Below are 227839 nucleotides of genomic sequence, written 5' to 3'. Positions count from 1 at the left end.
ACCGCAGCGCCGCCAGCGCGGCGAGCACCGCCACCGCCAGGAACAGGCCGGTGGTGAACAGCCGCGGCAGCGCGCCCAGGGCGTCGAGCCGGAACAGTCGGCGGACCGTCGGATCGGGGCACGACCCGACCGCGCAGCGCAGCTCGACGACGAACCCGATGGTGAACACCAGCGCGCCGACCAGTGCCAGCGCGAGCACCCACCGGCCCCGGACGGCGGGAGCCGCGTCGAGCTCCTCCGTGGTCACTCGCCCATCATCCCGTCCAACCTGTGACAACCAGATGTCGCCACCACGACGATCCCTGCGCGATGACCCAAGGAGTCTCTGGAGGCTTTGTCAGGTTCCGCCCATGGAACATCTGGTTGACACCAAGCCTTCGCCGCTAGAAAGGAGCCATGTTCGCTGTCGTGGTCGTCGCCGTCTGGTTCACCCTCGCCGTCGGTGCCGCCCTCATCATCAGCGCGGGCATCCGGGTGGCCGACCGGCGGGCCCCCTTCACCGACCACCTGGCCGGCCTCCCCCAGGACCTCACCGTCGACGACGTCCTGGGCGTCCGCACCGCCATCTGACCCCCGCGCCAGTTCGCGCGGCGGCAGGGGTCGCTTCTCACTACGGTCGCAAGGCAGGGTTGTCCTGGCACTGACCAGGGCAGGTTCCTGCTGACGTCACCGATGGGAAGAGGTCTCCAGAATGTTGGTCCGCCGGATCGCACGGCCCATGCTCGCCTCCACGTTCATCTACGGCGGGATCCAGACCCTCCGGAACCCGCAGAGCCGCGTCCCTGGCGCCGCGCCGATCGTCGAGCAGCTCACCGAGATCGCCGACAAGCAGCTGCCGATCGAGGTCTCGCACGACGTCGAGCAGTGGGTGAAGGTCAACGCCGGCGTGCACGTCGGCGCCGGCACCCTGCTCGCGCTGGGCAAGTTCCCCCGCTTCTCCGCGCTCGCGCTCGCCACCTCGCTGGTCCCCACCACCTTCGCCGGTCACCGCTTCTGGGAGCACGAGGACCCGAAGGAGCGCTTCGGCCAGACCAGCAACTTCCTGAAGAACACCGGCATGCTCGGCGGGCTGCTGCTGGCCGCCGTCGACACCGAGGGCAAGCCGTCGGTCGGCTGGCGCGCGCGGAAGACCGCCGGCGCCGCCGCTGCCGCCGCCGAGGCCAGCTACGAGCGGGCCTCCAAGAAGGCCGCCAAGGCGCAGAAGCGCGCCGCCAAGCAGGCCAAGAAGCTCAAGTCCTGACCTGGGCAGCATGACGGCACCGCTCACGCCTGCGGGCGCGCTCCGGAGGATCGCCTTCCTCCTGGAGCGCGCCCGCGAGCCGTCCTACCGGGTCAAGGCCTTCCGGACGGCGGCCACCGTCGTCGCCGGCCTGGACGACGCCGAGCTCGACCGCCGGGTGCGCACCAAGACGCTCAAGGACCTCAAGGGCGTCGGTGACAAGACCGCGGCCGTGGTCGTCGAGGCGCACCGCGGCGAGGTCCCGGAGTACCTCGCCAAGCTCGAGGAGACCTACGCCGAGCTGACCCCGCTCGCCGACGACGCCGCCGCCCTGCGCGCCGCCCTCAAGGGCGACCTGCACGCGCACTCGGACTGGTCCGACGGCGGCAGCCCGATCCGCGAGATGGCCGAGGCGGCGATCTCCATCGGCCACGAGTACCTGGCGCTCACCGACCACTCCCCCCGCCTGACCGTCGCCAACGGGCTGAGCCCGCAGCGCCTGGAGCAGCAGCTGGACGTCGTCGCGGCGCTGAACGACGAGCTGGCGCCCTTCCGGATCCTCACCGGCATCGAGTGCGACATCAACGTCGACGGCTCGCTGGACCAGACCGACGAGCTGCTCGGCCGGCTGGACGTCGTCGTGGCCAGCGTCCACTCCGAGCTGCGGGCACCGAGAGCGGCGATGACCGAGCGGATGCTCGCCGCCGTCGCCAACCCGCACACCGACGTCCTGGGTCACTGCACCGGCCGGCTGGTGATCGGCCGCCAGCAGCGCAACGGCACGCAGAAGCCGCGGCCGGAGAGCGACTTCGACGCCGACGCCGTCTTCCGGGCCTGCGTCGAGAACGGGACGGCGGTGGAGATCAACTCCCGCCCCGAGCGGCTGGACCCACCGCGCCGGCTGCTCAGCCAGGCCGTCGAGCTGGGCTGCAACTTCGCCATCGACACCGACGCGCACGCCCCCGGTCAGCTGGACTGGCAGGACAACGGCTGCGTGCGGGCGGTGGAGTGCGGCGTCCCGGCCGACCGGGTGATCAACACCGGGACGGCGGAGCAGCTGCTGGCGCGCACTCACGGCCGCGGGTAGCGCAGCCTGCAGATGTCGGCCTCGTCCCGCTGGCCCAGGTCCTCCTCGGCCACGCACTGGGCACACGACGTCAGGTCCGTCCGGTCGGGGCGTGGGTGCAGGTCGGTGGGGTGCGCGCAGCGGGCGCACTCGAACCGCGGCGGGCCGTCGGGCGCGACGGTCGGCGGCGGGGAGGCCGGCCAGCCCCGGGGACGACGCCACGGCCAGGCCACGGCTCACCGTCCCACGGCGGGCGCCGGGTCACTAGGTTCCGCGGCATGACGGTGCTCGACTGGCTGCTCGACTCCGCCCCGGCGATCCGCTGGCAGGTGCTGCGGGACCTGACCGACGCACCGGCGGACGCCGTGGCCGCCGAGCGGGCACGGGTGGCCGCCGAGGGCTGGGGCGCGCGGCTGCTGGCGCTCCGCGACCCGGACGGTCAGTGGGCCGGCGGCGCGTGCTTCCCGGCGTCCGGTTGGGACGGCGAGGGCGGCCAGCCCTGGACGCCGACGCTGCCCACCCTGGCGCTGCTCCGCGAGTTCGGGCTGGACCCGGCGTCGGAGCCGGCCCGGGAAACTGTCGCGCTGGTCCGGGAGAACTGCCGCTGGGAGTACGACGGCGCACCGTTCTTCGCCGGCGAGGTGGAGGCGTGCATCAACGGCCGCGTCGTCGCGCTCGGCGCCTACTTCGGTGAGGACGTCGAGGCCGTCGTCCAGCGGCTGCTCGCCGACCAGCTCGATGACGGCGGCTGGAACTGCTGGACCGAGCACGGCTCCACCCGCTCGTCGTTCGACTCGACGATCAACGTGATCGAGGGGCTGCTCGCGCACGAGCAGGCCGGTCACGGCACCCGGCAGACCACGGCCGCCCGGCGCCGCGGCGAGGAGTACCTGCTGGAGCGGTCGCTGTTCCGCCGGAAGAACACCGGCGGGCCCGCGCAGGACGGCTACCTGCAGCTCTCGTTCCCGCCGCAGTGGCACCACGACGTCCTGCGCGGGCTGGAGCACTTCCGGGTCGCCGGCGGCAGCCCGGACGAGCGGCTGGCCGAGGCGGTCGCGGTGGTGCGCGGCAAGCAGCAGCCCGACGGTAGGTGGCTGCTGGAGGACACGTACGCCGGCGCCGTGCACTTCCCGCTCGAGGACGGCGACGGCCGGCCCAGCCGCTGGAACACCCTGCGCGCCCTGCGGGTGCTGCGCTGGTACGACGGACAGGTCGGCTGAGGCGGTGACCTGGCTGTGGTTGCTGGACCTGGCCGGTGCCGCCCTGCTGCTCGCCGTCCCGACGTGGCTGACCCTCCGCCGGGCGGGCGGCCGACGGGTACCGCTGATCGGCGTCGGCGAGGTGCGGCCGCCGTGGTGGTCCATGGGCGCCCTCTTCCCGGCCCTCGTCCTGCTGGGCTACGGCAGCCGCGGGCTCTCCGGTGACGGTCCGACCTGGTCGCTCTACTACCTCGGCACTGGGGTTGTCTCCTTCGCCGTGCAGGCACTCGTCGTGACCCGGCACAACCGCCGCATCCCAGCGGCCGCGGAGCAGTAGCCACCAGCTGACAGACACGCCGTCGCGTCACTACTCATCAAGTGTGTACTCGTCGTGTAGACATCACGCATGTCGCTGACCGAACTCCATCTCGCGCTCCTGGCGGGAGCGCCACGCCACGGCTACGACATCAAGCAGGAGCACGACGCGTGGTTCCCGGACAGCCGGCCGCTGCCGTTCGGCCAGGTCTACGCGACCCTGGCGCGGCTGCAGCGGGACGGGCTGGCCGAGGTGGTCGAGACCCGGGTCGACGGCGGCCCCGAGCGCACCGTCTACGCCCTCACCGACGCCGGCAACGAGCGGCTGCAGGCGTGGCTGGCCGAGCCCGCGCCGCCGACCGGGACCGGCGCGGAGGAAATCGTCCGCAAGACGATCGCCGCGCTGCACACCGGCATCGACGTCCAGGGGCACGTCGCCCGCCAGCGCGCCACGCACCTGTGCCGGATGCGGGAGCTCGGCCAGGTGCCGCCCGGCGCGGGCCCGGCCGAGCGGCTGGTCCGCGAGCACCTGATCGCCCACCTGGACGCCGACCTCCGCTGGCTGGACCTGGCCACCGAACTCCTCCGCTCCTCCCCCGTCCCGCCTGAGAGGACCAGCTCATGAGCTCGACCGTGCTCACCCTGTCCGGGGTCAGCCACTCCTACGGCCGCACCCAGGCGCTGCGCGACGCCACCTTGTCCGTGGCGCCGGGTGAGGTCGTCGCGGTGACCGGCCCCAGCGGCTGCGGCAAGTCCACCCTGCTGCTGCTCGCCGCCGGGGTGCTCCGTGCGCAGACCGGACGGGTCGTCGTCGCCGGCAGCGAGCTCTCCGGCGCCGACGACACCGCCCGCGCGGTGGTGCGCCGGCGCTCGGTGGGCCTGGTGCTGCAGTTCGGCCAGCTGGTGCCCGACCTCCCGGTGCTGGACAACGTGGCCCTGCCGCTGCTGCTGGAGGGCCACCCCGCGGACGACGCCCGGGCGGCGGCCGCCGGCTGGCTGGACCGCGTCGGCCTGGCCATCGGCCCGGACACCCTGCCGGCCCAGCTCTCCGGGGGTCAGGCGCAGCTCGCCGCCGCCGCCCGCGCCCTGGTGCACGGGCCGGCGCTGCTGCTGGCCGACGAGCCCACCGCCAGCCTGGACACCCGGTCGGGTCGCGCGCTGCTGGACCTGATGCTCAGCAGCACCGTGAGCGCCGGCGGAGCGGTCCTGCTGGTCACCCACGACAACATCGTCGCCGCCCGCGCCGACCGCGAGGTCCGGCTCCGCGGCGGCGTCATCGAGCACGAGGTGGCCCTCTCGTGAACACCGCGACCGCCTGGCTGATCGGTCGTCCCCGCACGTCGTCCGGCCGCTCCCGCGCCCTGCTCGTCGCCGGCGGCAGCGCCACCGGCGGGGGGCTGCTCATCGCTGCGGCCGCCGTGCTCCGGGTGCCGGGCCAGCAGGTCGAGTACCTGCCGGACGGCGGCATCGCCTACCTCACCCCGCCGGGCGGCTACTCGTCGCTCGTCGTCCAGGCGGGGCTCCGGCCGGGCGTGCTCACCGGTCTCCTGCTGCTGGTGCTCCCGGCGCTGGCGCTGAGCTGGCAGGCGGTGACCACCGGCAGCGCCCGGCGGGCCGCCGTGCACGAGGCGCTGCGGATCAGCGGCGCCGCCCCCGCCGACCTGCGCCGGGTGGCGGTGGTCGAACCGGCGGTCGCCGGGTTCCTCGGCGGGCTGCTCGCCGGTGGCGTCTACCTCACGCTCTGGCTCCTGCTGCACGTCGCCGCGCCGCCCAGCGCTCAGCTGCTGCCCGGCCTGTCGCCGCTGGACGGCGTCGCCTGGCTGGTGGTCGCCGCGCTGACCACGCTGGTCGGCGGTGCCGCCGGCGCGCTCGCGGCCGCACCGCGGCGGCGTCGTCCGGTGCGGGCCTGGCCGCGGTTGCTGGCCGTGGCGGTCGGCATAGCCGCCCTGGTCGCGGTCGTGGCCGCGCCCCGGGACACCTCCCGGCCTGGCATCGCGACCACCCTCACCTGCGCTGCGCTCGTCGTCCTGTCGCTGGGCCTGCTGTCGACCGGCTCGCTGTGGGTCAGCGCCCGGGCGCGCCGGCTGGCCCGCTCGGGGACGGCGGTCGACGTGCTCGCCGCCGGCGGTCTGCGCACGCTGGCCGGGCCGGCCGGACGGACGGCGGGCACCACCTGCGTCGCCGGTCTCGCGCTCGGCGTGGTCGGCGGCCTGACCGGCCAACTGTTGGAGCCGCAGCACTCGCTCACCGAGTCGCTGCCCGGCGTCCTCTTCGCCGTGCTGGCCGGCGTCCTCGCGGTGCTGGCGGCGGCGGTCTCCCTGGCCCTGGCGGCCACCGACGACCTGGTGACCACCCGCCGCGCGGTGGCGTCGACCGCCGCGTTGGGTGCCGACCCGGCGGTGCTCGAGCAGGTGCAGCGCCGCCGGCTGGCCGTCGTGACGACCGGGCCGCTGATGGCCGGGGTCCTGCTCGGCAGCCTCTACGCCCTGGGCGCGCAGTCACCGATCGCGCTCGGCACGGTGCTGCTGACCATCGCGCTCGCGCTGCTGTTCGCCCGGGCGCTGACGGCCGGCGTCACCCGGGCGCTGCGCCCGCAGCTCACCCGCGCCGCCGCGCCGTCGTCCCTGCGGGTGGCCTGATGCGCGCCCGGGCCGGGGACGAGGTCGAGTCCGCCTCTGTCACCGCGGCCCGGCAGCTGGCCGAGGAGGCGCAGTCTCGGGTGCCGCGCCCTGCGGCCCGGCGGAAGCGCCGGCGCACCGACGGTCGGCCCGGGGTCGCAGCTCCGGGGCAGGACGACGCCGGCCGTGGCTGACCGGCCCGGGAAACCGCTGGTCGCGCTGGCCAGACTGGTGCCGTGACACCTCCGCAGCCCGTCGACGAGCCCATCTGGCGGGAGCTCGACCGACCGCGTGAGCCGTCGGAGCAGGAGCGCCGACTGCTCATCACGTTGGCCGCGGCGGTCGACGAGCCGATGCTGCACGCCCAGGTCGCGACGGTTGTAGTGGACGCGACCTGCCGCTGCGGGTGCTCGTCGGTGCGGCTGTGCAGCGGGCAGCCGGCCATCCCGACCGAGCGGATCGTGCAGCTGTCGGGCACCGGCCGCCCCGACCACTTCGCCGTGTCCGCGACTTCCCGCGGCCGGGTGGACGTCGTGCTGCACGTCATGCACGGCCGGGTCGTCGAGTTGGAGGTCTACGACCACAGGGACGGCGACGGCCGCGCCGTGCCGCTGGACGACGTGCTGGACCTCGGCGACGTCTCCGTCGACTGAGCGCTCACCCACTCACTCCTGCCGGTGGCTGCCGACTCCTGCGCCGCCGGCTGGCGACGGCCAGGACCAACACCTCGACCACGACGGATCCGAGGAACATCGTGACAGCCCAGACCCAGGCGCCGTCCACCACGAGATCGAGGACGACGATCGTCGTGACCACGGTCAGCGCCACGCTGGCGGCCGTGGTCCACGACGGCTCGTCGGCCCCGGTCACCGCGGGCCCTGGTTCAGCTCGGACTTCTTGACCCGGCGTGCCGCCTGCCAGGTCCCGACCGCGCACAGCACCGTGCTCACGGCAGCGACGACCGTGATGACCACGCCCAGGTCCACCGCCAACGCCGCCACGAAGAGGCCCGCGCCGACGACGGTCATCACCGCGCGCGTCCGGACCTCGGCCCGGTCGGACGTCGGGCGCGCCTCGGTTGCCGGTCGCTCTCCTGCGTCCTCCGCCTGCATCCGCCGGTGGAGCTGCCGGTTGGCCCAGACGCAGAACGCGAACATCGCCGCGCCGATCAGGCTGATCATCAGGTGACCGGCGGGGACGGCGGCCGGGGCGAACCAGCCGGCGACCGCGACGAAGGCGCTCGGGACCATCGCCACCCAGGTCGCGAGGTAGCGCACCCGGTAGGAGGCCCCGGCGGGCGCGAACATCTTGTCGGGGAGGGACATCTGCGGTCCTTCGGTCAGGTCCCCCAACCAGCGCGACGCCGGGAGCGTCACACGCACCCTCGGGCCCCCGCAACAGGAGATCATCCGCCGGTGACCCGGCAGCGTGAGCCATGAGGAAGGTCGCCGTCGCCCTCGGATTCCTCGGCGCTGCGCTGGTCGCTGTGCTGTTCTGGGCGATGTTCGTCTACGACGGGCGCAAGGACCTCGACCTCAGCCCCTGGGCCTCGCCGCAGGACCCGTGGACGCGGTCGGTGATGCCGGGAGCCCGCTGGGCCACCGATGAGCTGTGCGACGAGGCGATGCCGTGCATCCAGGCGGTCACCTCCGAGACGGTGACCCTCTACCGCTTCGCGGAGCGCGACCAGGCCGTCGCGGCCGCCGAGAGCTTCGGCGAGGACGGCTACCTGACCGGCTGGATGGCCGTCCGCTTCGAACCCGGCGGCCTCACCGCGGCCGAACGGGATGAGGTCGAGTACAGCATCGGCTGCATCAACACCTGGGTCAGCGAGGACGGCCGCGACTGCTGAGCGTTCAGCGGCGGTCGGCGTCCCGGGTCCTCGAAGGCCTGCTCAGCGCGGCGATGAGCAGGCCGATCATCCCGAGCGTCCAGAAGGCGACGATCCCGACGTCCCCGCGGTGGATGCCGTGGGTCTCGCTCAGCGTGACCAGGACCGGGCCCTCACGGATGTAGTCCCCGGTCAGCAGAAGGACGGCGAAGGCGGACATGACGGCCGCCGTCAGCAGCACACCCACCCACCGGAACACCGGCCGACCCTAGCGCCGGTGCGGCGGACGCACCGCTGACCGGCGCGGCAGCTGCCACAGCGCGCCGAGCGACACGTCCAGTACGGGGTCGAAGCGGTCCAGCCCGCCGCCGGGGTAGGGCGTCAGCTCGCTGAACCACACCTCGCCGTCGACGGCGTACAGGTCCACCCGGACGAAGTCGAACGCCGCGCCCAGCACCTCCGCCACCTCGAGCATCCGCGGCAGCAGCTCCGGCGCGGCGGTCACCGGCCCCGGAGCGACGTCCTCGGCGACGTCGACCGGCGTCCAGTCCGGGCGGTACAGCCGGCGCCGGTGGTCGCCGAACCGGCCGGTGTCGACCTGCACCAGCGCCACCCGGCCGCCGAACACCAGGAACTTGAAGTCCACCGGCGGCTCCCCCGACCCGAGGAACTCCTCGGCCAGCAGCACCCGCCGCGCCTGGCTGTAGACCCACTCGCCGCGGGTCCGGTACAGCGGTTCGTCCAGCCAGCCGGCGGTGATCCGCTCCAGCGCGGCGAGGTCCGGGCGGCCGTTGCCGATGTGCACCCGCATCGTGCCGTGGTTGGGCTTGAGCACCCACCTCTCCGGGAGGTCGGTGGCGGCGAACGCGGCGAGGTCCGTCCCCGACCAGAGCACGGCGGGCACCCGCACCGACGGGCACCGGGACGCCGCGTAGGCCTTCATCGCCAGCTTGTCCCCGAGCTGCCCGATCAGCGGACGGCGGTCGTGCACCACCCGCCAGTTCACCTTCTCCACGAACGTCCGCGGATCGCGTGGCGGCCAGCGGTCGTGCGCCCGGTGGAACAGCACGGCTCGCTTCAGCGGCAGCGGGAGCCGGTAGAGCCACGCCGACACGGCCACCTCCTCCGCACGCGCGCATCGGCAGCACGCATCATGGTCGTGCACAGTCTGGTCCGAGCAGCCTCGTCAACAGCGATCGAGGGTCGGCACCCCGGGTAGAGCGAGGAGAGCCGGCCCTGAACGCGACCAGCCCTGGCGTGGGGTTCCTCGCCAAGGACCCGTGGAACCCCGCCATCCGCCGCGAGCAGATGATCGCCCGGCACCTGGTGCAGCGCGGCCTGCCGGTCCGCTTCGTGCAGGCCCCGGCCGACGCCCGCCGGCTGCGCACCGACCCGGGCAACTGGTGGGCGCACCTGCACCGGGCCCGGTTCCAGAGCCCGCAGGTCGGGATCACCGTCACCGAGCGGTCCACCGTCCGGCCGGGCCTGCGCAGCCCCGCCGCCGAGCGCCTGGACGCCGGCCTGCTCGCCGCGTTCCTCCGCCGCTCAGGGTGGAACCCGGAGCTGTCGGTGTTCATGCTGCCGTGGGAGTGGCGGGCCGCCCGCGACCTGCCCGGCCGGCGGGTCTTCGACTGCACCGACGACTGGGCCCGGCTGCTCCCGCATGCCCGCGGCCTGCCCGACCAGCTGCGCCGGATCGCCGACGAGGCCGACGAGGTCGTCGTCGTCAACCCGGTGCTCGCCGGCCTCTTCCCCGGCCGGACGCCGGTCGTCGTCCCCAACGGCACCGACGAGACGCTGCTGTCCGCGCCCCGGACCGCGGAGCGGCGTGAACGGCACGCGGTCTACGTCGGCAGCATCTCCGACCGGTTCGACGTCGGCCTGGTCGCGGCGCTGCTCACCGCGCTGCCGGACTGGACGCTGTCCGTGCACGGCCAACTGGTGTTCCCGGACCGGGCGCAGGCCGCCCGGGAGGAGTTCCTCCAGCTGAGCAGACGGTTCCCCGGCCGGTTCCGCTACGAGGGCCTGCTCACCCGCGACCGGCTGGCCGACGTCCTCGACAGCGCGACCGTCGGGCTGATCCCCGACGTCGCCGGCATCGCGCTCGGCCAGTCGTCGATGAAGACCTACGACTACTGCGCGCGTGGCCTGCCGGTCGTCGCGACGGCCGGGCACCTGGAGCACTCCGCCGAGACCCCGCCGCACGTCTCGGTCGTCCGTGGCGCGCAGGAGATGGCCGCGGCGATGGTCGCCGCGGTCGACGAACCGATCGGCTGCGCGAAGGAGCGGGTCGAGTGGGCCGCCGAGCGGACCTGGGACCGGCGCAGCGACGCCTGGCTGGACGCCACCCTGGGCCGCCGTCCAGCGCGTGTGACAGGAGTGCACACCGCGGCCAGTTCGTCATGACGATCACCGTGTGTCGCCTGCCGCTGCACTCAGCGTTGCCCTAGCTTTCCGGCATGACGACCACCGCTGCTGCTCCGGTGTCCGAGACCGTCGACCCGGCGATCGCCCTCGCCGACGCCCTGCAGTCCGGCTTCGCCGCCCAGCGCTCCGGTTGCCAGCGCACCCGCACCGCCCGCTGACGCCGTCCGGTAGCACTGCGGCACCACGCAGACACCCGCCGTCCACTCGGGCGTCACCCCGGCGAGCGACGTGATCTCGATCACGTGAACGGTCCGGTCTCGCTTTTCCCAGCGCGGTGACCGCATGATCAACACGTGATCCGACTCCGCGACGGCGTCCTGGCCGGCCCCCAGCCCACGACGCGCTCCGACGCGAGCCGCACCCCCTGGCACCTGCACCGCTACAGCTACGCGGGCGCCGACTCGTTCAGCGGCTCCTCGCTCTACCGCTGCCGCTGCGGCGTCGTCCGTCCCGCCATCTGAGCTGCCGCCGCGGCAGCGGCTTGCCACACTGCAGCCCATGGCCCCCACCCGGACCCGGCTGTCGCACGCCCAGCTCGCCGACCTGGCCCGGCACGCCTTCGGCCTGACGCCGGGTGCACCCGACCTCGCCCCGGACACCGAGTTCGAGGACGCCGAGGGCGTCCTGGTCGCCACCACGAGCCCGGACGGCCTGGCCGTGCACGAGATCCCGCGCTGGCGCTCCCCGGCCAGCGTCCGCGCCGAGCTGCAGGCGCGCGGCTGGACCGAGCCGGCCGCCTGGGTCGGCACCCCGCCGGACAGCGACGCCGGCCTGCCCGACCGGCTGTTGGTGCTGCTCCCGGTGGCCGGCACCGCCCCGGACTCCGCGGTCATCTCCCTGGGCGCCGCCGTCTGGGCCGACCGCGCGGCGGGGCGGGAGACCCTCGTCGTCCCGGTGCCGGTGACCGCCGCCGAACCGGAGGTCGGCTGGCTGGAGCTCGCCACCGCCTACGGCGCCGGGCCGGTGGCCAGCCACGTCGACCCCTCGCCGCCGCACACCGGCGGGCGCGCGGTGATGTTCACCGGGCTCTCCGGCGCCGGGAAGTCGACGATCGCAAGCCGGCTGGTCGAGCTGCTGCTCGAGGGCGGGCACACGGTCACGCTGCTGGACGGCGACGAGGTGCGCACCCACCTGTCCGCCGGGCTCGGGTTCTCCAAGGCCGACCGGGACACCAACGTGCGCCGGATCGGCTGGGTGGCCGCGCAGATCGCCAAGCACGGCGGGCTGGCGGTGTGCGCGCCGATCGCGCCCTACGCCGCGACCCGCGCCGACGCCCGCCGATTGGTCGAGGAGCAGGCCGGGCCGGGCTCGTTCGTGCTGGTGCACGTGGCGACGCCGCTGGAGGAGTGCGAGGCCCGCGACCGCAAGGGCCTGTACGCGAAGGCCCGCCGCGGGGAGATCGCCGAGTTCACCGGGATCAGCGACCCCTACGAGGAGCCCATCGACGCCGAGCTCACGATCGACACGCGGTCGTCGAGCGTCGAGCAGAGCGCGCAGATGGTGCTGGCCTACCTCGGCGGCAGCTGAAGGCCGTTGCGCCGGGGGGCGAGCGTGCCGGAGGCGTCGAGGGTGAGGGCGTCGGCCTGGCGGCGGAGCAGCCAGTCGGCCGGGAGCACGAGCCGCGGCGCGACACCGACCAGGACGGCGGTGAGGACGGCGACCGCGCCGAACGCCTCACCGGTCTCCTCGACGAAGGTCGCGGCGGCCTGCCAGTAGGCGCTGGCGCCGGCGTGCCCGATGAGCGAGGTGACGCCGGAGAGGCCGACGGCGGCGGAGGCGTAGAGGCCGAAGGCGATGAGCATCCGGCGCCGGTCGCGGCGCTCGGTGCGGCTGAGCCACCACAGCCCGACCAGGACGACGGCGACGACGACGGCGCTGAGCAGGGTCGCGAGCAGCGGGCGGCCGGTGAGTCTCAGGGCGTCGATCGCCTCGTAGTGGAGCGTTCCTCCGGCCTTCACCTGGGCGATGAGCAGCGAGATCACCGCGACAGCCGCCCACCACTGCCGCCGGCCCGGCGAACGCGCCGCGCCCGCGGCGGCGGACAGGGTGGCGGCGAGGAAGATCGCCACGACGAACATGCGCGGAACGGACAGCGAGTGGTCCATCGACCAGAGCAGACCGCTCCCGTACTCGTGACCGGAGGTGCGGACGACGAAACCGACGGTCTCGAGGACGGCGGCTGTGACCAGCAGAGCGAAGGTCAGCGGCGGCACCGGGATGCGGCGGGTCCGCACCGCTGGCGACCCGGCCGGCTCGGTGACACCGCGCTCACGGCGGTCCGCCTCACGCAGCGCCTTCCCGACCACCGGGGCGGCGGCGAACGACAGCACCACCCAGCCAACGAGAACCCAACCCCACCACGCCATGTCATGATCATCGGACGCGTCAGGACGGACCTTGAACGACGTCGGGCGGTCTCACCCCTACGGTGAGGACCGTGACGTCGACCGAGCCGGCGGACGTGGGCGGCAGCGGCAGCTCCCCCGAGCCGGTGACCTACGACCACGGGGAGCACGTCGAGGGCCCGTTGTTCCACGGGACGAAGGCCGTTCTCGAGGTCGGCGACGAGCTGGTGCCCGGCCGCAGCTCCAACTTCCAGGCCGGCCGGGTGATGAACCACGTCTACTTCACCGCGATGGTGGAGACCGCCGTCTGGGGCGCGGAGCTGGCGACGGCGCTGGCCGGCAGCACCGAGCGGGGGCGCGTCTACGTCGTCGAGCCGCTCGGCCCGTTCGAGGACGACCCGAACGTGACGGACAAGCGGTTCCCCGGCAACCCCACCCGGTCCTACCGGACGCGCTCCCCGCTGCGTGTGGTCGGCGAGCTGGAGGACTGGGAGGGCCACACCCCCGAGGTGCTGCAGGGGATGCTGGCCAGCCTGGCCCGGCTGCGCGAGCAGGGCCTCGACGTCATCGAGGACTGAGGGCCGTGAGGAGCCGGTCGGCGAGCTCGGGCCGGCAGATCAGCAGGTCCGGCAGGTAGGGGTCGGGCCGGTTGTAGCGCAGCGGTGAGCCGTCGAGCCGGCTGGTGTGCAGCCCGGCGGCCCGGGCGACGGCGACCGGCGCCGCGGAGTCCCACTCGTACTGGCCGCCACCGTGCACGTAGGCGTCGGTGTCGCCGCGGACGACCGACATCGCCTTCACCCCGGCCGAGCCCATGGCCACGAGTTCGGCGCCCAACTGGGTGGCCAGGTCGGCGACCAGCGCCGGCGGGCGGCTGCGGCTGACCGCCAGCCGCATCGGCCCGTCGGAGCGGGACGGCGTCTCGGCGACGTCGACGGTGCTCAGCGTGGTGCCCTCGGCAGGAAGGGCGACGGCCCCGGCGGTCAGCTCGCCGCGCTCCCAGAGGGCGACGTGCACGGCCCAGTCGGCGCGGTCGAGCTCGGAGAACTCGCGGGTGCCGTCGAGCGGGTCGACGATCCAGACCCGGCGGGAGACCAGCCGGATGGGGTCGTCGGCGCCCTCCTCGGACAGGACGGCGTCGTCCGGGTGGAGGGCGGCGAGCCGGTCGAGGAGAAGGCGATGGGCCTCCGCGTCGCCGGCGGCCTTGCGCGCAGTGGCGTCAGCGAAGTCGCGGGCGCGGACCTGGAGCAGCAGCTCCCCTGCCTCGGTGGCGAGCTGGGCGGCGGTCTGGTGGTCGGAGGGGGTCAACGTCCGTCTTTCGCCGGGGGCGATGACCCATCCTGGCCCGTCGTCAGCTCGTCGGCGTCAGCAACCAGTGTTCGGGGACGTGATCGGGCACCTGCTGCGCGCACGCACGCAGGTCGATCTCCCGCGCCATTGCGCCGAGCAGCAGACCAGCGGCGACGACGATCACCGACCAGGCCACCAGGGCCGCGAGCCACCAGGGCCGCGAGCCACCAGGACATCGACCTCTCCTCACTGAGATTCCTGGAGGATGTCCCCTACGTCACGGCTCAAAACCTCGACGGCCCGGGGAGCAACCGCGTGCGTCGGTCCTCACCGGGCTCACGGACCGTCGGGGTCGTCCGGCGGGCCGTCGAGATCGTGATCGCGTTGGGCGTCCTTCATGTTCCGCATCACCGCCGCGACACCGAAGGCGCCGGCAGCACCGAGCACGCACCAGGCGATCAGCGCCCACGCCCACCACGGCATGGGTCATCATGGCCCGGGGTCGTAGCTCACAGCCGCGTCACCGACAGATCATCCAATCCTGTCAGGAAGGTCGGGAGGCGACGCGCGCGGCGCGGCGGGTCAGGACCGCCGAGTTCAGTAAGCGCCGGAACCGCGGACGACGGCCCCAACGGTCTTTGCGATGATCATGAGGTCAAAGCTCAGTGACCAGTTCTCCACGTACCGGACGTCGATGCGCACCGAGTCGTCCCAGGAGAGGTTCGACCGGCCGCTGACCTGCCACAGACCGGTGATGCCCGGCTTGACCAGCAGCCGCCGGCGCATGTCGAACCCGTACTGCTCGACCTCGCGGGTCACGTGCGGCCGCGGACCCACCAGCGACATCGAGCCACCCAGCACGTTGAACAGCTGCGGCAGCTCGTCGAGGGAGAAGCGGCGCAGGAGCTTTCCGACCGGCGTGACGCGGGGGTCGCTCTTCATCTTGAACTGGACCGTGTTGCCGTCGCTCTGCTCCCGCAACGCGTCGATGTGCCGGTCGGAGCCCGGCACCATGGTGCGGAACTTGAGCACGTGGAATGGCTGACCGTCCATGCCCACCCGCTCGTGCCGGTAGAAGACCGGCCCACGACTCGTGAACTTCACGGTCAGCGCGATGGCGAGCAGCGCCGGCGCGATGGCCAGCACGACCAGACCGGCGGCGAGCCGGTCGAACGCCGCCTTGACCAAGCGGCGCAGCCCCCTGAACTCCGGGCGCTCGACGTGCATGAGCGGGAGGCCGGACACCGGCCGGATCTGCACGCGGGTTCCGACGATCTCGGTGACAGCAGGGGCGAGGAGCAGCTCTGCCTTCGTCGTCTCCAGGTCCCAGCCGAGCTGCCGCAGCGCCGCGCCGTCGAGCTCCGGGGAGGGCAGGACGGCGACCGTGTCGATCTCGTGCTCGGCCACGACCCGGGCCACCTCGTCAAGACCGCCGAGCACCGGGATGCCGTCGAACTCAGCCGTCCCACCACCAGCCGTCCCCGCCGGTAGGCAGCAGCCGACGACGTGGTAGCCGTGGTAGGCCTGCCGCTCGAGCTGCCGGTGCAGGCTCAGCACTCCGCCGCGGTGCCCCACGATGATGGTCGTCTGCCGCTTGTCGCCGCCCTGCCGCGCCCGGTGCAGCAGCCACCGGTGCACGAGGCGCTGGACCAAGGTGAGCCCGGCTGCCAGGGGGAGCGCGAGCACGACGAACCCACGAGCGACCTCGAGTTTGAACGCCCAGGACACGGTGCCGACCGTCGCCAGCATGATCACGGCGGCCAGGAAGACCCGCCGGAACTCCTCGGCACCGACCCACAGGAAGCGCTGCTCGTAGCTGCGCGACACCAGCATGGCCGTCACCCAGACCAGCGGCAGTGCGACGACGAACCAGGTCGTCACCGGCCCGGGCCCAGGCGTGTCCGTGCTCGGGCCGAAGCGGAAGAGCGCCGCGACCAGCGCGGCCACCGTCGCTGCCAGTGCGTCGCCGACGACGATCTGACGGACGTACCTGTCCCGCCATGATCGGCGAGCATCGGTACCGGCGCCACGGAGCCGACGCACGGACGCCAGTCGGCGCCGCGGAACGGCGTCCGGGTCGATGAGGTGCGCGTTCTGGGCGCGAGTGTCGAGCGTGGCCATGCGTGGATCCCCCGGTGCTGTGTCCCGCAGGAAGTGCGGGACCTAGTCGTGCCTGACACAGCGCGGGAACCCCGTCGTCCACCACCTGGGCCAGAACGCTAGCGGGGACGGTAAGCCCAGGGGAGCCCCGCTTCTGGGCAATTAAGGGCGGTGTGTCACATTCGACGCACAGGCCTGAACGCAACGCAGCGAGACCGCTGCACTCCGCAACGACGCGCCGCCCGTCACCCGCGCGCAATGGGGGCTACAGCTGGCATCGACGGAGACGCCGGGTCAGAGGACTCATCAGTCACGGCCGACTCCCGTACGTTCGGCCCGACGCCTGAGCGGATCAACATCGAGCGCAGCGGGCCCTGCGACGTCGCCGGCCAGCTCCAGGCACCACCATCGAGCAATCCCGCGCGGCGGCCCGACGCCCGCCGCCGCGTAGGGGCCGGAGCCGTGGTGTGCTCCGCGCAGTGGCGGCAGCCGAACACTGGGTCGCCCGGACGGAGGAGCGGACTTGAACAGTCGACAGCGAACCGGCAGTCGCCGGCACGGCCCGTTCGCCGGATCTGCTCGACAGTGACGACCGGCGGTTGGAGTGATCGTGTCGCGTCCCTCGTTCGTCGCTCGGTGGCGCCGATCGTCAGGCGGCATGAGCGCAGGTTGCCGACCGACGCAGGTCGACGCCGTGTCCTCCACGCCGTGAACCGTCTCGGGGACAAGGGAGACGGCATCTCCAACGTCTGCGTCGACCTTGCTTGCCAACAGTCGATGGAGGGCGATCACGTGATGGTCGCCACGAACGTAGGCGGCTTCACCGATCTCGTCGGCGATTTCGGAGTCGATGTCGTGGAGGTCGACTTCAGTTCGCGAAGCGTCGCCGTTCTGGTCCGCACGACCGTCCGCTTCCGGCGACTGGTGCGCGAGTTCACCCCCTGCATCGTGCACGCCCACACCATGGTCGCCACAGTCATCGCGAGGATCGCCGTCGCTGGCACCGGCACGAAGGTCGTGGCGACGGTGCACAACGAGTACCAGCGCGGAGTCATCCTGATGGCCGCCGCCCACCGAGTCGTCGGAGTCAGTTCGGTGGTCGCAGAGTCGATGCGGCTGCGCGGGCTCCCCCGATGGAAGATCCGCACGGTCCTCAATGGAACGGTGGGCTCGGTCAGACGCCAGGCAAGGGACGCTGGGCTGCCCATCGACCTCCTGCAACCAGCACTCGTCGCAGTGGGGGCTGTTTCTCACCGCAAAGGAGCCGATCTCCTCGTGGAGGTTGCCCTGGAAGTCGCCCGGTCGCACGGCGCTCACACGTACTTCGCCGGCAACATCGACTGGGATCTCCCACGGAGAACGGCAGCGAACTCCGACGTCGCCGACCATGTGCACTTTCTCGGTTTCCAACCCGACCCTCGCCGACTTCTTGCATCGGCCACGGTCTTCGTACTGCCGTCACGTCGCGACCCGGCTCCACTGGTGCTCGTCGAGGCGATGGAAGCGGGTCTGCCCATAGTGGCCACAGCAGTAGACGGCGTGACTGAGCTGCTTGCCGGAGGTGCCGCCGGACTGCTCGTCGGACCGAACGACCCAGCGGCGTTGATCGCAGCAGTTCGACACCTGCTGGACGACCCGGCCGCGCGGCAAGAACTGGGGGACGCGGCGCTCTTACGGTCGACGGACCTGAACGTCAGGCGCGTGTCAGCGGACTACCGCATGATCTACGAAGAACTGCGGCGCGGGCGGACGTGTGCGCCATGAGCCAGGACGGGCCGCGACCAACGGATCGTCGCTCACCATGTGAAGCCCGCAGGAACAAGCCGCTGAGCGACAAGGGGAACTCCTGATGGCGCGCCGCCACGCTGTCTGTTACACCGCCACGACGGGTTACCTGTTCCACACGGTGGTGAGCGCCCTCCAGGCTCGCGCGAACACCTCACCGGACACCGAGATATACGTGCTGTGCTTCGGTTCCGGGAGCTCCCTCGAGGAGTCCGCTTTCCAACGAGTCTGCGCGGGCTCTGGCATCACGCTGCTGTCCGTTCCGAGGGACCGCCTCAACGGCCTCCACCCCACGTACTCGCGCCTCTTTCTCGACGAGTTCCTCCCAGCCCACGTCGACGAGGTGCTGTACCTCGACGGGGACACGCAGGTCGTGGCGAACATCGATCCACTCGTCGAGGCGCCGATCCCCACGGGAGGAGCCCTCGGCGTCCGCGACCCGATGGTCTTCATCCGAGAGTCGAGCAACACTCTGAAGAAGAGGATCGACGGCTGGTGGGACAGCAGTGGCATCCCCCCGGGGATCAGAGCCAGGTACATCAACGCTGGCGTACTCCGCATCAGCCGTGCAGATCTGGGAGGACTGCGGTCAGACGTCCTCCGTGAGTACGGAGACAAGCTCGGTCTTCTCCACTTCCTCGACCAGGACGCCATCAACCTGGTTCTCGGGAAGCGGCTGCAGCCGATCTCCATGAGTTGGAACTTCCCGGGCTTCTTGCTCGGCACGCAGATGGTCGAGATCGCGCGCCCCAGGATCATCCACTTCATGTCGGACCCGCGTCCGTGGAATGCCGCGCTACCCCCGTGGGGAGTCCATTACCACCAGCCCTATGCGCAGTTCGTGAAGGATCATCCGCAGACTGCCGAGTATTGGCAACGCCTCTCCGGCCGAGCCAAGACGAAGTACGCCCTGCAACAGCGCTACAAGCACGTCACCGAGCGCCGGGCCCATCAGTCCAGTGCAGCAGCACGGGCACTGCGGGAGCTGGAGCGGGACACGCGCGACCTGGGCTGACCGTGAGCTCGGCTGGACTCGTGTGCTGGTCTTCGGCCGGTGGCAGTGGTCATGGCTCTCGGCCTGACTGGCTTGGTGCCTTGAGCGGACCGTCCGTCTGCCGCCGCTGCCCGGCCCGGCCCGGCCCGGCCCGGCCCGGCCCGATGACGTTGACCTGATCAGGAGCTTGACTCCCAGTGACTGCTGGCGAGTCCCGTCACAGTCCTGCCTGGCTGCACCGGACCGAGGCCTTCGGCGTGCCACCGGTCAGGAGGAGATCGCATGTCCATGCTGGCGGGACGGTCGCGGTCGTCATCGGCGTCCGCAAGCACCTGCCCCAGGCCACGGTTGACCCGCTGACGCAACGGCGCTGCCTCTGCGATGCCCGCCGGCACTGCCCCGATCCCTGTGGCCTCGGTCAGGACCGCCGCTACCGGCTCACCCGCGGCGACGGCAACTCGACCGAGCTCTGCACGCCATCGCCATGTCCCGTCTGCGCTGTGAACAACAGACCCGCGACCAGGCCGACCGCTGGCGCTCCGGGGGCAAGGCCGACAGGGACGCCGAGGCTGCCTCGAGCGATGCACTGCCGTGAGCTCCACCGCCGACTCGAGGCCGCGACCCACCAGGTCGACGATCCCGAGAGCGTCCGGGTGGTCGGCTCACCGCGGCTGCCGGCTCCGTCGCGGGCCGACCCGCCGGACGACACGCATGCCCTCGGAGACCAGCACCGCGATGTCCGATCGACGAGGCAGCACGAAGGCGGCCGAGGGCATCGACAGCAGCCGCGCCACCATGAGCACGCCGAAGGCGGTCGACAGGGCACTTCCCATCAAGGCCGCCGTCGCAGCGCCTACGGCACCGAGGGCTGGCGTCAGCACGACGATGCCGATCAGGTTGGTCACCAGGGCCACGATGAGCGCCACGGAGCGGAGCCCGGGTCTACCGGCAGAGGCCAGCCCGGCCCCGGCGATCAGACCCGGGACGCTGATCACGGAGCTGGCCAGCAGCAGCCAGGTCGGCCCGATGGCCCCGTCGAACCCCTCGCCGAACAACGTGCTGATCCAGAAGGGCAACGACCCACCGAGCACCAGTGAACCGGTCAGGGCGATCAGCGTCGCCAGCCGGGCGGTCAGGGCGAGGCGCTCCGGGTCAGCTCGGGCGCTGTCGGCCCCGAAGACGACGTCCCGCACGGTCTGGGCGACGATGAAGGGGACGTCGGAGATCGTGATCGCGACGACGAGGATCCCGAGCTGGGTGGCGTCGGACAGCGGGATCACCAGCAGCTGGCTGAGCCGGGCCATGAGCATGCTGGCGACCGCACCCAGCCAGATCTTGGACCCGAAGCTCAGAAGCGCGGACGCCATGTGGACCTGCGGTCCGGGCTCCGCCGGTGGCAGCGGCGGGGCCAGCGCGAGCTTCCAGTAGACCGCGCCGGCGACGATGGGCGCGATGGTCATCACCAGGACCGCGCTCAGCACGTCCAGGTGCCCGGTGAGCGCCAGGGCGGCGAGGACCACGAGACGGAGCAGCGAGTTCGTGATCCGTTCCATCGCGACCGCGGTCCACATCTGCCTGCCCGACGCCGCCCCGCGGAGCAGGTTCACGAACAGGGCGGGGATGGCCAGTGCGGTCCCCAGCACCATGAGGTCGGCGAGGTCCGCGTCACCTGCTGACAGGAACGACGCGGCGAAGAACACCCCGATGAGGCAGGCGGCACCGAGGACGGCGCTGAACAGGCTTGCCCACCACAGCGCCACCCGGGAGGAGTGCGGGCGCTTGGCCAGGTGGTAGGTCAGGGCCTCGGGCAGACCCAGCGTGGCAACGCTCACCACCAGGAGGTTGGGAGCGATCACGGCGGCGGCCTCGCCCCGGCCGGCGACGCCCAGGGCCTGCGCCAGTATCGGCGCGGTCACGATGCCCACGACGGGCACGAGCATGCTCGACGCGGTCATCACGAGCATCGCGCGCCGGAACCCACCGGTGTCGGACATGCGGCCCCTCCAGTCGTGCCGGTACCGCGCGGGATGGGCGGGGACAACTGCCACCATGAGCCCGGGACCGTCCCACGGCGACCGTGGGACGGGGTCCGGACCTGCGACGCTGCGGGATCCGGCAAGGTCGGCGTCCGTCGGCCGGTCACGATACGCAGCCGCCTCCCGCGACCAGCTGCCGTGACCGTGGTTCGGGTCGAGCGCCGGTCCCGGACCGACCCAACCGGGCTGACCTCCTCTCTCTGTTAGGGTCCGCCGACGACGCAGACGTCGCGCAGACCCTTGACCACGGCATCCGCCCTGGCCCACAGGAAGTAGCCCGGTGATCCTGCACGACTACCTGAGGGTTCTCCGTCGCGGCTGGTGGGTCGTCGTGCTGCTGACCCTCCTCGGAGCCGGCGCGGCCATCGCCGCGTCGTTCGCCACGACCCCGGCGTACTACGCCCGGGCAACGGTCGTCGTGGCGACCGTCGGGGATGCGTCGCCCGGCGATCTCCAACAGGGCAACGTCTTCGCCATGCAGCGGACCCCCACGTACGCCGACCTCGCGACGACGGCCACTGTGCTCGACCGAGCCGCCGCCACCCTGGGTGCAGGCACCGACACCGAGGACCTGCGGCGGTCGGTGACCTCGGTCGCCCGCCCGGAGACGGCGATCATCGACATCGAGGCGAGCGGCAGCGACGCCGCCCTCGTCGCGGAGCGGGCCAACGCTGTGGCTGAGGCGCTGACGGTGGAGGCTCAGGTCCTCGACGCGCCCGGCGTCGCGTCGCCGGTACAGCTGACCGTGGTCGAACCGGCCGCCCAGCCCGAGGTCGCAACGACACCGCGTCCGCGGAACAACCTGCTGATCGGGATCGTGGTGGGCCTCGTCCTGGGCCTGGCCATCGTGGTGGTGGCCGACGCGCTCGACACCCGGATCCGCACCTTCGCCGACCTTCCCCGGTCTCCCGCACTGGCCACGCTGACCTCGATCCCGACCGGGCGGGCGCGGCGTGCCCGCGGAGTCTCCGCCTCCGATGCCCGGGTGGAGTCCTTCCGCAACCTCCGGGCCAACCTGCAGTTCGGAACCCAGGCCCGAGGAGTCATCGCGGTCGCCGGCGTCACGTCCGCGTCCGACGCCCAGGGGGTCGCGCGCCAGCTGGCCGCGGCCCTAGGCGAGATCGGCTCGACCGTCGTCATCGCCGACGTCGACCTCCGCTCCTCCGGCAGCAGGCACCGGGACCGGAAGAACGACGCCACCGAGCTCCGGCCCGGTGTGGCAGACGTGCTGAACGGCACCAGCTCGGTGGACGAGGTGATCAGCGTGGCCAGCGCCGATCACGTCTACGAGTTGACGACCGGAACCGTGGACCCGTCCTCCGCGCAGCGCCTGAGCACCAGCGCCATGCGCGACATGCTCGACGACCTGTCCGCGCGCTTCGACTACGTGATCTTGAGTTGCCCCCCGCTCGTCGAGCGCTCCGAGTCCGCCGTCGCCGCAGCACTCGCCGGCAACAGCCTGGTCGTCGTGGAGTCCGGCGCGACGAAGCGGTCGGAGTTCCTGTTCGCACTCGAGTTGCTGGCCGGTGTACGGGTGACGTCGATCAGCGTCGCGCTCGACCACGTCCGTGATCTGGACCTGGGTGGGACCAGCGGTCAGACCGTCCTCGCGGGCCAGACGGCGACCTGACCCGCTCTTGATCCGGTGGCGCTGCCCCCGGCTCGCCGTGTCACGGCTGCATGCGCCAGCACACCGAGGGACATCCACAGGATCCCGCTGGTGTCGGCGAGGTCCGGACCGCTGACGAACTTCGAGATGAGCAGGGCCGTCAGCGCCCACACCACGGGTCGGAACGCGCGGACGCCGTAGCCCTGCCGGATGAGCGTGCCGACCGCGATGGCGAAGAGCACCGTGCCGACGATGCCCAGCGTGCTGAGCAGTGCCGCCAGGAATGACGAGGGCCGGTTCGACCCGAGGCCGACGCCCAGACCGAAGGTCCGGAAGAGCAGTTCATAGGACGCCGTGTCGGCACCGGAGCGGTCCGAGTAGGACGACGACGCAACCTTCTCGCTGACGCCTCGCTCGATCGCGGCGGCCACGATCGGCAGCAGCCACAGCGAGGCTATGACCGCGGCGCAGGCCGTGGTCACGCTGAGGGGGTTGAGCGGCCCGCGCTTCAGCACGAACCTGCTGAGGAAGACGACGACGGACAGCAGCAGGAGTGCGAGTCCGGCGACGAGGAAGGTCCCCGATGTGGAGATCACGGCCAGGTACAGCGCGATCGCCGCGACGAGCAGCACGCCGAGCCTGCGCAGCGCCCGGACCTGCGGGGCGCGGGAGAACATGTAAGCGGCCGTGACCAGGGACGACGTGGCAAGACCCGCCGGCTCGGAGAAGATCCCGCGGAACCGCTGCACGTTGCCGGGTGCAGTCTCGATGAAGACGAACGCCGGGGAGTTGTCGAAGAACCCGAGCGGATAGGGAACTCCGAAGGTCGCATGCAGGTAGGCCCAGAAGGAGAGCATGGTCGCCAGGCCGGCCGCGGTGCCGATGATCTGCGGCACCGTCCGCGGGGACCGGGCGAGGAAGACGACGACGCACACGCCGAGCACCAGGTAGACGATCTGAGCGACGTTGGACGACGACAGAACTCCGGCGGAGAGCCGGCTCTCTCCACCGCCCGGCGCCAAGACGCTCAGCCCGTCGAAGAGCAGGGGCGCGGCGAGCGTGATCAGCACCGCCCAGAGGGTCAGAAGCACGAGCGCGGCGACCCCGGGGATCCTCGGAGCGTCGAGGGACTGGAACCTGCGGGAGCGGATGAGGAGTCCCAGGGCGAGCCCGGCCGCGGCCCCCAGTGCGACGAAGTAGAACGTCGGCACGGCGGTGTCTCCGAAGACGACGGCCGCCCCGATGGGGGTCGCACCGCCCAAGGCGAGTGCACGCCCGTATCCCCGGCCGCTGAGGGCCCCGTAGAGGACGACCGCCAGGGTGACCAGCGTGAGAGTGGTCATCGGGCCTCCCCTGCCTCGCCGCAGCCAGCGGCAGGCGCCCGACTGGTGTCCCTCCGTGACCGCTCGGCAGTGTAGCGACAGCGGGCCGTCCGCGCCGAGACCAGACAGGTAGGCTCGCGGCCTCCAGGACGGTGTCCGAGGTGTACGCGACAGGGCTGTCCGCGACCCACCGGTGGGTGTGCGTGTCCGCGGCTCGAGTGTTCACGGGGTGGTCCAGACGAAACGGAGAACCGTCGCCGTCATCGGCGCGGCAGTGGCCGTCCTGGCGGTGCTCGTAGGAGTGATCGTCCACGTCAACCGGACAGCCGATGTCCGGGTCCGCGCGTCCTCGGAGACACCCACGTCCAACTCGGCCGCCCTGATCAGCGGGAGCGACGAGGCGTCGTCCGCGGACGTCGCCAAGCGGCCGGTGGTCTGGCAGACCGACGGGCAGACCAGGGGCGCCTGGGTCGAGCTGACGTGGTCCAGGCCGACCCGGGTGGACCACGTCGAGGTCCGAGCGGCCGGGGACGGCAGCACGGCCTTCACAACCGCCACCCTGACCTTCGGTGGAGCCGGCGCGCTGCTGCTGACCGCCGACGAGACCGGCGACGCGGTCGTCGACTTCCCGGGCCGGACGACGTCCTCGGCCCGGCTGACGATCGCCGACGTCCCGGACGGCGCGACGTCGGTCAGCCTGGCGGCGCTGTCCGTCGACGGCTCCGGTCCTGACCACGGCTCCTCGGTCACCGCGCAGGCGACCCCGACGGCTCCCGGTCAGGCGAGTGCACTGGTGGACGGCGACGTCGCCGGAGGCGCGACCGGCCAGGAGTGGCTCGCGCCCACCGGTGACCCGACCGCTGAGGTCCAGCTCGGCTGGGACTCCCCGCGCGAGCTGGCCAGCGTCCAGCTCTTCGGCCCCTCGCAGACGACGTTCGACCCCGCCAACTCGGCGGCGGCACCGCTGCACGGCCAACTGGTCTTCGACGACGGCAGCACGGTGGTGGTCTCCGGGATCGCCGGCGGCACCGGCCAGGCGACCACGATCGCCTTCATGCCGCGGATGGCCCGCTCCGTGCGGGTGGAGCTGGAGAAGACCATCCCGGCCGCGGTCATCGGACTGCGCGAAGTCGTCTTCCACGAGACGGGGACCACTCCTCCGCGCTGGCCGGTGGAGGACGGGTACTCGACCAGCTCAGCCGCTCCAGCATCCTGCGAGTCGTCCGCCGTCCCGGTGGCTACGCCGCAGGTCGGCAGGCTCACGCTCGTCTGCCCCTCGCCCAGCTCGACGGTGGACGGCGTGGCGACCATCGTGGTGGCTGCCGACGCCACGACAGAGCTCCAGGTCAGCGCATCACTCGGCCTCGGCACGGCGGCAGACGGCGCTGTCCAGCCCGTCGCCTCGGGCACGGCCGGTGCGGACGGGCGCGCGACCCTGAGCTTCGACACGACGAGGCTCCCTCAGGGCCCGCTCACCGTGCAGGTCACCGCGAGCGGCCCGGCGGCCGGGTCGACACCGGCCCTCTTCGTCCAGCTGTACAACAGCGCCGGCATCGCCCAGCCCGCAGCCGGTCACGCCCCCGAGGGCATGACCCTGCAGTGGGACGAGGAGTTCACCGACCCGCTGTCGATCACCCAGACGGGCGCCGGGGCGACCTACGCAGCCACCAAGCCCGCCTACTGGGGCACGTCAGAGTTCGGCGACGCGGTCTTCGCCGACCCCGCCGACGGCGCCGGGAACATCTCCACCGTCGGCGAGGACTACCTGCGCATCCGCGCGGAGCCGATCGGAGGCCGCGACGTCCCCGCTCCCTACGGACAGCAGCACCTCGGCGGCATCCTGTCCTCGCTGACCGTCGGCGGGGGTGGCTTCGCCGCCCAGTACGGCTACTACGAGACCCGGATGCTCGGCGCGCCCGGGGCCGGGACGTGGCCCGCCTTCTGGATGCTGGACACCGACAGCGCCACCACCACCAGCAACAGCTCCGGCGAGATCGACGCCGTCGAGCTCTACGGCCACAACACCGCGGGCAGCTGCCACGCGCTGCACAACTGGGTCGACGGTGAGGACGTCGGCGACGTCGTGGACTGCAAGGAGGACAACGGCTTCTCCGACTGGGCGATGAGCTGGCACACCTACGGCGTCCGGATCGTCCCCACGGGAGCCGTCTACTACATCGACGGCAAGCAGGTCGCGAAGATCGACGGCCTGCAGGACCACCACTCCGACCCGTTCTTCTTCATGATCGACCTGGCGCTGGGCGGCGGCTGGCCCATCGACCTCACCGCGACCGGCAACGTCTCCGACCTCTACGTTGACTGGGTTCACGTCTACACGTGACCCCGGGACGCGACCCGCCCGGGCTCAGGCGCCCCGGGCCACGGGGATGTCGAGGATCCGCTCGGGGGTGAACCGCCGGCGGGCGATGTCGCCGGCAGCACGCAGGTTCCCCCGAAGGCGCTCACGCCGCCAGCCCGACTCCGGGCCGGCGACCGAGCGCACGGCGTTCTTGCCCAACCTCGGTACCGTTTCGCGGAGGGTCAGCCAGAGCGGGAAGCTGCCGACGTGGTGCAGGTAGGCCGGGTTCATCACCTGCGAGTAGCCGAGCCGCTCGTGCGCCATCCGACCACCGGACTTGACGCCGCGGTGCACCACCACGCAGTCCTCGACCCTGGCCAGGGTGCCATGCCTCATCAGCCGGCGCGCGAAGTCATGGTCTTCGAGCCAGGAGTACAGGGGGAGCCGCCCGTCGAATCGTTCGCCACCGATTGCGCCGAGGCGGAACCCGAAGTTGCACCCGTACAACTCACGACTCTCGCGCCAACGACGGCTCACTGGAGTCGACCACGAAGCTGCCAGCGCTCGCTCGGCTTCTTCCCGCGGCACGGCGTCGGCCGCGGCGCCGTCCAGCAGCACCCGTCCGGTGATCCCCACGACCTCGGGATGGCAGGCGAAGAAGTCCATCGCCTGCTCGATGAAGTCCTCGCGCACCACAGCATCGTCATCGAAGCAGAAGACGTGGGTCGCGCCCGGAATGGCGTCGAGCCCCGCATTGCGCTGTGCTGCGAGCCCGCGATCGTGCACGACGATCGCGCCGGTTGGCAGGGGTCCGTCAGGAAGACTCTGCACATCGGGCACCGACAGGACGAGCGTGAAGTCCTGACGGGTCTGACGTCCGAGATCGGCGATCACCTCGCCGAGCAGCTGCGATCGGCCCGCCGATGCGAGAACGACCCCGATGACGTCCGTCGTCCGAGCCTCCCGACCGTCACTGGCGGCAGGAAGCGTCGAGTCGCCCAAGGAGTACTCCACAATCGGAAGAGGATCACGAGGCGTTGGACGCCGTGGCGGCCACCCGAGCCAGGCAGACGATAACCGCCGGGGCTCAGCGGCGGGCACATCGAGTCGACCTGTGATCTCTCTTACTGCAGGTAGGCGGGGTACCCCGCCCCCGATAGCGTCACTCGCTGCCACGAATCGTCGGCGTACCTCCTTGCGCTTCGACCCACTGCCTGACGACGGAGGAAGAGTGACGTCCGTCGTACGTCAACGCTCGGTGGCCGTCGACGTCGCTCGTGGTGTGGCCATCGTGGGTGTCGTCTTCAACCACGCCGTTGACGGCCTGATCAGTGCTGGCACGTTGAGCCCCGAAGGCTGGGTGGCTGACGTCAACGCTGCGCTCTACCTCTTCAGGTTGCCTGCTCTGGTCTTCTTGGTCGGCTTGTTCATCCCAGGTGGCGTGACGAAGCGCGGTCGTACCGGCTACGTGGGCACCCGCACCCGCCTGCTCGTCTGGCTGTTCGTCATCTGGCAGGTGCTCCAAGGGGTGGTCGAAGTGGCGACCGGCTCTGTCCGCAATGGCTCGACGAATGCGTCGGACCTCTACCGGTTGTGGGCACCGGTGGCTCATCTGTGGTTCTTGCCCTTCCTGGCGATCGCCACCGCACTGGTCGTCGCGTTGTCCCCTTGGCGCCGGGGATCGGTGGGTCAGGCGGCCCTCGCCTGTTGCTTCGTCGTGGGGCTGTTCTCCTGGGGCTGGGATGTCTACTGGTTCGGGCTTCGGGGACTCGCGCTCCTGCCCTTCCTGGCGGTGGGTGCCTTCGTGGGCATCGTCCGCATGTCGGCGCTCCTGGCACGGCCCGGATGGCAATGGGCTGCCGTGGGTTCTTCCGCCGTGACGCTGTTCGTCCTCGTCCTGCCGATCGGCGTGGTGCCGGGCACAGAGGCCGCTCCAGCAGCACTCGGGATCCGGGCGATGAGCATGCTCGCCGCTTGGCTGGGAGTCGTAGCGCTCGTGGCCGCCTCTTCCCTCCTGGCACGGACGCCGGCGATCAGCACCTTGCTGGCCGCCATCGGACGGGTCACGCTGCCCATCTACCTCGCCCACGTCACAGTCGTCGCAGGCGCCCGCATCGTCCTGATGTCCTTCGGTGTGACCGGTCCGTCCTTGCTCCTGTTCCTCGTACCTCTGGGACTGGCGGTGCCTTACGTCGCCTGGAGGTGCAGCGCAGCTCTGCATCTCCGCTGGTTGTTCGACTTCCCGGGACCCCCGACCCGGTCGTCGACCCGCGAGCAGTCCGCGCCTCGGACGCCAGCCGTCCACCGGGACGTCATCACCCCCCGGGGAAGGCACCGCGCGCGACGTTGAGCGGGATCTCGTCCCGCACTCCTGGGCCACGGCGTGCCGACGATCCTGCCCGGGCATCATGATCGTGTGCAGACCCCAGCGAAGGCCCGTCCAGCTCGGCGCCAGGCGTGACCACGGCCCCCCGCGTCACCCTGGTCCACGAGCGGTTCACCGAGTACGCCGGTTCCGAGGCGGTGGTCGAGCAGCTGGCCCGGGAGTGGCCTGATGCACCGATGTACGCACCCATCGGCCGGGTCGATGTCCTGCCCGCGGACCTGCGACCCCGGCTGCACACCACCCGGCTGAGCCGGCTGCTGCGCGGCAGCACCTACGCGCACCTGCTGCCTGCGCTGCCGATCGCCATGAGCCGGCTGCGGCTCCCACCCTCCGACGTCGTGATCGCCTCGCACCACGCCTTCGCCACCCAGGTGGTCCGGGCGACGTCGGCACCGGTCGTCGCCTACGTGCACACGCCGGCCCGCTGGGTGTGGGACCCGTCGATGCGCGCCGGCGAGATGGGCAAGGGGCTGGGCGCGGCAGCGCTGGGCGCCTTCTCCACAGCCTTCCGGCCGGTGGACCTCCGGGCCGCGGCCCGGGTGCACACGATGGTCGCCAACTCGCGGGCGGTCGCCCAGCGGATCGAGGACTGGTGGGAGCGGGAGGCCACGGTCGTGCACCCCCCGGTGGACACCGAGTACTACACCCCGGACGCCGATGTGCCGCGGGAGGACTTCTTCCTGCTCGCCGGGCGGCTGGTCCCCTACAAGCGTCCGGACCTCGCTGTACGCGCGGCGGCACGGGCGGGTGTCCCCCTGGTCGTCGCCGGAGACGGTCGGGCGCGGGCCGAGGTCGAGGCGCTGGCCGGACCGGACACCCGGTTCGTCGGCCGGGTGGACGACGCGGGACTGCGGGACCTGTTCCGCCGCTGCCGGGCGCTGCTGATGCCCGGCATCGAGGACTTCGGCATCGTGCCGGTGGAGGCCCAGGCCTGCGGTGCGCCGGTGCTGGCGGTCGACGCCGGCGGTGCGCGGGACTCGGTGCTGCCGGGGGTGACCGGTGAGCTGGTACCGCTGCCGACGGCGAGCGGCGACGAGGTCGACGACTGGGCGCAGCAGCTCGCCGCCTTCGACAGCTCCCGCTACCGGGACACCGCCATCCGGGCCCACGCCGAGACGTTCTCCCGCGCGCGGTTCCGGAGCGCGATGGCCGACGTGGTGGCGGCGGTCAGGTCGAGCTGACCGCGGCGACGGTCTCGGCGGCGACGTCGTCCCAGGTCCGGGGCTGCCGGTCCCGCGTCGGTCGGGGCGCGGAGAGGTGCCGGAGGACGGCATCGGCCCAGGCCGGGACGTCGTCAGCCCGGAGGTGATCGGCGTCCGAGCCGCTGACCTCGACCAGCGCCGGGTCGAGGGAGGTGATCAGCGGCGCGCCCAGGTCGAGGGCCTCGACCGCGGGCAGCCCGAAGCCCTCCGCCAGGCTCGGGGCCAGCACCACGGCGGCGTTCTCGTAGCACCACCGGAGTGTCCCGTCGTCGACGCCGGTGAGCTGGACGACGTGCCCGGAGGCCACCAGCCTCGCGTGGTCCGGGCCGTAGGCCTCCACGCCCCAGGCCGGCGGCCCGACCAGCGCCAGGACGGCGTCGGGCCGCTGCTCGATCACCTGCGCCCACGCCGACACCGCGACGGCCAGGTTCTTCCGCGGTGAGGAGTCGCCCACCACGAGACCGAAGGTCTTACACGCGAGCCCGTCGACGGGCGTCGCCGCGCTGCTGAGCAGCTGCGGGCTGGTGGCCAGCGGCACCACCGCGGTCCGGGCCGCCAGCTCCGGCGCCCACTGGGTGAGCCGGGTGCGGGTGGCCGCGCTGACACACAGCAGCGTGCCGGCCTGGCGCAGCGCTCCGGCGTAGGGACGCCGGAGCAGCGTGCGCTTGGGCAGCGGGAAGTCGGCGGGCCGGTCGAAGAGCAGCATGTCGTGCACGGTGAGCACCGTCCGCGCCGCGACCGAGCGCGGCAGCAGGTGCTTGGCGCCCTGGACGACGTCGAACCGGGACGCCAACGTGCGGCTCAGCAGCGACCGCTCGAACGCCGGCACGAGCGGGTCCGGCACGCGCGCCGGGAGCCGCACGATCCGTTCCTCCGACCCGGTGAGCTCGGCGAGCGAGCCGGCCGCTTGCTGCGACGTGAGCAGGTGCAGCTCGACGTCGTCCCGGCGCTGCAGCGCCCGGGCGAGCTCGACGGTGTAGCGGACGATCCCGCCACCGCGCAGGTCCTGGGGGACGTGCCCGGCCATCAGCAGCCAGCGCACCGGCCGGGCGCGGTCAGTCGGCATCGGGTCTCCCTCTCGGCTCGAGTGGCGAGAGGAGCCCGCCCACCTGCACGGGGAGCGACGCTACCGGCTCCGATGAGGCACCGACTGCGGCGCTGGTCACCGAGCGCGACGCTGCCCCGCCGATCGAACCCGAGGCCGATCTGCGGGGCAGCTGCGCGTGGAGCGGGCTAGCCGACCTTCGTCAGCTGCCAGCGCTGACCGCATGCGGTGCTGCTGGGCACTGCCTGGGCGATCACGGCACCCGCGCTGGCGCTGTTCGCCGTGACGTTCACCGCCCTGCCGCTGGTCCGCACCAGCAGCTGGTAGGTGTCGCCCCCCCGGTTCGTCAGCGTGAACTGGGCGTTCGGTCCGCTGGCGTCGGAGGACTGCACGAACCTGACGCCAGGTGCCGTCGAGGTCGACTGCAGACGGAGGACCTTGCCCGAGGCGAGGTTGACCAGCTTGTAGAAGCCGCCGGGCAGAGCGACGACCCGCCACCGCTGGTGGGGGGCGTTGGTGTCGGTGCCGGTCCGGACGCGCGCCCTCTCGACGGTGACGGACGCGGCCGGCACTTCGGCCACCTTCCCGCCGCAGGCGTTGGCCAGCTCGTACACGGCGCCGGAGACGATGGGCGCTGGGGTGACGGGTACGGGAACGACCGGAGCCGCCACGCCGGGCAGCGCCCGGACCTCGACCCGGTCCACGAGCATCTGCGCCGGCTGGCTGGCCGGGGTCTGCTGCCCATCGGCACCGCCGACCGCGAGGTCCAGGATCAGCCAGTTGGGCCGGGTGACGTCAGGGCCGAACCCCCACTGCTTCGCCGGGTCCTTGACGTAGGCCTGCGCGCACTGGACGTCGTTGAAGTAGTAGGTGATCTTCCCGGGCTCGATCGTCGCGGAGTACTTGTTGAACCGTCCGGAGAGGTCGGCGTCCTGGGCGTTGGGGCAGTAGTTGTCCGGCGACCCTGCGCCCGGCAGCGTGCCGGGCGCGGTCCAGGTGTGGCCCACCGCGTGGTAGACGTTGTTCCACGTCGTGTAGCCCTCCATGGTGTCCGCCTCACCGATGGGGAAGACGTCGACGCCGTTCGGGTTGTTGTTCAGCGACCAGAAGGCGGGCCAGTAGCCGGCCTGGGGCGGCATCTTGATCCAGGCCGACATGGTGCCGTAGACGAAGCCGAACTTCGCGCCCGTGCGGATCGCGGAGCCGGCCGTGGGCGTCGCCGGGAGGACGAGGTTGCCCTGCCCGTCGAGGGTCTCGTTGTCGCCGGGCTTGATCTCACCGAAGGCGGCCGACGAGTTGTAGGTGGCGGTGGAGTAGTCCTCCCACTTCGTCCGGTCCGGCAGGGACCCGGCTGTCCCGGTGAAGTCGTCCTGGAAGACGATCGCGCCGAGGTCTGCGGCCTGCGCTGCGGTCGGAGAAGGGGTTGCGAGGGGAGCCAGCGCAGCTGCGAACAGTGCGGCCACTGCTACAGCGGCCTTGGTGAGAGCCATGGGCGTCCTTCCGTGGACTGGGCATGCGAGCGCGCGTCAACTCGTCGGCGAGCAGGGCAGCGAGCTCCCCCGCCGGCGCGCGCACGCTCGACGGGGTGCGTGGTCATGGCCGGTGGACGTCCCCGAGAGGCCATCGCCCGACCTGGCTGACACTAACCGTGAACAGTCAACCGCAAGCAGTCACAACGACCATGGTCGTCACTGGTGACCCACCCACCCCGGGTGACGCGTGTGCACACCTGCAGCAGCGATCCCCCAGCGACCGCAACTGGCCCGACAGGTCGGTCAGCCCGCCTGCACCCGGCAGTCGGGGCCGACCACATCGGCAGCCGGGTCCGCGGTCCACGGCAGGCGAGCACATGACCACCGACCAGGCACGAGGGGCGCTGCCACAGCGGGACACGACGGGCGTTCCAGTCGGGGGCCTCCGACCGGTGTCTCACGGCTGGCCGGTACCCGCGCGCCGACGAGACCGTGGCCGCACGGGCGGGTGCGTCCGCTCATCGCCACCGAGCGGGTCGGGGACCGCGGCCTCACGCTCGCGGCGCTTGACCCTGGTGGCGGCCGCTCCCAGCCAGAAGCTGAGCGGCACTGCGAGCGCCACCCAGCCCACCACGAGCCAGCCCCACCACTCCATGCGTCCACCCCTGCTCGCCTCTGATCTGCAGGGTGCCCCGGCGACCGTGGAGTCACAACACCTTCGTGCACGGCCCACCTGTTCGGGCGACCCTCCCGCGGCGTGCTGCAGACCTGACATCTCGAGCGGATGGGCCCGAGCCGGTCTGCGTGGACACGAGCTGCCCGCCTGGAGTCAGCTGAGGTATGCCTCGGCCTGCAGGTCGTACAGCTCCGCGTAGCGCCCGCCCGCTTCCACCAGCTCCTCGTGGGTCCCCGACTCCACGACCCGCCCCTCGTGCAGCACGTAGATGTGGTCAGCGAGCCGGACGCTGGAGTACCGGTGCGAGATCAGCACCGCGGAACGCCCACCCAGCACGCCGCGGACGTCGCGGAACAGCTCGTGCTCGGCTCGCGGGTCGAGGGCGGCACTGGGCTCGTCCAGCACCACCAGGTCGGTGTCCCGGTAGAGCGCGCGGGCGAGCGCGACGCGCTGCCACTGCCCGCCCGAGAGGTCCGAGCCCTCGGCCAGCTCGATGCCCATCACGGTGTCGACGCCGTGGTCGAGCCGGTCCACCGCGGCCGCGATGCCCACCTGCTCGAGGCTCCGCCGCACCCGCCCGGGCTCGAGCTCACGGCCGGTGTCGGAGATGGTGACGTTCTCGCCCACCGTCATCTGGTACCGCAGGTAGTCCTGGAACAGCACGCTGCAGCTCGCCCGGAGGTCGTCGGTCGGCAGCTGTTCGCCGTCCCAGAGCACCCGGCCGGACTCCGGCCGGTACAGCCCGGCGAGGAGCTTGGCGAGCGTGGTCTTGCCCGAGCCGTTCTCGCCGACCAGGGCGATCACCTGGCCCCGCGGGACGGCCAGCGAGACGTCCTGGACGGCGGTGCGCTGCTGACCGGGGTAGGTGAACCGGAGAGCCGTGGCCTCCACTCCGCGCTGCAGACGCCGGCGGCTGCCGCTCTCCGTGCGGGGCGGGTGGTCGCGCGCGAAGTCCTCCAGGTCGCGGAGGAACGGCGCCGCCTCGATCAGCGTGCCCCCGGTGCGGAAGGCGCTGCTCAGCTGTCCGGCGAGTAGCCGGGCGGCGATGGCTGCCGCGCCGGCCTCCGGCAGGCTCATCCGGCCGGAGCTCGCCAGCGCGATGATGGCGACCAGGGCCAGCGACAGGGTGGCCGCGGACCCCACCAGGCCGGCGAGGACCAACCGACGACGGCTCTGCACGTGTCGCTCCAGCCGGCCCAGGTACTCCTGGTCGTCGGCTGCGTGACGGCGCAGCAGCTCGGGCGCCGCGTCGAAGGCCCGCAGCTCCGCCGCCGCCTGCCGATGGCTCACCAGCAGCTTCAGGTAGCCCCGCCGTTGCCCGAGCCGGGTCGTCGTCCGGGAGAACGCGTACTCGGCCCGGCTCGCCCGCCGGGAGATGAGGACCGCGGGAACGCCGCCGAGCAGGAGCAGTGGCACGAGCAGCGGCTCGATGGCGATCAACGCCCCGGACAACGCCAGGACGCTGATCAGGCTGCCACCCAGACCGAGCAGCGAGGTGACCACTGTCAGCGGACGGCCGACCGCGTTGGTCCGCACCCGCTCCAGCCGGCTCAGGAAGGCGGTGGACTCGTACTCCACCAGCTCGACCCCGGCCGCGGAGCGCAGCAGGTCACGCCAGATCCACTGCGAGACGCGTTCCCCCAGCAGTCGCTGCTGCAGGCCCTGCAGCGAGCCGACCGCGCCGGAGACCGCGGTCGTCAGCGCCAGCAGCACGAGAGGGACGACGAGCGCGCTCGCCGGCTCGTCGTCGTCGAGCACTGCCGACAGCGCGAGTTTGCTGGCCAGCACGAGACCCAGCGCGGCGCAGGCGCCCAGCACCTGGTAGGCGGCAGCGGCCAGGGTCCCGCGCCGGTCGGCCCGCCACACCGTCCTCGCCGCGTTCCCCAGTGGCGAGGAAGTTCGTCGCAGGCGACGTATCGAGGGCCTGCTCACGGCAGGTAGCCTAAGCGTCACCTATCGTGCCGACCATGGTGGCTGCTCGGGGCGAGGAGATGGCGACCGTGCGGATCGGCGTGGTCGACCCCCGACCGGTGGTCCGTGCTCGGCTCGTGGCGTCGCTCAGCGCCGCCGGGTGTGCGGTCGTCGACGCGGCACCGACCGGAGACCGCACGCCCCTCCCCCCGGACGTCGACGTCTGGCTGACCGGTGCGCCGCCGGTGACCTCGCTGGACCGGGGCGGTCGCGCACGCCGGGGACGTCGACGTCACGGACGTCCCGGCCCTGCTGGCCCTCGTCCAGCGCGCGGTCGCCGGCGGCGGGCCGACGACGGGCGAGCAGCCGCCGTTCGTCCCGCTGTCGGCCCACGAGGAGGCCGTGCTCGACGGGTTGGCCGGTGGCTGGACCGCCCGCGAGTGCGCTGATCGGCTGGGCGTCTCCACCAAGTCCGTGCAGAACGCGCGCCGCCGGGTCCTCGCCAAGCTGGACGCCACCACGCCGGTGGAGGCGGTCCGCCGTGCCTACGAGCTCCGGGCGGCGGGCGCGTCCCTGCAGCGCAGAGGCGCCTGACGTGGTCGGCGGCGGCACGGCGCCGGCCCGGGGTCCGGTCGTCGTCGCCGGGTCCTCGCCACTCGTCCGTTCGTCGATCCGGGAGGCCCTGGCCCAGGAGCACGAGGTCCTGGTGGCCGAGGACGAGGCGGCCCTGCGATCGATGTACGGCAAGCACCCCTCGGTACTGGTGACGGGCGTCCAGGTCGGCCGGACACCGCTGCTCGACCTGCTGCCCGCGGCACTGCGCACCGGCGCCCGCGTGCTCGTCGTCGCGGACAGCCCGGCGCTCGCCGAGCTGCCGTCACTGCTCCTGCACGGCGCCTCGGGCGCGCTCTCCCTGATGGCGAGCACGGAGGAGGACCTGCGCACCGCGGTGCGCGACGTGGCCGACGGGCACGCATCGCTGCACCCGGCGGTCGCCCGCCTGGTGCTGCTGCAGTGGCGTGAGCTCCGCACTCCCGCCGTCCCCGTCCTGACGACCCGGGAACGGGAGGTGCTCCTCGCCCTGACCGGCGGTGTGCAGGTCAAGACCGTCGCGCGCGACCTGGGACTGTCGGCGAAGACCGTGGAGAGCCACCGTTCACGGCTGTTCGCCAAGCTCGGGGCGCAGAACAAGGCGCAGGCCGTGGCCCGCGCCCTGGAACTGGGCCTGCTGGAGCCACCAACGGCTCCCGCCGCGACGACCCGGGAGCACTGAGTTCCGGGCCGCCAGCGGTTGTCAGGAGACGGTCGGCGCGTTGCCGATCGCCGTGCCGTCGGCGACCCCGGGGATGCCGACGAGGAAGAACCCGTCGTTCGAGCCCAGGGTCTTGCCGGTGTCGAGGGTCATCTCGTGCAGGGAGCCGATGGTGGTGATGGTCGGCGCCTCGTAGCTGTTCGTGTCCATGGGGTGCCTCTCAGTCGGTGAACAGCCAGGCTAGGGTCCCTCAGGCGGACGTGCACCGGGCAGTTCCCCCTAGGGCCCCAGCGTGGAGGTGCTCGTGTCGACGGGCTGCTACGGGCTCGAGGTCCGGGGCCTTCCCGGCGCGGCACACCTGCTGCGCCAGGTCCGCCCTCAGGACCCGCCGATCGAGGTGTCCCGCAGGGTCGGTCCCTCCGACGTCGAACGCAACGAGCTCAGCGACTCCACCGCGCGCTACCGGCTGGGCAGCGGCGCGGGGAGCGCCGTCCTCGATCGTGCGTCGATGACCGCCGCCTTCACGCTGGACACGGGCCATCCGGACGGCAGCGTCGTGCACCCGTTCCTGGCGCTCGCCTCGACCGTCTTCGCCCGCTGGTGCGGACGGGAAGCGCTGCACGCCGGCGCCGTGGAGATCGCCGGGCGCGCCTGGGGGCTGCTGGGCGTCCGCGAGGCCGGCAAGAGCTCGCTCGTCGCCCAGGCGCACCTGCTGGGTCTGCCGGTGGTGACCGACGACGTGCTGGTCGTCGACGACGGGACCGCCCTGCCCGGCCCGGGCCTGGTCGACCTGCGGGCCGGTGCCGCGGCGCACCTGGGCCTGGGAGAGGCCCTCGGCGTGGTCGGCCGTCGCGAACGATGGCGGGTGCCCGTCCCGGCCACCGGGCCGGTGCCGCTCGCCGGCTGGGTGCTGCCGAGCTGGGGTGCCACCGCGATCAGCAGCATCCCCGTCCGGGAACGACTGGGCGTGCTGCGGGAGAACATCGCGCTCGGCGTACCGCCGACGGACCCCGCGCACTTCTTCGAGCTCGGGACGCTGCCCATGGTGCGGTTCAGCCGACCGCGGGACTGGACCCAGTTGGCTGCCTCGACCGGGCTCCTGCTCGAGCACCTCCGGTCACTGGGCAGCTGACGCGGCGGCACTCCCCCGCCCGGCGGCGAGCCATGCCGTCTGGAGCAGAGTGTAGCTGCGCGCATCCGGGTCCGCCCCGCGCCACACGCGGTGCAGCGCGTCGGCATCGACGAGAGCCTGGTCGACCCCCTGCCCGGTCCAGCCGGCGACGAACTCCCTGGTGTGCGGTCCCCAGAACGCGCCGTTGAAGCTGGCCTTGCTCCCCCGCCGGAGGATCTCACGGGGCAGCACGTCGGAGAAGGCCAGCAGCATCGCGCGGGATCGGCTCCGCGGGGGCATGCGCCCGCGGTCCGCCGCCGCCTCCGCGACCACCCGCCCGTCGGAGAACGGGCTGAACACGGTTGCTCCGGCGTCGGCGCCGACCCGGGCGAGGCTGTCCAGCCCGACGGCGAGGTAGCGCGAACCCCAGAAGCGGAGCAGTGCGCGGTCGTGGCGGACCGGACCCGCTGTGCGCATCGCGGCGAAGGCCGCCTGCACCTGCTCCCCCGCACCCCGCCGCAGCCACGGAGCGTGCAGGTCGGGACCGGACCGGCGCCGGAGCACCCAGCTCCGCGCCGCCGCCGGGAGGCCGGACAGCAGCAGCATCGGCAGGTCCGCCGGTCGGGGGCGCACCACCCGGCCGCGCACCAGGTTGACCCGGTCCCAGACGCTGCTCGGGGTCATCAGCTCGTCACCACCCACCCCGGTCAGCAGCGAGCCGCCCGTGGCCTGGTCGGCGATCGGTCCGTGGAAGAACGCGTTGGCAGGCCAGAGGGCACCGTGCCGGCGGAGCACCTGCTGCCCTCGCGGACCGAGCAGGTCCAGCTCGTCGGCCAGCGGCAGACGCACCCAGTCCGCCAGGCCCACCTGAGCGACGACCTGCTCCTGCCAGGCCGACTCCTCTGCCTGCGCGACGGAGGGGAAGCGCAGGCTGACCGCGACCGGCGGCGGCAGTCCCTCCCGCTGCGCGACGAGCCGGGCCACCGCGAGCACCGTGGAGGAGTCCCGGCCGCCGGAGAAGCTGACCACGCAGGGCGGCCGGCACAACGCCTCGCGGACGACGGACTCGAACGCCGCCCGCATCCCCACCCCGGTGGCGGTCGGTGGCCGGCGCCCCGGCTCGTAGCCCAGCGTCAGCCCGGCGGCGACCTCGACCGGAGACAGCTGGGGAGCGTGCGGATGCCTGGCGACGGCCTCGGTCACCGGCCCGCCCCAGCCGTCACGGCGCCAGCCGATGGAGCTCGACGTACCGCAGCGCCGTCTCGTCGCCCGCCTCGACGTCCAGCCAGGCATGAGCCGCGACCCCGTCCGCCGTCGGGGCCACGCCGACGACGACCTCGCACGGCACCCCGTGCGCCGCCAGCCAGGTCTGCAGCACGAGGCTGCGCTCCAGGCAGGTCGGCGACGTGCGGCGCAGCACCGCCTCCACCCCACGCCGGGCTCCGCTGGGCACCCGCGGCGGGCGTGGCACCGTGGCGCCGAGTCCGTCGGCAGCCAGCGAACGCGCAGCCGACCGCAGCCCGCGCCAGGCCCAGAGCACTGCGCGCACGTTGGCCGGGCTGTACCGCCCGATCCGCCTCGCCTGCCGGTACTCCCGCATCTGCTCCGGTCCGTGCAGCCGGGACGGGTACCCGGGCGACGCGGTCACCGCTCCAGCAGCTGGCGTGCCCGGGCCTCGGTGAGGAACGCCCCGACGTCGGCTTCGGCCCGCGCCGGATCGATGCCGAACCGCTCGACCAGCGCTCCGGCCAGGCCGGCCGTGGTCGCCCCGTCGGCGAGGGCCCGCCAGAGCAGGTTGCCCGCCTCGTTGATGCCCAGGTACTCGGAGGTGCGCAGGTCGAGCACGATGACCTCGCCGTCGACCTCTCGCCAGGTGACCGCTCCCTCCCGCAGCCTCAGCACCTCGTCGGTGTCCGGGTCGGCCATGGTCGTCCCCTCTCGTCGAGCCCTCGCGGGCACGGGTCCATCCTCTGCGCCCTGCTGGGCACCGCCTGCACCGGTCCTCATCCCACCTGCCGGCTGACGGCCGAGAGGTAGGCGGTCAGGTCGGCCCCGTCCCCGGCCGCGTGCAGGGTGGAACCCGGGTGCGCAGCGGACTGCACGAAGGCCGGTCGCGGTCGCATGGCCACCCAGCGCCCGGCGCTGGCGGCGACCGCCGCGGCCGCCGCGGCCGAGGACCGGTGCCGCACGGCTCCCAGGGCGAGCCGGGCCGGCGCGCCCCGCACGTCGGACCGCGCCGCCACGACGCGGCCGACCGACACCGCCTGGGCCAGCCGCCACGGCTGCGGGACGAGGCCCTCGACGACGTGGCCGGGCACGGTCGCGCCCAGCAGCGCACGGCTGCGCTGGAGGACCAGCCCGACGGCGGGCCCCACGCCCCACGCCACGGCCCGCGCCGACACCGCCCGCCAGTCGACCGTCCGGTCCGCGATCGTCAGCGTGACGTCCAGCAGCCAGGACAAGCGAGTGCCGCCGGACATGGCCGCGTGCAGGCAGACGTGCACGAGCGCGTCCTCGGGCTGGAGGACGGGAACGGGCGACCCTGCGACCACCGCGCGATGCGCCCGGTCGATCAGCTCACCGGTGTCGATCCGGGTCGCGGCCCGGCGGGACTGCCGGTTCACCAGGCTCCAGTGCAGGTCGACGACGCTGCCGTGCCGCGCCTGGAGGGCCAGCTCACCCGGCACCGCCGCCCGCAGCAGGGCGAAGTTCCTGGTGAGCAGTCCGGACCCCGCCGCGCCGCAGGCCCGGAGCGCGTCCGCGAACCGGGCCGGGTGCACGAGCAGGTCCAGGTCGGAGAAGAACCGCACGTCCCCGACGCCGGCCCGCTCGTACACCTCCGCGAGCACCGGCCCCTTCATGCAGACCCATGCCACGCCGGCCGCGTCCAGCGATCCGGCCAGCGCCCGCAGGTCGGCGTCCAGGCTCAGCCGCCGGCGGACCATCGACCGCCGGCGCTCCACCGCCTCGTCGAGCACCGAGGCCGGCAGGCCGGTCACGGCCGGGCCGGAGCGGGCGAGGAGACCCCATCCCCGGTGGTGGCCCAGCCCGGCCCGCAGTGCCCTGGTGTCGGCACCCACCGGCCACCGCGGCGGCGGGCACGCCTGTCCCGCCGCCGTCCGGAAGAGCCACAGCAGGACGTCGTCCGGACTGCTCCCCCGCATCACGACGACTCAGCCGGCGCGACGGCCCAGTGCCCGGTAGCTCCAGCCGGCCGCCGTCCAGGTGTCCCGGTCCAGCGCGTTGCGACCGTCCAGTACCCGCTTCTGCTTCACGACCTGGCCGAAGGCGACGGGGTCCAGCTCGCGGTACTGCTTCCACTCCGTCAGCACCAGGACAGCGTCGGCGCGGTCCGCTGCCTGCTCCGGGGTCTCGACGACGTCCAGCTGCGGCCAGCTGCGGCGGATGTTGTCACCCGCTGCCGGGTCGGTCACCTGCACGACCGCGCCCTGCAGCTGCAGCTGCGCGGCGACGTTGAGCGCCGGGGAATCGCGGATGTCGTCGCTGTCCGGCTTGAACGCCGCGCCCAGCACCGCCACCCGCTTGCCCAGCAGCGACCCGTCGCAGACCTCGCGGGCCAGCTCGACCATCCGGATCCGGCGGCGCATGTTGATGTTGTCCACCTCGCGCAGGAAGGTCAGCGCCTGGTCCGCCCCCAGCTCCCCGGCCCGGGCCATGAACGCCCGGATGTCCTTGGGCAGGCACCCCCCGCCGAAGCCCAACCCGGCGTTGAGGAACTTCCGGCCGATCCGGTCGTCGTGCCCGATCGCATCGGCCAGCAGCTTCACGTCCGCGCCGGTGGCCTCGCACAGCTCGGCCATGGCGTTGATGAAGGAGATCTTCGTGGCGAGGAAGGAGTTGGCCGCCGTCTTCACCATCTCGGCGGTGGCGTAGTCGGTGATCACCTGGGGGGTGCCGGCCGCGACGATGGGGGCGTAGACCTCGTCCAGGAGGGCGCGGGCGGCATCGGCGGACGGACCGGCCGGCAGGCCGTACACCAGCCGGTCGGGGTGCAGGGTGTCCTGCACGGCGAAGCCCTCCCGGAGGAACTCCGGGTTCCACGCCAGCATCGCACCGGGCACCTTGCCGCTCACCATCTCGGCCAGCCGCGCCGCCGTCCCGACCGGGACCGTCGACTTGCCGGCCACCAGCTCACCGGGCGCCACGACCTCCAGCAGCGACTCCGCGGCCGCCTCGACGTAACGGAGGTCCGCGGCGTACTCCCCCCGCTTCTGCGGCGTCCCGACGCAGACGAAGTAGATGGAGGAACCGGCCGCGTCGGCCATCCGGGTGCTGAACCGCAACCGTCCGGACTGCAGGCTGGTGCCGAGCAGCTCCTCGAACCCGGGCTCGTAGAACGGGGCCCTGGCCTGTTGCAGCGACTGGATCTTGGGCTCGTCGACGTCGATGCCGATGACGTCGTGCCCGAGCTCGGCCATCGACGCCGCGTGGACAGCGCCGAGGTAGCCACAGCCGATGACGGCGATCTTCATGTGTGCAGGCTCCGCTTCGTGGTGGTGGGCGCGATGGGTGTGACCGCGGTCAGTAGGCGCCGGAACCGCGGAAGACCGCGCCCAGGGTCTTCCACAGGATCATGAGGTCGAACGCCAGGGACCAGTTCTCGACGTACCTCACGTCGATGCGGACGGAGTCGTCCCAGCTGAGGTCCGAGCGGCCGCTGATCTGCCAGAGCCCGGTGATGCCCGGCTTGACCAGGAACCGGCGGTGCATGTCGAAGCCGTACCGCTCGACCTCCTTGGGCAGCGGAGGGCGAGGTCCGACCAGCGACATGTGCCCGACCAGGACGTTGAGGAGCTGTGGCAGCTCGTCGACGGAGTACCGGCGGAGCAACCGGCCGACCGGGGTGACCCGGGGATCGGCCTTCATCTTGAACAGCACGCCGTTGCCCTCGCTCGCCGCCTCGAGCGCCGCCATGCGGGCCTCCGCGTCGACGACCATGCTGCGGAACTTGAGCATCGAGAAGGGCCGGCCGTCCTGACCGACCCGCACCTGGCGGTAGAAGACCGGCCCCCGGCTGGTCGACTTGACCACCAGCGCGATGCCGAGGAACAGGGGGAGGAAGAGCAGCGTCGCGAGCAGTGCTGCCATCCGGTCGACGGCGTTCTTGGTGAGCCGCCGGATGCCGGTCAGCTCCGGCCGCTCGACGTGCAGGAGCGGGAGGCCGCACACCGGGCGGATGTTGACGCGAGGGCCGACCACCTCGGTCACCGCCGGGGCGAGCAGCAGCTCTGCCCGCGTCTGCTCCAGGTCCCAACCCAACTGGCGGAGCCGTGGGCCGTCCAGTTCCGAGCTCGGCAGCACGGCGACCGTGTCGACCTCGTAGCGCTTCACCACGTCGATCACCTCGTCGAGGTCGCCGAGCACCGGGAGCCCGCTGGAGTCGCCCATCGTCACCCGGCGCGGCAGGCAGCAGCCCACGACGTCGTAGCCCTGGTAGCGCTCCCGGTCCATCTGCTCGTGCAGGGCTGCCACCCCACCGCGGTGCCCGACGAGCAGGGTGGTCTGGAGGAAGCGGCCACGACGGCGCTGGCGGTGGAGCCAGGCCCGCATCGTCAAGCGGGTGAGCAGGGTCAGGGCCGTGGCCAGGGGGATGGCGACCACGACGAAGCCCCGCGCCACCTCGACACGGACCGCCCAGGAGACGGTGCCGACCGTGGCCAGCAGGAAGAGCGCGGCGACGAAGACCCGTCGGGACTCCTCGGGACCGGCCCACAGGAAGCGGTCCTCGTAGCTGCGGCTGACGAGCATGGCGACCACCCAGGCGATGGGCAGCACGACGACCGACCACGCCGGCGCGGTCCGCGCGAGCTGGCCGACGCCGGTGTCGAACCGCACCGAGTAACCGATCTCAGCGCCGACCAGAGCGCAGAGCACGTCCGCGACCAGCAGGGCGCGGACGTACCGCGACCGCCAGGCCCTTCTGGCCTCGGTCCCCCGGCCGCGGGTCCCCGGCTGCCAGCTGAGCGCGGCCTGGGTCGTACGCAACGGCGATCCGCGGTGCGATCCGCGCGCCCTGCTCGTCGTCGGACCAGTCTTCGCCGTCGTCACAAGTCCTCCGTCGTGTTCTCCCCGTCGCCGGGCCGTGACCGTGCCGACGTCGTCGTCCGACTCGACCAGCTTCACTGATACCGCTGGGTAATGACATCTGTTGCGGATGAACACTGCGTCACACTGTAAGCACGCTTTGAAGTCATCACGTCGACCCGGTGGGTCTCGGCCCTCGGGCGCGGACGGTCGTCGATTCCCGCCCGGTGGGTGGCTGGACGGCGCCGAGCCACGTCAACCGGACCTCCGACCGCGCGCCACCGACGTCAGGTCGGTGAGGGTGCCGCGGAACAGCAGGAGCCCGAGTCCCAGGTAGACCAGCAACGCGCCGAGACCCCCGCCGGCCACCATGCCGAGCTGGGCCCACAGCGACCCGGCGGCCGGGAGCAGCGCGAACGCCCCGGACACGGTCCCGAAGACGGCCAGCCCCGCCAGCGCCGGCGCCGCCCACTGGCGCAGGTACGCGATCAGGGACAGCCCCAGCGCCGACCTCAGCGCGCGCAGCCGCAACGGCCACACGAGGTACTGCCGGGCGGTGACGGCGACCGCGACGGCGATCACGCCCCACGGCACCGACACGAGGACAGCGGCGACGCCGACGACGCACTGGACGGCTGTGATGAGCAGGGCAAGTCGGGACCGGCCCGCCGCTATCAGCGCCGTGCGGTCGAAGACCAGGACGGAGTTCAGCGCGCCCATGACGCAGAGGATCTGGGCGACCGGGACGCTGCGCTCCCACTGGGTCCCGAAGACGAGCGGGACGACCACCGGGGCCAGCGCGGCGAAGGTGGCGTAGGTGAACACGCCGATCACCGCCGAGGCCGCGGTCAGCGAGAGGAACGCCCGGCGGAACCGCGGCATGTCGTCCTGCACCCGCGACAACGCGGTCAAGGACACGCTCTGGATGACCGCGGTCTGCACGTCGCTGAGGATGCCGATGATCCGGGTCCCGACGTAGTAGTAGCCCAGTGCGGTGGGGCTGATGAACGCCCCGATGACGAACTTGTCGGCCTGGGCGTTGACGAAGGCGAACAGCTGGATGCCGATGACCGACAACCCGACGCCGCGCAGGTCGCGCACCGCCCGCCAGCTCACCCGGAGACGCGGCCGCCACGGCAGCACCGCCCAGAGGACGACGACGCCGACGGCGGCCGATGTGATGCTCTGCGCCACGATCGCCCAGACCCCGCCACCGAGGAGCGCCACCACCACGCCGACCACCCCGCCGAGCAGGTTCGCCACGACCCGCCGTTGGGTGAGCCGTTTGAAGCCGAAGTCCCGCTGCAGCAGCGCCGCCGGGGTCAGGCTCAGCGCGGCGAGGGGCAGGGTCACGCAGAGGACCTGGAGCACGGGCGCCAGCTCCGGCGCACCGAGCGCCCGGGCGATCGGGCCGGCGAAGGCGACCAGCAGTCCGGCCAGGAGCGCCGAGCTGCCCAGCGACACCCAGAACGCCGACTCTGGGTGCTCCCGGTCGAGTTCCTTCCGCTGCACGAGAGCGTCCGAGAAGCCCTGCTCGGCGAACACCTGGAACAGGGCCACGAAGGTCGCAGCCAGCGCTGCGACCCCGATGTCGGAGGGGTCCAGCAGACGTCCGATGACCGCGAAGACGACCAGTGAGGCGAGCCTGTTCACCCACTTGTCCGCGGCCACCCAGAACGCCGAGTTCACCGTCCGGCTGCGCAGATCCCCCGGTACAGGGCCGCCCGTGCCCGCCGTCCGGTCCGTCGGCTCGGTCTCCGGGACGGGCACGCGCACGCCCACGGCCGGCTGCGCGTCGGACGAGGTCACGAGACGCGCTCGCCGACCAGCGCCTCGCCCGGGGCGACCTGCGCCGCGTCCCGCCGTGCCGCACGGCGACGTCGCCGACGGGACCGGGCCCGGGCACCGGCGAGCACCAGCCGGTCCAGCAGGACTGCGGCCAGCATGGCGGCCAGCAGCCCCACCAGAGCCAGCCCGACCACCGAGCGGAGCCGGTCGGGATAGGAGCGGAGGGGGTAGTCCGCCGGTGAGCCGACGGCAGTGGTGAACAGCTGGTCGGCCGGCGCCCCGGCGTCCAGCTGCACCCGGGCGACCTCGGTCTCAGCGCCGGCCACCAGGCGTGTCATCAGCTCCGTGGCGTCCTCCGCGCTGCTGCTGACCGTGGAGAGCTCCACCAGCTGAGCGGCCTGGTTGTCCCAGCCTGCGCTGGCGGTGCCGCGGCCACCGGCGAGGACCTGGTCCCGCACCACGGCGGTGTTCAGCGCATCGGCCAGCACGGCGGCGAGCGTCGAGCCGCCCGTCTGGGCGTTGAAGGGGTTCGTGGTCAGCCCACCGCTGCCCGAGGTGGGCAGCCGGGCCTGGACCAGCGACGGGGAGGGCAGGACCACCAGGGTGGCGGTGACGGTGTAGCTGGGTCGCGCGGCCCGGTGCGCCTGGACAGCACCGAAGGCCGTCAGCGCGAGCACGAGCACGAGCACGTACCACCGTCGGGCGCAGGCGCGCAGGACGTCGGTGAAGGTCACTGTTCCTCTGTCTCTGTGGTGTGGACGATCGGGCGGGTCGACGTCGGGGGCCGTGCGGGCGGTGGTGTCGTGGTCCAGGTGCTGCGGACGACCACGGAGGTCAGGCCGACCAGCACGAAGACCAGCAGCGCGCTCTGCTGGAAGGCGAGGGTGTCGAAGGTGTAGGCAGCGACGCCGGAGGCGACCAGGCCCGCGACCAGCGCTCCCGCGAGGCTGGACCGCTCGGGATCGCGGGGGTCGAGGCGCGCGGCGATGACGTTGCACGTCACCGGGCCCAGCAGCAGCGCGGCGAAGCCGACCACCGACACCAGGCCGCCGCGCACCAGGAAACCGAGCCACTGGTTGTCCAGCACCCCGTCGCCGGACGTCAGCACCCCCCCGAGCCACGGGCTGCGGTCGAACACCTCCTGCACCCCGACGTAGTCGGCCAACCGTCCGGAGATGCTGTCGTCGGCCGCCGCGGAATCGGTGGCCACGCCGTTGAACAGCTCGACGAACGCGTCGACCACCCGCGGGACGGCGACGACGGCCAGCGCCGGGGCGAGCACCGCACCGGCCAGCACCGCCCAGCGCTGGGCCCGGGTGGCGAACGGGACGTAGAGGAGCAGCCCGACGGCGATGCACAGCAGGCCCGAGCGGGACAGCGCGAACGGCGTCGCCAGCGCGATCACCCCTGCAGCCGCCGCGCTGGCCACCCGTCGTCCCGGTGTCCCGGCGAACCGGCTGAGGTGGATGGCGAGCGGCAGCGTCACCGCCAGGCAGACGGCGAACTCGATCGGGTGCGACGTGGTGCCCAGGACCCGGACGAAGTCCAGCCGTTCGCGGAGCTGCCCCGGATTGGAGGTGAACGCCATCCCCGGCACCCGGACGACGTCGGCCCAGCTGAGGGTGGCGCCCATGGCCTGGACCAGGCCCACTCCCGCGTTCAGCACGCTGCCGGCGACCAGCCACCCCAGGAGCCGGCGGGCACCCGTCAGGTCGCGCACCGCCACCGCGATGAGCAGTGCGATCCCGACCCCAGCGGTGAGCACCAGGACGTACCGAAGGCTGGTGGCCGCCGCAGTGGCGTTCAGCGTCCGCCCGGTCTCCACCCCGTAGCTGAAGAGGGCCTGGGCCAGGAACAGCAGCACGAGCACGACCACCGGATCGACCCGGTGGTGCACCTGCAGCCGGCCGCGTCCCCGGACCAGACCCAGGGCGACCAGCAGGAGCGCGACGAACCCGATCAGCCTGCCCGGGGAGCCGTTGGACTTCAGCGGCCCGGCGAGCACCACCTCGCTCGGGAAGACGAACAGGACGGCGCAGAAGAGCGCCGCCAGCGCCGCGGGCGGTCCAGCGCCGGGCGGTGGCGCGAGCCGGTCCTCCAGCGGGAGCCGGTGGCTGCCGCCCTGGCCGCGCACCCGGCCTACGGCCGACGGCATCACGAGTCAGGCCCAGGGACCGCGTCGGGCAGGGCGTCCGCCGAGCGGAAGCGCCCGTACCGCCCCACCTCGATGTCGCGGCGGATCACCACAGCCGGGTTGCCCGCGACGATCGTGCCCGCCGGGACGTCCTTCGTCACGATCGCACCGGCCGCAACGATGCTCCCATCGCCGACGGTCACTCCTGGGAGCAGCATGCTGCGGGCACCGATGAAGCAGTTCCGGCCCACGACGGTGTCGGCCTTGATGCCACGGGTGCGGTCGTGGCACAGGATCGTGGCACCGATGGCGACGTAGCTGTCCGGGCCGACGTGGACCCCCCGCGGGTACGTGCGGTCGAAGTACGCCGACAGCGAGAACATCGCCGTCGGGTGGATGTGCATGCCCCAGAGGCGGTTGTAGTACTGACGCTTGGCGCCCTGCAGGGCGGAGCGCAGCAGGCGCAGTCGGTTGAGGCTCCTCATCGGTGCCCTCCTCGGGTCGCCCCGCTGAGCGCGGGGGTCAGGCGGTCATCGGTCAGGGCGGCCGCGGCCCGCTCGCGTCGGCGCCGGAGCAGTGCGGTGTCGAGGGCGACGGCGATCGTGACGGCCGCGAGCCCCCCTGCACCCACCACGACGACGGTCATCCGGCGCCTGTCGGGGGTCGTGATCGCAGGCGCGTCGGCGTCCGAGCCCGGGATGGCGAGGAAGACCGCGCCAGCGGTGACGCCCTGAGCTCGCTGCAGGTCGGACAGCGACCGCTGCGCGGCCGTCACCGTGGCCTCGAGCGCCTCCGCCGCACTGCTGCGGTCGTCCCCCGTGGCAGCCAGCAGCAGCAGGCTGGGGCGCAGGCCGTCCCAGCTCGCGGTGGCCGAGGCACCGGACGGGAGGCCGGTGAGCACGGTGTCGGTGGCGACCGCTCGGCTGACCAGCAGCGCGAGGGTGGCCGCGGAGCTGAACGGGTTGGTGTCGCCGGGACCGTCCTCGCCGATGGCCGGGTCGCGGGCCGCGGTCAGCTCCGGGGAGGGCACGACCACCAACGTCGCCGACGCCGACCACGTGGCCCGCGCGCCCTGGCCCAGGTGCAGCGCCACACCGGCGGCCAGCGGGACGACGAGCAGCAGCACGTACCACCGGCGCAGGCACCCGCGGGCGACGTCCATCAGGTCCATGCGGCACCTGCCCCCCACGGACGCGAGGCGAAGGTCACATCCGGGTGGCGGTCAGCCGTGCCACCGTCGGGGGCGTGACCCGCCGACACCGAGCCCTGGTCGCGTTGCTCGCCGTCGTGCTGGTGGGCGGCTGCGGCACCGAGGGAGGCGACGACTACGTCCGGCCCGCCACGACGGCGTCCGCCGGTGACGGACCGGCCAGCCCCCCGGGTCCAGACGACACCGGTGTCCCGCCCGGCACGGTGCTCGAACCCAGCGGTGACCTGGATGTCACCGAGGACGGTGCCGTGGTCGACGGCCTGGACATCACCGGCTGCGTGGTCGTCCGCGCCGACGACGTCACCATCCAGAACACCCGGATCCGCTGCGCCGACCCGGACACGGCCAACGTCGTCCAGGTCGCCGATGGCGCCACCGGGCTGCTGGTCCAGGACACCGAGATCGACGGGATGGGCACGGCCGACATCGGCGTCGGCTGGAGTGATTACACCTTGCGCCGGGTGGAGGTCCACCGCACCAACGACGGCGCCCGGCTCGGCGACGACGTGCTGATCGAGCGGTCCTGGTTCCACGACATGATCCGGCAGGGCGAGCTGCACCCGGACTGCGTGCAGGCGACCCAGGGCACCGGCATCACGCTCCGGGGCAACACCTTCGACGTCCCGGCGGACGGCAGCGGCGACCTGAACAACGCAGCCATCATGCTCGGCAGCGAGACCGGCAAGCGTCGGCTCGAGCAGGTGCTGGTCGTGGGCAACTGGCTGAACGGGGGCAACTACACCGTCAACGTGCGGCAGGACACCCACTTCGACGACGTCGTGTTCCGGGGCAACGTCTACGGACCGGACAGCCGCTACGGACCGGCCCAGGCTCCGGCCGGCGTCGTCTTCGACGGAGAGACGATGTCCGAGACCGACCAGGTCTGGGCGGTCAACGAGGTCGGCTGAACGGCTCACGCCGCCACCCGCTCGAGCGGCAGGTCGGCGTCCACGTCGGCGGGTACCGCCGCCCAGCCACCCCGCCACTCGGCGCGTCTGCGCCACGCGGCGCGCCAGACCCGCTCTCCTGCGGGGCGGCGCACCTCCAGCAGCGCGCGTAGCGCGACGCCGCTGTGCAGCAGGCCGGTGGAGACCGCTCGGCGGACGGCTGAGCGGCGACGCTGGTACAAGGTCGCCTTGCCGCGGAGCACCATCACCGTCTTGCCGGCCGAGGACGACGAGGCCCCGCCGGCGTGGGTGGCGACGACGATCGGCACGAACGACCGCTCCCAGCCCAGTTCCGCCGCACGCGTGCTCAGGTCGACGTCCTCGCCGTACATGAAGTAGCGCGGGTCGAACCCACCGAGCGCATCCCACAGCGCACTGCGGACGAGCAGCACGCAGCCGGACACCACGCCGATCGGCCGCTCGGTGTCCCGCGCCCAGCCGTGGAGGTCGAAGGTGTTGGCCCAGGCGGCGTGGCGGAAGGCCGTGGACAGGCCGGTACCGAAGCAGACCTCGCTCCACAACGAGGGCCGGCCCAGCGCCGAGTAGGGATCCAGCGAGCCGTCCGGGCGCTCCAGCCGGCCGGTGACGATGCCCCGGCGGGGGTGGGCGTCCAGGTGGGCGACGAGGGCCTCCAGCGCCCCGGGTCGCAGCAACGCGTCGGGGTTGAGCAGCAACAGCCGTTGCGCGGTCGTGTACCGGCGGGCAAGGTTGCACGCCCGACCGAAGCCGACGTTGACCTCGGACCGCAGGGCCGTCACCCGGCCCGCGTGCGGCGTCAGGACAGGGGTGAGCGGCGGCTCGGAGGCGTTGTCCAGGACGACCACCTCGACGTCCGGACCGACCGCCGTCAGCAGTGCGTCCAGGCACCGCGCCAGCCAGTCCGGTGAGTTGTACCCGACCACCAGCACCCCCACCGGGGCCTCGCTCATGCTGCCCTCCTCGAGGACTCGTCGCGGTTCCACACGGTGGTGCGGCCGCGGCGGGCCTTCACCCAGGCTCCGGCGCGGACCACGGCACCCAGCCCGAGGAACAGCAGCTTCTTGGCAGCTGGCACCCCAGGGGTGGCGAGCAGCCCGCGGGCTCCGCGAGGGGCCTCCGCGGTGCCCATCGGCAGCTGCCCGGACTCCAGTTGGACGTTGCCCGCCCGGACGCGGACCAGCCGGTCGACCAGGGCGGGCAGCCCGCGTGAGGGGAAGATGGTGAACCCCGGCTCGGTGGTCACCCGCTCCGCTGGGGCGAAGACCCGACGGGCGTAGAGGTCGTCGGCGATCACCGGGGGGAAGGGCGCCAGCCGTCGGTGGCCCGCCTCGGACACCGCGAAGACCCCGGACCCGACGTAGCGGTCGTTGAGCACCGGCAGCGCCAGCCAGACGTCGTAGTACCAACGGACCCACCTCGAGCACCCGGTCAGGTCGGGGCGCGGCCGGGCACCGGCCACCAGGGCCGGACCGGCGCGCAGCTCCCGGGCCATGGCACGGGCGGCCTCGGTGCTGAGCTCGACGTCCGCGTCCAGGTAGATGCGCGGGAAGCCCGTGGCTGCCGCGTCACCGGCGTTGAGCGCTCCGGTCTTGCCCACGGCCGGCAGGTCGAGGACCCGGACGGCGGAGCCGTGCGCGACCGCGCGCGCCACCGTGTCGTCGGAGCAGCCGTTGGCGACCACGACCACGTCGAACTCTCCTGGCTCCGACCGGCTCAGCAGTGCGGTGAGGCACCGGTCGATGACCTGCGCCTCGTCGTGGGCGGGCACGACGACGGACGTCGGTGTACGGACGAGCTCGTCGGACACGGAACTCCCTGTCGCTTCGGTGTGGGATGGAGGTGCGAGCTGCGGGGCTCTGTCGCGGTCCGGCGGATCCCCTGGTGGGTGTGACAGAGGTCATGGGCGACCCCACCCGGTCGGGCGATCCACCCCGGCGGCGGGACTGCCGACCACTAGTCCCATGACGACGCAGCACCCGACGTGCACCCATCGCTCCGGACGGGGTCGGTTGGTGCGTCGCGCCGGCGCCGTCACCGGGGCCGCGCTGGCCGTGGTGGCGGTCCTGACCGCGCTGCCCGTCGACCGGGCGGACGCCGCCTCGTCCATGTGGGTGGCCTACGACGGCCACTCGATCAACATGGCGCCGGTTCCCGCCCAGCCGGTGGAGCTGACGGCCGTCGCGTCCTCGCCGCTGACCGCCGTCTCCTTCGCCGTGGGCGGCACCGTCCTCGGCAGCACCACCGCGGTCACGGCGGCAGAGGGCACCTGGCGCGCGACCGCGACCGTGGACCTGACCGGCAGGTCCGGTCTGACCGCCGTGCGCACCCGCTTCACCAGCGGGAAGGTCAGCTCCACGGTGGACAAGACCCTCCGCGTCACGCCGGTGCCCGCGTCCCCGGCGCTGACCACGCCGAGCACCGGGGCTGGGCCGGACACCACCGGCGTGCCGGCCGGGGTGCGGCTCACCCCCCAGGTCGGCGACCTCACGGTGTTCAAGTCGGGCACCGTCATCGACGGCATCGACCTCACCGGGTGCATCACCATCCGCGCGAACGACGTGGTCATCCGCAACAGCCGGATCACCTGCAGCGCCTCGGCCACCAACATGGTCGTGGCCACCAGCGGCACCTACCGCAACCTGGTCGTCGAGGACAGCGAACTGGACGGGGCCGGGATCGTCGACATCGGCATCGGCTGGCAGAACTACACCCTGCGCCGGGTCGAGGTGCGGGGCACCAACGACGGCGCGCGTGCGGGCAGCAACACCACCGTCGACGCCTCGTGGATCCACGCCATGGTCCGCAAGGGCGACCTGCACCCCGATGCGGTGCAGAGCACCGGCGGCGCGAACATCACCATCACGGGCAACACGCTCGACCCGCGCAACTACGGCACCGGCGACCAGGGGAACGCCGCGATCATGCTCGGCAGCGAGCTGCGCCCCTTCTACCTGCAGGACGTCGTGGTGGCGGGCAACCGGCTCAGCGGCGGCAACTACACGGTCAACGTCCGCGGCGACGCGACGATCACCCGGGTGTCGCTGGACCGGAACACCTTCACCGCCGACGCCAAGTACGGCCCCGTCCTGGCACCGCCGACGGTCACGGTCACCGCGGACAACGTCATGGCCGAGACCGGCCTGCCGGTGGTAGTGGTGCCCACGAAGTGAGCAGCGACGCGGGCGCCGGGACCGGCGCCCGCGTTCAGCCGGCAAGCAGCTGCGCATGACGCCTCGCCCGTCGGGCCCAGGTGTGCTCGGCGGCGAACGCCTCGCAGACCTGCGCGGTGGCCGGGTCCCGGGCGTCGAGCAGGGCGGCGGCGAGTGCCGCCGCGACGTCGTCCGGCCCCGTGGTGCGGTGGACGTGCGGAGCCGCCAGCCAGCGGACCGCCGGGAGGTCCGATGCGACCACGGGCAGGCCACCGGCCAGGTACTCCAGCAGCTTGAGCGGGAAGCTCGCCCGGTTGAAGTCGCTCTGCGTGTAGGGCACCAGTCCCACGTCGCAGGCTCGCACCAGTGACGCGACGACCTCGGGTGACCGCTCACCCAGCGGGCGGAGCGCACCGGTGGCGACCAGGGCCTCCCAGCGGTCCTGGCGGGAGAACGTGGGCTGCTGCCGGCCGACCGCGACCACGGTGACGCCGGCGTCGCAGGCCGCCTCGAGCACGTCGAAGTCGATCCGGTCGCTCACCATCCCGATGAACACCGCCCGGGGGGTGGGTACGTCGGCGAGCAGGTCGGTGACGTCGACGCGCCCGGCGTCGACGTCACAGCCGGGCGGGAGGACGTGCACCGCCGTCCGGGCGCCCATGGCGGCGGCTGCGTCGGCGAGCACCGGCGTGACCACGGCGACCTCGTCGACCCGGGCGAGCAGCGCCCTGCGGTGCCGGGCGATGCGCGCGCCGGCGCCGTTGATCAACGCCGCACCGGCCACGTAGTCGTCCTTGAGCAGCAGCTCCGACCGCCACGACCGCAGCACCCGGAGAGTGACCGGGTGTGCCGCGGTCACCAGCACGGCAGGACGGTCGGCCCGCCGAGCAGCCCAGCGCACCACCAGCCCGACCCAGAGCCCGGTCACGACAGCGAGCCCGCGCCGCCGCCCCCACGGCAGCATCCGCGGTGAGAGCACGGTCAGCCCGTCGACCCGACGGCGGCGCCGCGGGACCGGGCCGGGCTTCCCCAGCCCGAAGACCGGCACCGGTGGGTCGACGTAGACGACCGTGGCGTCCGTTGCCAGCGCGCGCGCCAGGCGCTGGTCGGTCAGCTGGTGGCCGTCGTACGCGGTGGACGCGAGGACGACGATGGTGCCCGGGGACGCGGCGCTCACCAGCCGCCCCCGATCAGCTCGAGCAGCGGGCGGTGCCGGGCCCGCCAGGACATCTCGCGGATGCACGCCTGACGTTCGGCCTCGGGCTGGCGGCCCAGGGCCAGCGCCTGCCGGGCACCGGCCAGGTGGTCGCCACCCGGCTCGACCCACACCACCCGGTCGCCGGCGACCGCGGAGCCCGGCAGGCGGGTGGCCACGACCGGGGTGCCGGAGGCCAGGTACTCGAACAACTTCAACGGTGACATCGCCTCGGTGAGCGGGCTGCGGTGGTGGGCCAGCACGCAGACGTCGCTGCTCTGCGCCAGCTGGACCACCTCCGCCCGGGGGCGGGAGCCCAGCAGTTCGAGGCCGGGGACGGCTGCGAGCTCCGCCTTGACGACCGGGTCCACCATCGGGCCGGCGACGCGGACCGCGAAACCGCCCTCGGCCAGCGCCCGGAAGGCGCCGAGGTCCAGCCGCGCGTCGACGGTGCCGGCGTAGAAGGCCACCGGCCGGGGTCGACGGACCGGCGCCGGCGGCGGGACCGACCACAGTTCGGCGTCCACGCCGTTCGGAACGACGAGGCCGGGCCCCACCGGGGCGATCCGGTCCAGCAGCACCTGGGACACCGCCACGACGGCCATGCCGCTGCGGGCGATCCGCTCGTAGGCGGCCAGGGTCTGGTCCCGGTGCGCCGCGTGCGCGGGGATCGCGGACTCGTCGTCCTGCGCGTAGAAGACCCGCTGCCCGGCCCAGCGCGAGTCGGCCAGCGCGGCGTGCCAGAGGTTGAAGGTGACCAGCGCCGGCCGTTGCAGCCCGTGCCGGCGGGCTGCCACGGCCGTCTGCAGGTCGTACGCGCGATAGCGGCGGCCCAACGCGAGGACCGACACCGGCGGCGGGGTGACCAGGCTGAGCGGACGGACCCCGCGCATCCCGGGCCGGCGGGGAGCCGGCCTGTCGCCCTGCAGCCGTCGACGGACCTGCGAGGCGACACCACGCGGGTGGTCGGCAACCAGCACGGTGCCGACCTGCTCGGCGGTCAAGAGGGTCTGGAGGGTCTGGTCGGCCGTGGAGTAGAACCCCCGGCGGACCGCGTCCGTCCAGGTGTCGGAGACCAGGGCCACGACGACGTCGGTCATGCCCGAGCCCCCGTCGACGCCCGCCCCTGGAAGACCTCGGCGTACCGATCGGCCACGGCCGACCACTCCCGCCCGGCCAGGTCGGGCACCGCAGCCGGGTCCCGGTCCGCCGCCTGCCGCAGAGCGGAGGACAGGTCGCCGGCGGTCAGCGGGTGGGTGAACCCGCGCACCCAGTCGGCGCCGACCTCGGCCCGCAGCGCGGCGGTGACCGCGTTCTCCGGCACCAGGACCGGGCAGGCGAGCGACAGCGCGGCGAAGAGGACCCCGGAGTTGTGGATCTCCCGGTAGGGCAGCACCACCACGGTCGCGCGACGCACCAGCGCGCCCAGGTCCTCGTCGGAGAGGAACGTCAGGTGCGGCTCGACCCGCGGGTCCGCCGCTGCAGCCTCCTCGACGAGCGCGCGCATGGCCGCGTTCGCCGGCTCCCCGGCGATCACCAGCCTCGCGGAGGGGTCGGCCAGCTCGCCGAACGCCTCGACCAGTGCGTCGACGCCCTTGTACGGGCGCAGGAACCCGAAGAACAGCAGTGTCCGGCCGTCATCTGTCGGCGGGTCGCCTGCCGGGTCGAGCTCGTCGCGGTAGTGGCCGTGCGGGATGGTGACGACCGGCACGCCTGGGCGCACCGGCGTCTCGTCGTTGAGCCGGACGAAGCAGGTGACGCACCGGTCCAGCACGGCGAGCAGGGCGCGCTCGAACCGGTGGCCCGGCTCGTGCGGGGCCACGTTGTGCACGGTGCGCACGACGCCCGGCCGCCGGACGCTAATCCGCAGCAGGAGCAGGGCGAACAGCACCGCACGCAGCGCCCGCCGGGGCCGGCTCCGGCGCCGGATCAGGTTCTCCGGCCAGTGGACGTGCAGCACGTCCCAGTGCCCGGTCAGCGCCGTCCGGTAGGAGAAGGACAGCAGCTCGACCCGCACGGGGTCCGAGGCCGCGGCCACGTGGTCGGCGTAGCTGGGGTGCCCGCCGCCGAGGCGCACGGACTGCAGCACGCGGACGGGCCGGACGACGGAGCCGGGCTGTCGGGCGTCAGGCACGGTGACCCTCCACGGTGGCGCCGCGCAGCGGCAGGAGGACGGGCCGGGTGCCGTCAGGCGGGCTGAAGCCCAGCGCGTCCAGCAGTCGGGCCGCGACGGCCCGCCAGGTGAAGAGCTCGCCTCGGGCCCGGGCCACGCCGCCGAGCCGGGCAGCTGTCGCCGGGTCGGCGAGCTCGCGCATCGCCGTCTCCACGGCGCCGTCGTCGGCAGGGTCCACCACCCGGCCGGCGTCGCCGATGAGGTCGATGGACCCTCCCACGGTCCCGCCGACGCTCGGCAGCCCTGCAGCGGCCGCCTCGGTGAAGACGATGCCGGCCGGCTCGAAGAGCGAGGGCATCACGAAGCAGGTCGACACGGCGAACAGCTCGGCGAGTCGGGCCCGGTCGGCTGGGGAGTCCCTGCGCAGTACCCCGTGGGTGCGGACTCCTGCGACGTCGAGCGGCGGATGTCCACCGACGACGTCGAGGGTCGCCTGCGGGTGGTCCCTGTGCAGGCGGATGAACGCCCGGACCACCCGATCGCCGTTCTTGCGCTGCCAGTCCAGCCCGACGAACAGGAACCGGGGAACCGACCAGTCCCGGGCGGCGCTCAGGCCCACCTCGGTCGTGCCGGTGCCGACGACGGCCAGCCGGTCCCACGGGACGTCGAAGTCCCGGGCGATGGCAGCGGCGGCCCAGGAGGATTCCGTGCAGCAGACACGGGCCGAGGAGTAGACCTCCCGCTGCAGATCGGTCCGGCGGCGGACCGTCCCCGCACCGACGTGCGGCCAACGGCCGTAGCCGTGCTGCAGCGCCTGCGGAACGGTCATGTCGTCGTACACCGGAAGGGCGCCGTGGTGGCCAGCGAGAAGCCGGCACCGATCTGCACCCACGCGTCCACGGCGGTCGACCGCGCCCTCGCGGAGGCGGCGGTGCCGCGCAGCCGAGCCACCGACGCCGAGTAGAGACCGCGGGAGCCCCGGGCTCGCAACCGCTGGTCCAGCATCCCCTGCTCCGCCCCACGCCCCCCGGCCACCAGGGCCACGCCACGCTCCAGCACGGCCGGCGGGGCTGCTCGCAGCACGGGGACGTCCACCCCGAGGGACTCCAATCCGGACAGCACGCCGTGGGGGGTGCCCGAGCGGGCGGCGGGGTCGCGTGCGTCGTCGCTCGCCACCACGCCGACCCGGAGGATGCCGCTCACCGCCAGAGGTCCCGGGGGAAGGCCGCCGCCAGCGCCGGGTCGAGGACCGCGGGGGGCTCACCACCGGCGTCCATCGCGGCTTCCACCGAGGCGGCCGGACGGGGGGCAGGTCGACCGGTGCCCGCGTAGTAGTCCTCGTACTTGAAGAGCGGCTCAGCACCGGGCCGGACCAGCCGGGCCGGGATGCCGAAGCTCTCCGCGACCACGATGCCGTGCAGCGAGGAGCCGACGACGAAGTCGCTGTTGGCGATCCGGGCCAGGACCTCACCCACGTCGGTCCGCGGGTCGAGGAGACCCGGCGTCCGGGCGTGCGCCGGGGCGTCGTGCAGGTTCGGGACGACGGTGACCGGGCTGCGGGGGCCCGGCCGCAGCAGGGACTCCCGCGGCCAGAGCTGCCCCACCAGCAGGCCCGGGTCCCCGTAGACCTCGGGGACTGCGATGCCGCGCTCCTGCAGCACCGCTCGGGTGCGCGGCCCTCGCACGGCTCGCACGTCCAGCCGGCGGGCCGTCACTGGCGCGTCCAGGCTCTTCCCGTTCACCCCGGAGCCCCAGACGACATCGCCGTCCCGGGCGAAGTGCAGGACCGAACCGATCGACAACAGCCGGCCGTCGGCGACCGCAGACGTCAGGCCGGCCCGACGGAGCATCTCGCGGACCACCATCGGACCGAGCAGGTCGCCGAAGTTGCCGACCGGCCGGGTGATCCTCCCGGGCAGGAAGCGGGACACCCGACGCCGCGGGTTCCAGTGCACGAGTTCGACCTCGGGAGCCGGGTCGACGGCGCTCACGCGACCCTCCCCATGGCCAGTCGCATCGACTCCGCCGCCCGCTCCAGCCGGAGGCCGAGGTCCTCGACGGACCGCCGCAGCTCGGCCCGGTCCTCCTCGGCCGCAGCGAGCCCGGCAGTCACGAAGTCCACCAGCGCCTCAACGGTGAGGTCGTCGGTGCGCAGCACCCAGTCCCCCCGTCCGACCGAGAGCTGGAAGTCCCGGCACTTGGGGCGGTACTCCAGCGCGAGGGTCGGGATGCCCAGCCGGGCGGCCAGCACGAGCGCGTGCAACTTCTCCCCCACCACCACCGAGCACCGCTTCAGCGCGGTGTCGAGCGCGGCGAGGCCGACGCTGTTCGGTCCGGCGACCGTCACCCCCGCGGCCGAGCACTCTCTGGCGACCTCGCTCAGATGGACCCGGTCCTGCACCGTGGTCGCCAGCAAGGCCACGTCGTGCCCTGCTCCGACGAGCCGGCCGATCGCGGCCACCACCGTCGAGCGGAAGGCGGCGTGGTCGCCTCCCCAGAGGTCGTCGGTGACACCGAAGTTGACGCCGATGCGTGCGCGGTCCGACGGCCGCTGACCGGTCGGGTCACCGGGAGACTGGTCGGGCAGGGCGATGGCCGGGTCCCCGACGACGACGCTGTCCAGTCCCATCGACGCCACCGTGCGCTGGCTCAGCGGCCCCCGGACACGCACCTGCTCGAACTCCGTGAGCAGCGGGCGCCACGTGGCCACCTCGCTGAGGACGGCAGCTCGGCGGCCTTCCCGGAACTCCAGGTCCTCGACGCCGACACCGAGCATCACCCGGGGGGCGTCGGGAGCGGCGCGCATCAACCGCTCCAGGGTCTCCCGGAAGTGGCCGTTGAGCACCAGGGTGCCCCCACCCAGGCAGATCACCGCCACCCGGCGGAGCGCAGCGCCGGACAGCGGGGCGAAGCCGCCGTGGTTCGGCACCTGGGTCACGTCCCACCCGGGCAGCAACCTGCGGTGGGCCGCGATCATCGCGTCGTCACCCAGGTTGCCGTTGCCGGACCAGCCCACGTACGCCACACGGTGCCGGGCCGTGGAGTTGGGCGCCGGCGGGAAGGACCGCCACAACTGACCGGTGCTTCGGGCTGAGGCGAGGAGAGCGCGCGCAGAGGGACGCATTGAGCTCCTTCCAGGAGGACGAGGGGTCGACCCGGCCGCTACAGGGCACGACCGATCCCGCGGGATCACGGCTGCCTGTGGTCGGGTGGGTGCACGGAGGACGGCGGGACGACCGGCGATGCGCCGCGAGTCCGGCCCAGGACCTGCCGAGCCCGCGACGGAGACAGCCCGGCCGATGGACCTGGGGCGGATCAGACCAGCGCGAAGGGGGCTGCGTCACCGCGCCGACGGACCCGGGTCCCGGCCGCGGCCAGCAGCAGGTCGGACGTGACACCGTCGACCTCAGCGGTGGCCGCGAGACCCCGCTCCCCGAGCATGCCGGCGATCTGCAACTGGTGGTCGTCGACGTGTTCGCCGTGCTCCGGACGTCGCGGGACCAGGACCGGGAACTTCCCCGCCTGCAGGGCCGCCAGCGCACTGCCGGTGCCGGCATGGGCGACGACCACGTCAGCGTCGGCCATGGCCTCGAACAGCTCCGCTGCGGGCACCCGCGGCCGGGCGTCGATGCCCAGTCCGGCGACGTCCGTGGAACCGGTCTGCCAGAGCACGTCGGTGTCCACGGGCAGGACGGCGAGCAGCCTCTCGACGAGTCGCCGGAAGCCGAAGGACTCCGACGTCCCCAGCGACACCACCACCTTGTGCAGTGCGACGGTGTCGTCGGCCCGCTCGAGGCTGACGCCTTCGTAGCCGTCGAACACGGACCCGCCGTAGGACCAGTGCCGATCTGACCACGACTCGTGCTGCGTGAAGAGGCTGATGCCGGGGACCCGACGGAGCAAGCGACCTGACAGGGACGGACCGTGCACTCGGGTGGCACTCTCCAGGTAGTAGCAAGGGATGCCATGGGTACGGGCCATCGGGAGGACGGACAGCGCCAGGCTCGCACCGGTGCTGACGACTGCGGTGATGTCCTCCGTCTTGAAGGCCTGGCGGGACTCCCAGGCGTTGCGGACCACGGCCGCCCAGTCCCGGGTCGGGGCGGGTGCCATCCAGTGCACGCGCTGCCCGCTCAGCAGGGAGCGCGTCTGCGCCGTGGGGACGGTCATCCACAACCGGTCCTCGTCGACCGGCAGGCGGGGGGCCAGGGTGACCAACTGCATGAGGTGGCCGCCATCGTTCGCGACCATCAGGGCTGTCACGGTCAGACCTCATTCCGATCGGTACCGGTTCCGGTGCCGCACGAGGACGTTCGCCGATGAGCCGGCCTCCACGGGGTGCACGGCGAGTAGACCGTCTCTGACCCATCGCCTGCCAGCCCGCCGCGTCAGCCGCGGCGCGCGCCGGATTGTCAACGGACGGTGCACGGACCGACTACAGAGCGCGACACGCGGGGCCGACCTGCACGGAAGGTCGACAGATCGACTTCAGCGCTTCCGCGGCGAGACTCTCGAGTGTGAGAGACTTCACACCGAGTGACGGAACGATTGCCGAACGTTCCGATCTCGCCACGGACAGCTACTGGGCGGTAACTTTCGGCTACCGGTTCGAACTGCTCCCGGGCATGCGCGACTCTCCGAGCAGGCCTCGGAGCGTGCTGGCGAACTGCGCCGCCGGCTCGAGCGCCGGGACGCTCGCGCGACCGACCGGCACCCCCAGCAGCCGTCCCCGGACGACGACGTGCCCCCGGACGATGAGGGTGACGCGTCGCCGCTCAGCACCCAGCTCGTGCCAGCTGACGACCATGGTCATCAGGGTCGCGAGGGACTCGGGGTGGACCACCGCATAGGACACCGACCCGGCGGTGACCAGGTTCTCCCGGATGGCACCGTCGAAGCGCCCCGCGGTCGCCGCCTGCTTCCCGGCCGCACGGATCTCGCCCGGGGAAAGCGCTGTCTCGACGGCGAACTCCAGCGCATCGACCGCCGGTGACCCCACTCCACACCTCATGACTCGCCGATCGGCCGACGACCGGCCCCAGCGGCCTCACGAAGTGCGAGAGGACGGGTACCGGAAGTGCGTCCGACACCATTCCGTGGTCCCGATGAGACTGGCATACCGGTCGTCCGAGGACCAGACGATCCGCATTCGTCATCCCTCGCGCGAGGGAACCGTCCACCCGGGGATGGGCAGCGTAATCGCAGGTCCCGGGTGTATGCCCATCTCCCTGACAGCTTCCGGTCGACCAGCACCTTCCCACCCGAGGTCTCTTCGTGCTGGCGACACGGACAATTACGGGTCCGATTCGTAAAGGAGTAGCGCAACGCATACGGGTCGACACGGAGCGCTGCCGTCCTTCCTCATCGCAGTCGCGTCATTGCGAGCCTGAGGTGCCGGTGGGAACAGCCACGGGATGTCGACCCGAGAATGGCGGGGCTCGAGGGTGCGCTCTTCCCAGGTCCCCGCACGGAGGCTGCACATGCGGCCGGGAACGGGCACCGCCGAGCACGCCGAGGCGTTCAAGTGCATGCCGCTTCGGTGAGGCGGCCGGATCTCCTCCCCACGGTCGGCTCTGCACCGGGTCCGGGCAGGGGTGGACGACTGTGGGCTGGCGGACGTATGCCCTCCAGCCGTTGCACCGCCAGTGACCGGATCGTCACAGCCTGGTCACCGGTGGGGCGCCTGCGCCGGTTAGCGTCTGCGGTCATGCGCGTCCTGGTCACCGGCGGTGCCGGCTTCATCGGTTCGCACTACGTGCGCACCATGCTCACCGGTGGCTATCCCGGTTTCGAGGACGCGCAGGTGACCGTCTTCGACAAGCTCACCTACGCCGGCAACCTCGCCAACCTGGCCCCGGTCGCCGACGACCCGAACTACCGGTTCGTGCAGGGCGACATCTGCTCCGCCGCCGACCTGGACGCCGCCCTGCCCGGGCACGACGTGGTGGTCAACTTCGCCGCCGAGTCCCACGTCGACCGCTCCCTCACCGGCGCCGCCGGGTTCGTGCTGACCAACGTGCTGGGCGCCCAGCAGGTCTTCGACGCCGCGCTGCGCCACCGGGTCCGCCGCGTCGTGCACGTGTCCACCGACGAGGTCTACGGCTCCATCGAGCACGGCTCCTGGACCGAGGACCACCTGCTGGAACCCAACTCGCCGTACTCCGCGGCGAAGGCGGGCAGTGACCTGATCGCCCGGGCCTACGCCCAGACCTACGGGCTGGACATCTCCATCACCCGCTGCTCGAACAACTACGGGCCCTACCACTTCCCGGAGAAGGTGATCCCGCTGTTCGTCACCAACCTCCTCGACGGCCTCTCCGTGCCGCTGTACGGGGAGGGGGCGAACGTGCGGGACTGGCTGTTCGTCGACGACCACTGCCGCGGCATCCAGCTGGTGCTCGAGCAGGGCGCGGCCGGGGAGTTCTACAACATCGGCGGCGGCCGGGAACTGCCAACCGGGAGCTGACGGAGAAGCTGCTGGCGGCCACCGGCCGGGACTGGTCCTCCGTCGACCACATCGTCGACCCCCGCGGCGGCGGCCACGACCTGCGCTACTCCGTGGACTACTCCAAGACCGCCGCGCTGGGCTACGCCCCCCGGATGCCCTTCGAGGACGGCCTGGCACTCACCGTGCAGTGGTACCGGGACAACCGCGCCTGGTGGGAACCGCTCAAGGCCACCGCCGCCACCGCCTGAGGGCCCGGCGCCGTCGGTGACGCCGCTCGAGCGCTGCCGGAGTCCGAGCAGCGGGCGGCGCACTGCTCCATCGCTGGCAGCAGTCCCTGCGCGCGGCCGTGCGCCGGGTTGGGCGCGGCCAGGTCTTGACCGACAGTTCCCATCTTGCCCGGCCACGTCAATTCCAGATCGGGATCCACCGCGTGCACCCCATCGCCGGCGACGCGCACCTCCCACAGCGCGCCCCGGGCTGACACGCCGTGGTTCCGCCTGCTCCGGACGACAGCACGGCAGACGCCGGATGCGCACCCTGACGCTGACGACCGCAGCCGGGCCGGACCGGAGCAGACACCCCTGGACTGCTGGAACGGTTCCTCTGCCGGTTCGTGCACGTGACGGCGTGTCGGCCGACGACACGCAGTGATCGTCTAGGCACTGTTCGCCAATCGACTTATCGTCGCGGCAGTCGGTTGCGGTCGGCGGCCTCACGGGGAGAGAACGAGCGTGCTCGAAGCAGGACAGGGCCCGGAGACCACGGGCCGGCACCGACCCGTCGAGACGGCACCCGTCTTCGCCGACATGGTTCCGCACCGGGCGGTCGCGTCCGTGTCCCCGCTACCAACCGTTCAGCTCGTCGGGCGACGGCACGCAGCCCCCGTCGCTCCGTCCGAGCACCCGTACGTCCTGGTCCCGCAACGCCTTAGTCGGGCGCCTCAGCGACTCCTGGCCTGCGCGGCCCTGGCCATCATCGCCGTCGCTCCGGTTCTTGCCCGATCCTCCAGCAACCTCGGGCTGCACGACGCCATCGCGGCCGACATGGCAGCCAACCCGGATGATGCGCAGGACACCCTGGAGGCGCTCAGCGGCGAAGGTCTCACCGGCGCCGTGACCGCCAGCTCCATCGGCCTACCCGCCGTCGCGGCACCCGACACGGCGGTGCCGGCACCGGAGACCGACTCCGCCTCGGAAGACCCGCCCAGAGTCAGTGCTGCGGCCACTGCCAGCCCCGATCCGGCAGCGCAGTCGCCCGCAACTCCCCCGGGCCACTCCCCCACCAGCAGCAGTCTGGCGGCGAGCAACGCCCCGATCACGGTTGCTCCGAAGCCGTCGGAGGCCGCAGCGGCTGCCGGGAGCACCGGCCACCCGGCCAGCTCGCCGATCACGGCGTCGAGCATGCCGAACACCGGGAGCGGGCCCGTGGCGACACAGTCCGCTGCACCGAGCCGCCAGCCGACGATGAATCACCCCCGGCCGTGGCAAGGCGACACCACCCCGACGCCGACCAAGCCCACGCCGCAGCCAGAGGCGGCACCCACGACGCCCGCGCCCTCCGATACCCCGACGACGTCGACGTCACCGGAACCGACGGCCACTCCGCCGACCAGCGCCGCCCCTGATGTCCCGGACGACCTCGCCGACTCGCTCATCGACGCCCTCGCCGGCTAAGAGCTGACCGACCGGGTGGCGCGAAGGCACTCCGGACAGGCGGCCCGAAAGGCGGTGCCTCGTCGGCACGACGGACCCGAGTCCAGCGCTGGCTCGCCTTGGCCTGCATGGCTGCTGCGCCTGCCTCACCGTGGCCGCCCATGGACGGTCTGTCGCAACCGTGCTCACCGAGCCGCGGTGCGCACCGCTGGGATCGTCGTGCCGGAGTCGACCGCGTCGTCGACCGCGTCCCGATCGAGCTGCCACACGACGGTCTCGCCATTGCTCGGCCCCTCGACCCTGAGCACCGGCATTGCGTGTGCGGCCAGCCAGTCCAGAAGCTCCGGCGCGGCGTAGCCGTAGCCCTCGGTCACCGGCTTGCCGTTGGTGAGCACGTAGTCGACACCGTCATCGCGCAGGTCCATCAGGGACGGCGCCACGGCGTACTCCGGGAAAGCCAGCTCGGCGGCATCCCCGGTCACGGCGAACTCGGCACCGACCGGCAGCTCGTCACCCAGCCACGCCTCCACCTCGCGGAACGAGTCGTCGGAGACGAAACGGGACTGCACACCGAGCACCACGCTCGACACGGTGAACAGCACGACGAGCACAGCCACCGATCGCCGCAGACCCTGACGGCGAGCCACCAACTCGGGCAGCGCCACCGCGACAGCCAGCACGGCCGTGACGACGACGTAGTAGCCGAACTGCTCCTCGGCGGCCCCGAAGCCCACGGCGTACACACCCAGCGCCCCGGTGCAGACCGCGATCAGCCCGATGAACCGGCGGGCCGCGACCACGCTGAACAAGGCGACCAGACCTGCCGGCACGCAGACAGCGAGCAGCACGTAGCTGGTGCCGAACCGCCCGAGCTCGTCCACGAGCCGCGAACCCAGGCTCCCGCCACCGGCGGCGTTGAAGCCCGTCGTCTGCTGCATCCCGAGCATCCGCTCGGCGCCCAGGCGCTTCTGCTCCGCCCACTCAGGGAGCAGCCCGAGAGAGGCGACCACGGCCATGGAGATCAGGTACGGCACCAGGGCCGCCGCTCCCACCCGCACGGCCGTCCACACCGGCAGCGTCCGTCGCCACATCACCGCCAGCGCCACGGCGCCCAGGCCAGGCACCACCGTCATGTCCTTGGTCACCAGGGCCATACCGAGCAGCAGCCCCGCTGCCAGCTCCCACCGGACCGCCGGGCGCTGCAGCGAGCGCTCCCGTGCGATCAGCAGCACCAGCCACCCAGCGAGCAGCCAGAGGACCGCCGGTGTCTCGATCATGACCCGGCCGTTGCTGCGCAGCACGAAGGGGTCGAACGCGAGGACGACCGCGGCGAGCACCGCGATCCTGGGGCCGGCCAGCCGCCGGACCAGGACGGCGACGAGCACCACGGTGAGCGCCCCGAGCACGGCGTTGACCCAGCGCAGCTGCAGGACCAGGTCGATCGTCGACCCGGACAACCCGAGGACCCTGACGACCAGCCCGTCCAGTGCGAACGAGCCGATCGGGTGCAGGAAGAAGGGGACTCCGTCGGCACCGGGCCACTGCCCGTGGGCGACCTGGTCGGCGAACCGCGCGTACAGCAGCTCGTCGATGAACACGTCGTTGGAGGTGCGCAGCCCGACCGCCCGCACCAGCAGCGCGACGAGCCCGGCGACCAGGGGCAGTGTCCACACCGCGCCGGCGAGCCGCCGCGCCCGCGGCGTGCGGTGGGTGGTGATGACTGAGGGTGCGGTGGGCAGGTGCTCCGCGATCGCGGTCACTGGATGGCCTCTCGGAGGTCGGGGTGAGTCGATGCCGCGGCACCGGCGACAGCGGCGTACACCGCGCGCTGCCGGTCGGCGACGGCATCCCAGTCGTAGTGGCCGGCCAGCACCCGCCCCCGAGCTCGTGCCTGCTCGAGCCAGGCGAGGTCCGTGTACCGCGCGCGGAGGGCCTCGCCGTAGGCATCGGCGGTCATGTCGGGCACCCGATGGCCGCAGCCCTCGGGCAGCAGCTCACGAAGACAGGGCAGGTCGAAGGCGACCACCGGCGTACCGGTGGCCATGCCCTCCAGCGCGACCAACCCGAAGGTCTCGAACCGGGAGGGCATGGCGACCAGCCGGGCGGAGGCGAGCAGTTCGTACTTCTCCGCGCCGCTGACCCAGCCCAGGAAGTCGACCTGGCTCGAGATGCCCAGCTCGTCGGCGAGGTCCCGCAACCGCCGCTCGTCCGGCCCGGTACCGGCGACCAGCAGCCGTGCGCCGAGGTCGGTGCACGCCGCGGCCCAGCCGTGCAGCAGGAGGTCGAGCCCCTTCTGCTCGGTCTCCAACCGACCCACGAAGACGACGTCCACGCCGAGACGAGGTCGCGGGACGAACGCCTCGGGCGCCACGGCGTTGCCGATGACGTCCACCTCGGCGTCCGGGTTCAGCGCCTGGAGCTGCTGCCCCACGTCGAGGGAGACGGCGACCAACCGTCGGTGACGGCGCACGCCCCACTTCTGGACCAGCGGGAAGGGCAACTTGTACTGGCGGGCCTTGTCCTCGGCGTTGAGCCACTGGACGACGCCGAGGGTCGGCCGACCGGTCCACGCTGGGGCACCGAGGCTGGAGATCGGCGCGAAGAAGTCCTCCACCACGACATCCGCCTCGTGCCGGCGGACGGCAGCGGGCAGGCACACCATGTAGCCGAGCAACCGGGTCAGCCTGTTCGCGCCGTTGCCGATGCCGATGTGCCGGTACGAGACGCCGTCCTGCACCCGGTCGAGCGCGCCGGGGAACCGCTGCACGAGCACGGTCACGTGATCGCGGGTGGCCAGACGACGGTTGACCTCGTGGGTGCGCAGCGAGCCGCCGCCGGCGCCGGGCATGGCCGGGTCCTCGAAGCCCAGGTGCAGCACACGGAGCCCGCGCTGCCCCGGCATGTCGGCCGCCGACTCGACTGCTGCCGCCGACCTCGGTCCACGGCGCATCCCGATCAGCACGGCGCATCCGGTCACCAGCACGGCGGTCAGCCACACCACGAGGTGCGGGCGGGCTGCCTGCAGGAGTGCGAACAACCCGGCCGCCAGGACGAGAGAACTGGCCAGCCGAGCGGTGCTGCCCGACGGGAGCAACGGGGTGGCGAGCGCCCACAGGGCAGCAGCGGCCGCCACGGCTCCGAGCGCACCGCCGAGCGCGAGCCCGCGAACCGAGTCGGCCTCCCAGCCGACCAGCATCGACACCGGCAGCACGAGGGCGGCCCCGAGCAGACCCAGCTGGCTGCGGCGGTACGCGCGCAGACCGAGGAGCACCGTGGCCAGCAACGCGATGGTCGCGTACCCCAGGCCAGCGACGGCGAGCGCCGGCAGCAGTGCATCGGACCCGGCGTAGCGGGCCGGCAGCACCAGCCCGAGCAGGTCCCCCGGCACGGTGGCGACGACCGCGGTCGCGGACAGGGAGAGCAGTGAGAAGGAGCGCAGCGTCGACCGCACGACGTCGTGGACGTCGACGCCGGCGCTGCGGAGCAGCGGGAAGGCAACGACTGCCGTTCCGGCCGCCACGTAGACCGAGGCCTTCGCCAGCGTGGACAGCGCCTGGTAGCCGGCGGCGGCCGCGGAGCCGTCACCGAGCACCGCGACCAGGACGACGTCGGCGCCGATCAGCACCGAGACGACCAGCTGGGTGAGCGCGATGTCGCCGGTCTCGGCCCACCTCCACCGATCGCTGAGCACCTGCGGGCGCCACGCCGAGTCGCGCCACAGGGCACGCGGGACGATCAGGAGCACGGCGAACGCCCCGACGGCGAATCCGACGAGCGCGCCACCCGCGTGCCAGCCGAGGAGGACGGCGGCCACGCTGAAGACCACCCGGCTGGCGATCTCAGCCACCTTGATCGAGGCGAACCGCACGAAGCGCAGCTCCCCCTGGAGGAGACCGTCGATCGGCGCGATGAGGAAGAGCGCGAGCGCCGAGGCGCCGACCGCCAGTGCCAGCCCCGAGCCGGCGAACGTCGTCGCGATCGCGCCGGTGACCAACGCCGACAGCAGACCTGCGGCAGCGGCGACGGTCCACGCGAACGCGACACCATCCCGCCGTCCTCTCGAACCCCGCGGATGAGTTCGAACGGCGTGCGCCAGGGGCAGCGGCGTGAGCGCAGCAGCGACGATCCCGACCATGCCGAGCAGCGACTGGGCGGCGGCGTAGCTGCTGTACTCGGCCGCGCCGAGCAGGTGGGTCATCAGCAAGCTGCAGCCGTAGCTCAGGCCGCCGACGAGTGCCACCGAGACGGAGACCAGGCTGCTGCCCGTCCCGACCGTCGACCCGTTCGTCGTTGCCCTGACCGCTGTGTCCACCGGAGCCGGCAGCACCGATGGCATGGGCGGGGGCGGCAGTTCCGCCACCGTCGTCCAGCGGCTCACGTCAGGCCGGCCAGCAGAGTCGTGCTCTGGCCAGGGGGCGGGGCTGCCGGGCCGGCCAGCAGCTCCCGCCGGTCGATCAGCCGGAGCGTCGGGTCGGCAGCGCCGAGACGGCCCAGCACCGTGGTGGCGTCGAACTCGTCGCAGCCGTTGAGCACCACGGATGCGTGGTCGCCGGTGACCACGACCTCGTCGGTGGGCCGCAGCAGCGAGCGCAGCTCAGCATCCGCCGGACGACGGAAGTCGGCCAGCACCGCCATGTCCGAGCGGGCCGAACGCCGGTTGGCCGCTGCTCGAGCGCTCTGCAGCTGGTCGAGCACCACGCCGGCGAGGAGCTCGGCGCTGCGGTCCCAGGTGAAGCAACGCGCCCAGTCCTGGCAGGCTGCGGCGACCTCGGCGGCGCGCGGATCCGACGACAGCTCGCGCATCGCGCGGACCAGGGCAGGACCGAAGTCGCTGGCCCGCTCGACCAGCCAGCCGGTCTCGCCGTCCAGGATGGAGTCGCGGATGCCGGGCGCCCGCAGCGCCAGACACGGGACACCCCACGCTGCTGCCTCGATGACCGAGCAACCCCAGCCCTCGGCAGCCGAGGTGGACGTCGTCACCCAGGCGCGGCTGAGCAGCTCGTCACGCTGGGCGTCAGGCAACCGGCCGTGGAACGTGACGGTGTCCTGCAGCGCCAGGTCGGCGACCAGGCCCTGCAGACGGGACCGCTCCGGGCCGTCTCCGATGATGTGCACGGCCAGCCCCGGGACCTGCTCAGCAGCCGTGGCCAGCTGGCCGACCAGCAGGTCCACCCGCTTGTGCGGCACGAGCCGGCTGACGAGCACCAGCGTCGGCCGCTCCGCCCGCTGGCGGACTCCGGCCGGCAGGGTGTCGGTGCCGTTGGGCACCACGAAGATGGGCCCGCGGAAGCCCAGCCGGTGCCGCAGTTCGGTACGGGTGGACGGCGACACAGCAGCGATGGCCCGACGGCCGTAGACGATGCGCGCGACGTTCCGCTCGAGCAGCCGGCCCAACCCGGCGACCACGGGGCCGAATCGGGTGGCGAACTGGTCCTGGTGCACGTGGTGGACCAACTGCACCACCGGCACGCCCTGCCCGGCGAACAGCGGGGAGAAGAACGGGATGCCGTTCTGGCAGTCCACCACCGCGTCGAAGCGGCCACGGGTGCGCAGCAACTGCGCTGCGGTGCGCGGGTAGAGCGACAGGTCGCTGCCTGCCCGGAAGGTCGGGATGCCGTCGAGTTCCTCGTACGCCGGCTGACCCGCCGGCCGAGCGGTGAACCAGGTGACGTCGACGCCGGCCGCCCGCCACCGGCGGCTGATCTCGTGCATGTACTGCTCGGCGCCGCCCGCCTGCGGGTGCCGCACGTCGCGCCAGTTGAGCACCAGCACCCGGGCGCCGGCCAATCCGGTGATGTTCGTGGTCGGCTCCTCGGTCGCGGTCACGACTGACGCAGCTTCTGGACCTGCAGGAGCGCGCCGAAGCTGGCGACACCGTCCTGGAGCGGGCGGAAGGTGGACTGCTCGTCGTCGGTCCACACCACCGGGAGCTCGACGATCCGCCCGCCGTCGGCATAGAGCCGCCACAGCAGCTCGACGTCGAAGGAGAAGCCGGTGGTCCGGCACTGCACCAGGGCCGCCGTCACCGCCTCGCGCTGGAAGAACTTGAACCCGCACTGGGTGTCCCGGATGCCGGGGACCAGTCCGCGGGAGAGCGCCCGGAAGGCGGCGCCGCCGACCCTCCGGGTCAGCGGCTGCCGCTGGGCCAGTTCCGAGTCAGGATGGTGCCGCGAGGCGATCGCCGCTGCCGCCCCGTCGTCCAGGGCGGCCATGGCGGCGGCCAGCGTCTCCACCGGCGTTGCGAGGTCAGCGTCGAAGAAGCCGACGTAGCGCGAGCGACTGCTGAGCAGCGCGCGGCGCACCGCGGCGCCCTTGCCCGGCCGGGCGCAGCCGACCACGTCGACCGGGACCCGTGGGTCCGTCGAGAGCGCGATCGCACGAGCGGCCGCAACGGTGTCGTCGCTGCTGCCGTTGTCCACGATCACCACCCGGGAGGAGTACGGCTGCTCCGCGAGGAACTCGACCGTGCGCCGCAGGGTCCGGGGCAGCCGGGAGTGCTCGTTGAAGGCCGGGATGGCGACCTCGAGGTCAGCAGCCGGGCGGGACCGCGTGATGGAGGCCGAGAGGATGGCGACCCCGGGGGCCGCGATGTCGGCCCGCTGCCGCAGGAGCGGCCCAGCCGGTCGCTCGACTCCGAGGGCGGCTGAACCGCCCCGCACTGGTGTTGACGTCAACGAAACTCCCTAGCAGTGACGGCGCGTGAACGCTCACGCAGTTACGACACTGACTAGGTATCTATTCGGGGGTCAACGGCCTCCCCTCCGTCGGGTGAGGGCATCGTTACTGGCTGCACGCTCCCGCTGCTCAGACTGGTGAGACCGGCAGGGCCAGGGAGTCAACCTGCCGACTCGGAAGGGCCGGCCGGCCGAATCAGTGTGAGCGCCTCCGTCGCCCGGGTCGAGCTCGGGGACGACGCCATGGGCGTCCTTCCGGACATCACGTCCGGGTACGGTGCCGGTTCTATGCGCCGAGCCTCCCCAGCAATGAGCCCGACCGGACGTATCTGCGCATGACCTCGTCTCCCGCGCCGCCGCGGACGACGCCGCGCTGGCTCGAGGCCGCCGGGTCCTCACGCTGGACCGTGCTGCTGCCCCTCGCCGGGCTGCTCCTCGTCGTCGCGCTGGACGCCGCGCTCGCCTACCGGCACTGGCCGATGGTCCTCGCCGGGCTGATCGACGAGCCGGGCCACCTCGTCACCGCTGCACTCCTGCTGGCCGCACTGCTCCCCTGGCGCGGGCGGGCGATCGCCCCGTGGGCGCTGGCCGGGTCCGTCCTGCTGGACGTCGACCACGTGCCGCTCTACTGGTTCTGGCCGGGGATCGCCGCCGAGGGCGGGGGCCGGCCGGTCACCCACTCGCTGATCACCGCAGCCGTGCTGCTCGCCGGCGCAGCCGCACTGACGCGGTGGCGGATCCCGCTCGTCGGCCTGGCCGTCGGCGTCCTGCTGCACCAGCTCCGGGACCTGGCCTCCGGCCCGGGCGTACCACTGCTCTTCCCCTGGACCGAGGCGTGGGTCCGGGTCTCCGAGCGGAGCTACCTCGCGGTCGTGGCGGTGGCCGCCGTCATCGCCACCGTGCGCATCGCCCGCGCGGTCAGCGCGGCAAGAAGCGGCTGAGGAACGGCCGGGAGTACTTGGCGCACGAGCACATCGCGCAGTCGCTGCCGCGGCGGTAGTGCTCGTGGGCCTGCTTGCCGTGCCCGCACGAGCAGGGCTTGGCCATCGCGGCTGCGGACATCGCGGGCCGCACTGGCCCGCCCGAGGCGGCGGCGCGGCGGGCGGCAGCGCGGGCGGCGGCCGGTGCGAACAGCAGCACGTTGCCCCCGATCACGGCAGGAGCACCCGCCGGGACGACCGACGGGGACAGACCAACCTGGAGACCGCGCACGGGCCCTGCCTTTCGCTGCTGCCCTCCCCCAGCGGCGCGAGCGTTCTCGCAGGAGGGCGAGCGGACGCTAACGTGGTACGGCGCTCCGAACCCGCCAGGTGACCGGTCCGTCACGGCGCGTCGTCCCGCTCGTCCCAACCGACCCAACGGCACCGGACCCACGGACGGCGTCCGCGCAGGTCACCCGGACGGGGGGACGTCGGCGCAGCGACCTCCTCGCCCGCGACCGGCCTTGTAACCTGGCCGGCATGTCGGTCGACCGCTCGATCCCGGCCGAACTGACGTTCACGGCCATCATCTGCGCGTACACCCTCGAGCGCTGGGACGACATCAGCGCCGCCGTGGCCAGCCTGCGCGCCCAGACCAGCCCGGTGACCGAGATCGTCCTGGTCTCCGACCACAACGACGAGCTGCTCGCCCGGGCCACCGCCGCGTTCCCCGACGTCCGCTGCCTGGCCAACGCCGGCCAGCAGGGCCTGTCGGGCGCCCGCAACACCGGCGTGGCCGCCGCGACCGGTGACATCGTCGCCTTCCTGGACGACGACGCCGCCGCCGAGCCCGGCTGGGTGGTCGCCCAGCTCGACGCCTACCGCGACGAGCAGGTCCTCGGCGTCGGCGGCTGGGTGCTGCCGGCCTGGAAGGCCCCGCGGCCGGACTGGTTCCCCGACGAGTTCCTCTGGGTCGTCGGCTGCAGCTACGCCGGCCTGCCCACCACCCGGGCGGAGATCCGCAACCCCATCGGCGCGAACATGAGCTTCCGCCGCAGCGCCTTCACCGTCGCCGGTGGCTTCGACCCGATGATGGGCCGACTCGGCAAGGACGCCGCCGGCTGCGAGGAGACCGAGTTCGCCATCCGCGCCCGCGGCGCCTTCGACGGCTCCCGGATCGTGATGGCGCCCGACGCCGTCTGCCGGCACAACGTCTCCCCCGACCGGGTGACCCGCGCCTACTTCCGGCGCCGCTGCCAGGCCGAGGGCCGCTCCAAGGCCCTCGTCAGCCAGCTCACCGGCAGCGACACCGCACTCTCCAGCGAGCGCACCTACGTCTCGCGGACCCTGCCGCTGGGGATCCTGCGGCACCTGCGCTCCGGCGGCCGCGCCGGCGTCGGCCAGGCCTGGGCCATCGTCGAGGGCACGGCCCTCACCGCCTCGAGCTACCTCGTCGCGCGGCTGCGTGCCCGGAGGGTTCCCACCGGGGCGTGACCTCGGTCATGTCCTGAGTATTCCCGTCCCTTCCCGGCCGACGCTGTGCGCGGCATCGGCCGGGGCTACGTATCTCACCCAGCGTCCGGTTCATTCCCGCGAGCCGTGACCGCTTGCTGTCGGGGAACCCGCCGCTCGATGTGACGCCACGTGGTCAGCACTGTCCGTAGCGTGGTTGTCGATCACAGATGCGGTTGCAGCCGGTCACGAGCGACTGTGACGCAATGGCCTCATCCGCATACACAGCGTGTTCGAACCGCCTGCAAAGTGCCGCTGTGACCTGCGTCAATACGCCGTGAACATCACCACCGGTACGGGTGAACGCACCAAGATCCGGTTTACAGAACTGACCCTCTCCGGTAGAAAAGTCCCCGAACGGCGAACACGCTGAGTGAGGGCGGGTCGCCGCGGGGGTCTTCCGGTCAACCGACCGGGTGGCACTCGGGCAGGAGCAGGTGGCACATCGTCACCGACTCCCCGCCGTCCATCCAGTACCTGCACAACGGGGAAGCGATGACCCGCCGGGCGCAATTGGTCGCCTTAGCCCGGCGGTGAGCAGAGGCGAAACCGGCCCGTTCCTTTCACAGGAGGAGTCCGGCTCATGCGCCGTAACACCGTGGTCGAGATGAAGGCCTCTCGCACGACCGACACCCGCGCCCCCAAGGTCAGCGTGGTCGTCCCGACGTACAACGAGGCCAAGAACCTCCCCCACGTGTTCTCGCTGATGCCCGAGGACGTCCACGAGATCATCGTGGTCGACGGCCGCAGCGTCGACGACACGATCGAGGTCGCGAAGTCGCTGCGCCCCGACGTGAAGATCGTGCTGCAGAACCGCCTGGGCAAGGGCAACGCGATGGCGTGCGGCTTCGAGGCCGTCACCGGCGACATCGTCGTCATGCTCGACGCCGACGGCTCCGCCGACCCGCGTGAGATCCCGCTCTACGTCGCCGCGCTCACCGCCGGCGCCGACTTCGCCAAGGGCACCCGCTTCGCCAACGGCGGCGGCAGCTCCGACATCACCCGGGTCCGCGCCTGGGGCAACCGGTGGCTCAACCGCTCGGCGAACCTGCTGTTCGGCACCAGCTACACCGACCTCTGCTACGGCTACAACGCCTTCTGGGCGCACTGCCTGCCGGTCCTGGAGCTCAACGCCAGCGACAACGGGCAGACCGAGCGCACCTGGGGCGACGGCTTCGAGATCGAGACCCTGATCAACACGCGCGTCGCCAAGGGCAAGCTGCGCATCGTCGAGGTCCCGAGCTTCGAGTACGAGCGGCTGCACGGCACCAGCAACCTCAACACCTGGCGCGACGGCATGCGCGTGCTCCGCGCCCTGGTCATCGAGCGGCTGAACAACAAGGGCAAGGTCGACCGCAACCGGTCGTTGAAGGCCAGCACCACCCCGGCCGCCCGCCTGGTCGCGACCAACGTCGCCGACCTCGAGACGGCCGACGCCCAGTCCGCCTGATCACTCGAAGACCCCCTGGGTCCGTCGCCGTGCGATGGGGTCAGGGGGTCTTCGGCATCTCCGGGGCGGGTGCCGTCAGCCGGCGGTGCTCAGGCGCGGAGCTGGAACCGCGGGCCGGAGCGGTCGAAGCGGTAGCAGTCGCACATCCCGCAGTCCGAACCGCTGCGGTAGTGGTCGTGGGCCTCGCGGGCGTGCGCGCAGGTGCACAGCTGGGTCCGGCACTTCCGGGGCGCCTTCCGACGTTGGACCGGCTGTACCGGCGCAGCGACGAGATCGGGGACCACGTGCAGATGGCGGGCAGGGGACGTGTCAGTGCTCACGCGCATGGTGGGACCCCCTCCGCAGGACGTCATCATGGTCAACTAGCCAGGCGACCGTCCAACCAAACCAGATGGACGCCCCGCTGCGAAGACCTCGGACGAGATCTGCGGCGAGAACTACGGCAGACCGGGCCGCTGACAGGGAGGCTGAGCACCATGGAGCGCACCGCGACCGGGTGCCCGCGCGGCCGGGCCGCGCTCAGCCCGCTGAGCGGCGGAACCGCGCGCGCAGCGAGCGGTGGAAGCGCCCGCAGCCGCACAGCGCGCAGTCACTGCCCGCTCGGTAGTGCTCGTGGGCCTGCTTCCGGTGCCCGCACGAGCACGGCGCCCCGGTGGGCTCCGGTGGCGGAGGCTGGTCGGCCACGGCCGACAGTGGCGGCACGCAGTGCAGACGGAACTCTCCGGGATGACCCGCGGCCCCAGCGTCGAAAGGCATCCCCGCCCCCGTTCCTCCGGTCCCCCGTGAGACGGAACGGTACGGCACAGCTGCCCCAGCAGCACGCCGATCCCGCGCGGACGTGCAGGTGAGCGCGCCGGAGACGGTGGCCGTCGAGCCCGCGCCCGAGCGTCGCCCGACGCTGTGGCAGCGCACCCGCCGCCGTCCGTGGACCTACCTCGTCGCCGCCGTGGGCGTCGTCGCCGTGGGAGGCACCCTGCTGACCGGCCCGGACTCGAGCGCGCCGGACGAGGACCTGCCCGGCTGGGACCTGGTCCTGTCCGAGGACTTCGACTCCGACGCCGGGACCGGCGACTTCGCCGACACCTACCCCGGCTGGGCCGGCTACGACGGCGCCCGGGACACCTCCCGGGACCTGGGCCGCCCGCAGGCCACCCAGGGGCTCTACGACAGCGGCAGCACCACCACGGTGGAGGACGGCATCGTCGACGTCCGGGTGCACACCTCGGGGACGACCCCGCAGGTGATGGCCCTGACCCCGACGCCGGACGGGAAGTGGTGGTCCGGTCAGCAGTACGGGCGGTACTCCGTCCGGTTCCGGACCGACACCGTGCCCGGCTACAAGGTGGCCTGGCTGCTGTGGCCCTCCAGCGACGACTGGACCGAGGGCGAGATCGACTTCCCCGAGGCCGACCTCGGCGACGACATCTCCGGCGCCTCCCACGAGATCACCGGCGACCCGAGCATCAACGCCTTCAAGATCGACACCGGGATGTCGACCACGGACTGGCACACAGCCACGATCGAGTGGCTGCCCGGCCGGCTCACCTTCATCCTCGACGACGAGTCCTGGACGACGACCGACCCGTCGGCGATCCCGGTGAACCCGATGCGCTGGGTGCTGCAGACCGAGACCCAGCTCGAGCAGGAGGGCCCCGACCCGAGCGCGTCCGGGCACGTCTACATCGACTGGGTCGCCGCCTGGTCCATGTCCGACACCGCCGGGGACGCCGCCCGCGCCGAGAAGTGACCGCTCTGCCTCGTCGAGGCCAGGAGTGGTCACGTCTGCTCTCAGACAGGCGGAGCCAACGCTGAACTGGTCGGTCTCGTTACCGATCGTCTCGGTACGGTCACTGCTGGTGCAGATGTGACGCGTGATGTGGCTGTGCGCACATGCGCCAATCCGCTCTGTGTTTTTTGTAATTACACAGCTAGCTTTCGACGCGATGAAGACGAACCGATCACGCCGCCGCCTGTTCGCCGGGTCGGTCGCCCTCGCTGCCACCTTCTGCGGAACCGCCATCTCGCAGCACACGGGCGCTCGTCCCGACCCGGCATCCGCGCCCGTGGTGAGTGACGCGGCCGCCGGCTCCGGCTGGGACGAGGAGGCCGCCATCCGGGCGCAGCGACCGACCCGCGCCCCCCGGCCCACCGCCACCCCGACGACCGCCGCCCCCGCCCCGGCCACCACCACGGCGGCCACCGCACCGACCACCGCTGCGCCGAAGCCGGCCCCCACGACCACGGCTCCGGCGCCCAAGCCGGCCCCGACCACCCAGGCGCCCGCAGCCGCACCCGCGCCGGTCGTCTCCAGCGGCACCGCCGTCCCCCGGGGCGACCTGCCCGGCTGGCGGCAGACCCTCGCCGAGGACTTCACCAAGGCGGCACCACTGGGCTCCTTCGCCTCCACCTACCCCGGCTGGGCCGGGTACGACGGCGGCACCGACACCTCGGGCAACGGCCGCTACAACAGCGCCACCACCACCAGCGTCCGCGACGGCCTGCTGGACAAGTACCTCCACAGTGACGGTTCCGGCGCCCAGGTCATGGCCCTGACGCCACCGATCGCCAGCCAGACCTACGGCCGCTACGCCGTCCGGTTCAAGATGGACCAGGTGCCCGGCTACAAGGTGGCCTGGCTGCTGTGGCCGGCCAGCGACAACTGGACCCAGGGCGAGCTGGACTTCCCCGAGGGCAGTGTCGGCGGGCGGGCCTCCGGCTTCGCCCACGACACCAGCGGCAACCCGTCGAACAACGTCTGGTCGGTCGACACCGGCATGGCGACGACCGAGTGGCACACCGCGGTCATCGAGTGGGCGCCCGGCAGCCTGACCTACACCATGGACGGCAAGTCCTGGACGACGAACAACGCCCGGGCGATCCCGACCAACCCGATGCGCTGGGTGCTGCAGACCGAGACCGAGCTCGAGGGCGGCCGGCCCAACGCGGGCAGCGCCGGCCACATCTACATCGACTGGGTCGCCACCTGGGCGCGCAGCTGACCCTGCTCCACCGACCCGTCCCGGGGTCCGGCTAGTTGCCGGACCCCGGGACGAGCGCGTTCGCCTCGAACCACTCGGCCAGGTCGTCGGGCTGGAAGCACGACGGGTCGATGTGCCCGCCCTCGCAGCCGACCGCGCTGATGTCCGCCACGCCCTGCAGCTTGGCCAGGAACGGCTCGGCGTTCTCCGCGTAGACCACCGTGGAGTCCTCGGGGGCGATGTAGAGCCGGATCGGGTCACCGGCGAACTGCTCGGCGGGGATGTTCAGCGGGTTCTGCGTCCCGGTCGGCAGCTGCCCGCCGTACGCGGCGCGCAACTCCTCCCCGTACTCGGTGTCCGCCGCGACCGTCGGGTCCACCAGCATGGAGATGCCGGCCAGGCCGGCGAGGTCGGGGATCTGGTCGCCCGCCAGGATCTGCAGCGCGGCCACCCCGCCCATCGACTCGGCGAGCAGGAACGTCTGCGGGGTGTCGTACCGGCTCTTGAGCTCCGCGGCCAGCGCCACGTAGTCCTGCTGCGAGGCCTCGTTGCCCCAGGCGTTGAAGTGCGCATCGCTCGCCGCCACGACGTACCCGTCGGCCACCAGCCGGTCGGTCACCCGCTTCTGGTCGCTCCCGCCGGTCAGCGAGTCGTGCGTCTCCCCGTGCCCGTGCACGTAGAGCACCAGCCCCGTGGGGTCGTCGCCGGGCGGGACGACGGCGACCGCGGATTGACCGCCGACCTCCAGGTCCACGACCTGCGGCTCGTCGGAGCTGGTGTCCGGCTCGGACGGCGCATCCGACGACCCGCAGCCGACCAGCAGCCCGAGCGCGGCCAGCCCACCGAGGAGGACCTGCACGGGCCGCCGGGCCGTGGTGCGTCGTCGTCCCCGGGGGTCCACGCCCACGCCGGGCCGGTCACTGTCCGCGAGGGTCTGCATGACCTCAGGGTAAGCGGGCTGGTCCGGCGCCCCCGCCGACGCGGCCGGATCACCCCATCGGGGGGCAGCAGACGTGGTGTCCACCTCAGCCACACCTGACGAACAGCTCCAGCCGATACCTTGGCTGTGCGCGGCCGGAGCAGACGGCCCCTGGCGACTCCTGGAGCACACCCCCTCGTGAGGATCTTGACCCAGGCCTTCACCCTCGAGCGGGTCGGCGGCATCGAGGTGAACACCCTCGAGGTGTCCCGTGCCCTGGCCGCCCGCGGCCACGACGTGCACGTCGTACACGGGCCGCCGCTCCTGGGCCCGGACACCCCGAACATGCGCGCCGACTTCGAGGCCGCCGGCATCACGCTGCACGGCCCGCAGCCGATGCTCTCGCCGAGCCCGGTCACCGCGCTGCCGATCCTCGGCACCGCCTGGCCCACCGCGTCGCTGGCGGCCCGGCTGCGCCCCGACGTCGTCTGGCTGCAGCGCTTCGAGCACATCGTGTGGGGCCAGTTGTCCGCCCGCCGCTGCGGCGCCCCGCTGGTCACCCACCTGCACCACGCGCTGACCAGCCGGCGGATCACGCCGGTCATCGCCCGCGGGGTCGACCAGTTCATCGCGGTGTCGGACTTCATGCGCGGGCGCTGGATCGACGACGGCCTGCGCGCGGACAAGATCACCGTGGTGCACAACGCCGTCCCCGCCGAGCAGTACCCGCTCGGTGGCGACGCAGAGCTCGTGCAGGCCCGGCAGCAGCTCGGGCTGCCGCAGGACCTGCGGATCGCGCTGTTCTACGGCCGGCTGGAGGCCGCCAAGGGCCTCACCCTGGCGCTCAACGCCTGGGAGCTCGCCGGCGACCAGCTGGGCACCGCGCACCTCGTGCTGGCCGGGGACTTCCCCGCCGGGGAGACCGACGCGCTGCGCCGCCGGGTCAGCGACCTGGTCGCGGCCGGCCGGGCCACCCTGCTGCCGCCTCAGCGCGACGTCGTCCCGCTGCTGCACGCCGCCGACCTGGTGCTCTTCCCGAGCCAGCTGCCGGAGTCCTTCGGCCGGGTCGCGCTGGAGGCGCTGATGTCCGGCCGCCCGGTGCTGGCCACCGACGTCGGCGGGGTGCCGGAGATCCTCGCCGGCCCGCTGGCGGACCTGCTGGTGCCGCGCACCGACGTCCAGGCGTTCGCGACGAAGCTGGTCCGGCTGCTCGACTGGCGGCGGGACGACCCGGGCTTCGGCGCGCTCTGCGCCGCCGAGGCGACGGCCCGCTTCGGCTGGTCCGCGCACGTCGACCGGATCGAGCAGCTGCTCGGCGACGCCGGCCGGCCGCATCGCTCCACCGCCTGAGCCCCCCGCGGCTGAGCAGTACCGGTCGTCGGGCCCGGCGTGTCCGGCCGGGTCGACGACCGGAACTGCCCACTGGGCAGCAGAGGCCGGTCAGGCGGTGGCGCGTGCGCCGTCCGGCGCTGCCACGCCGCCGGTGTCCCCGGCGCGGGCGATCTTGAGCTGGTGCAGGAACCAGGGCAGGCACAGCACGGCGACGGCGAACCGGCCGAGGTTCCAGGTGGTGTCCTGCGGCAGCAGGGTGCTCAGCGCGGCGACCGCGAGCGCGGTCGCGGCGCCGACCTGCAGCTTCCAGTGGATCCGCGGCCAGCGGACGTGCTTGGGCAGCGCGAGCCGGTGCATCACCGTCTGCACGATGAAGGCGGCCATGGTCGCCGCGGCACCGCCGGCCAGCCCCCAGACCGGCAGCAGGACGACGTTCAGGACGACGTTGAGCACGGCGGCGACGATGGCCGCCACCGCCAGGTTGTTGGTGTGCTCCAGGGTGATCAGCGCGCGGGCGGTGGCGTTGCCGATGAGCACCGGGAAGCCGGCCGCCGCGACCAGGAAGACGACGAACAGCAGCTCCTCGGGGGCGAAGCTGGCCGGTGCGGCGATCACCAGGGCGAACGGGGCGCCCAGGGTGAGACCGACGATCACCGGCATCATGAGCCGGAGCAGCGCGTCGCGCGAGCGGCCGATGAGCACCCAGCGCGCGGCCTCGTCCCGGACGGCGGCGATCTGCGGCGCCCAGGCCATGCTGGCCATGCCGAGCAGGATGATCGCCACGTTCCCGACGTTGTAGGCGATCTGGTAGCGGCCGACCTCCTCGGCGCCCAGCACCCGCTGGATCACCAACCGGTCGCCGGCGTTGAGCACGTAGACCGCCAGCGAGCTGACCATCAGCGGGACGCCGAGCTTGAGCGCGCGGCGGGCCAGCGGGACGTCGGCGATCCCCGCCCAGCGCGGCCTGACCAGCACGAACCCGATGAGCATCGTGACGACGAGCGCGCCGAGGTAGCCCAGCGCGTAGGCCATCGCCGTCCGCTCGTCGAGCAGCACGATCAGCAGCATGCCGATGACCTGGCCGCCGACCCCGTAGAGCAGGTTCACCACCGAGAAGGCCCGGAGCCTGTCCTCGCTGAGCAGCATGACCGAGGACAACATGATGCCGACCGAGGGCGGCGTCCACAGCAGGGTGACCAGCACCAGCGACGAGGCGCCGTCGAAGCCGAGGGTGTCGCTCCACAGCCCGGCCGTGGCGACGGCGACCAGCGTGACCACCGCACCGATGCCGACGCCGGCGGCGACCAGCGAGCGGGCCGCCCGGTCGCTGCCGGTCTCGGCGCGGAGCAGGATCACCGCCTGGTCGAATCCCAGCACGGCGAGGACCACCAGCACCTGGCTGAGCGCCATGCCCGACGCCAGCCGGCCGAACTCCTCGGCGGGGAGCAGGTGGGCGAGCACCGGGTAGACGACGACGGCGCTCAGCAGCTGCAGCGACCAGACGGCGACGTAGAGCAGCCCCCGGCCGAACAGCGACTGCCCCTCGGGCGCCGGCGGGGCACCGTCGGGCGGCAGGCTGCCCGAGGACATCGCCTGGTCGGCCGGGTCGGAGGCGACGGCCGGGTCGGTGAGGTCGTCGACGGTCCGCGGGGCACCGGTGGTCCCCGCACCGGTCCCGTCGGCCCGGTGCCGCCCGGTACCGCCGTGCAGGGCCTCCCGGCCCGCGACCGGCTCGCCTGGCAGCTCCACGCGTCTCCCTCCGGCACGTGCCCCGCGGGCCCGTGTTCGTGTCTCTCCGTGTTCGGGCCCTTGCGGCCCGTCGGACGGACAGCGTCGTCCGGGAAGCGCCGACTGCGGTCGGCGGTCAACCGAGAGTATGCGGTCCACGCGCCGTCCGGCGAGGAGTCGTCCCTTTCGAGTGAGCCGTGCACGCTTCCGCGCTACGAGTTGCGTCCGATCTCTACGCTACGCAGGGTGACGAGACTGGCGGTCGAGCCCGGACGGCGCCTCGGCCTGCCGGCCGGCGCGGCCGTCCGCCTGCGCTGCCTCGACCTCGCCGTCCCCGCGGCCGGGGTCGCCGCCGCCCGCCGGCTCCTCTCCGCTGCCGAGCTCGCCCACGCCGACCGGGGCTCACCGAGCGTCCGCGACCGGCGGGTGCTGCTCCGCGCGGCGCTGCGCACCCTCGCCGGTGAGGTGCTCGATCTCTCCCCCTCCGCCGTCCCGCTCGCCGACCCGCCCGGACGCCCCTCCGTGCTGGTCGCCGGCGTGGACGCGAGCTGCTCGGCCAGCGCCGGGATCGGCGTGGTGGCGGTCGTCCGCGGTGCCCGGGTCGGGGTCGACGTCGAGCGGGTCGGCCGCAGCACCCTCGCCGAGGCGGCGGAGGAGGCCTGGCTGGCGCCGGCCGAGCTGGCCGCCCTGACCGCGCTGCCCGAGGCCGACCAGGCCGAGGCGCTCACCCGGTGCTGGACGCAGAAGGAGGCCGTGCTCAAGGGCCTCGGCGTCGGGCTGCACCGGGACCCGCGCACCGTGCTCACCCCCGTGGCCTCCCGCGGCCACGGGTCGGTCGGCGACTGGCAGCTGACGCCGGTCGCCGTCCCCGCCGGATGGGTGGCGAGCCGAGCCGTCCGCCCGGCTGCTGCCGCGCCGCAGCTGCTGTCCCGAGGAACGAGGTACCGATGACCCGAGCGACCCTGTCCGCCGACGTCGTGCAGCAGCCGGCCGGCACCCAGCTGGCCGACTTCCGCGCCGCGGTGGCCGCGCTGACCGATCGCGACCTGACCGCCGCGACGGCCCTGCACGCCTGGTCGGTCGAGTCGTACCGGGACTTCTGGCGGGCGTTCCTGGACTGGTCCGGGCTCGTCTGGGAGGGGTCGACCGACGTCGTGAGCACCAGCGACGACGTCGAGTCCGCACGCTTCTTCCCCGACGTCCGGCTCAACTACGCGGAGAACCTGCTCCGCCCGCTGCCCGGCGTCGACGACGACGCCGTCTGCCTGACCTCGGTGCACGGCGACGGCGCCCGCCGCCGCTGGACCCGGCGCCAGCTGCGCGACGACGTCGCCGACGCCGCCGCGGTGCTCGCCGCCCAGGGCGTCCGGGCCGGCGGCCGCGTCGTGGTGGTGGCGCCGAACAACGGCAACGCCGTCCTCGCCGCACTCGCCACCGCCGCGCTCGGCGCCGCGGTGGCCACGGCCATGCCGGACATGGGGCCGGCCGCGCTGCTCGGCCGGTTCACCCAGGTCGAGCCCACCCTGCTGCTGCTCGACCGCGGCGGACGCCCCGGCTGGTCGGGGGAGGCCGGCGACGTCCTGGACGAGCTGCTCGCCGAGCTGCCGTCGGTGTGCAGCGTGATCGTGCTCGACGACGAGCCGCTGCCCGCGGTCGGCGACCGCTCGGTGAGCCGCCTCGCCGACCGGGTCGCCGCGCTGCCCGCCGGCGCTCCGCGCCCGGAGTGGCCGCGGCAGGCGTTCGACGAGCCGCTGTTCGTGATGTTCTCCTCCGGCACGACCGGGCCGCCCAAGGCGATGGTGCACGGCGCCGGCGGCACGCTGCTCGAGCACGTCAAGGAGCACCGGCTGCACGGCGACCTCCGCCCGGCCGACCGGCTGTACTTCCACACCACGACCGCCTGGATGATGTGGAACTGGCAGCTGTCCGCGCTCGCCGTCGGCGCCTCGATCGTGCTGTTCGACGGCGTGGTGCAGGGCCCGCAGACGCTGTGGGAGCTGGCTGCCGAGGAGCAGGTGACCGTGTTCGGCACCAGCCCCGCGCACCTGCAGCTGTGCCAGGACGCCGGCTACCGCCCGGCCGACGCGGTCGCCCTGCCGGCGCTGCGCGCGGTCATGTCCACCGGCGCGGTGCTGCACGACTGGCAGTTCGACTGGTTCGCCGACGCCGTCGGCCCCCAGCCGCTGCAGTCGATCAGCGGCGGCACCGACATCATCGGCTGCTTCGTGCTCGGCCACCCCGAGCTGCCGGTCGTCCGGGGGCGCAGCCAGTCCCTCGGCCTCGGCCTGGACGTCGCCGTCCTGGACGACGCCGGCCTGCCGGTGCTCGACCAGCCCGGCGAGCTGGTCTGCCGCCGCCCGTTCCCCTCCCGCCCGGTGCGCTTCCTGCGGGACGCCGGAGGCGCCCGGCTGCACCGCGCCTACTACGCCCAGCACCCCGGCGTGTGGACCCACGGGGACGTCGCCGACCTCGCCGCCGACGGGACCCTCCGCGTCCACGGCCGCTCCGACGGTGTGCTCAACATCGACGGCATCCGGATCGGCCCGGCCGAGATCTACCAGGTGCTGCGCCGGCTGCCGGAGATCGAGCAGTCCGTCGCCGTCGAGCAGCGGCACCCCATCCAGCGCGGCGCCACCCGGCTCGTGCTGCTGGTGAAGCTGCGCGGGGACGCCGTGCTCGACGGGGAGCTGGAGACCCGGATCCGCAGCACGCTGCGCCAGCAGGCCGGCTCGGCGCACGTGCCCGCGCTGGTCGTCGCGGTCCCCGAGGTGCCGCTGACCCACAGCGGCAAGACGTCGGAGAGCGCGGTCCGGGACACCGTCAACGGCGACCCGGTCGCCAACACCGCGGCGCTGCGCAACCCCGGCTCGCTCGCCGGCATCACCGCTGCCCTGGAGGCAGCGGTGCGCGCCGCGGCGGTCGAGCCCGTCGCCGCCGACGACGAGGTGCTGGCGACCGTCGGGCACCTGTGGCACGAGCTCGGCGTGGACCCGCACGACGGCATCGAGGACTTCTTCGACCTGGGCGGCACGTCGCGGCAGTCGATGACCCTGCTCCGCCGGGTGCAGCTGGAGCTGGGCGCCGACGTCCCGGTCGAGCAGTTCCTCGCCGATCCGACCATCCCGGGTGTCGCCGCGGCGGTCCGCCGCGGCGGTGTGCAGCGGAGCACGGTCGTCCAGCTGGTGCCCGGCGAGCCCACCGGGGTGCCGCTGTTCCTCGTGCACGACGCCTGGGGCGACGTGGAGGTCTACCGGCCGCTGGCCGAGCAGCTGACCGGCACCGGCCCGGTGTACGGCGTCCGGGCCGACCTGCTGCACGCCGACGGGACGACGAAGTCGGTGCACGAGCTGGCCGTCGAGGGCCTCGCCGCCGTGCGGAGCACCGCGCAGGACGCCCCGCTGCACCTGGCCGGCTTCTCCTTCGGCGGTCTGGTCGCCTTCGAGATGGCTCGGCTCAGCGCCGGCGAGGGGCGCCCGGTGGAGTTCCTCGGCCTGCTGGACACCCTGCCGCCGCTGGCCTCCATGCGGCCGTTGGAGCGGGTGGCGCACGAGCTGGCCGGCCAGCTGAGCGCGGTCGTGCCCGGGCTGGCCGACCGGCCGCTGCGCGAGGTGCTGCAGCAGCGGTTCCGGCCGGACTCGAAGCCGGCGGACCGGCAGGTGCTGGACCGCTCCGGCGCGGTGTTCGCCGAGCACCGGCTGGCGCCCTACGCCGGCCCGGTCACCTACTTCCGGGCGCGGTCGCGGGTGCCGGTCGCCGGCAACGTGCTCACCGTGTGGCGGCGGATGGCGCCGGACCTCACCGTCGAGCCGGCCGCCGGGTCGCACCACGACCTGCTGGCCGCCCGGTACGTCGGCGAGCTGGGCCGCCGGCTCTCCGCGGCCGTGCAGCGCGCCACCTCCTGAGACGACCCCGGCCGGCCGCTGGTCAGCGGCCGGCCGGGGTCGGTCAGGTGTGCACGGCGCGCCCCGGCCGGAGCCAGGGCGCGCCGGCGATCAGGCGGTCCAGGCCTGGAGCTCGGCGAGCCCGACGTTGCGGGTGGTGCCGCTCACCGTGGTGAACGTGACCCGCAGCGTCGTCGTGGACCGGGCGGTGAAGGTGACCGTGACCGGGCCACCGGCGTTGTCGAGCACCGGCACGGTGACCGTGGACCCGTTGGAGAAGGTGATCGTCGCGGCGGTCACCTGGTCGTCGAGGTTCGGCCGGTCGTAGAGCACGACCCGGCTGAGGGTCACCGGCGAGCTCCAGGCCAGCTGGATCCAGCTGCCCGCGACCCCACCGACGGTCGCCCACTCGGCGGCCGCGTTGGTCGGGTAGCCGGCGATGACGTTGTCGATCGCCTTGGTGGCCGGCTGGCCGCCGTTGGTATTCTGCGACGACGCGGAGACCGTGGCGGTGCGCGCCTGGTTCACCGCAGCGGCCGGCGGCGTGGTGGTCGGTGCCGTGGTGGTCGGTGCCGTCGTCGTCGGCGGGGTCGTGGTCGGCGGGGTGGTCGTCGGCGCCGTCGTCGTCGGCGCGGTGGTGGTCGGCGCCGTCGTGGTGGGTGCCGTCGTCGTCGGCGCGGTGGTGGTCGGCGCCGTCGTCGTCGGTGCCGTGGTGGTCGGCGCCGTCGTCGTCGGGGTCGTCGAGCCGCCGCCGTAGGCCTGGAACTCGGCCAGCCCCACGTTGCTCGTCGACGCGCTGACCCCGGTGATGGTCAGCCGCACGCTGGTCGTCGAGCGGGACGGGAAGGTCACCGTGACCCCGGCGCCGGCGTTGCTGAGGGTCGGCACCGCGACCGTGGTGCCGTTGGAGAACGTGAGCGTCCCCGCGGTCACCTGGTCGGAGGTGTTGAGCCGGTCGTAGAGCACGACCCGGTCGACCGTCTGAGCCGTCGGCCAGGTCAGCTGCACCCAGCTGCCCGCCTTGCCGCCCTGGGTCGCCCACTCCGCGGTGGCGACACCCGGGTAGCCGTCGATAACGCCGTCCTTGACCTTGACCGCGGTCTGCCCGTCGTTCGGGTTCTCCGAGGAGGCCGTCACGGTCGAGGTCGTGGCCAGGTTCGGCGTGGCCGGCGGAGTCGTGGTCGGCGGCGTCGTCGTCGGCGGGGTGGTCGTCGGCGGCGTGGTCGTCGGCGGCGTCGTGGTGGGCGGCGTCGTCGTCGGCGGCGTGGTCGGGTTCGACGGGCCGGAGCCGGCGGTCCAGGCCTGCAGCTCGGCCAGGCCGACGTTGCTGGTGCTGGCGCTCACCGAGGTGATGGTGACCCGCAGGGTCGTGGTGGTCCGGGGAGCGAAGGTCACGATCTTCCCGGCGCCGGCGTTGTCCAGCGACGGGACCGTCACCGAGGTGCCGTCGGAGAACGACACGGTGGCGGCGGTGACCTGGTCGGAGGTGTTCGGCCGGTCGAACAGCACGACCGAGCCCAGCTGCACCGGCTCCAGCCAGTTCAGCTGCAGCCAGCTGCCGGCCTTGCCGGCCTGGGTCGCCCACTCACGGCTGGCGACACCCGGGTAGCCGTCGACGACGCCGTCGATGGCCTTGGCCGCGGTCTGGCCGTCGTTGGCGTTCTGCGACGAGGCGGTGGCCGTGGCGGTCAGCGCGGCGTTGCCGGTCTGGCCGGGGTCGGTCGGGTGCAGCTCGCTGGACAGGTGCTGCCGGGGCAGCCAGGTGCCCTCGGGCCGCGCGTTGCAGGCGGCCAGGCTCTGGCACATCTGCGAGTCGTAGGGCGCGTAGGCCAGGAAGGCGTTCTGCTTGTTGGTCAGGTCGGCGCCGGAGACGTTGGCCGGCAGGTCCGACCCGGGGTAGCCGAGGTACCCGACGACCGGGATCGACGGGGCGGCGGCGTTCTTCGCCGCGACCGCGAACCGGGCCACGGTGTAGTGGTCGCTGTGGTCGCCGTCGCCGTAGGCGCCGCGCTCGTCCAGCGTCCGGACCGTCGCGGCACCGGAGGTGGTGATCAGGCTGCCGAGGGTGCTGATGAGCTGCGCGCGGGTGTAGTCCTGGATCGGCGCGTCGACGGTGCGCAGCGAGGCGATGGACCCGCCGTAGAGGTCCTGCAGGCTGGTGTAGCCCGACGCGCCGGTGCCGCTGCCGTCGATGTTGCCGTCGGGCAGCCGCAGGAAGTACAGCGCCAGGCTCGGCTTGCCGGCCAGCGTGGACTTGTTCACGACCTTGCCTGCGATGGTCACCGTCGTCTTCGTCCAGGAGTTCGCGGTGTTGGCCATCTTCGCGTAGGCGGCCCGGACACCCTCCTCCCGGCGCTGCGAGTACCCCGTGCCGCTGCCGGCGTCACCGGAGGTCACGTAGACGGTGCTCACGCACCCGGTGGACTGCACGTTCTGCAGGGTCGCCGGGTTGATGAAGAACAGGTCGTCGTCCGGGTGGGCGATGATGTTGATCGAGCACCCCGCGGCTGCCGAGGCGGTGCCGGCCGTGAGGCCCACCGCCGCGAGGGTCGCCACGACGGTGGCTGCGAGCAGTGCGCCCGCCACCCGCCCGGCTCCCGACACGCGCCCGCCCAGGGTGCCCAGCGGGCTCCCCCAGCGCATGCGCCCCCGACGTGCCTCTGCTGCCCTGCTCACCCGTTGCCTCCCACTGCTTTCCCCGTCGGCCGCTCATGACCGCAACGCACCGTAGTCAGTGACTGTTCGAAAAGCCCAGGCCCGTGGATTGTTCACTGCTGAGGAAACTGTGGAAACGCCAGATGTACGGCGTGTCCCTGACTCAGAGTGACGGGGCAGGGGCGACGGCAGCCGACTCGCCGGTCGGCTTGGTCGCACTCCGTCGTGCGCGCAGGTAGAGCGCGGGGCCGACCAGGAGCCCCTGCAGCTCCCGCCGGGCAGCTCCCGGAGGCGCTGCGGCCGTGCTGCCCAGCCGCTCGGACGTCTCGTCGGAGATGGCCCGGCGACGGCGCAGCCCGGGCACCACGCGGCGCAGGATCTCCGCGCGGGTCTCGCGCTGCAGGAGGCACTTGGTGAGGTAGGCCGACAGCCCGGTGCCGTAGCCGTAGAGCTGGCTCAGCAGCGCGTCCTGGTCGGCGCGGTGGTGGTGCCAGACGATGGCCGCCGGCTCGTAGACCAGCGCCCGGCCGGCCCGGAGCACCCGGACGAAGATGTCCAGGTCCTCCCCGCCACGGGTGCGGGTCCCGGCCCCGAGCGCCTCGTCGAAGCCGCCGAGGTCGAGCAGCAGCTGCCGGTCGAAGGCGATGTTCGCCCCGGTGCCGAACAGGCCGGGGGCGTAGGGGTAGAGCGGGTCGTCCGGTCCGCTGCCCTGCAGGTCGAACAGCTGCGGCTCGACCCGGGTCGACCACAGCGACGTGCGGGCGTCGAAGTACTCCTCCGCCGGGCTGGAGATGGACGCGGTGCAGACCAGGCCGGTGACGCAGCCGACGTCGGGCCGGCGCGCGAAGCCCCGGAGCACGCCCTGCACCCAGTCCGGGTCCACTGCCACGTCGTCGTCGGTGTAGGCCAGCACGGTGCCGCGCGCCTCGGCGAGCCCCTTGTTGCGGGCCGCGGACAGCCCCGGCCGCGGCTCGCGCACGTAGCGGAACCGGGGGTCCTGCTGCTGCGCGGCCTCGACGACCCGCTGGGTGGCGTCGTCCGGCGGCGCGTTGTCGACGACCACCACCTCGAGCCGGGGGTACGTCAGCAGGCGGAGCCGGTCGAGGCAGCCTGCGAGCTGGTCGGCCCGGTCGCGGGTGCAGACCACCACCGACACCAGGACGTCGGAGTCCACCCGGTTCGGGCAGCCCTCTCCGGCCGCGGGCAGCGGACCGCCGTCGTCCTCCTGCTGCTCCTGCGCGAGGTGGGCGGTGACGGCAGCGGCGAAGCGGGTGCGGGCGTCGGCGGCGACCGCCGCGGCGTCCACGCCGGCCGCGCCCGCAGGCACTGTGACGTAACCGAGCGGCTCACCGTGCAGCCGGACGAGCACCCGGGCGTGCGCCTCATCGGCGAACGGGCTGACCCCGCGCAGCTCCGGGCTGCCGGACAGCTCGAGCTCACCGCACCAGGTCGCCTCGACGGCTGCCGGACCGGGCCGGGACGTGGCCGCCATCAGTAGACGTACACGTAGAAGCGCGCCACGGTCGCCCCGACGACGGCGAGCACGACGAGGGCGAGGGCCACGTGCAGCAGCCGCCACCGGACCCGCTGCGCCCGGCGGCGCTGCGGGCGGTCGTGGAGGTCGCGGCGGCCGCGGCCGGCGGAGACCAGCTGGTCGGCCGCCTCGAGTCCGGCGGCCAGCACCAGGGCCACCCCGAACAGGGTCAGCCCCAGCCAGCCGGCAAGTGCGTCGAGCATCGCGTCAGTCTCCCTGTCCCACGGCCTGCAGGACCGTTGCGTCGGCGTCGGCGTAGACCACCCGGTAGAGCCCCCGGTCGACCAGCTCGTCGGCGATGGCCGTCGTCCAGCCGGCGGGCCGGCCCTCGGTCAGCTGGCCCACCTCGTCCTGGGTGCGGCTGACCACCACGAAGTCCGGCTCCTCGGTGACCGCGCACTCCACGGCGTCGGCGGCCTCGCAGCCGGCCTCGCTCATCAGCAGCGGCACGAGCTCGCCGACCCGGTTGGCGCCGAGCGCGCCGGTCGACGCGGGGGTGCCCACGACGTCGCCGCGCTGGAGCCGGTCGAAGAGGGCGTTCGCCGCGGCGACGTCACCGGTGGTGACCCGCTCGAAGGCGATGTTGAGGCCGCGCGTCGTCGTCAGCAGCAGGCTGCCGACGGTCAGCGCGACGGTCACCAGGGCGACGGCCAGCGCGGTGCGGCGCACCGCGAGGCGCGGCAGCCGCAGCCGGCGGCCCAGCGCACCGAGCGCGACGGCGGCGAGCGGGGCGAGCAGCGGCGCGGCGAAGACGAAGGACCGCAGCACGATCTCCCCGCCGTAGCTGCCGAAGAGCACCAGCGCGCCGGCCGCCATGGTCAGCCCGGCGAACAGCGGGGCGCCGGGCCGGTGCCGGATCAGCCACCAGCCGGCGAGCCCGGCGAGGGCGTACAGCAGCGACCAGCCCAGCCGCACGTTCTGCATCGTCTGGTAGGTCGGGTCGGCGGTCAGGCTGACCCGGCCGCCGACGGCGCTGTCCAGGTTGGAGTTCAGCTGGCCGAGGTCGTCGAGGACGGTGCTGAGGTTGCCGATCCAGTAGCCGGAGGCCCGGTAGCTGAACCAGAGCAGGAAGACCAGGGCGACCAGCAGCCACAGCCGCCGGTAGCGGGTGTGCCCGGTGACCACGAAGACCAGCAGCGCGAAGATCAGCGTCGCCGGGGTCAGCTGGTGGCTGACCACGATGGCCACGGCGATCCCCAGCAGCGCGACCTCCCACGCCAGGGCGCGACCGGCCGACACCCCGTCGGGCAGCGCCGGCCGGCGCCGCCAGGCGGTCCGGGACCGGGCGGCCCAGCCACCGGCCAGCGGGGTGGGCCGGGCCTGGGTCGCCATCCACAGCAGCAGGGCGAGCATGGTCAGGTACAGGTACAGCGCCGTGGCCTGCGGGGAGAAGTAGTCCTGCTGGTACCAGTTGGCCGACAGGTAGACGAAGACCGCGAGCCAGGCCAGCCGCGTCGAGCGGGTGATGCACCGGGCGATGATCAGGATCGGCGCGATCGCGGCGATGTTGTAGAACGCCGGGGAGAGCGACAGGAAGGTGCTGGCGTCCCGCACGCCGGCCAGCTCGACGAGGTCGGCGCCCGCGCCGAAGAAGCCCGGCCAGTACGCCCGGGCGTCCAGGCCGAGGAAGGAGGCGTGGTTCTCGGTGATGAACCGGATGAAGCCGACGTGCAGCCAGCCGACCGAGACACCCGCCTCGCCGTCGCCGACGTTGGTGTAGCCGAACACGACGATGCAGAGCACCACCGCGGCGGCGGCCAGCACGACGGGGTCGACGACCGGACGGAGCAGCTGGCGGGCCGCGACCGCGGCGGTCAGCACCAGCGCCAGCACGTAGGCCCAGCTCAGCACGCCGAGCACGCCGGTGGCGCCGGCGGCGTCGAGGTCCAGCCAGCGGGTGGCCACCCACCACGACAGCAGGGCCAGCACCAGCAGGCCGGCGGAGACCAGCCGGTCGGGGGTGGCGAGCCGGCTGCGCAGCGACGGCGCCGGCCGGGCGCCCGGCTCGTCGGCCGGGTGCCGGCGCAGCGCGACGACGGTGAGCAGCAGGGAGACGGCGGCGGTGCCCGTGGCCCACGCCGTGGGCCCCCACCAGCCGGTGGTGACCTCGACGGCGGCGATGATCAGCGCGACCCCGAGGCTGAGCGCCACGGCCAGGCAGCTGCTGAGCAGTGCGTAGGGGACGCGGAGCAGGGAGGCCAGCGGGACGCCGGGCACCAGCAGCGTGAACAGCAGGGCGAGCAGCGTGCGACCGGGCACGTCGAGGTCCAGCCCGGCGACGACGACGGTGAGCACCGCCACCAGGGCGCTGACCCACAGCGCGGCGCGCTCCACGCCCCAGCGGGCGCGGTGCGGGGTCTCGAGCTCGGCCACCTCGGCGGCGGTGGGGAACCGGGCCGGGTCCTCGGCGAGGAGCGCGCTGCTCCCGGCCGGCGAGTCGGCGTCACGCATCGGCGGTCCGGGCGGCCGGCCGCGCGCCGGGCGGACCGGTACGCGCGGGGTGGGAGGCCGTCGTGCGGGCCATCGTCATCTCCTCGATCACACGGGGGGTGGGCGGGGTCGCGGCGGTCATGCCGCCTCCCCCGCCTCGTCGAGCAACGACCACGGTCGCTCGACCAGGGCCTCGGCTGCCGCGACGACCTTGTCCCGGGCGACGAACGTCGAGTCGTAGGTCAGCGTCACGCTCAACGCCTTCCCCCACTCGCTGGTGCAGACGGTGATGCCGCCGGGGATGCTCGGGGCGGCGCAGGTGAGCACCTGGCCCGGGCCGGCGGAGGTGTCCCAGGGCAGGCGCCGGAGGAAGCCCATGGAGCCCAGGTGGCTGAGCACGACCGGGCCGCCGGTGCGCTCGCCGTTGCCCGACCTGGTCACCGCCGACCACAGCGGCGACAGCGCCTCGCTCGCGCTGGCGGCCATCAGCGAGACCAGCGGGAGGCCCAGGCCGACGTCGGCGTTGACCTGCTCGGCGACCTGCCGCGGGTCACGGCAGCTGGGGTCGGTCAGCCGCAGGGCGGCGGAGAAGTTGCCGACGACGTCGACGGAGGAGGGCAGGTAGCGGCGCAGGTCGTACATCACCACGGAGTCGGTGCTCGGGTGGACGGCGCCGTGCCGCTCGAGGGCCCGGCGCGCGGCCGACATCAGCAGCAGCGTGACCGAGACGCCGGGGTGGTGCTCGGCCCCCCAGGCGCGCAGCGTCGCCATCGTGCCGACCGGTCCGGTGCGGGCGACCAGGGACAACCCGGTCGTGTCGTCGGGGACCGACGGCTGGTCCGGGCGACCGCCCTGGTCCAGTCCGCGGCGCAGCGCCGCCTTCCAGGTGGCGAGCTTCGGCTCGCGGGCGAGGCTGTTCCAGGTCGCCTTCGCCAGCGGGTAGCGGGTGGTGCTGTCGGTGGACGCCAGCAGCCCGGTCGGGACCTCGCCGGTGGCGGTCGCACGGAGCAGCCCGCCGACGACGCTGCGCAGGCCGTAGTTGCCGTCACCGAGGACGTGGTTGACCTGCCAGCCGAGGTAGCCGTCGCCGACGGTGACCGTGAACGGCCGGTCGTCGGGCGGCTGGGGCAGCAGCCCGGCAGCGATGGTCTCCTGCTCCTCGGGCGTCGGCCGGCGTCCCTCGGTGCCGCCGGGCGCCTCGGTGACCAGCCGGTGCAGCCAGGCGTCGAGCTCGTCGGCGGGGACCGGGGTCCAGCGCAGCGGCGAGCCCTCGAGCCGGCACAGCACGCGGGCGGTCGGGTCGACGGCGTGCAGCCGGCGCAGGGTGGCGCGCAGCGCGGCGGCGTCCACGCCTGCGTCGAGGCCGGTGATCACCGAGACGGTCTGGATGCCCTGCCAGAGGCGGTTGCGGAGCTCGACCCGGGTGGGGCGCACCGACCGGTCGTCACCGCGCCGCAGGTCGACGGGCCTCACAGCCCGCTCCGGCCGGCGGCGAGGGCCCCCCGGCACGGAGACACGGGGCGGCACAGGTGTTCCATGATGCTCCGATCGCACGGTCGTCGGTCTCGTCGGACGGGACGTCGAGATCCAGGCCTGGTCACCCAGAGTATGCGGAGAGCCGGTGCGGTAGGCGGCCCTGCGAGGGCGGTCACCCGTTGGAGTCGCCCGATCAGGTGACCGGACCGGACCTGGCGGTGCCGGAACCGCGGCAGGCCGCGGCGGGGACGTTCGGAGTGCTCCGGCAGGGAGTCGGAGATCACGGCCTCAAGTCCGGCCCCGCTGCCGCCGATGTCCATCGTATGCCGACCACCGCCGCCCCGACCGCCGCGCCCGCGCTGCCGGCCGCCGTGGCCACCGACGCCGTCACGCTGCTGCCCTCCCGGGTCGCGCTGATCGAGCGGCTCGCCGAGCGGGCGCCGTCCTCCGCGGACGCTCCTGCCGCGTTGGTGCTCATCGGTCTGCTGCCCCGCGACACCCGCTGGCCGGTGCCCGGCAGCCACCTCGGCCTGGTGGCCGCCGCGCTGTCGGCGGACGTGCGCGCCGACGACTGGCTCGCCCGCTCCGGGCCCACCGAGTTCGCGGTGCTGCTCGGCAGCTCGGCCGCGGACGCCGAGACGGCGACCGAGCGGCTGCTGCAGGTGGTCGTCGGCGCCGGGGTGCCCGGGCTGACCGCGTGCGCCGGCATCGCGGCCCTCTCCCCCGACGTCTCGGCCACCGAAGTGCACCGCCGCGCCACCCTCTGCCTGACCACCGCGCTCAGCGTCGGCGGCGGTCGGGTCATCCGGTACCGCGGCGCCCGCCGCTGACGTCCCGCCCGAGGGCGGGTCAGCGGACGACGGACCTGGCCTCGTGCGGGTCGTCGGTGCCGGCCCGGGCGGCGGCCTCGGCCTGACGGGCCTCGAGCCGTTCGCGCTGCGGGATGACGGTGTACTTCGGGTCCTTGGCGCTCTGCATGCCGGCCTCGAAGACGCCCATCCGGGTCAGCAGCGAACCGGCGGCCAGCAGCACGCCGCCGACCACCGAGCCGGGCCGGGTGCGGCCGAGCAGCGCGGTGATGCCGGCGCCGCTCACGGTCGCCGCCTTGGCCGCGCGCAGCAGCTTCCCGGCCTTGCCGAGGTGGTAGGGCTCGCTGACGATGCCGTGCCCGTGCTCGACCCGGTGCATCGCCGCGAGCTCCACGGCCACGCCGGTCAGCGCCACCTTGCGCGACGGCCCGGCCTCGTCGACCGGGGTCAGCGCCATCGTGATGCCGCCGCCGGCGGCCATCGCCGACCCGGCGAACACGAACGGCAGCTCGTCGTGCGGCGCGTGCCACGACGGGACGGCGGTGTTGGCGATCAGCACCGCGGTGTAGGTCGCCATCGGCCCGCCGAACGCGGCCGCACCGACCGCCGCACCCTTGCGCAGCACCGGGAACGCACCGGCGATCGACGGCAGGAACGGCAGCACCTTCGTGCCCAGGCCGTAGACCGGCTTGAGGTCCAGCAACCGCACCGCGGCCGCCGCCGAGGCCAGCGCGCTGAACGGCGACAGGATGTAGGAGCCCACCGACAGCGGTGAGGTCGGCTTGAACACCCGCAGCATGTGCAGGAACCGCTCCGGCCGGCCCAGGTCGTCGATCAGCAGCACGACCGACGCGAGCGCGCCGACCCCAGCCGCGTACTCGGCGTTGCGGGCCAGCTTCGGGCGGCCGGTGAACTCGGCCAGCGCCGCGATCACCGACGAGGTGCCCGCCGCCCCGCCCAGGAAGAAGTAGACCGGGACCTCGGGGTTCTTCCAGGTCGGCGACTTAATGATCTGCCGGCCGTAGTACGAGCTGAACTCCGCGTCCGGGACCATGGCCGCCTCGCGGTTGCCGCTCCCCCAGCCCCCGCCACCACCGCGGCGGCGCTTGCGCCGCGGCCGGGTGAGGTCCTCCCCACCGGCCCGGTGCCAGCCGGCACCCGGCGTCAGCGGCGCCTCACCGGCCGGCTCGTTCCCGGTCTTCGGCTGCTCGCTCACGCCGTCACCCCCAGGGCCGACATGGCCGACATGGCCCTCATCGCCTGCGTCCGACGAAGGCCGAGGCCACGACGCCGACGATCATCGCCGCGCCGGTGGCGGCGGCCTTCCACATCGAGGGCAGGTCGCGGGTGGTGACGATCGGGTCCGGCGGGAAGCCGTAGACCTCCGGCTCGTCGAGCAGCAGGAAGAAGGCGCCGACGCCACCGACGCCGTCGGCCTCGTCCCGGCCGTAGAGCCGCGCCGTCTCCACGCCCTGGCCCTTCAGCGTCGCGAGCCGGGCGTCGGCCCGGGCCTGCAGCTCGTCGAGGTCGCCGAACTGGATCGACTGGGTCGGGCAGGCGGTCGCGCAGGCCGGCTGCAGCCCGTCGGTCAGCCGGTCGTAGCACATCGTGCACTTGAAGACCCGGCCGTCGTCCTCGCGCTTGTCGATGACGCCGTAGGGGCAGGCGGGCACGCAGTAGCCGCAGCCGTTGCAGATGTCGCCCTGGACGACGACCGTGCCGAACTCGGTGCGGAACAGCGCACCGGTCGGGCAGACGTCCAGGCAGCCGGCGTGCGTGCAGTGCTTGCAGACGTCGGAGGACATCAGCCAGCGGATCTGCTTGTCGCTGCCGCTCTGCCCGGTCTGCGGGTCGAACTGGGTGAGCGACTCGGCGTTGAGCACGCTGGTCTGCGCGTTCAGCGTGCTGTCGGCCTGCGGGCTGATCGGGTTGACCGGCTGCCCGGCGTCCTGCCGGTCGTCGCCGGGCCGGCCGAACGTCGGCATCGGCAGGTCCACCGCGCGGCTCTGCTCGATGAACGCCACGTGCCGCCACGAGTTGGCACCCAGCTGGCCGGTGTTGTCGTAGGACATCCCGGACAGCCCCATGACGTCCTTCGTGCCGTGCGAGTCGTCCATCGGGAGCGTGTTCCACTCCTTGCAGGCGACCTCGCAGGCCTTGCAGCCGATGCAGACCGACGTGTCGGTGAAGAACCCGACCCGCGCGGGGTGGTCGGGCTCGTACCCCGCCTCGCCCTGCACGTCGGGCAGCGGCCCGTAGAGCCGGTTGCCGCTGACGGCCCGGGTGTCCTTGCTCAGGCCCGGGCTGGCCGAGCTGACGGTGGTCATCGCGTTCCCCGCTCGTCGTTGGTCACGCGCCGGCCTCTTCCATCGCGCTGGGGTCCTCGTCCGGTGCCCGGCCGTTCACGCCGACCCGACCCGACTCGACCCCCGCGCGGCGGCGGTAGGACTCGACGAACTCCAGCAGCTCCGGCCCGCGCGGACGGCGTCCGGGCACGATGTCGGCGGTGCTGACCTTGTCCTCCTGGATGTGGGTGTTCGCGTCCAGCACGATGCCCAGCAGGTCGTTGGCGTTGTCGCCGGTCGACAGCCCCGCGTAGGACCAGTGGTAGGGCATGCCGATCTGGTGCACGACCTGCCCGCCGCGCAGCTTGACCGGCCGGATCCGCTCGGTGACCAGCACCTTCGCCTCGATCGCCGTCCGGGCGCTGACCAGGGTGGCGAACTCGCCGTTGGCCAGGCCGCGCAGCTGCGCGAGCTCCGGGCTGACCTCGACGAAGAACTCCGGCTGGAGCTCGGACAGGTAGGGCAGCGTGCGGCTCATCCCACCGGCGGTGTGGTGCTCGGTGAGCCGGTAGGTGGTCACCTGGAACGGGAAGACCTCGCTGAGCGAGGGGTTCTCCCGGTTCCACGGCCCGGCGATCCGCTCGATCGTCGGGCTGGACTGCTGGTCGTAGAGGTAGTTCTCCACGACCGACTCGGCCGGCTCGTAGTGCGTCGGCATCGGGCCGTCGACCAGCCCGGACGGCGCGTACAGCCAGGCCTTGCCGTCCATCTGCATGATGAACGGGTCGGCCCCGCCGATGGCGGCCTGCGCCTTGGCGCCCTCCGGCGGCACGTAGTCCGGGCGCTTGGTGGCCTCGAAGTCCGGCACGTCGTCGCCGGTCCACCTCCCGGCTTCCTCGTCCCAGTACACGTACTTCTTGCGCTCGCTCCACGGCTTGCCGTCGGGGTCGGCGGAGGCGCGGTTGTAGAGGATGCGGCGGTTGAGCGGCCAGGCCCAGCCCCACTCCAGCGCCACCGGGCCCTGCTCGCGGCGCGACTTCCGCCGCGCGGCCTGGTTCACCTCGTCGGCGTAGACGCCGGAGTAGATCCAGCAGCCGCTGGTGGTCGACCCGTCGTCCTTGAGGTCGAGGTAGCCCGACAGCGCCCTGCCGTCGGGGCCCACGCCGTTGATCTCGCGCAGCACGGCCTCGGCGTCGGGGTCGGCGGTCTCCCCGATCGTCGGGTAGTCCCAGGTCAGGTTGAGCAGCGCCTGGTCGCGCGGGTCGGTGGACCCGGCGAGGCGCCGGCGCAGGATGCGGCCCAGGTGGAAGTAGAACCACAGGTCGCTGCGGGCGTCGGCCGGCGGCTCGACCGCCTTGTGCCGCCACTGCAGCAGCCGCTGCGTCTGGGTGAAGGTGCCCTCCTTCTCCACGTGCGTGGCCGCGGGCATGAAGAAGACCTCGGTGGCGATCGTCTCCGGCGCCATCTCCCCGGACTCGATCTCCGGGCCTTCCTTCCAGAAGGTCGCCGACTCGATCATCTGCAGGTCACGCACGACCAGCCAGTCCAGGTTGGCCAGCCCGAACCGGTTCATCTTGCCGTTGGGCGAGCCGACCGAGGGGTTCTCCCCCACCAGGAAGTAGCCGTGCACCTTCCCGGCGATCATGTCCGCGATCGTCCGGTAGGAGCTGTGGTCGCCGTTGATCTTCGGGATCCAGTCGAACCGGAAGTCGTTCTCCGGCTGGGCCGCGTCACCGAACCAGGCCTTGAGCAGGCTGACCGTGTACGCCCGCTTGTTGCCCCAGAAGCCGGCCTTGCCGGCCGAGTCGGCCACGTAGTCGTCCAGCGACTGGTGCTGGACGGAGTGCGGCATCGGCAGGTAGCCGGGCAGCAGGTTGTACAGCGTCGGGACGTCGGTCGAGCCCTGGATGCTGGCGTGCCCGCGCAGCGCCAGGATGCCGCCACCCGGCCGGCCGATGTTGCCCAGCAGCGTCTGCAGGATCGAGCAGGTGCGGATGTACTGCGCGCCGACGCTGTGCTGCGTCCAGCCCACCGAGTACACCCAGGCCGTCGTCCGCTCGCGGTTGCTGTTGCTGGTGACCCACTGCGCGACCTGCTCGAAGACCTCCGGCCCGATGCCGCAGACCTCGGCCACCATCTCCGGGGTGTAGCGGGCGAAGTGCCGCTTGAGCACCTGGAACACGCTGCGCGGGTGCTGCAGCGTCTCGTCGCGCACGGGCTTGCCCGGGATCGGCGCGCCACCGCTGCCCAGGGACTGCGCCTTGTCCGCGGACTTGACGTCGTGGTGGTCGTCGACCCGCTCCTGCTCGGCGGCCCGTGCCGGGTCGTCGGCGCGTGACTCCTCCGGCTCGGCGAACTCGTACTTCCAGCTGTCGGTGTCGTACTGGCCGTGCTCGGGGTCGAACCCGGAGAACAGCCCGCCGAGGTCCTCGGCGTCGACGAAGTCCTCGCCCACCAGCGCGGCGGCGTTGGTGTAGGCGACCACGTACTCCTTGAAGTACAGCTCGTTGTCCAGGACGTACTTGATCAGGCCGCCGAGGAAGGCGATGTCGGTGCCGATGCGCAGCGGGACGTGCAGGTCCGCGACCGCACTGGTCCGGGTGAACCGCGGGTCGATGTGGATGACCTTGGCCCCCCGGGCCTTGGCCTCCATCACCCACTGGAAGCCCACCGGGTGGCACTCGGCCATGTTCGAACCCTCGATGACGATGCAGTCGGAGTTCGCCAGGTCTTCCTGGAAGTTGGTCGCGCCACCACGGCCGAACGAGGTCCCCAGACCGGGGACCGTCGAAGAGTGCTATATGCGGGCCTGGTTCTCGATCTGTATGGCGCCCATGGCGCTGTACAGCTTCTTCATCAGGTAGTTCTCTTCGTTGTCCAGCGTCGCGCCGCCCAGGCTGGCCACACCCATGGTGCGGTTCACGCGGCGCCCCGCGTCCTGCTCCTGCCAGCCCTTCGCCCGGGCGTCCAGGACGCGGTCGGCGATCATCTCCATCGCCGTGTCGAGGTCCAGGTCCTCCCAGTCCGTCGCGTACGGACGGCGGTACTTGACCGTGGTCACGCGGGACGGGCTGGTGACCAGCTGCTTGCTCGCGCTGCCCTTGGGGCAGAGCCGGCCGCGGCTGATCGGCGAGTCGGGGTCGCCCTCGATCTGGACGATCTTCTCGTCCTTCACGAACACGCGCTGACCGCAGCCGACCGCGCAGTACGGGCAGACGGACGTCACGACGCGGTCGGCCGTCGCCGTCCGGCTGACTACCTGCTCGGTGGCCTTGCTGCGCGCGGCCACGCCGCGGCCGAGGGGATCAGAGCCGGTGAGCTGCCGGAACACCGGCCACGCGTCGAGCCACGTCTTCACGACGTGGAGCTTGCCACTCGGTCGTCCGCCACGCGCGTCCACCCGGCGGGAGTCAGCGCCGTCCACCGATCTCGGGGGTGCGCTCCTCCCGCAGCGCGCGGAGCAGCACGGCGGCCCAGGTCCGGAAGGGCCGCCAGGCCTCCGCCGCCCCGGTCAGGTCGGCGTCTGGCCCGTAGCGCTCGGCGACCTCGCTCTCCAGCCGGCGTTCCTGCCGGGGCAGCCCGTCTGGGGCGTTGGCACCGCGGAGGACGACGAGGTCGGCGGCGAACGGCCCGAGCCCGGTGATCTGCTGCACGCCCCGCACCGCCTCCTCCGGGTCGACCGACCGCAGCGCCGCACCGTCCAGCCGGCCGTCGAGCGCGGCGTCGGCGACCGCGTGCAGGTACTCCGCCTTCCGTCCGGGCAGGTCCAGCTCGAGCGCCCGCAGCCGCTCCGGCGCCGGGAACGCGCCGTCGTCGCCGTGCTCGTCGACCAGCTGCTGCCGCACCTGGGCGGCCTGCACGATCCGCACCCGCTGGGACAGCACCGACCACGCGGCCGCCTCGTACGGGGAGTGGAAGCCGCAGGGCCGCAGCCCGGGCAGCTGCTGCTGGGCCGCGCCGATCACCGGGTCCCGGCGGCCGACGTCCGGCCAACCGCGCGCGTCGACGTCGAGGGAGAGGAAGCGGCAGACCTGGGCGACCGCCGCGGTCGGGTCGCCGTCGCCGGTGAGCACCAGCTGCGCGGCACCGCCGTCCTGGGCCACCTCGACCTCGGCGCGGGACCAGTCCCGGTCGACCCGGAAGACCGTGCGCAGCCGCGCCTCGCCGTCCTGCGAGGTGAGCGCCGAGGGGGCGAAGCCCTCCCAGAACCGCCGGCTGGTGGCCAGCGACCAGGGTCCCTGGACGTCGATCGTCGTCTCGAGCCGCTCCATGCGCCGTGCCCTCCCCGCTCCGCCCCCGGTGACGGCCGGAAGCTAGCGGGCGCCTCTGACAACGGCGGGGTCCCGGATCCGGGCCGGTTGGCCGAGCGGGGGTCGTTCGGCCACCATGTGCGCAGCCCGCGCCCGGTCACCCGGGGTCGGCGCTGCACCGCCCGCGCAGCGCCCGGCTGCCGGAGGCCGCGAGGAGGAAGCCGTGCGCGACGAACAGGCCGAGGCCGTCTCGTGCCACCGCTGCGGGCACAGCTACCACCAGCACAGCCCGACCTGCAGCGCCTACGACAGCTGCCGCTGCCCGAGCTTCCAGTGGGTCGACCCCGCGCCGTCCCCGGACGTCCTGGGCTACCACCGGGTCCCCGGCAGCAGCTGACGACCGGGCGGGGCCTGGCGTTGCTGAGTAGCGTCCTCAGCAACACCTCAGGAGGCGCGCCATCACCATGGACACCGCAGGTAGCCCCGAGCACGATGCCGACTGCCGCTGCGGCGGCGCCGCGGCGCACGTCCCGACCGCCCGGCCCGCGGCCGACTCGACCGTCGACTGCCCCGAGTGCGGTGAGCCCAGCAGCCCGCAGCGGATCGCCACCTGGGGCCACTGCCGGGCCTGCCGCACCGCGGACTCCCGCGCGAAGAGCCCGCTGCGCTGGTGACCCCCGGCCGCTGACGGTCAGCAGGTCGTCTCGGCGCGGGACACCCAGACGCCGGACCCCGCCGACACCAGGCGGTACCCCGCCCGCTCGCGGTCGTCCACGGCCACCAGCCAGCACTCCGACGCGCCGCTGAACATCCCGGTCCACCAGCCCCGGTCACCCGGGGCGTCGCGGCCGGCGTGCACCGCCGGCACCGCGGAGTGCCAGCCCGACCACTCCTGCCCGACGGCGATCGACATCGGGTCCACCCCGGCGTCCGCCAGCTCCTGGGCGGCGGTCCACCGCGCGGTGTCCGACCGCAGCGTGCCGGCGGTCAGCACGACCGCCAGGGCGCAGCACGCCGCCAGCAGCACCGCCGACCCGACCCACGCGCGCCGGTGCGGAGCGGCCGCGGTCCCGGCCGACGGCACCGTCTGCAGCACCAGGACGGCGAGCACCGGCGGCAGCGCCAGCAGGTAGCGGGAGTACGTCGCCTGGCCCACCAGGTCCTGGACGAGCAGCCCGGCGACGGTCAGCGCGAGGAACCAGGTGAGCACCCGCGCCGCCGGGTCGGTGCCCGCTGCCACCCGCCGGCCCCGCCGGTCGGCCAGCCGCTCGACCAGCACCCCGGCCGACACCACGGCCACGACGCACACCACCGCCCAGACCGCGTCGGGCACCAGGACCGCCCGGCTGCCCAGCTCCGCGGTGGAGTAGCCGCCGCGCTGGCTCAGGTAGTTGGCCGGGAACAGCGGCCGGTCCAGGCCCAGCCCCACCCAGCCGGCGAGGCACCCGGTGACGCCGACGGCGACCCAGGCCCGACCCCGCCGCCACCAGCGGCCGAGCAAGAGGGTCACCGGGCTGAGCACCAGGCCGGTCCAGAGCAGCGCCTCGACCCCGTGCGCGGCGGTGGCCACCAGGTCGACGACGAGGACCGGCGGGTCGTCACCGGGCAGCGACCGCCGCCAGAGCTCGAACACGACGACGGCGACCCCGCCGGCCCCGGCCGACGCCCAGACCGGTGCCCGCAGGTCACGGCGGCCGACCGCCGCCGCGAGCAGCACCGCGACCGGGGCGGCGAGCGCGCCCTCCCGCACGGTGAAGGCCCAGAGCCCGCCCAGCACGGCGCCGACCAGCAGCAGCACCGCGGCGCGGCGGGCCGGCGCCCGCACGGCGGCCACGCCGAGCAGCAGGCACCCGACCACCAGCAGGGCCGCCAGCACGTCGGTCATGAACGAGGCGGACAGCAGCCACAGCTCGCACGTGCCGACCAGGGTCAGCGCGCCCAGCACGGCCCGCCCGGGCGGCAGGAACCGGCGCAGCAGCGCGTAGGCCACCGCGGGCAGCAGCGCGGCCGCGGCCAGGCTCACCGCCTGCAGGGTCGACACCCCGCCGCCGACCAGCCGGAGGGCACCGGCGCCCAGGACGCTCTGCCCGACCAGCGACATCCGGTTCCAGCCGACCAGCCGGAGCTCGCCGGTGTCGCCGAGCCGCTGCGCGATCCGCAGCATCGCCCAGTCGTCGTTGTGCGGGAGCCCCCAAGCGCCGGTCCGGGCCGCCAGCGCGCCCGACGCGGCGGCGAAGCCGAGGACCAGCGCGACGACCAGCACCCGGTCGGCCGCGCGCTGCACGAGGGGGGATGCTGCCACGGCCGCCCGCCCCCCGTGAGGGTGAGGGCCGCCCCGCGGGTCTGCAGAGCCGCCGGGCCGGTCCCGACAACCCTGGGGTGACCACCGGACCCCTCGCCGCTCCGGCGCGGGCCGCGTCCGCCTCTCGACCAGGCGGCCCGGCCGCCCCCGCCCTGCGCCGGCACCTGCTCCTCGCCGTCCTGGCCGCGCTCCTCATGCTCTGCGCCGGGCTGCTGCCCGCCGGCCCGTCGGTGACCGTGGCCGTGGCTGCCAACTTCCTGGCCGTCGCCGTCGTGCTCGCGCTGCTGGTCCGGTCCGGACGGCGCAGCGCCCATTCGGCCGGGTGGCGCTGGTACGCGGTCTCGGTCGCGCTGAGCGCCGCCGGGGCCCTGGTCGCCGGCGCGTGGATGCCCTGGGGGCAGACCGCGCTGGGCAGCGTCCCGGGTCACGTGCTGGTCGTCGTCGCCGTCTGGCGGATGCTCGACCGCACGTCCCTGCGGGCGGCCCGGGCGCGGATGGCCACGATGTTCGTGCTGTTCGTGGTCGCCGACCTGCTGACCGTGCACACGCTCTACCACCTGTCCATCGGCCGGTCCGGCGGCCTGCCGCTGGACCAGACGGTCGCGCTGTTCGGCCTGCTGTTCAGCATCGCGCTGGGCACCGGCCTGTCGCTGGTGTTCATCGCCGTCTGCGCCGCCCACCAGCGCCGCGTCGGCTGGCTGCTGTTCGCCTCGCAGGTGGCGACCGCCCAGGCCGGCGCCCTGTCCTCCATCGCGACCGGCCCCGGGCCCGTCCAGCTCCTCGCCTGCGCCGCCAGCGTCCTCGGGCTCGCCCTGCTCGCGGTGGCCTGCGCCGCCGACCGGCCCGTCCCCTGCGCCGACCGGCGACCCGCGGACGGCTCGACGCTGGGTGCGCTGCTGCCGCACGCCACGGCGATGGCCGGCGGTTCCCTGCTGCTGCTCAGCGTGCCGGTCACCGGCACCCTGACCATCTTCGGCACGACGCTCGGCGTCCTGGGCCTCGGCGCGCTCTTCGCCCACCAGGCGGTGTCCTGGCGCACCCAGCAGCACCTCACCCAGGACCTGCAGCGCAGCGAGGCCCACTTCCGCACCCTGGTGCGGGGCAGCACCGACACGGTCGTGCTCCTCGACGACCGGCTGACCGTCACCTGGGTGTCACCGGCCATCACCGACCTGCTCGGCGTCGAGCCGCAGGCCGTCGTCGGGCGCCCCATCGCCGACACGGTGCACCCCGACGACGCCGCCGGCCTGGTGTCGGCGATGGCGGCCCCGGGCGACGAGGCGGTCCGCACCCGCAGCGCCCGGGTCCGGCACCGCGACGGCAGCTGGCGGCTCCTCCAGGCCCAGGTGCGCGACCTGCGCAGCGACCCGGACGTGGGCGCCCTGGTGCTGTACTGCCGCGACGTCACGGCCACCGCCCCGCTGCCGGTGGCGACCGACCTCGCCTTCAGCACCACCGACCCGGCCACCGGCCTGCCCAACCGCTCTGCCCTCACCCAGCGGCTCACCGCCGTGCTGCGCACCCCCTCGGCGGCCGGCACCTCGCTCGTCGTGCTCGGCGTCGACGGCCTCCCTGACGGCGACGACGCCGCGGCGCTGCGCGCGCTGACCACCCGGTTCAGCCGGGCGCTGCGCGGGGACGACTGGCTGGCCCGCTCCGGGGCCGGCGAGTTCGCGGTGGTGGTCGGCGGCAGCATCGCCGACGCCGAGACCGTCGCCGCGCGGCTGGTCGCCGCCGTCGAGCCGCTCGCCAGCGGCCCGGGCGCCACGCTGCGGCTCACCGCGGCGGCCGGCGTGACCGTGCTCTCCGCCGACGTCGACGCCGGTGAGGTGCTGCGCTGGGGCGACCTGGCGCTGCGCAGCGCCCGCGCCGCCGGCCCCGGTCAGGTACGACGGCACTCCGACGCGCTCCGGATCACCCAGGACCGCCAGGAGACGCTGCGCGCCGACCTGGCCGACGCCCTGTGCGGTGACCAGCTGCACCTGGTCTACCAGCCGGTCGTCGACCTGGCCCTGCGGCGGACGGCGTCGGTCGAGGCGCTGCTCCGCTGGCGGCACCCGGTCTACGGCCCCGTCTCCCCCGCCGAGTTCATCCCGCTGGCCGAGGAGTCCTCGCTCATCACCGACATCGGCCGCTGGGTGCTCACTCACGCGACCGCGGCCGTCGCCGCGCTGCCGCACCCCGACCTGGGGGTGGCGGTCAACGTCTCCGCCCGGCACGTCCGCAGCGGTGCGCTCGTCGACGACGTCCTGGCCGCCCTGGACGCCAGCGGGCTGCCCGCCTCCCGGCTGGTCCTGGAGATCACCGAGTCGGTGCTGCTGGACGACGGCCACGTGGTCGCCGACCTCCAGCTGCTGCGCCGGCTCGGCGTGCGCATCGCGGTCGACGACTTCGGCACCGGCTGGTCCTCGCTGGCCTACCTGGTGGGCCTGCCGATCGACGTGCTGAAGATGGACCGCCAGTTCCTCGCCGACGTCGAGACCGACCCGCAGCGCCGGGCGCTGTGCGCCTCGGTGCTGCACCTGGGCAGCAGCCTGGGCCTGGCCGTCGTGGTCGAGGGCGTGGAGACCCAGGCCGAGCTGCAGCTGCTGCGCGACATGGGGCACCGCTTCATCCAGGGCTTCCTGCTCGCCCGCCCGATGGACGTCGTCGCGCTCGAGACGCAGCTGCCCGGCATCGGCGCCGACGGCACCCCGACCACGGGCACCGACCCCGCCCACCCGGTGGGCGCGCGCTTCCCCCGGCCGCCCCGGTGACCGGCGTGCGCCGCTCGGCGCCGGCGTTGACCGCGCTGGCCGCGCTGGCCGCCGTGCTGCTCGTGCTGCCGCCCGGGCCGGCCGGCGAGCTGCCGCAGTGGGACGACCTGGTGCTGGCCGCGACCGCGGCGTGGGCGGCCTGGCGCTGCAGCGCGCTGACCCGGTCGATGCGGCACCGCGACCGGCTGCCCTGGCAGGTCCTGGGCGCCGGCGCGCTGGTGTTCGCCGCCGGCAGCCTGGCCACCGGCACCGGCATCGGTGCCGAGCTCGGCGGGCAGGCCGGTGGGCCCGGTCTCGGCGACGTGCTGATCATGCTCGCCTCGTTCGGACCCACCGTCAGCGCCGCGCTGCTCGGCGGCCGGGTGCCCGGCACCCGGTGGCCGGTCCTGGTGATCGACGGGCTGCTCGCCACGGTGGCGCTGGTCGTCGTCGCCGACGTCCTGGTGCTCTCCCCCGCGCTGGCCCCCGGCGCGCTCGCCGACGACCGCGAGCCGCTGCTGCTCGCCTACGGCCTCTACCCGGCCGTCGTCGTGGGCGTGGTCGGCGCGCTGTGCACCGTCACCACCCGGGCGGTGACCCGCTCGGCCACCGGCATCGTGCTGGTGACCGGCCTGCTCGCGCTGGCCTCCGGGCTGCTCGCCGTGCACGTCGCCCGGCCCGAGCCGGGCTGGGCCGCGGCGGCCGACGTCGCCGTCGTGCTGGCGCTGGTGTCCGGGGTGCGGGTGGTCCAGCTCGCCGCCGGCCGCCCCGCCCCCTCGGCGGCCGACGCGGCCGTCGCGGTCAACCCCGCCGGCGCGGTCATCGTCGTCGTCGCGCTGGTCGGTGTGCCCGTCGCGCTGCTGACCGCGCTGGTCCGGGGCATGCCGCTGCACGTCGGCGCGGTCGCCGGGACGGCGATCGTCATCGCGCTGCTGCTGCTGCGCATGGTGGGCCGGATCCGGGACGCCGGCCGGGCCCGCGAGGACCTGGTGCGCAGCGAGCAGGACTTCCGCGGGCTGGTCGAGGCCAGCTCCGACGGCGTGGCCATCGTCGACGCCGACCTGCGGCTGGAGTTCACCTCGCCGGCCGCCCGCACGCTGCTCGGCGTCGCCGACCCCGACCCGCACCCGCTGCTGCTGGACCTGCTGCACGAGGAGGACCGGCCGCGGGTCCGGCTCGAGCTGACCGGCGCGGTCGGCGCGGTCACCCCGACGCTGCAGCTGCGCGTGCCGCACGCCGACGGCGAGCCCCGCGAGCTGGAGGTCACCCACCACGAGCGGCCGGGCAGCGGCCGCCGGGTGCTGCACCTGCGCGACGTCACCACTCGCCGCCGGCGCGAGCGCGAGCTGGAGCGGATGGCCTTCACCGACCACCTGACCCGGCTGCCCAACCGGGCGATGCTGTTCCAGGAGATGGCCGCGCCGTCGGCCGCCGAGCGGCGGCTGCTGGTGCTCGACCTCGACGGCTTCAAGGCGGTCAACGACACCGCCGGGCACGAGTCCGGCGACCTGCTGCTGGTCGAGGTCGCCCGCCGGCTGCAGGGCCTGCTGCGCACCGACGACCTGGTCGCCCGGCTCGGCGGCGACGAGTTCGCGGTGCTGATCGCCGGGGACGAGGAGGCCGGGACCGAGGCCGCCCAGCGGGTCGTCGACGTGCTCGGCCAGCCCTACCGCGTCGGCGGCCGCACCTTCTCCGTCGGCGCCAGCGTCGGCCTGTGCCGGGTGCACCCCGGCGGCGGCCAGCTGGCGTTCCGGCTCGCCGACACCGCGCTGCGCGCCGCGAAGCAGGCCGGCAAGGGCTGCTGGCGGGTGCACAGCGAGGACCGGGGCGGCCAGGCCGCGGCCACCAGCGACGTGGCCGCCGCGCTCGCCGGCGGGGAGGTGCAGCTGCGCTACGACGTCGTCGCCACCAGCGACACCGGGCTGATCACCGGGGTGCACACCGCACCGGTGTGGGCGCACCCCGAGCTGGGCCTGCTGCCGGCAGCGGAGCTGTGGGCCGCCGCCGAGCGCCAGGGGCAGGACGGCGCGCTGCAGCAGTGGCTGATCCGCCAGGCCTGCGCCGAGGTGGCCGCGCTGGACGGCGAGCTGCAGGTCGGGGTCGACCTGCCACCCCGCCAGCTGCGCGCCGACGAGCTGGCCGGGGAGGTCGCCGCCGCGCTCGCCGGCAGCGGCATGGCCCCCCGCCGGCTGGTGCTGGCCTTCGACGAGGAGGTGCTGCAGACCTCCTCGGCCGGGCTGATCCCGGCGCTGCACGTGGTCCGCGCCGCTGGCGTGCACCTGTGCCTCAACGACTTCGGGATGGGCTCCACGCTGTGGTCCCAGCTGGCCCGGGTGCCGCTGGACACCGTGCGGGTGGACGTGCGCGGGCTGGCCGCACCCGACGACCACGAGCGGACCATGAAGGTGCTCACCGCCATCGAGTCGAGCGCCGCGGCCTTCGACGTCTACACCCTCGCCGGCGAGGTGGGCAGCCCGGAGCTCTACGACCGGATCCGGACGCAGTGCCGGATGGCGGTGACCGGGCCGGTGCTGCCCGTCGGGCTCAGCGCGCCCCAGGTAGCCACGCTGCTCCGGCACCCGTCGGCGACGGTGGTCGCGGCGTCGGTGCCGCGCCCCCGCGCCGAGGTGTGAGGCGGGGGCAGGCCTGCCTCAGCGGGTCAGCAGCCGCTTCCGCAGCCGGCCGAGGACGCCGGGGCGGGCCTCCCGGCCGGCGCGCGCGTCCGGGCTGAGCAGCGCCGCGAACTCCTGCAGCGTGGGGTGCGCCGTCAGGTCCGCCGCGGTGAGCGAGACGCCGAAGTGCTCGTGCACCTCGGCGAGCATCTCCTCCACCGCCAGCGAGTCCCCGCCCAGCGCGGTGAAGCCCTCGTCGCGGCCGACCTCGTCCAGCTCCAGGATCGCGGACCAGATCTCGTCCAGCACGACCTCGTCCCGGGTCGCGGCCCGCTGCAGCTCCGGGCGGTCGGGGACCGGCGGCAGCGCCGGGACGTCGACCTTCCCGCGTTCGGTCATCGGCAGCTCGGGGAGCAGCACGACGTCCCGCGGCACCATCCAGTCCGGCAGCGTGCGGCTCACCGCGGCGCGCAGGCCGGCCGGGGTGGGCGCCGGCCGCCCGTCCTGCGGGACCACCCAGGCCACCAGCCGGGGCAGCCCGTCGGCGCCGGGCAGCGCGCGGACGACGGCTGTGCGGACGTCGGGCAGCGCCCGCAGCGCCGTCTCGACCTCCCCCGGCTCGACCAGGTAGCCGCGGATCTTCACCGCGTCGTCCGCGCGGCCGAGCACGTCCAGGACGCCGTCCGCGTCGACCCGGGCCCGGTCGCCGGTGCGGTAGCGGGTGCGCCCGTCCGGCAGCCGCTGGTAGCGCTGCGCGGTGGCCTCGGGGTTGCGCCAGTAGCCGACGGAGATGGTCGCCGAGGTGACGGCCAGCAGCCCCACCTCGCCGGGCGGCACCGGCTGGTCGGCCTCGTCGAGCACCTCGTACTCCCGCAGCGGCACCGGGGAGCCGGCCGGCAGCGCGCCCTCCGGGGCCGGGTCGCCGCCGCGGACCTGGAAGGTGGAGATGCTGTCGGTCTCCGACGTCCCCATGACGTTGACGAACGTGGCGTCCGGGCGCAGGTGCCGGCGGAACGAGGTGACGTCGCGGCCGTAGAGCTTCTCCGCGCTGGTCACCACCACCCGCACCGTGGAGAGCACCTCGCCGACCGGCAGGGCGGCGTCCAGCGCGCGGAGCAGCGCCGGGGAGGACAGCATCGTCTCCAGCCGGGAGGCGACGACCCACCGGGCGAGGTCGGCCGCCCCGTGCAGCCGCGGGTCGCGGACCAGCACCGTCGCGCCGTTGAGCAGGGCGGTGAAGATGAGGATCTGCCCGCCGGCGTACGCCGTGGGGACGATGAGCGCGATCCGGTCCCGTGGGCGCAGCAGCCAGCCGGCGGCGCCGGTGCAGGCGCAGGCCAGCGCGGTCTGCTGGCTGTAGACGACGCCCTTGGGCACCCCGGTGGTGCCGGAGGTGTAGATGATCGTGGCCGGGTCGGCCAGGCCGAGCTCGTGCCCCGGGGTCTCGGCGGTGGTGGTCGTCGGCAGCAGCCCGCGGACCTCGGTGATCCCGGGCAGCGCCGCGGCGGCGGCCCGGCGCTCCTCGTCGGCGAGGACGGCGGTGGCGCCGGCCAGCTCGACGATCTGGGCCAGCCGGGGCGCGGGCAGCACCACGTCCAGGATCACGCAGGGCGCCCCGGAGGTGACGACGGCCAGGTAGGCGGCCACCGTGGCGGCGTTCTGCTCGGCCATCAGGCCGATCGGCCGGCGGGCGGCCGGGTCGGCCGGCACCAGCGCGGTCAGCTCGGCGCGGAGCAGCAGGACCCGCTGGTGCAGCTCGGCGTAGGTCAGCTGCTCGTCCTCGCCGGAGACCGCCAGCTGGTCGGGGACCGCCCGGGCCAGCTCGGCCAGCCGGTCGAGCACGTTCCGGTGCGGCCCGGGGACCTCGAGCGGCGGGACACCGGACTCTGCGTCGGACGGCGGTGCGCCGTCCGTCTTCGGGAGCACGGACACTGTCGACCCTCCAGGTGTGCACGACTGACCTCCGCACGCCGGAACGACGGCGGAGGACCCCAGAAACGCTAGCCGCGATCGGCCGACAATGCTCGTACCAGGGGTGCGGTCACCCGTCCGTGCGCCGGTCGGGTGGTGACCAGCGGCGTGATCACCGCCGATACTGGGGCCGTGCCCCCTCCGCGCCTGCACTTCCTCGGTCACTCGACGGTGCGGGCGGAGCTGGGCGGGAAGACCGTGCTCACCGACCCGCTGCTCACCGTCCGGCTGGGCCCGCTGCGCCGGGTGGTCGCGCCGCTGGCGCCCTCGAGCTGGGCCGGCGTCGACCTGGTGGTCGTCTCGCACCTGCACAACGACCACCTGCACCTGGCCTCGCTGCGGCTGCTCGGCCGCAGCACGCCGATCGTCGTGCCGCGCGGTGCCGGGCGGTGGCTGACCCGGCACGGCTTCACCGCGGTGGAGGAGCTGGCCCCCGGCGAGAGCCTCACCGACGGCGGGCTCACCGTCACCGCCACCCATGCCGACCACGCCGCGCACCGCTGGGGGCCGCGGCTCACCCACGGCCCGCACGCCCCGGCGGTCGGGCACCTGCTCTCCGGCGGCGGGACGACGGTGTACGCGGCCGGCGACACCGACCTCTTCCCCGGCATGACCGACCTCGGCGCCGCGGGCATCGACGTCGCGCTGCTGCCGGTGTGGGGCTGGGGCCCCTCGCTCGGCCCCGGCCACCTGGACCCGGCCGGAGCGGCCGCGGCGGTGCAGCTGCTCCGCCCGGCGGTCGCCGTCCCGGTGCACTGGGGCACCTTCGCCGTCGCCGGGCTGACCTCGCTGCCCAGCCCCTGGCGGGCCCGGATGCGCGCGCTGCTCACCGAGCCGCCGCGCCGGTTCGCGGCCGCGGTCACCGCCGGCGGACCAGCGACGCACGTGGCGCTCACCGCGCCCGGGTCGGCGGTCGTGCTGCCCTCGCCGGTGGACTCCGAGGGTGCGGCGTGAGCTCGACCACCGCGCTGGCCGCGAGCTGGACCGACGGCAGCTCGCTGGGCTATCCGGTCCTCTTCGGCGGGGTGCTGCTGGGCTCCGTCGTCCCGGTCGTGCCCACCGGTGCGGTGGTCGGCGCCGCCGCGGCGGTCGCGCTGACCACCGACCACCTGTCGCTGCCGCTCGTCGTCCTGCTGGCCACGCTGGGCGCCTTCGCCGGCGACGTGATCACCTTCAGCATCTGCCGGTTCGGTGGCCCGGCCGCGGTCCGCTGGGTCGCCCGGGGCCAGCACGCCGACCGGATCGACGAGGTGCGCGAGCAGTTCCGCCGGCACGGCTGGCAGATCGTCGTCGTCGGCCGGCTGCTGCCCGCCGGCCGGATCCCGGTGCTGCTGGCCGCCGGCGCGCTGGCCTACCCGTGGCGGCGGCTGCTGCCGGCGTCCCTCGCCGCGGCGCTGGTCTGGGCGGTCGCCTACGCGCTGCTCGGGGTGGTCAGCGGCGGCATCTTCGACTCCCCGCTGATCGCCACACTCATCGCCACCCTGCTGGTCCTGCTGGTCGGCGTCGTCCTCAACCTGGTCTCCACCCACCGCAAGCGCCACCACCCCGCCGCACCCCTGCCGGGTTCGGCGCCGAACCCCGCCCAGGTTTCGGCGCCGAAACCGTCGGAGGACGACGACGCGCTTTCGCGCGCGAAAGCGCACAGGGACGACGGCGCGCGGTGCGAGCGGCCGTGAGCGAGGGCCGCTCGCCCGGCCGGGTGCTGCGGACCGGCCGGACGCTGGCCCGCGTGGTGCTGGTGTGGGCCTTCGTGACCGGCGCGCTGATCGTGCTCGACGCCTGGCTGTCCGGGTTCGCGATGACGTCGTGGTGGCAGCCCCCGGTCGCCGCGCTGCTGCTCGGGGTGCTGGCCGCGGTCGGCTGGCCGCTGGTGATGCGGGTGGCGCTGCCGGTCGCGTTCTTCACCCTCGGCCTGGGCAGCTTCCTGATCATGGGCGCCGGGGTGCTGGCGATCTTCTACGCGATCCCCGGCGTGCAGGTGCACTCGTTCCGGACGAGCGTGGTCGTGGCCGTGGTCATGGCCGCCATCGCCGGGGTCATCAGCAGCGTGCTGGCGGTGAACGAGGACGAGGTCTTCTTCCGCCGCGCCCGCCGCCGCGGCGCCGGCGACGCCCCGGGCGAGCGCGTCCCGGGCGTGGTGTTCCTGCAGATCGACGGGCTGGGACACGCGGTCGCCCGGCGCGCCGTCCGGGACGGCTCGATGCCCACCCTCGCGGCGTGGTTGCGCGCCGACACCCACGTGCTGCGGGCCTGGCACACCGACTGGAGCTCGCAGACCGGCGCCAGCCAGGCCGGCATCCTGCAGGGCTCGAACTCCGACATCGTCGGGTTCCGCTGGTACGACAAGGAGCGCGACCGGGTCGTCTCGGTCTCCCACCCCGAGGACGCCGCCGAGATCGAACGGCAGCACTCCGACGGCCGCGGGCTGCTGGCCGGCGACGGCGCGGGGCGCGGCAACCTGTTCACCGGCGACGCCGCGCACGTCTCGCTGACCATGAGCTCGCTGGCCGTCGTCGTCGGGCGGGGGTCGCGGCGGGAGCGCCGCAGCCGGGACCGGATCGGCGCCGGCTACTACACCTACTTCGCCAACCCGGTGAACGCGCTGCGCACCCTCGGCGTCGCGCTGGTCGACGTCTACCGCGAGCTGGCCGCGGCCGCCCGGCAGCGCCGGGCCGACGTCCGGCCGCGGGTGAAGCGCGGCGGCATCTACCCGCTCGCCCGGGTCGGGTCGACGGTGTTCATCCGGGACGTCGTGGTCAACGCCGTCCTGGAGGACATGCTGGCCGGGCGGCCGGTCGTCTACGCCGACTTCGTGGGCTACGACGAGGTGGCCCACCACTCGGGGATCGAGCGCTTCGACACCCTCGAGGTGCTGCGCAGCATCGACCAGCAGATCGGCCGGCTGGCGCGGGCGGCCCAGCTGGCGCCCCGCCCCTACCACCTGGTCTGCCTGTCCGACCACGGGCAGACCCAGGGCCAGACCTTCGCCGAGCGGTTCGGCGAGACCGTCGAGCAGCTGGTCGGGCGGCTGTGCGGCGCCGTCCCGCCCGAGCCCCGGCGCCGGCTGCTCGGCCTGCTCCCGCCGGCCCCGGTGAGCGACAGCCGGCGGCCGGCCGAGTCCTGGCAGGTGACCTCCGCCCTGGCCGAGAGCGGCGGGCTGATCTCCCGGCGGCTGCGCGACCGGGTGGCCCGGGCCGGCGCGGCCGAGGAGGTCACCCCGGTCGGCGAGGCCGGCGCGGTCACCCGGGTCGCGCCGGGCGTCGTGGTCAGCGTGTCCGGGCACATGGGCCAGATCTGCTTCGCCGACCTGCCCGGCCGGGTGCCGCTGGAGACCATCGAGCGGCGCTGGCCGCACCTGCTGCCCGCGCTCGTCGACCACGCCGGCATCGGGTTCCTGCTCGTGCACTCCGAGGAGTTCGGCCCGGTGGTGCTCGGCCGGGACGGGCTGCGCCGGCTGCGCACCGGGGTGGTGATCGGCGAGGACCCGCTGACGCCCTACGGCGAGCACGCCGCCGCCCTGGTCGCCCGGGTGTCGTCGTTCGCGCACTGCCCCGATGTCGTGCTCAACAGCCGCTACGACCCGGTCACCGACGAGGCCTCGCCGTTCGAGCCGCACGTGGGCTCGCACGGCGCGCTGGGTGGCCCGCAGCAGCACGGGTTCCTGGTGCACCCGCGGGAGTTCGGCGACCCGGGCGAGGTGGTCGGCGCCGAGCAGCTGCACCGGGTGCTGCGCGGCTGGCTGACCGGCCTGGGGCACCCCGAGCCGCTCGGGACGCCGGCCGAGGTCGGCGTCGGCTGAGCGGGCGGGTCAGCCGACGCCGATGCTGATCACCGGGGTGGCCCGCGGGTCCAGCCAGCGCATCAGCTGCTGCAGGACGGCGCGGTCGACGGACACGCAGCCGGCGGTGGCCGAGCCGTTGCCGATGTGCAGGAAGAAGGCCGACCCGGCGCCGCGGACGACGGGGGCGCGGTTGTAGTCGATGACCACCGCGTTGTCGTAGACGGCGCCGGCCGCGTAGAGGTTCTCCCCCGCCCGCTCGTCGAAGGGGCAGGAGCCCGCCGCGCAGCGCGCGGGGGTGTTGTAGAGCGGGCTGCCGGCGTCGGACACCCACCAGTCGGAGCGGTCGACCTGCCGGTAGGGCAGCGCCGTGCCCGGGTTGCCGGCCCGGCCGAATGCCGTGGTGAGGGAGAACGTGCCGGCCGGGGTCCGGGTCGAGGACTCGCTCGCCTGGCCCACCCCGCCGCTGCCGACCCGGGCCGGCACCGGGCCGAGGACGGCGGACCAGCCCGCCGGGCCGCGCTGCCAGGCCGTGACGGTGGCGGTGGTCGAGGTGGCCGAGGGCGCGACCACGGTGATCACCTGGTTGCCCGGCGGCGTGGCCCCCAGCGGCAGCGTCGCCCCGACGACGACCGCGCCACCGCCCGGGGTCCAGCTGATCGAGCCGTGCTGGAAGTCCTGCGCCCGCCCGCCCGGGACGGCGTACTCGTCGCTGACCGGGAAGCCGAGGGCCGAGTTCTCCCAGCCGGCCATGGCCCAGCGGTCCCGGATGGCGCCGTACAGGCCGTGCGCGCCCGTGGCCGGCGACCAGTACACCGAGCCGCCCTGGAAGTGGTTGTACCGGCCGAGGCCGTTCGGGGTGCCGAGCTCGTCGGTGGTCGGCAGGCCGAGGGGCCCGGCCTCCCAGCCCAGCGCGCCGTACCGGTCCCAGATCGAGCCGCCGACCTGGTGCGCGCCGGTGCCGGCCGACCAGTAGACGGCCCCGCCCTGGAACAACCCGTACCGCCCACGACCGTTCGGCGTGCCCCGCTCGTCGCTGGTCGGGTAGCCCAGCGGGCCGGCCTCCCAGCCGAGCGAGGACCACCGGTCGCGGATCGCCCCGCCGACCGCCCACGCGCCGGTGGCCGGCGTCCAGTAGATCGACCCGCCGGCGAAGACGTTGTACCGGCCGTAGCCCGACGGGGTCGCGAGCTCGTCGGTCAGCGGCCCGCCCAGCACACCGGACGGCCCGCCGAGAGCCGCGTAGTGGACGCCGATGGAGCCGCCCACCTGGCGCGTCCCGCCCGCCGGAGAGGGGTAGGCGGTCGCCGAGGCGCTCGGCGTGCCGAGGCCCACGACCGTGACCAGCAGGACGGCCAGCAGCGCCGTCAGCCGGGCGAGCCGGGCCCGCGCACGGCGGGCCGGTGGGGTCGCACTCATCTGTCGCTCCCGCGTCGTCCGGTCCGGTCGGCAGGAACCTAGGTCGGCGTGACCACCCGGGGCGGCAGCCCCGCACCGGCGGCACCCCACCGCTCCCACCGGTCCCACCCAGCGCACCGGTTCACCGCCCGCGCGGTCACCGGAGGGTGGCCCCGGGAGGTTGCCTCGGGAGGTTGCCCCGCCCGGCCGGAGCCGTCACTCTGGCCCGAAGGCCGCGTGAAGTTCATGTGAACGACGCCCCGGCGAGGTGCAGGAGGTGGTCAGCGTGCTCGACAGTGGCGGGATGCGACCTGACGCCCGCGCATGGTTCGAACACCGCACCACGTCGGCCACCTCCCTGGCCGAGATCGACGTCCCCGCCCTGCTGTCGGCCAAGCGCCGCGGTGGGCACCGGGTCAGCGTCGTCCTGCCCGCCCGCGACGAGGAGGCGACCGTCGGCGTCCTCGTCCGAGATCTCGTCGACCGCTGGGTGACCGCCGTCCCGCTGGTCGACGAGGTCGTCGTCATCGACTCCAACTCCAGCGACCGGACGGCGGAGGTCGCCCGGGCGGCCGGCGCCGAGGTGGTCGCGGCGGCCGACGTCCTCCCCTCCCACGGCGACCGCCCCGGCAAGGGCGAGGCGTTGTGGAAGTCGCTGGCCGCCACCACCGGCGACCTGATCGTGTTCATGGACTCCGACCTGCTCGGCGACGTCAGCCACTACGTACCGGGGCTGCTCACCCCGCTGCTGACCGACGCGCGGGTCGACTACGTCAAGGGCTGCTACACGCGCCCGCTGAGCATCGACGGCGAGCACCGCCCGGCCGGCGGCGGCCGGGTCACCGAGCTCACCGCCCGCCCGCTGCTCAACGCGCTGTGGCCGGAGCTCGCCGGGTTCGTCCAGCCGCTCGGCGGGGAGTACGCCGGTCGCCGCTCGGCCCTGGAGCAGGTGCCGTTCGTGTCCAGCTACGGCGTCGAGGTCGGGCTGCTGATCGACCTGCTGCAGGTCTGCGGTCTGTCCGGGCTGGCCCAGGTCGACCTGGGCACCCGCACGCACTCGCACCAGAGCGACCAGGCGCTGGGCACGATGGCCGGGCAGATCGTGAACACCCTGCTGGCCCGGGCCGAGCGGGGCCGGCACGGTCGCCGCCTGGAGCCCGGTGGGCTGCTCACCCAGTTCAGCCACGACGGGGAGCGGTTCGTCCCCATGAGCACCGCGGTGGCCGTCGACCAGCGGCCGCCGATGGCGACCGTGGCGGAGTACGCCCTGCTCCGGGAGGCCGGCGAGGGCGTCGTCGGCTGACGCCGCCGGGAGCATCGCAGCGAGCGCCAGCGAGCGAGGAGCGGACCGGCGGCGGAAGCCGACCCGTGCCTTAGTCGGCTGACGCCGCCGGGAGCATCGCAGCGAGCGCCAGCGAGCGAGGAGCGGACCGGCGGCGGAAGCCGACCCGTGCCTTAGTCGGCTGACGCCGCCGGGAGCATCGCAGCGAGCGCCAGCGAGCGAGGAGCGGACCGGCGGCGGAAGCCGACCCGTGCCTTAGTCGGCTGACGCCGCCGGGAGCATCGCAGCGAGCGCCAGCGAGCGAGGAGCGGACCGGCGGCGGAAGCCGACCCGTGCCTTAGTCGGCTGACGCCGCCGGGAGCATCGCAGCGAGCGCCAGCGAGCGAGGAGCGGACCGGCGGCGGAAGCCGACCCGTGCCGTCGTCGGGTGACGCCGCCGGGGGTGACCTCGAACAGGTGAGCCGCGTGCCCGGGTGGGTGAACCCGGTGCACCAGGTGTCAGGACGGCGGGGCTGCCGGTCGATGGAGCGGCATGAGGCTCCTGACCGCTCCCGTGCTCCAGCAGGTCCAGCTCCGCTACGAGGTGCTCGGCGACGCCGGCACCGGGCGGCGGGTCGGGCTGCAGGCCGACGTCGTCTGGGTGCACCCCACCTGGGGTGAGCTCCCGGCCGACGACGCCTGGTCCGCGGCCGGTCGGGCCGGGCTGCAGGGCGTGCTGCGGCGGTGGCTGCTGACGCAGGCCTGCCGGGACGCCGCCGCGTTCCCCGGCACGGTCGTCGTCGGCGTCCGGCTGCCGGTCGGGCTGGTCGCGGCCGGGACCTTCGCCGACGACGTGGCCGACGCGCTGGCCGCCGGCGGCCTGCCGCCGGAGCGGCTGGTGCTCTCCGTCTCCGAGGAGCTGCTGCGGCACGAGCCCGCGAGCGTCCTCCCGGCCCTGGGTGCGGTGCAGGCCACCGGGGTCCGCGTCGCGCTCCCCGGCGCGCGGACGCCGGACGTGCTGGCCGGTGGTCTCACCGCCGCCCAGGCCGCCGCGCTGCTCGCCCCACAGCCCGCCTGAGCCGCAGGTCAGGCCAGCGGGGAGTCGTCCAGCGCAGCCCGCAGGTCGGCCGGGGTGTCGTGGATCGAGATCGCGCCGGCGTCGCGCAGCTCGTCGTCCCCGAACCCGCCGGAGCGGACGGCGACCGCCGGCATCCCCGCGTTCTTGGCGGCCTCGATGTCCCACACCGAGTCGCCGACCAGCACGCTCGCGGCGTCCGGGGAGGCGCCGAGCTTCTGCAGCGCCACCTGCAGCAGGTCCGGCGCCGGCTTGGTGGCCTCGGCGTCCTCGCTGGAGGTGACCGCGTCGGCGAGGTCGCGGGCGCCGAGCAGCTCCACGAAGACGTCGACGTGCTGCGGCTTGCCCGAGCTGGCCAGCACCAGCCGGTGGCCGCGCTCCCCGATCGCCTGGAGCAGGCCACGGGCACCGGGCAGCGGGGCGACCTCGTCGATGAGCCGGTCGAACTCCGCCACCCAGCGGTCCCGCGCCTCGTCCCCGATCCGCGCCTCGACCTCGTCCCCGGCCAGCGCGGCGACCAGCTGGTCCCCGCCCATGCCGATCAGGCGGTGGATGCGCCACAGCGGGTACGTCTCGCCCAGGGAGCGCAGCGCGCGGTACCAGGCCAGGGCGTGCTGGTAGTTCGAGTCGACGAGCGTGCCGTCGACGTCCAGGACGGCGATCGTGGGTTCGGGCATGCGCAGGGCACTGCCCCGCCGGCGCCCCGCTCACCCGTCGTCCGCCAAAGGCGCGCCTTCGGCGGAGAACCGGTCAGTGCTGGTGCTGGAGCATGCCGCGGATGATCGTGCCGTCGCGCTGGTCCTGGTAGCCCTGGTTGACCTCGTCGAGGGAGTACCGCCGGGTGATGAGCTCCTCGACCTTGAGCGCCCCCTGCTCGTAGAGCCGGAGCAGCCGGGGGACGTCGCGGTAGGCGTTGCACATGCCGTACAGCGCGCCCTGGACCCGCTGCTCGAAGACGGTGGTGATGTTGCCCGGCAGCGCGACCGTGGTGTCCATCGTGTGGTCGGCCAGCCCGGTGAGCACCAGCGTGCCGCCCTTGCCCAGGCAGCGGTACGCACCGGCGGTGACCTCCGGGCTGGTGGTGCCGGTGGCCAGCACCACGACGTCCGCCCCGGTGCCCCGGGACAGCTCCCTGGCCAGCGACGCGGCCTCCTCGGTGCCGGCCACCGCGTGGGTGGCACCCAGCGTGCGGGCGAACTCGCGGCGGAACTCGACCGGGTCGACGGCGACCACCTGCGCGGCGCCGGCCATCGCCGCGCCCTGGACCGCGTTGCAGCCCACCCCGCCGGTGCCGACGACGACCACGACGTCGCCCTGCCGCACCGGGCCGGCGTTGACCGCCGAGCCCCAGCCGGTCGGCACGCTGCAGGCCATCAGCGCGGCGACGTCCAGCGGCAGGTGGGGCTCGATCTTCACGCAGGAGAACTCCGACAGCAGCGAGTGCTGGGCGAAGGCCCCGACCATGCAGAAGCCCCCGACCTCCGCGCCGTCCAGCCGGAAGGGCCAGGTGCCGTCGGGCAGCTGGCCGGTGCCGATGGTCGCGCCCAGGTCGCAGAGGTTGGACCGGCCCGAGGCGCACCACCGGCAGTGCCCGCACGCAGGCAGGAAGGAGGTGACGACGTGGTCGCCGGGCTGCACCGTCCGGACGCCCTCGCCCACGGCCAGCACCGTGCCGGCCCCCTCGTGCCCGCCGACGATCGGGTACCGCTGGCTCTCGAAGCGCAGGTGCTCGTCGGAGTGGCACAGCCCGGCGTAGGCCATCTCGACCAGCACCTGGCCCGGTGCCGGGTCCAGGACCTCCAGCTCGACGACCTCCCAGTCGCCGGGCCCGCGCAGCACAGCTCCGTGCGTCTTCATCGATCGTCTCCGGGTCAGCAGGGGTGACCCGGACCACGCTAGGCGGTCCTCACCGGCGGGCTGACACCCGGTGCCAGCCCCGCCCGACGAGGGGTCGCGCGCACCGGAGGGCCAGGTGCGGCACGATCGACCACCGTGAGCGACGCCGACACCCGAGCCGACACCGCGACCGCCGACCCCGCCGGCTCGGCCCGCCCGGAGACCGAGGTGTGCCCGGGCTGCGGCGCGGTGATCGTCGCCGTCCCCGGTCCGGCCAGCCGTGTCCCCGGCGCGTCGGCGAGCTGCGCGGCGCTGTTCGAGGTGACCGTCCGCGGGCTGCGGGAGGAGGCGGCGCAGGACGTGCGGACCGCGGCCCTGCTGCAGCTGGCCACCGACGCCTACGCCGCCCAGCACCTCCAGGACGGCGAGCCGGCCGCAGCAGCGGTGCGGCTGTGCCTGTGGCTGGAACGCGGCACCGACCCGCTGCGCGCCGGTGAGCTGGCCGGGCGGGTGGACGACGCCGCGCCCCGGCTGCACTCCCGGCCGGCCCGCTGGACGACGACGGTGGCCGACCTGGCCGCCGACCTCGACGTGGTGGACCTGCCCGCGCTGGTCCCCTCGTGGGCCGACGCGGTGTGGGCCGACTGGGGCCCGGCGCACCCGGCCGTCCGCGCCGCGGCGGACGCCGTGCTGGCTGCGAGCCGATGAGTTACGGACGGTCCCGACTAGATTGTCCGGCGTGACCGCGGACAACGGAGGCCGCCGCGAGCGCCGCAAGGCGCAGACCCGGGCGGCCGTGCGCGAAACGGCGCAGCGGCTGTTCGCCGAGCGCGGGTTCGACGCGGTCACCATCGCCGACATCGCCACGGCCTCCGACGTCGCCGTCCAGACGGTGTTCAACCACTTCGAGACCAAGGAGGCGCTCTTCTTCGACGAGCGCACGCCGTGGGTCGAGCAGTCGGCCGCGGCCGTCACCGGGCGCCCACCCGGCACCGACCCGGTGCGCGCGCTGCGGGACTACCTGGAGAGCGACCTCGTCCGGGTGCTGGACCGGGAGTCGCGACCGGAGAACCGCGGCTACGTCGAGGCGCTGGAGGCCTCGACGTCGCTGCAGGCGCGGGAGCGGACCCTGGTCGAGCAGGCCGGCGAGCGGGTCACCGTGGCGCTCAGCACGGCGATCGCGCGGGGCGAGTGGTCGGCCGCGCCGGCGACCGACCCGGCCACGGCACGCGTGCTGAGCCGACTCGTCGCCGACCTGTTCATGGTCGCCGGCCGGGCGCTGGTGCTGGAGAACCGCCGGCTGGTGCTGATGGGCCAGCCGGACGGCCTCGACCTCTCCGCGGCCCGGAAGGCCACGGCCGGCACGCTGACCGAGCTGGAACGGTCCGCCCGCGGGCTGGCCGGACGGCTGCTCGACCCGGCCGGCGACCTCAGCGTCGAGGAGTCGCCCGCTCCGGGTCGGTGATCGGCAGCAGGACGTCGCCGACCAGGTGCTCCACCTGGGCCGTGGTCATCGGGGCGGTGCCGAAGCTGGTGTAGCGCTGCAACCACAGGGCCTGCAGCACCTGCCCGAGCAGCGCCACCCGCTCGTCGGGCAGCTCCCGGCCGCGGGCGGCCTCCCGGTCGGCGAGCTCGCGGACCGCGGCGGCCAGCGGGTGCACCAGGGCCTCGTCGAGCCCGGCCCGCAGCTCCTCGTCGTGCCGGGCGGCACCCACCAGGCTGGCGGCGGCCCGCTCCTCGCGGGTCAGCGCGTGCGTCCAGGGCCGGAGCAGCGCGCAGAGGTCGTCGGTCAGCGACCCGGTGTCCTCGGGCACGGCGACGAGGGTGGTGGTGCTCAGGGCGTGCCGGGCGAGCGCGGCCATGGTGGGCCAGCGGCGGTAGATGCCGGCCTTGCCCGCCCGGGCGCGCGCGGCGACCCGGTCGCTGTTGAGCCGGCCCCAGCCCTCGTCGGCCAGGATGTCCATCGCGACTGCGACCAACTGGCCGGACAGCTCGGTCGACAGCGGCCGACCCGGGGGGCGGGCGCCGGAGGTTCGCTGCGGCACGTCCGTGGTGGTCACCGTGCAATCGTTCCCTAGAAAGTGGAGCGACCACAACATGGGCGCGCATCCACATCGATTTCACAGCGCGCCGGTACCGCTTTGTCGGCGTTTCGGAACTGATCAGGCAGATGCCGCGGGCTCAACGTGCACACGCAGCGAGGCACCGTCGTCCGCCGTCCAGCCCTTCTCGGCGGCGGAGGCGACCATCGCGTCGAACTGCCCTCCCCAGTCCGCCGCACCCGCCTTCGGCTCCGCCGCGGCGCGCAGCGCGGCCACGTCGAGCACGCCGTTGTCGCCGTCGACCAGCCGGCCGAGCCCAGCGGCCTGCAGCGCCTGGTCCGCCTCCTCGTCGGTCACCGCCCCGACGGCCAGGTGTAGCCTGGTCAGGTCGTCCACGTCCACGACCTGGACCTCCGGCACCTCATCAGTGCCGCCCACCACCTCGACGATCATCTGTGCTCTCCTTCGGTCATGCGTGCCAGGGGAAGCGGGAGAAGTCGGCGGGCCGCTTCTCCAGGAACGAGTCGCGCCCCTCGACGGCCTCCTCGGCCATGTAGGCCAGCCGGGTCGTCTCCCCGGCGAACAGCTGCTGGCCGACCAGGCCGTCGTCGATCAGGTTGAACGAGTACTTCAGCATCCGCTGCGCGGTCGGGCTCTTGGCCACGATCCGGCGGCCCCAGTCCAGCGCGGTCGCCTCCAGCTCGGCGTGCGGCACCACCCGGTTGACCATGCCCATCCGGTGCGCGTCCTCGGCGGAGTACTCCTCGCCGAGGAAGAAGATCTCGCGGGCGAACTTCTGCCCGACCTGACGGGCGAGGTAGGCCGAGCCGAAGCCGCCGTCGAAGCTGCCCACGTCGGCGTCGGTCTGCTTGAACCGGGCGTGCTCCGCGCTGGCCAGGGTGAGGTCGGCGACGACGTGCAGGCTGTGCCCGCCACCGGCCGCCCAGCCCGGGACGACGCAGACGACGACCTTGGGCATGAACCGAATGAGCCGCTGCACCTCCAGGATGTGCAGCCGGCCGTTGGCGCCGTCGCCGGCCTCGTAGCCGTACCGGCCGCGCACCCGCTGGTCACCACCGGAGCAGAAGGCCCAGCCGCCGTCCTTCTCGCTCGGGCCGTTGCCGGTGAGCAGCACGCAGCCGACGTCGGTGCTCAGCCGGGCGTGCTCGAAGACGGCCAGCAGCTGGTCGACCGTCTGCGGGCGGAAGGCGTTGCGCACCTCGGGCCGGTCCAGCGCGATCCGCACCACCCCGGCGTCGACGGCCCGGTGGTAGGTGACGTCGGTCAGGCCGTCGAAGCCCGCGACGGGCTCCCAGGCCGAGGCGTCGAAGATCTCCGAGACGTCCGCGCGTGCACTCACGGCCCGAACCTATCGGCCGCCGCCGCGCCCCGCCGACCTGCTGCCCGGGCGCTCGTGCTCTGCTGCCTGGGAGGCAGCAGAGCACGAGCGCCGCCGGGCTGGTCTGATGGCGGCGTGGACCTGCGGATCGGCACGCTCAACCTCGCTTCCGGCCGGACCTCGGAGGGCCGCGCCGGTGACGCGGCCTCGCTGTCCGCCGCCCTCGCCGACGTCGACGTCGACGTCCTCGCCGTCCAGGAGGTGGACGTCGACCAGCCCCGCTCCGGCGGGGTGGACCAGCCCGCCGCCGTGGCCGCGGCGCTGGGCGCGACCGACTGGCGGTTCGCCGCGGCCGTCGCCGGCACCCCCAGCCCCTTCCGCAGCTGGACGCCGGTCGACCCGCCGGTGCTGCGCGGGTCGTGGGAGACGCTGACCGGCCCGCACTACGGGATCGCGCTGGTCAGCCGGCTGCCGGTGCACCGCTGGTCGGTGCTCGCGCTGGGCGCCGGGCGGGCGCGGCTGCCGCTGCAGGCGCCCGATCCCCGGACCGGGAAGACCCGGCTGTGGTGGTTCCCCGACGAGCCGCGGCTGGCGATCGCCGCCGAGCTCGACGGGTGCACCGTCATCTCCACGCACCTGTCCTTCGCCCCGCACACCGCTGTCCGGCAGCTGGTCCGGCTGCGGCGCTGGGCGGCCGACCTGCCCGGCCCGGTGCTGGTGGCCGGCGACCTGAACCTGATCGGGCCGCTGCCGGCGCGGGTCTTCGGCGGGCAGCGGCTGGTCAGCGAACCGACCTACCCCTCCCCTGCGCCCCGGGTGCAGTTCGACCACGTGCTGGGCCCCGCCACGGTGCAGGCCGCCCGCCCGGAAGTGCGCCAGCTCGGGCTCGGCGACCACCGCCTGGCCACCGTGACGGTCACGACCACCTGACCGGTCTCGGCGCCGAGACCGGCAGAGGGTTCGGCGGCGAACCCGGCACGGGTTTCGGCGCCGAAACCGGTTCAGAGGGACGCTCCTATGACGCGTCAAGCGGTGGCCGGTGGTGATTCGAGGCGGCGGTAGAGCTCGCGGGCGATGTAGCGCTTGAGGCAGCGTTTGATCTCGCGGTCGGTCTTGCCTTCGGCGCGGCGGCGGTCGGCGTAGGCGCGGGTTCGTTCGTCGCGTTGCAGTCGGCTGAGGACGACGGTGTGCAGGGCGCGGTTGAGCTGGCGGTCCCCGGAGCGGTTGAGCCGGTAGCGCACGGTCTTGCCCGAAGACGCCGGGATCGGGGCGGCGCCGGCCAGCATGGCGAAGGCGGCGTCGTCGCGGCAGCGGCCGGGATGGGACCAGGCGGTCAGCACGGTGGCGGCCACGATCGGGCCGACTCCGGTCAGCTCGAGCAGGTCCGGCCGCCAGGTCCGCACGATGGCGCGGATGGCCTTCTCATGGTTGAGGGCTTCGGCCTCGAGGAAGCGGATGCGGCCGGCCAGCTCGTGCAGCACGGTCAGCGCGGTAACCGTCTCGATGTCACCACTGCAGGCGCCTGGGCGCAGCCTGGCGGCGGTGCTGATCATGGCGCGGGTGGTCTGCCCGCGGAACCGGGCGCGCACCGGCTCCGGGGCGGTGATGACCATCGCCAGCAGCTGCCGCTGACCGGTGCTGGCGGCCTCCACAGCCGCTCGCCGGGCGGTCAGGCGCATCTGCAGCGCGGCCCGCTCGGCGCCGGTCTTGGGCTCGGCGAGTCGGGTGCGGGCCAGCGCATCGCGGGCGGCGCGTTCGGCGTCGATCGGATCGGACTTGGCGCCGGCCCGCCGGGCCGGCCGCTTGGGCCGGTCCAGCTCGACGACCATCTCCTCGCCGGCGGCCAGATGCCGGGCCAGACCAGCGCCGTAGCCACCGGCGCCCTCCATCGCCCAGGCCCGCAAGCCCGAGTGCTGCTCGGCCAGAGCGACCAACTCGGCGTAGCCGTCGGGATCGGCGGTGACCGTCGCGCGGGCCAGCACGCCACCGGTACGCGCATCGACGACGGCGGCGGTGTGGGTCTGGCTGTGGGTGTCGACGCCGATGACGACCTCGACCAGTTCTGCCAGCATGGACATGCGTTCTTCTCCTTGACCGGGGGGACGCAGCAGGTCCCGGTCCGGTGCGGAGATGGCAGGACTGTGATGAGACACGCCAGCGCCTACTGGCGGTCAAGCTCCTGATCAGGCCAACGTCTCCGGCCGGGCCGGTGCCGACAGCAGCAGGCGGACAAGTCCGGCCAAGGGCACAAAGCCAGTCAGGCGAAGGGTCACGCCCACTGCTGCCGACCGTCAGCCCATCACCGATGAACCGACCCGGCCAGCCTCACAGTCAGGCGAGGAGCGGGCGGAGGGTGGGGAGGGAGGCGGAGAAGCCGGGGTGCAGCTCGGGCAGCGCGGTCAGCGGCCACCAGTCGACGCCGACGCTCTCCTCGTTGAGCGCGAGGGCGTCCGGCTCCAGGTCGCCGGCGGGGGTGGCGAGCACGGTGGTGTAGCTCCAGCCGCCGTGGTCGTCGACGGACTCGGCGCCCAGGACGACGTCCGACCGGCGCAGCCCCAGCTCCTCCCCCGCCTCCCGCAGCGCACCGTCGACCGCCGACTCGGCCGGGTGCAGCGCACCACCCGGGGTGCCCCAGGTGCCGCCGTGGTGCGACCAGCCGACCCGCAGCTGCAGCAGCACCTCGATCCCGGAGGCGCCGACCCGGTGCAGCAGCAGGCCCGCGGCGCCGGCCAGCCCCCAGTGCCGGTGGCCGAGCGCGCAGGTGGTCCAGCCGTCGGTGGGCGAGCGGTGCAGCATCAGGCGGTGGGGAGGCCGCGGGCGCGGCGCGAGCTGATCACCCCGGTGTCGAACCCGGCCCAGTGCAGGCCGCCGGCGAACCGGGCGTGCTCGATCTTCAGGCAGCGGTCCATGACGACCTCGAGCCCGGCGCCCTGCGCGCGGGCGGCGACGTCCTCGTCCCACAACCCCAGCTGGAGCCACAGCGTGCGGGCCCCGGCCGCGAGCGTCTCGTCGAGCACCTCGGGCAGGTCGCTGGCCTTGCGGAAGACGTCGACCACGTCGGGGGTGCCGGGGAGGTCGGCGAGCGAGGGGTAGACCGGCCGGCCGAGGATGTCGCTGGCCCGCGGGTTGACGAACCAGATCTCGTACGGCGACGTCGACAGCAGGTACGTGGCGACGAAGTAGCTGGCCCGCGCCGGGTTGTCCGAGGCGCCGACGATCGCCACGGTCGACGTCCGGGCCAGGATCGCCTGCCGCTCGCGGGCGCTGGGGCCCTCCCAGGTGCGCACGTCAGACATCCTTCACCGCCGCGGCCAGCGCCTGGTCGAGGTCCCACAGCACGTCCTCGACGTCCTCCAGCCCGACCGAGATGCGGATCAGGTCCGGCGACACCCCGCCGGTCTCCAGCTGCTCCACCGACAGCTGGCCGTGCGTGGTGGAGCCCGGGTGGATGACCAGCGTGCGGGCGTCGCCGATGTTGGCCAGGTGGCTGCACAGCTCGACGTTCTCGATGAACCGGCGCCCGGCGTCCCGGCCGCCGACGACGCCGAAGCTGAACACCGCGCCGGGGCCCTCCGGCAGGTACCGCTGGGCGAGGGCGTGGTCGCGGTGGCCGGGCAGCCCCGAGTAGCGCACCCAGGCCACCCGCTCGTCGGCGTCCAGCCACTCGGCGACCCGCTGGGCGTTGGCCACGTGCTCGCGCATCCGCTGCGGCAGCGTCTCGATGCCCATCAGCAGCAGGAACGCGCTGTGCGGGGCGAGCGTGGCGCCGACGTCGCGCAGCTGCTCACTGCGCAGCTTGGTGAGGAAGCCGTACTCGCCGAAGTTGTCCCACCAGCGGATGCCGCCGTAGCTGTCGCTCGGCTCGGTCATCCCGGGGAACCGGCCGTTGCCCCAGTCGAAGGTGCCGGCGTCGACGACCAGCCCGCCCAGCGTCGTCCCGTGGCCGCCGAGGAACTTGGTGGCGGAGTGGATCACGATGTCGGCACCGTGCTCGATCGGCCGGCAGAGCCACGGGGTGGCGGTGGTCGCGTCGACCACCAGCGGCACGCCGGCGGCGTGGGCGACCTCGGCAAGGCCGGCGATGTCGGCGACGTCGCTGCCCGGGTTGGCCACCACCTCGGCGAAGACCAGCTTGGTGCGGTCGGTGATCGCGGCGGCGTAGTCGGCCGGGTCGTTGCCGCGGACGAAGGTCGTCTCCACCCCGAACCGGCGCAGCGTGACGTCGAGCTGGGTGATGGTGCCGCCGTACAGCGACGACGCGGCGACGATGTGGTCACCGGCGCCGGCCAGGGCGGCGAAGGTGAGGAACTCCGCGGCCTGCCCGGACGACGTCGCGACCGCGCCCAGCCCGCCCTCCAGCGAGGCGATCCGCTCCTCGAGGGCGGCGACCGTGGGGTTGGCGATCCGGCTGTAGACGTTGCCGTACTTCTGCAGCGCGAAGAGGTTGGCCGCGTCGTCGGCGGAGTCGAACACGAACGACGTCGTCTGGTAGATCGGCACGGCGCGGGCGCCGGTGGTCGGGTCGGGCGCCCCTCCCGCGTGCAGGGCACGCGTCCGGAACCCCCAGGTGCGGTCGGCCATCGTCGTCCTCTCGTCGGCTCGTGCCGAGTCTGCCCCCTCCCGCCGGTGGTTGCCGGAGCGGGGAGGTGGGCAGTCCGGTCGTGCACGACAGACGACGAGGGACGAGGAGTCCAGACGTGGCGAGTGGCGTGGCGAGTGTGTGGGTCCCGGTCGACGACATGGACCGGGCGCGGGCGTTCTACCGGGACACCCTGGGGCTCAGCGAGCAGAAGACGACCGAGGACTGGAGCGAGTTCGACGCCAACGGCCTGATGATCGGGCTCAACGCCCGCGAGGGCACCGGCCACTCGCACGGCGGGGCCGTGATCACCTTCCAGCCCGAGGGCGACATCGAGGCCGAGGTCGAGGAGCTCAAGGGCAGGGGCGTGGAGTTCTCCGGCGGCATCAGCGACCACCCGTGGGGCCGGATCGCCCCGTTCAAGGACACCGAGGGCAACGACCTGCAGTTCTACGCACCGCCGTCGTCCTGACCTGACCGCTGGTGGAGTGCCACGGCGCGGAGAACGCGCCCGTGGCACTCCACCAGCACAATGGCGGCATGACCACCGTGCAGCTGCGCCGCTACGACGTCGAACCCGGCCGGATGGCCGACTTCCTCGCCTGGTTCCCGGGCCTGGCCCCGGTCCGCGCGCAGTACGGCTTCCGGTTGCTGTTCGCCTACGCCGACGAGGCCAACGACACCTTCACCTGGGCGGTCGAGCACGACGCCGACGAGGCCGGGTTCCGCGAGGTCGAGGCCACCTACAACGCCTCCCCGGAGCGTGCCGCGGTGTTCGAGACCTTCCCGGCGTGCATCACCGACATGCAGATCGGCTTCGTCCGCCCGGTGCTGTGACGCCCGGCCGCTGAGGCCGCGACGCCTCAGGCCTCGCTGCCGCGCCCCGGTGCGCCGGCGAAGGCCTGCGCGACGTCCAGCCACCGGTCGGCGTCCGGGCCGACGGCGACCAGCCGCAGCGCCGCGCGCGGCCGGCGCTGCACCACCCGCAGGCAGAAGTCCAGCAGCGGTCCGGTGACCCGCTGCCCGGCGTCCTCCGGGCCGGCCGACCAGCGCGAGCCGTCGCCGCGGGTCAGCTCCACCCGGACCGGCGCCTCCGGCGCGGGCAGCCCGTGCGCGGTGAACGCGAAGCCCCGGGTGCGGACGCCGAGGTGGGCGACGTGGTCCAGCCGCCGGGACTCCTCCACCGGCAGGCCGAGCGCGTCCCGGACGTCGACGCCGTGCGCCCAGGTCTCCATCAACCGGGCGGTCGCCATCGACGGGACGCTCATCGGCGGCCCGAACCAGGGCAGCCGGACGCCGGGAGGGGCGGCGACCAGCGCATCGGCCAGCCGCCGCCGGCCGGTGCGCCACCGGTCCAGCAGCTCCGCAGCCGGGACGGCGTCCGCCGCGGAGGCCCCGCGGTCGCCACCGTCGGCCGGCAGGGCGGCGAAGGCCGCCGGGTCGGTGGCCGCGAGCAGGGCCACCTCGTCGGTCCAGGCCAGGTGCGCCACCTGGGCGGCGACGGTCCACCCGGCGGCGGGGGTGGGGCGGCCCCAGTCGGCCGGGGCCAGCCCGCTCAGCACCGTCTCCAGCGCCGCGCCCTCGTCGGCCAGGTCGGCCAGCAGCCCGGCGATCACGTCGCCGCAGCGATCCGCCGCAGCTCGGCGCGCTGGACCTTCGCCGACGCGGTCATCGGCAGCTCGTCGACGACCCGCCAGGACCGGGGCACCTTGAACGGCGACAGCCGGTCCCGGCAGTGCGCGGTCAGCTCCGCCGGGCTGGGGTCCCGCTCCCCCGCCGGGACGACGAAGGCCACCACCAGCTCGCCCCACCGCGGGTCCGGCACGCCGACCACCGCGGCCCGGGCGACGTCCGGGTGCTCGACCAGCACCTCCTCGACCTCCACGGGCGACACGTTCTCACCCCCGGTCTTGATCATGTCCTTGAGCCGGCCGACCACCCGGCAGGCGCCGGCCGGGGACATCTCCGCGAGGTCACCGGTGTGCAGCCAGCCGTCGGGGTCGATCGCCTCGGCGGTGGCGACCGGGTCGTCGAGGTACCCCCGGGTGATCCGCGCGCCGCGCACCCACAGCTCCCCGGGCGTCCCCGGGGGGACGACGTCGCCGTCCGGGCCGGCGATCCGGACGTCGGTGCCGGCCAGCGGCGCGCCGACGGTCTCCCGGCGCACCGGGTCGGGGTCCTCCGGCGAGGTCTGCAGCACCGCACCGCAGGTCTCGGTCATGCCGAAGGTGATCGACAGCCGGGCGCCGAACACCTGCTCCACCCGGTCGACGAACGCCGGCGTCACCGTCATCCCGCCGGTGAACAGCACCCGCAGGTCCGGCAGCGGCGGCGGGCCGGCGGCGGCCAGCAGGTCCAGCAGCGTCGGCGCGGCCGACAGCATGCTCACCCGGCGCTGCTCGAGCGCCTGCAGCACCGGCTCCGGCGCGAAGGGCAGCACCACGTGCTCGGCGCCCGCGCTGAGCGCGCCCACGACGCCGAGCACGTTGCCCGCGGTGTGGAAGAGCGGCATCGGGTTGCACCACACCCGCCCGGCGGTCGGGCCCAGCCGCTCGGCGAACGCCGCCCCGGTCGCGACCATCCCGGCGTGGGTGATCCGCACGCCCTTGGCCCGCCCGGTCGTCCCGGAGGTGAACTGCACCTGGGCCAGCGACTGCGGCTCGACGACGGGCAGCCCGCCGGGTGCCGCCCACGGCAGCGCCGCCCGCCAGTCGGTGCCGACGCGCAGCACCTCGACGCCGTCGACGGCGGCGCACAGGTCGGCCACCGGGTTGCCCGCCACCTCCTCGGCGGCGATCGCGAGCACGGCGCCGGAGAGCCGCAGCGCGTGCTCGACCTCGGCCGGCCGGGACCGCGGGTTGACCGGGACCAGCGTCATGCCGGCCAGCGCGACCCCGAGCTGGACCAGCACCGGCGCGGGCCCGTTGCCCAGGCAGGTGGCGATCCGGGCGCCGGGGTCGTGCCGGGCGAGCAGCCCGGCGGCGACCGCCTCGGCGTCGGCCAGCAGCTCGGCCGCCGTCCAGGTCTCCCCGGTGCCCGGGCTGGACAGCAGCAGGTCGGTGGGCCCACGCCCGACGGCCCGGCGGAGGACGTCCCCGAGGACGCCCTCCGCCGGGCCGGCGGCCGGCGCCCGCAGCTCGCTCACCACGAGTGCGGGCACCGGTCAGCTCCCGTAGGAGAAGGACTCCGCGCTGGGACCGCTGAGCTCGTCCACCAGCGCGAGCCCGGCCGGCGCGTTCGCGTCGACCTTGGACAGGTAGACGGTCGTGGTCGGCGACTGGCCCACCTCGGAGTAGTCCAGGCCGTCGGGCAGCAGGCCCTGGGTGTCGACCGAGGAGCTCTCGCGCAGCGCGGCGACGACGCCCTCCGGGGTCAGGTCCCCGGACTCGCAGGCCCCGTCCAGCGACTGCTTGAGCAGCTCGGCCTGCACGTAGGCCAGCGGGACCTCCCAGCCGATCGCGCCGTCGGGGTCGGCCTTCGCGTACAGGTCGTTGGCCGCCTTCACGCCCTCGGCGTCGGAGGCGTACGGCGCGACGCTGGTGATGCTGTAGGCGTTGGCCAGCAGCGCGTCGGCCGCCGGGGTGGTGAGCAGCGAGGGGTTGAACGTGGGGTTCATCCCGATGATCGGCACGTCCGCGCCCTGCGAGGCGAGGACCCCGGCCAGCGAGGCGAACTGGGTGGGCGCGGCGGCCAGCACGACGCCGGCGACGCCGGCCTGCGCCAGCGCGGACGCCTGCGCGGAGAGGTCGGTGGTCGCCGGGGTGATCTCCTGCGCCACGACCTCCAGGCCGCGCTCCTCGGCGGCGTGCTCGGCGCCGAGCAGGGCGTCGCCGCCGTAGTCGCCGGTGAAGTAGACGACGCCGACCTTCGAGCCCTCGGCCACGCCCAGCTCGTCGACCATGTAGTCGATGGCGTTGGCCGCCTCGATCGCGTTGGAGGCGCCGGGGAGCTGGTTGTTCTCGTACTGCAGCGCGGACCCGGCCCAGCCGACCCCGCCGACGTAGAGGTCGTCCTGCTCGGCCAGCGGCAGGACGGCGGCGCTCGTCGGGCCGCCGAGGACCTGCTGCAGCGCCACGACGTCGGGCGCCATGCTGCGGTAGAGGGTCACCGCCTTCTGCGGGTCGTAGCCGTGGTCCTGCACGTCGACGACGACGTCCCGGTCGCAGACACCGCCGTCGGCGTTGACCTGGTCCCAGTAGGCGTTGAACTCGGTGACCTGCACGGCCGCGCCGGCCGCGAACGGCCCGGAGAGGTCGGTGAGGACGCCGACGGTGATCTGGTCGTCGGTGACCCCGTTGCCGGTCTCCACCTCGTCCGCGCCCGAGCCCCCCGCGTCACTGCTCGACTCGCCCGGGTCGGTGGTGCTGCAGGCGGCCAGCACCAGCGCGGTGGCGGCCGCGAGGGTGAGGGCACGGGCGCGGGGCAGGTGCGTCATCGGGTGGTCTCCTTCGACCGTGATGGGGTGACCGCGGCCGGGCGGCCGACGTCATCGGTGCTGATCGGGTCGTGCGGTGCAGGGCCCGCCGCGGGTGGTGCGCTGCGGGAGGCGCGGTGCCGGAGCCGGCGCGCGGCGCCGGCGAGCCCACCGCGGAGGAACAGCAGGACGGCGATGATCGCCAGCCCGTAGACCATCCGGGACGCCGTCGAGGGGTCCAGCCCGCCGGAACCGGGCGCGGCCAGGAACGGCAGCGACCCGCTGTACTCGGCGAGCACCAGCGGCAGGGCGGTGACGAACAGCGCGCCGACGACGGCGCCGCCGACCGAGCCCAGGCCGCCGAGCACGATCATCACCAGGAAGTCGACGGACGCGGTGAGGCCGAAGACGTCGGGGGCGATCCGGCCGTAGGCCAGCGCCAGCATCGCGCCGGCCACCCCGGCGTAGGCGGAGGAGACGACGAACACCGACGCCTTGGCCCGGGCCACCGGGATGCCCATCGCCGCCGCGGCCGTCTCGGAGTCCCGGACGTTCGCCCACGCCCGACCGGTGCGGCCGGACCGCAGGTTGCCGGCCAGCCAGCAGCCGACCAGGGCCAGGACCAGGAAGAGGTACCAGAGCCGGTGCAGCCCCTCGAACTCGACGCCGGCGACGGCCAGGTAGTCCGGGTCGGAGTTGCTGAAGCTGAACCCGCCGAGGGCGAAGGACTCCACCGAGCGGCCGGTGAACCCGCCGGTCCACTGGTCCAGGTTGACCAGCAGGTGCCGGACGATGAAGACCAGCCCGAGCGTGGCCAGCCCCAGGTAGATGCCGCGGAGCCGGCCGGCGACCGGTGAGAAGGCCGCCCCCACCAGCGCGCTCACCGCCGCGGCGAGCACCAGCCCGACCACCGGGGGGAGCCCGGCGCCGCTGACCGTCGTCGTCGTCTCACCGGTGGACCAGGTGTAGACGTACGCGCCGATCCCGGCGAAGGCGGCATGCCCGAGGGACAGCTGACCGGCGACGCCGACCAGCAGGGTCAGCCCGACCGCACCGATGGCCGTGGCCATCACGAACAGGCCGGTCTGCAGCCAGAAGTCCGACAGCACCAGGGGCAGCGCGAGGGCGACCAGCACGAGCACCAGCCCGCCGATCCGGCGCGGGAGCTCAGACACGGACGGCCTCCTTGCTGCCCAGCAGGCCCGAGGGCCGCACGAGCAGGACGACGATCATGACGACGTAGGGGGCGACCTCGCCGAACCCGGTGCCGACGACGCCCGCGAGGTCGCCCTCGTAGCCGGTGACCAGCGCGCTGGTCAGCCCGATGATCAGCCCGCCCACGACGGCGCCCGGGACGGAGTCGAAGCCGCCGAGCACCCAGGCGGGGATCGCCGCGAACGCGCTGAGCGCGACGGTCGGGGCCACCCCGGGTGCGGGGAAGGAGGTGAGGAAGACGCCGGCGACGGCGGCGAGCACCCCGGCCAGGGCCCAGCCGGTCGCCGCGGTGCGGGAGAGCCGGATGCCCATCAGCGAGGCGGTCGGCCCGTCGGCGGCCGCGGCGCGCATGCCGACGCCCAGGTCGGTGCGGGAGAAGAGGTACCAGAGGGCGGCGAAGGCGACCACGGTGACGCCGGCCGCGATCACCCGGCCGGTGGGCAGCGAGACGTCCCCGATCCGGACCACCGAGGCACCCCACGGTGCGCCGAGGGTGAGCACCTGGTTGCCGATCCGCCGGGTCAGCTCGGTGAGCAGCACGATGTCGACGCCCAGCATCAGGATCGCCGCGGTGCCGGCGTTCTTGTCGGCCAGGTGGCGCACCAGCAGGGCGTTGATGAGCACCCCGCCCACGGCGGCCCCGGCCATGGCGACGAGCACCGCCGGCCAGAAGCCGATGCTCGTGTGCAGCACCGCGACGAGGTAGGCGCCGAGCAGCACCACCGCGCCGTGCGCGAAGTTGAGCACCCCGGTGGAGGTGAAGACGATCGCGAAGCCCGCGGCGATCAGGCTCAGCACCAAGCCGTAGGACAGCCCGTTCAGGACCTGCTCGAGGAAGTAGCTCATGCCGCAGCCGCCCCCAGGTAGGCCCGGACGACCTCCGGGTCGCGCTGCACCTCGGCCGGCGTGCCCTCGGCGATCTTCTTGCCGAAGTCCAGGACGGTGACCTGCTCGGCCAGGCCCATGACGAAGGGCATGTCGTGCTCGACCAGCACGATCGACAGGCCGAGGTCGCGGCGGACCTGGCGGATGGTGTCGGCCATGTCCTGCGACTCCCCGTGGGTCATCCCGGCCACCGGCTCGTCCAGCAGCAGCAGCGAGGGGCGGGCGGCCAGCGCCCGGCCCATCTCCACCCGCTTGCGGTCGCCGTAGGCCAGCGTGTGCACCGGGGTGCGGAGCAGGTGGCCGATGCCGAGCAGCTCGGCGATGCCGGCGACGGTCTCCCGGTGCTCGCGCTCCTCGCGGCGCACCCGCGGCGTGCGCCAGGCGCCCGAGACCACGCCGGACCGCATCAGCCGGTGCCGACCGACCAGCAGGTTGTCCTCGACGGTGTCCTCGAGGGCGAGGGAGATGTTCTGGAACGTGCGGGCCACGCCGAGCCCGGCCACCCGGTGCGCCGGCAGCGCGGTGAGCTCCTGGTCGCCGTAGTGGACCGTGCCCTCGGTGGCCCGGTAGGCCCCGCCGAGGACGTTGACCAGGGTGGACTTGCCGGCCCCGTTGGGTCCGATGAGGGCGTGCACGGTGCCCGGCTCGACGGTGAAGCTCACGTCGGACAGCGCGGTGATGCCACCGAACCGGACGGTCAGCCCCTCGACGCGCAGCTGCTGCGGCGGCTCGGCGGTCGGGATCTCCGGTTCGGCCACATCGACGGGCTCGGTGGCCACGACCGGAACGGCGACCCCCAGGTACCGCTCCTGCACCTCGTCGCTGGCCGCGAGCTCCGCGGCGGACCCGGCGGCGGTGACCCGGCCGACCTCGAGCACCGAGGCGGCGTCGGCGACACGCAGGCCCATCACCGCGTTCTGCTCGATCAGCAGCACCGCGGTGCCCTGCCGGTTGATCTCGGTGACGATCTCGCCGATCTGGTCGACCAGCAGCGGCGCCAGGCCCAGCGAGGGCTCGTCGAGCAGCAGCAGCCGGGGCGAGACCATCAGCGCCCGGCCCATCGCGAGCATCTGCTGCTGGCCGCCGGAGAGCAGGCCGCCGGGCTGGGCCCGCCGCTCGGCCAGGATCGGGAAGAGGTCGAACACCCGGTCGCGGGCCTCGGCCCGGGCCTTCGTGTCGCGCACCGTGTAGCCACCGGCCCGCAGGTTCTCCTCCACCGTCAGGTCGCGGAAGACGCGGCGCCCCTCCGGCACCTGCACCAGCCCCCGGCCGACGACGGCGGCGGTGTCCAGGCCGGCCAGGTCCTCACCGGCGAACCGGACGGTGCCGCCGGTGACCGTGCCGCCGTAGGGCTCCAGCGCCCGGGAGATCGCGCGCAGCAGGGAGGTCTTGCCGGCGCCGTTGGACCCGAGGACGGCCACGACCTGGCCCTCGTCCACGGTCAGCGAGACGTCGGACAGCGCGCTGATGGTGCCGTCGTAGACGACGTCGAGGTGCTCGACGGACAGCAGGGGCGGGGACATCGACGTCCTCCTGGTTCGGCCGGTGGACCCGATCGCGCTCATCGTGGTCCAGGTCACGCAAAAGCTAGAGAAAGTCTCGACGCGCGTCAAGAGACTGTCTAGCTTTGACCTCGCATCCGGCCCGCTGTGCTGGGATCAGCGGCCAGAACGGGGAGGCTCGATGAGCGCACTGCCGGCCGAGGAGGTCGGGGAACCGTCGGCGTCGCACGGCGCGCACCGGCCCCAGTCGCTGCTGCTCAGCTTCTTCGGCGCGCTCGTGGTGGACGCCGACCTGCCGCCGCTGCCCTCGGTCACCCTGCTCGACCTGCTGGCCGACCTCGGGGTCACCGAGGCGGCGGCACGCGCCACCCTGAAGCGGATGACCCAGCGCGGGTTGCTCACCCGGGGGCAGGTCGGCCGGACGGCGGAGTACGCCCTCACCCCGCTCGCCGAGGACGTGCTGCGCCGGGCCACCGAGCGGGTGACCTCGCCGGCGCCGTTCGAGCACCCCGAGGGCGAGTGGACACTGCTCAGCTACTCGGTGCCCGAGAGCCGCCGCGACCTGCGGCACCGGGTCCGCTCGCGGCTGACCTGGGCCGGGTTCGGCGGCCTGCGGGACGGGCTGTGGATCGCCCCCGGGACGGTCGACGTCGTCGCCGTCCTGGGCCGGTCCGACCTGGCCGACGTCGCCGGCCTGGCCGACGCCTTCGCCGCCCGGCCGCTGCCGGGGACCGACGTGCACCGGCTGGTGCACCGGGCCTGGGACGTGCCGGCCGTCCGCGCCGCGCACACCTGGTTCATCGACACCTGGAGCCGCCCGCCCCGGGTCGCCGGGTCGCTGGCCCAGCTCACCCTGCTCGGCGCCGACTGGCTCTCCCTGCTGCGCACCGACCCCGGGCTGCCCGCCTCCCAGCTGGGCCCGGCCTGGCCCGCCGCGGTCAGCAGCACCGTCTACCGGCGGGTCTTCGACGGCCTCGCCCCCGCCGCCCGCGCCGCCCTGGAACGCAGCCTCCGCACCCACGGCCACTGACCCCTCCCTCGGCCCGAGGGGGTCCCGCCGCCGAGTGGGCAGTTCTGGTCGTCGACACGCGCGGACACGCCGCGGCCGGCGACCACAACTGCTCAGTCGCCGGAGGAGCCCGGACGACGGCGCCGCCGAAGGCGCGCCTTTGGCGGACGGCGACGGCGCAGCTCGGGTCCTTCCTCAGCCGGTGGCGGTCCAGATGCGGGTGAGCATGTCCCGCAGCCGGTCGCGCTCGGCGTCCCCGAGCAGGCCGAGGGGGGTCTCGACGGCGGCGTCGGCCGCCTGGCCGGCGGCGTCGCGGGCCCGCCGGCCCTCGGCCGTGGGCACCACGAGCCGGGTGCGCCGGTCGGCCTCGGCCGCCTGCCGCTCCACCAGCCCGGCGGCGGCCAGTTCGTCGACCAGCAGCACCACCTGGGAGGGGTCCAGGCCGAGCACGGTGGCCAGCTCGCGCTGGCTGAGCCCGTCGGCGGCCTCGCAGGCCAGCACCAGCACCGAGTAGGTCCGCACCCGCAGCCCGTGCTCGGCCAGGGCGGCGTTCGTCGCCCGCACGACCTGCCCGCTGGCGCGGGAGAGCAGGAATCCCAGGTCGTCGGCCAGGGGCTGACCCATGCACACCTCCATCGTTGACAACCTCCACGATACGCACCTACGTTGCCCGCACCACCCCCGTCCCGATGAGGAGCACCCGTGGACCTGACCGGCAAGGTCGCCGTCGTCACCGGATCCGGGCGGGGCCTCGGCCTCGCCTACGCCACCGAGCTGGCCCGCCGCGGCGCCGCGGTCGTGGTCAACGACGTCGAGGCGGCGGTCGCCGACGCAGCGGTCGCCTCGATCACCCAGGCCGGCGGCAACGCCGTGGCCGAGGTCGTCCCCGTCGGCACCAGCGAGGCCGCGCAGGCGCTGGTCGACCGGGCGGTGGGCGAGTTCGGCCGGCTCGACGTCCTGGTCAACAACGCCGGCATCCTGCGCGACACCACGCTGTGGAAGATGACCGACGAGCAGTTCGACGCGGTCATCACCACCCACCTGCGCGGGACGTTCACCTGCACCCGGGCGGCGGCCATCCGGATGCGGGAGCAGGGCGAGGGCGGGCGGATCATCTGCGTCGGGTCCCCCACCGGCCAGGTCGGCAACTTCGGCCAGACCAACTACGCCGCCGCCAAGGCCGGGATCGTCGGCATGGTCCGCACCTGGGCGATGGAGCTGGCCCGCGCGCAGATCACCGTCAACGCGGTCGTCCCGGTGGCCGCCACCGCGATGACCGAGACCGTCCCCTTCGTGCAGCCCTACATCGAGCTGCTGAAGAAGGGCGAGCCGCTGCCGGCCTTCGCCCGCCAGGAGATGGGCTTCGGCACGCCGGAGGACGCCGCCGGGCTGGTCGCCTTCCTGGCCTCCGACGCCGCCGCCGGGATCACCGGGCAGGCGGTCGGCATCGGCGGTGACCGGCTCGCGCTCTGGTCGCACCCGTCCGAGGTGGTGGTCGAGTTCGCCGACGGCACCGGCTGGTCCGCCGACGCCATCGCCGAGGTCTGGCCGAAGTCGTTCGAGGGCTCGCTGCAGACCGTGGGCCAGCAGCTGCCGGAGCCGCCGAAGTGACGCTCCAGCTGGACCTCGACGCCCTGGTCGCGATCGACGTGCACACGCACGTGCACGCCGACACCCACGGCCACCTGGCGCTCGACGACGAGCTCAACGACGCGGCCGCCAAGTACTTCAAGGGCGACCCGTACAACCCGACCGTGCCGGACATCGCCGCCGACTACCGGGCCAAGAACATGGCCGCCGTCGTCTTCACCGTCGACATCGAGCACGCCACCGGGCACCCGGCGCTGTCCAACGAGGAGATCGCCGACCTCGCCGCCGAGCACCCCGACGTGCTCATCCCCTTCGGCTCGGTCGACCCGGCGCGGGGCAGCAAGGGCATCGCGCTGGCCCGCAGGCTCGTCGAGCAGCACGGGGTCCGCGGGTTCAAGTTCCACCCGAGCATCCAGGCCTTCGAGCCCAACGACCGGGCGGTCTACCCGCTGTACGAGGAGCTGCAGGCCCTCGGCGTCCCGGCGCTGTTCCACACCGGCCAGACCGGCATCGGCGCGGGGCTGCCCGGCGGCCGCGGGATCAAGCTGCGGTACTCCGACCCGATGCTGCTCGACGACGTCGCCGCCGACTTCCCGGGCCTGACGATCATCATGGCGCACCCCTCGGTGCCCTGGCAGGACGCGGCGATCTCGGTGGCCACCCACAAGGCCAACGCCTACATCGACCTGTCCGGCTGGTCGCCGAAGTACTTCCCGCCGCAGCTGGTCAAGGCCGCGAACGGGCTGCTCAAGCGCAAGGTGCTGTTCGGCTCGGACTACCCGCTGCTGCGCCCCGAGCGCTGGATGGCCGACTTCGAGCAGCTGGACATCAAGCCCGAGGTCAAGCCGCTGATCATGAAGGAGAACGCGATCGTGGCCCTGGGACTGCGGTGAGGAACGCCGGGCTGGGCTCCTGGCCCGAGCGGCACCTGCGGAGCTCGCCGCACAAACCGGCGCTGTGGTTCGAGGGGACGACGACGACCCACGGCGAGTTCGCGCTGCGGGTCCGCCGGGCGGCGTCCGCGCTCGCCGGGCTCGGGGTGCAGCGCGGTGACCGGGTCGCCTGGTTCGGCGCCAACCACCCCGCCGGCCTGGAGACGCTCTACGCCTGCGGCCAGCTCGGCGCGATCTGGGTGCCGGTCAACGCCCGGCTGACCGCGCCGGAGGCGCAGTACGTGCTGGAGCACTCCGGCGCCTCGCTGGTGCTGCACGGCCGGGAGCACGGGACGACGGCGGACACCCTGCGCACCGAGCTGCCCGCCGTCCGGGCGTGGATCGCGGCCGAGCCGCCGCTGGCCGGCGGCGCCGGCTCGCTGGACTGGCAGCAGCTGCTCGCCGACGCCGAGCCGGTGCAGCGCGACGAGCCGGTCACCCTCGACGACATCTGCCTGATCATGTACACCTCCGGGACCACCGGCCGGCCCAAGGGCGCGGTGCTGACCCACGGCAACATGACCTGGTCGTGCATGAGCCAGGTGCTGGGCTTCGACTTCGCCCCGGACGAGCGGACGCTCGCGCTGGCACCGCTGTTCCACATCGGCGGGCTGAACGGCACGCTCAACCCGACCCTGATGCGCGGCGGCTGCGGGGTGCTGGTCCGCGGGTTCGACCCACCGGCGACGCTGCAGGTCATCTCCGAGCAGCGGGTGACGTCGTTCTTCGCCGTCCCCACGATGCTCGACGCGCTGAGCCGCCAGCCCGGGTTCCAGACCCTGGACCTCTCGGCGCTGCGCACCATCGGTGCGGCCGGCGCACCGCTCCCCCTGCCGCTGCTGCGCACCTGGCTCGACCGCGGGGTCACGGTGCAGCAGGCCTACGGCATGACCGAGTCGGCACCGGCCGGCACCGCGCTGGACAGCGCGGACGCCGTCAGCCACGTCGGGTCGGCCGGCAAGCCGCAGTTCTTCACCGACGTCCGGGTGGTCCGGCCCGACGGCACCCCGTGCCCGCCCGGGGAGGTCGGGGAGATCGTGCTGTCCGGGCCGAACATCATGGCCGGCTACTGGAACGCCCCCGAGGCGACCGCGGCCGCGATCGTCGACGGCTGGTACCACTCCGGGGACGCCGGCTCGGTCGACGAGGACGGCTACCTCTACATCCGCGACCGCTACAAGGACATGATCATCTCCGGCGGCGAGAACGTGTACCCGGCCGAGGTCGAGTCCGTGATGCTCGAGCTGCCCGAGGTGCAGGAGGTCGCGGTCATCGGCGTGCCCGACCCGCACTGGGGCGAGGTGGGCATGGCCGTCGTCGTCCCGGCGCCCGGCGCCGCGCAGGACGGTGACGCGCTGCGCGCCAGGCTGCGGGAACGCCTGGCGGGGTTCAAGGTGCCCAAGGAGGTCCGGTACGTGACCGAGCTGCCCAAGACCGCGACCGGCAAGATCCGCAAGCCCGACCTACGGCACACGTACGTGCTCACCGAGGAGGACGCATGACCACCACCACCACGATCGCCGAACTGCCCTCGCTGAAGGGCCAGGAGCTCGGCACCAGCGACTGGTACGAGATCACCCAGGACGCGGTGAACCTGTTCGCCGACGCCACCGGCGACCACCAGTGGATCCACGTCGACGTCGAGCGGGCGAAGGCGGAGAGCCCCTTCGGCGGCCCCATCGCGCACGGCTTCATGACCCTGTCGCTGATCGTGCCGCTGGTCTCGCAGACCTACACGATCACCGACGCGAAGATGGGCGTGAACTACGGCCTGAACAAGGTCCGGTTCCCCGCGCCGGTGCCGGTCGGCTCCAAGGTCCGGGCGCGCGTGACGCTCAAGGACGTCGAGGAGGTCGCCGGCGGGCTGCAGAACACCCTCGCCGTCACCGTCGAGCGCGAGGGCGGCGACAAGCCGGTCTGCATCGCCGAGTGGGTCACCCGCGCCTACGCCTGACGCCGAGTGGAGTGCCAGCGCGCGGAAGACGATGCGCTGGCACTCCACTACCGTCGGCGGCGTGCGCATCGCCGTCTTCACCGGGTCCCAGGCCGGGCCGCCGTCCCACCAGCAGGCCGCCGCGACCTTCGCCACCGAGCTGGCCCGCGCGGGGATCGGCATCGTCTACGGCGGCGGGCACGTCGGCCTGATGGGCGTGGTCGCCGACGCGGCGCTGGCCGCCGGCGGCGAGGTCGTCGGGGTGATCCCGCAGCACCTGGTGGACGACGAGCTGGCCCACCCCGGGCTGCAGCACATCGAGGTCGTGCAGACGATGCACGAGCGCAAGGCGCGGATGGCCGAGCTCGCCGACGCGTTCGTCGCGCTCCCCGGCGCCGCGGGCACGCTCGAGGAGCTGTTCGAGGCGTGGACCTGGGGGATGCTCGGCCTGCACGCCAAGCCGACGGCGTTCCTCGACGTCGACGGGTTCTGGCAGCCGCAGCTGACCCAGCTGACCCGGATGGTCGACGACGGCTACCTGGCCTCCCACCGGCTCGAGGCGCTCGGCGTCGTGCACGACGCGGCGGAGCTGCTCGCCTTCGTCGACGGCTACGAGCACCCGGCCCGCAAGTGGACCCCGCCCGCCGCCTGATTCGCGGCGCCCCGGTCGGGGAACCCCATCCGGCATGCGACTGAAGCGGATCCTCGCCGTCCTCGCCATCGCCGGCACGGCCGTGCTCACCGGCTGCGGAGGCGACAACCTCGACCTCGACCGGGGCGAGGACCAGTGCCAGGGCAGCAACCTCTCATCGGGGGGCGGCAACTGCGGCCCGGCCGGCACCCCGGATCCCGCCGGGAACACCTGAGCCGCATAGCGTCCGCGGCATGGAGCACGCGGACGTCCTCGTGGTCGGTGGCGGCCCGGCCGGGGCGGCGTGCGCCGCGGCCGTCCGCCGGGCCCGTCCGGACGCCGACGTGCTGGTGCTCGACCGCGCCGCCTTCCCGCGGGACAAGGTCTGCGGCGACGGGATCGCCCCCGAGGCGCTGGACGTGCTGGCAGTCCTCGGCATCGACGTCGCCGCGCTGACCGACGGCTTCCCCGCCGTCCCGCGGCTCCGGCTGCAGGGCCCGCGCGGGACGACGGTGGAGCGGGAGACGGCGCGCCCCTCGGTCGTGGTCCCGCGAGCGGTGCTGGACGGCCGGCTGCTCGACCAGGTGCTGGCCGGCGGCGCCCGGTTCCGGCAGCACACGGTGCGGTCGGTCGCCGTCTCGCCGACGCACGTCGAGGTCGACGGGCGGTTCCGGGCGCCGGTGCTGGTCGGTGCCGACGGCGCGGAGTCCGTCGTCCGGCGCGCGCTGGGCGTGCCCCCGAACCGGCCGGACCAGCTGGCCGTGGCGATCCGGGGCTACGCCCCCGTGCTGCCCGGCACGGACGGCGTCCAGGTGGTGACGACGACGCAGCAGCGCTGGCCGGCGTACGCCTGGTCGTTCCCGCTGGGCGACGGGCGGGCGAACGTGGGCTACGGGGAGCTCGTCTCGGGCGGGGTGACCCGGGCCGAGCTCGTCGCCGGGCTGCACCGGATGCTGCCGGGGGTGCAGCCGACCGGGCTGCGCGCGCACCGGCTGCCGCTGTCGACCGGCCGGCCGCGGCAGCCGGGCGGGCGGGTGCTGCTGGCCGGCGACGCGCAGTCGCTGATCAACCCGCTGACCGGCGAGGGGATCTTCTACGCGGTGCTGTCCGGCGCGCTCGCCGGCGCGGCGTCGGCCGCCGGAGCGCGGGCCGGGCAGGTGCTGCGGCGCGCGCTGGACCGGCGGCTGGGCGCGCACCTGCGGTCCTCGGGCGCCGCGTCGCAGCTGAGCCGGTGGCCGGTGCTCATGGACGCCGCCGTGCGGGCGGCCGTGGCGGAGCAGCGGGTGTTCGACGACGTCGTCGCCCTGGGCCTGGCCGACGGCCGGCTGACCGCGCGGACGCTGGCCGCCACCCTCCGCCGGCTGGTCTGACCCGGCGCGTCAGTGCGCGCCGGCCACCGCGACCCGGCCGCGCCCGCCGCGCTTGGCGGCGTACAGCGCCGCGTCGGCCGCGGCGTAGAGCTCCTCCAGGGCGAGGGCGTGCGAGGGGGCGTGGGCGACGCCGAGGCTGACCGAGATGGCCAGCAGCTCGCCGTCGGGGAGCACCAGCGGGGTGGCCCGGACGGCGTCCAGCACCTCCGTCGCCCGGCGGACCGCGACGTCGGCGGGGCAATCGGGCAGCAGCACGGCCAGCTCGTCACCGCCCATCCGGCTGAGCACCCCGTCGCCGGCGCGCACCACCGAGCGGAGCACCCCGGCGATGTGCGCCAGGGCGTCGTCCCCGACCGGGTGGCCGTGCTGGTCGTTGATGGACTTGAACGAGTCGACGTCGACGATCACCAGCGCCGTCCCGTGGCCGGCGGGCCGGGTGCTGAGCGCCGTCGACAGCGCCTCGTCGAGCACCCGGCGGTTCACCAGCCCGGTGAGCGAGTCGACGCCGGCCTGCTGCTTGAGCATCGCGACCAGGCGGTCCTGGGTCTCGCCCGCGCGGACCAGCATGACCGCCATGACGGCGAGCACGGCGCCGAAGAAGCTGAGGTCGGTGAGGGCGTTGGCGACCGGCTCGAGGTGGAACAGCACGATGCCGTCGCCGCCGACCGCCAGGACGGTGACGAGCGTGACGGCGCCCCGGCGCAGGTGCACCCCGGCCCACAGCACCGGGAAGGCGAGGAAGGCCTGCGCACCGGCGGAGGGGTCGCTGGTGATCCAGTTCATCCCGCAGCAGAGGGTCACGCCGATGAGGGCGATGAGCACGTAGCCGCCCCGGCTGTCGATCCGCTCCGCCGGCGTGAGCTGGAAGGCGACGGCGAGGACCACGAGCAGGCCCGAGCTGACCCAGGAGGCGGTGATCCCGGTCGGCGAGACGGCGTTGGGCCCGAACAGGGAGAAGACCAGCAGCGTGACGGCGCAGACCAGCAGCACCAGGACCGCCGTCCTGGCTGCTGAGCGGGGGTCTCGTGCCCCCATGGTCCGCGGGATTCGCATGCCCTGTGGATCGGCAGTCGTGCCCACTTGCTGGGGCACACCGTTCTGCGGGAGACCCTTAGGGGTGAGACGGGGTCCTGGCCGTGGCGCCGACCACCCGGTCGAGCCACTCGGCCAGCAGCCGCTGCTCCCCCTCGCTCAGGACGTCGAAGCCCGGCGCCACCGCGCGGAAGGCGACCGCGATGGCCATCGGCCCGTCCTCCGCCGGCGGAGGTGCGTCGGTGAGCAGCTGCCCGAGCACGGCCTCGTACATGCTGGCGGCGAGTCCGGCGTCGCGCTGCTCAACCGGGGTCGACAGCAGGGTGAGGATCGTGCCGATCCCGGCCGCCTGGACGACGTCGACGGCCCGCTGCTCGCTGACCTTGAGCCGCCCGGTCGCCGCCACCCGGTGCACCCGGGCCGCCAGCACCTGCCGCCCGGCCTGCGCCGCCGGGGAGCCGACCACCCGGTCCGGGTCGCTGAGCAGGCGGAACAGGCCGGGGTTCGCGACGCCGAACTCGATCTGCGCGTCCCATCCGACGCGCAGGTCGTCGAGCGGGTCGACGCCGTCGGCCGACGCCGCCTGCACCACCGCCGCCTTGCTGGAGACCTGGGTGGCCATCACGTGCTCGGCGACGGCGTCGAGCAGGCCGTCCTTGTCGCCGAAGAGGCGGTAGATCGCCGGCGCCTGCACGCCGGCGGCCTCGGCGACCCCGCGCGTGGTCACCCCGGCCGGGCCCTGCTCCCGGAGGAGCCGCGCCGCGACGTCGACGATCCGGGCTCGGGTGTCGTCCCGTCGGCTGGGTGCATCGGCCATGGTTCCAACGATAACGGAATCTTGCTATCGCAGTGTTTTCGTAGTTAACCTGCATCTGTTTCCACCGATACAGGAGTGAGCCAGCCATGATCGTCATCACCGGAGCCACCGGCGCGCTGAACGGCGCCACCGTCGACCACCTGCTCCAGCGGCTGCCGGCGAGCGAGCTGGCCGTCGCCGTGCGCGACGTGACGCGGGCCCAGCGGTTCGCCGAGCTCGGGGTGGAGGTCCGGCACGGCGACTACGCCGACCTGACCTCGCTGCCCGGCGCGTTCGCCGGCGCCGACCAGCTGCTGCTGGTGTCCTCGAGCGACCCGGCCGCGGACGCGGTGGCACTGCACCGCGCGGCGGTCGAGGCCGCCGCCACCGCCGGCGTCGGGCGCATCCTCTACACCAGCCACCAGGGCGCGGCCCCCGGCACCCCGTTCTCCGCGGGCCGCGACCACGCCGCGACCGAGCAGCTGCTCGAGGCGTCGGGCGTCCCGTGGACGTCGCTGCGCAACGGCTTCTACGCCCACAGCCTCACCTTCCTGGCCGGGCCGTGGCAGGAGACCGGGGTGATCAGCGTCCCGACCGACGGGCCGGTGTCGTGGACGGCCCGGGAGGACACCGCGGAGGCCGCCGCCTTCGTCCTGGCCTCGAACGGTGCCCACGACGGCCCGCTGACGCTCACCGCGAGCGCCGCACCGACGTTCGAGGAGGTCGCGGCGACGGCGTCCGAGCTGACCGGTCGGACCGTCGAGCGGGTGGTGGTCGGCGAGGACGAGTGGCTCGCCGCCCAGGTCGCCGGCGGGCAGCCGGAGTTCGTCGCCCGCTTCCTGCTCGGCATGTACCAGGCCGCCGAGCAGGGGTTCTTCGCCGGCGTCGACCCCCTGCTCGGCGAGCTGCTCGGCCGCGAGCCCCGCTCCGTGCGCGACCTGCTCGCCACGTCGACCGCCCGGGCGGCCTGACCGGTCAGGGCCGGACGTTCTCCAGGTCCGCCAGCAGGCTCGGGTGCGTCGGGGTCCAGCCGAGCACCTCCCGGGTCCGCGCACTGGACGCCGGCTGGTCCATCGCGAAGATCGGCCCGAACGGGCCGAACTCGGCCACCGGCAGCTCCCGGACCGGCAGGCCCAGCCGCCGGCCGATCACGGCGGCGATGTCCCGCACCGTGTCGCCCTCGTCGGCGACGGCGTGCCACGCCGTCCCCGCCGGCGCCGACTCGAGGGCCAGCCGGAACAGAACGGCCGCATCGCGCGCGTGCACGGCCGGCCAGCGCTGGGCGCCGTCGCCCGGGTAGCCGGACACCCCGGTCCGGCGCGCCTGGGCGGTGAGCAACCCGGCGAACCCGCCCGCGCCCTGGTCGTGGACGGTGCGCGGCATCCGGACGGCCGCGCTCCGCACCCCGCGCGAGGCGAGCGCCAGCAACGCCGTCACCGAGGCGGCCCGCCCGCCGACCGGACCCTCGGTCGGCAGCGGGTCGTCCTCGGTGGCGGTGTGGCCGGGCACCCACGGGGTGCCCGAGACCGCGACGATCGGCCGGTCGCTGTCGACCAGTTCCTCCCCCAGCGCCGCCATGGCGGCGCCCTCCTCGGCGATGCCCGCGGCGAGCGACTCGGCGGTGCCGTAGTCCCGCCCGAAGGCCAGGCTGATCACGCCGTCGGACTGGGCGGCGCCCGACCGCAGGACGTCGAGGTCAGCCAGCCCGCCCCGCAGCACCGTGGCGCCGACGGCCTCGAGCGCCTGGGCGGAGGAGTCGGAGCGGGCCAGCGCGAGGACGGTGTGCCCGTTGCCGAGCAGTTCGGTGACGACGGGTGACCCGATGGTGCCGGTGCCGCCGGTGACGAAGACGTGCATGAGGACTCCCCAGGAGTGATGCGACAGGTGTCCCATCACCGTACACACGTGACGCGACACGTGTCGCATCACCTAGGATGGCACGGTGGGCCGATGGGAACCGGGAGCGCGTGAACGCCTCGTGGTGGCCGCCGTCGACCTGTTCACCGAGCAGGGCTACGACGACACGACGGTCGCGCAGATCGCCGAGCGCGCCGGGGTCACCCGGAGCACGTTCTTCCGGCACTTCGGCGACAAGCGCGACGTGCTGGTCGCCGGGCAGGAGACGCTGAGCCGGCTGCTGGCCGACGGGATCACCGAGGCGCCGCCCGGGGCGAGCCCGCTGCAGGCGGTCGCCGCCGGGCTCGACCGCGCGTCGGGCGCCATGGGCCCGGTGAACCGGGACCTCGGCCCGCGGCTGAAGGCGGCCGTCGCCGCCAGCACCGAACTCCAGGAGCGCGACGCGCTCAAGAGCGTCGGCATGGCCGCCGCCATGACCTCCGCCCTGCTCGACCGGGGCGTGCCCGAGACGACCGCACACCTGGCCGCCGAGCTGGGCGTGCTGGCGTTCAAGCGGGGCTACGCCGCCTGGTCCGAGGGTGCGCGCGACGGCGCCGAGGGGCTGGCCGAGCACACCGCGACGGCGCTCGCAGAGCTACGGGCGGCCAGCGCGTCCCTCGACTGACCGCCGCGGGGCTCAGCCGGCCGCTCGCGCCATCCCGTCGCCGCACCCCCAGGCCGGGTCCCGGCCGATGAAGGCCATCAACCTGTCCTGCGGGGAGGCGTCGTCGTCGACGGGCACGGCGGGACCGTACTGCCCGCTGTCGCGCAGCAGCTGCTCGATCGGCTGCATGGCCGCCAGCGCGGCAGCGCACCGCTCCTGACCCATGTCGACCTCGCGACCGAGCGCCCTGGCCAGGTCCCAGGAGTGCAGCCAGACATCGCCGCTGTAGAACTGGTCGATCGCCTCGTCCACCGGCCGGTCGCCGGTGTGCGGGTTGCTCAGCACCCGCCCGGCGGGGTCGTCGAGGACGGCTTGGATGTCGGCGACGTGCTGCCGCCACGCGGCGGCGGGGTCGGCCTCGACGTCCAGGGGCGGGAGCTCGATCCCGGCGCCGGTGAGGAAGCCGCGGGGCCACTCGACCAGGTGTGCCACGACGTCGAGCGCCGTCCACCCCGCGACCGGGCTGGGTCGCGCCCAGTCGCCGGCCGAGGCGGACTCGACCAGCTCGGTGAACCGGGCGGCGTCGTGGGCGTGCCGCTGGGACGGGGTCTGCAGCGCTGTTGTCATCGCCATGCCTCTCCGAACGATTCTTCTTCAACCGGATGGGTGATCACGACGCTACGCGGGCGAGTGCCGTTGTCAACCCCCGGGTTGAAGACGAAGGGATCCGTCATCAGCCCCGGCCTCCGGGGTGGAGCAGGTCGTAGGCACCCGACCCCTTCGGGGGACGACGAAGCGCCAGGCGTCGACGACGAGCGCGCGGGCCTCGACCGGGTCGAGCGCGGCGAGGTCGGCGAGGACCCAGGAGAAGCCCAGGTCCGACGGCGGCGGCAGCCGGAACGCCTGCGGCTCGCCCCGGACCAGCGCCGCTCGCTCCTCCTTCGGGAACGCGAAGCCCATCAGTCGCTCGTCGGCGGAGAACGCCACGTACACGATCCGGCCGACGCGGAACGTCAGCCTGCCGCGCACGTACACCTCGTACGAGCGCTCCAGCTCGGCGCCGAGCGGTCGGACGTCCTCGATCACGGCCATGCCGGCACCCACCCTCCTCCTGCTGCAAGCCTCAAGCAGGAGGGACCGCGCCGGCGGGCAGGAGTCATCGGCGCAGCGCCGCCTGCGGCGGCGGGTCAGCGGGCGCGGCGGTAGCGGATGTGGGTGGCGAGCGGGGAGTGCAGCACCGCGGCGGGCTCGAAGTCGACGTGCCCGACCCCGTCGAAGATGCGCTCACCCGAGCCGAGCAGGACGGGCGCGATGTCGAGGGTCAGCTCGTCGACCACGCCGGCGAGGAGTGCCTGCCGGACGGTCGAGGCCCCGCCGGCGATGTCCACACCCTCGTCACCGGCGGCCTCGCGCGCTGCGGCGTAGGCCGCGTCGAAGCCCTCGGTGACGAAGTGGAAGGTCGTCCCGCCGTCCATCTCGATCGGGTCGTGCCGGTGGTGGGTCAGCACGAACACGGGTGCGTGGTACGGCGGCTCGGGACCCCACCAGCCGGTCCACTCCACGTCCCACTCCCCGCGGACCGGGCCGAACATGTTACGGCCCATCACGTACGCGCCGCGGGGGCGCATGAGCCACCCGTTCGCGACCTGGTCGGCGTCGGTGGCCCGCGGGTCGCCGATGTGCCAACCGTGCACCTCGATCCCCCGCACGCCCAGGGGGTTCTCGAGGCTCTGGTCCGGACCGGCGGCGAAGCCGTCCAGCGAGATCGACATGTGGCAGGTGGTGTCGGACACCTTCGGCCTCCCGGCGGTCGTGGCGCGCGAGAGTCTGCCGCACCGCGCACGGGTGGAGGCGGAGATCGACCAGCTCAGGCCGGGACGGAGCCGAGACTGGCAGGACCCGGTGTTCCCCAGCCGCAGGAGCCAGCCCGCCCGGTGTCCCCTCCGTGCAGTCGCAGCTACTGTGACCTCGTCACGGGATCACATCTCGACGGCCTCGGTGCGTCACACAACGGCGCATCCCCGCCGGGCACCTCTCGGGTGTCGACGCCGCAGGGACCTCCCCGCGGTAGGACCGTTCCGGAAGACGACACGATGCCCGACCCCGGCGTCTCGTTTCTCCCAGCCGCCGTCTCGGCACTGCAGCGGATCAACAACCTGCAGGTCAGCCGGGAGTCCATGGACACGGTCCTGCAGGCCGTGGTCGATGAGACGAGCGCCGTCCTGCCCGGCCGTGTGGACGCCTCGATCTCGGTCCTGATCGGCACCCGACCCGCGACCGCTGCGTACAGCGGGCAACTGGCCTTGGACCTGGACGAGACCCAGTACGAACGAGGTCACGGGCCTTGTCTCCACGCCGCTGAGACCGGCGAGCTGGTCGAGATCACCGACGCTCGCAGCGAGACCCGTTGGCCTGACTACACCCCCCGAGCCGTCTACCTGCAGTGCCTCAGCTCCTTGTCGGTGGCGCTGCCGGCGGACGGGCTGTCGGCGGGCCTGAACATCTACGCCGCCGAGGCAGGCGGCTTCGACGAGGCATCGCGCGTGGCGGCCGGGCAGCTCGCCGACGCCGCGGCCGCTGCCATCGGCAACATGCACGCCTACCAGAGCGCCCGTGACGTCGTCGCCAACCTGGAGGTGGCCCTGCAGTCACGGGCGACCATCGACCAGGCCAAGGGCGTCCTGATGGAACGGCACAAGCTGACCGCCGACCAGGCGTTCCAGGTCCTCGTCCACGCCTCCCAGGCTGCCAACGTCAAGCTGCGCGACGTCGCCGACCACCTCATCCTCACCGGCGAGATCGCGACGTCACCGGACCGCCGGCGCCGGCACTGACCACCCGATGGCCGACCTCGGCCTCTCCGGTGGTGCACCCGTCCCGTCGACCTCCTGAGACGGACCGCGCCGGAGCGCGAGCTCGAACAGCTCGGACTGACCGACGCCGGAGCTGACAGGCCACACGCGCCCGCCACACGACCGGCGTACCGTCGTCCAGGACACACCGCGTCGAGACAACGAGCGCATGTACGCGGGGCCTCAGCTCGGGGTTCCTGCCGAGGCCGACCCCCCGGTGCACCCCTCACCGGAGCCAGCCCATGTCGCCCGCCGACCAGCCCGCCCCCACCGCCTCCACGGCACGGGAACTGCTCGCCGGTCTGCCCCTGCGGCACACGACGGTCCCGCTGCTGACCCACACGTTGGCCCATCTGGTCAAACAGGCACTGCGCGGTGGCATCGAAGCCTCGGTGAGCATGCCCGACGGCCGTCGGATGACCACCGCGGCCGCCACCGGCCCGCTCGCCGTCACCCTGGACCAGGCGCAGTACACGGCCGGCCAGGGCCCGTGCCTGCACGCCGCCACCACCGGCGAGCCGACCGAGGTCGTCGACACCCGCACCGACCCCCGCTGGACGCACTTCGCCCAGCAGGCGGTCCAGCACGGGACCCTCAGCTCCCTGTCCCTGCCGCTGGGTGTCCCGGCCGACGTCACCGGGTCACTGAACATCTACGCGCCGGTCCCCGGCGCCTTCGACGACCACGCCAGGACGACCGCCGCCGAGCTGGCCTTCCAGGCAGCGGTCGCCCTCCGGAACGTGCGCGACTACCAGGCCGTCCTCGCCGAGGCCGCGCGACTGCGGGCCGACTCCGACACCCGATCGGTGATCGAGCAGGCCACCGGCATGCTCATCGAGCGACTCGACCTGGCAGCCCCCGACGCCCTTCGCGTGCTCATCGAGATCGCAGAGCGGACCGCGGCCACGGTGGGAGACGTCGCGGCCCACCTGGTCGCCACCGGCGACCTGCTCGAGCCACCCCAGCCCTGATCGAGTACTCGTCGCGGGCGGCGACGACCCACCAGCACGCCGAGGTCGCCGCCCGGGCTGGGTCGCCTCGCGGCGGGCACGGGCGCGAACCGTACGGGCACGCAGCGGGCGCAACGCAGGCGCTGAGCTGCCTCCAGGGAGCGCGAAGCCCAGGTGAACGAGCACGAGAACCGCTGGGTTGAGCGGAGGGCGTGGGATTCGAACCCACGATGGGCTTGCCCCATAGCGGTTTTCATGATCGCTCCGACGCGCCTTTCTCACGTGCTCTTGTCGTCGCGTCCGCAGGTCAGGACGCTTCTGGGACTCGCCGTTGATCACCCCTGTCGACCCTCTCGTGGACGTCCTACGGGCACGTATCGGGCACGGTCCGGAAGTTGATCGGCCCGTGCTGTTCCTGTACTCGAAGCCGGCGGCCGACGCTTCGCGCCGACCGGGACCCGCCCACCGAACGAGCAGGGTCGCCGACGTCCTGACCGCAGCGTCATGGACGTCGACTGCGCACCCGACTCGATCCCGGCCGGCGAGGTCGCTGAGATCGACACCAGCACGCCGCACTGGTTCACGTCCCTCGGGCCCCGGCCAGCCGAGGTCCTGGCACCGTTGGGCACGCAGGGCGAGCGGATGCGCCTACGAGTCCGGGCCAGATCGGGCTACCGCAGCCTCGGGCCCACAGCCGCAGGAACACCGCTCAGCGGGTGAGTTCGTCGTCCACAACGCCGGGCCGGGCAGCGCCCGCGCAGACAGGCTTGCCCTTGTCGGTGCGCGGGGTTGATCGACCAGCTCTCCAGTGAGTACGGCGACCAGTTCACCCAGGCCCAGGCCGACTACGGAGTGGACCAGGCCGGCCTCTGAGACACCCGGCAGGCGGTTCCGCGGAACCGCCTGCCGGGTGGCCAGGTGAAGACGCCGGCGGTCGCGATGGCCACCCGGCGGCGCGCGGTGGGCTCGTCGTCGCGGTAGCGGTCGACGCCCCAGGACAGCGCGGTGGCCAGCTCGAGCAGCTCGTCGGCGGTGACGTCGTCCCGCACATCGCCCGCGGACCGGGCGGCCTCCAGGAGCACCTCGGTGCGGACGAGCAGCGGGTTCCGCGCCGAGCTCAGGGGTGAGTCGGGGTCGGTGGTGACGACGGAGATGCAGTAGGGCAGGTCGTGCCAGATGCGCAGCTGCCAGGTCAGGTGCACCAGCCACTCGGCGAGGGCGTCCCGCGGCGACAGGGAGCGGGACAGCTCGTCGGCGGCGGCCAGCGCGTCGACCACGTTGGACTCCAGAACGGCGGCGAGCAGGTCGTCGCGGGTAGGGAAGTTCCGGTACAGCGTCGCGTTGCCGACGCCGGCCTTCAGCGCAATGCCGTCGAGCGAGGCGAGCACGCCCTCGGTCTCGAACGTCTCCCGCGCGGCCCGGAGGACGGCGTCCCGGTTGCGCTGCGCGTCGGCGCGCAGCGGGCGCTTGGCCGCGACGCCCCCAACAGTGGTCACGTCGCCTCCTTGACGAACTGGGGACAGTCCCCACATGCTCTAGCTGGGGACAGTCCCCACTTGAGCGAGGAGTCTAGATGAATGCGTCACTCGATGGCCGCACCGTGCTCGTGACCGGCGCGAACGGCGGACTCGGCGAGGAGTTCGTGCAGCAGGCGCTCGACCGCGGCGCCCGTCGCGTCCACGCCGCCGCCCGTACGCCGCGGACCTGGACCGACAGCCGGGTCAGCCCCCTCGCCCTGGACGTCACCGACCCCGACGCCGTCGTCCGGGCCGTCACCGCTGCGTCCGACGTCGACCTGGTGGTCAACAACGCCGGCATCGCCCCCGAGGGCGACTCCATCGCCGGGCCGGAGGACGAGCTGCGCCGCGTCTTCGAGACCAACTTCTTCGGTGCGATCCGGGTCGCGAACGCCTTCGCCCCGGCGCTGGCGGCCAACGGCGGTGGCAACCTGCTCAACGTCCTGTCGGCAGCGAGCTGGCTGAGCGTGCCGACCGGCTACGCCGCGTCCAAGGCGGCGATGTGGTCGGCGACCAACGCGCTGCGAGTCCAGCTGCGCGGGCAGGGCACCCAGGTCACCGGCCTGCTGGTCGGGATGGTCGACACCCCGATGTCGCAGAAGTGGAACGTGCCGAAGGTGAGCGCCGTCAGCGTCGTCACCCAGGCCTACGACGGGATGCTCGCCGGTGCGCTCGAGGTGCTGGCCGACGAGCCGACCCGCAACCTCAAGTCCCGGCTGAGCACACCCGCCGAGGAGCTCTACCCCTGGTTCGACGAGGTGCTGGCCGGCTTCGTCGCCTGACCCGGCGCAGCAGTCGGGCGGCCGGAGGGAGGGGCCCCGGTCCGGCCGCCCGGAGCCGGCGTGCGCCCCGTGGGGATCGAACCCACAACCCGCGATTTGATCTTGACCTGATTGATCAACGTCGACAGTTTGCGGAAAGGCCCGTTGACCAGGACAGATCATGTTGGTCAACGTTGAGTGGATGGGCCCGTCTCAGTACGTTTTCGATGAGTGAACGATGCCTGACCAGCAGAGCTCGTACGCCCAGTTCGGAGTCGACCCGTCCGGGCAGTAGGCCGTCCGTCGATTCTGCCCTCCTCGGGCGAGGACATAGCGGTTTGCCGGACGCAGCGCCCGGCTCGTCAATCGGGACGACCCCGACGACCAGGACGCGCTGCAGTGTCAGGGCGCGCTCTGCGATCACGGGTGGAGGCCGGCTGCGGAGCCGCTCAGTACGGGTCCAGCAACTTCGACGCTCTCGGCAGACCCACCACCCGCGGCAGGCGGGACACCGCTCGTTTCCACTCAGGCGAACGGAGGTGACGCAGCTCGAAGTCGACGGCCCGCAAGGCGCGCACCAGGCGGCGCTCTTCGGCGGACACCTCCGTCTGCACTTCCCGGACAACTCCCCGGATTTGAGTGGGCTGACTCACGCCGCGAAGCACGCTCAGCGCGACCCTCGCCCGCCGCGCACCGAGGTCGTCGGGCTGTACCGCCAAGAGGTCCGCCTTCAGGTCTGCCTGCAGGCGCTCCAGCTGGGTGATGACCTCCGCCGTCCTGCTCGGTTCCATTGCGACAAGGACGTCGAGGTGATGCGCCGGGCCGGCCATTCGTCGTCGCGGGCGGCAATGATCTATCAGCACGCCGCCGAGCGACGCGACGCCGAGGTCGCCGCCCGGCTGGGCCGCCTCGCGGCGGGCACGAACGCGAACCGTACGGGCACGCAGCGGGCACGACGAGGGCGCTGAGCCCCCTCAGGAGCCCGACGCCCGGTCGAACAACGACGAAACCGCTGCTCAGAGCGGAGGGCGTGGGATTCGAACCCACGATGGGTTTGACCCCATAGCGGTTTTTAAGTTCTCTCTGCCGTGCTCGCTGAGCAGTCCCTTTCCGCATATCCGCTGGTCAGCTGCCTGGTCGGTTCACCGCTGGTGACTCCGATTGGCCGTTTCGTGCCCGCCGTACGGGCACGTAGCGGGCACGGTCAAGCAGCCGGGAGTCGACAGCCTGCGAGGCGATCTGGCGTTGGCCTGGCGACGAGGCCGGTTTGTTCCTGAAGGCGGCCTATGGGACACGTCGACCCGACGTGCCAAGTCGCGAGCTGAAGTCGACGTCTACGGCCCCGAGCATGTGGCCCTTACACCCGACCGACGAACGACGAACGACGCGGGAAGTTGAAACCGGGAATACAGTTCGGCCGGATCGCTGCCTCGTGGTGCGACCTGCCGCCGCTGGCTCTAATTTCACGGTCGACCGCCAACACAGGCTCCACCGTGACCAGAGTGTGGGGCTGCAGGATCACCCGAGTGAACCGCGCGGAGCGACGAGAGGCGGCCGGAACGTACGTACAGGTGCGGGCCGCCCTGCCGCCTGCGATAGTGGACGAGTCGCCATGTTTATATGTCTGGAGGAGATGTGCCCGCTCGCATCAAGTGCATACAACTGCGAAGCGGGGACCATATCGATGTCAGCGACCACCTGACAGTCATCGTTGGACCGAACAATGTTGGCAAGTCGGCTCTTCTCGGATCGGCCTGGCAACTAATTCAGCACACCGGGGGACAGCAATATAGCCCCCTCCCTGTTGTGGACCATCTCGACCTTGCCCTACCGAGTCGAGAAGAGGTCCATAGCAGACTGGCCCTGAGCGCTGAATTGAGGTCCGCAGGTCAGTATGAGGACGGACTATATTACGAGGACCACTTTTTCGGGCGCGGAGTCGGAGCAACTCCCCTTTCTCAGATTGATGCCGTCCTGTCCAGCGGTCCAGAGGCGCAACACCTGGGATTTCTGGCGCAGCACCTAGCCATGCTGCTCCAGCCGGAGAGTCGACTGGGACACCTAGGTCACGCGCAGGTGCCGAATCTCTACCAAGAGGTCCCGACAGGGCCGTTGCAAAAGACGTGGGCTGATCGGGCGCTCGAGGAGCGGGTCCAAGTCTTGGCGATGCGCGCCTTTGGCATAGACTTGACACTCAATCGCCACGGAGGAGCTCAGATCGGCCTGCACGTTGGGAGGCCAACAACGCCGGAACCTGCGGTCGGACAGCCGTCGCCATACATCGCGGAGGTGGCTTCCCTGCCGCTTGTGGCGCAGCAGGGGCACGGGGTCCAGGCGTTCCTGGGCATGGTTCTAACGTTGATGGCAGGCCAGTACGACATTGTGCTGATCGACGAACCCGAAGCCTTCCTCCACCCTCCCCAAGCTAGGCTCCTCGGCGAGGTATTCGTGGACCTGGCCAAGCAGAGAACGCAGCTCTTGGTGTCGACCCACAGTGACGACTTTCTGCGAGGAGTTCTTCAAGCCTCGGCGTCTGCCACAGACGTCACCATCGCTCGGCTCACACGCCCTGAGCCGGCCGTTAATGCCGTAGCGCAGCTGCCACCAGCAGCCGTACGCGGGCTCTTCGAAGACCCGCTACTCAGGTATTCGAACATCCTAAGCGGGATTTTCTACAAGGGCGTGGTGCTGTGTGAAGCGGAAGGTGATTGTCAATACTACGCCGCAGTCCTCGATAACAAATTTACGAGGGCGGAAGCAGCCGTACCGCGGCCCGATCTGCTATTCACTCAGTGCGGCGGCAAGGATCGGTTCGCCAAAGCAGCGAGGGCGCTCCTGTCGACGCAGGTCCCGACGGCGATCATCGCGGATATCGACCTTTTGGCGGATAGGTCAAAGTTTGTAGAGTTGCTCACTGTGCTAGGGGGCGATCCGACCTCTTTGTCGGCGGCTCTGAACACTGTCGAGAGTGCGCTCAGCGCCCAAGCGACGAAACCGGATCGCGCCTTCACTCGTTACCGCATCATCGAACGCATCGACGCCAGCACCGAACCCTCAATGTCCCCGTCGGAGGTTCGAGAAGTTCGAGACCTGCTGAGGAGTCGCAGCGGATGGGAACTCGCTAAGAAAAACGGAGTAGGCGCGCTTCCAAGCGGCAATCCAGTCGATGCCTTCAACGCCATACTTGCCGCTGCTAAGTCTGTGGGTCTCTTCATCCTTCCCATCGGGGAGCTGGAGCGCTTCCACCCTGAGGTGGGAGGAAATAAGCAGACGTGGCTGCGTCAGGTCTTCGAGGAAAGTCTCTACACCTCTAGTCCAGAGGCAGAGCAACTCCTGTCTGACGTAGTGGCATTCATCGCCACAAAGCAGTGACCCCTCACACGATCCGCTGAGCGAATTCAACTCGCTTGAGACGCGACGCGAGCCAACCGCAAGCATGATCGCTCAAGCCTTTCATGACCCTCGTTGAAGCCGCCAAAATTTCCGGCGGGTCAGGCTGCCGAGTGTTCGTCGCCTCGAGGTTCTGCGCTCCGCGGTACGTGGGCCATACCTCCACCTGCCGTGTATTTGAGTGGACCGCTTGAGGACACCGCTGTCGATTGCCCAGCGCGGCCACAGAGGTGATGCAGGGAGGAGGTCTGAGTTCTATCGACCGGCGAGGTGTGACCACGTTCGGCTGTTTGGCGATGCTGCCGATACCGGCCGATCACGCTTGCCACCAGAAGGACGAGCCAGCAGACCACCGTTGCAATTCTCAGCACGACGCCTAGCGTGTCGGGTTCCTCGGTGTAGAGATCACGGATCAGCAACCCTGCGTTGCCTACGAGGAGCGCACCCATGAGCAGCAAGAACCCCGGGTTCTTGCTGCTCATCACCGAGCACCTCGCGCCGCTGGCCGCCATCGTCGGCAGCACGCCGTGGGGCATCGGGTTCAGCGACGCGTGCCTGCCGACGTCCGACGTCCCCGTCGTGGTGATGAACGGCCAGGACCACGACGACCAGCTGCTGTCGGTCGCCCACTGGGACGTGCTGGTGCCGCTAGACGCGCACCGGTTCCTGATCATGCCCACGCCTGGGTCGCAGCCGGACCCGAGGACGCTGGCGGACCACCGTGCCAAGTTCGACGGCGGCTTCGGCATGGCCCTCTTCGGACTGCTGTGGGAGGCCGCCGAACAGCACGTGTTCTGGCACCCCGACCACGTGCCGCCGGCCCCGGAGATGGACCCGCGCACGCGCCTGCCGCGCCTGCCGCGCCTGCCGCGGCCATGGGCAGGTGACACCTAAGAGCCGCCGCAGATGACGCTGCAGTACGGAGCTTTGCGCCCCGGTACGACCGTGGAGCGCCGCTGGCTGGAAGAGCACCCGCCTCGACGGACCTCCACCCCGGCGTGACCAGCCCGCTGAACTCGGGCACATCCATGGAGGGTCCCGTTATGGGGCGTCATGTCCATAACGCTTCGCCAGGATGGGTCAGTGTCAGGACGCCGGGGCCGCCACCGCGGCAGCCGCCGCGCGCACCGCCGTGAGATCGATCTTGGTGATACCATGCTGGCGTCGACTGGTGCTGGCCCCTGGCATTCAGCGACCGCCCGCCCCAACCTGCTGGGGCCTTGGCATGGCAACCTCCGGGTTCGCTGCGCACACGGCGGACGCTCTGACCGGGGCGGAGCTCGCACACCCGGCGAGCGCACCCGCGCGCGCCGGGCATCCGAGCTCCGAGGAGACCCGTGCACGCCACTCCGTACATCCGCCCGGCCGACGATGACCTGCTGCGCAGGCCGGCGGAAGCCGACCTCGCCGACTCGATCGTCGCCATCCTCACCGATCCCGACTTCGGGCCCGTCGCCCAAAGCGCCTGGCTGGAACTGGCCGGCGGATGGATCGCCCACCACTACGCCACGCGGGTGCTCACCCGGCCGCTCGTGGTCCTTCAAACTCCGTCGCTGACCACGGGGCTCGACGTCCACCTCGCCGAGGAAACACCCGACGGGCTGCTCGACCTGAGTGCGGGTGAGCTCAAGGGCCCGGGCTCCCCTGGTCAGTCGGGCCGCCTCAGCGCCCTCACCGACCCGCAGCTGGGCGAGGCTCAACGTCAGGCGAACGCCTTCGTCGCCGCCGAGGCCGCCGGCGAGCTGGTCATCGGCGCCCATAGCGGGTCCCGCTGCACCTGCTCCTTCCGCACCGCGGACGGCGGCCGACTGAGGTTCAAGGAGACCCCTACCCGGGACTGCCCGGACGCCATCTCGCACGTGGTTCCGCAGCTGGTGCAGATCGGATACGGCTCCGCGGCGGCCTCAGCTGTGCCGGTGCCGGCGCCATGGAACAGCTGCGGCACCGACGCCCGGGTCCGGCGCATCCACCCCCATGTGCGTGGACTCTTCGTCCCGGTTCACGCGCCCCGCGGCGGCCTCCTCGGCAAGTACCACGCGACCGCGGACTTGGTTTGGCCATGGCGCTGGGCCACGGCGGAGCACCCCCGTCTGCTGCACTCCTGGGCGACGCGAGCCGCCCGCTTGCAGCTCCCAGAGGCGTCCTCCGAGAAGCTGCGGGAGTTCGCCGCAAGAACCTGGATGGTGAGCTCGTACACGGCGACGCACCGTTGGCCTCAGACCAGCCTGGAGCTCGTGCCGGCGCTGCTGCCCGAGACCTACCCGTGCCCGCGGCGGTGTTGCGCCGCCTGAATTAGCTGGTCAGCACGGCAGCCCCGACGTCCGCGCGGACGTCGGGGCTGTGCGCTGGCGAGCTCAGTTCTCGGCGCGCCTCCGCCGAGTTGGACTGCTCGGGCGCAGAGCGAAACCGCTCACCGTTAGTCGTCCGCGACCGGTGACATCTCACCGCGGGACCTCCGTTCCTGCGCCCACGCCTGCACTTCCGCCGCCAACCGGTCCGCGGTGGTCACAACGCCAAGGGCCCGACGCTCGACCTCGTCGGTGTCGAGAAGGTCGAACAGCTGGCGGGGGTCCGTCGTCATCCCGATGGGCAGCCGTGCATCGGGCAGGCTCCGCAGCGACCGGTTGCGTCGCGGGTCGTTCCCGGCTGAGGCGAGGAGGTACCCATCGAGCTCCGCCTCGTCGAGATGTTCGAGAGCGTTGCGCAGGGCAGCGAGCAGGGGGTCGGGCTCAGGTTCGAGGGTGCCCCGCTCGCGAGCCAGACGCCGCACCCAGCGCTCCAGTTGGTGCGCGGCCCACACGAGGTGATGCTGTGCAGCCCAGAACCGCCGCCAAGTGGCGTAGGTGTAGTGCTCGCCGAGACTCCAGTCCCCGCCCTGCCCCTCGTTCAGCCTTCGGACGTCGTCCTTCACCCTCTGGAGGTCCAGGTCGTACTGCTGATGTAGGGCCCGAACCTCGGGCACGAGGCGCCGGACCTCACCAGCCCAGACGTCGATGAGGGACTGCGCGGTCGCCTCCGCTGCGCTCACGGCCTGTTCCTACCTCAGCCTCATGGGTGCCCCGTGGTCGCGCCCACCACGAGGGTCGCCTTCTTGATCCCATCCTCCTGGCACGCTAGCGCGCCGGACCTCCCGCCATGCCCCGGGTTGGGGACACGCCCCGTGGCGACGCGGATCTGCACAGCAGCTTGGGACGTCGGGGAGGTCAGGATGGGGGCGTGCAGGAACAGTGGCTGGCCCGCGTGCAGAAGCTGCGTCGCTGGAGCAGGGACGGGCAGCGCGCCCCGCACAAGCCCCTTCTGCTGCTGTGGATGCTCGCCGGCTTCAGGCCGGTCGCCCCGGGCCGGTCGCATTCACCGAGCTGGAGGAGCCCGTCCGCCAGCTGCTCCGCGACTTCGGCCCGAGCCGTGGCAAGTCACCACCCCGAGTTCCCGTTCCCCCACCTGACCAACGACGGGCTGTGGGCCATGACGGACGCCACCGGCGCGGACGCACGCCCGCTGGGCACCGCTGTCGGCCGCCTCCGATCCGCCGGTGCGGTCGGCCAGCTAGAACCCGCGTTCGAGGCGGCGCTGCCCGCCGACCCCACCCTGCTCGCGGCCGCCGTCCGCGCCCTACTCGATGCAAACTTCCCGGCGTCCCTCCACGAGGACCTGCTGGCCCGGTGCGGACTCGCCCTCGAACCCGTCGAGGCCGCGGTCGCCGAGGCCGGCCGCCGCCGTGACACCGCGTTCTGTGCCGCCGTTCTCGTCGCGTACGAGGGCCGCTGCGCCACGTGCGGCTTCGACGACTGGCTCGGCGGGGAGGTCATCGGGCTGGATGCCGCCCACGTGCACTGGCGGGCCATCGGCGGACCCGACTCCATCGACAACGCGCTCGGGCTGTGCACGCTGCACCACCGGCTGTTCGACCGCGGCGTAGTCGGGCTGGCCGACGATGGCACCGTCATGGTGTCCCAGTTGTTCGTCGGCCGGGCGCGGGCCGCCCAGGCGCAGGTGCTGTCCCTGGCCGGGGCGCCCCTGCTGTCGCCGCAGGCCGGGCACCCCACGGTGGCCGACACCCACCGGGGCTGGCACACCGAACAGGTCTTCCGCGAGCCGGCTCGGCTCTCCGCGTAAGGGCCGCAACGCGTCGGGACGGGGGCAACCTGCGTGCGGTGTCATGCTGACCGGCGGCATCGCGTCACAGGAGCGGGAGGGCGGCGTGCGCCGTCGGGTTTCCTGACGCGAGGACGACCGGGCATGTCACGAGGGGGACGTCATGAGCACGGCCGAGGAAGTGCCTGGGCTGCTCGTGCCGCCGGACCTAGAGGTCGCGCTTCTGCTCCAGACGGTGTGGGACATGCTCGCCATGGGCGGCCACTGGCCCACCTACGAGCGCGTGGACCGGGTTCTGTTCCACCAGCACCACCTGGACATCGCCACCGTCATGAGTCGCACGTCGACGGAGCTGCTGCGCGGCGGGCGGCCCGAGGGTGGGGCGCCGCCCCGGGATGACGGGGAGTTGACGCTAACCCTCGCCGGAGCCGCGTCCTGCTCTGGAAGTGGTCCGGCGATCGACGTCGTCGTGGCGGCAGCTCGGCTCGCAGCGGCCGCCGAACGGGACCTGGACCCGGCCGAGGCCGACCCGTTGCTCACCTTCGCCGACGTGGCCAGGGAACTGGGCATCGACCCGTCCCGAGCACGGGACGTCGCCCGGCGGTCCGGCCTCCTGCTGGTCAGCGAACCCTGGACCGGCAGCAACAGCCTGTCGGAGGACTCTTGGCAGCTCCGCGTGGACCGCCGGGCGCGGCCTTACGCGGGTGTCCATGACCTGGCGGAGTACTGGGGGCGACGCAAGGAGCGGGCCCCTGCCTCCCGAGACACCCGCCAGGCAGCGCCAGCAGAGAACATCATCCAGCTGAACCGCCGCTGGCGGCTCGGCGAGCAGCTGGGCGAGGGTGGCTTCGGGAAGGTGTTCGTCGCCGTGGGCGACGACGGGACTGCCGTGGCCGTGAAGTTCGTGCCGAAGGAGCCGGGGGCAGAACGGGAACTGCTGTTCGCCCGGCAAGAGGGCTTCCGGAACGTCGTCCCAGTGCTCGACGACGGCGAGCTCGGCGACGACTACGTCCTGGTCATGCCGATGGCGGACGCGACGCTTCGCGAGCGCCTGTTCGCGGCCGGCGGCGGCCTGTCCGTCGGGGAAGCCCTGGCGGTGCTGATTGACGTGGTCACCGCGCTGACCGACCTCGAGGGCCAGGTAGTGCATCGCGACATCAAGCCCGAGAATGTCATGCTGCTCGACGGCACCTGGTGCCTAGCCGACTTCGGCATCTCCCGCTACAGCGACGCATCCACAGCCACCCACACCCGGATGTTCTCCCTGTCGAAGGAGTACGCCGCGCCCGAGCAGTGGCGGCTGGACCGTGCAACGTCGGCGGCCGACGTCTACGCCGTCGGTGTGATGGCCTTCGAGCTGCTGGCCGGGCACCGGCCATTCCCCGGCCCGGGCCTTCACGACTTTCAGGAGCAGCACCTGACCCAGGCGCCGCCGCATCTCGGGGGCGTCTCGCCTCAGCTCGACGCGATCGTCCAGGACTGTCTGGCGAAGCAGCCGAAAGCCCGCCCGACACCGGTGAGCCTGCTCCAGCGCCTTGAGCATGCAGCCACACCGAAGACGGCACCGGGGTTCTCGGCGCTCGTCGACGCCTACCGGCAGCACTGCGAACGGGAGGTGGCAGCCGCGGCGGTGGTGACGGCGCAGGACATCACCAACATGACGAAGCAGAAGCGCCGGCCGGGACTCGCTGCGGCAGCCAGCCGAACCTGGGCGCGCGTGTCGACGACTCTGCTGTCCACCGTCCTTGAGGCAGCGCCGGGCGTCGCCGTCTATCACCTAGATGACGGGGGTTGGCTCGTCATCCTCGACGGCGCGGCTTTGGAGCTGTCGACGGCGTGGCCCGTTCCAGACCTCGCCCCACGGTGGCCGTTCGACGTCATCGCGCACGCGACGGTCAAGGTCGTTGTCCATCCCACCCACGCCGACTGGGAGGGGCGCAGCCATTCATTGTGGTACTGCGACGCGCAGCGAGAGGGCCAGTACGGCTGGTTCGAAACCGCCTTCATGTCTCAGCACGGTGGCGGCCCCCAGGAGCCGTTCGCACTGTGGCCTGAAAAAGCGGAAGGCGCTTTGTCCGACGTCCTAGCGTCCACGCAGGTGGCGTGGCCGTTCACCGAACTGGTCCCCGGAGAGACCGACGAGTTCGGGGACCGCTGGATCGGCTGGTTCGGCGCGGCGGTGAAGGGCAAGCTGTTCCGGCCGTCATTCATTCCGGAGAGCGACCCCGCGGGCTCCTGGCGTCGAGCCTGAGCCCCCGGTGGTGGTCGAGCCACCGGAGCGCCCCGGCACGTGGATGCTGGGCGCGGTGGCCGGCCCCACGCGGAGGCGCGGGGCTTGGCAGAACGACGCCGGACCCCGTGCTTGTCGAGGATGTTGCCATCGCGGAGAACGACCGGTCGGTGAGCTCCGCCAGCTCACGCAAGCTCCTGCCGGCGGCGTACTCCTCGATGACGAACCGCTCGACCTGGGACTGCACTCCGGGGTCGGTCCGAGGCGAGGCCATGCCTGCAAAGACCGCCACGGGCGGGTGTTCCTTGTGCGGCGGGTACGGCACGGCCAAACGGTAGCGGCCACGGCAGCCGCCCCTCGTCCTCTGATGGGGTGGCTTCCCGGGGCCGGACCGTCCGCCTGCCGGCCCCGAGTGCCATCGAGCGACGCGGGTCACTGCCGCCCGAGGAACCCCGCGAACTGCGCGTGGCGCTTCAGGGTGGTCCGAATCGCGTCCTTGATCGAGGACGGCCGGGTCCCCTCAGTCGAGAACACCTTGAGCTCCACGATGCACGTGGTCTGCTGGCTCTCCTTGCGGTCGACCGCGATGTCGGCGCGCACGGTGGCGTGGGGTGACTTGATGGTGCGCTCGTGGTCGGCGTTGAGGCCCAGAGCGGTGAGGCACTTGGCGATCCGCCGCCCCAGGGCAGTGGGCTGGTCGGTGATGCCGCCCTCGTACCACTCCCGGGCCTTCGTGGCCCGGTCGGAGTCGCGCTCGCGCATCGGCGCGAAGGTCGCCGGGTTCCAGGTCTCGTTCACGATGGAGAAAAAGTGCGATTTCTCGAATCGGTCCAGGTACGACGGGCTGGGGACGAAGTCGGGGTCGTCGAGCTTGCGGCACAGCGGGTGCAGGTCGGCCGCCGCGATGGGCACGAGCCGGACGTCGAAGTACAGCCGTGCCCGGTTCAGCTCCGACAGCGGGAGGGTCCGCCGGTCCTCCTCGTTGAGCTCTCGGTAGAAGGCGTTCCAGTCCAGCTTGTAGCCGTCGCGGGCATTGGTGAACGCGGACACCCTGGTGATGCGGTGCCCGTCCGTGACCGGCCACAGCATGACGACCTGGTACTGAGACAGATCCTGGAGGGACGACGCTTGATGGCCGAGCAGTTCCCCGACGGCCTCGATCGTCGCGCCCAGGGTCGGGGCGACGTCCGCGACCTCGTCGATGTTGGTGCGGAGCACCTCGAAGTCGGCGAGCGGCTGCTCCTGGTTGTGGAACGCGAACGTCTCCTCGACGATTTCGGCCCACTCGGTCTGTTCGGGACCCATCAGCTCGAAGTCGCCGGCCAGCAGAATGCGCTCGTTGCGGCTGGTTGCTGCCGCGAGATCCTGCTGGAAGTCCCGGCTCGTGGTGAGCCACAGGAAGAGGACCGGGGTCTGACGGAGCTCCCCGCGGTCCAGCAGGCTCAGCCGCTCCACGAACTGGGTCGGCACCGATGACGATTCGGCCACGCGCTCCTCGTACTGGTCGACGACCGCGATGAGGAGGCTGGGCTGGTTCCGGCGGCCAATGGCCGTGCGGATCTCCTGGAGAAGCGTCGCCTCGGAGATAATCGCCGCGCGCGACAGCTCGACGACCTTCGCCTCGGGAAGGTGCGTCGCCAACTCCCGGGCGGCGGAGCTCTTCCCAGTGCCACTCCTCCCGTAGATCGGCAGGAACCGGATTCCCCCCGAGATGCTCATGGCCCGGTGGGCCCGCTGGACCAGTTCGAGCAGCGGGCGGTTGGGGCGCAGCCGCCCCCGGAACGCGGGGTCGAGGTCCTCGTAGCGGCTCGGCAGGCGCACGGTCACCCGGCGAGTCTAGGAAGCCACCCACCCGGCACCGCGGGCGCCGCAGCGGTGCCGGCCTCGCCCGACCAGGGCAGCCCCGCCGTGGCCGACGACGCGGCCGCTCCCGGGTGGCATGCCGACCGACTGCGGGCAGCACGCGGCCCGCCGTGGAGTGTCGCGCTCCGGACGGCCATGTCGGTTGTTGGACGGGGCTCGACGTGTCGTTTCCCGGACGACACGACACTCTCGCCGGATTTCACATCGGGCGGGTGGAACCGGGGTCGTGGACCTGCTGGCCACGCTAGACACCGGTCATGACCGCGAGCGCTGCGCGCTGAATTCCGAACCGTTGGCGATAGGTCCCACCCGCATCGAGGCACCCCGTCGCGGGCGATTGGGCGAGTGACGCTGGCTGGCAGAAGCCGCTACCGACAAGAGCACGGTTGCCGACACACCTCTTGCATCTGCGGTAATAGACGGGCTCCGTCACCGAGGCGGGGTGCTCGCGGGCGTCACCGGCGAGGCTCGACCTTTTGCTGCCCGCCGTGTTCTGTCGTGGCCTTCGTAGTGAGTGCCCGCCGGTGACGTTCGCCGAGGTCCGGGCGGCTGACGCTTGATAGGAGCATGGGCTCACGGCGGCCCGCAGATGCATGCGCTGCGCCCGGGCACCGGCGGTTCGCCAGCTCGCTGGACCGGGATGGAGACGCATGCTCGCCGGGATCGACACCCACAAAGACACCCTCGCCGTCGCGGTCATCGATGACACCGGCCGCCCGGCGGTGGTCACTGAGCTGGCCAACACCGAGGCCGGCTTCGACGCTCTGGAACTGCTGCTGGAGGAGCACACGGTGACCCGGGTGGGCATCGAGGGCTCGGGCAACTACGGCCGCGGTGCCGCGGTCCGCCTCGTGCTCACCGGCGGGCTGGAGGTGGTGGAAGTACCACCGAGCCTGACCAGCCGGGAACGCTCGGGCCGGCCCGGGCAGGGCAAAACCGACCCGGTCGATGCGGTCGCCATCGCCCGGATCACCGCCCGCGAGGCCGGGCTGCCGGCGGTCCGGTTGGCCATCGGCGTGGCCGCGGACCTGCGGGCGCTGGCGGACTACCGCGCCCAGCTGGTGGCCGAGCGCACCGCGCTGGCCAACCGCACCCACTCCGAGCTGCACGGCCTGCTGCCCGGCTACCAGGCCACCATCCCCCGGCTGACCGCCCCGACGTTCCTCACCGCCGCGCAAGACCTGCTCGACGGCGACACCAGCGTGCGGGCGCAGCTGACCCGCCGCCGGCTGATCCGCCTGGCCCAGCTCACCGCCGAGATCCGGGACCTCACCGGGCTGATCACCACCGCGATCGCCGAGGTCGAGACCGGGCTGACCGACCTCTACGGCGTCGGCCCGGTGGGCGCGGCCACCATCCTCGGCGAGGTCGCCGACATCCGCCGCTACCGCTCCCGGCACGCCTTCGCCGCCGCCAACGGCACCGCCCCCATCCCGGCCTCCTCCGGGCGCACCACCCGGCACCGGCTCAACCGCTCAGGCAACCGAACCTTGAACCGGGTGCTCTACACGATCGCGATCACCCAGATCCGCGCCGACACCGAGGGCCGGGCCTACTACCTGCGCAAACGCGCCGAAGGGAAGACCAGCCGGGAAGCCCTGCGCTGCCTCAAACGACGACTCTCCGACGTCGTCTACAAGACCCTGCAGGACGACCTCGCGGCTCACCCGCTACCGGAGCTGGCCGGCGCCGCCGCACCGGGACGGTGAGTGCGGCAGCGGCAAACGGGACGCGTCTCTACGGCCGAAGCCAGCTGCGCGACAGGCTTGCAGTCCCGAACCTGATCTTCGCTACGGCCAGTCCACCGCACCCACCGCCGAACCGGACGCTACGCCCGACCAGCGTTGACACATAGGAGCTCACCCGGCGCTCGCGAAATCGTGGTGACGAGTTGATGCACCTGGGATCCCCAGCCTCAAGGGCATGAGCAACAAAGGGAACAGCGACTACAGAGCCCGCCGACGTGAGCGCGAACGCCGTCGACGTCAGGAGCAAGAGCGCGCGGCGACAGCTCAAGGACCAGAACCAGCCCGCGAATCGTTATCGGCTCGGGCGACCGACAGCGCGCGTCGGGCTGCTGCGACCACCTGTGGGTGGTGCCAGGGCCCGATCACGCCCCGGACCCGCGGGCCTGTCCCCAAGTGGTGCTCGGCCACATGCAGGAAGCGCGCTTGGGAGCAGAAGCGCGCCGCCGCTTCCGGCTTGGCAGCGGTCGAGATCGTCGAGCGGCCGGTCGTCATCTCCATCCCGACCCCTGCGGTGCGAGTTCCGCGCCACGGCGAGTGGGGTGACACTCTGCGCGAGCTCTGCCAGCAGCTGGATCGTGGCGCCGTCTACGACCGGGACCTGCCCATCGTTGCGGGCGCGCTGCGGGAGGTCCTGGCCGCCTTCGAGCGCCGAACCCGACAGGGGTGACGTTCCGAGCCGGCCGACCAGCAGCCGGGGTGACACATCCCAGACCGCGTCATCCCGCGCATCGCCGCCCTGACGGGGCGGCCGTTACACCACTTCCTTCTCCCCTGTGGCCAGCCGTACACAGCCTCCAGGTCCGATCCGGGGAACCCAACCCGCCGGCGCAAGACGGCCGCGGGCAATGACACTCACGGCTGGCGCTCGCCCGGCCGGCTGCAGCCATGTCACCGATCAGCGGCGCACGGCGCCTACAGGGCAACGACGGCGAATCCCATGCACGACCTACGCCGCCGAGTGCTTTGACGAACGTTCACCGGCGTACGAGGGGACAGACGTGGCGACCCACAACACCCGCTCCACCGGCCGACTGCACGACGTCGACAGCGCTGCCGAATACCTCCGCTGCGGCCGACGACTGATCTACCGCCTGGTCGCGGAACGCAAGGTCCGGTTCACCTACGCCGGCCGCTCGCTGCGCTTCTGGCAGTCCGACCTCGACGCCTACCTGGACGCGCGCGTCGTCGAGCCGGCAGCTCCGACCACCAGCCGACGGTGACCACCCCGACGTCCTGCAGCTCCCACCGCCGCGCACGGTCTAGTCGGTAAGGGCTTCCGAGTGCCTCCAGCCAGACGGCGGTTCGGGCGGGTGCGCAAGCTGCCCTCCGGTCGCTGGCAGGCCCGCTACCCCGGACCCGACGGCAGGGACCGGTCCGCGCCCACCACCTTCGCGACCAAGACGGACGCCGCCCGCTTCCTGGCCGCGACCGAAGTCGACATGGCCCGAGGCGCCTGGCTCGATCCACACCGCAGCGGCGTCCGGCTCCGTGAGTACAGCCAGTCCTGGCTCGCCGAGCGCAGCGTCCGCGGCCGTCCGCTGGCCACCCGGACCCGGGAGACCTACCAGCACTCACTCGACCGCTGGGTACTGCCAAGCCTCGGAGATCTACCCCTCGACCGCATCACGCCGGCCGTCGTACGACGGTGGCACGCCCAGACCACCGCTGCCACGGGCCCGACGGCCGCGCGCCAGGCCTACGCCGTCCTCCGCGCGATCCTCTCCACCGCGGTCGCGGACGACGCCCTGGCCCGCAACCCGTGCCGCATCACCGGCGCCGGACAGGCGCGGAGCGACGAGCGGCCGCTGCTGGACCTCGAGCAGGTCCAACAGCTCGCCGCCAACATGCCCGTCCATCTCCGCGGCCTGGTCGAGCTCGCCTTTTGGGGGCACCTGCGGCTGGGCGAGCTCGTCGCTCTGCGCATCGAGGACGTCGACTTGGACGCGGGCAAGGTGTCTGTGCGGCGACAGGTCGTCGAGACCGACACCGGACCGGAGGAAAGCGCGCCGAAGGCGGGAAGCCAGCGGACCGTGCACCTGCCCGACCAGGGTGTCGACGCATTGGACGAGCATTTGCGAGTGCGGGGGACGACTGTCCCGACCGACCGGCTGTTCGCCAGGCCCGATGGCAGCCTGCTCCGCGCGCATCACGTGCATGCGGCCTGGCAGACGGCGCGGAAGCGGGCGTCCCTGCCCGAGGCGCACCTGCACGACCTGCGCCATGCCGGCCTCACGCTGGCAGCACAGAGCGGCGCCACGCTCGCCGAGGTGATGCGCCGGGCCGGCCACTCGTCGTCGCGCGCGGCAATGATCTACCAGCACGCCGCCGAGCGACGCGACGCCGAGGTCGCCGCACGGCTGGGCCGCCTCGCGGCCGGCCCGAGGACGAACCCTCCGGACAGGCAGCGGCCTCGTCGAGCCCGCTGAACCACAAGAGCCCGAGGACGCCCGAGGGAGGCCGAGGGTCGACAGATGTCGGCGAGCAGCGATCGCAGCTAACGGGTGCTCTTGCGGGACCTGATGAAGAAGGCGGCCACGGCGATGACCACCGCCACCGCACCGATTGCGATCACCCCCGGCTGAACGCCGGCGAGGGCTGCGACCACGATCAGCAGCACTCCGAAGGCCGCTGCCAGCCACTCAGCCATCGCGATCGCCCTCCTGCACCAACCCACCCTGGTTGGTCTTCTCCCGGGCCAGGATCTTGCTCAGCGTGACGAAGATCCACCACCCCGCTACAGCGAAGCAGATGCCAAGGGCGACGATGAAGATCCTCAGTCCCGTGGACAGGGAGCCGGAGAAGAGGCCGAGAGCAGCAACGAACAAGCCGGCGGGGATGATCAGAAGCGATGCGCCCCTGCGCATGGCTGTGTTACCTGTGTCCAGCTCGTGCTTCTTCATCCAGCGCCTCCTGTCCCGACGGCTTGAGCACTCGTGCCGCCATTTGCATCGGCACAGCTCCCACATGGGGGGCGTGGCGAAGAAGAGGATCTTGCCCGAGATCCCCTGGTCGGCGCCAGGTCGTCGCCGCGGGCGTCCTCCGGGCGGCGGGCACGAGCGCGAACCGTACGGGCACGCAGCGGGCACGACGAGGGCGCTGAGCCCCCTCAGGAGCCCGACGCCCGGTCGAACAACGACGAAACCGCTGATCAGAGCGGAGGGCGTGGGATTCGAACCCACGATGGGTTTGACCCCATAGCGGTTTTCAAGACCGCCGCCATCGGCCACTAGGCGAGCCCTCCCGGCGCTGCTGAGGCTAGCGCCCCGGCCCGCAACGGGCTCCGGCCCGCCCCGCGGGTGCGGGACGGGCCGGAGTCGGCGTGCAGGTGGTGCGGGTTGCTACCGGGGATCAGGCAGCCTGGCGACGACGGGAGACGACCAGGAGGCCGCCACCGGCGAGGAGGGCCAGGGCGCCGGCACCGGCGTACGGCAGGGCCGAGAAGCCGGTGAGGGCCAGGACGGCGGTGCCACCGGAGACGGTGACCTCGACGACCAGGGTGCGGACGTTGCCGTTGACGTCGACACCGGTGGCCACCAGGTGGTGGACGCCGTTCTCGAGCGACTTGGGCAGGGTCACCGTCGCGGAGAAGGTGCCGTCCGCCAGGACCGTGGCGGTGCCCAGCTCGACCGGGGTGGAGTAGACGACCAGGTCGACCGTGGAGCCGGGCAGGAAGTCCTTGCCGGAGATGGTGATCTGCTCGCCGGCGACGACCTTGCCGTCGCTGTCGCTGCTGGTCAGCACGCCGTCGGCCTTGGGCAGCGTGGCCGAGGGAGCGGCCGGGGCCGAGACGACGCCGGAGACGCCGGTGTCGGCGTAGTCGCCGTACTCGTCGCCGTAGACGGTCTGGACGAAGCCGGCGTAGGTGTAGCCGGCCGCGGCGAGCACGGTGCAGCTGGTCGCGGTGGCCGGGGCGTCACAGCTGAGGACGGAGTCGGTGCCCTCGGGGATCGTCTCCGGGTCGATGCTCTCGTCGTACTGGAGGTAGGCCTCCATCGTGTAACCGGTCAGGCCCTCGGTGTCCGACGGCGGGGCCCACTGGAAGGTGAGCGACTGGACGCCGGCCTTCAGGCCCGCGGAGGCCGGGGCCGGGAGGGTGAACACCGGGGTGGTGTCGATCGGGGTCGTGCCGGTGCCCGTGCCGGGGTTCGTGGTGCCGCCGCCGCCGGTGCCGGGGTCGGTCTCCGGGGCGCACTCCTCGTAGGCGTAGCCGATGCTCCCGTCCGTGTCCGCGGTCGCCAGGCCGTAGTCGAGGTAGTCCACGACGTCGGCGTCGAGGTAGTTGCTCCCACCACCGCCACCGGCACCCTTGGTGTCGCCGACGGACGCGCCGCCACCGCCACCGAAGATGCCGCCGCCACCGCCGCCAGCGCCCCACAGGGCGCCGTCGCCACCGGCACCGGCGATGCCGTCCGCGACGTCCGCGTCGGTGCCGCCGCCTGGCTGGCCGTCGGCGTAGTACTCGGTCTCCTCGGCCGTGGACCCGGCCTCACCCGCGAAGCCCGTCGTCGGCCCGTTGTAGTCGGCTGCGGGGCCACCACCCTGCGCCCAGTCGTCGACGTAGTCGGGGTCCTCGATGTCGAGGGAGGCCTCGACGCTCTCCCCCCACTCACCCGAATCCCCACCGGCGGCGCCGGTGCCGGCACCGCCACCACCCCCGGCCACCACAGCGAGCGTGCCGTTGACCAGCACCGCCGAGCCGGCGCCACCGCCGGCGCCACCGGGCTCCTCGGTGCTGAGCTCGCCACCGTCGCCGCCCGCGGCCCCCACGGTCGAGGTGCCGCCCGCGCCGGCCGCGGCACCGCGCGTGCCCGGCTTCAGCGTGATGACGTCGTCCTTCTGGACGTCGATGCTGACGGTGTACGAGAAGCCCAGCCCACCGGCGTGACCGGTCGTCGAGCCACCGTTGCCGCCGTTGACCTCCAGGTCGATGACGCAGGCGCCGAACGGGACGGTGAGAGCGGTGTCGGCCGTGACGTACTGGTAGCTGGGGCCGGCCGGCATGGAGGTGATCGGCTCGGCAGAGGCGACGCCGGCGACGCTCAGGAGGGCGGTGGACAGGCCGATCGCGCTGACGGCCAGCAGGCCGGCCGCACGACGGGACGGGGACGTGAGACGCACGTCGAGCTCCCTGGGGATGGTGCCCGGAACGCCGGGCTCGTTACCCGGACGTCCGGGTGCTGGGAGCACCTGACCACCGGGCGCAGACGCCGCCACGCCCCGCCGAGCCGATGGTGCGCCGCGTTATGCAAACGTGACCTGTGTACATTCGCGCAGTTCACGGGCAGGTTCTGCCAGCAATTACGCCCGGTCTCGATTCGTAGGGCGCACTTTCCCCGTCAGGATGTGCCTATGATCCAGCCGGGACCACCACACTCGCGTGATCGGGCATGATGTGTGGAACGGCGGTGTTCCACTTCCGTGCAGGTCCGCGCACGCGCGCGTCGATCTCCCACCGCCTGCCCCTCACCGAAGGACATCCCGCGTCTGTGACCGTCCCGCAGCAAGCCCCCGCCCGTCGCCGCGAGCGCAGCGCCTCACGTGAGGCCGCCTCCCGCGAGGCCGACCGGACCGCCGCCCGCGACGAGAAGCGCGCCCAGCAGATCTGGGTCGACGGCGCCGCCCCCGAGCTCCCCACCCGGGCGACCCGGCCCGAGCACGTCGTCTTCCACCTGGGCCCCACCAACTCCGGCAAGACCTACGAGTCGCTGCAGGCACTGGCCGCCGCCGGCTCCGGTGTCTACGCCGCACCGCTGCGGCAGCTGGCCCACGAGGCCTACGCCAAGCTCTCCGCCCAGCTGCCGGCCGGCACCGTCGGCCTGTCCACCGGCGAGGAGGAGATCGACCCGAACGCGCCGATCGTCTGCTGCACCGTGGAGAAGGCCCCCGACCGGGGCCGGATGCTGGTGCTCGACGAGGCGCACTGGGTCACCGACGCCGACCGCGGCCACCACTGGGCCCGCCTCCTGCTCACCGGTGAGTACCAGGAGATGCACCTGATCTCCGCGGCCGAGGCCTACCTGGTGCTCAAGCCGCTGGTCGCCGACGCCGAGCAGGTCGAGGTCGTCAACCACAAGCGGTTGTCCCGCCTCGACGTCCTCCGCGGCCCGGTCCGCCCGGACGCCGTCCGTCCGCAGACGCTGGTCGTCGCCTTCTCCCGCAAGACGGTCTACGCCGTCGCAGCGGAGCTGGACCAGCACCGCGCGGGCAAGGTCGGCGTCCTCTACGGCGCGCTGCCGCCGGCCACCCGCCGCGAGGTCATCGAGCGGTTCACCACCGGCGAGCTCGACGTGCTGGTGACCACCGACGTCATCGGCCACGGCATCAACGTGCCGGCGACCACGGTGCTCTTCGCCGAGACGACGAAGTTCGACGGCCAGGAGCTGCGCCCGCTGCGCACCTGGGAGGCCGCCCAGATCGCCGGGCGCGCCGGCCGGTACGGGCTGACCGGGCACGGCCAGGTCGGCATCCTGATCGGGATCAGCGGGCTCAAGCCCGTCGCCGCGCTGGTCGGTGCCGGTGCCGCGGTCGCCCGCGGCGACGAGATGAGCGACCTGCCCAAGCGGGCGCCCCGGCTGCGCCCGGAGCTCGACGACCTCGGCGCCCACGAGGCGGTCGACCTGCCCGAGGCGCTGACCCGGTGGATGGCCTGGGCCCGGGCCGCCACCCGCGACCAGGCGATGACCGCCGACGACGTGACCAGCCTCGTGCTGCGGGTGCACGCCCTGCTGCCGCTGCTGCGCGGCCCGCTCGGCGCGGCCGGCGACCTGGAGACCGTGTGGCGGCTGGTCAACCTCGCGATCGACTACAACCCGCCGCGGCGGACCCGCTGGCTGGTGCTGGCCAAGGCCGCCCTGCAGCACGCCGTCGGGCTGCCCGTGCCGCCGGAGCTGATCCTCCCCGACCTCCCGGTCGGCGGCAGCGTCGAGGAGTTCGAGCAGACCGCGGCCGCCGCGCGCGACGCGCAGACCCTGCTCCGCCAGTTCCCCGGGGTCGCCGGGTTGAGCAGCGACGACGCCGCCTGGGTCGAGGAGGAGTGCTCGGAGACGATCACCGAGATGCTCCCCGGTGCCATCTCGCTGGGCCGCTCCGGCAAGTGCAGCGAGTGCGGCACCGCGATCGCCCCGTGGTTCAGCACCTGCCGGCCCTGCAGCACCCGCGGCCCGGCCGGCCGCGGTGCGCGCGAGGGCGGCGGACGTGACTCCCGTCGTCCCCGGCCGGGCTCCCGGTCGGGATCACGCCAGGGTCGACGCCCCTCCCGCAGCGGGCGCTGACCGCTCGGCCCCGCTGCCTCCGGCAGCGGGGCCGTTCTGTCTCTACTGGTCGATGGTCACGTCGTTGAACGGCAGCCGGGGCTCGACCCACGGGAAGACGACGAACAGCAACAGCGCGACGAACGCCAGGAGCAGGACCAGCGCGAGCACCGCCCGGGCCGCGGTCGGTCCGGGCAGGTGCCGCCAGATGAAGCCGTACACGGTGTTCCTCAGCCTTCGGTCAGGGCCGGCGGGCCGTCGGGGAACTCGGCCTTGCTGACCGGGTCGCCGTCCAGCGCGGCGTGCACGATCAGCCGCTGCTTCGCCGAGTACTTGGGGTGGCAGGTGGTCAGCGTCAGGTAGGCCCCGCTGGGCGCCGCGCCGGCGGCGCCCGGGGTCGGCGCGATCACCGAGACGTCGTCGGGCTTGACGATCTGCTGCCCGGGGATGCCGCTCGCGTCGGTCGTGTAGTCGCCGGTGGCCGCGTCGCCGAGGACCCGGTAGACGTACCAGTTCTGCGCGGTCTCCACGACGATCGGGTCGCCGGGGACCAGCTTGTCGGTGTCCAGGAACGGCGAGCCCTTGCCCACCCGGTGCCCGGCGATGGCCAGGTTCCCCTGCTGCCCGGGCAGCGCGGTGCCGATGTAGTGCCCCGGCCCCTCGGCCAGCTGTTCCTCGCTGACGCCCTCCAGGACCACGCGCGAGTAGTCCTCCCCGAGCCGCGGGACGTGCAGGATGGCGAGCGGCTCGCCGACCGCGGGGGCCACCAGGTTCTCCGGTGCCGCCGACGCCTGGTCCCACTGGTCGCGGATCTGCTCGGCGAGGTTGCCCTGCGTGCGGTCGTTGAGCAGGTCGGTCACGTAGACCTCGTAGACGACGAACAGCAGCACGACCAGGCCCGCGGTGACCAGCAGCTCGCCGGCACCGCGGACCAGGAGCCGCCAGAGGGGGTCACGCTGCCGCACCGGCTCGTCGTCCCACTCGTCGTCGTCCTCCCAGGCGAAGGCCCACTCGCCGTCGTCGGCGGAGTCGGCGGCGTCCCAGATCGGGTCGGGGTGCTGCTGCGGGACGACGGTGGTGACCGGCGCCGGCGCGTGCCACGCGGTGGCCGGCTCGGCGTGCTGGTCCCGGGCGACGGCCGCGGGCTCCGCGACGCGGCGCGGGGGAACCGGCGGGCGCCCCGGGACGGACGGTCCGCCGAGCTCGGGGACCCGGTCCCACCGCTGGGTCCGGCCCGACTGCAGGCCCTGGTCCGGGTCCGACATGCACTCCCCCGTTGCTGTGCCGCCCGCAACGACTGCGCGCCGGGAGAAGCGTAGGCGAGCTCTGACGCGATCCCCGGCAGCTCGCGGGGCCTGCGAGGTGTCGGGGGACGGGTGTGGTCCCCGGGAAACGAGTCGGGCCCTGCTCCGGAGAGGAGCAGGGCCCGACGGGTTGGTGCTACCGCCTACCGGCGGTGTGGATCAGGCGTTCTTGCGACGCCGGGCCGCGACGAGCAGGCCACCACCGACACCGACGGCCGTGAGGCCACCGAGCATGGGCAGTGCGATCGAGGCGCCGGTGTAGGCGAGCCCGCCCGGCTGGGCGCTGGAGGCGACGCCACCGGAGACGGTGAAGTCAGCGCGCAGGACGTAGGGGTTGCCGTTGGCGTCGACACCCGTGGCCACCAGGCTGTGCTCGCCGTTGACCAGGTTCGCCGGGATGGTGACGTCGACGGTGAAGTTGCCGTTCTCGTCGGCGACGACGGTCCCGACCACCTGGGGCTCGGAGTAGACGACCAGGGTGACGGTGGAGAAGGGCAGGTAGCCGCTGCCGACGAAGGTCATCTTCTGGCCGGCGGTGACCTTGTCGACCGACCCGTCCTTCGACTTCAGCTCGGCGTTGCCGGCCGGGACGGACTTGGCGACCGTCGGGGCCGGGACGACGCCGGTGACGATGAACTCGCCGGACTCACCCAGGTTGCCCTCGGTGTCGAAGGCGTGGACGCCGACGGTGTACTGCTGGCCTGCCTCGACACCCAGCAGGCAGGCGCGCCCGTCGGCGTCGACGACGCAGGTGACCAGACCGGCGCTGCTCTGCGGCTCGGCACCCGGGAGGGCGAAGACCTCGTAGCCGGCGATGCCGGTCGTGTCGGCCGGGGCGTCCCAGGTGACGTTGATCGAGGAGGTGCCCACGGAGGCCTTGACGTTCACCGGCGCGGCGACGACGACGCCGGGGACCTCGGTGCCGCAGTCGCCAGCGGCGATCACACTGATCGCCGAGGAGGAGCTGCCACCGGTGTACAGCGGGGAGTCGTAGGCGTCGGCCGCCGCCTTGGCCGCGTCGGCGGCAGCCTGCGAGGCCGTGGCGTCGGCAGCGGCCTTGTCAGCAGCGGCCTTGGCGGTGTCCGCGGCGGTGGCGGCCGCGGTCGCGGCGGTGGCCTTGGCCGTCGCGGTCGCGGCGGTGGAGGTGACGAGCTCGTCGGCGGTGGCCTTGGCAGCCTTGGCCTCGTCGAGGTTGGCCTTCGCCTCGTCGGCGGCGGCCTTGGGGGCGACGGCGTCGGCCGCGGCCTCGTCGGCAGCGGTCTTGGCGGTCTCAGCGGCGCTCTGAGCAGCGGTCGCGGCGGTTGCGAGCTCGCTCGCGCTGGTCAGCGCCGCCTGCCAGGCCTGGTAGTCGGCGGACGCCAGCGTCGATGCCAGGGCGGCAGCCTGGAACGCGGAGGCCTCGGCGTTGGCAGCGGCAGTGACAGCAGCGTCGGCGGACTCCACCGCGGCCTGGGCATCGGCCTTGTCCTGGTCGGTCGACGACGGGTCGTCATTGATCGTCTGGAGGTATTCGGCCGCCGACTGCGCGTTGTCCCGCGCAATCGCTGCCTCCGAGGAGGCGTCCATGTAGGCCTGGCCGGCGTCCGCCTCAGCGATGTGCGACTGGATGTTCTTCTGCTCCGCCTCGGCGGCGGCCTCGGCCGCGTTGTCCGAGGCGGTCTTGGCGGCGGCAGCATCCTCGGTGGCGGTGGCGAGGTTCTGCTCGGCCAGCGCGACCTCAGCCGACGCGGCGTCGTAGGTGGCCTTCGCGGCGTCGTAGGCGACCTGCGCGGCGTCGACGGCCGACTGCGCGGCTGCGGCAGCGGTGACAGCCGACGCGGCGGTGGCGGCGGCTGCCACGGAGGCGTCGGCGGCCGACTTGGCGGCGTCCTGGGCGACGACCGCAGCTGCACCGGCCTTGTCGGCCGCGTCCTTGGCGAGCGCGGCAGCGGCGGCGGCCTTGTCGGCGGCGGCGCGGGCGTCCGCGGCCGGGTCGCTGGTGACCGGGCCGCAGTTCGCGTCCGTGGTGGTGGTCGGCGCGGCCTGGGCGACCCCGGCCATGCTCATGACAGCAGTGGAGGCAGCGATGGTGCCGACGGCCAGCAGGCCGCTCCAACGCCGCGCAGGGCTCTTGATGCTCACGTCGTCTCCCCGAATCAACCCGGACTACCGGGTGGCATGTGCCCCGGTGATCCGGGCGCGAAGTGACAACACCATGCGCACAGGTGCGACACATCTACGCCGCGAGCGTGTGTTACGGCACGTTACTGGATCGTTATGTGGGCCGATCCGGTCGGTTTGTCGGCAAGAAACGACAACGATCGACCGGCTCTAGCGGACTGCGCCGACCAGGTGTTCGGTGCCCGTCCCGGCGTCCCGGACGGTGAGGTCCCACCCCGAGGCCGCCGCTGCCATCGCCAGCACGACGGTCGCGGGGAGGAACAGCGGCTTCCGGAAGGCGACGTCCACGGTGGGCGCGTCGGGCATCCGGCCGGACAGCGCCGCCAGCGCGCGTGCCTGCACCCACATGCCGTGCGCGATGGCCCGCCGGAAGCCGAAGGCGCGCGCGGTCAGGCCGGACAGGTGGATCGGGTTCACGTCGCCGGAGACCCTGGCGTAGCGCCGGCCGGCGTCGGCGGGCACCCGCCACCGGGCCGTCGTCCGCGCGAGCTCGCCGACGGACACGTCCAGATCGGCCTGCGGCGAACCCTCCGGCGCGGCGGCGCCGCGGGCCAGGTAGGTCGACCGCCCGCGCCACACCTCAGCCCCACCGACCGAGACCGACGCGCACAGGTCGACCGTCGCGCCGCTGCGATGGGCGGCCAGCCGCTCGGCCCACACCTGCAGGTCGAGCGGTTCGGCCGAGCTGATCGGCCGGACCTGCTCGATCACGTTGCGCACGTGCACCAGCCCGGGCAGCGCCAGCGGGAACGACCGGTCCGTCATCAGCGCGACCTGCAGCGGGAATGTGAGCACGTGCGGGAAGGTCACCGGGAGGGTGTCGCTGAGCGGGAACCGGCACACCTCGTCGTAGTCGGCCAGCCGGCCCGGGTCGACCCGCACGCCCTCCCGGGCCAGCCGGGTGGTCGGCAGGTCACCGCCACGGCCGCGGGCGGTGAGCGCGGCGCGGACCAGCAGCGCCGTCATGTCCGGCTGCGCGTCGAGCGTCGTCGTCATCAGGCGCCGAGCAGCGACTGGCCGCACACCCGCACGACCTGGCCGTTGACCCCGCTGCTGCCCGGCTGGGCGAGCCAGGCGATCGTCTCGGCGACGTCCACCGGCAGCCCTCCCTGCTGCAGCGAGTTGAGCCGTGCGCCGACCTCGCGGGTGCCGAGCGGCATCCGCGCCGTCATCTCGGTGACGATGAAGCCCGGCGCGACCGCGTTGATGGTGGCGCCGCGCTCGGCGAACGCGGGCGCCCAGGCGCGCACCATGCCGATGATCCCGGCCTTGGACGCCGCGTAGTTGGTCTGCCCGCGGTTCCCGGCGATGCCGGACTGCGAACTGACGCTCACCACCCGGGCGGCGGGCCGGAGCGCACCCTCGGTCGCCAGCAGCGCCGCGGTGAGGTCGAGCTGGGCCTGCAGGTTGACCGCCATCACCGAGTTCCAGCGGTCGGCGTCCATGTTGACCAGCAGGTTGTCCCGGGTGATGCCGGCGTTGTGCACCACGACGTCCACCCCGCCGTGCCGCGCGACCAGCTGGCGGGCCAGCCGCGGACCGGCGTCCGCGGCGGTGACGTCCAGGGCCACCGCCGTCCCGTGCACCTCGTTGGCGACCTGGGCCAGCTGCTCCCCCGCCGCCGGGACGTCGACGGCGACCACGTGCGCGCCGTCGCGGGCCAGCACCCGGGCGATGGCCGCGCCGATGCCGCGCGCCGCGCCGGTGACGACGGCGACCTTGCCGGCGAGCGGCCGGTCGACGTCCTCGGCGGCGGGCAGGTCCGCCGGCGCCAGGGTCAGCACCTGGCCGTCGACGTAGGCCGAGCGGCCGGAGAGGAAGAACCGCACCGGGCCGGCCAGGCCGTCCTCGGCGCCGGCGGGCACGAGCACCAGGTTGGCCGTCGCGCCGGACCGCAGCTCCTTGGCCAGAGAGCGGACCAGGCCCTCGAGCGCCTGCCGGGCCGCGGCCTGGGCGGGGTCGCCTGCGTCGGCCGGCGGGTCGGCGAGGACCAGCACCCGGCCGCTCGGCGCCAGCCGCCGCACCGCCGGGGCGAGCAGCGCGTGCGCCCCGGCCAGGTCAGCGGGGCCGGTGAGCCCGGTGGCGTCGAGCAGGACGGCGGACAGCCGCTCGCCGTCCTCGGCCGGGTTGCTGACCGTGATACCGGCCTCGATCAGCAGCGCGGTCAGCTGGTCGCGCAGCCGTCCCTGCCCGGCCGAGCCGACCACGGCCGGGCCGGGCAGCAGCGGCTGACCGGGCTCGTACCGGCGCAGCTCCGCCGGCCGGGGCAACCCCAGCTGCGTCGTGATCGTGCCGCCGAGGCCGGAGTTGGCGAAGTCGCGGTACCAGTCGCTCATGTCGTCGTCCTTGCGTCGTTGCCGGTTTCGGCGCCGAAACCTGCAGGGGGTGGGGTCAGGACTCGAGGACAGCGACGACGCCCTGGCCACCGGCGGCGCAGATGGAGATCAGGCCGCGCTTGCCCGGGCCCGCCTCCTGCAGCTGCTTGGCCAGCGACGCCACGATCCGGCCGCCGGTCGCGGCGAAGGGGTGGCCAGCCGCCAGCGACGAGCCGTTGACGTTGAGCTTCGTCCGGTCGATCGCACCCAGCGGGGCGTCCAACCCCAGCGTGTCCTTGCAGTACGCCGGGTCCTCCCACGCCTTCAGCGTCGCGAGCACCGTGGAGGCAAAGGCCTCGTGGACCTCGTAGAAGTCGAAGTCCTGCAGGGTCAGCCCGTTGCGGGCGAGCAGCACCGGGACGGCGTGGACGGGCGCCATCAACAGCCCCTCGCCGCCGTGCACGAAGTCGACCGCGGCGGTCTGCGCGTCGACGAGGTGCGCGAGCACCGGCAGGCCGTGCGCGGCCGCCCACTCGTCCGAGGCCAGCAGGACGGCGGACGCGCCGTCGGTGAGCGGGGTCGAGTTGCCGGCCGTCATCGTGCCCTCGGGCCCGCCGAACACCGGCTTCAGCGTCGACAGCTTCTCCACCGAGGAGTCCGGCCGCAGGTTGTCGTCCCGGGTCAGGCCGAGGAACGGCGTCACCAGGTCGTCGAAGAAGCCGCGGTCGTAGGCGGCCGCGAGCGCCCGGTGCGACCGGACGGCCAGCTCGTCCTGCTCCTCGCGGCCGATCTCCCACTCCGCGGCCGTGATCGCCGCGTGGTCGCCCATCGCCAGACCGGTCCGCGGCTCGGCGTTGCGCGGCGCCTCCGGCACGAGCTGCCCGGGGCGGATCCGGGCCAGCGCCGCCAGCCGCTGCTTCAGCGTCCGGGCCGAGTTCAGGCTCAGCAGCGTGCGGCGCAGCTCCTCGTTCACCGCGAGCGGCGCGTCCGACGTCGTGTCGACCCCGCCGGCGATCCCGGACTCGATCTGCCCCAGCGCGATCTTGTTGGCGACCAGGACGGCGGCCTCCAGCCCCGTGCCGCAGGCCTGCGCGACGTCGTAGGCCGGCGTGGCCGCGGACAGCCGCGAGCCGAGGACGGCCTCGCGGGTCAGGTTGAGGTCGCGGGAGTGCTTGAGGACGGCGCCGGCGACGACCTCACCGACCGCCTCGCCCTGCAGCCCGAACCGGGCGACGAGCCCGTCGATGGTCGCGGTGAGCATGCCGGAGTTGCTGGCCCGGGCGTAGGCGCGGTTGCTGCGGGCGAACGGGATGCGGTTGCCGCCGACGATCGCGGCCTGGCGAGTGGCTGGCATGGGGACCTCCGGGTCGAGGACGCCGGACACGCGCCCGACGCGGACTGCTGTCCCGCCCAGAGCACGCTCTCGGCGGGGAGTGCTTCCGCCACAGGCGTGCTCTTGGCGGTAAGTGGTGCCGCCAGAGGCGCGTCTGGCACGGAAGGGTGAGTGGGGTGAGCGGTACCGAAGGTATCAGGTACCGTCGGTAGCGTGAAGGAGACGACGCGGCGCGACCGGCGCGACTCCCGGTGGGACGAGCACCGCCGCGCCCGCCGCGAGCAGCTCGTCGACGCCACGCTGACCGCGGTCGGCCGGGTGGGCGCCGCCGTCGGCATGGAGGAGATCGCGGCCGAGGCGGGCACGAGCAAGACCGTCGTCTACCGGCACTTCGCCGACCGCAACGAGCTGCACGTCGCGGTCTGCGAACGGGTCGCCACCCAGCTCACCCGCAAGCTGCGCGAGGCGATGGGCAGCAGCTCCGACCCGCGGCAGATGGTCGCGGCCGCCGTCGACACCTACCTGGCCTTCCTCGAGGCCGACCCCGAGGTCTACCGCTTCGTCGTCACCCACTCCCCGGCCGGCGACGACGGCAGCGACCCCATCCGGACCCTGTCCACGCTGGTCGGTGACGAGGTGGGCCGGTTGGTGGCCGACTTCCTGGCCCGGGCCGGCCAGGACACCGCACCGGCCGCCGCCTGGGGGCACGGCGTCATCGGCCTGGTCCGCGCCGCCGCCGACTGGTGGCTGCGCGCCGACCGCCCCGTGCCCCGCCCGCAGCTCGCCGCACAGCTGACCGACCTCGCCTGGGTCGGCCTGTCCGGCGTCGTGACCCCCGCTCCGCGCACCCTGGAGGAGAACCCGTGACCAGCACCCCCGCCCCCCTCACCCCGGTCGACCCCGCGCGGCTGACCGAGGTCCTCGACGGCCGGTGGGCGCAGGTCCGCCGCGACGCGCGGGAGCAGCTCGGCAGCGCCCGGTACGCGCCGGTCTACGGCGAGTCGATGCCGCAGGCGCGGGAGCGGGTGACCGCGCTGACCCGGGAGCTCGCCGCCACCGGCCGGGTCTCCCTCGGCTTCCCCCGCAAGTACGGCGGCGCGGACGACGCCGGCGGCTCGGTGGTGTCGGTGGAGATGCTCGCCTTCGCCGACCTGTCGCTGATGGTCAAGGCCGGCGTCCAGTGGGGGCTGTTCGGTGGCGCCGTCCAGGCGCTGGGCACGAAGCGCCAGCACGACGCCTACCTGCCCGACATCATGAGCTTCGCGCTGCCGGGCTGCTTCGCGATGACCGAGACCGGGCACGGCTCCGACGTCCAGCAGCTGCGGACGACGTGCACCTACGACCCGGCCACGCAGACCTTCGACCTGCACACCCCGCACGAGGCCGCCCGCAAGGACTACATCGGCAACGCGGCGCAGGACGGCCGGATGGCGGTCGTCTTCGCGCAGCTGGTCACCCTCGGCGAGGGCCGGGGCGTGCACGCCTTCCTCGTGCCGATCCGCGACGAGGACGGCGCGCCCATGCCGGGTGTCACGATCGGCGATGACGGCCCCAAGGCCGGGTTGCTCGGCGTCGACAACGGCCGGCTCAGCTTCGACCACGTGACCGTCCCGCGGGACATGCTGCTGGACCGCTACGGCCAGGTCGCCGCCGACGGCACGTACACCTCGACCATCGCCAACGAGACCCGGCGCTTCTTCACCATGCTCGGCACGCTGGTGCGCGGTCGGGTCAGCGTCGGCGGCTCGGCCGGTTCGGCGACGAAGGTGGCGCTGGAGATCGCCGTCCGCTACGGCGACGTCCGCCGCCAGTTCGCCGCCCCGGGCGAGGACCGGGAGGTCGTGGTCAACGACTACCGGGTGCACCAGCGCAAGCTGCTGCCCGCCCTGGCGACGACGTACGCGCTGCACTTCGCCCAGGAGGAGCTCGTCTCCCGGATGCACGACGTGCTGGGCGCCGGCGAGGTCGACGAGGCGGCGCAGCGCGAGCTGGAGTCGCGGGCCGCCGGGCTCAAGGTCGCGAACACCTGGCACGCCACCCGGACCATCCAGCTGGCCCGCGAGGCCTGCGGCGGCGCCGGCTACCTGGCCGAGAACCGGCTGCCGGCGCTCAAGGCCGACACCGACGTGTTCACCACCTTCGAGGGCGACAACACCGTCCTGCTGCAGCTGGTCGCCAAGGGCCTGCTCACCGGCTACCGGGACGCCTTCGGCTCGCTGGACGGCTGGGGCCGCGCGCAGTTCGTCGCCGAGCAGGTGCGCGAGACGGTGCTGGAGCGCACCGCCGCCCGGGCGCTGATCCAGCGGCTCGTCGACGCCGTCCCCGGCCGGGACGACGACGTCGCCCTCACCGACCGCGGCTGGCAGCTCCGGGCGCTGGAGGACCGGGAGAAGCACGTGCTGGGCGGCGCGATCAAGCGGCTGCGCAAGGGCGCGGCGACGCCGGGGACGCGTCCGTTCGACGTCTTCAACGACGTGCAGGACCACGTGCTGGCGGCCGCGCAGGCGCACATCGACCGGATCGTGCTGGAGGCCTTCGTCGCCGGCATCGAGCGCACGGCCGACCCGGCCGCCCGCGCGCTGCTGAGCCGGGTCTGCGACCTGTACGCGCTGAGCACGATCGAGGCGGACAAGGGCTGGTTCCTGGAGCACGGCCGGCTCACCCCCACCCGCGCCAAGGCGCTGACCGGCGCGGTGAACGACCTGCTCGGCGAGCTGCGCCCGCACATGCGGACGCTGGTCGACGCCTTCGCCGTCCCCGAGGCCTGGCTCAACTGCGCCGTCCTGGCCGAGGAGCCGGGCCGCCAGCAGGCCATGGCCGAGCACGACGCCGCCCTGCGCGCGGCCGGCGCCGAGCCCCAGCAGGACGCCACCGCCACCGACCTGCAGATGGCCCCCGCCCAGTAAGAGGAGCAGGTTTCGGCGCCGAGACCGGACGAGGGTTCGGCGCCGAAACCGGGTCAGGCGGTGGGCGGGGCGGGGAAGCCGCCAACGATCTGCTCGAAGGCATGGGCCACCTTCAGGCAGGTGGTGTCCTCGAAGCGCCGGCCGACCAGCATCATCCCGACCGGCAGCCCGTCGGAGAGCCCGGCCGGGACGCTGGTCGCCGGGTGCCCGCTGACGTCGAACGGCGCGGTGTTGACGATCATCTCCAGCGCCCGGGCCACCTGGACCTCGAGCGGGTCGTCGGCGGCGGGGATCAGCGGGGCGACCATCGGCACGGTCGGCATCAGCAGCAGGTCGACGTCGGCGAGCGCCCGGTCGTACTGCGCCCGGACCTCGACGACGAGGTCGCGGGCCATCGCGTAGTGCCGGGTCTGCTCCTGCTGCGCCGACCACCGCCCGGCCAGCGCCACCAGGGTCACCGTCGGCGACCACCGGTCGGCCACCGCCCGGCTCTGCCGCCCGTAGTGGGCGATCAGCTCCGGGTCGTAGAACCCGTCCCAGTTGTGGCCGTAGCCGTTGCCCTCGACCATCTGCACCGCCGCGCCGTCGGTGGCGATCACGTTCCAGACGTGCAGCGCGTGCCGGTGCCACGGCAGGTCGACCTCGACCACCTCGATGCCCAGCTCCCCCAGCCGGGCCGCGGCGGCGCGCACCGTCTCGTCGACGCCGGGCTCGGACAGCCCCTCCCAGCCGAAGCCCTGCGTCACCACGCCCACCCGCAGGCCGGCGACGTCCCCGCCGAGCGCGGCCGCGTACTGCTCGGGCGCCAGGTCGGCCGGCTGCCGCGGGTCGAGACCGTCCCGGCCGGCCAGGACGTCGAGCGCCAGGGCGGCGTCGGCGACGGTGCGGGTGATCGGGCCGAGGTGGTCGATGGTCAGCTCGATCGGGAAGGCGCCGGTGTAGGGCACCAGCCCGAAGGTCGGCTTGTGCCCGACCACGCCGCAGAAGGCGGCCGGCATCCGGATCGACCCGCCCTGGTCGCCGCCGAGGCCGAGGTCCACCTCGCCGGCGGCGACCAGCGCGCCGCTGCCGCTCGAGCTGCCGCCGGTGGTCCGGCTCCGGTCCCAGGGGTTGCGCACCGGGCCGGTCACCGAGGTGTGGCTGCCGCCGGAGAAGCAGAGGTCCTCGCAGACGGACTTGCCGGTGATGGTGGCGCCGGCGGCGAGCAGCCGGCTCACCACGGTGGCGTCCCGGGTGGGCACGAAGCCCTCCAGGGTGTGCGAGCCGTTCATCATCGGGACGCCGGCGACCGCGGTGTTGTCCTTGACCGCCACCGTCCGCCCGGCCAGCGGGCCGTCGGGGGCGCCGGTGATCTCGGTCCGCACGTACCAGGCGCCCAGCGGGTTCGCGTCGTCGTCCGGACGCTGCCCGGACCGGCCCGCCGGCGCCTGCGGCGCGATCGCGGCGTAGAGCTCCTCGACCGCGTCGTAGGAGACCAGCGAGCCGTCGATGAGGGCCGTGTAGGTGGCCACGGCGTCCTCGCCGGGGTGCATGCCGTAGCTCTCGGCGAGCGCGGCGACGTCCTGGGTGTCCGGCCGGCGGATGGCCATGGGTGCCTCCTGGGGGGTCCGGGCACCGCGGTGACCGGTCGGGGCGTGCGGTCGCCCGGAAGCCAGCCTGCGCTGGGCCCTGCCGCCACCGCCACCCGGGGGTCCGGGAGGATGAGCGGTCGTGGAGATCCTGGCGGCCGCCGAGACGTTGCGGGTGCCGGGCGCGGTCGACCTGGCCGCGATCGTCATCGGCGCGCTGACCGGCGGCCTGCTCGCCGCGCGCGAGGGGTTCGCCGTCTCCGGCGTCCTGCTGCTGGCGGTGAGCACCGGCCTGGGCGGCGGGCTGATCCGCGACGTCCTGCTCGCCGACGGCCCGCCGGTCGCGCTGACCGACACCGCCTACCTGCCGACGGTCGCGGTCACCGCCGCGGTGACCTTCTACTTCTCCGGCTGGTTGTCCCGGCTGACCGGGCTGCTGGTCGTGCTGGACGCGATCACGCTGGGCTTCTTCACCGTGATCGGCGCGCAGAAGGCCCAGCTGGCCGGGCTGCCCAGCGCCTCGGTGGTGTTCATCGGCACGGTCACGGCGGTCGGCGGCGCCGTGATCCGGGACGTGCTGCTGGCCCAGCGGGCCGACATCGTGCAGCCGGGGCCCTACAACGCGGTCGCGGCCCTGCTCGGCGCGACCGCGCTCACCGTGCTCGCCGGGCCGCTGGGGTTGCCGCCGCTCCCGGTCGCCGCGCTGGTCATCGTGCTGGTCGCCGCGCTGCGGGTGCTGTCGGTGTGGCGGGGCTGGGAGGCGCCGGTCGCGCTCGACCTGCCCGAGCGCGCCCGCACCCGGCTGGTGGCGCGGCACCCCCGCCGGCGGCGCCGGCGGCGCTGACCCCGCGCTCAGCGCCGGGCGGCGCCCGCCCCGGGGACGACGTCGGGCGCCGGCGCGATGCCCGGCGGGACCCGCTGCGGCCCGGCCTCGGGTGGGCGCGGCAGGTCCTGCGGGTGCAGCCGCACGGCCAGCAGCGCCACGTCGTCCTCGGTGTCGGGGAGGTACATGCGCTCCAGCAGCCGGTCGCACAGCTGCTGCAGCGGCAGCTCGGTGAGCCCGCCGAGCACCCGGACCAGCTCGGCGATGCCGGCGTCGAGGTCCCGGTCGCGCCGCTCCACCAGGCCGTCGGTGTAGAGCAGCAGCGTGCCGCCGCGCTCGATGGTGGCGACCCGGTCGGTGCGCGGCCGGTCCGGCTCCACGCCGAGCAGCAGGTCCGGGGCGTCGCCGTCGAGCAGCGTCACCGTGCCGTCGGGGTCGACGAGCAGCGGCGGTGGGTGCCCCGCGGTCGACCAGCGCACCCGGGTGCGGGACTCGGCCAGCTCCGGGTCGTCCTGCTCCAGCCGGGCGACCAGCGCGGTCGCCATCGCGTCCAGGTCCAGGCCGGCGCCGGCCCGGTCCAGGCCGGTGAGCACCTCGGCGGGGGTGCCCCCGGTGTGGTGGCCGATGCCGCGCAGCAGGCCGCGGAGCTGCCCCATCGCGGCCGCCGCCCGGCTGTCGTGGCCTACGACGTCACCGATCACCAGCATCGTCGCGCCGTCGGGCTGGACGAACGCGTCGTACCAGTCCCCCCCTACCTCCGCCCCGGCCGCCGCGGGCACGTACCGGACGGCGATCTCGCAGTGGTCCGGCGCCGGCGGCGCGGTGAGCATGCTCCGCTGCAGCACCTCCGCCAGCTGGCGCTGCTGGCCGAACAGCCGGGCCTGCTGCAGCGCCACGCCCGCCCGGCGGCCCACCTCCCGCGCCGTGTCGATCTCGGCCTGCGTGTGCGGGCCGCGGTCGGCGGCGGTGTAGAGCCCCAGCACCCCCAGCGTCTGCCCGCGGGCGACCAGCGGGACGGCGAGCCCGGCGGTCGGGTCCAGCCGGGTCAGGGCGCGACGGGCGGCCGGGTCGTCGAGGGCGCGCTCGATGAAGTCGGCGTCCAGCTCGGGCAGCACCACCGGCTGCCCGGTGCGCAGCACCACGCGTGCGGCAGCGTGCTCGGTCATGCCGGCGACCATGGTGCGCACGTACCGCTCCAGCTCCGCGCCCCGGCCGGGGTCGCGGTGCGCGGAGGCCATGTCGCGCAGCCGGCCGCGCTCGTCGGTGACCAGCACCCAGCACCAGTCGCCCAGCGCCGGCACGACCAGCCGGGCCAGCTGCCCGATCTGCTCGGTGATCTCCAGCGTCCCCGACAGCACCCGGCCGGTCTCGGACAGCAGCTGCAGCCGGGCGTTGGCCGCCCGCATCTCGGCCACCGCGGCGTCGCGCTCGGCGTCGGCCTGCAGCCGGGAGACGCTCAGCGCGATCTGCGCGGTCAGCGCCTCCAGCACCTCGACGTCGTCGCCCTCGAACGGGTGCGGGGTCTCCCACACGGCCACGAAGACGCCGAGCAGCCGGCCCTCCACCCGCAGCGGCAGCGCGGCCAGCGCCTCCGCGCCCAGCACCCGGGTCAGCTCGGCCATCGCCGGGAACCGCTCGGCGGCCTCGTCCGGGTCGCGGAGCAGCACCGTCTCCCCGTGCCGGGCCACCCACTGGGTGGGCAGCTCGTCGTCCAGGGCGATCTCCAGGCCGTCGGGGGGCGGGGCCACCCCCGCCTCGGCCGCCGCCACCTCGACCACGTCCATCAGCCGCGAGCCCATGTGCAGCCGCAGCTGACCGGAGCCGGGGTCGAGCACGGCGAGCGCGCCGGTGCTGGCGCCGAGCACCTCGGCGCCGCGCAGCGTGATCTGGGCGAGCTGGTCGATCCGGGTCGCGCCGGCCAGCGCCGCGGCGACCTCGGCGATCGCGGTGGTCCGCTGCAGCGAGGCCAGCCGGCGGCCGGCCTCCTCGCGCGCGTCGGTGACGTCGACCGTCGTCCCCAGGAACCGGACCGCCTCGCCGCGCGAGTTGCGGACCACCCGGCCGCGGGAGACCGCCCAGCGCAGCGCCCCGTCGGCCCGCAGCACCCGCATCTCCGCGACGAACTCGCCGCTGCCCTCGAGCGCCGCGCGCATCGCCGCGGCCACCGAGGCGTGGTCGTCCGGGTGGATGGCGGCCATCAGCTGGCTGTCGTCGCCGACGTGCTCGAGCGGGCCCTGCAGCCCGAAGATCGCCGCGTTGCGCTGGTCCCAGTACACGGTCCCGGTGCGCAGGTCGCGCTCCCAGATGCCGACCGAGCCCGCCTCCAGCGCGACGTCCAGCCGGGCCAGCGAGGCGCCGACGGCCGACTGCGCGGCGGCGAGCTCCAGCTCGGCGATCACCGACGCGGACAGCTGCCCGAGCAGCTCGGCGGCGTCCGCGGACCAGCTCCGCGGCCGGGGGTCGTACACCGCGAGGACGCCGACGACGTGCCCGGACGCCGCCACCAGCGGCGCACCGAGGTAGGCCTGCACCTGGCCGGAGGTCACCGCGGGCAGCTGTGCGAGCTGCTCGTCGCGGCGCGCGTCGGGGACGTCGAGCGGCACGGCCCGGCGCACGGTCATCGCCGACAGCGCGCCGGTGAGCAGGGCGGGGCCGCCGACCACACCGGCCGGCAGCCCGTGCCCGCCGACGACGACGTCGTGGTCGGTGAACAGGGTGACCTTGGCGTGCGGGGCCCCGACCAGCCGGGCGGCGAGCCCGGACAGCCGGTCGTAGGCGGCCGGTCCGGAGACCTCGTCCAGCAGCCGGCGGGCGGCCGCGACCCGGTGCGGGTCGGACAGCGGGTCGGACGCCGCCGTCGTGCTCGTCGCGGGCGCGATGGCCGGCCTCCTCTCGGCTCCGCCGGCTCGGGCCGGACGCGTTCCCGGCTCCGTCGCCGGTCACCCACCGGGCGGTGGAGCGCTCCATGCTGGCACGGCCCGCGCTCCCGGACGGGCACCGCTTCGTGGCGGGGCGCTCAAGCTCCGCGGGCGGACGGCCGATCTGGGAGGTGTGACCGCGACCCTCCCCGACCGCTGGGACTGCCGCCCGCTGCTGGCCGGCGAGGACGACCTGACCGTCGTCTTCCAGCCGATCGTCGACCTGGCCACGGCCACCGTGGCCGGCTACGAGGCGCTGGCCCGGTTCCCCGGGACCGCCTCGCCCGACGTCTGGTTCGCCGCCGCCGCGGAGGCCGGGCTCGGCGCCGAGCTGGAGGCCCTGGCCATCCGGCGCGCGCTGGCCTTCCTGCCCGACCTGCCGCCCAACACCTTCCTGACCGTCAACGTCAGCCCGCACCTGCTCGGCACCGCCCCGGTCGCCGCCGCCTTCGCCGAGCCGGCCACGCTGCGCCGGGTGGTCGTCGAGCTGACCGAGCACATGCCCACGCCCGACCTGGCGGCGCTGCGGGAGCAGACCGCCGCGCTACGCGGTCGCGGCGCGCTCATCGCCATCGACGACGCCGGCTCCGGCTACGCCGGCCTGCAGCAGCTCGCCGAGGTGCGCCCGCAGCTGGTCAAGCTCGACCGCGCGCTGGTCGCCGGGATCGACGACGACCCGGTGAAGGCCGCGCTGGCCGAGATGGTCGGCACCTTCACCAACCGGGTCGACGCCTGGCTGCTGGCCGAGGGCATCGAGACCGTCGGTGAGCTCGCCGTGTTCGCCCGGCTCGGCGTCCCGCTGGCCCAGGGCTGGCTGCTCGGCCGCCCGGCGCCGCACTTCGCCCCGCTCACCCCCGAGGTCACCCAGCTGGTCCGCAACCAGGTCGCCCGCGCCCAGCTGGCCGAGAGCGTCGCCAGCCTGCTGCGGCCGATCCGCCAGCGCGAGGCCTTCGAGGGGGACGACGCCCCGGCCCCCTACGTCGTGCTGGACCGGACCGGCGTCCCCACCGAGCTGGTGCTCGCCGACCCGCGCACCGGCGGGACCTACCGCGCGCCGGTCACGCTGCGGGTGCACCCGTCCGCCGGGGTCGCCGAGACCCTGCAGCGCGCGCTGACCCGCCGGCCCGTGCACCGCTTCGACCCGGTGCTGTGCACCGACCGCAACGGCGCCGTCCTGGGCGTCCTGCGGATCGAGGACCTCGCCTCCGCCGCCGCCACCCCCTGACCCCCGGGGCCGTGAACCCGCCCCGGTGCACCACCCTGACCGCCTGCCGGCGGACAGCCACCCAGAGCAAGGGAGCCATCATGAAGGCCTTCGCCTGCGGGGACGTCGTCCCCGGCTGCACGCGTTCGTTCACCGCCCCCGACGAGCAGGGCATCCTCGCCCAGGTCGCCGCGCACGCCGGCGCCGACCACGGGCTGACCGAGGTCTCGCCCGAACTCGTCGAGCAGGTCCGCGCCGCCATCGTCTTCGCGTAGCCGGTTGTGGAGTGCCAGCGCATCGTCTTCCGAGCGCTGGCACTCCATCAGCGCCTCAGGCGCTGGCGTCGGTGAGGCGCTGGCGCTCGTCGTCGGTGAGGACCAGGTCCAGCATCGGCAGCAGGTCGGCCAGCTGGTCGACCGAGCGGCCGCTGGCGATCGGCGCGGTGACCGTCGGCTGGTCGGCCAGCCAGCGCAGCGCCACCGCGGCGCCGGTGGTGCCGTGCGCGTCGGCGACCTCGGCCAGCGCGGCCAGCACCCGGTCGCCCTTCTCGCCCACGTACTGCGAGGCGCCCTTCGCCCGCGGCGAGTCGATGGTCTCGCCGGCCCGGTACTTGCCGGTCAGGAAGCCGCGGGCCAACCCGAAGTAGGGCATCGAGCCCAGCCCGTGCTCGGCCACCACGTCGCGCAGCTCGGCCTCGTAGGCCGGCCGCTCCATCAGGTTGTAGTGCGGCTGCAGGGCCACGTACCGGGCCGCACCGAGCCGCTCCGAGGTCTCCAGCGCCTCGGTCAGCCGCTTCGCCGAGTAGTTCGACGCCGCGATGTGCCGGACCTTGCCCGACCGCACCAGCTCGTCGAACGCGGTGAGCGTCTCCTCCAGCGGCGTCGTCTCGTCGTCGTAGTGGGCGTAGTAGAGGTCGATCGTGTCGACCTGCAGGTTGCGCAGCGACCGCTCCGCGGCGTCCCGGATCTCCGGCGCCGACAGCGGGTGCTCCTTCTCCCCCGGGCTGGCCTTGGTGGCCACGACCACCCGGTCGCGCATGCCGCGCTCGGCCATCCAGCGGCCGAGGATCTGCTCGGACACCCCGTTGCCGTACATCTCGGCGGTGTCCACGAACGGGGACTGGGTGCTGGGGACGGCGTCGACGAAGCGGTCGAGCAGCGCGAAGGACGTCGGCTCGTCCGCCGTCCAGCCGAACACGTTGCCGCCCAGGCAGAGGTCGCTGACGGTCAGGTCGGTACCGGGGAGCTGAGGCATGGGTCCACGCTAAGTCGGTGTGCTGTGCACCGCTCATCCGGCACCTGCTGGATGCCCGGGACGGTCGGGAGCGCGTGACGGCTGGGGCCGACGAGCACGAAAACCGCGCCGATCCGGGGTCCCGGGTGGCCAGGAGTGATCTCGGCATGGAAATGTGCCCGCCGTTGCTGGTCGACAGCGTGGTCGACCAGATCCGCCCGCCGTACCCCCGGCCGCGCACCTGGTGCGCTCCGGGACGGCACGGTGGATGCCCCGGGGTCCACCTGGACGACCGGGGAGCGGCCGGTCCGCCGTCCGCGACACCAGACTGCGTCCGCCCCGGACGGGGCGGGCAGCGCCCCCCAGTGAGAGGAACCCAGATGAACAAGTCCGAACTCGTCTCCGCCATCGCCAAGCGCGCCGACGTCCCCTCCGCCACCGTCGACCAGGTGCTCAACGGCCTGCAGGAGGAGCTCGTCGAGGCCATCACCCGCGGCGACAAGGTCGCCCTCCCCGGGCTGCTCACCGTCGAGCGCTCGCAGCGTTCGGCCCGCACCGGCCGCAACCCGCAGACCGGTGAGTCGATCGAGATCGCCGCGGCGCACACCGCCAAGGTGACCGCCGGCTCCAACCTGAAGAAGGCCGCTGCCGCCGTCCCGGTGAAGTGAGCTGACAGCTCGACCTGAGCACCTCCGACGCCCCCGTCGCGTTCCTGGCACCCCGTGCCAGGATGCGGCGGGGGCGTCGCTCATCGGGGAGCACGCCACGACGCGGGGGTGTCCGTGACCGCTGTGCAGACCGACCTGTCCGTGACCACCGACCCGGCCGAGGTCGGGCTGGACGCCGAGCGGCTGCAGCGGGTGGACCGCCGGCTGGCCCGCTGGGTCGACGAGGGCCAGCTGCCCGGGTTCCTGGTGACGGTGGCCCGGCACGGGCACCTGGTGCACGTCGGCAGGTACGGCTCCGCCGACGTCGAGGCCGGCCGGCCGGTCACCGACGGCACCCGCTGGCGGATCTACTCGATGACCAAGCCGGTGACCTCGGTGGCGGCGATGTCGCTGTACGAGGAGGGCGCCTTCGAGCTGGGCGACCCGATCAGCCGCTGGCTGCCGGAGTTCGCCGAGGCCCGGGTGTACGCCGCCGGGCCGGCGCAGAAGCCGGTGACCGTGCCGCTGATGACGCCGATCCGGGTGCACCACCTGCTCTCCCACACCTCCGGGCTGACCTACGGGTTCCACCACGCCCACCCGGTCGATGCCCACTACCGGCTGCGCGGCCACGAGTGGGGCACCCCGCCCGGCGCGGACTCCGCCGAGGTCACCCGCCAGTTCGCCGCCATGCCGCTGCTGTTCCAGCCCGGCAGCGAGTGGAACTACGGGGTGTCCACCGACGTGCTCGGCCGGCTGGTGGAGGTCGTCGCCGGCAAGCCGCTGGACGAGGTGTTCGCCGAGCGGGTGTTCGGGCCGCTGGGCATGACCGAGACGTCGTTCGGCCTGCGCCCCGAGGACGACGTGGACTCCCTCGCCCAGCTCTACGGCCCCGGCGTCGTCCCGCTGCCGGCGCCCTTCGCCGAGGCCGCGCACCGCAAGCCCGCCTTCCTGTCCGGCGGCGGCGGGCTGGTCTCCACCGCCGGGGACTACCTCAAGTTCGTCGAGATGCTGCGCGCCGGCGGCCTGACGCCGTCCGGGGAGCGGGTGCTCGGCTCCCGCACGCTGGCGCACATGGTGCGCAACCACCTGCCCGGCAACGCCGACCTGGAGACCTTCGGCCGGCCGCTGTACGCCGAGGTGCCGCTGCGCGGCGTCGGCTTCGGGCTCGGCTTCTCCACCGTGATCGACCCGGTCCGCTACGGCGGGGTGGCCAGCGCCGGCACCTACAGCTGGGGCGGGGCGGCCTCGACCGAGTTCTACGTCGACCCGGTCGAGGACCTCACGGTCAGCTTCTACACGCAGCTGCTGCCCTCGAGCACCCTGCCGATGCGCAACTACCTCCGCCCCCTGGTCCAGCAGGCCCTGATCTGAGGCATAGGAAGCTTTACACCCGGTCTCGAGCGCTGGACCGGGTGCAGAGGTTCCTATGCCTGGCCCTCAGGATGGGGGCATGGAGCCGAGCCACGTCCTGCTGCCCGACGAGCGCACCCTGCACGGCTCCTGGGACCGGGACCGTCCGCCGGTGCTGACCGTCGACCCCGGGACGACGGTGCGCTTCGGCACCCTGGACTCCGGCTGGTGGACCGGCCCGCACGACCCCACCGACCCCGGCGCCCGGCGGCGCCACCCGCTGCACGACCCGGCGCACGGGCACGCGCTCACCGGCCCGGTCGCCGTCCGCGGCGCGGAGGCCGGGCAGGTGCTGAGCGTGCGGGTCGACGACGTCGTCCCCGGGGCGTTCGGCGCCACCTACGTCGGGATGCGGTCGACCCCGCTCAACGAGCGGCTGGGGGTCACCGCCGCACCGACCGTGCACGCCTGGGACCTCGACCCGGTCGCCGGCGTCGGCCGCAACCAGGCCGGGCACACGGTCGCCCTGCGGCCCTTCCTCGGCGTGATGGGGGTGCCGCCAGCCGAGCCCGGCCAGCACTCGACCATCCCGCCGTACTGGCACGGCGGGAACATCGACTGCCGGGAGCTGGTCGCCGGCGCGACGCTCTACCTCCCGGTGACCGTGCCCGGTGCGCTGTTCTCGATCGGCGACGGGCATGCCGCGCAGGGGGACGGCGAGGTCAGCGGGACGGCGATCGAGTGCCCGATGGACCGCGTCGACCTGACCCTCGACGTGCTGCCCGACCTCTTCGGGGCCCCGCTGCGCACGCCGGTGGCGAGGACCCCCGCCGGCTGGGTGACCATGGGCGTGGCCGACGACCTGGACGAGGCCATGGCGGTCGCGCTGGACGCCATGCTCGACGTGATGGCCGCGCTGCACGGGATCAGCCGCTCCGACGCGCTCGGCCTGGCCAGCGTGGTGGTCGACCTGCGGGTCACCCAGGTGGTCAACCAGGTGGTCGGCGTCCACGCCGTCCTCCCCTGGGGCGCGCTCCGCTGACCTGCCGTTCCACCGAGAGCACGCCTTCGGCGGACCTGGGTCCCGCCAATAGCGTGCCTTTGGCGGAACTCTCAATCGCCGGTGGCGCCGTCGATGCGCTCGCGGAGGAGGTCGGCGTGGCCGTTGTGCCGGGCGTACTCCTCGATCATGTGCAGGAAGACCCAGCGCAGCGAGACCTGCTGACCGTGCCGCAGGCCGGCGCCGACGTCGTCCAGCGAGCCGTGCGCACCGGCCAGGCGGCGGCTGACCTCGCACTCGGCGGTGAAGGCGGCCAGCTCCCGGGCCACGGCGGTCGCGGTGTCGGGGTGGTCGGTGTCCCGGCCGACGCCGTCGAAGTCGCCGTCCTCGTCGTCGGGTCCGTAGTAAAGCGGCGGCGCCTGCTCGCCGGCCACGACCCGGCGGAACCAGCTCCGCTCGACCTCGGTCATGTGCCGCAGCAGCCCGCGCAGGCTCAGCGACGACGGCGGGACGGAGCGCTCACCCAGCTGCTCGGGGGTGAGCCCCGAGCACTTGGCCAACAGGGTGGCGCGGTGGAACTCCAGCCACGCCTCCACGGCGGCCCGCTCCCCGTCGCGGTAGGGCGGGTCGACGCGGTCAGGGGCGGGCGGGAACTCGGTCACGGGGGGAGTCTGCTTGGCTGACCGCGTGCTGCGCATCGGCCCCCTCGACGTGCCCGACGGCGGGCTGGTCGTGATGGCCATCGTCAACCGCACCCCCGACTCGTTCTACGACCGCGGCGCGACCTTCGGCCTGGACGACGCGCTGACCCGGGTGGACCAGGTGGTCGCCGAGGGCGCGGACATGGTGGACGTCGGCGGGGTCAAGGCCGCCCCCGGCGCGGAGGTGGACGCCGCCGAGGAGATCCGGCGCACCGTCGACCTGGTCGCCGCCGTCCGCGCGGCCCACCCGGAGCTGCCGATCTCGATCGACACCTGGCGCGCAGAGGTGGCCCGGGAGGCGCTGGCCGCCGGCGCCGCCGTGGTCAACGACGCGTGGGGCGGGGTCGACCCGCAGCTGGCCGCGGTCGCCGCGGCGGCGGGCGCGGGCATCGTCTGCACCCACGCCGGCGGCCTCCCGCCGCGCACCCGGCCGCACCGGGTCAGCTACGACGACGTGGTGGCCGACATCGTGGCGCGGACGACGGCGCTGGCCGAGGCCGCGGTCGCCGCCGGGGTCGACCCCGAGCGGGTGCTGGTCGACCCCGGTCACGACTTCGGCAAGAACACCCGCCACTCGCTGCAGGCCACCCGCCGGCTCGACGAGCTGGTGGCCACGGGCTGGCCGGTGCTGGTGGCGCTGTCGAACAAGGACTTCGTCGGCGAGACCCTCGACCTGCCCGTGGACCAGCGGCTCACCGGCACGCTCGCGGCGACCGCGGTCAGCGCCTGGCTGGGGGCCCGGGTGTTCCGGGTGCACGACGTGGCGGCGACCCGGCAGACGCTGGACATGGTGGCCTCGATCCGCGGTGACCGGCCACCGGCCCGCACCACCCGCGGCCTGGCCTAGCGGACCGCCTCCTCGGCGGCCGCCTGCACCCGGGCGTGGTGGGCGGCTCGGGCCTCGGCACCCTCCGCGCCCAGGTTGGAGACGCCTGGCAGCAGCCCGGCGGCGCCGTCGACCAGCTCGCGGACGACGTCGGCGTGCCCGGCGTGCCGGTGGGTCTCCGCGATCAGGTGGACCAGCACCCGCTGCAGCGTCGGATGCCGCCGCTCCTCCGGCCACCACGGCACCGTGCCCTCGGTGTCCAGGTCCAGCGCCGCCACCGTCGCGTCGCCGTGCGCCCACACCCGGCGGTAGAGCCCCACCAGCTCCTCGCGCGACTCCCCGGCGGTGGCCCACATGTCGGCATCAGGGTCGGCGTCCTCGGCGTCCCAGGGGATCGACTCCGGGAACGGCCGGCCGAACACCTGGCCCAGGTAGCCGGCGTCGACCCCGGCCAGGTGCTTGACCAGGCCCAGCAGGTTCGTGCCGGTCGGCGTCACCGGCCGGCGGACGTCGTACTCGGAGGCGCCCTCCAGCTTCCAGACCACCACGTCCCGGCCCCGCTGCAGGTAGGTGAGGAGGTCCGCCTTCAGGTCGCTCATGGGGACAGCCTGCCCGGGCGCCCGCGTCCGGGCCACCACCCGGGGAGGTCGTCCGGACGCCCCCTCGCGTCCCGCCCCCTGGCCACCGGGGTCGTCCCGGGCCAGACTCCCGAGGGTCCGGGAACGCGTTCGAGGAGGCGGAGATGAGCGGTCGTGTCGTGCACTTCGAGATCCCGTACGACGACGGGGACCGGGCGCGGGGCTTCTACCGCGAGGCGTTCGGCTGGCAGCAGCAGGACATGCCGGGCATGGACTACACGCTGGTGGTCTCGGGCCCGAGCGGCGACGAGGGCCCGACCGAGCCCGGCTTCATCAACGGCGGGCTGATGCCGCGGGACGGCAGCCCGTCCGCGGCGCCCGTCCTGGTCGTCGACGTCGACAGCATCGACGACACGCTCGCCCTCGTGGGGCAGCTCGGCGGGAAGACGCTGCGCGAGAGGGAGCCGGTCGGGGACATGGGCTTCGCCGCCTACCTGGCGGACCCCGAGGGCAACGTCGTCGGCCTCTGGGAGACCGCACGCTGACCTGGCCCCTGTGCAGGGTCCCGCGCCGAGCCTGCGAGGCGTGGGGGGCACAGGGGTCCTTCATCTACTTTCCTGGCATGACCGCCACCGGCTTCCTGACCGCCGACGAGCTCAACGCGCTGCTGCCCGGGACGCTGCCGGGGCTGCTCGGCATCGTCGTCGACAGCCACGAGCCCGGTCGGCTGACCAGCCACCTCGACGTCCGGCCCGACCTGCTGGCGCCCAACGGGTACCTGCACGCCGGCACCGTCGTCAGCCTCGCCGACACCAGCTGCGGCCTGCCCACCCGGGCGCTGCTGCCCGAGGGGTCCAGCGGGTTCACCACCCTGGAGCTGAAGAGCAACCACCTGGGCACCGCGCGCGAGGGCCGGATCGCCGCCGTGGCGACCAACGTGCACGCCGGCCGGACGACGCAGGTCTGGGACGCCGTCGTCACCGACGCCGCCACGGGGAAGACGATCGCGCTGTTCCGCTGCACCCAGTCGGTGCTCTGGCCGCGGTGACCCCAGGTCCGGGAATCGGACCTACTCACCGGTAACCCGGATGTGGCGGGCGACACGCCGGGTGTGAGACTGGCGTCACCGCACCTGAGTCGAGGAGGACCCCGTGGCGCTGGCCAGCCGCTTTCCCGATGTCGAGATCCCCGAGCTGTCCGTCCCGCAGTTCGTGCTGGCCGGTGCCGCCGAGCGCGCCGACCGCCCGGCGCTGGTCGACGGGCTCTCCGGCGAGACCATCACGCACGGCGAGCTGGCGTTCTACGTCGAGCGCATGGCCGCGGCGCTGGCCGCCCGGGGCGTGGTCAAGGGCGACGTCGTGGCCGTGTTCAGCCCGAACACGATCTGGTACCCGGTCGTCTTCCACGGGATCGCCGCGGCCGGTGCCGTCATCAGCCCGATCAACGCGCTGTACACGCCCGAGGAGATCGCCTTCCAGCTGAAGGACTCCGGGGCGAAGCTGCTGGTCACCGTCTCGCCGTTCCTGGACCGTGCGCTGGCCGCCGTGCAGAGCGCGCCGGTCGACGAGGTCATCGTCATGGACGGCGCCGAGGGCCACGCCTCGCTGCGCGACCTGCTGACCAGCGATGCCCCCGCCGTGCAGGTGGACATCGACCCTGCGGAGGACCTGGTCACGCTGCCCTACTCCAGCGGCACCACCGGCCTGCCGAAGGGCGTCATGCTCACCCACCGCAACCTGGTGGCCAACGTGGCCCAGTGCCGGCCGCTGTTCGACCTGCACGAGGGCGACGAGCGGGTCATCGCCGTCCTGCCGTTCTTCCACATCTACGGGCTCACCGTGCTGATGAACCAGGGACTGGCCTGGGGCTGCTCGGTGGTGACGCTGCCCCGCTTCGACCTCGAGCAGTTCCTGCGCACCATCCAGGACCAGCGGGTCACCCGGGCCTACGTTGCCCCGCCCATCCTGGTCGCGCTGGCCAAGCACCCGCTGGTCGACTCCTTCGACCTCTCTTCACTGCGGACCATCACCTCAGGGGCGGCACCGCTGGACGAGTCGCTGGCGCATGCCGTCGAGACCCGCCTGCGCCGTGGCGCCTCGGACGGCGTCGCTGTCTCGCAGGGCTACGGCATGACCGAGCTGTCGCCGGTCTCGCACACCACCCCCGAGGCCGGCCACGAGCCCGCGGGCGCCGGCCCCACCCCCAAGGGCACGGTGGGCTACGCGCTGCCCAACACCGAGTGCCGGCTGATCGACCCGGCCACCGGCGAGGACGCCGCCCCCGGCGAGCGCGGTGAGCTGTGGGTCCGCGGGCCGCAGGTGATGAAGGGCTACCTGAACAACGCCCAGGCCACCGCCGAGACCCTCGACGCCGAGGGCTGGCTGCACACCGGCGACGTGGCGGTCGTCGACGACGAGGGCCGCTACACCGTCGTCGACCGGGTCAAGGAGCTGATCAAGTACAAGGGCTACCAGGTCGCCCCGGCCGAGCTGGAGGCCGTGCTGCTGGGCAACCCGGAGATCGCCGACGCCGCGGTGATCGGTGTGCAGGACGCCGAGAGCGGCGAGGAGCTGCCCAAGGCCTTCGTCGTCCGCGCGCCCGGCTCGCAGATCACCGCCGAGGCCGTGCAGGCCTACGCGGCGGAGCGGCTGGCCCCGCACAAGAAGATCCGGCTGGTCGAGTTCATCGAGCAGGTGCCCAAGTCGATGGCCGGCAAGATCCTGCGCAAGGACCTCAAGAACCGTGCCTGAGGCCCCGGCGGGCACGCCGCTCGACCTGCGGGTCCGGCTGGCCGGCCGGGTCTTCGGCCGGTTCTCCGTCGCCCGGATGGACGACGCCCAGCTCGCCCGCGCCAAGCAGCAGCGGCTCGGCCACAACCCGCTGACCGACCTGCTCTTCGGTGCGGTCGCCCGCGGCGTGGAACTGGCCGACGAGACGGCGGCCGGCGCCGAGGGTCCGCTCCCGGTGCGGGTGTACCGGCCGCACGGCGGGGGCACGGACCCGTTGCCGCTGGTGGTCGACTTCCACGGCGGTGGATGGACGGTCGGTTCGCTGGACGCCGCGGACTGGCTGTGCAGCAACGTCGCCGTCGCCCTGCCGGCGGTCGTGGTGTCGGTCGACTACCGGCTGGCGCCCGACCACCGCTGGCCGGCGGCCGCCGAGGACTGCTACGCGGCGCTCGTCGACCTCGTCGACCGGGCCGCTGCCCTGGGCGCCGACCCCACCCGGGTCGCGGTCATGGGCGACAGCGCCGGCGGCAACCTGGCGGCGGTGGTCAGCCTGATGAGCCGCGACCGGTCCGGACCCGCGATCGGCTTCCAGGGCCTGCTCTACCCGGCGACGGACCTCACCCTGGGCAGCCCGTCGATCGCGCAGAACGCGCACGCGCCGATCCTCACGCAGGACGACGTGGTGGCCTTCCGCGACCACTACCTGGGCGGTCAGGACCCCCGGCAGCCCTACGCGTCCCCGCTGCACGCCGCCGACCACTCCGGGCTGCCCCCGGCGCTCGTGCAGGTGGCCGAGCACGACCCGATCCGGGACGACGGCGTGCGGTACGCCGACGCGCTGCGGGCGGCCGGCGTCCCGGCGCGGCTGACCGAGTACGTCGGGATGCCGCACGGGTACCTCAGCTTCCCCCGGTTGTGCCGCAGCGCCCCGCAGGCGCTCGCCGAGCTCGTCACCGAGACCCGGGCCGCTCTCGGCTGACCGGCCCCGGTCAGGTCACCTGGTCCCGGGAGGAGCCCCGGACCGGGTCCCCGGTGGGGTCCGTGCGCGGAGCGGGCGGCTGCCAGGCCGGGGTCGGCGGTGCCGACGGAGGGAGCTGCCCCCGCGCCCGGGGCCGGCGCACCGCCAGCAGGACGATCGTGACGGCGACCAGCGTGAGCAGCGCACCGCCGATCAGCACGCCCCAGGCGATCCCGGTCAGCGCGGGCAGCTCCGCACCGACCCGCAGGTCGGCGGAGACCCCGGCCGACCCGTCGGCGTTCATGACCACGACCGTCCAGTCGCCGTCCGCCGGCTCCCAGGTCAGCTGCTGCCGCCCGGCCCCGCTGGTCTGCTCGGTCCAGAACGGCTGCGCTCCGGGCGGCCCCGCGGGCGCCCCGCCGGCCACCTCCCGGTCGATGACCGCGCCGTCCTGGCCGAGGTCGTCGAGGACCGCCCGCTGGACGTCGCCCAGGTAGGAGGTCACCTGGTCGCTGGGGCCGATGCCGACGAACAGGTCCGGCCCGCTGCCGGTGGCCCGCACCATCGTCGTCCCGAGCGCGGCGGAGACCGGGACCCAGTCGGCGTCGGTGCCGAGGTCGATCCGATCGCTGGTCAGCGCGTACCCGTCGGTCGAGACGTCCCCCGACGGGGAGAGCAGGAAGCCGTCGCCGGTCCGCTGCGACTGGTCGGCCCACAGCAGCACCCCACCGCCGGCCAGCATGCCCAGCGCGGGGACGAGGAGCACCAGCCCCAGGACCAGGGCCACCACCCGCCCGGGCCCCCAGCGAGCGGGAGGCGGTTGCGGCGTCCAGGCAGGAACCGGGTCAGCGGACATGGGAGACCTCCGACGGCCCGCCGTACCGCGGGGCCGCGGCTGTCGCCGGCGGACCCGACCAGCGTGGCACCGGCCCGGTGACCGGACCAGCCCCCTGGACGCGCCGGGCCCTCCTTCTACTGTCGGGCCATGCGCGCAGTGACGATCAGCGAGCCCGGCGGTCCCGAGGTCCTCGGCTGGGGCGAGGTGCCCGACCCGGTGTGCGGTCCGGGCGAGGTGCTGGTCGACGTGGTCGCCGCCGCGGTGAACCGCGCCGACCTGCTGCAGCGCCAGGGGCACTACCCGCCGCCGCCGGGCGCCTCGGAGGTGCTGGGTCTGGAGTGCAGCGGCGTCATCAGCGAGGTCGGCGAGGGCGTGACCGGCTGGTCGGTCGGCGACGAGGTGTGCGCGCTGCTGGCCGGCGGCGGCTACGCCGAGCGGGTCGCCGTCCCGGCCGGTCAGCTCCTCCCCCGCCCGGCCGGCGTCGAGCTGGCCACCGCGGCGGCGCTGCCCGAGGTCGTGTGCACGGTGTGGTCCAACGTGTTCATGCTCGCCGGGCTCCGGGCCGGCGAGGTCTTCCTGGTGCACGGCGGGGGCAGCGGGATCGGCACGATGGCCGTCCAGCTGGCGGCCCGGGCCGGTGCGCGGGTGGCGACCACCGCCGGCAGCGCCGCGAAGCTCGCCTTCTGCCGCGAGCTGGGCGCCGAGATCACCGTCAACTACCGGGACGAGGACTTCGTGCAGGTGGTGAAGGACGCCACCGACGGGCACGGCGCGGACGTCGTCCTGGACATCATGGGCGCGGCCTACCTGGCCCGGAACGTCGACGTGCTGGCCACCGGCGGCCGGCTGGTGGGCATCGGCATGCAGGGCGGCACCAAGGCCGAGCTCGACCTCGGGAAGCTCATGCGCAAGCGGGCGTCGGTGGCCGCGACGACGCTGCGCTCCCGCCCGCCGACCGGCCCCGGCGGCAAGGCGGAGATCGTCGCCGCGGTCCGGCACGACGTGTGGCCCGACGTCGAGCGCGGCGTCGTCCGCCCGGTCGTGGACCGCCGGCTGCCGATGTCCCGGGCCGCCGACGCCCACGCCCTGGTCGAGGCCAGCGACCACATCGGCAAGGTCCTGCTCGTCAACGGCTGACGAAGGACCCCACTGCCCCCCACCACTCGCAAGCTCGCGGCGGGCCCCTGCAGCGGGGCCGAAGAGCTAGCGCAGGGCGGCGACGCTGTCGATGACGTGGTCGACCTCGTCGACCGTGTTGTAGTGCATCAGCCCGAGCCGGACGGCGCCGCCGTCCTCGTTCGCCCCGATCGCGTCGAAGAGCTCGCGGGAGTAGAAGTCGCCGTCCCAGGCGCAGACCCCGCGGCGGGCCAGCTCCCGGGCGACCTGCCGCGGGCGCATCCGCGGCAGCGTGAACGACAGGGTCGGGGTGCGGTACTGCGGCGAGCCGAGCACCTGCACGTGGGCCATCGACCGCAGCGCGCGGTCGAGCCGGTCGAACAGCGCGTCCTCGTAGCGGCCGACGGCGGACAGCGACACGGCCAGCCGCTCCCGGCGGGTGCCCGGCGTCTCCGGGCACAGCGCGGCGAGGTGGTCGACCGAGGCGGCGACGCCGGCGTACAGCTCGTAGGGCGGGGAGCCCTGCTCGAACCGGTCGGGCACCCGGTCGGGCGCGGGCACCAGCTTGTCCGGGCGGAGCTCGCCGAGCAGCCCGGGGTGGGCGACCACCGCGCCGACGTGCGGCCCGCCCCACTTGTAGGCCGACAGCGCGACGAAGTCGGCCTCCAGCTGGGTGATGTCCAGCAGCATGTGCGGCGCGGCGTGCGCGGCGTCGACGTAGACCAGGGCGCCGGCCCGGTGCGCGCGCAGGCCGATCGCGGTCACGTCGGGGCAGGTGCCGATCGCGTTGCTCGCCGCGGTCACCGCCACCAACCGGGTGCGGTCGGTGAGCAGCTCGTCGTACTGCCAGTCCGGCAGCTCCCCGGTCTCGATGTCGACCTCGGCCCACCGGACCACCATGCCGATCTCGTCGGCGATCTGCAGCCAGGGCCGGATGTTGGCGTCGTGGTCGAGCCGGCTGACCACGATCTCGTCGCCGCGCCGCCAGTGCTTGCCCAGCGCCCGGGCCACCGCGTAGGTCAGCGAGGTCACGTTGGGGCCGAGGACGACGCCGGCCGGGACGGCGCCCACCAGGTCGGCGACGGCGGTCCGCGCGCCGGAGACCAGCTGCTCGGCGCGGGCGGAGGAGGCGAACACCCCACCGCGGTCGGCGATCGGCACCCGCATGGCCTGGGACACCGCGCGCACCACGGACTCCGGCACCAGCGCCCCACCGGGGCCGTCGGTGTGCACCAGGCCGTCGGAGAGCCCCGGGAACAGCCCGCGGACGCGCGCCACGTCCAGCTGCCCCGCCCCCGACGACATGGCGGGAGCGTAGTCAGTCTCCCTGGGTCCCCCGCGGCGGCGAGCGACGCGGCCGGGCGGCCCGCCGCCCCGTGCCCGGACCGGGGCAGGATGGGGGCATGACAGCACCCCGTCCCGGTGAGCAGCACCCGCAGCAGGTCCTCGTCGTCGGCCCCGACGGTCAGCCGGTGGGCGCGATGGCCATGCCCCAGGGCGACGGTCCGGACGGCGGGGGCGGGACCGGCATCGGCGACCTGGTCGAGCAGCCCGCGAAGGTCATGCGGATCGGCACGATGATCAAGCAGCTGCTCGAGGAGGTGCGCGCGGCGCCGCTGGACGACGCCAGCCGCAACCGGCTGCGCGACATCCACGCCTCCTCCATCCGGGAGCTCGAGCAGGGGCTCGCCCCGGAGCTGCGCGAGGAGCTGGAGCGGATCACCCTGCCGTTCAACGGCGACGAGACGCCGTCGGACGCCGAGCTGCGGATCGCCCAGGCGCAGCTGGTCGGCTGGCTGGAGGGCGTCTTCCACGGCATCCAGACGGCGCTGTTCGCCCAGCAGATGGCCGCCCGGGCGCAGCTGGAGGAGATGCGCCGGCGCGCGCTGCCGGCCGGCGCGGTCGACCAGGGCCAGCCCGAGGTGCGGCACGGCGGCGGCCAGTACCTCTGACCCCGGCTCAGTCCAGCGGGAGGTTCTTCACCACCCGCGCGCCGGTCCGGCCGATCCGCCGCCGGTCCGGCGCGGTCGCCTCGGCCCGGCCGGTCGCCGGCGGGCGGTCCACCGGCAGCTTGGCGTGGTGCACGGCGGTCGCGCCGGCCGCGTCCACCCCGATGCCGACCTCCAGCCGGGAGGCCTGCGCCGCGGCGTGGGCCAGCGCGGTCGCGGTCAGCCCGTCGGGGGCGTCCACCACCTCGACCGGCACCCCCTCCTCCTCCACGCCCGCGCACACCTCGCGCAGCACCTCCGGCGGGGCCCCGCGCTGCCGGTGCACCAGCACCGCGGGCCGCTCGCCCGGGCCGGTCACGCGCCCGGACCACTGGCCCAGGCCCGGACCAGGCCGGTGGCGACGGCGTTGCGCGGCCCCTCGGTGCCCAGCACGTTCCCGGTCCCGCAGACCACCCCGTGCGGGGCGAGCGCGTCGGCGATCATGTCCGGGATCTCGAAGTCCAGCGCCGAGCCGCCGAGCAGCACCACGAAGTCCAGCTCCCGCAGGTTGCCGCCCGGCGCGACCTGCCGGAGCGCCCGCAGCGCGTTGACCACGAACACCCGCCGCTTCGCCTCCCGGCGCACCCGCCGGACGTGGTCCAGCCGGTGCCGGGTGCCCACCGGCGCCGGCCCCTCCGGGGTGAGCACGACGACGCGCGCGTAGACCTCCGGCGGCAGCGGCGTCTCGAAGAACTGCACGGTGCCGTCCTCGTGCCGGACGTGGAAGAAGCTCTCCACCTGCGCCAGCGGGCACCGCTTGACGCTCTCGGCCACCTCGCGGTCGCCCAGCGCCAGCTCGGAGTGGACCAGCTTGGTGACCAGCTCCCCCGCGCCGGCGACGTGCACCGCGGTGGCCCGCCCGTCCCGGGTGAGCAGCGCGGCGTCGGTCGAGCCACCGCCCAGGTCGAGCACGGCGACCGGCCGGTCCACCCCCGGCGTGGTCAGCGCCCCGCTGACCGCCATCTCGCCCTCGACGCCGCCGATCGCGGCCGCGGCGCCGAGCCCCTCCGACACCTGGTCGGCGACGACCTGCATCCGGCTGCGGCTGGTGCTCACCATCGCGGCGAGCGCGACGGCGTTCTCCAGGGCGACCTCCCCGGCCAGCCCGCCGCGGACCTCGGCGGGCACGAAGGTGTCGACCGCCAGGACGTCGCGGATGGCGATCTCGGCGACCGGGACGGCGGGCAGCCCCGGGGAGTCCATGACGTCGGCCATGGTGTCGCGCACCTGGGCGAGCATGCCGCCGACGTGGGTGCCCGGCTCCCCGCGGGCGTCGTCCAGCGGCTGCGCCCGGCCGACGGCGTCCATGATCGCCTCGGCCCCGGCGTCGACGTCCACCCGCAGCGTCTTGCCGGCGCCGTGCAGCACCAGCTCGCCGACCGGGATGCGCCGGTCGGTGACGTCCCCGGACGGCGTGCGGACCACCACCGCCGAGCGGTTGCCGGTCAGCGCGCGGGCCACCGGGGAGACCTGCCGGGTCTGCGCCGGGTCCAGTCCGAACACGGTGGCCAGCCCGTAGGAGTTCGACAGCGTGCGGATGGTGCGGCCCGGGCCGGCGACCTCCACCGCGGCGAGCATGCCCAGCGGCACCTTCTCCACGGCGGCGACCTCGTCCACCACCGGCACCGGCCGGGTCAGCCGGTTGGTGACCAGCACCGCGTCGTCCCCGGCGAGGACGGCGGCCACCACCTCGACCCCGGCGGCGACGGCGGCGTTGATCGTCGCGGCGGTGTCGTCGAAGTCCCAGCCCGGCGGCACGACGCACACCAGCGGCTGCCCCGGGGGCTGGTCGGCGAGGTCGCCCACCGAGCAGGTGGTGCCGACGCCGAGCCCCTCCCCGCCGGGGGTGGTCGGGTTGTGCCCGATCATCGTCGACTCGGTGATGATCGTCTCGGTGATCGTCTCCATCGCCAGCCCGCTGATCACCGGGGTCGCCTCGTTGAGCAGCACCGTGCGCACCTCGGTGGCGTCCCGCCCGGCCCGGGCCAGGGCGGCACGGACGGCGGTGAGCGCGCCGGCGGTGTTGTCCGGGGTGCCCTTCACCCCGGTGGTCCGGGTCAGCGCCGTGCCGAGGTAGGTCACCCGCCCGTCCGGGTCGACCAGGCCCAGGCAGGCCTCGGTGGTCGAGTTGCCGATGTCGACGCCGACGACCAGCCCGCCGCTCACGTCAGCCGGCGGCGCTCGACTCGAACACCGGCTCGACCTCGACCGGGCCCCGGCCCGCCTCGATGCACTCGAACTCCTTCAGGTGCAGCAGCGCCGCCTTGGCCTGCCAGCGCGGCCGGGCCATCTGGTCGTTGCGGGTGGGCACCGGCTGCGGCGACTCGCCCTTGGCGTACTGCGCCGCGTTCGAGCCGATCATCCGGAACACCGGGGCGTCCAGCAGCGGGGACTGCGGGAACAGCTCCAGGTTGCTCAGCCGGGGCAGGTCGCGCTGGTGGATGATCGTCGTCCCGCGGGACAGGATGCCCACGGAGATGCCGGACCCGGACAGCCGCGCCCCGACGTGGGCCAGCGCGGCCAGGTCCGCGGTGTCCCGGATGCGCACCACGCGGGCGGTCACCCCCTGCTCCTCGATGCCGGCCAGCAGCTGGCGCAGCACCTCGGCGTGCGGCACGTCGACGATGGTCTTGCTGAAGTGGCCGGCGAAGGCCGGGGACACCGCCACCACGACCTCGTCCGGGCGGGTGCCGCGCCGGGCCGGGCCCACCTCCCGCAGGGTGACGGTCCGCTCGGGCGGGGCCGTCGTCGTCGGGGTCGTCATGGCTCAGCCCACCTCGGTCTCGGGGTTCGTCGCGGACGTGACGTGCCGCAGCTTCTTCAGCTCTTCCCAGCGCTCGCCCTCGAGCCGGTAGCCGGTTCCCGGGCCGGCGTAGTCGTTGGGGTCGTTGATCGCCGAGAGCGGGACGAAGTCGCCGGTGAGGACGGCCGAGGTCTGCAGCAGGTCACCGGACACCCGCTGGCGCAGCACCGTCAGCAGGCTCTCCGCGACGTCGTGGAAGCCGGAGGCCTCCAGCCCGCGGACCAGGTCCAGCCCGGTGATCCCCCGGTCCATCACGGCCTGGGCGCCCTTGAGGTCGGCCAGCACGTCGCGCAGCGGGTAGTCGTTGGAGGAGTGGGCGTAGGTGGCCGCCTCCACCTCGTCGTCGGTGATCGCCGGCAGGTCCAGGTGCCGGAACAGCGCCTGCAGCGCCCGGGCCGCCTTGTTGCGGGCCTGCAGGATCTCCGCCTCGCGGACGTGCCGCAGCCCGCCGTCGACCTGGAAGTCGCGCTGGATGGTGTTCCAGTCGTCGTAGTCCTCGGTGTCGAAGTTGGAGCCGGCGAACATGTTGTCCGGGTTCGGCACGGCCGAGTAGCCCGAGCAGACGAAGTCAGTGCCGGGGAACAGCTGCGGGATCGCCCGCGCCGTCCGGCGCATCGACGAGTGCGAGAACGACTGGTCGTTGCCGGAGGCGCACTCCAGGTCGACCATGCTGCAGACCAGGTTCTCCGCGGCCACCGCCCGCAGCCCGCCGGGCACCGCCCCGGGGACGCCGATGCAGCTGATCGAGCCGTTCTGCAGCCCCTGCACGCCGGCGCCCTTGGCCATCAGGATGCAGCGGATCTCCAGGTAGAGCATCGACTTGCCCTCGGCGTTGCCCATCTGCACCTCCGACCCGGTGCCGGAGGTGAAGCGCATCTTGATGCCCCGGGAGGCGTAGGCCGAGGCCAGGAACGTCTTGGACCAGGGGGTGTCGTCGCCGTCGATGAACACCGACTCGGTGCCGTACACCGAGATCGTCTCGGCGTAGGCGGTGATGCCGCGCATGCCCAGCTCCAGCTCGGTCGCCTCCTCCAGCGCGCACTGGGTGAGCACCCCGCCGCGGCCGACCTGGCCGCCCACCTGCAGCGCGATGGCGACCAGCGGCGCGTAGCGGACCACGCCGAGCGTCGTCTCGAGCTCGGCGAAGCCGCGCAGCGCGCCCTCGGCGGCGTCCGCGGCCACCTGGATCGGGTTGTCCCGGGCGCTGGTGGAGTGCGCCTGGTTCGCCGGGGTCCGCCGGGCGCGCATCTTCTGCATCCCCTGCATGATCTCGACGACGTTCATCAGCTTGACGACGTCGAGGACCTTGGCCGGGGTCAGCCCGCGGGTCACCGCCAGGACGTCGTCCCGGGTCGCCCGCGGGTCGATGAGCAGCCGGGCGATCTCCACCGACGGCATGGCCGTGCACCGCTCGGCCGAGGCGACGTCGATCGCGTGGTTGGCGATGAAGGTGTCCATGAAGTCGAAGTCGGCCCGCTCCTTGCCGTCGAGCTCGACGATGACGCCGTCCTCGACCCGCACGCTGGGTGCCGGGTCGAAGTCGCTCTCCATGGCGACGAGGCCCTTCTCCGGCCACTCCTCGACGAACCCGTCGAGGTTGACCGGCCGGGCCTCGAGGACCTCGGTCCGCCGGGAGACCCGGGGGGCTGCGCTGGACTTCCGCGGCGCGGTGCTGGTCATCGGGCTCTCCTCAGTCGTCGTCGCCGGTGGGGCGGGCGAGCAGGTCGCGCCGCTCGTAGACCTCGGCGGCCTCGCGGACCAGCGCCGCGCACACCGGCGCCGAGTAGGTGGTCTCCAGCCGGTCGGCCAGCTCGGCCAGGGCCGCCCCGGTCGAGGCCCGCGGCCGCAGCGCGTTGTACATGGCGAGCACCTCGGCGTCGGGGATCGCGGTCATCTCCGCGGCCCGGCGGAAGTTGCCGGCCAGCTGCGGCCGGCCGCTCGCGTCGGCGATCTCGGCCTGCAGCAGCAGCGTCTCCGGCGCGATGCGGAGGTCCTCGGCGGAGAGCTCGCCGGAGACGACGGCGTCCATCGTCAGCGCCGTGATCGGCTTCCCGGTCGGGGTGCGCAGCAGGTCCGGCCGGTTGATCGACAGCGGGTAGTCGTTCCGGGTCAGCGCAGTCATGCGGGGTGCTCCCTCGGTGTCGCGACGGGTGCGGTCACCGTGACACGGGTCACGTTGCCTGTTCGTTGCCTGCCGGGAGCCGACCCTTGTCGGCGACGGTGGCGGCGCGGTTTGCTGCCGCCATGAGCACCTCTGTGAGCCACGAGCAGGCCCGTCGGATCCTGGACGCCGGCATCGCGAAGGCCGAGGAGATCGGCCAGCCGATGAACATCGCGGTGGTCGACGACGGCGGGCACCTGGTGGCCTTCGGCCGGATGGACGGCGCCATCCGGGCGAGCATCGACATCTCCACCCGCAAGGCCGTGACGTCGGTGCTGATGAACGCGCCCACGGCGGCGCTCACCGACCTGGTCCAGCCCGGCGCCGAGCTCTACGGCCTCGAGCACACCGCCGGCGGCATGGTCGCCTTCGGCGGCGGCATCCCGCTGCACCGCGACGGCGAGCTCGTCGGCGCGGTGGGGGTCAGCGCGGGCTCGGTGGCGCAGGACGTCGCGGTGGCCACCGCCGCGGCTGCGGCGCTGGACTCCTGACCGGGCGCGGCTGGTTGCCGCGGGCGGCGCCCCTGGGCGAGGATCCACCCCGGAGAGGCGGCGCCGCGGCGAGGCGCCGGACGGCGATGTCAGCAGAGCGGGCACGGCACGGCGGCTCCCCGGCGCCCGAGGTCACCGGCGACCCGCGGGCGCACGCCCGCGGCCTGGCCGAGGTGTTCGACGCGGTGCTGGGCGACCGGCCGAGCCGGCAGGCACCGCGCCCGGTGGTCTCGGAGTCGTGGCGGCGCAGCCTGGCCGCGCACGTCGACCCCGACCACCGGACGCCACCGGTCGTCTTCGCCGCCGACCAGCTGCCCGACCTGCGCGCGGCGCACCCGCTCAGCGCGTGCCTGCCGGTGCTGCGCAGCACGCTGGGCGCCATCGCCGACGACGCGATGCACGTCATGCTGGTCACCGACGCCGAGGGGCACATCCTGTGGCGGGACGGCGCCGCGGCGGTGCTGTCGACCGCCGACGGGGTCGGGCTGGTCCCCGGGGCGCGGTGGAGCGAGAGCGCCATCGGGACCAACGCGATGGGCACCGCGCTGGCGGTCGACGCGCCGGTCCAGATCCACTCCGCGGAGCACCTGGTCCGGACCTACCACGGCTGGACCTGCGTAGCCGCCCCGGTCCACGACCCGGAGACCGGCGCGATCCTCGGCGCGGTCGACGTCAGCGGCCCGCTGCACACCGTGCACCCGGCGCTGCTGCAGCTGGTGTCGGCCACCGCCCGGCTCGCCGAGGCCGAGCTGCGGGTCCGGCTGGCCCTCGCCGACGAGCAGCTGCGGATGCGGCTGCTGCCGCACCTGACCGGCCTGGGCGGCGCCCCCGGGGCGCTGGTCAGCGCCGCCGGCCGGGTGCTCGCCGGGCAGCCCTGGGGCTGGTGGCCCGACCGCGTCCCGGTGCCGGCGGGCGACCGCCCGCTGCAGGTGAACGGCCGCGAGGTGGTGGTCGAGCCGCTCGACGGCGCGCACCTGCTGCGGGTCGTCGCGCCGGGCCCGGCGGTGCCCCGTGCGCCGCAGCCCCGGCTGGCGCTGCGGCTGCTCGGCAACGGGGTGCCCCACGTGCTGGTCAACGGGCGCACGGTGCCGCTGACGCTGCGGCTGGCCGAGGTGCTCGCCGTGCTGGCGCTGCACCCGGCCGGCCTGACCGGCGAGCGGCTCGCCGCCCTGGTCTACGGCGACGCCGGCAACCAGACGACGGTGCGCGGGGAGGTGCGCCGGCTGCGCGCCCTCATCGGCCCGGAGCTGCTGCGCACCCGGCCCTACCGGCTGGTGCCCACCGTGGTCAGCGACGTCGCGCAGGTGCAGGCCGCGCTGCAGGCCGGCCGCGCCCAGGCGGCGCTGGCCGCCTGCCCCGGGCCGCTGCTGCCCGGGTCCGACGCCCCGGCGATCCGGGAGCTGCGCGACGAGCTGGGGGCCGGGCTGCGCCGCGCCGTGCTCGCCACCGGGGACCTGGACCTGCTCCAGGCCTTCACCGCGCACCCGCTCGGCCGCACCGACCTCGAGGCCCACGACCGGCTGGTGGCGAGCCTCCCGGTGCACGACCCGCGCTGGCGCCGGGCCGCCCACCGGCGGGCTCGGGTCCAGGCCGACTCCTGACCCCGCCGTCCGACCGCGTCCAGCGGTCCGCCGCCCCTCAGGTGGGGACGAGTTCGGCGGCCGGCGTGGACCGGGGAGCCGGGACGACCACGGCGGGGCCGCGCACCGCCCGCACCACCTCCCGCAGGTCCAGCTCGGGCAGCAGCCGGGTGCTGGCCCCCACCTGGACGAGCGGGGCCGCCTGCAGCGCGCGGTCCAGCCGGCCGCCCGCACCGGCCCGCGACTGGTGCGGGTCGGTCCAGCTCAACGGGTCGATGCTGCGCAGCGCGTCCACGGCCAGGGCGACCGGCTCGCCGTCCACCTCCAGCACCAGCAGGCAGGTCGCCGCGGTGGTCGCCGGTGCCGGCCGCCCCAGCAGCGAGGCGAGGCAGAGCACCGGCAGCGCGGCACCGCGGTGCACCGTCAGGCCCAGCACGCCCGGCGCAGCGCCGCCGGCGGTCATCGACGCCGGCCACGGCACGATCTCGGCCACGTGGTCCAGGGGCGTGGCGACGTCCACCCCGACGGAGAGCACGAGGTACGGCGGACCGACCGCGGGACCCGCGGTCCGGACGCCGTCCGTCGGGTCGGCCGTGCGGCCGACCTCGGTGTTCATCGCCGCCAGCCCGCGCACGCGCGGGTCGCCGAGCAGCGCGGCACCGTCGAGGACCAGGCACGCGACGTCGCCGACCAGCGCGATGCCCTCCAGCAGCTCCGGGTGGGGCACCGCGTAGGTCGGCACCGGGAGCAGCTGGTCGTCGGGCAGCTGCACCAGGTCGAGCAGTTCGTCCAGCGCCAGGACGACGTGGCCCCGGCCGGTGTCCAGGACGAGACCGGCCCCCGGCGGGGTGTCGGCGCGGCGGCCGAGCCCGAGCAGCACCAGCGGGTCGACCACGCCGACCTCCCGGCCCGCGTACTCGGTGACCCCCGGCACGAGGGTGCTGCGCAGCGGCGACGGCCGGGCCTCGGGGCTGGGCAGCGTGGTGTGCACGTGGGTGACGTCGACCGCCAGCACGTGCCCACCGCAGCGGACCCGGGTGACCGTCCGCCCCGTCCCGGCCGGCCGGCCGGCGCCCTCCACGACGACCGCCGCGGTGGACCGGGTGACGTCGGCGACGGTCGGCACCCCCGGCAGCCGGAGCACGGCGGCCGCGTCCAGCACGCTGGTCGCCCGGCCGGTCTCGGGGTGCAGGAAGGTGTGCGAGAACAGCAGCTCACCGGTCTGCGCCCGCATCGGCAGCAGCGCCGCCGCCGGCACCCGGCTCACCCCGCACACCTCGTCGGCCAGCAGCCCCAGCGCCTGCCCCTCCCAGGCGATGACCACGACCACCTGGTCCGGCCGGCGTCCGGTGTCCCGGCCGAGCAGGACCCGCAGGTCGACGACCGGCAGCACGGTGGTGCGCAGGTCCATCGCGCCGAGCAGCCCGGGGGCCTCGGCGGGCAGGCCGGACAGCGCCTGCGGACACGGCACGACCTCGCGCAGGGCGTGCAGCGGCAGCGCGACGTCCACCCCGGCGAGCCGGACCATGCCGTAGACGTCGACCGCCGGCCCGCCGGGACCGGTGCTCATCTCCTGCGTCCGACGGGTGCTCAGGAGACCGTCTCGCCGGAGACGAGCTCGGCGATCAGGGCGTCGACCTGCTGGGAGGCCACCTGCTGCCTGCCGGTGGCCGCCGAGATCGCCCGGATGACCTGGTTGGTCTCGGCCACGCTCGACACGATCCGTTCGAACGCCTCGCTCGCCCGCTGGGAGACCGTCGAGCCCTGCTCGACCCGCTCGGCGGACTCCTCGATGAGCTTGCCGATCTGCTGAGAGGCGTCGAAGGACCGCTCGGCCAGCTTGCGCACCTCGCCGGCCACGATGGAGAAGCCGACACCGTGCTCACCGGCCCGGGCTGCCTCGATCGAGGCGTTGAAGGCCAGCAGGTTGGTCTGGTTGGCGATCTCCCCCATCACCCGGACGATCTCGCCGATGGACACCGACGAGCGCTGGATCAGGCTGATCGCCTCCAGCGAGGCACGCAGCGCCGCCACCCCCTGCTCGGCGTCCCCGTGGGTCTTCTCCGCCAGGGTGGTCGCCGCCGAGGAGCTGGCGGCGATCGCCTCGATGGACTCCGACAGGTGCCGCACGGAGGCGGTCATGTCCCGGGTGCCGGCGGCGACCCGGCGCTCCCGGACCACGTCCGCCGTCACGTCGTAGGCGTACTTGACGACCCGCACCGGGTTCCCGGCCAGGTCGAGCACGGGGTTGTAGGTGGCCTGGATGTGCACCTCGCGGCCGAACTTGCCGACCCGCTCGAACCGGCCCGCGATGAGCTCCCCCTTGCCGAGGCGCAACCAGAAGTCGCGGTACTCCTCCGACACCCGGTAGCGGTCGCTGCAGAACAGGCTGTGGTGCTGCCCGCCGATCTCCCACATCGAGTAGCCCATGGTGCGCAGGAAGTTCTCGTTGGCGGAGAGGATCGTGCCGTCGAGGTCGAACTCGATGACCGCCTGGGCCCTGTCCACGGCGTTGAGCCGCGCCTCGATGTCGGCGTTGCGCTGCTCGGTGGCGGTCACGTCGGTGGCGAACTTGACGATCTTCAGGGGCGTGCCGTCGTCGTCCAGGATCGGGTTGTAGGTCGCCTGGATCCACACGTCCTCGCCGTCCTTGCGGATGCGGCGGAACTCCCCGGTCTGGAACTCCCCGGCCGCCAGCCGCTCCCAGAAGGTCGCGTAGGCGTCCGTCGCGATGTACTCGGGGTCGCAGAAGATCCGGTGGTGCCTGCCCCGGATCTCGTCCAGGCCGTAGCCCAGGACGGCGAGGAAGTTGGGGTTGGCGGTCAGCACCCGCCCCTCGAGGTCGAACTCGATGACGGCCTGCGCCCGGTCGATGGCCGCGACCTTGCCGCGGGCCTCGGCCGCCTGGCGCTGCGCGGCCGTGATGTCGGTGGCGAACTCGACCACCTTGAGCGGGCGGCCCCGCAGGTCGAGGATCGGGTTGTAGGTGGCCCGCAACCACATCTGGCGGCCGCCCTTGGCCAGCCGCTTGTAGACCCCGCTGGTGTACTCCCCGCGGGCCAGGTCGGCCCAGAAGCGCGCGTGCTCCTCGCTCGCCGCGTCGGCGGGCTCGCAGAACATCCGGTGGTGCCGGCCGACGACCTCGTCGAGCTGGTAGCCCGTCGCGTCCAGGAAGTTCTGGTTGGCCGTCAGCACGTGGCCGGTGAGGTCGAACTCGATGACCGCCTGGGAACGGTCGATGGCGGCGACCTTGCCGGTGTGCTCGGCCGCAGCCAGCTTGGCGGCGGTGACGTCGGTGGCCAGCTCGACGATCCTCAGGGGCGTGCCGTCGTCGTCCAGGACCGGGTTGTAGGTGGCCTGCAGCCACACCTCCCGCCCGCCCTTGGCGAGCCGGACGAACTCGCCGGTGCGGTACGCGCCCCCGGCCAGGTCGGTCCAGAACTGCGCGTACTCGGGGCTGGCGGCGTGCTCGGGGCAGCAGAACACCCGGTGGTGCCGGCCGACGACCTCGTCGAGCTCGTAGCCCATGACGTCGAGGAAGGCCTGGTTCGCCGTGACCACGTGCCCGGTGAGGTCGTACTCGATGAGCGCCTGGGAGCGGTGCAGCGCGGCGATGAGGCCGGCGTGCTGCGCGGACGGTGCGGCGGACGGCGGGGGCGTGGCGGCGGGCATCGATGCCTCCGGAGGGTGACGTGCGGGACGTCGTGGAGCGGCCAGCTGTTCGACCGGGTCGGTCCTGTCATCGGCAGGGAACGATCGCGGTCGACCCTGTTGCGCGCCTCCGGCGTGCCGAACGGCAGAGGGCCCCGGCGCGCGCTCGCGCCGGGGCCCTCTGCCGTGCGGGGTCCTCAGACCGTGAAGCGGCGGACGGCGTCCTGGAGCTCGTCGCTCATCCGGGCCAGGTCCGCCGCTGAGCGCTGCGCCTCGGCCACCCCCTGGTTGGTCTGCTGCGTGCCCGCGGCGAGCCCGGAGATGGCCGTCGCGATGCTGCGCGAGCTGCTGGCCGCCTCGGCCACGTTGCGGTTCATCTCGTTGGTCGTCGCGGTCTGCTCCTCCACCGCGGCGGCGATGGTGGCCTGGTAGTCGTTGATCTGGCCGATCACGGTGCTGATCTCGCCGATGGCGGAGACCGCGCCCGCGGTGTCGGCCTGGATCGCCTCGACCCGCTGGGAGATGTCCTCGGTGGCCCGCGCGGTCTCCTGCGCCAGCTCCTTGACCTCGCTGGCCACCACGGCGAAGCCCTCGCCGGCGCGGGCGGCCTCGATGGTGGCGTTGAGCGCGAGCAGGTTGGTCTGCTCGGCGATGCCGTTGATCAGCTTGACCACGGTCGCGATCTCCTGCGAGGAGTCGCCCAGCTTGCCGACGGTTCGGGTGGTGTTCTCCGCGACGCTGACCGCCTGGCCGGCCACCCGGGAGGCCTCGCTCGCGTTCTGCGAGATCTCCCGGATCGCCGCCTCCATCTGCTGCGAGCCGGTGGCCACGGTGTCCACGCTGAAGGCGACCTCGCCGGCCGAGGCGACGACGACGTCGGCCTGGCCGGTGGCGGCGCGGGCGCTGTCGGCCATCCCGCTGGCGCCGGTGTTCAGCGCCTGCGACGCCACGGCCAGCCGGCCGGCGGAGTCACCGACCAGGCTGAGCACGCCGCTGAGCGCCACCAGGGTGCCGTCGAGGGAGCGAGCGACCTCGTTGAGCTCGGCGCCACCGGTCTCGCCGGCCCGCACGCTCAGGTCGCCACCGGCGACCTGGTCCAGCACCTCCTTGATCCGCTGGACCGGGCGCATCACCGACCGGACGATGAGCAGCGCGAGGACGACCGACACCGCCAGGCCGACGAGGACGATCGCGACGGTGAGGGTGCGGGCCGAGGAGTAGGCGTCCCGGGCCTCCTGCACGGTGGTCTCGGCGGACACCGCGGCGGCGTCGGTCGCGGCGACGAGCGAGCTCTCGATGGTGGCCTCGGCGGTGTTCATCGCCTGCAGGATCGCGGGGGTCTGCGCCGGGTCGGCGCCGGCCTGCAGCTGGCCCAGCGCGGTGAGGTAGCTGGTCACCGAGTCCGAGAAGTCGGCGAACGCGGCCGCCGCGTCCGGGGAGAGCGGCATGCCGGCGACGGCGGCCTGGTCCGCGGTCAGCTCCTGCGCGGCCGCGGCGGCGGCCTGCTGCTCGTCGGCGATGGTGGCCGGCGGCAGCGCGACGATGGCGGCCCGGGCGGTGTGCGCGCTGAGGGTCCACCAGTCGGCCTGCAGCTGGCGCAGCCCGTCCAGCGGCACCGCGCCGTCGCTGTAGACCTCGTCGGCCTGGGTGCTCAGCGCGGACATCCGGGCGATGCCGACCGCGCCGACGGCGAGGGTGGTCAGGGCGACCACCAGGATGGCCGCCAGCAGGCGGCCGCGCAGGCCGACCCGCTCGAGCAGGTGGGCGGGGGAGCGCGAGCCGCGCTCGGCGTCGAGGGCGTCCATGTCAGCTGTCATCGGCAGGACCCGGGCCTTCTCGACCCGAGCACCACCGCCGTTCCTAGACGCGGTGGTCCCGGCGGTCAGCGGGGCAGCGACGCCAGGAAGGCCGCGACGCCGTCGGCGTCGTTGGCGTCGGTGACGTCGGTCGCCGCGGCGAGGACGTCGGGGTGCGCGTGCGCCATCGCCACCGCGCGCCCGCCGCCCTCCCGGACCCAGTCGAAGGCGGCCAGGTCGTTGGGCATGTCCCCGAAGTAGACGACGTCGCCGGGACCCAGACCGCGGGCCGCCGCCACCCGGGCCAGCCCGGTGGCCTTGGTGACCCCGCGCGCGGAGATCTCGGCGAGCGCGTCGGAGGAGGAGTTCGTGACCGTGGCAGTGTCGCCGACCACCTCGGTCACCAGCTCGACGAACTCGTCCCGGGGCAGGTGCTCGTGCCGGGCCAGCAGCTTGGCCACCGGCTGCGCCACCATCTCCGGCAGCGTCGCCTCCGCGACCCCGGGCGCGTCGACGTCCCAGCGCGGCTTGTAGATCGGCTCGTGCCGGAACTGGTCGCCGTACTCGACGGCGAACCAGGTGTCGGGCTGCCGGCGGCGGAGCTCGCCGGTGATCGCCCGCAGCACGTCGGGGGTCAGCGGGTGCTCCTCCAGCACCGTGAACCCGCCCAGGTCCAGCAGCACCGCGCCGTTGCAGCAGATCGCCGTGCCGCCGCCCAGCCGGTCCCGCACGCCGAGCATCCAGCGCGGGGGGCGCCCGGTGGCGAGCACCAGCGGCACCCCGGCGTCCGCCCAGCGCTGCAGCTCGGCGAGGGTCCCGTCGCTGATCGTCTCGTCGCTGCGCAGCAGCGTCCCGTCGAGGTCGCTGACGATGAGCTGCGGCCGCCAGTCAGACACGCCCGGCCCCCAGGGCCAGCACGGCCTCGACGTAGCGGGCCACGCCGTCGGCGTCCGAGCCGCTGGTCCGGTCCGCGGCGGCGGCCAGCACCTCCGGGTGGGCGTTGGCCATCGCCACCGCCCGGCCGCCGGCCCGGGTCACCGCCTCGATCATCGGCAGGTCGTTGGGCATGTCGCCGAAGACGAGGACGTCGCCGAACGACACGCCGTGGTGGTCGAGCGCCACCGCGAGCCCGGTGGCCTTCGTGACCCCCGGCGGCAGCACCTCGATGAAGCCCAGGCCGGCGTGGGTCAGCTCGGCGACCGCCGGGTCGACGACCCCGCGGGCCAGCGCGAGCAGCTCGTCCTCGCCCAGCCGCGAGGAGCGCAGGAACACCTTGAGCATCTGCGGTAATAGACGGGCTCCGTCACCGAGGCGGGGTGCTCGCGGGCGTCACCGGCGAGGCTCGACCTTTTGCTGCCCGCCGTGTTCTGTCGTGGCCTTCGTAGTGAGTGCCCGCCGGTGACGTTCGCCGAGGTCCGGGCGGCTGACGCTTGATAGGAGCATGGGCTCACGGCGGCCCGCAGATGCATGCGCTGCGCCCGGGCACCGGCGGTTCGCCAGCTCGCTGGACCGGGATGGAGACGCATGCTCGCCGGGATCGACACCCACAAAGACACCCTCGCCGTCGCGGTCATCGATGACACCGGCCGCCCGGCGGTGGTCACTGAGCTGGCCAACACCGAGGCCGGCTTCGACGCTCTGGAACTGCTGCTGGAGGAGCACACGGTGACCCGGGTGGGCATCGAGGGCTCGGGCAACTACGGCCGCGGTGCCGCGGTCCGCCTCGTGCTCACCGGCGGGCTGGAGGTGGTGGAAGTACCACCGAGCCTGACCAGCCGGGAACGCTCGGGCCGGCCCGGGCAGGGCAAAACCGACCCGGTCGATGCGGTCGCCATCGCCCGGATCACCGCCCGCGAGGCCGGGCTGCCGGCGGTCCGGTTGGCCATCGGCGTGGCCGCGGACCTGCGGGCGCTGGCGGACTACCGCGCCCAGCTGGTGGCCGAGCGCACCGCGCTGGCCAACCGCACCCACTCCGAGCTGCACGGCCTGCTGCCCGGCTACCAGGCCACCATCCCCCGGCTGACCGCCCCGACGTTCCTCACCGCCGCGCAAGACCTGCTCGACGGCGACACCAGCGTGCGGGCGCAGCTGACCCGCCGCCGGCTGATCCGCTGGGCCAGCTCACCGCCGAGATCCGGGACCTCACCGGGCTGATCACCACCGCGATCGCCGAGGTCGAGACCGGGCTGACCGACCTCTACGGCGTCGGCCCGGTGGGCGCGGCCACCATCCTCGGCGAGGTCGCCGACATCCGCCGCTACCGCTCCCGGCACGCCTTCGCCGCCGCCAACGGCACCGCCCCCATCCCGGCCTCCTCCGGGCGCACCACCCGGCACCGGCTCAACCGCTCAGGCAACCGAACCTTGAACCGGGTGCTCTACACGATCGCGATCACCCAGATCCGCGCCGACACCGAGGGCCGGGCCTACTACCTGCGCAAACGCGCCGAAGGGAAGACCAGCCGGGAAGCCCTGCGCTGCCTCAACGACGACTCTCCGACGTCGTCTACAAGACCCTGCAGGACGACCTCGCGGCTCACCCGCTACCGGAGCTGGCCGGCGCCGCCGCACCGGGACGGTGAGTGCGGCAGCGGCAAACGGGACGCGTCTCTACGGCCGAAGCCAGCTGCGCGACAGGCTTGCAGTCCCGAACCTGATCTTCGCTACGGCCAGTCCACCGCACCCACCGCCGAACCGGACGCTACGCCCGACCAGCGTTGACACATAGGAGCTCACCGCGCCGACCGGCAGCACCTCGTGCCGCGGCAGCAGGTGCGCAGGCTCCGGGTAGGGCCAGTCGAAGCCGTGCTGGACCCGCAGCGGGCGCAGCGCCTCGGACTGCTCGGCGGCGTCCTCGACCGCGACGATCAGCTCGCCGGTGACCTCCTCGATCGCGGCGATGACGGCGGTGGCGTCCTCCCGCGACATGCCGACGGTGCGCAGCACCTCGGTGCGGTCACCGACACCGAAGTCGACGACGTACCCGCCCTGCGCCAGCACCGCGATGCCGGTGCCGCCGAGCGCGGCGCGGACGCTCTCCAGCAGCCGGGGCCCGCGGCCGGTGACGCCGACGAACGGCACACCGGCGGCCCGGCAGGCGTCGATCGCCGCCCGGGTGCGCGGGCTCACCTCGCCCGCGGAGGTCAGCAGCGTCCCGTCCAGGTCGCTGGCGACCAGCCGGGGCCGCCACCCGTCCAGCTCCACGGCGAGGTCGGGCAGCTCGACCACCGTCCGCGCCCCCTGCTCGGGGACGAACGCCGGCCGGACCGGCTGGCTGCTGGTCACAGCAGCTGCGCCGGGGCGAGCGCCATGCCCGGGCTGAGCACCGCGTGCCCGCCCAGCCACGGCCGCAGCGCCGCCGGCACGTGCACCGAGCCGTCGGCCTGCTGGTGCACCTCGAGCAGGCAGGCGATGGTGCGGGCGATCGCACACAGCGTGCCGTTGAGGGTGGCCACCGGCTGCGGCTTCCCGTCGGCGTCCCGGGAGCGGATGGCCAGCCGGCGGGACTGGAAGGTGGTGCAGTCCGAGGTGCTGGTCAGCTCGCGGTAGGTGCCCTGGCTGGGGAACCACGCCTCGATGTCGAACTTGCGGGCGGCGCTGGTGCCGAGGTCGCCGGCGGCGATGTCGACCACCCGGTAGGGCAGCTCCAGGAGCTGGAGGAACTCCTCCTCCCACTGCAGCAGCCGGCGGTGCTCGGCCTCGGCCTCATCGGGCGCGCAGAAGCTGAACATCTCGACCTTGTCGAACCAGTGCACCCGGATGATGCCGCGGGTGTCCTTGCCGTAGGAGCCGGCCTCGCGGCGGAAGCAGGACGACCAGCCGGCGTACCGCCGGGGGCCGGCGGACAGGTCGAGGACCTCCCGCGCGTGCATCCCGGCCAGCGCGACCTCCGACGTCCCGACGAGGTACAGGTCGTCCCGCTCGATCCGGTACACCTCCTCGTCGTGCTCGCCGAGGAACCCGGTGCCCTCCATCGCCTCGGGCTTGACCAGCGCCGGGGCGACCACCGGGGTGAACCCGGCGGCGACCGCGCGGCTGACCGCCAGCTGGGCGAGGGCGAACTCCAGCAGCGCGCCGGGGCCGGTGAGGAAGTAGAACCGCGCACCGGAGACCTTCGCGCCGCGCTCCATGTCGATCGCGCCGAGCGCCTCGCCGATCTGCAGGTGGTCCTTGACCTCGAAGTCGTAGGTCGGCACCTCGCCCACGGTGCGCAGGGTGACCGCGTCGTCCTCGCCGCCCGGCGGCACGTCGGGGTGGACGACGTTGGGGATGCGCAGGTGCAGGGCGTGCAGCGCGGCGTCCGCGGTGCGCTCGGCCTCCTCCGCCTCCTTCACCGCCGCGGCCAGCGCCTTGGCCTTCTCCAGCACGGCCGGGCGCTCCTCCTTGGAGGCGCCGCGGACCGCCTGCGAGGCGGCCTTCTGCTCCCCGCGCAGGTCGTCGGCGGCCTTGACCGCGGCCCGGCGCTCGGCGTCGGCGGCCAGCAGCGCGTCGACCAGGGACTCGTCGGCACCCCGGGCACGCTGGCTGGCGCGGACGAGGTCGGGGTTCTCGCGGACGAGGCGCAGGTCGATCACGCCCTGATCGTAGGTGGCCGCCCCCGCCGTCCCAGGCACAGGAACCTCTGCACCCGGTTCCCGTCCTGGAAGTGGGTGCACAGGCTCCTGTGCCTGGACCGGTACCGGGCTGGGACACTGGGGGCATGCGCTTCCTCGGTGACCGCCGGCCCGAACACGACCTGACCTACGCCGACGTCTTCATGGTGCCGGCGCACTCCACGGTCGGCTCCCGGCTCGAGGTCGACCTGACCACGCCGGACCGGGTCGGGACGACGATCCCGGTGGTGGTCGCCAACATGACGGCGATCTCCGGACGACGGATGGCCGAGACGGTGGCCCGCCGCGGCGGGCTGGCCGTGCTGCCGCAGGACATCCCGATCGACGTCGTCGGCGAGGTGGTGTCCTGGGTCAAGGCCCGGCACCCGGTCTACGACACCCCGATCACCCTCGGCCCGACCTCCACCGTGGCCGAGGCGCTGTCGCTGATGGGCAAGCGCGCGCACGGCGTGGTGGTGGTCGTCGAGCAGGGCCGGCCGGTCGGCATCGTCACCGACGGCTCCTGCGCGGACGTCGACCGGTTCACCCAGCTCTCGCAGGTCATGACCCCCGACCCGCTCACCATCCCGGCCGGCACCGACCTGCCCAAGGTGTTCGACGTGCTCTCCGACGAGCGGGTCAACGCCGCCCCCGTGGTCGAGGGCGACCGGCTGGTCGGCGTCATCACCCGCAAGGGCGCGCTGCGCTCCTCGATGTACACCCCGGCGGTCAACGAGCACGGCCAGCTGCTCACCTCCGCCGCCGTCGGCATCAACGGCGACGTCGCCGGCAAGGCCGGGGCGCTGCTCGCCCACGGGGTCGACGTGCTGGTCGTGGACACCGCGCACGGGCACCAGGAGAAGGCCATCGAGGCGGTGCGCGCCGTCCGCTCGGTCGCCGGCAGCGCGCCGGTCGTGGCCGGCAACGTGGTCACCGCCCAGGGCACCCGCGACCTCATCGAGGCCGGCGCGGACGTCGTCAAGGTCGGTGTCGGCCCCGGCGCCATGTGCACCACCCGGATGATGACCGGCGTCGGGCGCCCGCAGTTCTCCGCCGTGGAGGAGTGCGCCGCGGCCGCGCGCGAGCTGGGCCGGCACGTCTGGGCCGACGGCGGCGTGCGGCACCCGCGCGACGTCGCGCTGGCGCTGGCCGCCGGCGCGGCGAACGTGATGGTCGGCTCCTGGTTCGCCGGCACCTACGAGAGCGCCGGCGACCTGTACGACGACGGGAACGGCCGCCGGTACAAGGAGAGCTTCGGGATGGCCTCGGCCCGCGCGGTCCGGGCCCGCACCGCCACGCAGAGCGGCTTCGACCGGGCCCGGGCCGGGCTGTTTGAGGAGGGCATCAGCTCCTCGCGGATGTACCTCGACCCGGCCCGCCCCGGCGTCGAGGACCTGATCGACGGGATCGTGGCCGGCGTCCGCTCGTCGTGCACCTACGCCGGGGCGCGCAGCGTCGACGAGCTGCACGAGCGCGCGGTGCTGGGGGTGCAGAGCGCGGCCGGCTACGAGGAGGGCCGCCCGCTGCCGACCAGCTGGTGAGGGCGCTGCCGCCGGACCGCTTCGAGGAGCTGGTCGCCGATGCGCTCGACGAGGTGCCGGAGCAGCTGATGGCGCTGCTGGACAACGTCGTCGTCCTGGTCGAGGACCGCAACCCCGACGAGCCGGACCTGCTCGGCCTCTACGAGGGCTACGCGCTGACCGAGCGCGGCGCCGACTACGGCGGCTCCCTGCCCGACCGGATCATGATCTACCGCGAGGCGATCTGCGACGTCTGCGACGACGAGGAGCAGGTGGCCGAGGAGGTCGCGATCACCGTCGTCCACGAGATCGCGCACCACTTCGGCATCGAGGAGGAGAAGCTCCACGCCCTCGGCTGGGGCTGATGAAGGACCCCGTCCCCCTCACGCCTCGCAGGCTCGGCGCGAGCCTCTGGACGGGGCCGTTCCAGCACGTCACCTCCGGGTAGCGTTGTCGGACGTGCCTGGGGACGACGCCGCGGCCGGCGGCCTGCCGATCAAGATGCTGCACGACCGCCTGCTGGTCTCGCTCCGCAAGGAGGACGGCGACCGCCGGTCCAGCGGCGGCATCCTGATCCCGGCGACGGCGCAGGTGGCCAAGCGGCTGGTCTGGGGCGAGGCGCGGGCCGTCGGCGCCAACGTGCGGCAGGTCAAGGTCGGCGACCAGGTGCTGTTCTCCCCCGAGGACCAGCACGAGGTCGAGGTGCACGGCGAGGACCTGATCATCCTGCGCGAGCGCGACGTGCACGCCGTCGCCGCCGAGCGGATCGAGGAGTCGACCGGCCTCTACCTGTAGGTCAGGACGGGATCGACGTGCGCCAGTCGGCGTCGTCCGGCGGCTGGTCCTCGCAGTCCAGCCCCGCGGCCACCAGGTCCCGGTACACGGCGATCTTGTCCCGGACGACCTCCCGGTCGGCCGCCAGCTGGCGGACCTGCTCCTCGATCAGCCGCTGCTGCCGCTCCAGCAGGGCCAGCCGCTCGGTGTGGTGCCGCAGCTGCCCGCCGCCCAGCTGGACGAACGCCCGCACGTCGGCGACCGGCATGCCGGTGCGCCGCAGCGCCTGCACGAGCGCGATGAACCGGACGACGGACGGCGGGTAGCGGCGCTGCCCGGTCGCCGTGCGCTCGACCAGCGGGATCAGCCCCTGGCGCTCGTACCAGCGGAGCGTGTCGATGCTCAGGCCGGTCCGCTCGGCCACCTGGCCGATCGCCAGGCTCTCCACCACTCCGGTCATGCCGGCCACGTCAGGCGCGTCACGTCGAGCACGAACCGCCAGCGGACGTCGTTGGCCGCCAGCCGGGCGAACGCGGTGTTCACCTCGGCGAACGGCAGCACCTCGACGTCGGCGGTGAGGCCGTGCGCGCCGCAGAAGTCGAGCATCTCCTGGGTCTCCGCGGTGCCGGCGGAACCGGACACGGTCAGCGAGCGCCCGAGCAGGGCCATCGGCGACACCGTGTAGCTCTCCGGCAGGCCGAGCACGCAGAGCGTGCCGTCGAGCCGCAGCGCGCCCAGGTAGGGGGCGAGGTCGTGCGCCCCCGAGGCGGTGTCCAGCACGACGTCCAGCCGGCCGGCCACCGCCGCCACCGCCCCGGCGTCGGTGGAGACGACCACGTCGTGGGCACCCAGCGCGCGGGCGTCGGCGGCCTTCGCCGCCGAGGTGGTGAACACGGTGACCCGGGCGCCGAGGGCGACGCCGAACTTCACCGCCAGGTGGCCCAGGCCGCCCAGGCCGACGACGCCCAGCTGCGTCCCCGGCCCGACACCGGCCCGGCGCAGCGGCGCCCAGGTGGTCACCCCGGCGCACATCAGCGGCGCCACCGCGGCCGGGTCCAGCTCGGCGGGCAGGCCGTAGACGAAGGCGTCGCGGACGACGTACTCCGTCGAGTACGCGCCCTGGGTGGGGCTGCCGTCGCGCAGGTCGCGGCCGCCGTAGGTCGTCGCCGGGAACTCCAGGCAGTAGGGCTCCCGGTGCGCGAGGCAGTTCACGCACACGCCGCAGGAGTCGACGATGTTGCCGACGGCGACCGCGTCGCCGACCCGGAACCGGGTGACGTCGGCCCCGACCGCGGTGACCTCGCCGGTGAACTCGTGGCCGGGCACCAGCGGCGGCGCACCGGGCGCCAGGCCGTCGACGGCGTGCAGGTCGCTGTGGCAGACGCCGACGTGGGTCACCCGGACGGCGACGTCGTCGTCCCGGAGGTCACGCCGCTGGAACTCGAACGGCCGCAGCCGCCCGCCCGGCTCGGAGGCCGCGTACCCGCTCACTGATCGCATGCCGGCGACGCTAGGAGCTGGAGTGCACTCCAGCGCAAACGGTCAGGGCAGCAGCGCGAGCTTGCCGCCGGGGTGGCCGCCCTGCAGCAGCTCCAGCGCGGCGACCGCCTCGGTGAGCGGGAAGGTGCGGGCCACCGGGACGACGAGCTCGCCCTGGCCGGCGAGCTCGACGAGCCGGGCCCGCACCGAGTCGCGGTAGGCCGCGCTCGCCGGCATCGTGCCGCCGATGGCGCGGAACCCGGACTCCTCCGCGCGGCCCATCGCGGCGACCGTGACGATCCGCTGCCGGTCGGCGACCAGCTCCAGCGACACGTCGACGGCCTCGTCGGTGCCCACGGCGTCCAGCGCGGCGTCGACGCCGTCCGGGGCCAGCGCCCGCACCCGGTCGGCCAGGCCGTCGCCGTAGCGCACCGGCTCGCCGCCGAACCGCCGGACGACGTCGGCGCGGTCGGCGGCGGCGGTGCCGACCACCCGCGCGCCGAGCAGCCGGGCCTGCTGCAACACGCTGACGCCCACCGCCCCGGAGGCGCCGTGCAGCAGCACCGTGTCGCCCTCGCCCACGCCGGTCACGTGCAGCATCTCCGCGGCCGTGCAGCCGGCGAGCAGCAGGTTCGCGGCCTCCTCCGGCGCGAGCGACGCCGGCCGGGCGAAGACCGCCGACGCCGGGACGGTGACCTCGGTCGCGTACCCGCCGGCGATCCGGAAGGCCAGCACCTCGTCACCGACCTCCCCGCCGCCGGAGCCGATCTCGGTGTCCGGCCCCAGCGCCGTCAGCCGGCCGGCGACCTCGTACCCGATCGGGATGGGCAGCGTGCTGCGGTCGCCGGGCCGGGCGACGCGCTTGGCGTCCGCGGGGTTCATCCCGGCTGCGGTGACGGCGATGGTCACCTCCCCCGGCCCCGGCGGCGGGACGTCGACGTCCACCAGCTCGAACACGTCCAGCCCGCCGAAGTCCGTCGCCACCCAGTGCTGCGCCATGCCGGCACCCTCCGTGTCCATTAGCACGTCGCCACGGCGGCGACGTGCAGCGACACACCAGAGCGTCCGATGTGCCTGATGTGACGAACTGTTCCACCGCAAGCTGTTGCTTTGTGTCGACCATGCCGCACACTCGGTGACCATGGCGACGAGTGCGGGGTCCAGGACGGCGGCGTCACACCGCCCGTCCCTCCCGCACCCGGGTCAGCCACGCCTGCGCACCGGCGAAGGCGTCGTCCCCGACGTGCTCGTCGACCGGCTTGCCGGGGTGGTCGTCGGCCCGCGGGTAGGAGCCGAGGAAGCGCACCTCGGCGCAGAGCCGGTGCAGCGCGGCGAGCGCGTCGCCCACCCGCGCGTCGGCCACGTGGCCCTCGCAGTCGATGGAGAACGAGTAGACCCCCAGCCGCTCCCGGGTGGGCCGCGACTCGATCCGGGTGAGGCTGATGCCGCGCAGGGCGAACTCGGCGAGCAGGTCCAGCAGCGCGCCGGTGCGGTCGGCGATGACCGCGGTGACCGTGGTCTTGTCCGCCCCCGTGGGCTCGGGCAGCACCCCGGGCTGCTCGACCAGCACGAACCGGGTGACCGCGCCGGGGTGGTCGGCGAGGTCGGCCACCAGCGCGTCCAGCCCGTAGCGCTCGGCGGCGATGGCGGCGCAGACGGCCGCGTCGTGCTCGCCGGCGGCGACCCGTCGCGCGGCGTCGGCCGTCGAGGCGGTGGGGACGACCTCGGCGCCGGGCAGCACCTCGGCGATCCGCGCCCGGCACTGCGCCAGCGCGTGCGGGTGGCTGGCCACGGTGCGCACCTGGCCCGTGGTCGTGCCGGGGCGGACGGCGAGCACGAAGCCCACCGGCAGGAAGACCTCCCGGGTGACGACCAGCGGGTCGCCGTCGACCAGGCCGTCCATCGTCGCCGGCACCGAGCCCTCGACGGAGTTCTCCATCGGCACCAGCGCCGCCCGGCACGCGCCGCTGCGCACCGCGGCGAGCGCGGCACCGACGCTCGGCTGCGGCTGCGCCGACCGGTCGACCGCGCCCAGGGACCGGGTGAGGTGGGCGAGCGCGGCCTCGGCGAAGGTACCCTCAGGCCCCAGATAGGCGAACCCC

215 protein-coding genes, 2 tRNA genes and 2 pseudogenes (2 of these 219 cut by a window edge) are annotated in these 227839 nt (G+C 73.6%); 99 read left to right on the top strand and 120 right to left on the bottom strand.

Annotated features, from left to right (window positions below):
• On the bottom strand, positions 1 to 247 hold the 5' portion of the coding sequence (locus MODMU_RS02425) for a hypothetical protein (protein ID WP_014738576.1). 404 nt of this gene lie to the left of the window's left edge; the window shows 247 of its 651 coding nt (coding positions 1–247); its start codon is at positions 245 to 247; its stop codon lies off the left edge, out of view.
• A gap of 149 nt (positions 248 to 396) precedes the next feature.
• Between MODMU_RS02425 and MODMU_RS28280 the strand changes: the two genes are divergently transcribed.
• From MODMU_RS28280 to MODMU_RS02380, 9 genes are all read left to right on the top strand, one after another.
• Entirely contained in the window at positions 397 to 570 is a 174-nt protein-coding gene (locus tag MODMU_RS28280) for a hypothetical protein (RefSeq protein WP_014738575.1), read from the top strand.
• 148 nt (positions 571 to 718) lie between these two features.
• Positions 719 to 1240 carry a DoxX family protein gene (locus tag MODMU_RS02420; protein ID WP_051144104.1) on the top strand — a complete coding sequence of 174 codons (522 nt, stop codon included), beginning with the start codon at positions 719 to 721 and terminating at the stop codon, positions 1238 to 1240.
• Positions 1241 to 1250: 10 nt separating this feature from the next.
• Complete coding sequence (locus tag MODMU_RS02415; protein WP_014738573.1) at positions 1251 to 2306, top strand: PHP domain-containing protein; 1056 nt, start codon at positions 1251 to 1253, stop codon at positions 2304 to 2306.
• A gap of 257 nt (positions 2307 to 2563) precedes the next feature.
• Positions 2564 to 3505, top strand: a complete 942-nt coding sequence (locus tag MODMU_RS02405) for a hypothetical protein (protein ID WP_014738571.1) — start codon at positions 2564 to 2566, stop codon at positions 3503 to 3505.
• 4 nt (positions 3506 to 3509) lie between these two features.
• Positions 3510 to 3821, top strand: a complete 312-nt coding sequence (locus MODMU_RS02400; RefSeq protein WP_014738570.1) for a hypothetical protein — start codon at positions 3510 to 3512, stop codon at positions 3819 to 3821.
• A gap of 69 nt (positions 3822 to 3890) precedes the next feature.
• A complete protein-coding gene (locus MODMU_RS02395; RefSeq protein ID WP_014738569.1) occupies positions 3891 to 4424 on the top strand; it encodes a PadR family transcriptional regulator in 534 nt (177 codons plus the stop codon).
• A complete protein-coding gene (locus MODMU_RS02390; RefSeq protein WP_014738568.1) occupies positions 4421 to 5101 on the top strand; it encodes an ABC transporter ATP-binding protein in 681 nt (226 codons plus the stop codon). Before MODMU_RS02395 ends, MODMU_RS02390 begins: the two co-directional genes overlap by 4 nt.
• Positions 5098 to 6438, top strand: coding sequence for a hypothetical protein (locus tag MODMU_RS02385; RefSeq protein WP_014738567.1), 1341 nt, complete (start codon positions 5098 to 5100; stop codon positions 6436 to 6438). Before MODMU_RS02390 ends, MODMU_RS02385 begins: the two co-directional genes overlap by 4 nt.
• 215 nt (positions 6439 to 6653) lie before the next feature.
• Positions 6654 to 7070 carry a hypothetical protein gene (locus MODMU_RS02380; protein WP_014738565.1) on the top strand — a complete coding sequence of 139 codons (417 nt, stop codon included), beginning with the start codon at positions 6654 to 6656 and terminating at the stop codon, positions 7068 to 7070.
• Between the two features lie 4 nt (positions 7071 to 7074).
• On the opposite strand, the gene MODMU_RS02375 is transcribed toward MODMU_RS02380, so the two are convergent.
• Together MODMU_RS02375 and MODMU_RS02370 are read right to left on the bottom strand one after the other, a co-directional pair.
• Positions 7075 to 7245, bottom strand: coding sequence for a hypothetical protein (locus tag MODMU_RS02375; RefSeq protein WP_166503374.1), 171 nt, complete (start codon positions 7243 to 7245; stop codon positions 7075 to 7077).
• A gap of 38 nt (positions 7246 to 7283) precedes the next feature.
• Entirely contained in the window at positions 7284 to 7742 is a 459-nt protein-coding gene (locus MODMU_RS02370) for a hypothetical protein (RefSeq protein WP_014738563.1), read from the bottom strand.
• A 110-nt stretch (positions 7743 to 7852) separates the two neighbouring features.
• Here MODMU_RS02370 and MODMU_RS02365 point away from each other — a divergent pair, with 110 nt between their 5' ends.
• On the top strand, positions 7853 to 8269 hold the full coding sequence (locus MODMU_RS02365; RefSeq protein ID WP_014738562.1) for a hypothetical protein: 417 nt from the start codon (positions 7853 to 7855) through the stop codon (positions 8267 to 8269).
• Between the two features lie 4 nt (positions 8270 to 8273).
• Here the strand turns inward: MODMU_RS02365 and MODMU_RS02360 are convergent, their stop codons facing one another.
• Together MODMU_RS02360 and MODMU_RS02355 are read right to left on the bottom strand one after the other, a co-directional pair.
• Positions 8274 to 8507, bottom strand: coding sequence for a hypothetical protein (locus MODMU_RS02360; RefSeq protein WP_041794876.1), 234 nt, complete (start codon positions 8505 to 8507; stop codon positions 8274 to 8276).
• A gap of 9 nt (positions 8508 to 8516) precedes the next feature.
• Positions 8517 to 9362, bottom strand: coding sequence for an ATP-grasp fold amidoligase family protein (locus MODMU_RS02355; RefSeq protein ID WP_014738560.1), 846 nt, complete (start codon positions 9360 to 9362; stop codon positions 8517 to 8519).
• A 143-nt stretch (positions 9363 to 9505) separates the two neighbouring features.
• Here MODMU_RS02355 and MODMU_RS02350 point away from each other — a divergent pair, with 143 nt between their 5' ends.
• The 4 genes from MODMU_RS02350 to cysC all read left to right on the top strand — a co-directional run bounded on the left by MODMU_RS02350 (position 9506) and on the right by cysC (position 12202).
• Positions 9506 to 10654 (top strand): glycosyltransferase family protein, encoded by a 1149-nt coding sequence (locus MODMU_RS02350; RefSeq protein ID WP_014738559.1) that lies wholly within the window; start codon positions 9506 to 9508, stop codon positions 10652 to 10654.
• A gap of 53 nt (positions 10655 to 10707) precedes the next feature.
• On the top strand, positions 10708 to 10833 hold the full coding sequence (locus MODMU_RS29895; protein ID WP_014738558.1) for a hypothetical protein: 126 nt from the start codon (positions 10708 to 10710) through the stop codon (positions 10831 to 10833).
• 135 nt (positions 10834 to 10968) lie between these two features.
• Positions 10969 to 11136 carry a hypothetical protein gene (locus MODMU_RS28275; RefSeq protein ID WP_014738557.1) on the top strand — a complete coding sequence of 56 codons (168 nt, stop codon included), beginning with the start codon at positions 10969 to 10971 and terminating at the stop codon, positions 11134 to 11136.
• 37 nt (positions 11137 to 11173) lie between these two features.
• Positions 11174 to 12202 carry an adenylyl-sulfate kinase gene (cysC, locus tag MODMU_RS29235; RefSeq protein ID WP_014738556.1) on the top strand — a complete coding sequence of 343 codons (1029 nt, stop codon included), beginning with the start codon at positions 11174 to 11176 and terminating at the stop codon, positions 12200 to 12202.
• On the opposite strand, the gene MODMU_RS02340 is transcribed toward cysC, so the two are convergent.
• The gene (locus MODMU_RS02340; RefSeq protein ID WP_014738555.1) at positions 12184 to 13041 is read right to left on the bottom strand and encodes a hypothetical protein; all 858 of its coding nucleotides are present in this window, start codon (positions 13039 to 13041) and stop codon (positions 12184 to 12186) included. The two genes, cysC and MODMU_RS02340, sit on opposite strands and share 19 nt — an antisense overlap.
• A 125-nt stretch (positions 13042 to 13166) precedes the next feature.
• Between MODMU_RS02340 and arr the strand changes: the two genes are divergently transcribed.
• The gene (gene arr, locus MODMU_RS02335) at positions 13167 to 13598 is read left to right on the top strand and encodes an NAD(+)--rifampin ADP-ribosyltransferase (protein ID WP_051144103.1); all 432 of its coding nucleotides are present in this window, start codon (positions 13167 to 13169) and stop codon (positions 13596 to 13598) included.
• Here the strand turns inward: arr and MODMU_RS02330 are convergent.
• The 4 genes from MODMU_RS02330 to MODMU_RS02325 all read right to left on the bottom strand — a co-directional run bounded on the left by MODMU_RS02330 (position 13585) and on the right by MODMU_RS02325 (position 16428).
• On the bottom strand, positions 13585 to 14325 hold the full coding sequence (locus MODMU_RS02330; protein ID WP_014738553.1) for a 3'(2'),5'-bisphosphate nucleotidase CysQ: 741 nt from the start codon (positions 14323 to 14325) through the stop codon (positions 13585 to 13587). The genes arr and MODMU_RS02330 overlap by 14 nt on opposite strands.
• A gap of 43 nt (positions 14326 to 14368) precedes the next feature.
• Positions 14369 to 14491: a hypothetical protein gene (locus MODMU_RS29890; RefSeq protein ID WP_269454057.1), complete on the bottom strand. Its 123-nt coding sequence runs from the start codon at positions 14489 to 14491 to the stop codon at positions 14369 to 14371.
• A gap of 152 nt (positions 14492 to 14643) precedes the next feature.
• Complete coding sequence (locus tag MODMU_RS28270) at positions 14644 to 14790, bottom strand: hypothetical protein (RefSeq protein ID WP_166503373.1); 147 nt, start codon at positions 14788 to 14790, stop codon at positions 14644 to 14646.
• 114 nt (positions 14791 to 14904) lie between these two features.
• Entirely contained in the window at positions 14905 to 16428 is a 1524-nt protein-coding gene (locus tag MODMU_RS02325; protein ID WP_014738552.1) for a sugar transferase, read from the bottom strand.
• Positions 16429 to 17115: 687 nt separating this feature from the next.
• Here MODMU_RS02325 and MODMU_RS02320 point away from each other — a divergent pair.
• A complete protein-coding gene (locus MODMU_RS02320) occupies positions 17116 to 18171 on the top strand; it encodes a glycosyltransferase family 4 protein (RefSeq protein WP_014738551.1) in 1056 nt (351 codons plus the stop codon).
• An 85-nt stretch (positions 18172 to 18256) separates the two neighbouring features.
• The gene (locus MODMU_RS02315; protein WP_014738550.1) at positions 18257 to 19207 is read left to right on the top strand and encodes a glycosyltransferase family 8 protein; all 951 of its coding nucleotides are present in this window, start codon (positions 18257 to 18259) and stop codon (positions 19205 to 19207) included.
• A 641-nt stretch (positions 19208 to 19848) separates the two neighbouring features.
• On the opposite strand, the gene MODMU_RS02310 is transcribed toward MODMU_RS02315, so the two are convergent.
• On the bottom strand, positions 19849 to 21180 hold the full coding sequence (locus MODMU_RS02310; RefSeq protein ID WP_014738549.1) for an oligosaccharide flippase family protein: 1332 nt from the start codon (positions 21178 to 21180) through the stop codon (positions 19849 to 19851).
• Between the two features lie 322 nt (positions 21181 to 21502).
• Between MODMU_RS02310 and MODMU_RS02305 the strand changes: the two genes are divergently transcribed.
• Complete coding sequence (locus MODMU_RS02305) at positions 21503 to 22852, top strand: tyrosine-protein kinase domain-containing protein (RefSeq protein WP_014738548.1); 1350 nt, start codon at positions 21503 to 21505, stop codon at positions 22850 to 22852.
• On the opposite strand, the gene MODMU_RS02300 is transcribed toward MODMU_RS02305, so the two are convergent.
• The gene (locus MODMU_RS02300; protein WP_014738547.1) at positions 22819 to 24174 is read right to left on the bottom strand and encodes a hypothetical protein; all 1356 of its coding nucleotides are present in this window, start codon (positions 24172 to 24174) and stop codon (positions 22819 to 22821) included. The two genes, MODMU_RS02305 and MODMU_RS02300, sit on opposite strands and share 34 nt — an antisense overlap.
• 253 nt (positions 24175 to 24427) lie before the next feature.
• On the opposite strand from MODMU_RS02300, the gene MODMU_RS02290 reads away from it, so the two are divergent.
• Complete coding sequence (locus MODMU_RS02290) at positions 24428 to 26494, top strand: DUF7402 domain-containing protein (RefSeq protein ID WP_166503372.1); 2067 nt, start codon at positions 24428 to 24430, stop codon at positions 26492 to 26494.
• A 24-nt stretch (positions 26495 to 26518) separates the two neighbouring features.
• Here MODMU_RS02290 and MODMU_RS02285 read toward each other — a convergent pair whose 3' ends face one another.
• Positions 26519 to 27466, bottom strand: a complete 948-nt coding sequence (locus MODMU_RS02285) for a glycosyltransferase family 2 protein (RefSeq protein ID WP_014738545.1) — start codon at positions 27464 to 27466, stop codon at positions 26519 to 26521.
• A 244-nt stretch (positions 27467 to 27710) separates the two neighbouring features.
• Here MODMU_RS02285 and MODMU_RS02280 point away from each other — a divergent pair, with 244 nt between their 5' ends.
• Together MODMU_RS02280 and MODMU_RS02275 are read left to right on the top strand one after the other, a co-directional pair.
• Entirely contained in the window at positions 27711 to 28802 is a 1092-nt protein-coding gene (locus MODMU_RS02280; RefSeq protein WP_041794872.1) for an acyltransferase family protein, read from the top strand.
• A 107-nt stretch (positions 28803 to 28909) separates the two neighbouring features.
• Positions 28910 to 30019, top strand: a complete 1110-nt coding sequence (locus MODMU_RS02275; protein ID WP_014738543.1) for a glycosyltransferase — start codon at positions 28910 to 28912, stop codon at positions 30017 to 30019.
• Here MODMU_RS02275 and MODMU_RS02270 read toward each other — a convergent pair.
• The 3 genes from MODMU_RS02270 to MODMU_RS02260 all read right to left on the bottom strand — a co-directional run bounded on the left by MODMU_RS02270 (position 30006) and on the right by MODMU_RS02260 (position 35099).
• Positions 30006 to 31106: a glycosyltransferase family 4 protein gene (locus MODMU_RS02270; RefSeq protein WP_014738542.1), complete on the bottom strand. Its 1101-nt coding sequence runs from the start codon at positions 31104 to 31106 to the stop codon at positions 30006 to 30008. The two genes, MODMU_RS02275 and MODMU_RS02270, sit on opposite strands and share 14 nt — an antisense overlap.
• Positions 31107 to 31273: 167 nt before the next feature.
• Positions 31274 to 32575 carry an RICIN domain-containing protein gene (locus tag MODMU_RS02265; protein WP_014738541.1) on the bottom strand — a complete coding sequence of 434 codons (1302 nt, stop codon included), beginning with the start codon at positions 32573 to 32575 and terminating at the stop codon, positions 31274 to 31276.
• Positions 32576 to 33386: 811 nt separating this feature from the next.
• Positions 33387 to 35099, bottom strand: coding sequence for an ABC transporter ATP-binding protein (locus tag MODMU_RS02260; RefSeq protein ID WP_014738538.1), 1713 nt, complete (start codon positions 35097 to 35099; stop codon positions 33387 to 33389).
• A 354-nt stretch (positions 35100 to 35453) separates the two neighbouring features.
• Here MODMU_RS02260 and MODMU_RS02255 point away from each other — a divergent pair, with 354 nt between their 5' ends.
• Positions 35454 to 35738 carry a helix-turn-helix domain-containing protein gene (locus tag MODMU_RS02255; protein WP_083869649.1) on the top strand — a complete coding sequence of 95 codons (285 nt, stop codon included), beginning with the start codon at positions 35454 to 35456 and terminating at the stop codon, positions 35736 to 35738.
• Between the two features lies 1 nt (position 35739).
• Positions 35740 to 36417 (top strand): response regulator transcription factor, encoded by a 678-nt coding sequence (locus MODMU_RS26670; RefSeq protein WP_014738535.1) that lies wholly within the window; start codon positions 35740 to 35742, stop codon positions 36415 to 36417.
• 21 nt (positions 36418 to 36438) lie between these two features.
• Here MODMU_RS26670 and MODMU_RS28265 read toward each other — a convergent pair whose 3' ends face one another.
• Complete coding sequence (locus tag MODMU_RS28265) at positions 36439 to 36606, bottom strand: hypothetical protein (protein WP_014738534.1); 168 nt, start codon at positions 36604 to 36606, stop codon at positions 36439 to 36441.
• 82 nt (positions 36607 to 36688) lie between these two features.
• Between MODMU_RS28265 and MODMU_RS02245 the strand changes: the two genes are divergently transcribed.
• The gene (locus MODMU_RS02245) at positions 36689 to 37528 is read left to right on the top strand and encodes a hypothetical protein (protein ID WP_014738533.1); all 840 of its coding nucleotides are present in this window, start codon (positions 36689 to 36691) and stop codon (positions 37526 to 37528) included.
• On the opposite strand, the gene MODMU_RS02240 is transcribed toward MODMU_RS02245, so the two are convergent.
• From MODMU_RS02240 to MODMU_RS02190, 11 genes are all read right to left on the bottom strand, one after another.
• Entirely contained in the window at positions 37514 to 38710 is a 1197-nt protein-coding gene (locus tag MODMU_RS02240) for an asparagine synthase-related protein (RefSeq protein ID WP_051143909.1), read from the bottom strand. The two genes, MODMU_RS02245 and MODMU_RS02240, sit on opposite strands and share 15 nt — an antisense overlap.
• A gap of 16 nt (positions 38711 to 38726) precedes the next feature.
• Entirely contained in the window at positions 38727 to 39155 is a 429-nt protein-coding gene (locus MODMU_RS02235) for a lasso peptide biosynthesis B2 protein (protein ID WP_041794870.1), read from the bottom strand.
• The gene (locus MODMU_RS02230) at positions 39152 to 39433 is read right to left on the bottom strand and encodes a PqqD family protein (RefSeq protein WP_166503370.1); all 282 of its coding nucleotides are present in this window, start codon (positions 39431 to 39433) and stop codon (positions 39152 to 39154) included. The genes MODMU_RS02235 and MODMU_RS02230 overlap by 4 nt, the downstream gene beginning before the upstream one ends.
• Before the next feature lie 77 nt (positions 39434 to 39510).
• Positions 39511 to 40587 (bottom strand): nucleotidyltransferase family protein, encoded by a 1077-nt coding sequence (locus MODMU_RS26665; RefSeq protein ID WP_166503369.1) that lies wholly within the window; start codon positions 40585 to 40587, stop codon positions 39511 to 39513.
• Positions 40588 to 40680: 93 nt separating this feature from the next.
• A complete protein-coding gene (locus tag MODMU_RS02220) occupies positions 40681 to 42000 on the bottom strand; it encodes a UDP-glucose dehydrogenase family protein (RefSeq protein WP_014738530.1) in 1320 nt (439 codons plus the stop codon).
• A 49-nt stretch (positions 42001 to 42049) separates the two neighbouring features.
• Positions 42050 to 43513 (bottom strand): sugar transferase, encoded by a 1464-nt coding sequence (locus MODMU_RS02215; protein WP_166503368.1) that lies wholly within the window; start codon positions 43511 to 43513, stop codon positions 42050 to 42052.
• A gap of 294 nt (positions 43514 to 43807) precedes the next feature.
• The gene (locus tag MODMU_RS02210; protein ID WP_014738527.1) at positions 43808 to 45361 is read right to left on the bottom strand and encodes a lipopolysaccharide biosynthesis protein; all 1554 of its coding nucleotides are present in this window, start codon (positions 45359 to 45361) and stop codon (positions 43808 to 43810) included.
• Positions 45358 to 46074: a hypothetical protein gene (locus tag MODMU_RS02205; RefSeq protein WP_014738526.1), complete on the bottom strand. Its 717-nt coding sequence runs from the start codon at positions 46072 to 46074 to the stop codon at positions 45358 to 45360. Before MODMU_RS02205 ends, MODMU_RS02210 begins: the two co-directional genes overlap by 4 nt.
• Positions 46071 to 47495: an O-antigen ligase family protein gene (locus MODMU_RS02200; protein ID WP_014738525.1), complete on the bottom strand. Its 1425-nt coding sequence runs from the start codon at positions 47493 to 47495 to the stop codon at positions 46071 to 46073. Before MODMU_RS02200 ends, MODMU_RS02205 begins: the two co-directional genes overlap by 4 nt.
• Entirely contained in the window at positions 47495 to 47959 is a 465-nt protein-coding gene (locus MODMU_RS02195; protein ID WP_014738524.1) for an acyltransferase, read from the bottom strand. Before MODMU_RS02195 ends, MODMU_RS02200 begins: the two co-directional genes overlap by 1 nt.
• Positions 47956 to 48645 carry a GumC domain-containing protein gene (locus MODMU_RS02190; RefSeq protein ID WP_014738523.1) on the bottom strand — a complete coding sequence of 230 codons (690 nt, stop codon included), beginning with the start codon at positions 48643 to 48645 and terminating at the stop codon, positions 47956 to 47958. The genes MODMU_RS02195 and MODMU_RS02190 overlap by 4 nt, the downstream gene beginning before the upstream one ends.
• Positions 48646 to 48719: 74 nt before the next feature.
• Between MODMU_RS02190 and MODMU_RS02185 the strand changes: the two genes are divergently transcribed.
• A complete protein-coding gene (locus tag MODMU_RS02185; protein WP_166503367.1) occupies positions 48720 to 49592 on the top strand; it encodes a hypothetical protein in 873 nt (290 codons plus the stop codon).
• 5 nt (positions 49593 to 49597) lie between these two features.
• Here MODMU_RS02185 and MODMU_RS02180 read toward each other — a convergent pair whose 3' ends face one another.
• Positions 49598 to 50560, bottom strand: coding sequence for a glycosyltransferase family 2 protein (locus MODMU_RS02180; protein WP_014738521.1), 963 nt, complete (start codon positions 50558 to 50560; stop codon positions 49598 to 49600).
• Positions 50557 to 51417 (bottom strand): glycosyltransferase, encoded by an 861-nt coding sequence (locus MODMU_RS02175; RefSeq protein WP_014738520.1) that lies wholly within the window; start codon positions 51415 to 51417, stop codon positions 50557 to 50559. Before MODMU_RS02175 ends, MODMU_RS02180 begins: the two co-directional genes overlap by 4 nt.
• 205 nt (positions 51418 to 51622) lie before the next feature.
• Between MODMU_RS02175 and MODMU_RS26660 the strand changes: the two genes are divergently transcribed.
• Positions 51623 to 52780: a hypothetical protein gene (locus MODMU_RS26660; protein ID WP_014738518.1), complete on the top strand. Its 1158-nt coding sequence runs from the start codon at positions 51623 to 51625 to the stop codon at positions 52778 to 52780.
• A 34-nt stretch (positions 52781 to 52814) separates the two neighbouring features.
• Here the strand turns inward: MODMU_RS26660 and MODMU_RS02165 are convergent, their stop codons facing one another.
• The 9 genes from MODMU_RS02165 to MODMU_RS02125 form a co-directional block, all read right to left on the bottom strand.
• Positions 52815 to 53936 (bottom strand): glycosyltransferase, encoded by a 1122-nt coding sequence (locus MODMU_RS02165; protein WP_014738517.1) that lies wholly within the window; start codon positions 53934 to 53936, stop codon positions 52815 to 52817.
• Positions 53933 to 55054, bottom strand: coding sequence for a glycosyltransferase (locus MODMU_RS02160; RefSeq protein WP_014738516.1), 1122 nt, complete (start codon positions 55052 to 55054; stop codon positions 53933 to 53935). Before MODMU_RS02160 ends, MODMU_RS02165 begins: the two co-directional genes overlap by 4 nt.
• Complete coding sequence (locus MODMU_RS02155) at positions 55051 to 56088, bottom strand: glycosyltransferase (protein WP_051143907.1); 1038 nt, start codon at positions 56086 to 56088, stop codon at positions 55051 to 55053. The genes MODMU_RS02160 and MODMU_RS02155 overlap by 4 nt, the downstream gene beginning before the upstream one ends.
• Positions 56081 to 56896 carry a glycosyltransferase family 4 protein gene (locus MODMU_RS02150; protein WP_014738514.1) on the bottom strand — a complete coding sequence of 272 codons (816 nt, stop codon included), beginning with the start codon at positions 56894 to 56896 and terminating at the stop codon, positions 56081 to 56083. The genes MODMU_RS02155 and MODMU_RS02150 overlap by 8 nt, the downstream gene beginning before the upstream one ends.
• Entirely contained in the window at positions 56893 to 57270 is a 378-nt protein-coding gene (locus MODMU_RS02145) for a hypothetical protein (RefSeq protein ID WP_014738513.1), read from the bottom strand. The genes MODMU_RS02150 and MODMU_RS02145 overlap by 4 nt, the downstream gene beginning before the upstream one ends.
• Complete coding sequence (locus tag MODMU_RS02140) at positions 57267 to 58058, bottom strand: polysaccharide pyruvyl transferase family protein (RefSeq protein WP_014738512.1); 792 nt, start codon at positions 58056 to 58058, stop codon at positions 57267 to 57269. Before MODMU_RS02140 ends, MODMU_RS02145 begins: the two co-directional genes overlap by 4 nt.
• Positions 58055 to 59083 (bottom strand): polysaccharide pyruvyl transferase family protein, encoded by a 1029-nt coding sequence (locus MODMU_RS02135; RefSeq protein ID WP_166503366.1) that lies wholly within the window; start codon positions 59081 to 59083, stop codon positions 58055 to 58057. Before MODMU_RS02135 ends, MODMU_RS02140 begins: the two co-directional genes overlap by 4 nt.
• 299 nt (positions 59084 to 59382) lie before the next feature.
• Entirely contained in the window at positions 59383 to 60330 is a 948-nt protein-coding gene (locus tag MODMU_RS02130; protein ID WP_014738510.1) for a glycosyltransferase, read from the bottom strand.
• Positions 60331 to 60667: 337 nt separating this feature from the next.
• Positions 60668 to 61066 carry a hypothetical protein gene (locus MODMU_RS02125; RefSeq protein WP_014738509.1) on the bottom strand — a complete coding sequence of 133 codons (399 nt, stop codon included), beginning with the start codon at positions 61064 to 61066 and terminating at the stop codon, positions 60668 to 60670.
• A gap of 708 nt (positions 61067 to 61774) precedes the next feature.
• Between MODMU_RS02125 and MODMU_RS02120 the strand changes: the two genes are divergently transcribed.
• The 3 genes from MODMU_RS02120 to MODMU_RS28260 all read left to right on the top strand — a co-directional run bounded on the left by MODMU_RS02120 (position 61775) and on the right by MODMU_RS28260 (position 64188).
• Positions 61775 to 62533 carry a dTDP-glucose 4,6-dehydratase gene (locus tag MODMU_RS02120; protein ID WP_231851746.1) on the top strand — a complete coding sequence of 253 codons (759 nt, stop codon included), beginning with the start codon at positions 61775 to 61777 and terminating at the stop codon, positions 62531 to 62533.
• 92 nt (positions 62534 to 62625) lie between these two features.
• Positions 62626 to 62763: a hypothetical protein gene (locus MODMU_RS29230; protein ID WP_231851745.1), complete on the top strand. Its 138-nt coding sequence runs from the start codon at positions 62626 to 62628 to the stop codon at positions 62761 to 62763.
• A 483-nt stretch (positions 62764 to 63246) separates the two neighbouring features.
• Positions 63247 to 64188, top strand: a complete 942-nt coding sequence (locus MODMU_RS28260) for a hypothetical protein (RefSeq protein ID WP_014738506.1) — start codon at positions 63247 to 63249, stop codon at positions 64186 to 64188.
• Between the two features lie 164 nt (positions 64189 to 64352).
• Here the strand turns inward: MODMU_RS28260 and MODMU_RS02110 are convergent, their stop codons facing one another.
• The 4 genes from MODMU_RS02110 to MODMU_RS02095 form a co-directional block, all read right to left on the bottom strand.
• Positions 64353 to 65927, bottom strand: a complete 1575-nt coding sequence (locus tag MODMU_RS02110) for an ArnT family glycosyltransferase (protein ID WP_014738505.1) — start codon at positions 65925 to 65927, stop codon at positions 64353 to 64355.
• Positions 65924 to 68407 (bottom strand): glycosyltransferase, encoded by a 2484-nt coding sequence (locus MODMU_RS28980; RefSeq protein WP_197537375.1) that lies wholly within the window; start codon positions 68405 to 68407, stop codon positions 65924 to 65926. Before MODMU_RS28980 ends, MODMU_RS02110 begins: the two co-directional genes overlap by 4 nt.
• A 134-nt stretch (positions 68408 to 68541) precedes the next feature.
• On the bottom strand, positions 68542 to 69993 hold the full coding sequence (locus tag MODMU_RS02100; protein ID WP_014738503.1) for a glycosyltransferase family 4 protein: 1452 nt from the start codon (positions 69991 to 69993) through the stop codon (positions 68542 to 68544).
• Positions 69990 to 70841, bottom strand: a complete 852-nt coding sequence (locus MODMU_RS02095; protein ID WP_197537374.1) for a glycosyltransferase — start codon at positions 70839 to 70841, stop codon at positions 69990 to 69992. Before MODMU_RS02095 ends, MODMU_RS02100 begins: the two co-directional genes overlap by 4 nt.
• Positions 70842 to 71176: 335 nt before the next feature.
• Here MODMU_RS02095 and MODMU_RS02090 point away from each other — a divergent pair, with 335 nt between their 5' ends.
• Complete coding sequence (locus MODMU_RS02090; RefSeq protein ID WP_041794864.1) at positions 71177 to 71782, top strand: metal-dependent hydrolase; 606 nt, start codon at positions 71177 to 71179, stop codon at positions 71780 to 71782.
• Here the strand turns inward: MODMU_RS02090 and MODMU_RS02085 are convergent.
• The gene (locus tag MODMU_RS02085) at positions 71760 to 71996 is read right to left on the bottom strand and encodes a hypothetical protein (protein ID WP_041794862.1); all 237 of its coding nucleotides are present in this window, start codon (positions 71994 to 71996) and stop codon (positions 71760 to 71762) included. The genes MODMU_RS02090 and MODMU_RS02085 overlap by 23 nt on opposite strands.
• A gap of 305 nt (positions 71997 to 72301) precedes the next feature.
• Between MODMU_RS02085 and MODMU_RS02080 the strand changes: the two genes are divergently transcribed.
• Together MODMU_RS02080 and MODMU_RS02075 are read left to right on the top strand one after the other, a co-directional pair.
• Entirely contained in the window at positions 72302 to 73255 is a 954-nt protein-coding gene (locus MODMU_RS02080; protein WP_014738498.1) for a glycosyltransferase family 2 protein, read from the top strand.
• 601 nt (positions 73256 to 73856) lie between these two features.
• On the top strand, positions 73857 to 74723 hold the full coding sequence (locus MODMU_RS02075) for a glycosyltransferase family 2 protein (RefSeq protein ID WP_014738496.1): 867 nt from the start codon (positions 73857 to 73859) through the stop codon (positions 74721 to 74723).
• A gap of 89 nt (positions 74724 to 74812) precedes the next feature.
• On the opposite strand, the gene MODMU_RS02070 is transcribed toward MODMU_RS02075, so the two are convergent.
• Entirely contained in the window at positions 74813 to 75043 is a 231-nt protein-coding gene (locus MODMU_RS02070) for a hypothetical protein (RefSeq protein WP_041794860.1), read from the bottom strand.
• 524 nt (positions 75044 to 75567) lie between these two features.
• Here MODMU_RS02070 and MODMU_RS02065 point away from each other — a divergent pair.
• Both MODMU_RS02065 and MODMU_RS02060 read left to right on the top strand, forming a co-directional pair.
• Complete coding sequence (locus MODMU_RS02065; RefSeq protein WP_014738494.1) at positions 75568 to 76470, top strand: glycoside hydrolase family 16 protein; 903 nt, start codon at positions 75568 to 75570, stop codon at positions 76468 to 76470.
• A gap of 316 nt (positions 76471 to 76786) precedes the next feature.
• Positions 76787 to 77722: a glycoside hydrolase family 16 protein gene (locus tag MODMU_RS02060; RefSeq protein ID WP_051143906.1), complete on the top strand. Its 936-nt coding sequence runs from the start codon at positions 76787 to 76789 to the stop codon at positions 77720 to 77722.
• Positions 77723 to 77753: 31 nt separating this feature from the next.
• On the opposite strand, the gene MODMU_RS26655 is transcribed toward MODMU_RS02060, so the two are convergent.
• Positions 77754 to 78641: an alpha/beta hydrolase gene (locus tag MODMU_RS26655; RefSeq protein WP_014738492.1), complete on the bottom strand. Its 888-nt coding sequence runs from the start codon at positions 78639 to 78641 to the stop codon at positions 77754 to 77756.
• Between the two features lie 177 nt (positions 78642 to 78818).
• Here MODMU_RS26655 and MODMU_RS02050 point away from each other — a divergent pair, with 177 nt between their 5' ends.
• Positions 78819 to 79970, top strand: a complete 1152-nt coding sequence (locus tag MODMU_RS02050; protein ID WP_014738491.1) for a glycosyltransferase family 4 protein — start codon at positions 78819 to 78821, stop codon at positions 79968 to 79970.
• A gap of 90 nt (positions 79971 to 80060) precedes the next feature.
• On the opposite strand, the gene MODMU_RS02045 is transcribed toward MODMU_RS02050, so the two are convergent.
• Positions 80061 to 81701, bottom strand: a complete 1641-nt coding sequence (locus MODMU_RS02045; RefSeq protein WP_014738490.1) for a lipopolysaccharide biosynthesis protein — start codon at positions 81699 to 81701, stop codon at positions 80061 to 80063.
• A 225-nt stretch (positions 81702 to 81926) separates the two neighbouring features.
• Here MODMU_RS02045 and MODMU_RS02040 point away from each other — a divergent pair, with 225 nt between their 5' ends.
• Positions 81927 to 82631, top strand: a complete 705-nt coding sequence (locus tag MODMU_RS02040; protein WP_014738489.1) for a 4'-phosphopantetheinyl transferase family protein — start codon at positions 81927 to 81929, stop codon at positions 82629 to 82631.
• Positions 82628 to 85582, top strand: coding sequence for an acetoacetate--CoA ligase (locus MODMU_RS02035; RefSeq protein ID WP_014738488.1), 2955 nt, complete (start codon positions 82628 to 82630; stop codon positions 85580 to 85582). The genes MODMU_RS02040 and MODMU_RS02035 overlap by 4 nt, the downstream gene beginning before the upstream one ends.
• A gap of 90 nt (positions 85583 to 85672) precedes the next feature.
• Here the strand turns inward: MODMU_RS02035 and MODMU_RS26650 are convergent, their stop codons facing one another.
• The 6 genes from MODMU_RS26650 to MODMU_RS02010 all read right to left on the bottom strand — a co-directional run bounded on the left by MODMU_RS26650 (position 85673) and on the right by MODMU_RS02010 (position 93653).
• On the bottom strand, positions 85673 to 88165 hold the full coding sequence (locus tag MODMU_RS26650) for a DUF7402 domain-containing protein (protein WP_166503365.1): 2493 nt from the start codon (positions 88163 to 88165) through the stop codon (positions 85673 to 85675).
• 214 nt (positions 88166 to 88379) lie between these two features.
• On the bottom strand, positions 88380 to 89708 hold the full coding sequence (locus tag MODMU_RS02025; protein ID WP_014738486.1) for a glycosyltransferase family 2 protein: 1329 nt from the start codon (positions 89706 to 89708) through the stop codon (positions 88380 to 88382).
• Positions 89708 to 89953, bottom strand: coding sequence for a hypothetical protein (locus tag MODMU_RS02020; RefSeq protein ID WP_014738485.1), 246 nt, complete (start codon positions 89951 to 89953; stop codon positions 89708 to 89710). The genes MODMU_RS02025 and MODMU_RS02020 overlap by 1 nt, the downstream gene beginning before the upstream one ends.
• Before the next feature lie 4 nt (positions 89954 to 89957).
• Complete coding sequence (locus MODMU_RS02015; protein ID WP_014738484.1) at positions 89958 to 92201, bottom strand: hypothetical protein; 2244 nt, start codon at positions 92199 to 92201, stop codon at positions 89958 to 89960.
• Positions 92194 to 92322 carry a hypothetical protein gene (locus tag MODMU_RS29885; RefSeq protein WP_269454056.1) on the bottom strand — a complete coding sequence of 43 codons (129 nt, stop codon included), beginning with the start codon at positions 92320 to 92322 and terminating at the stop codon, positions 92194 to 92196. The genes MODMU_RS02015 and MODMU_RS29885 overlap by 8 nt, the downstream gene beginning before the upstream one ends.
• Positions 92319 to 93653, bottom strand: coding sequence for a hypothetical protein (locus MODMU_RS02010; protein ID WP_014738483.1), 1335 nt, complete (start codon positions 93651 to 93653; stop codon positions 92319 to 92321). Before MODMU_RS02010 ends, MODMU_RS29885 begins: the two co-directional genes overlap by 4 nt.
• Positions 93654 to 93979: 326 nt before the next feature.
• Here MODMU_RS02010 and MODMU_RS02005 point away from each other — a divergent pair, with 326 nt between their 5' ends.
• Positions 93980 to 94486, top strand: coding sequence for a nucleotidyl cyclase domain-containing protein (locus tag MODMU_RS02005; RefSeq protein ID WP_014738482.1), 507 nt, complete (start codon positions 93980 to 93982; stop codon positions 94484 to 94486).
• 19 nt (positions 94487 to 94505) lie between these two features.
• Here the strand turns inward: MODMU_RS02005 and nrfD are convergent, their stop codons facing one another.
• From nrfD to MODMU_RS01980, 5 genes and pseudogenes are all read right to left on the bottom strand, one after another.
• Positions 94506 to 95681 (bottom strand): NrfD/PsrC family molybdoenzyme membrane anchor subunit, encoded by a 1176-nt coding sequence (gene nrfD / locus MODMU_RS02000; RefSeq protein ID WP_014738481.1) that lies wholly within the window; start codon positions 95679 to 95681, stop codon positions 94506 to 94508.
• Between the two features lie 37 nt (positions 95682 to 95718).
• A complete protein-coding gene (locus MODMU_RS01995) occupies positions 95719 to 96792 on the bottom strand; it encodes a 4Fe-4S dicluster domain-containing protein (protein ID WP_014738480.1) in 1074 nt (357 codons plus the stop codon).
• Positions 96793 to 96814: 22 nt separating this feature from the next.
• Positions 96815 to 99535, bottom strand: a pseudogene (gene fdh / locus MODMU_RS01990) (formate dehydrogenase); the annotation flags it as partial.
• Positions 99536 to 99547: 12 nt separating this feature from the next.
• Positions 99548 to 100108 carry a dehydrogenase gene (locus MODMU_RS30410; RefSeq protein WP_014738478.1) on the bottom strand — a complete coding sequence of 187 codons (561 nt, stop codon included), beginning with the start codon at positions 100106 to 100108 and terminating at the stop codon, positions 99548 to 99550.
• Between the two features lie 52 nt (positions 100109 to 100160).
• Positions 100161 to 101021: a DNA-3-methyladenine glycosylase family protein gene (locus MODMU_RS01980; RefSeq protein ID WP_014738477.1), complete on the bottom strand. Its 861-nt coding sequence runs from the start codon at positions 101019 to 101021 to the stop codon at positions 100161 to 100163.
• Between the two features lie 202 nt (positions 101022 to 101223).
• On the opposite strand from MODMU_RS01980, the gene MODMU_RS28255 reads away from it, so the two are divergent.
• Together MODMU_RS28255 and MODMU_RS01975 are read left to right on the top strand one after the other, a co-directional pair.
• On the top strand, positions 101224 to 101397 hold the full coding sequence (locus MODMU_RS28255) for a hypothetical protein (protein ID WP_166503364.1): 174 nt from the start codon (positions 101224 to 101226) through the stop codon (positions 101395 to 101397).
• A gap of 67 nt (positions 101398 to 101464) precedes the next feature.
• The gene (locus MODMU_RS01975; protein WP_014738476.1) at positions 101465 to 101674 is read left to right on the top strand and encodes a hypothetical protein; all 210 of its coding nucleotides are present in this window, start codon (positions 101465 to 101467) and stop codon (positions 101672 to 101674) included.
• 17 nt (positions 101675 to 101691) lie between these two features.
• Here MODMU_RS01975 and MODMU_RS01970 read toward each other — a convergent pair whose 3' ends face one another.
• Positions 101692 to 103302, bottom strand: coding sequence for a hypothetical protein (locus MODMU_RS01970; RefSeq protein ID WP_166503363.1), 1611 nt, complete (start codon positions 103300 to 103302; stop codon positions 101692 to 101694).
• Positions 103303 to 103379: 77 nt separating this feature from the next.
• Here MODMU_RS01970 and MODMU_RS01965 point away from each other — a divergent pair, with 77 nt between their 5' ends.
• Both MODMU_RS01965 and MODMU_RS01960 read left to right on the top strand, forming a co-directional pair.
• Positions 103380 to 106058 (top strand): putative bifunctional diguanylate cyclase/phosphodiesterase, encoded by a 2679-nt coding sequence (locus MODMU_RS01965; RefSeq protein WP_014738474.1) that lies wholly within the window; start codon positions 103380 to 103382, stop codon positions 106056 to 106058.
• A 5-nt stretch (positions 106059 to 106063) separates the two neighbouring features.
• Entirely contained in the window at positions 106064 to 108670 is a 2607-nt protein-coding gene (locus MODMU_RS01960; RefSeq protein WP_166503362.1) for a diguanylate cyclase domain-containing protein, read from the top strand.
• An 18-nt stretch (positions 108671 to 108688) separates the two neighbouring features.
• On the opposite strand, the gene MODMU_RS01955 is transcribed toward MODMU_RS01960, so the two are convergent.
• Positions 108689 to 110581, bottom strand: coding sequence for a non-ribosomal peptide synthetase (locus tag MODMU_RS01955; protein ID WP_014738472.1), 1893 nt, complete (start codon positions 110579 to 110581; stop codon positions 108689 to 108691).
• 171 nt (positions 110582 to 110752) lie between these two features.
• Between MODMU_RS01955 and MODMU_RS01950 the strand changes: the two genes are divergently transcribed.
• From MODMU_RS01950 to MODMU_RS01940, 3 genes are read left to right on the top strand one after another with little or no spacing between them, the layout of a single operon-like run.
• Positions 110753 to 111574 carry an MBL fold metallo-hydrolase gene (locus MODMU_RS01950; RefSeq protein WP_014738471.1) on the top strand — a complete coding sequence of 274 codons (822 nt, stop codon included), beginning with the start codon at positions 110753 to 110755 and terminating at the stop codon, positions 111572 to 111574.
• Positions 111571 to 112296, top strand: a complete 726-nt coding sequence (locus MODMU_RS01945; RefSeq protein ID WP_014738470.1) for a DedA family protein — start codon at positions 111571 to 111573, stop codon at positions 112294 to 112296. The genes MODMU_RS01950 and MODMU_RS01945 overlap by 4 nt, the downstream gene beginning before the upstream one ends.
• Positions 112293 to 114419, top strand: a complete 2127-nt coding sequence (locus tag MODMU_RS01940) for a phage holin family protein (protein ID WP_014738469.1) — start codon at positions 112293 to 112295, stop codon at positions 114417 to 114419. Before MODMU_RS01945 ends, MODMU_RS01940 begins: the two co-directional genes overlap by 4 nt.
• A 9-nt stretch (positions 114420 to 114428) precedes the next feature.
• Here the strand turns inward: MODMU_RS01940 and MODMU_RS28975 are convergent, their stop codons facing one another.
• Positions 114429 to 115817, bottom strand: a complete 1389-nt coding sequence (locus MODMU_RS28975) for a L,D-transpeptidase family protein (RefSeq protein ID WP_014738468.1) — start codon at positions 115815 to 115817, stop codon at positions 114429 to 114431.
• 283 nt (positions 115818 to 116100) lie between these two features.
• Here MODMU_RS28975 and MODMU_RS01925 point away from each other — a divergent pair, with 283 nt between their 5' ends.
• Together MODMU_RS01925 and MODMU_RS01920 are read left to right on the top strand one after the other, a co-directional pair.
• Entirely contained in the window at positions 116101 to 117099 is a 999-nt protein-coding gene (locus tag MODMU_RS01925) for a glucosyl-3-phosphoglycerate synthase (protein ID WP_041795765.1), read from the top strand.
• A gap of 511 nt (positions 117100 to 117610) precedes the next feature.
• The gene (locus MODMU_RS01920; protein ID WP_041794858.1) at positions 117611 to 118135 is read left to right on the top strand and encodes an EAL domain-containing protein; all 525 of its coding nucleotides are present in this window, start codon (positions 117611 to 117613) and stop codon (positions 118133 to 118135) included.
• Positions 118136 to 118143: 8 nt separating this feature from the next.
• Here the strand turns inward: MODMU_RS01920 and MODMU_RS01915 are convergent, their stop codons facing one another.
• Both MODMU_RS01915 and MODMU_RS01910 read right to left on the bottom strand, forming a co-directional pair.
• Positions 118144 to 118809, bottom strand: coding sequence for an HAD family hydrolase (locus tag MODMU_RS01915; protein WP_014738464.1), 666 nt, complete (start codon positions 118807 to 118809; stop codon positions 118144 to 118146).
• Between the two features lie 73 nt (positions 118810 to 118882).
• Positions 118883 to 119989 carry an NDMA-dependent alcohol dehydrogenase gene (locus MODMU_RS01910; protein ID WP_041794857.1) on the bottom strand — a complete coding sequence of 369 codons (1107 nt, stop codon included), beginning with the start codon at positions 119987 to 119989 and terminating at the stop codon, positions 118883 to 118885.
• A gap of 135 nt (positions 119990 to 120124) precedes the next feature.
• Between MODMU_RS01910 and MODMU_RS28025 the strand changes: the two genes are divergently transcribed.
• Positions 120125 to 120676 carry a DUF5946 family protein gene (locus MODMU_RS28025; protein ID WP_014738462.1) on the top strand — a complete coding sequence of 184 codons (552 nt, stop codon included), beginning with the start codon at positions 120125 to 120127 and terminating at the stop codon, positions 120674 to 120676.
• Between the two features lie 31 nt (positions 120677 to 120707).
• Positions 120708 to 121433 (top strand): TetR/AcrR family transcriptional regulator, encoded by a 726-nt coding sequence (locus tag MODMU_RS28845; RefSeq protein WP_014738461.1) that lies wholly within the window; start codon positions 120708 to 120710, stop codon positions 121431 to 121433.
• Here the strand turns inward: MODMU_RS28845 and MODMU_RS01895 are convergent.
• The 3 genes from MODMU_RS01895 to MODMU_RS01885 form a co-directional block, all read right to left on the bottom strand.
• Positions 121399 to 122028, bottom strand: coding sequence for a TetR-like C-terminal domain-containing protein (locus MODMU_RS01895; RefSeq protein ID WP_231851744.1), 630 nt, complete (start codon positions 122026 to 122028; stop codon positions 121399 to 121401). The two genes, MODMU_RS28845 and MODMU_RS01895, sit on opposite strands and share 35 nt — an antisense overlap.
• Positions 122029 to 122130: 102 nt before the next feature.
• On the bottom strand, positions 122131 to 122463 hold the full coding sequence (locus tag MODMU_RS01890; protein WP_014738459.1) for a hypothetical protein: 333 nt from the start codon (positions 122461 to 122463) through the stop codon (positions 122131 to 122133).
• A gap of 16 nt (positions 122464 to 122479) precedes the next feature.
• Positions 122480 to 123370 carry a 1,4-dihydroxy-2-naphthoyl-CoA synthase gene (locus MODMU_RS01885; RefSeq protein WP_014738458.1) on the bottom strand — a complete coding sequence of 297 codons (891 nt, stop codon included), beginning with the start codon at positions 123368 to 123370 and terminating at the stop codon, positions 122480 to 122482.
• A gap of 114 nt (positions 123371 to 123484) precedes the next feature.
• On the opposite strand from MODMU_RS01885, the gene MODMU_RS01880 reads away from it, so the two are divergent.
• Entirely contained in the window at positions 123485 to 124279 is a 795-nt protein-coding gene (locus tag MODMU_RS01880) for an endonuclease/exonuclease/phosphatase family protein (RefSeq protein WP_014738457.1), read from the top strand.
• A gap of 95 nt (positions 124280 to 124374) precedes the next feature.
• On the opposite strand, the gene MODMU_RS01875 is transcribed toward MODMU_RS01880, so the two are convergent.
• The 4 genes from MODMU_RS01875 to MODMU_RS01860 all read right to left on the bottom strand — a co-directional run bounded on the left by MODMU_RS01875 (position 124375) and on the right by MODMU_RS01860 (position 127930).
• Positions 124375 to 125427, bottom strand: coding sequence for an IS110 family RNA-guided transposase (locus tag MODMU_RS01875; RefSeq protein ID WP_014738456.1), 1053 nt, complete (start codon positions 125425 to 125427; stop codon positions 124375 to 124377).
• A gap of 253 nt (positions 125428 to 125680) precedes the next feature.
• Entirely contained in the window at positions 125681 to 126145 is a 465-nt protein-coding gene (locus tag MODMU_RS01870; protein WP_014738455.1) for an NUDIX domain-containing protein, read from the bottom strand.
• Positions 126145 to 126645 carry a CoA-binding protein gene (locus tag MODMU_RS01865; RefSeq protein WP_014738454.1) on the bottom strand — a complete coding sequence of 167 codons (501 nt, stop codon included), beginning with the start codon at positions 126643 to 126645 and terminating at the stop codon, positions 126145 to 126147. Before MODMU_RS01865 ends, MODMU_RS01870 begins: the two co-directional genes overlap by 1 nt.
• Positions 126638 to 127930: an O-acetylhomoserine aminocarboxypropyltransferase/cysteine synthase family protein gene (locus MODMU_RS01860; RefSeq protein WP_014738453.1), complete on the bottom strand. Its 1293-nt coding sequence runs from the start codon at positions 127928 to 127930 to the stop codon at positions 126638 to 126640. Before MODMU_RS01860 ends, MODMU_RS01865 begins: the two co-directional genes overlap by 8 nt.
• A 128-nt stretch (positions 127931 to 128058) precedes the next feature.
• Here MODMU_RS01860 and MODMU_RS01855 point away from each other — a divergent pair, with 128 nt between their 5' ends.
• The gene (locus MODMU_RS01855) at positions 128059 to 128400 is read left to right on the top strand and encodes a VOC family protein (RefSeq protein ID WP_197537372.1); all 342 of its coding nucleotides are present in this window, start codon (positions 128059 to 128061) and stop codon (positions 128398 to 128400) included.
• Between the two features lie 68 nt (positions 128401 to 128468).
• Positions 128469 to 128765, top strand: coding sequence for an NIPSNAP family protein (locus tag MODMU_RS01850; protein WP_014738451.1), 297 nt, complete (start codon positions 128469 to 128471; stop codon positions 128763 to 128765).
• A gap of 26 nt (positions 128766 to 128791) precedes the next feature.
• Here MODMU_RS01850 and MODMU_RS01845 read toward each other — a convergent pair whose 3' ends face one another.
• Genes MODMU_RS01845 through MODMU_RS26640 form a run of 6 tightly spaced genes read right to left on the bottom strand, consistent with a single transcriptional unit; the run spans position 128792 to position 135965 of the window.
• The gene (locus MODMU_RS01845) at positions 128792 to 129544 is read right to left on the bottom strand and encodes a TIGR03084 family metal-binding protein (RefSeq protein WP_014738450.1); all 753 of its coding nucleotides are present in this window, start codon (positions 129542 to 129544) and stop codon (positions 128792 to 128794) included.
• Positions 129541 to 131088 carry a class I adenylate-forming enzyme family protein gene (locus MODMU_RS01840; protein WP_014738449.1) on the bottom strand — a complete coding sequence of 516 codons (1548 nt, stop codon included), beginning with the start codon at positions 131086 to 131088 and terminating at the stop codon, positions 129541 to 129543. The genes MODMU_RS01845 and MODMU_RS01840 overlap by 4 nt, the downstream gene beginning before the upstream one ends.
• 3 nt (positions 131089 to 131091) lie before the next feature.
• A complete protein-coding gene (locus MODMU_RS01835; RefSeq protein ID WP_014738448.1) occupies positions 131092 to 132363 on the bottom strand; it encodes an ABC transporter substrate-binding protein in 1272 nt (423 codons plus the stop codon).
• Complete coding sequence (locus MODMU_RS01830) at positions 132360 to 133517, bottom strand: branched-chain amino acid ABC transporter permease (protein ID WP_014738447.1); 1158 nt, start codon at positions 133515 to 133517, stop codon at positions 132360 to 132362. Before MODMU_RS01830 ends, MODMU_RS01835 begins: the two co-directional genes overlap by 4 nt.
• Entirely contained in the window at positions 133510 to 134403 is an 894-nt protein-coding gene (locus tag MODMU_RS01825) for a branched-chain amino acid ABC transporter permease (RefSeq protein WP_014738446.1), read from the bottom strand. Before MODMU_RS01825 ends, MODMU_RS01830 begins: the two co-directional genes overlap by 8 nt.
• Positions 134400 to 135965, bottom strand: a complete 1566-nt coding sequence (locus MODMU_RS26640; RefSeq protein ID WP_051143904.1) for an ATP-binding cassette domain-containing protein — start codon at positions 135963 to 135965, stop codon at positions 134400 to 134402. The genes MODMU_RS01825 and MODMU_RS26640 overlap by 4 nt, the downstream gene beginning before the upstream one ends.
• A 160-nt stretch (positions 135966 to 136125) precedes the next feature.
• Between MODMU_RS26640 and MODMU_RS01815 the strand changes: the two genes are divergently transcribed.
• Positions 136126 to 136974, top strand: coding sequence for a PaaX family transcriptional regulator (locus MODMU_RS01815; RefSeq protein WP_014738444.1), 849 nt, complete (start codon positions 136126 to 136128; stop codon positions 136972 to 136974).
• A 174-nt stretch (positions 136975 to 137148) separates the two neighbouring features.
• Here MODMU_RS01815 and MODMU_RS01810 read toward each other — a convergent pair whose 3' ends face one another.
• On the bottom strand, positions 137149 to 137577 hold the full coding sequence (locus MODMU_RS01810) for a MarR family winged helix-turn-helix transcriptional regulator (protein WP_014738443.1): 429 nt from the start codon (positions 137575 to 137577) through the stop codon (positions 137149 to 137151).
• Between the two features lie 78 nt (positions 137578 to 137655).
• Between MODMU_RS01810 and MODMU_RS01805 the strand changes: the two genes are divergently transcribed.
• The 7 genes from MODMU_RS01805 (at position 137656) to MODMU_RS01775 (ending at position 143409) form a co-directional block, all read left to right on the top strand.
• Entirely contained in the window at positions 137656 to 138564 is a 909-nt protein-coding gene (locus MODMU_RS01805) for an SDR family NAD(P)-dependent oxidoreductase (protein ID WP_014738442.1), read from the top strand.
• Between the two features lie 8 nt (positions 138565 to 138572).
• A complete protein-coding gene (locus MODMU_RS01800; RefSeq protein ID WP_041795758.1) occupies positions 138573 to 139436 on the top strand; it encodes an amidohydrolase family protein in 864 nt (287 codons plus the stop codon).
• The gene (locus tag MODMU_RS01795; RefSeq protein ID WP_014738440.1) at positions 139433 to 140977 is read left to right on the top strand and encodes an acyl-CoA synthetase; all 1545 of its coding nucleotides are present in this window, start codon (positions 139433 to 139435) and stop codon (positions 140975 to 140977) included. Before MODMU_RS01800 ends, MODMU_RS01795 begins: the two co-directional genes overlap by 4 nt.
• Positions 140974 to 141429 (top strand): MaoC family dehydratase, encoded by a 456-nt coding sequence (locus tag MODMU_RS01790; RefSeq protein ID WP_014738439.1) that lies wholly within the window; start codon positions 140974 to 140976, stop codon positions 141427 to 141429. Before MODMU_RS01795 ends, MODMU_RS01790 begins: the two co-directional genes overlap by 4 nt.
• 61 nt (positions 141430 to 141490) lie before the next feature.
• A complete protein-coding gene (locus MODMU_RS01785) occupies positions 141491 to 142060 on the top strand; it encodes an LOG family protein (protein ID WP_014738438.1) in 570 nt (189 codons plus the stop codon).
• Between the two features lie 34 nt (positions 142061 to 142094).
• Positions 142095 to 142274 (top strand): hypothetical protein, encoded by a 180-nt coding sequence (locus tag MODMU_RS01780; protein WP_014738437.1) that lies wholly within the window; start codon positions 142095 to 142097, stop codon positions 142272 to 142274.
• A gap of 19 nt (positions 142275 to 142293) precedes the next feature.
• Positions 142294 to 143409, top strand: a complete 1116-nt coding sequence (locus MODMU_RS01775) for an NAD(P)/FAD-dependent oxidoreductase (protein WP_014738436.1) — start codon at positions 142294 to 142296, stop codon at positions 143407 to 143409.
• Positions 143410 to 143418: 9 nt separating this feature from the next.
• Here MODMU_RS01775 and MODMU_RS01770 read toward each other — a convergent pair whose 3' ends face one another.
• The gene (locus tag MODMU_RS01770) at positions 143419 to 144399 is read right to left on the bottom strand and encodes a GGDEF domain-containing protein (protein ID WP_014738435.1); all 981 of its coding nucleotides are present in this window, start codon (positions 144397 to 144399) and stop codon (positions 143419 to 143421) included.
• Between the two features lie 121 nt (positions 144400 to 144520).
• A complete protein-coding gene (locus tag MODMU_RS01765) occupies positions 144521 to 145258 on the bottom strand; it encodes a TetR/AcrR family transcriptional regulator (protein ID WP_014738434.1) in 738 nt (245 codons plus the stop codon).
• Positions 145259 to 145344: 86 nt separating this feature from the next.
• Here MODMU_RS01765 and MODMU_RS01760 point away from each other — a divergent pair, with 86 nt between their 5' ends.
• Positions 145345 to 146208, top strand: coding sequence for an NmrA family NAD(P)-binding protein (locus MODMU_RS01760; RefSeq protein WP_014738433.1), 864 nt, complete (start codon positions 145345 to 145347; stop codon positions 146206 to 146208).
• Between the two features lie 4 nt (positions 146209 to 146212).
• Here MODMU_RS01760 and MODMU_RS01755 read toward each other — a convergent pair whose 3' ends face one another.
• Entirely contained in the window at positions 146213 to 147094 is an 882-nt protein-coding gene (locus tag MODMU_RS01755; RefSeq protein WP_014738432.1) for an SDR family oxidoreductase, read from the bottom strand.
• An 85-nt stretch (positions 147095 to 147179) separates the two neighbouring features.
• Between MODMU_RS01755 and MODMU_RS01750 the strand changes: the two genes are divergently transcribed.
• Complete coding sequence (locus MODMU_RS01750) at positions 147180 to 147758, top strand: TetR/AcrR family transcriptional regulator (RefSeq protein ID WP_041794853.1); 579 nt, start codon at positions 147180 to 147182, stop codon at positions 147756 to 147758.
• Between the two features lie 12 nt (positions 147759 to 147770).
• Here MODMU_RS01750 and MODMU_RS01745 read toward each other — a convergent pair whose 3' ends face one another.
• The 3 genes from MODMU_RS01745 to MODMU_RS01735 all read right to left on the bottom strand — a co-directional run bounded on the left by MODMU_RS01745 (position 147771) and on the right by MODMU_RS01735 (position 149530).
• Complete coding sequence (locus MODMU_RS01745; protein WP_193375756.1) at positions 147771 to 148370, bottom strand: TIGR03086 family metal-binding protein; 600 nt, start codon at positions 148368 to 148370, stop codon at positions 147771 to 147773.
• A 66-nt stretch (positions 148371 to 148436) separates the two neighbouring features.
• Entirely contained in the window at positions 148437 to 148829 is a 393-nt protein-coding gene (locus MODMU_RS01740; RefSeq protein WP_014738429.1) for an MmcQ/YjbR family DNA-binding protein, read from the bottom strand.
• Between the two features lie 95 nt (positions 148830 to 148924).
• Positions 148925 to 149530, bottom strand: a complete 606-nt coding sequence (locus tag MODMU_RS01735; protein ID WP_014738428.1) for a dihydrofolate reductase family protein — start codon at positions 149528 to 149530, stop codon at positions 148925 to 148927.
• A gap of 300 nt (positions 149531 to 149830) precedes the next feature.
• Here MODMU_RS01735 and MODMU_RS01730 point away from each other — a divergent pair, with 300 nt between their 5' ends.
• The 3 genes from MODMU_RS01730 to MODMU_RS30260 all read left to right on the top strand — a co-directional run bounded on the left by MODMU_RS01730 (position 149831) and on the right by MODMU_RS30260 (position 152412).
• Complete coding sequence (locus MODMU_RS01730) at positions 149831 to 150571, top strand: GAF and ANTAR domain-containing protein (RefSeq protein ID WP_014738427.1); 741 nt, start codon at positions 149831 to 149833, stop codon at positions 150569 to 150571.
• 260 nt (positions 150572 to 150831) lie between these two features.
• Positions 150832 to 151560 (top strand): GAF and ANTAR domain-containing protein, encoded by a 729-nt coding sequence (locus MODMU_RS01725; protein ID WP_014738426.1) that lies wholly within the window; start codon positions 150832 to 150834, stop codon positions 151558 to 151560.
• A 768-nt stretch (positions 151561 to 152328) separates the two neighbouring features.
• Positions 152329 to 152412 (top strand): Ltp family lipoprotein, encoded by an 84-nt coding sequence (locus MODMU_RS30260; RefSeq protein WP_083869642.1) that lies wholly within the window; start codon positions 152329 to 152331, stop codon positions 152410 to 152412.
• Here MODMU_RS30260 and MODMU_RS01720 read toward each other — a convergent pair.
• A complete protein-coding gene (locus MODMU_RS01720; protein WP_014738424.1) occupies positions 152385 to 153035 on the bottom strand; it encodes a TetR/AcrR family transcriptional regulator in 651 nt (216 codons plus the stop codon). The two genes, MODMU_RS30260 and MODMU_RS01720, sit on opposite strands and share 28 nt — an antisense overlap.
• A 77-nt stretch (positions 153036 to 153112) precedes the next feature.
• Here MODMU_RS01720 and MODMU_RS01715 point away from each other — a divergent pair, with 77 nt between their 5' ends.
• Together MODMU_RS01715 and MODMU_RS28245 are read left to right on the top strand one after the other, a co-directional pair.
• A complete protein-coding gene (locus MODMU_RS01715; protein WP_014738423.1) occupies positions 153113 to 153838 on the top strand; it encodes an SDR family oxidoreductase in 726 nt (241 codons plus the stop codon).
• Positions 153839 to 154356: 518 nt separating this feature from the next.
• Positions 154357 to 154785, top strand: coding sequence for a hypothetical protein (locus MODMU_RS28245; protein ID WP_166503360.1), 429 nt, complete (start codon positions 154357 to 154359; stop codon positions 154783 to 154785).
• A gap of 52 nt (positions 154786 to 154837) precedes the next feature.
• Here MODMU_RS28245 and MODMU_RS28240 read toward each other — a convergent pair.
• Positions 154838 to 154931: transfer RNA gene (locus tag MODMU_RS28240), tRNA-OTHER, on the bottom strand.
• A 962-nt stretch (positions 154932 to 155893) separates the two neighbouring features.
• On the opposite strand from MODMU_RS28240, the gene MODMU_RS27470 reads away from it, so the two are divergent.
• From MODMU_RS27470 to MODMU_RS01695, 3 genes are all read left to right on the top strand, one after another.
• Entirely contained in the window at positions 155894 to 157189 is a 1296-nt protein-coding gene (locus tag MODMU_RS27470; RefSeq protein ID WP_166503359.1) for an ATP-dependent nuclease, read from the top strand.
• Positions 157190 to 157654: 465 nt separating this feature from the next.
• Positions 157655 to 158101 carry a hypothetical protein gene (locus MODMU_RS01700; RefSeq protein WP_014738419.1) on the top strand — a complete coding sequence of 149 codons (447 nt, stop codon included), beginning with the start codon at positions 157655 to 157657 and terminating at the stop codon, positions 158099 to 158101.
• Between the two features lie 443 nt (positions 158102 to 158544).
• Positions 158545 to 159498, top strand: a complete 954-nt coding sequence (locus MODMU_RS01695) for a hypothetical protein (RefSeq protein WP_014738418.1) — start codon at positions 158545 to 158547, stop codon at positions 159496 to 159498.
• A gap of 125 nt (positions 159499 to 159623) precedes the next feature.
• Here MODMU_RS01695 and MODMU_RS01690 read toward each other — a convergent pair whose 3' ends face one another.
• The gene (locus tag MODMU_RS01690; protein WP_014738417.1) at positions 159624 to 160235 is read right to left on the bottom strand and encodes a hypothetical protein; all 612 of its coding nucleotides are present in this window, start codon (positions 160233 to 160235) and stop codon (positions 159624 to 159626) included.
• Positions 160236 to 160342: 107 nt separating this feature from the next.
• On the opposite strand from MODMU_RS01690, the gene MODMU_RS01685 reads away from it, so the two are divergent.
• A complete protein-coding gene (locus tag MODMU_RS01685) occupies positions 160343 to 161323 on the top strand; it encodes a phosphorothioated DNA-binding restriction endonuclease (RefSeq protein WP_347343752.1) in 981 nt (326 codons plus the stop codon).
• Between the two features lie 142 nt (positions 161324 to 161465).
• Positions 161466 to 163553: a serine/threonine-protein kinase gene (locus MODMU_RS01680; RefSeq protein WP_014738415.1), complete on the top strand. Its 2088-nt coding sequence runs from the start codon at positions 161466 to 161468 to the stop codon at positions 163551 to 163553.
• 411 nt (positions 163554 to 163964) lie between these two features.
• On the opposite strand, the gene MODMU_RS01670 is transcribed toward MODMU_RS01680, so the two are convergent.
• Positions 163965 to 165359 (bottom strand): ATP-binding protein, encoded by a 1395-nt coding sequence (locus tag MODMU_RS01670; RefSeq protein ID WP_014738414.1) that lies wholly within the window; start codon positions 165357 to 165359, stop codon positions 163965 to 163967.
• Between the two features lie 686 nt (positions 165360 to 166045).
• Here MODMU_RS01670 and MODMU_RS01665 point away from each other — a divergent pair.
• The 4 genes from MODMU_RS01665 (at position 166046) to MODMU_RS01650 (ending at position 169569) form a co-directional block, all read left to right on the top strand.
• Positions 166046 to 167104, top strand: coding sequence for an IS110 family RNA-guided transposase (locus MODMU_RS01665; RefSeq protein ID WP_014738412.1), 1059 nt, complete (start codon positions 166046 to 166048; stop codon positions 167102 to 167104).
• Between the two features lie 493 nt (positions 167105 to 167597).
• Positions 167598 to 167810, top strand: a complete 213-nt coding sequence (locus tag MODMU_RS01660) for a hypothetical protein (RefSeq protein ID WP_014738411.1) — start codon at positions 167598 to 167600, stop codon at positions 167808 to 167810.
• A 331-nt stretch (positions 167811 to 168141) separates the two neighbouring features.
• The gene (locus tag MODMU_RS28970) at positions 168142 to 168363 is read left to right on the top strand and encodes an excisionase family DNA-binding protein (protein ID WP_014738410.1); all 222 of its coding nucleotides are present in this window, start codon (positions 168142 to 168144) and stop codon (positions 168361 to 168363) included.
• 90 nt (positions 168364 to 168453) lie between these two features.
• Positions 168454 to 169569 carry a site-specific integrase gene (locus tag MODMU_RS01650; RefSeq protein WP_051143901.1) on the top strand — a complete coding sequence of 372 codons (1116 nt, stop codon included), beginning with the start codon at positions 168454 to 168456 and terminating at the stop codon, positions 169567 to 169569.
• Between the two features lie 68 nt (positions 169570 to 169637).
• Here MODMU_RS01650 and MODMU_RS28235 read toward each other — a convergent pair whose 3' ends face one another.
• The 4 genes from MODMU_RS28235 to MODMU_RS01635 all read right to left on the bottom strand — a co-directional run bounded on the left by MODMU_RS28235 (position 169638) and on the right by MODMU_RS01635 (position 172261).
• Positions 169638 to 169790, bottom strand: coding sequence for a hypothetical protein (locus tag MODMU_RS28235; RefSeq protein WP_014738408.1), 153 nt, complete (start codon positions 169788 to 169790; stop codon positions 169638 to 169640).
• Positions 169783 to 170043 carry a hypothetical protein gene (locus MODMU_RS01645; RefSeq protein WP_014738407.1) on the bottom strand — a complete coding sequence of 87 codons (261 nt, stop codon included), beginning with the start codon at positions 170041 to 170043 and terminating at the stop codon, positions 169783 to 169785. Before MODMU_RS01645 ends, MODMU_RS28235 begins: the two co-directional genes overlap by 8 nt.
• 254 nt (positions 170044 to 170297) lie before the next feature.
• Positions 170298 to 170384, bottom strand: a tRNA-Ser gene (locus MODMU_RS01640).
• A gap of 107 nt (positions 170385 to 170491) precedes the next feature.
• Positions 170492 to 172261, bottom strand: coding sequence for an Ig-like domain-containing protein (locus MODMU_RS01635; RefSeq protein ID WP_014738406.1), 1770 nt, complete (start codon positions 172259 to 172261; stop codon positions 170492 to 170494).
• A gap of 368 nt (positions 172262 to 172629) precedes the next feature.
• Between MODMU_RS01635 and MODMU_RS01630 the strand changes: the two genes are divergently transcribed.
• Positions 172630 to 174414 (top strand): helicase-related protein, encoded by a 1785-nt coding sequence (locus MODMU_RS01630; protein WP_014738405.1) that lies wholly within the window; start codon positions 172630 to 172632, stop codon positions 174412 to 174414.
• Between the two features lie 42 nt (positions 174415 to 174456).
• Here the strand turns inward: MODMU_RS01630 and MODMU_RS28015 are convergent, their stop codons facing one another.
• The 6 genes from MODMU_RS28015 to MODMU_RS01600 form a co-directional block, all read right to left on the bottom strand.
• The gene (locus tag MODMU_RS28015; protein ID WP_014738404.1) at positions 174457 to 174615 is read right to left on the bottom strand and encodes a hypothetical protein; all 159 of its coding nucleotides are present in this window, start codon (positions 174613 to 174615) and stop codon (positions 174457 to 174459) included.
• An 8-nt stretch (positions 174616 to 174623) separates the two neighbouring features.
• Positions 174624 to 175658 carry a class E sortase gene (locus tag MODMU_RS01625; protein WP_014738403.1) on the bottom strand — a complete coding sequence of 345 codons (1035 nt, stop codon included), beginning with the start codon at positions 175656 to 175658 and terminating at the stop codon, positions 174624 to 174626.
• A gap of 198 nt (positions 175659 to 175856) precedes the next feature.
• Positions 175857 to 177818 (bottom strand): fibronectin type III domain-containing protein, encoded by a 1962-nt coding sequence (locus MODMU_RS01620; protein ID WP_014738402.1) that lies wholly within the window; start codon positions 177816 to 177818, stop codon positions 175857 to 175859.
• Between the two features lie 189 nt (positions 177819 to 178007).
• Positions 178008 to 178853 carry a MaoC family dehydratase gene (locus MODMU_RS01610; protein WP_014738401.1) on the bottom strand — a complete coding sequence of 282 codons (846 nt, stop codon included), beginning with the start codon at positions 178851 to 178853 and terminating at the stop codon, positions 178008 to 178010.
• Positions 178853 to 180193 (bottom strand): 3-oxoacyl-ACP reductase, encoded by a 1341-nt coding sequence (locus tag MODMU_RS01605; RefSeq protein ID WP_014738400.1) that lies wholly within the window; start codon positions 180191 to 180193, stop codon positions 178853 to 178855. Before MODMU_RS01605 ends, MODMU_RS01610 begins: the two co-directional genes overlap by 1 nt.
• A gap of 55 nt (positions 180194 to 180248) precedes the next feature.
• Positions 180249 to 181526 carry an acetyl-CoA C-acetyltransferase gene (locus MODMU_RS01600; protein WP_041795751.1) on the bottom strand — a complete coding sequence of 426 codons (1278 nt, stop codon included), beginning with the start codon at positions 181524 to 181526 and terminating at the stop codon, positions 180249 to 180251.
• A gap of 192 nt (positions 181527 to 181718) precedes the next feature.
• Between MODMU_RS01600 and MODMU_RS01595 the strand changes: the two genes are divergently transcribed.
• Positions 181719 to 182372 (top strand): TetR family transcriptional regulator, encoded by a 654-nt coding sequence (locus tag MODMU_RS01595; RefSeq protein WP_014738398.1) that lies wholly within the window; start codon positions 181719 to 181721, stop codon positions 182370 to 182372.
• The gene (locus MODMU_RS01590) at positions 182369 to 184411 is read left to right on the top strand and encodes an acyl-CoA dehydrogenase family protein (protein WP_014738397.1); all 2043 of its coding nucleotides are present in this window, start codon (positions 182369 to 182371) and stop codon (positions 184409 to 184411) included. Before MODMU_RS01595 ends, MODMU_RS01590 begins: the two co-directional genes overlap by 4 nt.
• Positions 184412 to 184464: 53 nt before the next feature.
• Here MODMU_RS01590 and MODMU_RS01585 read toward each other — a convergent pair whose 3' ends face one another.
• A complete protein-coding gene (locus tag MODMU_RS01585) occupies positions 184465 to 186000 on the bottom strand; it encodes an amidase (protein WP_014738396.1) in 1536 nt (511 codons plus the stop codon).
• Between the two features lie 121 nt (positions 186001 to 186121).
• On the opposite strand from MODMU_RS01585, the gene MODMU_RS01580 reads away from it, so the two are divergent.
• Complete coding sequence (locus MODMU_RS01580; RefSeq protein ID WP_014738395.1) at positions 186122 to 186823, top strand: trimeric intracellular cation channel family protein; 702 nt, start codon at positions 186122 to 186124, stop codon at positions 186821 to 186823.
• A gap of 8 nt (positions 186824 to 186831) precedes the next feature.
• Here the strand turns inward: MODMU_RS01580 and MODMU_RS01575 are convergent, their stop codons facing one another.
• Positions 186832 to 189642 (bottom strand): SpoIIE family protein phosphatase, encoded by a 2811-nt coding sequence (locus MODMU_RS01575; RefSeq protein WP_231851846.1) that lies wholly within the window; start codon positions 189640 to 189642, stop codon positions 186832 to 186834.
• Between the two features lie 211 nt (positions 189643 to 189853).
• Between MODMU_RS01575 and MODMU_RS01570 the strand changes: the two genes are divergently transcribed.
• Both MODMU_RS01570 and MODMU_RS27455 read left to right on the top strand, forming a co-directional pair.
• The gene (locus MODMU_RS01570) at positions 189854 to 190945 is read left to right on the top strand and encodes an EAL domain-containing protein (RefSeq protein ID WP_014738393.1); all 1092 of its coding nucleotides are present in this window, start codon (positions 189854 to 189856) and stop codon (positions 190943 to 190945) included.
• Positions 190946 to 191025: 80 nt separating this feature from the next.
• Positions 191026 to 191199 carry a DUF1059 domain-containing protein gene (locus MODMU_RS27455; protein WP_014738392.1) on the top strand — a complete coding sequence of 58 codons (174 nt, stop codon included), beginning with the start codon at positions 191026 to 191028 and terminating at the stop codon, positions 191197 to 191199.
• A gap of 55 nt (positions 191200 to 191254) precedes the next feature.
• Here MODMU_RS27455 and MODMU_RS01565 read toward each other — a convergent pair whose 3' ends face one another.
• Positions 191255 to 192178 carry an aldo/keto reductase gene (locus MODMU_RS01565; RefSeq protein ID WP_014738391.1) on the bottom strand — a complete coding sequence of 308 codons (924 nt, stop codon included), beginning with the start codon at positions 192176 to 192178 and terminating at the stop codon, positions 191255 to 191257.
• 359 nt (positions 192179 to 192537) lie between these two features.
• On the opposite strand from MODMU_RS01565, the gene MODMU_RS01560 reads away from it, so the two are divergent.
• The 3 genes from MODMU_RS01560 (at position 192538) to MODMU_RS01550 (ending at position 195199) form a co-directional block, all read left to right on the top strand.
• The gene (locus tag MODMU_RS01560; RefSeq protein WP_014738390.1) at positions 192538 to 192825 is read left to right on the top strand and encodes an HU family DNA-binding protein; all 288 of its coding nucleotides are present in this window, start codon (positions 192538 to 192540) and stop codon (positions 192823 to 192825) included.
• Positions 192826 to 192939: 114 nt separating this feature from the next.
• Positions 192940 to 194178 (top strand): serine hydrolase domain-containing protein, encoded by a 1239-nt coding sequence (locus MODMU_RS01555; RefSeq protein WP_231851742.1) that lies wholly within the window; start codon positions 192940 to 192942, stop codon positions 194176 to 194178.
• A 79-nt stretch (positions 194179 to 194257) separates the two neighbouring features.
• The gene (locus MODMU_RS01550; protein WP_014738388.1) at positions 194258 to 195199 is read left to right on the top strand and encodes an acetamidase/formamidase family protein; all 942 of its coding nucleotides are present in this window, start codon (positions 194258 to 194260) and stop codon (positions 195197 to 195199) included.
• 71 nt (positions 195200 to 195270) lie between these two features.
• On the opposite strand, the gene MODMU_RS01545 is transcribed toward MODMU_RS01550, so the two are convergent.
• On the bottom strand, positions 195271 to 195819 hold the full coding sequence (locus MODMU_RS01545; protein ID WP_014738387.1) for a DinB family protein: 549 nt from the start codon (positions 195817 to 195819) through the stop codon (positions 195271 to 195273).
• 13 nt (positions 195820 to 195832) lie between these two features.
• Between MODMU_RS01545 and folP the strand changes: the two genes are divergently transcribed.
• Positions 195833 to 196705 (top strand): dihydropteroate synthase, encoded by an 873-nt coding sequence (gene folP, locus MODMU_RS01540; protein ID WP_231851741.1) that lies wholly within the window; start codon positions 195833 to 195835, stop codon positions 196703 to 196705.
• Here the strand turns inward: folP and MODMU_RS01535 are convergent.
• Positions 196702 to 197283 carry a DinB family protein gene (locus MODMU_RS01535; RefSeq protein ID WP_014738385.1) on the bottom strand — a complete coding sequence of 194 codons (582 nt, stop codon included), beginning with the start codon at positions 197281 to 197283 and terminating at the stop codon, positions 196702 to 196704. The two genes, folP and MODMU_RS01535, sit on opposite strands and share 4 nt — an antisense overlap.
• A gap of 143 nt (positions 197284 to 197426) precedes the next feature.
• Here MODMU_RS01535 and MODMU_RS01530 point away from each other — a divergent pair, with 143 nt between their 5' ends.
• From MODMU_RS01530 to MODMU_RS01515, 4 genes are all read left to right on the top strand, one after another.
• On the top strand, positions 197427 to 197807 hold the full coding sequence (locus MODMU_RS01530; protein WP_041794843.1) for a VOC family protein: 381 nt from the start codon (positions 197427 to 197429) through the stop codon (positions 197805 to 197807).
• A 77-nt stretch (positions 197808 to 197884) separates the two neighbouring features.
• Positions 197885 to 198310, top strand: coding sequence for a PaaI family thioesterase (locus MODMU_RS01525; protein ID WP_014738383.1), 426 nt, complete (start codon positions 197885 to 197887; stop codon positions 198308 to 198310).
• 103 nt (positions 198311 to 198413) lie between these two features.
• Positions 198414 to 200012, top strand: a complete 1599-nt coding sequence (locus tag MODMU_RS01520; RefSeq protein WP_014738382.1) for a 4-coumarate--CoA ligase family protein — start codon at positions 198414 to 198416, stop codon at positions 200010 to 200012.
• Positions 200005 to 200970, top strand: coding sequence for an alpha/beta hydrolase (locus tag MODMU_RS01515; protein WP_014738381.1), 966 nt, complete (start codon positions 200005 to 200007; stop codon positions 200968 to 200970). The genes MODMU_RS01520 and MODMU_RS01515 overlap by 8 nt, the downstream gene beginning before the upstream one ends.
• A gap of 10 nt (positions 200971 to 200980) precedes the next feature.
• On the opposite strand, the gene MODMU_RS01510 is transcribed toward MODMU_RS01515, so the two are convergent.
• Positions 200981 to 201736 (bottom strand): hypothetical protein, encoded by a 756-nt coding sequence (locus MODMU_RS01510; protein WP_051143898.1) that lies wholly within the window; start codon positions 201734 to 201736, stop codon positions 200981 to 200983.
• Positions 201737 to 201934: 198 nt separating this feature from the next.
• On the opposite strand from MODMU_RS01510, the gene MODMU_RS01505 reads away from it, so the two are divergent.
• Positions 201935 to 202924 carry an NAD(P)H-quinone oxidoreductase gene (locus MODMU_RS01505; RefSeq protein ID WP_041794841.1) on the top strand — a complete coding sequence of 330 codons (990 nt, stop codon included), beginning with the start codon at positions 201935 to 201937 and terminating at the stop codon, positions 202922 to 202924.
• A gap of 66 nt (positions 202925 to 202990) precedes the next feature.
• On the opposite strand, the gene MODMU_RS01500 is transcribed toward MODMU_RS01505, so the two are convergent.
• Positions 202991 to 204208: a cysteine desulfurase-like protein gene (locus MODMU_RS01500; RefSeq protein WP_014738378.1), complete on the bottom strand. Its 1218-nt coding sequence runs from the start codon at positions 204206 to 204208 to the stop codon at positions 202991 to 202993.
• A 98-nt stretch (positions 204209 to 204306) separates the two neighbouring features.
• On the opposite strand from MODMU_RS01500, the gene MODMU_RS01495 reads away from it, so the two are divergent.
• Positions 204307 to 204855: a bacterial proteasome activator family protein gene (locus MODMU_RS01495; RefSeq protein WP_014738377.1), complete on the top strand. Its 549-nt coding sequence runs from the start codon at positions 204307 to 204309 to the stop codon at positions 204853 to 204855.
• Positions 204856 to 204862: 7 nt separating this feature from the next.
• On the opposite strand, the gene MODMU_RS01490 is transcribed toward MODMU_RS01495, so the two are convergent.
• The 5 genes and pseudogenes from MODMU_RS01490 to MODMU_RS01470 all read right to left on the bottom strand — a co-directional run.
• The gene (locus MODMU_RS01490; protein WP_014738376.1) at positions 204863 to 205210 is read right to left on the bottom strand and encodes a glycerol dehydratase reactivase beta/small subunit family protein; all 348 of its coding nucleotides are present in this window, start codon (positions 205208 to 205210) and stop codon (positions 204863 to 204865) included.
• Positions 205207 to 207057 (bottom strand): diol dehydratase reactivase subunit alpha, encoded by a 1851-nt coding sequence (locus MODMU_RS01485; RefSeq protein ID WP_014738375.1) that lies wholly within the window; start codon positions 207055 to 207057, stop codon positions 205207 to 205209. The genes MODMU_RS01490 and MODMU_RS01485 overlap by 4 nt, the downstream gene beginning before the upstream one ends.
• A 1-nt stretch (position 207058) precedes the next feature.
• The gene (locus MODMU_RS01480; RefSeq protein WP_014738374.1) at positions 207059 to 207655 is read right to left on the bottom strand and encodes a propanediol/glycerol family dehydratase medium subunit; all 597 of its coding nucleotides are present in this window, start codon (positions 207653 to 207655) and stop codon (positions 207059 to 207061) included.
• Positions 207656 to 207658: 3 nt separating this feature from the next.
• Entirely contained in the window at positions 207659 to 209374 is a 1716-nt protein-coding gene (locus MODMU_RS01475; RefSeq protein ID WP_014738373.1) for a propanediol/glycerol family dehydratase large subunit, read from the bottom strand.
• Positions 209375 to 209384: 10 nt separating this feature from the next.
• Positions 209385 to 209819, bottom strand: a pseudogene (locus MODMU_RS01470) (diol dehydratase small subunit); the annotation flags it as partial.
• A 119-nt stretch (positions 209820 to 209938) separates the two neighbouring features.
• Between MODMU_RS01470 and MODMU_RS01465 the strand changes: the two are divergent.
• Positions 209939 to 210346 carry a GlcG/HbpS family heme-binding protein gene (locus MODMU_RS01465; protein ID WP_041794840.1) on the top strand — a complete coding sequence of 136 codons (408 nt, stop codon included), beginning with the start codon at positions 209939 to 209941 and terminating at the stop codon, positions 210344 to 210346.
• An 86-nt stretch (positions 210347 to 210432) separates the two neighbouring features.
• The gene (locus tag MODMU_RS01460; protein ID WP_014738370.1) at positions 210433 to 211947 is read left to right on the top strand and encodes a helix-turn-helix domain-containing protein; all 1515 of its coding nucleotides are present in this window, start codon (positions 210433 to 210435) and stop codon (positions 211945 to 211947) included.
• A gap of 37 nt (positions 211948 to 211984) precedes the next feature.
• On the opposite strand, the gene MODMU_RS01455 is transcribed toward MODMU_RS01460, so the two are convergent.
• The 5 genes from MODMU_RS01455 to MODMU_RS01435 all read right to left on the bottom strand — a co-directional run bounded on the left by MODMU_RS01455 (position 211985) and on the right by MODMU_RS01435 (position 218654).
• A complete protein-coding gene (locus tag MODMU_RS01455) occupies positions 211985 to 213496 on the bottom strand; it encodes a chemotaxis protein CheW (RefSeq protein WP_014738369.1) in 1512 nt (503 codons plus the stop codon).
• A 20-nt stretch (positions 213497 to 213516) separates the two neighbouring features.
• Positions 213517 to 215598, bottom strand: a complete 2082-nt coding sequence (locus tag MODMU_RS01450; protein ID WP_014738368.1) for a methyl-accepting chemotaxis protein — start codon at positions 215596 to 215598, stop codon at positions 213517 to 213519.
• 176 nt (positions 215599 to 215774) lie between these two features.
• Positions 215775 to 217394: a methyl-accepting chemotaxis protein gene (locus tag MODMU_RS01445; RefSeq protein WP_231851740.1), complete on the bottom strand. Its 1620-nt coding sequence runs from the start codon at positions 217392 to 217394 to the stop codon at positions 215775 to 215777.
• Positions 217395 to 217459: 65 nt separating this feature from the next.
• Complete coding sequence (locus tag MODMU_RS01440; RefSeq protein WP_014738366.1) at positions 217460 to 218269, bottom strand: HAD family hydrolase; 810 nt, start codon at positions 218267 to 218269, stop codon at positions 217460 to 217462.
• The gene (locus tag MODMU_RS01435; protein ID WP_041794839.1) at positions 218262 to 218654 is read right to left on the bottom strand and encodes an HAD family hydrolase; all 393 of its coding nucleotides are present in this window, start codon (positions 218652 to 218654) and stop codon (positions 218262 to 218264) included. The genes MODMU_RS01440 and MODMU_RS01435 overlap by 8 nt, the downstream gene beginning before the upstream one ends.
• Before the next feature lie 243 nt (positions 218655 to 218897).
• Between MODMU_RS01435 and MODMU_RS29225 the strand changes: the two genes are divergently transcribed.
• Both MODMU_RS29225 and MODMU_RS29220 read left to right on the top strand, forming a co-directional pair.
• A complete protein-coding gene (locus MODMU_RS29225) occupies positions 218898 to 219527 on the top strand; it encodes an IS110 family transposase (protein ID WP_014738365.1) in 630 nt (209 codons plus the stop codon).
• 59 nt (positions 219528 to 219586) lie between these two features.
• The gene (locus MODMU_RS29220) at positions 219587 to 220093 is read left to right on the top strand and encodes an IS110 family transposase (protein ID WP_231851739.1); all 507 of its coding nucleotides are present in this window, start codon (positions 219587 to 219589) and stop codon (positions 220091 to 220093) included.
• Here MODMU_RS29220 and MODMU_RS26630 read toward each other — a convergent pair.
• The gene (locus MODMU_RS26630) at positions 219983 to 220657 is read right to left on the bottom strand and encodes an HAD family hydrolase (RefSeq protein ID WP_083869636.1); all 675 of its coding nucleotides are present in this window, start codon (positions 220655 to 220657) and stop codon (positions 219983 to 219985) included. The two genes, MODMU_RS29220 and MODMU_RS26630, sit on opposite strands and share 111 nt — an antisense overlap.
• Complete coding sequence (serS, locus tag MODMU_RS01420) at positions 220654 to 221946, bottom strand: serine--tRNA ligase (protein ID WP_014738364.1); 1293 nt, start codon at positions 221944 to 221946, stop codon at positions 220654 to 220656. The genes MODMU_RS26630 and serS overlap by 4 nt, the downstream gene beginning before the upstream one ends.
• Positions 221947 to 222071: 125 nt before the next feature.
• Between serS and MODMU_RS01415 the strand changes: the two genes are divergently transcribed.
• The 3 genes from MODMU_RS01415 to MODMU_RS01405 all read left to right on the top strand — a co-directional run bounded on the left by MODMU_RS01415 (position 222072) and on the right by MODMU_RS01405 (position 224279).
• Complete coding sequence (locus MODMU_RS01415; RefSeq protein ID WP_014738363.1) at positions 222072 to 223505, top strand: GuaB1 family IMP dehydrogenase-related protein; 1434 nt, start codon at positions 222072 to 222074, stop codon at positions 223503 to 223505.
• On the top strand, positions 223502 to 223849 hold the full coding sequence (locus MODMU_RS01410) for a metallopeptidase family protein (RefSeq protein WP_014738362.1): 348 nt from the start codon (positions 223502 to 223504) through the stop codon (positions 223847 to 223849). Before MODMU_RS01415 ends, MODMU_RS01410 begins: the two co-directional genes overlap by 4 nt.
• Positions 223850 to 223943: 94 nt before the next feature.
• A complete protein-coding gene (locus tag MODMU_RS01405) occupies positions 223944 to 224279 on the top strand; it encodes a GroES family chaperonin (protein ID WP_014738361.1) in 336 nt (111 codons plus the stop codon).
• Position 224280: 1 nt separating this feature from the next.
• Here the strand turns inward: MODMU_RS01405 and MODMU_RS01400 are convergent, their stop codons facing one another.
• The 4 genes from MODMU_RS01400 to pheA all read right to left on the bottom strand — a co-directional run.
• Positions 224281 to 224718, bottom strand: coding sequence for a MerR family transcriptional regulator (locus MODMU_RS01400; RefSeq protein ID WP_014738360.1), 438 nt, complete (start codon positions 224716 to 224718; stop codon positions 224281 to 224283).
• Entirely contained in the window at positions 224715 to 225758 is a 1044-nt protein-coding gene (locus MODMU_RS01395; RefSeq protein ID WP_014738359.1) for an NAD(P)-dependent alcohol dehydrogenase, read from the bottom strand. Before MODMU_RS01395 ends, MODMU_RS01400 begins: the two co-directional genes overlap by 4 nt.
• Before the next feature lie 42 nt (positions 225759 to 225800).
• Complete coding sequence (locus MODMU_RS01390) at positions 225801 to 226736, bottom strand: quinone oxidoreductase family protein (protein ID WP_197537370.1); 936 nt, start codon at positions 226734 to 226736, stop codon at positions 225801 to 225803.
• A gap of 175 nt (positions 226737 to 226911) precedes the next feature.
• A protein-coding gene (pheA, locus tag MODMU_RS01385; RefSeq protein WP_014738357.1) for a prephenate dehydratase crosses the window boundary here: on the bottom strand, positions 226912 to 227839 show its 3' portion. It continues 32 nt past the right edge of the window; only the last 928 of its 960 coding nucleotides appear in the window; the start codon falls outside the window, past its right edge — the gene reads right to left on this strand; the stop codon is at positions 226912 to 226914.

Source organism: Modestobacter italicus, from assembly GCF_000306785.1.
Lineage (GTDB): Bacteria > Actinomycetota > Actinomycetes > Mycobacteriales > Geodermatophilaceae > Modestobacter > Modestobacter italicus.
Note: the sequence above shows the minus strand (reverse complement) of the source record. Positions and strands in the feature narration are given on the sequence as shown.

What these genes read in the sequence shown, in the direction of transcription:
- MODMU_RS02025 (WP_014738486.1), bottom strand. Translation starts at nt 89,708, where the DNA reads ATGGCGGCCACGTCCCGGCCCGGTCCGGCAGCCGTCGAGGCGACCTGG.
- MODMU_RS01700 (WP_014738419.1), top strand. Translation starts at nt 157,655, where the DNA reads ATGAGCAGCAAGAACCCCGGGTTCTTGCTGCTCATCACCGAGCACCTC.
- MODMU_RS28265 (WP_014738534.1), bottom strand. Translation starts at nt 36,606, where the DNA reads ATGGACACGAACAGCTACGAGGCGCCGACCATCACCACCATCGGCTCC.
- MODMU_RS01910 (WP_041794857.1), bottom strand. Translation starts at nt 119,989, where the DNA reads ATGAAGACGCACGGAGCTGTGCTGCGCGGGCCCGGCGACTGGGAGGTC.
- cysC (WP_014738556.1), top strand. Translation starts at nt 11,174, where the DNA reads ATGGCCCCCACCCGGACCCGGCTGTCGCACGCCCAGCTCGCCGACCTG.
- MODMU_RS01550 (WP_014738388.1), top strand. Translation starts at nt 194,258, where the DNA reads ATGGAGCCGAGCCACGTCCTGCTGCCCGACGAGCGCACCCTGCACGGC.
- MODMU_RS01445 (WP_231851740.1), bottom strand. Translation starts at nt 217,394, where the DNA reads ATGACAGCTGACATGGACGCCCTCGACGCCGAGCGCGGCTCGCGCTCC.
- MODMU_RS26655 (WP_014738492.1), bottom strand. Translation starts at nt 78,641, where the DNA reads ATGCAGACCCTCGCGGACAGTGACCGGCCCGGCGTGGGCGTGGACCCC.
- MODMU_RS02300 (WP_014738547.1), bottom strand. Translation starts at nt 24,174, where the DNA reads ATGACCACTCTCACGCTGGTCACCCTGGCGGTCGTCCTCTACGGGGCC.
- MODMU_RS02220 (WP_014738530.1), bottom strand. Translation starts at nt 42,000, where the DNA reads ATGAAGATCGCCGTCATCGGCTGTGGCTACCTCGGCGCTGTCCACGCG.
- MODMU_RS02415 (WP_014738573.1), top strand. Translation starts at nt 1,251, where the DNA reads ATGACGGCACCGCTCACGCCTGCGGGCGCGCTCCGGAGGATCGCCTTC.
- MODMU_RS01475 (WP_014738373.1), bottom strand. Translation starts at nt 209,374, where the DNA reads ATGACCAGCACCGCGCCGCGGAAGTCCAGCGCAGCCCCCCGGGTCTCC.
- MODMU_RS02420 (WP_051144104.1), top strand. Translation starts at nt 719, where the DNA reads ATGCTCGCCTCCACGTTCATCTACGGCGGGATCCAGACCCTCCGGAAC.
- MODMU_RS29225 (WP_014738365.1), top strand. Translation starts at nt 218,898, where the DNA reads ATGCTCGCCGGGATCGACACCCACAAAGACACCCTCGCCGTCGCGGTC.
- MODMU_RS01825 (WP_014738446.1), bottom strand. Translation starts at nt 134,403, where the DNA reads ATGAGCTACTTCCTCGAGCAGGTCCTGAACGGGCTGTCCTACGGCTTG.
- MODMU_RS28280 (WP_014738575.1), top strand. Translation starts at nt 397, where the DNA reads ATGTTCGCTGTCGTGGTCGTCGCCGTCTGGTTCACCCTCGCCGTCGGT.
- MODMU_RS28975 (WP_014738468.1), bottom strand. Translation starts at nt 115,817, where the DNA reads ATGAGTGCGACCCCACCGGCCCGCCGTGCGCGGGCCCGGCTCGCCCGG.
- MODMU_RS01525 (WP_014738383.1), top strand. Translation starts at nt 197,885, where the DNA reads ATGACCGCCACCGGCTTCCTGACCGCCGACGAGCTCAACGCGCTGCTG.
- MODMU_RS01450 (WP_014738368.1), bottom strand. Translation starts at nt 215,598, where the DNA reads ATGCCCGCCGCCACGCCCCCGCCGTCCGCCGCACCGTCCGCGCAGCAC.
- MODMU_RS02150 (WP_014738514.1), bottom strand. Translation starts at nt 56,896, where the DNA reads ATGACCGTTCCGCAGGCGCTGCAGCACGGCTACGGCCGTTGGCCGCAC.
- MODMU_RS01665 (WP_014738412.1), top strand. Translation starts at nt 166,046, where the DNA reads ATGCTCGCCGGGATCGACACCCACAAAGACACCCTCGCCGTCGCGGTC.
- MODMU_RS02160 (WP_014738516.1), bottom strand. Translation starts at nt 55,054, where the DNA reads ATGACCGACGTCGTCGTGGCCCTGGTCTCCGACACCTGGACGGACGCG.
- MODMU_RS02310 (WP_014738549.1), bottom strand. Translation starts at nt 21,180, where the DNA reads ATGTCCGACACCGGTGGGTTCCGGCGCGCGATGCTCGTGATGACCGCG.
- MODMU_RS02180 (WP_014738521.1), bottom strand. Translation starts at nt 50,560, where the DNA reads ATGAGCGAGGCCCCGGTGGGGGTGCTGGTGGTCGGGTACAACTCACCG.
- MODMU_RS02315 (WP_014738550.1), top strand. Translation starts at nt 18,257, where the DNA reads ATGGCGCGCCGCCACGCTGTCTGTTACACCGCCACGACGGGTTACCTG.
- MODMU_RS02190 (WP_014738523.1), bottom strand. Translation starts at nt 48,645, where the DNA reads ATGGACCTGATGGACGTCGCCCGCGGGTGCCTGCGCCGGTGGTACGTG.
- MODMU_RS02005 (WP_014738482.1), top strand. Translation starts at nt 93,980, where the DNA reads ATGCCGACCACCGCCGCCCCGACCGCCGCGCCCGCGCTGCCGGCCGCC.
- MODMU_RS29895 (WP_014738558.1), top strand. Translation starts at nt 10,708, where the DNA reads ATGACGACCACCGCTGCTGCTCCGGTGTCCGAGACCGTCGACCCGGCG.
- MODMU_RS01745 (WP_193375756.1), bottom strand. Translation starts at nt 148,370, where the DNA reads ATGGCGATGACAACAGCGCTGCAGACCCCGTCCCAGCGGCACGCCCAC.
- MODMU_RS01565 (WP_014738391.1), bottom strand. Translation starts at nt 192,178, where the DNA reads ATGCCTCAGCTCCCCGGTACCGACCTGACCGTCAGCGACCTCTGCCTG.
- MODMU_RS02035 (WP_014738488.1), top strand. Translation starts at nt 82,628, where the DNA reads ATGACCCGAGCGACCCTGTCCGCCGACGTCGTGCAGCAGCCGGCCGGC.
- MODMU_RS01975 (WP_014738476.1), top strand. Translation starts at nt 101,465, where the DNA reads ATGGACACCGCAGGTAGCCCCGAGCACGATGCCGACTGCCGCTGCGGC.
- MODMU_RS01730 (WP_014738427.1), top strand. Translation starts at nt 149,831, where the DNA reads ATGCCCGACCCCGGCGTCTCGTTTCTCCCAGCCGCCGTCTCGGCACTG.
- MODMU_RS01530 (WP_041794843.1), top strand. Translation starts at nt 197,427, where the DNA reads ATGAGCGGTCGTGTCGTGCACTTCGAGATCCCGTACGACGACGGGGAC.
- MODMU_RS02325 (WP_014738552.1), bottom strand. Translation starts at nt 16,428, where the DNA reads ATGGCCACGCTCGACACTCGCGCCCAGAACGCGCACCTCATCGACCCG.
- MODMU_RS01755 (WP_014738432.1), bottom strand. Translation starts at nt 147,094, where the DNA reads ATGCACGTCTTCGTCACCGGCGGCACCGGCACCATCGGGTCACCCGTC.
- MODMU_RS01500 (WP_014738378.1), bottom strand. Translation starts at nt 204,208, where the DNA reads ATGTCGTCGGGGGCGGGGCAGCTGGACGTGGCGCGCGTCCGCGGGCTG.
- MODMU_RS01400 (WP_014738360.1), bottom strand. Translation starts at nt 224,718, where the DNA reads ATGACCGGAGTGGTGGAGAGCCTGGCGATCGGCCAGGTGGCCGAGCGG.
- MODMU_RS01560 (WP_014738390.1), top strand. Translation starts at nt 192,538, where the DNA reads ATGAACAAGTCCGAACTCGTCTCCGCCATCGCCAAGCGCGCCGACGTC.
- MODMU_RS01980 (WP_014738477.1), bottom strand. Translation starts at nt 101,021, where the DNA reads ATGGAGCGGCTCGAGACGACGATCGACGTCCAGGGACCCTGGTCGCTG.
- MODMU_RS01505 (WP_041794841.1), top strand. Translation starts at nt 201,935, where the DNA reads ATGCGCGCAGTGACGATCAGCGAGCCCGGCGGTCCCGAGGTCCTCGGC.
- MODMU_RS02230 (WP_166503370.1), bottom strand. Translation starts at nt 39,433, where the DNA reads ATGGCCGACCCGGACACCGACGAGGTGCTGAGGCTGCGGGAGGGAGCG.
- MODMU_RS01645 (WP_014738407.1), bottom strand. Translation starts at nt 170,043, where the DNA reads ATGAAGAAGCACGAGCTGGACACAGGTAACACAGCCATGCGCAGGGGC.
- MODMU_RS01495 (WP_014738377.1), top strand. Translation starts at nt 204,307, where the DNA reads ATGACAGCACCCCGTCCCGGTGAGCAGCACCCGCAGCAGGTCCTCGTC.
- MODMU_RS01435 (WP_041794839.1), bottom strand. Translation starts at nt 218,654, where the DNA reads ATGCTCAAGGTGTTCCTGCGCTCCTCGCGGCTGGGCGAGGACGAGCTG.
- MODMU_RS02270 (WP_014738542.1), bottom strand. Translation starts at nt 31,106, where the DNA reads ATGCCGACTGACCGCGCCCGGCCGGTGCGCTGGCTGCTGATGGCCGGG.
- MODMU_RS01860 (WP_014738453.1), bottom strand. Translation starts at nt 127,930, where the DNA reads ATGGCCGACCGCACCTGGGGGTTCCGGACGCGTGCCCTGCACGCGGGA.
- MODMU_RS01850 (WP_014738451.1), top strand. Translation starts at nt 128,469, where the DNA reads ATGACCACCGTGCAGCTGCGCCGCTACGACGTCGAACCCGGCCGGATG.
- MODMU_RS02200 (WP_014738525.1), bottom strand. Translation starts at nt 47,495, where the DNA reads ATGCCGTCGGCCGTAGGCCGGGTGCGCGGCCAGGGCGGCAGCCACCGG.
- MODMU_RS01890 (WP_014738459.1), bottom strand. Translation starts at nt 122,463, where the DNA reads ATGATCGTCGAGGTGGTGGGCGGCACTGATGAGGTGCCGGAGGTCCAG.
- MODMU_RS01605 (WP_014738400.1), bottom strand. Translation starts at nt 180,193, where the DNA reads ATGAGCGACTGGTACCGCGACTTCGCCAACTCCGGCCTCGGCGGCACG.
- MODMU_RS02090 (WP_041794864.1), top strand. Translation starts at nt 71,177, where the DNA reads ATGACCTCGTCTCCCGCGCCGCCGCGGACGACGCCGCGCTGGCTCGAG.
- MODMU_RS01740 (WP_014738429.1), bottom strand. Translation starts at nt 148,829, where the DNA reads ATGGCCGTGATCGAGGACGTCCGACCGCTCGGCGCCGAGCTGGAGCGC.
- MODMU_RS01680 (WP_014738415.1), top strand. Translation starts at nt 161,466, where the DNA reads ATGAGCACGGCCGAGGAAGTGCCTGGGCTGCTCGTGCCGCCGGACCTA.
- MODMU_RS01685 (WP_347343752.1), top strand. Translation starts at nt 160,343, where the DNA reads ATGCCCCGGGTTGGGGACACGCCCCGTGGCGACGCGGATCTGCACAGC.
- MODMU_RS02370 (WP_014738563.1), bottom strand. Translation starts at nt 7,742, where the DNA reads ATGTCCCTCCCCGACAAGATGTTCGCGCCCGCCGGGGCCTCCTACCGG.
- MODMU_RS01390 (WP_197537370.1), bottom strand. Translation starts at nt 226,736, where the DNA reads ATGGCGCAGCACTGGGTGGCGACGGACTTCGGCGGGCTGGACGTGTTC.
- MODMU_RS01765 (WP_014738434.1), bottom strand. Translation starts at nt 145,258, where the DNA reads ATGGCCGATGCACCCAGCCGACGGGACGACACCCGAGCCCGGATCGTC.
- MODMU_RS01790 (WP_014738439.1), top strand. Translation starts at nt 140,974, where the DNA reads ATGACCACCACCACCACGATCGCCGAACTGCCCTCGCTGAAGGGCCAG.
- MODMU_RS01925 (WP_041795765.1), top strand. Translation starts at nt 116,101, where the DNA reads ATGCGACCTGACGCCCGCGCATGGTTCGAACACCGCACCACGTCGGCC.
- MODMU_RS01415 (WP_014738363.1), top strand. Translation starts at nt 222,072, where the DNA reads ATGCGCTTCCTCGGTGACCGCCGGCCCGAACACGACCTGACCTACGCC.
- MODMU_RS26640 (WP_051143904.1), bottom strand. Translation starts at nt 135,965, where the DNA reads ATGTCCCCGCCCCTGCTGTCCGTCGAGCACCTCGACGTCGTCTACGAC.
- MODMU_RS01775 (WP_014738436.1), top strand. Translation starts at nt 142,294, where the DNA reads ATGGAGCACGCGGACGTCCTCGTGGTCGGTGGCGGCCCGGCCGGGGCG.
- MODMU_RS02405 (WP_014738571.1), top strand. Translation starts at nt 2,564, where the DNA reads ATGACGGTGCTCGACTGGCTGCTCGACTCCGCCCCGGCGATCCGCTGG.
- MODMU_RS01815 (WP_014738444.1), top strand. Translation starts at nt 136,126, where the DNA reads ATGAGCGCACTGCCGGCCGAGGAGGTCGGGGAACCGTCGGCGTCGCAC.
- MODMU_RS28235 (WP_014738408.1), bottom strand. Translation starts at nt 169,790, where the DNA reads ATGGCTGAGTGGCTGGCAGCGGCCTTCGGAGTGCTGCTGATCGTGGTC.
- MODMU_RS01995 (WP_014738480.1), bottom strand. Translation starts at nt 96,792, where the DNA reads ATGACCACCGTCAGCTCGGCCAGCCCGGGCCTGAGCAAGGACACCCGG.
- MODMU_RS02340 (WP_014738555.1), bottom strand. Translation starts at nt 13,041, where the DNA reads ATGGCGTGGTGGGGTTGGGTTCTCGTTGGCTGGGTGGTGCTGTCGTTC.
- MODMU_RS01835 (WP_014738448.1), bottom strand. Translation starts at nt 132,363, where the DNA reads ATGACGCACCTGCCCCGCGCCCGTGCCCTCACCCTCGCGGCCGCCACC.
- MODMU_RS01920 (WP_041794858.1), top strand. Translation starts at nt 117,611, where the DNA reads ATGAGGCTCCTGACCGCTCCCGTGCTCCAGCAGGTCCAGCTCCGCTAC.
- MODMU_RS02365 (WP_014738562.1), top strand. Translation starts at nt 7,853, where the DNA reads ATGAGGAAGGTCGCCGTCGCCCTCGGATTCCTCGGCGCTGCGCTGGTC.
- MODMU_RS01725 (WP_014738426.1), top strand. Translation starts at nt 150,832, where the DNA reads ATGTCGCCCGCCGACCAGCCCGCCCCCACCGCCTCCACGGCACGGGAA.
- MODMU_RS01810 (WP_014738443.1), bottom strand. Translation starts at nt 137,577, where the DNA reads ATGGGTCAGCCCCTGGCCGACGACCTGGGATTCCTGCTCTCCCGCGCC.
- MODMU_RS01625 (WP_014738403.1), bottom strand. Translation starts at nt 175,658, where the DNA reads ATGTCGGACCCGGACCAGGGCCTGCAGTCGGGCCGGACCCAGCGGTGG.
- MODMU_RS01535 (WP_014738385.1), bottom strand. Translation starts at nt 197,283, where the DNA reads ATGAGCGACCTGAAGGCGGACCTCCTCACCTACCTGCAGCGGGGCCGG.
- MODMU_RS28270 (WP_166503373.1), bottom strand. Translation starts at nt 14,790, where the DNA reads ATGCCGTGGTGGGCGTGGGCGCTGATCGCCTGGTGCGTGCTCGGTGCT.
- MODMU_RS01870 (WP_014738455.1), bottom strand. Translation starts at nt 126,145, where the DNA reads ATGCTGCACCGCTCGCCCACCGACGGCTGGACCACCTGCGCGCTCGGC.
- MODMU_RS01480 (WP_014738374.1), bottom strand. Translation starts at nt 207,655, where the DNA reads ATGACGACCCCGACGACGACGGCCCCGCCCGAGCGGACCGTCACCCTG.
- MODMU_RS02195 (WP_014738524.1), bottom strand. Translation starts at nt 47,959, where the DNA reads ATGAGGAGCCTCAACCGACTGCGCCTGCTGCGCTCCGCCCTGCAGGGC.
- MODMU_RS01395 (WP_014738359.1), bottom strand. Translation starts at nt 225,758, where the DNA reads ATGCGATCAGTGAGCGGGTACGCGGCCTCCGAGCCGGGCGGGCGGCTG.
- MODMU_RS01600 (WP_041795751.1), bottom strand. Translation starts at nt 181,526, where the DNA reads ATGCCAGCCACTCGCCAGGCCGCGATCGTCGGCGGCAACCGCATCCCG.
- MODMU_RS01865 (WP_014738454.1), bottom strand. Translation starts at nt 126,645, where the DNA reads ATGTCTGACGTGCGCACCTGGGAGGGCCCCAGCGCCCGCGAGCGGCAG.
- MODMU_RS01780 (WP_014738437.1), top strand. Translation starts at nt 142,095, where the DNA reads ATGCGACTGAAGCGGATCCTCGCCGTCCTCGCCATCGCCGGCACGGCC.
- MODMU_RS01715 (WP_014738423.1), top strand. Translation starts at nt 153,113, where the DNA reads ATGAATGCGTCACTCGATGGCCGCACCGTGCTCGTGACCGGCGCGAAC.
- MODMU_RS01455 (WP_014738369.1), bottom strand. Translation starts at nt 213,496, where the DNA reads ATGAGCACCGGTCCCGGCGGGCCGGCGGTCGACGTCTACGGCATGGTC.
- MODMU_RS02015 (WP_014738484.1), bottom strand. Translation starts at nt 92,201, where the DNA reads ATGCGTGACGCCGACTCGCCGGCCGGGAGCAGCGCGCTCCTCGCCGAG.
- MODMU_RS02075 (WP_014738496.1), top strand. Translation starts at nt 73,857, where the DNA reads ATGCGCCGTAACACCGTGGTCGAGATGAAGGCCTCTCGCACGACCGAC.
- MODMU_RS01915 (WP_014738464.1), bottom strand. Translation starts at nt 118,809, where the DNA reads ATGCCCGAACCCACGATCGCCGTCCTGGACGTCGACGGCACGCTCGTC.
- MODMU_RS29885 (WP_269454056.1), bottom strand. Translation starts at nt 92,322, where the DNA reads ATGACCGCCGCGACCCCGCCCACCCCCCGTGTGATCGAGGAGATGACG.
- MODMU_RS02390 (WP_014738568.1), top strand. Translation starts at nt 4,421, where the DNA reads ATGAGCTCGACCGTGCTCACCCTGTCCGGGGTCAGCCACTCCTACGGC.
- MODMU_RS01760 (WP_014738433.1), top strand. Translation starts at nt 145,345, where the DNA reads ATGATCGTCATCACCGGAGCCACCGGCGCGCTGAACGGCGCCACCGTC.
- MODMU_RS27455 (WP_014738392.1), top strand. Translation starts at nt 191,026, where the DNA reads ATGAAGGCCTTCGCCTGCGGGGACGTCGTCCCCGGCTGCACGCGTTCG.
- MODMU_RS02395 (WP_014738569.1), top strand. Translation starts at nt 3,891, where the DNA reads ATGTCGCTGACCGAACTCCATCTCGCGCTCCTGGCGGGAGCGCCACGC.
- MODMU_RS01465 (WP_041794840.1), top strand. Translation starts at nt 209,939, where the DNA reads ATGAGCACCTCTGTGAGCCACGAGCAGGCCCGTCGGATCCTGGACGCC.
- MODMU_RS01875 (WP_014738456.1), bottom strand. Translation starts at nt 125,427, where the DNA reads ATGTCCATGCTGGCAGAACTGGTCGAGGTCGTCATCGGCGTCGACACC.
- MODMU_RS01585 (WP_014738396.1), bottom strand. Translation starts at nt 186,000, where the DNA reads ATGGCCATCCGCCGGCCGGACACCCAGGACGTCGCCGCGCTCGCCGAG.
- MODMU_RS01460 (WP_014738370.1), top strand. Translation starts at nt 210,433, where the DNA reads ATGTCAGCAGAGCGGGCACGGCACGGCGGCTCCCCGGCGCCCGAGGTC.
- MODMU_RS02265 (WP_014738541.1), bottom strand. Translation starts at nt 32,575, where the DNA reads ATGGCTCTCACCAAGGCCGCTGTAGCAGTGGCCGCACTGTTCGCAGCT.
- MODMU_RS02020 (WP_014738485.1), bottom strand. Translation starts at nt 89,953, where the DNA reads ATGCTCGACGCACTTGCCGGCTGGCTGGGGCTGACCCTGTTCGGGGTG.
- MODMU_RS02120 (WP_231851746.1), top strand. Translation starts at nt 61,775, where the DNA reads ATGCGCGTCCTGGTCACCGGCGGTGCCGGCTTCATCGGTTCGCACTAC.
- MODMU_RS01610 (WP_014738401.1), bottom strand. Translation starts at nt 178,853, where the DNA reads ATGACGACGACGCTCGACGCGCAGCCGGACATGACGGCGCTGCTGGTC.
- MODMU_RS02080 (WP_014738498.1), top strand. Translation starts at nt 72,302, where the DNA reads ATGTCGGTCGACCGCTCGATCCCGGCCGAACTGACGTTCACGGCCATC.